A 230,686-nucleotide genomic window follows, 5' to 3' on the forward strand; every position below is an offset into this window, starting at 1 on the left:
AGAGCGAATGTGACGGTAGAAAACAGTGTCATTACCTTATGTTCAAGAATGTCCGTTGATGGCGACATTCGCAATGTGTATGTCGATGGTAACCAAGTGGTGGTGGAATACGAACATCGAGTCGGCGTTTAATGTAATCAATAATTTTAACTTTTTTTGTAGCTAAAAAAAACGAAACTAGTTAACATCGTGTGCGTTTTCATAAAATGGACAACTTGAGAAGTGCAAGATGGATTTTCAAAGCAAGCTTAAGAAAGAGTGGTTTCTAATTGGTATGGTCCTGGCGATAGCGCTAGCCATATTGACTCCTGATTGGGGTAAAAGCGGCGGAGTGCTGCACCTTGATACCATTACTGTTCTAGGCATCGCGTTAGTATTCTTTTTGCATGGCTTAGGTTTATCGCCAAAAGCCATTTCCGATGGTGTAACCAACTGGAAACTTCATATCTATGTGCAGTGCGCCACCTTTGTTGCCTATCCATTGTTATGGCTTGTGTTCGGCAAAGGAATGTTAGCCTACATGCCCGCAGCGCTCGCTTTTGGTTTCTGTTATCTGTTTGTACTCCCGAGCACAATTTCTTCTTCAGTTGCCATGACCTCAATTGGCAAAGGCAATCTCCCGGGCGCTATTTTTAACGCTTCGTTATCCAGTATCTTAGGTGTATTTATCACGCCACTGCTTATTCAAGCATTTATGGGAATGGAAGGGGCCGACCTCAACCTATTAGATTCCGTCATCTCAATTTCTAAGATGTTGCTATTGCCTATGGTGTTAGGCCAACTGCTACGCCCTTGGTTGTTACAGTGGACACAAAAACACAAAAGCGTGGTCAACAAGCTAGATAAGTACGTCATCCTTACTATTGTTTACAGCGCATTCTGTGATTCTATTGAACACGGCATATGGAGCGACTTTTCACTGCCATTGCTCATCGCTTCAATCGTGATTTGCTTCCTAATGCTGGTGGTCATGGTGCACGCCATTCAATGGGGCGCAAGAAAAGTCGGCTTTGCCCATCAAGACGAAGTGGCAGCCGTTTTTTGCGGCTCGAAAAAGACCCTAGCCGCAGGCATCCCGATGGCAAAAGTGATTTTTGCGCATAATCCAAACTTAGGCATGATTTTACTGCCGATCATGCTGTATCACCCGATTCAAATTTTCTATTGTGCGATATTGGCTAACCGTTATGCCAAGGTAGGAATGGCGCACCGGTAGGTTACATTTTGAAATATAAAAGTGGGTTTTGGGATTAAAAATCGAGTTGAAAGAAGCAAGGTGATATGGGCGCATACTCATGTAGACAGAAGATTACATTTCGTTTTGTGATCTACGATTTAATTCGATGTATTAATTTTTTAAACTTTGTAGGTTATGTTGAAAAAACTAGTGCTTTGGGAGTACACTGACCTTTATAAAGTATTACAATTTATAGCTGTGTCATCTTTATGAAACACATTTTCTATAAAATGAGGCACGTGAACTAAATATCATTTCTTGCATAATTATGCAGTGATGGTGCTAAGGCTAATAAAGCTGACTTAATGATATTTATGTCGCTTAAGTTATTGTATTAGTAGTAAATTTCAGTTTTATTATTGATTTATTTCATGGGTAAAAAGTCATTTACAAAGCATACAAAATAGTTGTTGCCTCAGATCAATACTTTAAGTTAGTTTTTGTGGCGTAATACATACACAAGATATAAATCTTATTGTATGCATTTAACTTGTATTACTAATTGGCGTGACTCAGTCACCTATCGTTCTGTAAAAATCAAGAGCCAGCAAATCAAAGATACAACAATTTAATAACACTACCGAATCGTGGAATTTCGAATAATCCTCTGGGCGGTAGCGTACCCAAACTGTCATTTTTCCTGTACTATATCGCAACCCGAAATAGACTTATTTGCCTGTAAGCCATTAATTATGAAACCAATCTTTAAAACAGTCTTGCCTTTGGCAACATTGCTAGCCATCTCAGGCTGTACTATGCCGGGCTCAACTGTCGATTTAGACAATAAGCAAGTAATTAACACTACGCCAGACGAATCAAAAATGTCTGAGCAAGAGTTGGCACAAACTCCAGTCAACGTCGTTAACGTATACCCTTTATCTCCCTCTTTTGTGAATCGTTACGCGTCGTTTGCTGCTGTGGAAGCGCACTCTCTTAGTAACCCTGTACTAGATGCAGAAGCGGCTAATTATGAGTACATTATTGGCCGTGGCGATATTCTAAATATCACAGTTTGGGATCATCCAGAACTAACCATCCCATCAGGTTCATACCGAAGCGCAGAAGAAGCAGGGCACTGGGTTCGTGCCGATGGCACCATCTTCTATCCTTATATTGGCTTTGTAGAAGTAGCAGGTAAAACCACTTCACAAGTGCGAAAAGACATTACTAAGCGTCTCGCTAAATATATCGAAAGTCCGCAAATTGAAGTCAATATCGCAGCATTTCGTTCGCAAAAAGCCTATGTAACAGGCGAAGTGGGCGCTCCAGGTTATCAGCCAATTACCAATATCCCACTGACGTTTTTAGATGCCATTAATCAAGCGGGTGGCCTAACGGGCGAAGCAGATTGGCGCAACGTGACCTTAACGCGTCAAGGTAAATCAGAAACACTGTCTTTGCATGATCTAATGCAAAACGGCGATTTAACCCAAAACCGTTTACTAAGAAAAGGCGATATTATTCATGTGCCTCGTAACGATGCGCAGAAGGTATTTGTGCTTGGCGAAGTAAAAGATCCGAAACTGCTTAAAATTGATCGTTCAGGTATGACATTAACTGAAGCTCTCAGTGAAGTCGGTGGCATTAATGAGCTAGCGGCCAATGCAACAGGCGTATTCGTAGTCCGTAGCGGCCAGCGTGATAAAGCACATGAAGCGTATCTTGCGCAAGTTCGTGATCAATCGTTAACAGATGAAGAAAAGCGCGACCTTGAAGCAAAAAATCAACAGCTTACTGAGCAAGGAAAACAACCAAGACCTGAACATATTGTCGCAAACGTATACCAACTGGATATTAGTGATGCAACAGCATTAGTTACAGGCACAGAATTTGAGCTTGAGCCCTATGATGTGGTGTATGTAACGGCAGCGCCAATCGTGCAATACAACCGTGTAGTTAGCCAAATCTTGCCTACCATTAGTGGCTTGAATGACCTAACAGAGTTAGCAGTCAGAATTCATAATTGGTAATAACGTAGCGCAACAGGATTACATTTATGTTCAACAACATATTAGTAGTGTGCATCGGCAACATTTGCCGTAGCCCGATTGGTGAAGAGATTTTAAAGCAGGCATTGCCAGCAAAAAACGTCACCTCTGCGGGGTTGGGCGCATTAGTTGATAAACCTGCTGATGAAAACTCTGTCGCAGTATCAGCACACAACGATTTAGACCTAACTAACCATGTTGCGCGCCAAATAACGACTAAAATGATTGCAGATAACGACCTTATTCTAGTAATGGAAAAAGGTCATATTGATGCGATTACTAAATTAGCCCCAGCCGCTCGCGGAAAAACCATGCTGTATGGACATTGGATTAATAAAGAAATCCCTGATCCATACAAGCAAAGCCTAGAAGCATTTGAACACGTGTATGGCTTAATTGATAAGTCAGCAAAAGAGTGGATAAAACGCCTATAAGGCACTCCACTCAAACCTAAATTTACTAATCTACTTACCTGAGCTAGAACCTATTTCTCATGACCCAAAACACTCGTGCAAATCGTTCACAACAAACTCCACAACCTGACGTAATCGATCTTGGTAAATTGCTTGGTCTGTTGCTTGATGGTAAGTGGATCATCATTGTTACTACTTTCATCTTTGCTGCATTAGGTGTGACCTATGCACTATTGGCGACGCCAATTTATAAAGCAGATGCACTAATTCAAGTAGAACAAAAAAACAGTGGTATGCCAGCACTGAGCGAAGGATTGAGTGATATGTTTGCTCAAGAGTCTAACGCTGCCACAGAAATTGAGATTATTAAATCTCGCATGGTTCTAAGCAAAACAGTGGATAAATTCAACTTAACTACTGTCGCGACGCCTGATTACTTACCAGTCATTGGCAAAGGCTTAGCCATGCGTTTGGGTAAAGAAGCGCACATAAAAGTAGAGCGATTTAACATCCCTGAATATGTAGAAACAGACGGTTATAAACTTACCCTTGATAATGTACAAACGGGTGAGTACTCATTAGTTGATGCTAACGAAAAGCTGATTCTAAAAGGGAAAGTGGGGGAGTTAGCTAAATCTTCTCAAGTCTCAGCAACAGGCGATCAAGCTGCATTCTCTATCTTTGTTTCTTACCTTTCAGGTAAACAAGGTCAGGTTTTCAACTTATCACAACGCTCTAAACTCACTGCTATCAATTGGTTAGCGTCTAATTTGTCAGTGTCTGAACGTGGTAAACAATCCGGTATTTTATCTTTTGGTTTTGAAGGACCAGACTCTCAACAAAATATTGACCTACTAAACGATGTTGCGACTAACTACTTCCTACAAAATGTAGACAGAAACGCAGCTGAAGCTGAAAATAGTCTCAAGTTCTTAAAAACTAAACTGCCAGAAATTAAACAACAATTAACCATCAATGAAGATGCGCTAAATAAATATCGTCAAGACAATGAATCTGTAGATTTAGGTTTAGAAGCGCAATCCACGTTAAAAGTGATGGTAGAACTAGAATCACAACTTAACGAACTGACATTCAAAGAAAGTGAACTAGCACAACGCTTTACCAAACAACACCCTGCCTATGTTGCAGTACTAGAAAAACGTCAAACATTACTTAAACAAAAACATCAGCTTGAAGCCAAAATTAAAAAGCTTCCAAAAACTCAACGTGAAGTACTGCGTTTAACTCGTGACGTGCAAGTAAACCAAGAAATTTACGTTCAATTGCTTAATAAATCACAAGAACTTGCCATAGTTAAAGCAAGTACTGTAGGTAACGTACGCATTCTTGATAAGGCGGCTTCAAACGGCTTAGCAGTTAAACCGAAGAAACCACTAATTGCAGTATTAGCCACTCTGCTTGGCGGTATGTTAAGCGTAGCGTTTGTATTGCTTCGCGCAGCATTCCACCGCGGCGTAGAAAGCCCAGATCAAATTGAAGAAATCGGTATGTCGGTTTATGCCACCATTCCAAAATCGGAACAGCAAGATAAAATTGATAAGTCTTATACCAAGCTTAGAAAAACAGGCAAAAAACGCAGTGCCGAACAAGCCTTATTATCACTAGTCAATCCAGCCGATCTATCAATCGAAGCCCTGCGCTCCTTGCGCACCAGTTTGCACTTTGCAATGATGGAAGCAAAAAACAACGTAATTATGATTACTGGTCCTTCACCAGGCATTGGTAAATCTTTTGTTGCCAGTAATTTCGCTGCTGTTATCGCTAGCAGTGGTCAAAAGGTACTTATTATCGATGCTGATTTACGAAAAGGCCACATCGGATATAGCGTTGCTTTAGAACATACCTACGGTCTTTCAGACTGCCTAGCGAATACGCATAAAATTGAAGATGTGATTCATCACAGTATTGCAGATAACCTTGACCTTATTACAAAAGGTAAAACACCACCAAATCCATCTGAGCTTCTAATGCACAGAAGATTTACGGAATTGGTGGAATGGGCGAGTGACAACTACGATATCGTTCTTATTGATACGCCACCGGTACTTGCTGTAACCGAAGCTGCAATTGTTGGTCGACATAGTGGTACAACATTGATGGTATCTAGGTTCGGTATTACGTCGACTAAAGAACTGGAAGTAGCTACTGACCGCCTAGAACAAGCAGGTGTTGAAACTAAAGGCGTTATTCTGAATGCTGTAGAGAAAACAGCTTCAAGTTACTACACGTATGGGTACTACAACTACGCGTACAAGAGTGACGCGTAATATTAGCCATTTAAGTCTTCGCAATAGTAACAGTGTATCCCTGTAGGTATAGGTAGTTAGGCTCGATTCTATATAAGATGTCGTCTCAGAAATGGGATGGTAATTTTCTGGGACCTTAGTGGCAACTATCTCTTAAGAAGACGAAATATAACTGAGCTGGCTAGTTGGTTATTATTCTACTGAAAACCTCAAATGTATACGACTACAGATATTTAGAGGGACCTATTGGGGCACTTTTTGCAAAACTAGCAAAACCTAGGCTTTACAGGGGATAGCCCATGAAGGGTTGTCTCAAAATGAACGAAAAGTGTCTCAGTACTACCAAAATTGACAAGTAAAAACTCACCAAAATTAAATCATTCCATTATTAACAACTACTAATGTTGGCTATTCAAAATGAATAAGAAAAAAGTATTAACTGTTTTTGGCACTCGCCCTGAAGCAATAAAGATGGCGCCTTTAGTTCACGCTCTAAATAATGATGAGCGTTTTGAAGCCAAATGTTGTGTTACTGCGCAGCACCGAGAAATGCTTGATCAGGTTTTAGAACTATTCGAAATAACACCTGATTATGACCTGAATCTGATGAAAGCAGGTCAGTCATTAAACGACGTAACCGCTCGTATCATTCAAGAGCTGAAGCCTGTTTTACAAGAGTTCAAGCCTGATGTAGTTCTCGTTCATGGTGATACGGCGACTACTTTTGCCGCAAGTCTTGCAGCTTACTATGAGCAGATAGATGTAGGCCATGTAGAAGCAGGACTCCGTACGGGTGATATTTACTCGCCTTGGCCAGAAGAAGCCAATCGACGTTTAACCGGTGTTCTCACTCGCTACCACTTTGCCCCGACCGAAACTTCGAAACAAAATTTACTTCGCGAAAACTTTGAACCTTCTTATATTCAAGTTACAGGCAATACGGTAATTGATGCACTGTTGCTGATTCAAGATAAAATTCAGAACAATTCAGATTTGAATGCCACGCTGGCCGAAGAATTTAAGTTTTTGGATCCGTCTAAAAAACTAATACTTGTTACAGGACACAGAAGGGAGAGTTTTGGTGCAGGCTTTGAACGAATCTGTGAAGCTCTGGCAAGAGTGGCTAAAGAACATGATGACGTTCAAATTCTTTATCCGATGCATCTGAATCCAAATGTTAGAGAACCTGTAAATCGTACCTTGGGTGATATTGACAATATTTTATTGATTGAGCCTCAACAGTACCTCCCATTTGTTTACCTAATGACGCGAGCGAACATCATTTTGACCGATTCAGGTGGTATACAAGAAGAAGCGCCTTCTTTGGGGAAACCTGTCCTTGTTATGAGAGAAACGACGGAAAGGCCTGAAGCAGTTGAAGCGGGCACAGTAAAATTGGTCGGAACTGATGTAAATGTTATTACGAATGAGTTAACCAAATTACTTGTTGATAGCGATGCATACGATCAAATGAGTTTTGCACACAATCCATATGGTGACGGCTTAGCTTGTAAAAGAATACTAGAAGAATTAGCAAAATAATTAGGAAAATTATGTCTTTTGAAACAATTTCAGTAATTGGGTTAGGCTATATTGGTTTGCCTACTGCAGCTATGTTTGCTTCTCGGAAAAAGAAAGTGATTGGTGTAGATGTTAACCAACATGCTGTTGATACGATAAATCGAGGTGAGATTCATATCATCGAGCCTGATTTAGATATGCTTGTAAGTGCAGCCGTACAGCAAGGGTACCTAAAAGCAACTCTAATTCCAGAATCAGCAGACGCGTTTCTTATTGCTGTGCCAACTCCTTTTAAACCCTGTAAAGAAGGGGAGGTTCCAGAGCCTGACTTAACCTATATTAAATCGGCTTCTGAAGCGATAGCGCCTGTATTGAAAAAAGGTGATCTCGTTATATTAGAGTCGACGTCACCTGTTGGTGCAACCGAGCAAATGGCAGAATGGCTTGCAGATGCGCGACAAGATTTGAGTTTTCCTCATAACGCAGGTGAGTTTGCCGATGTAAATGTTGCCCACTGCCCTGAACGCGTACTACCAGGTAAAGTCGTTACCGAGTTGGTCCAAAATGATCGAGTTATAGGCGGTATAAGTAAGCGTTGCTCCGAACGAAGTGTTGAGTTATATAAAACTTTTGTCATGGGTGAGTGTGTTGTTACCAATGCTCGAACGGCCGAGATGGCCAAGTTGACAGAAAATTCATCGCGTGATGTCCAAATTGCATTTGCTAATGAGCTGTCTATTATCTGCGATGAGTTAAATATTGATGTCTGGGAACTGATTTCGCTAGCAAATCGTCATCCACGAGTAAACATTCTCCAGCCAGGTCCCGGGGTCGGGGGACATTGCATTGCAGTTGACCCTTGGTTCATAGTTTCTAAGACTCCGGGACAAGCGAAACTAATCCATACAGCGCGCCGAGTGAATGACTTTAAGCCAGAGTGGGTTATTGAGAAAGTTAAAGTTGCCATAGCGGATTTCTTAAACGTTAATCCAACCAAAACTGCAAAAGATGTAACCATAGCTTGTTACGGTTTAGCTTTTAAACCTGATATTGATGATTTGCGTGAAAGTCCTGCATTGGATATTGCGAAAGCCATAGCTAGTGAGCATAGTGGTGAGGTGCTTGCAATAGAACCAAACATCGATGCTATCGGAATAGATAACATAGAGTTAGTATCTCTAGATGAATCTCTAACTAGGACTGACATTCATGTAATGTTGGTCGATCATAAACAATTTAAAAAAATAAAATTAAATGATGCCTTCGTAATTGATACTAAGGGCATTTGGTAGTTTAAGGACACTTCTAATGTTGAATAATAAAACAGTTTTAATCACCGGTGGTACTGGTTCGTTCGGGAAGCAATTCATTAAAACAATTCTTGAACGCTACCAAGACGTGAAAAAGATCATTATTTTTTCTCGTGATGAACTTAAGCAGTTTGAAATCAAACAGCAATATCCACACAAAAACTTTCCACAGCTTCGTTTCTTTATCGGTGATGTACGTGACCAACAACGTATGATTCAGGCATGTGAAGGTGTGGATGTGATTATCCACGCAGCAGCGATTAAGCAAGTTGATACCGCAGAATATAACCCAACAGAATGCATTCGCACTAACGTGGATGGTGCTGAGAATGTGATTCACGCAGCACTTCAATGTGGCGTAAAAGATGTTGTAGCACTGTCTACCGATAAAGCTTGTGCACCAATTAACTTATATGGTGCGACGAAACTTACTTCAGACAAACTATTTACTGCAGCAAACAACATTAAAGGTTCTAAAGACATCCGCTTTAGCGTCGTTCGCTACGGCAATGTAATGGGCTCTCGTGGTTCAGTGATCCCTTTCTTTATGAAGAAGAAAGAAGAAGGCATACTGCCAATTACCCACGAAGAGATGACGCGTTTCAACATTTCTCTTCAAGATGGTGTGAACATGGTGATGTATGCGTTAGAGAATCATCTTGGCGGAGAAATTTTCATTCCTAAAATTCCTTCATACCGTATCCTTGATATCGCAAAAGCGATTGCACCTGAATGTGAGACCAAAGTTGTGGGTATTCGCCCTGGTGAAAAACTTCATGAAGAAATGATTACCGATACTGACTCGTTAAATACGATCGATTTAGGTCGTTATTACGCAATCTTGCCTTCTGTTTCGTTCACGTACACAGAAGCTGAATACATTGACCATCACAAAGCGGAAAAAGTACCGTTTGGTTTTAAATATAACTCAGGCACTAATACTGAGTGGGAATCCATTGAAGGCTTACGTGACCTGATTAAAGAGCACGTTGATCCAACTTTCTCTGTGTGAGTGAAGCTATGATACCGTACGGAAAACAAGAAATTACGCAACAAGATATAGATGCGGTGGTGAATGTTTTACAATCTGACTTTCTGACGCAAGGTCCTCAAGTCCCGGCATTTGAGCAAGCGTTAACGTCGTTCACCGGTGCTAAACATGCAGTGGCGGTGAATAGCGCGACATCCGCACTTCATATAGCGTGTATGGCTCTGGGACTGGGCGAAGGTGATATCCTTTGGACCTCTCCTGTGACGTTTGTGGCCTCAGCAAACTGCGGGCTCTATTGCGGTGCCAAAGTCGACTTTGTGGATATTGACCCAGACACCTACAACCTTTGTCCGGTTAAGCTAGAGCAGAAGCTCATCCAAGCTAAGAAAGACGATATATTACCTAAAGTCGTGGTGCCGGTTCACTTGTGCGGTCAACCGTGTGATATGAAAGCCATTCACGCGCTGTCTCTTGAGTACGGTTTCAAAATTATTGAAGATGCCTCTCACGCCATTGGCGGTCGTTATCACGAAGCGCCTATTGGAAACAGTCAATATTCCGATATCACCGTTTTCAGTTTCCACCCAGTAAAAATCGTCACTACTGCCGAAGGCGGTGCGGCCTTAACCAATAATGATGGGCTAGCTCAAAAAATGAATCTGTTACGCAGTCACGGTGTGACGCGGGACCAGAGTTTAATGAAAGGTGAATCTCATGGCGGTTGGTATTACCAACAAGTTGAACTTGGGTATAACTACCGTATGACTGAATTACAAGCAGCGCTGGGTGTGACTCAGATGACCCGATTGGAAGAGTTCGTGAGCGCGCGCCACCGCCGGGCAAACCGTTATGACGAACTGCTTGAAGGTTTACCGATTGTGTTGCCGTATCAGTTGGAAAATACCTATTCAGGTCTGCATTTGTATGTGGTTCGTCTGAAATTGGATGAGATTGACTCAACACATAAAGAAGTATTCGATGCACTCAGAGAAAATGGCGTAGGTGTAAACCTTCATTATATTCCTGTGCACACGCAACCTTACTATCAGCAATTAGGATTCAAGCAAGGCGACTTCCCTGAGTCTGAGAGTTATTACTCAGAGGCGATTTCTCTTCCTATGTTCCATTTGATGACTGATGAGCAACAAGATACAGTGGTGTCGGTACTGACTCGTATTCTAGAAGGTGTGTGATGAATATTGCCATCATTCCTGCTCGAGGGGGCAGTAAACGTATTCCACGTAAGAACATTAAACTGTTTCATGGTAAGCCTATGATAGCTTATTCCATACAGGCCGCTTTAAATTCAGGTTGTTTTGATAAAGTCATCGTCTCAACGGACGATGCTGAAATTGCTGAAATGGCTAAGATGTGTGGAGCAGAGGTGCCTTTCGTGCGCCCGAGTGAATTTTCAGATGATTTCTCTACGACCGCAGAGGTTATGCGCCATGCGGTTGAGTGGTGTATTGAGCAAGGTTTTGCCCCAAACTATGTGTGTTGTTTGTACGCAACTGCACCATTTGCGACTGCTCGGGACCTTAGAGAAGCGGGAGAACTGTTGCGAGATTCGAAGTCAGCCTATGTATTCAGTGCGACGACCTTCGGCTTCCCTATTCAACGAGCTATCAAGTTGTCTGAATCCAACTCGGTGTCAATGTTCCAGCCACAGTACGAGCTAACGCGTTCTCAAGATTTGGAAGAGGCGTATCACGACGCTGGACAATTTTATTGGGGGACGGCAGAGGCGTTTCTGAGCCAGAAAGCGTTTTTTGCACCTCACTCGAAAGCGTATGTTCTCCCTAGGAAGCGCGTTCAAGATATTGATACTCCAGAAGACTGGGAGTTTGCGGAAGCGCTGTACTCTTTAGTCAGTAAGTCGTAAGAATGAACGTTGTTTTTCGAGTTGACGCCTCCCTTTTAATTGGCAGCGGCCACGTCATGCGCTGCTTAGTACTCGCCGATGAATTGGAACGCGCCGGACACCGTTGTGTCTTTGCTTGTACTCCCCTGGAGGGGGATATGCGAGCGTTTATTACAGACAGCGGCTTTTCGGTTGTTACGCTCGCTGCACCTAAAACGGTAATACAAGCTCAAAGTGATGCTGACTATGGGACTTGGCTTCAAAAAACGATTGAAGATGACGCAAAAAACTTTTTAGAAAAAGTTCACTCCGCAGACTTAGTGGTGACTGACCATTATGCAATAGGCAAGAAATGGCAGTCTAAGGTGGTTCAATCGATAAATTGTCGTTTGCTTGCGATAGATGATTTAGCCAGAGAGCACTGCGCAGACTTAGTTTTAGACCAGACCTTGGGTCGCTCTAGAGGCGACTACTCGAGTAGCTCTAATTCTGTGCTTGCGGGTAGCGAATACGCTTTGCTTAAGCCCGCGTTTTCGAGATTACGTGAGGAAGCACTTTCTCGAGCATTGCCCACCACGCCTATTCGTATTTTGGTTTCTATGGGAGGCGTGGATGCCCCGAATGCAACATTGGAAGTACTCAAGTCTTTATGTTCGCATGTTCAGGCTCATTTTACTGTCTTGCTTTCTCGTAGAGCTCCCCACTATAAGCAAGTTTCGAACTGGTGTAAGCAGCGCTATGATGTCACACATTTGGATTTCGTTTCAGATATGGCGACGTTGATGTTAGAGCACGATGTTGCTATAGGTGCTCCAGGTACCAGCAGTTGGGAGCGTGCATGCTTAGGCTTACCCAATATTATTGTTCCTTTGGCCGATAACCAAACACTGGTTAGCGAGCAACTGGTCAAATATGGGGCCGCTGTTAAAGTTGATTTAGAGAATATATCAACGGAGATTCAAAGTGCTTATGAAGCCGTTTGTAATGATTGGCACGAAATGAAAGGCGCTAATTTAGCGCTGTGTGATGGTTTGGGCGTAAGACGAGTGACTTTGGAGATGGAGCAGCTGTTCAGTAGTAACCGTGAACACTTGTCATTGGTGAGGGCAACTCCGAGTGATATTGAAACCGTTTATCACTGGCAGTGCCACCCGAAAACTCGAGAGTATGCCCTTAATCCACGAGTGCCGACTTGGTCAGAGCACAGCGCATGGATGGAAAAGAAGCTGAGAACTGCTTCTGATTATTTCTATATGGTCACCCATTCGACGATATCGGAAAAAGTGGGAGTGCTGCGCCTAGATAGGATAGAGCCAAATCATTATCTTGTGTCTATCTTTGTTAATCCAGAATGCTATGGTCAGGGCATTGCGACTCAAGCGCTTCAATTAATAGATGCGCTGCACCCAGAACTGACGCTCCACGCAACGGTACTTAAAGCGAACAGCGCTTCAAAACGACTGTTTGAAAATGCACGTTACCAACAAGTGGATGAAGAAAACTACATCCGAAAACCTATTTGTTGAGGTAAAAAAATGAATCCTTTTATTACTATTGATGGTCGTAAAATCGGCCCAGACTTTCCACCCTATATCATTGCAGAGCTGTCAGCCAATCATAATGGGGATATCAACCGTGCGTTTCAAATCATGGAAAAAGCTAAGAAAGCTGGAGCGGATGCCATTAAGTTGCAAACGTATACGCATGAGACCATTACGATTGATTGCGATACAGAAGATTTTCAAATCGAAGGTGGATTGTGGGACGGTCAAACACTTTATGAGCTCTACAAAGGTGCTCATATGCCGTGGGAATGGCATAAGCCACTGTTTGAAAAGGCTCAAGAGCTAGGCATTACTATTTTCAGTTCGCCATTTGATTTTACGGCAGTGGATTTACTCGAAGAACTTGATTCCCCTGCTTACAAAATAGCTTCGTTCGAGGTGATTGACTTACCTCTCATCAAGCGAGTAGCTCAAACTGGTAAGCCAATGATTATTTCTACTGGAATGGCGAATGAAGAAGAGATTGAAGAGGCAATTAAAACAGCGAGAGAAAACGGGTGTGCAGAGTTAGTCGTTCTGCATTGTGTCAGTGGGTATCCTGCACCAGCTGAGCAGTATAACTTAAAAACGGTTACAGATATCGCGACACGCTTTGATGTGCTTTCAGGGTTATCGGACCATACGATTGACAATGCCACGGCTGTGACGTCTGTCGCGCTTGGAGCGTGTTTAATTGAAAAACATGTCACTATGGACAGAAATGGTGGTGGAGCAGATGATAGTTTCTCACTGGAACCACTTGAGCTAGAAGCGTTATGTAAGGATACAAAAACCGCATGGCAAGCCCTCGGAAGAGTCAATTATGAAAGAACTGATGCTGAAAAGGGTAATGTCAAATTTCGCCGTTCGTTATATGTAGTGAAAAACGTCAGAGCAGGCGAGAAATTCACCCCTCAGAATGTGAGAAGCATTAGACCAGGTTTCGGGTTATTGCCAAAGAAAATTGAAGACGTTATAGGCAACCGAGCTAAGGTTGATATTATAAGAGGAACACCGTTGTCTACACATTTAATTGACAGTGAACAAAAAGGCTCATAGATTTTTAGAAACTTTCTTCCTTATATATAGAGCTAATAAACTGATGAGAATGAGTTTTATTTATTTACTCTTCAGGATATTGCGCTTGCTTTATTATTCAAAATTTAGGGCTATAATTTGATAAAAAAATCCGCTATTTATATATCTAGCTCAATTTTAAGTGGGATTATACCTTTTTTATTACTACCTATATTAACTCGCTATCTTTCACCAGAAGAATATGGTCAAGTTGCTATGTTTAATATATTGGTGTCTGGAATAGGTGCTATATCTGGATTGAGCGTGAGTGGAGCCGCTGGTAGACGTTTTTTTGATAGAGGTGTATCGACTGCCGAATTAGCGAGGTTCAATGGTAATTGTTTTATTATCTTATTATTAAGTACATCTGCGACATTGTTCTTTTTAACTATCACACATAATCTAATTAGTAGCTATCTGGATATACCTGCACAATGGATCTACTTTGGAGTAATTGTTTCTTTCTTTAATTTTTCTTTCAACTTCAGGTTAGTACAATGGCAGGTTAGAGGTTCAGCTAAAACATATGGTCTTCTACAAATCATTAATGTTGCAATTGTTTTTGGGTTTAGTTTGTTGTTTGTAGTTTCTTTTGAGTTAGGAGGCGATGGGCGTGTTTATGCAACAGTGATAACAAGTATGATCATTGGTTGTTTGTCTTATCTTGCTCTTAGAAACAAAAAATTACTATTATTTGAATATAATTATAACGATATTAAAAGCGCTTTGAATTTTGGATTACCACTAATTCCACATGTACTCGGAGGAATTCTACTGTTATCAGTTGATAGACTGCTAGTAAATAGGGAGTTAGGCATAGAAACAACAGGAATATATATGGTTGCTGTTAGTTTGGGTGGGGCGCTTAATATGGTTTTTAATAGTATTAACAAAGCTTATTCACCTTGGTTGTTCAGTAAACTAAACGAAAGTAATATTGAGCAGTATATTTTTATTGTAAAATGTACTTATGGATATTTTTTATTTCTAGTTATAATGTCTATACTTGCATTTTTTATCTCACCACCCATATTGATAATAATTGTTGGTGAAAGATTTCATGAAGCAGCTGATGTTTTGCCTATAATAATCTTGGGGCAAGTTTTTTTAGGAATGTACTTAACAGTAACAAACTACATTTTCTATGTGAAAAAGACTAAATATTTGTCTTATATAACTCTATCTTCTGGCTTGATTAACATAATTCTTCTACTCTTGTTTATTCCTAAGTATGGTATTCAAGGTGCTGCGTTTTCGTTTATGTTGGCAAATTTTTGGCAATTTTTGTGCACTTGGTTTTTAAGTACTAGATTATTTTCAATGCCTTGGCTATTTTGGAGACAGTGATGCATATTAATTTTAAAATTTTTCGAAAACTGAAAAAAATAATGTGGAAGTATTACTATACACGTAAGGCACTTAAATCACTTAAAGAATATGATGGTTTACCTCATGTGAACAAAAGGTCTACTTTTAACAAAAACACTCATCTAGGGTCAAATTGTCATTTTAACGGAATAGACATTTTAGGGCGTGGCAAAGTAAGAATAGGGAACAACTTTCATTCGGGTCCAGACTGTATGATGATTACTGAAAATCACAATATAAATGGTACCGCTTTACCTTATGACCATAGCTCTGTTATCAAAAATATTGATATTGGCGATAATGTGTGGGTAGGTTGTAAAGTAATAATATTAGGAGGTGTAAAAATAGGTGAAGGCGTGGTCATCCAAGCAGGCAGCGTAGTTGTTTCGGATATACCGGCTTTATCTATTGCTGGTGGCCATCCAGCTAAGGTTTTTAGCAAAAGAGACTCAGTGCACTATTATGCACTGAAAAATCAGAACAAATTTTGCTAATCAGAGCTACAAGTTAAGGCAGTGATTTCTTGGCAGGGAGTCATCATTATTTTTAGATCGAGAGTTTAAGCGGTTATTTTTAACGACACTAATTCATGGACTTTCATGACTCTAGCTTCGTAATAAATAAAATTAGAGTTCCCTGTGATTTTCTGGATTGTTCTTATATCTGTAGATATATCTAGAAAGGAATAATTGAACTATATAAGACGAGATTTTTAGTTTAATAGCTTGATAAATACGAGAGTAACATTGGAGTTGGTATGTTACAGAAAATAAAGTTCATAATGAGTTGTCTTGAAAGAGAAAGTGAAATTGAACTTTCTTATATTGATGGTATTTCTTTATCTGATTTCCCACACAAAAAAAAATTGAAAAGATTTGGTTTTATTGGAAATATATTTCAGTTTCTCTTGTTTAATCTAAAATATTTCATAGACTCAAAGAGTTTTAAATCAATAAAAAATAAGCCTGACATTATTTTTTTTTCGAGTACGCATAATCAATATAGTTCGTTGATAACAATATATAAAGAGTTATGTTCAAACCATAATTTAGCGTGTAATTATTACTCTGTTAATACGAAGGTTAAGAATGAAGTAATAAATCGGGTGAAGCTAAATAGTTATTTTGGCCCTATACTAGTTTCACTATTAAGATTCAAAAGAGTTGTTAAAAGCATAAACTCTAGTAGCGCAAGTTGGAACTTTTACTCAAACTACTGTAAAAGTTATACTTATCTTTGGATGTATAATGATCTATTTGAAAATATTGATACACGTCCGAATTTCGTCTTAATGTCTAATGATCACAATGTGGAAAATACAAGCCTACGCCTTGTTTGTGAGGTTTATGGGATAAAAACTATGTATGTACAGCATGCTTCTATATCCTCACTACTACCATCACTGAAATTCGATTATGTTTTTCTTGATGGGCAGAAAGCCCTAGATGTCTACTTAAAATGTAAAACTTTTGCTCGCAGTAAGCATAAACCGAAGCAAGCGTTTCTTACTGGGCAGCAGAAAAATATTTATCCTTTAACAAAAAAGGGAAGCTTTATTGGTATTGCTATCAACGAATTAGATGACTTGAAAAGGGTAAAAGATTGTATTTCAAATTTAAATAGTTCTAATTTCAAAGTGCTATTAAGGCCTCATCCAGAACATTATAATAAAGTCTACAGTCAACTTAAGGATCTTTCTGTGGTCTGGTCTAATCCTCAAAGTATGCCGCTTTCCGATTTTTTTTCTATGTGTAAAGCATTGATATGTTGTGAGTCAAGCATTCATATTGAAGCAGCATTAGCAGGTCTCCCTACATACTATTATGATTTTCTAATAGATAGCGTATATTATGACTATTATGGATTTATTAACTCTGGAGTTTCTGTTGAAACAACAAACATTATTGAAGAGTTCGAAAAAGATAAACTCAACGAAGAAAAGTCAAGAAATGAAGCTATTAAAAATTATAGTGCATCCTATTTGACTACATATCAGAATAAAGAAAAAATTATAGTTGCAAAATTGATAAATGACATTGTAAATTGCAAAAATGTCAGATCAAATACAGTAAGTGTCATTAATGATATAGAGGTACACTCAGATTTTGAGTGTGATTTTTGATAATTTAATCCTTTTTAAATATATTGCATTAGAATGTTAGCTTCTTTAGTTTGAAGAGTCGTGTTGAAATTAGCATGTCTAAATTCCAGTTTCATAAATAAAATATTGAGCAGTTCAATAAGGAGTCACGTTGAAAGCTGAATACAAAACAATAATGCTTTATAGTGTTTTAACTTACTTCGTTATCTATCTTTTGTTAGGTATATTCCTCGAGTTGGGTCAGTTGAAATCGATAATTACTTTGTTTTTTAGCATTTTTATCTTGTTGATTTTATATTCTACGTACATGAGACACGAACTAAATAAATCTTTATTTATTGTTTGCTTGTTTGGTTTGATCTATTTGCCAATGAATATAGTGTTTTATGAAAGGGGATTACTAGGAGCATCAATAGTAAGTTGGTTGGTCGGAACATGTTGTTGCTCTCTTTCTTATGGAATGATGAAGAATAGGTTAATACTGCTTAAATATTCCGCATACATTTTGAATATATTCACAGCCTATATTTGCTACAAATACATTGAATCAATTTCGTTATCTATAGATTTTCCACTTTATGCGGATACTATTTTTCATAAACAAAGTAGAAATGTCGTCAGTTTTTACTTGCTCATATTTATTATTCAATACTTATTTTCGGCGAAGATAAATGATATTAAACCCAACATCAGTCTGATTCTTCTTCCTTCGATTCTAAATATTCTTTTGCTGAGTAGGACCGGTATCATTCTTTCATTAATTATAATACTGCTAGTACTATTTTTCTATTACAAGAAATATTTCCTACTGACATTGATGGTAACTCTACCATTTTTACCGATGATTATAACAGGAGCTGTAGAGAACAGTAATTTCTCCAAAGGAATGGAAAGTCCAAGATCTATCTTTCTCCATGAGTATTTGGAACTTTTTGATCTGAAAACATTTTTATTGGGCTTTGACGTAGATAAAATGCCTTGGACTAAATTATATAATGGAAATACACACAACTCATATATTAACTTTAATGTTTATTATGGTGCTACAGTTATATTTTTTCTTTTGTGTACGTTTTATGTTTTGTATAAATCTTTTAAGAAAGATTTATACTTATTCGTTTTGTTCTCTATTCTAGTTATACGTTATTGTTTGGATTCAGTTGCATTCCTTGGTTATGCAACTGACTTTGTTTTTTATTTGTTTGTTTTCTACTTCTCTACATTTTTGGGAAAAGAAAATAACAACAACATTTAATAGATACCATGTATACTAGTGCTTAAATAGCAATCTAATATAATAAATTATGACAGAGATTTCACATGGAAAAGATCAAACTAATTTTCATATCAAATATAACATTAGGTTATAGTTCACCTAAATACATAAGCTTCATTAATTTGGTTAATAAAAAATTCGATAGTGTGGATATAGAAACATACGAAAGGTGGGACTACCCTAGACCTATATATGACATTCCTGGTTTTTCGTTTAAAAGGAATGTTTTATCTGGATGGTTGGAATGTATAAAACCTAAAAAAAATAGAGTTTGGTTTAGATTGCTGCGAAATATATCTCTCTTTATTTCTGAGTTTAAAATGATAATTAATATTATCTCACAGGCTAAGAATAATAGGTTGATTATTGTGACTACGTTTGAGAATCCTTTATTTGGTTTAATAAACTCTGAGAATGTACTTATCTTACAGAATTATAGTGAAATATGGACGGAGGATCATCTTAATTTTATTTCTAAATCACAAGCGATGTTATTATCTCCACTTTTAAAAAAGTACAGGAATAATGTAAACCTATGCGTCTCACCACAGTACGATAGATTACTTTTAGCTAGAGATATTTATCGGAATGCCAAGCATTACCTTGTGCTAAATTGTCCCCCTTTTGAGAGCGTGTCCTCTACAGGAAAAAATTTCGATCAAATTCGGGTCTTATACCAAGGTGTCATTGGAAAGACCAATTACCCTTACGAGTTGATGAGTTTACTGCTGCAATTAAGCGAAATATATGAAGTACATTTTGCGGGTAAAGTTCAAAATGTCTTCGAAAAAGAATTTAATCAATTGGTAAAAGATAGCTCTATAGTTGATCATGGATACCTGAATCAATTTCAACTTGCGGAGCTCCGATCCAAGTGTAATGTAGGGATCGTTTTTTGGGACGAAAGTAACTTGAATACTAAATATTGTGCGCCAAATAAATTGTTCGAATATATGTCATGTGGTTATTTTGTCATCTCTTCCAAAAATCACTCACTAAATAAATTTTATGAGAACTACAATTATGGCCTAAATATTGATGTACACTCCGAAAATTTAAATAATGCCGTAAGTGAACTTGATATTAAAGAAATGATCAGAATATCAAATAATAACATGGAGCACTGCAAGAAGTTATTAAACTTTGAATCTCAAAATGAAGAACTGATGCAAGAGCTTTCTTATTTTATAGATATTGAAAATCCTTAGATTTATACAGGTTAAGTTGTGTTGCTTATCGTTACTTAACTGAGGTTGATCTTTGTTTTTAATATAGCCGATTAGATTTGTTAAGTTTAATCCTAATATGAAGATATCATGAAAAAAATACTATTTTCTGAACATGAAACGTATTATAGATCTCTAGGGCTTAGAGATATTGATGGATTGGAATATGTTTTTGGTGGGTCTAGATTTTATAATAAAGAAATATCTTTTTTCAAAAAATTCTCCGGCTTTGTTTGTGCGTTTTATACTATGCCACACAATACCCTGTTAACTCTAAAATTCAAATCACTTAATAAAAGAACACTGCTTTGTTCTGATGGTATTTTTGAATTTTCTAACGCTTTCGAAAATCCTATGATAACTAAATACAGGCTTTCTTTATTCCATCCAATAATACAAGATTGTTTTTTGAGCGTTGGTAAAAGAGAGGCTAATTATTTTTCTCAAGATGTAGAGGTTATTCAATATATGCCAGAGCGAATGTTGTCTCAAACTGATGTTATTGATTTATCAAAAGATACTAAAGTTCTGATAACAACAGCTAATACCGCATACTTTAATGAACTGGAATTTTGTAGACTAAAGTCACTAATTTCTGAAGTAGCAGAACTACTTAGTTACAACTCGATTAAGTTTTGTTTTAGAATATTTGATGAAAAACTGCTTTCTGCATTAAACGTTGATCATCAAGTTTACAACGATATAAATAGAGGGTTCGAAGAGACTCTTGCGGACTATAACTCAGTAATAACTACTCCAAGTAGTATAGCTATTACTGCTATGTATCATCGAAGGTCTGTTGCTTTATTAGTTTATCGAGATTGGCCTATGTACTTGCAAGCAGGATGGTTGTTGCCTTCAGCAAAAGTGTTGGAATCTAGTTTGCAAGATTTCATCTCATTGGAAGAAAGTAGAATTGAAATTCAAAACAAAATTTTGAAATCTTACATTACAGAAGTTGGCATTACAGAATGTATTGATAAGGCCCTGGTTAGTAAACCAAATTATAATTGTAATAAAGTTGACGCACATATAGATATTAGCATGATGAATATGCTCGAATCTAAATTCAACTTCAATGTTGAATGGTATGTACGCAAACTTTATCTCAAATTCAAGAGTAATAAAGTATTTAAGGATATTAGAAAGTGGATAAAATGAAGAATGTTTTACACATTCAACTATTGCCATTGCTCACAGGTGTTCAACGAGTGAGTCTAAACGAAATTGTTGAAGTTTATGAAAACAATCCGGAGAAATATAATTTCTCTGTTGCATGCAATGGTAAAGGTCCGTTAACCCTTAAACTTGAGGAGTTTGGTATAGACTACTTTATAATTCCTGAGTTAAAAAGAAATGTAGAACCAGTAAGCGATTTTAGAGCTGTTTTTAAATTATATAAGATTATCAAACATAATAAGTTTGATATTGTCCATACTCACTCTTCTAAAACTGGTTTTTTAGGGCGTATTGCTGCCCGATTATCAGGTACGCCTTTGGTTATACATACGGTACATGGCTTTTCTTTTCCAATGACAACTAATCGGTTTGCAAAGTTTGTCTTCTTTGTAATGGAATGGTTTGCAAAGTTTTTTACTGATAAATTGATTGTTCTAAATGAATCTGACTATGATATCGCAGTTGGTTTGCTTGGTTATAGGAAAGATATTGTCAAAATAATCCCTAATGGTGTAAACACTGACGTGTTCTCTCCAAGGGAAACTAGTAACAAAAGATTTCATATAGTAATGGTCGGAAGACTCTGGAAACAGAAGAATCCTCTTTGCTTGGTTAAAGCTGTAAAAATTCTTCGTGATAGGAATGTTGATGTAAAATTGGATTTGATTGGTGATGGTGAACTTTCAAGTGAAATTAAAAACTTCGTTGAAAGCAATAATATGCACAATAATGTAGAAATATTAGGCTGGATTGATAGTGTAGAAAAACTCCTTCCAGCGTATGACCTTTTTGTTTTACCGTCACTTTGGGAAGGGATGCCTTTAGCAATATTAGAAGCTCAATCTTGTGGTCTACCTGCTATCGTTTCTGATATTCCTGGAAATAGTGACTTAGTCAAAGATGGCTTTAATGGCTATTTATTTGAAAAGGATAACTCTCAAGACCTTGCAGACAAAATACAAATGATTGTATCAGATAGCAACTTACGAGAAATACTTGCGAATAATGCTAGGGAATACATTTGTAATGAATACTCTAATACAAAAAGAAACAACAGTGTTCTAAATATTTATAATCAGTGTTAGCTATTGCTTTTATTTAAAAGAAGATTTTTATAATTTAGTTGTTCATTTATAAGATAATGTGATTTTCAACAGAGAGATATGACTTCTCTAATTATTGAACATGCTTTCAAATGCATTGGTTGGAACTTTATCTTTTTTATATTAGTAATGTTTAACGTTTCTCTAGAGGTATATTTATGTTTTTAATAGCGGGCCCTTGTGTAATCGAATCTGAATCTTTGGTTCTGGACACTTTTGGATATTTGCAAGATGTGACTAAAAAGTTAGGTATAGAGTATATTGCTAAGTCTTCTTTCACTAAAGCGAATCGTTCATCCGCTTCTGCTTTTACTGGTCCGGGAGTCGAAGAAGGTTTAATAATACTCCAAAAAGCTAAAGAACAGCTTGGAGTTAAGGTTATTACCGATGTACATGAAGATACTCCTTTAAATGAGGTAGCCTCGGTAGTAGATGTATTACAAACGCCAGCTTTTTTAGTTCGTCAAACAGGCTTTATTCAGCGGGTCGCTTCAATGGGTAAACCTGTTAACATTAAAAAGGGCCAGTGGATGCATCCAGCAGATATGGCGCCAGTAGTTGAAAAATGTCGAGCAGTTGGAAATGATGATATCTGGTTATGTGATCGCGGTACTAGTTTTGGATTTGGGCAACTCGTCAACTATATGCCTGGTCTAACGATTATGAAGGAAACAGGTTGTAAAGTTGTGATGGATGCTACACATAGTGTGCAAATGCCCGGTACACTAAATGGTTCAACAGGTGGGAACCGTTATCATGTCCCTGCAATAGCTCGAGCTGCAGTAGCTGTGGGAATTGATGGACTATTTATGGAAACACATCCAGATCCTGATAAAGCACTTTGCGATGGTCCAAATATGTTGCCACTTAAACATATGGAGGAATTGCTTGAGACTCTTCTGGAAATAGATGAAGTCGTTAATCGTCGAAAAATGATTGAATCAAAGTTGGTATAAACTCATGTCATTAAAGCTGACCTCTCCGATTCGACTGGTGTTGTTTGATGTAGATGGTGTTATGACTGATGGTTCCATTTATATTTCTGAACTAGGTGAGTATTTTAAGTCTTTTAATGTTCAAGACGGCATAGCTATTGAATTGTTGCGAGTTCATGGTATCAAAACGGGCGTAATATCAGGCAAGAAGAGTCTTGCGCTAACAAAGCGTTGTGAACAATTGGGGGTCGATATTATTGAAACCGGATGTAAAAATAAGCTTCCTAAATTAGGTGAAGTATGTGACTTATTTGCTATAGATGCTAAGGAAGTAGCGTTTTGTGGGGATGATGTTCTTGATATTCCAATTATGCGAAAATGTGGTTTCTCAGCATCTCCAAGTGATGCACATAAATTGGCATTAGAGTCTGCTGATTGGGTTTCATCTAAAAAGGGGGGGCACGGCTTCGTTCGTGACTTCGTAGACCAGTTGCTCACTACGCAACTACAAAGTACATTGTTGGAGATTTACAAGCCATTATTAAAAAAAATTGAGCTTGATGATGTAAAAGAGGTAGAGCAGTGATAAACAAACTAAAGGTTGTTGTACCAGCAAGATTTGGTTCATCTCGTTTACCGGGTAAGCCATTACTTACTATCTTAGGTAAGCCAATTTTTTGGCATGTTTATCAACGTGTATTAGAAGCAGGTATACCTGCTAGTGATATAGTTATCGCAACTGATGATTTAAAGATTCATCAGACAGCAATCGAATTAGATGTACCTTCTTTGATGACTAGAAAGTCTCATGATAGTGGTACAGATCGTCTCAACGAAGTGGCAGAAAAACTCAATTGGGATGACGACACATTAGTTATCAACGTACAAGGTGATGAACCTCTAATCCCTGGTGAAGTTATAAGTCAGTTGGCTCATTTTTCTTTAAATTCAGGCCAGTTTGATATTTTTACAGTAGTTACACCACTAATTGAAAAAAAAGACTTTCTCAATCCGAATGTAGTTAAGGTCGTTTTGGGAGAGATTGGACGCGCTATTTATTTTTCACGTAGTCCAATCCCTTTCAATCGAGATTCTGTTGGTTCGCTTGAAAGTTGCTATCGTCACGTAGGAATCTATGCGTATACAGTAGAAAGCTTAAGACGCTTTTGTAACTGCAGAGTGTCAGACATAGAGAAGCTTGAAAAGCTAGAGCAACTCAGAGCATTAAGCTATGGACTTACAATTGGTGCAACTGTCGTTGGTAACGCACCACCACATGGTATTGATACAAAAGAAGACTACCTAACGGTAAAGAATATAATGGAAAGCGAAGAATGACAGTATTAGAACGAGCTAAGGATGTATTGCAGATAGAAATAGCTGGATTAGAACATATGTCTAATCAACTAGATAGTTCTTTTGAGTGTGTAGTTGATGCTATTTTAAATACAGCAGGGAGAGCTATTATTTGTGGTATGGGCAAATCAGGAATTATTGGGAAAAAGATTGCTGCTTCGTTTGCTAGTACAGGAACCCCTAGCTTTTTTATGCACCCTGGAGAAGCTTTCCATGGGGATTTAGGGATGGTAAGGCCTGAAGATGTGTTCATTGCAATTTCAAATTCAGGTGAAACGGATGAAGTTCTCAAACTCCTTCCTTTTTTACGTGACAATGGAAATTGCATTGTAGGTATAACAGGACGTACTAGTTCCACTTTGGCTCAGGCTTCACATTACCATTTAAATGTCAATGTTCCTAGAGAAGCGTGTCCTCTTCAGTTAGCCCCAACGGCATCGACTACAGCAACGTTAGCTATGGGGGACGCATTGACCGTGTGTTTAATGGAAAAGCGAGAATTTCAACCTGAAAACTTTGCTCGGTTTCACCCTGGAGGCAGTCTAGGTCGCCGTTTATTAGGCAAAGTGAGTGATGAAATGATTACTGAAAATCTACCGATTGTAGGGTCGAATGCGCCATTTCATGATGTAATCAATACTATTTCGAGTGGCAAGGTTGGCCTAGCTGTTATCTTGGACTCTGAGCAACCTGCTATTATCACAGATGGTGATTTGCGAAGAACAATGGAGCTCAAAGGAAAAGATGCTTTCGATTCGAGAGCAATGGATATAGCGACAGCCAATCCTATCTCTGTTGCACCCGAAGTAAGCATTCAATCGGCGTACAAGTTAATGGATGATAAGTACGTGAATGCGTTACTTGTATTTAAAAGTGGCTCTCTAGTCGGTCTTTTGAAGAAATAATTTACTAGCAAACTATTCTCATGTAATTAGATGTCAGAGCTAAATTAGTATTGTCTAATTTTAATATGAAATAGTAAATTAGCTCTAGTTACTTTACTAAGTTCTAATGACAAAATAGTGATATTTTGTGTCGCTATTTTGTCATCATTCACTTTTATAATGAGTCAGCGCTCCGATATGGATGCAGACTTTCCCAACGCAGTATGTAGATACTCCATTTAGCACCACTACGTGTCGCTAATCTAGATAGAATAACCAATAATGCTTGCGCGCTAACTCAAGTTCTTTTTTGAAAAGCACGCAATCCAGTTACACCCAATTAAATTTTGCAATTATTAGGCTCAACGTCATGTCACTTTTTGATTCCCTCGTCGAATTATCGATGTTCTTTTTTCTGTCGCTCGCGGTGCTCTATTGCATGCGTAAGGTAGGCTACGCGATAGGATTGGTTGACAAGCCCAACGCGCGTAAACTCCATCAAGGTAGTGTGCCGTTAGTGGGCGGCATATCCATTTGTATTACGGTTATGTATTTTCTCTACGTCAATGCCGATGAGCTATTGCATCCTCAGTTATTTGCATCTTGCCTAAGCGTTTTGGTTTTGATTGGCGTGGCGGATGACCGCTTTGATATCAGCTACAAGCTTCGTATGGGTATTCAAGCGGTGCTAACGCTAGTTATGATTCACTATACGGGTTTGACGCTATCACATATTGGCAACGCGCTAGGCTTTGGAGTGTGGACCTTCCCTCCTTATGTCGATATCGTTGTGACTTTGTTCGCGGTAATTGGCGCGATTAATGCCTTTAACATGGTGGACGGCATTGATGGCTTGTTGGGCGGTTTGACGATTGTGGTGTTTGCCTCGCTCGGCATTGTCTTTTACTCGCACGACTTGTACCAATCGGCTTACTTTGCGGCTGTGTTCATTGTCATTGTTGTGCCGTTTGTATTGTTCAATTTGGGCTACTTTGGCAAGGTGCGTAAAGTGTTCATGGGTGATGCGGGCAGTATGATGATCGGCTTTACCGTGATTTGGAGTTTGATTGGTGGCACGCAAGGTATTCATGGTGATTACGTGATTAGACCGGTAACCGCGCTGTGGCTAATCGCTGTCCCGCTAATTGACATGATGGCGATCATGATCCGTCGTATCCGTAAAGGGCATTCACCGTTCCATCCAGATCGTGAACATTTTCACCACATCATGCAGCGCATCGGTTTTACGCCAAGAGAGTCTTTAGTGGTGATTTGTTTGGTTCAAGTGGTGTACTCCACCATTGGGCTTGTGGGCGAAGCGTTTGGTGTACCTGAGTACATTATGTTCTATACCATTGTAGGGTGCTTCTTGTTCCATACGTATTGGATGACGCATTCATTTCAAATGGCAAAAATTGTGAGAAAGTGGAAAAAGCTGGAAGACGAGCCAGTAAAAGACACGTTGTAACTCAGAAATAGACACACTGTTTTCAAGTAAAGGGTAAGGCTTAACCCTTGGCATGACGAGCAATTCAATGCCCTCATCAATGTGTTTGATGGGGGCATTGTGGTTTCTAAGCAAATAAAAAGTCACTGACTACAAAGGCTGAGTCAGTCACCCAAACATCCGAATGCTCGTTAAAGGGAGCATCAGGCTTGCAGCGCTTGGTTAAGGGATCATTTTGTTCATCAGCTTATCGAACGATGCGCCATCTCGCTGTGAAGCATTCGCTACATACGGCGCATACACATCAAACAACAATCTTGTATCGCTATGCCCAAGCATCTGCGAGATGTAAAGCGGGTTTTCAAGCGCGGCAATATGCAAAACCGCGGCTGTATGGCGGGTTTCATAAGCGCGACGTTTGGCAAGGCCCGCTTTGTTGAGCGTTGGATACCAAAGCTTTTTGCTGACCCAATGGGTATCCAGTGGCAATCCCTTATGAGTAAATACAAAGTCATCATCCCCACACTCATCGGAGTGAAGTCTAGTCAACGCCTCAAATAAAGTATCGCACATCTTCAAATCGCGTCTGGATTTGGGCGTTTTCACATCACACAGTTCCCCATTCACATAGTTATAGCGAACGCGAATCAAGCGATGCGCAAAGTTGATCTGCTCCCACTTAAGTGCATGCACCTCACAGCTTCTCATCCCTGTCCAAAAGCGCAACACAAAGTAATCACGCCACTTCGTATCCACCACCGTTAAGAAACGCTTCACCTGGTCCACCGTCAATGGTTTAGAGTTGGCTTTCTCCTCTTTAAGCGCTTTATAGCGGCGAAGCGGATAGCTAAACTTAAACTCATCAGAGGCTAAGCTCACCACCGGAGTAACGGGGTCAGGTCTTGAAATTTGCACGTGTAATATGTGTGGGTAATAGAGAGGTTTGGTCTTTTTTATTTAGTGTGGTTTTGTTACTAGTTTTAATTTGTCTTTGGGTTGATTTAGTGCGAGGCTGGTCGTAATTGAGTGATGTTGTGATTAATATCGTTTTGTTTTGAGTAATAATTAACTTCATGTTTTGCTGTTTCACTTGGAATGGAATCATGAGTCGACCATTGCGATTAGAGTTTTCAGGGGCGTTGTATCATATAACCTCACGAGGTAATGAACGAAAGTGTATTTATGCTAGCGACGAGGACTTTGAGTTATTTTTGGATGTTCTAGGGCAGGTTTGTGAGCATTACAACTGGGTAGTACATGCTTATTGTTTGATGAGTAACCATTATCATCTCTTGCTTGAAACGGCAGACGGTAATTTAAGTCAGGGTATGCGTCACTTAAATGGTGTATTTACTCAATCCATCAACCGCAAGCACAAACGGGTGGGACACTTGTTTCAAGGGCGCTACAAAGGGATCTTGGTCGATAAAGAAAGCTATTTACTCGAACTCTGTCGTTATATTGTTCTCAATCCTTTACGGGCAAAAATGGTTGAGAATTTAGATGAATGGCAGTGGTCTAGTTGGCATCATATGCTTGGCAATTTAGAGTCACCGGATTGGTTGGCAACGGATGCTTTGTTATGCCATTTTTCTAGAAATAGAAAGGTCGCCATAAAAGAGTATATACAGTTCGTTGCTAATGGTAGGGGCGTTAATATTTGGCGACACTTGCAACATCAAGTTTTTCTCGGCAGTGACCATTTTGTGCAAACGCACCAAGCACTGCATGACAAATTACAATGCGACCTTCAAGAAGTGCCATTAAAACAACGACGATCTAAACCAAAACCCTTGCCCACTTATGAAGCATTGGCGTCTAATCGTTCCGAAGCGATGTCTCTCGCGTATCGTTCTGGTGGTTACACGCTCAAACAAATAGCAAATTATTTTAATGTGCATTACTCAACAGTAAGTCGCATTGTACGAAATCAATGCAGAGGCAGGTCTTGATATTTGCACGCGAATTTTAGTTTAGGGTTAAACCCCGCAAATTGACGGATACTCTGTATTTGCACTTAATTCAAGATAATAGCAATGATTAAACACTGTTTATTCCCTGCCGCTGGCTACGGCACACGTTTTTTACCTGCCACAAAATCAATGCCAAAAGAAATGATGCCTATTGTTAATAAGCCGCTTGTCGAATACGGCGTTGATGAAGCCATTCAAGCAGGTATGTCTAGCATGGCGGTGGTTACTGGTCGTGGTAAAAGCTCACTTATGGATCACTTCGATAAGAACTATGAGTTAGAGCATCAAATTCAAGGGACTAACAAAGAACCCTTGCTTGATGACATCCGTTCACTGATTGATTCGGCTTCCTACACATTCATTCGTCAGCGCGAAATGAAAGGCCTAGGCCACGCGATTCTAACGGGCAAAGAACTTGTGGGTGATAACCCGTTTGCAGTTGTGCTGGCTGATGACCTGTGTATTAATGAACATGACGGCGTACTTGCACAAATGGCAGCGCTTTATCGTCAGTTCCGCTGTTCGATTGTGGCAGTAGAAGAAGTGCCGGAATCTGAAACACACAAATATGGCGTTATTGCGGGCCAACACTTAAGTGATGACTTGATTCGCATTACCGATATGGTGGAAAAACCAGAACAAGGCACTGCGCCAAGCAATCTGGCAATTATTGGTCGCTATATTTTAACGCCAGATATCTTTGATATTTTGGAGAAGACTCAGCCAGGTAAAGGCGGAGAGATTCAAATCACGGATGCTTTGCTTGAACAAGCGAAAAACGGCTGCGTAATTGCGTATAAGTTTAAAGGAAAACGTTTTGACTGCGGTAGTGTAGAAGGGTACATCGAAGCCACAAACTACTGCTACCATAACGTCTATTTAAAAGGAAACAAAGCTAAAATTGACCGTTCATCAACCACGAAAGTGTAAGGTGCGGCTTTTCTTATTGCACGAGCTTATGTTTCAACATCTTTGAGATTATCCTAAGCTTCAGACCTTTACTGCTTGTATCTCATTTTACAATAGCCAATTTTTTGCAACTGATGTCAGCGTAATTGCTGGCTCAGTACCGAACTCTCACTTGTTTACCCCACTTTTTGTCCTTTAAAATAGGATAATTTGCTTTTTGTATAAGCATAGAACAAGTGAAATCTCGATATCATTTGTCGAATGTTGTTTTTAACCTCTTTTAATTATTCAGGATAGGCTCACAGTCATGTCAGTTTTTGAGTACATCATCGAACTCTCGATGTTTTTTTTCATATCTCTTGCGGTGTTATATTGTATGCGCAAGATAGGGTATGTCATTGGTTTGGTGGATAAACCCAATGCCCGTAAACATCATCAAGGTGTAGTGCCTCTGGTTGGGGGTGTTTCGATAAGCATCACTGTGCTTTACTTCTTATTTGTTAACGCGGACGAACTGCAGCACCCAGCAATCTTTGCCACTTGTTTAACCATCTTGGTGGCGATCGGGGTGTTAGATGATCGCTTTGATATTAGTTATAAATTACGCATGGGGATTCAGGCCCTATTAACTTTGGTGATGATCCATTATACAGGTATCACATTGTCTCATATTGGTAACGCACTGGGCTTTGGTGTTTGGCAGTTCCCTCCTTATGTTGACATCATTGTTACTATGTTCGCAGTAATCGGCGCTATCAACGCCTTTAATATGGTTGATGGTATTGATGGCCTATTAGGTGGATTAACCACGGTAGTGTTTGCATCACTCGGCATTGTCTTTTATAGCCACGATCTTCCTAATGCCGCGTATTTTACAGTCGTCTTTATCGTTATCTTAATTCCGTTCATTTTGTTTAACCTAGGTTACTTCGGTAAAGTGCGTAAAGTATTTATGGGTGATGCAGGAAGCATGATGATCGGCTTCACTGTAATTTGGATTCTGATCGGCGGAACACAAGGTGAGGGTGGACACTACGTTATCAGACCCGTAACTGCACTTTGGTTAATTGCCGTTCCTTTGATTGATATGATGGCCATTATGATCCGCCGCATCCGTAAAGGACACTCACCGTTTCACCCCGACCGAGAACACTTCCACCACATTATGCAACGCATCGGTTTCACCCCACGCGAAGCGCTAGTGGTAATTTGTGTAACCCAAATCATCTACTCAACCATCGGTCTACTAGGTGAATACTTCAACGTACCAGAATACGTGATGTTCTACACGATAGTCGGGTGCTTCCTATTCCACACCTACTGGATGACTCACTCATTTCAGATGGCGAAGATAGTTAGAAAGTGGAAAAGCGGGGTCAGGTCTTGAAATTTGCAGGTTGTGATTGGTAGGTAGTGGCTTCTAGACCGCGAGCAATTCTAATACATCAAGCAACGCATTGGTTTTATGCCAAGGGAATCACTAGTAGTGATTTGTTCGGTTCAAGTCACGTACTCTGCGGTTAGTCTCCCTTGCTGAGGCGTTAAACGTCCCTGAACACAACATGTTCTACATCATTGTAGGGTGTTTCTTATTCCACACGTACTGGATGACACGCTCTTTTCAAATGGTAAAAGTGTTGCGGAAGTGGAATAAGCTTGAGTAGCTAGTGGTTGAAGAAAGAGAATAATGCGGTTGTGCATTCCTACCAGCAAAGTTTGCCTGTTGGAAAGAATATGAATCGTGTTGTGTACAAGGATTGGCTTGCTTTAAAGATGAAGTTGAATCCTTTGCGCATTAAAAGATGAAAATTGCTATTGCAGGTACAGGCTATGTAGGCCTGTCTAATGCGATGTTGCTAGCGCAGCATCATCAAGTTACCGCGGTTGATATTGTTGAAGATAAAGTCAAGCTACTGAACAACAAACAATCGCCGATAGTCGATGTTGAAATTGAAGACTTTCTGGCTAATAAGCCCCTTAACTTCACTGCTACACTCGATGCAAAACAGGCATACCAAGATGCCGACTATATAGTGATTGCAACGCCAACTGATTACGACGTAGAAACTAACTACTTTAATACATAGTCAGTAGAGGCGGTGATTAAACTAGTGATGAAGATTAATCCAAATGCGGTAATGGTGATCAAATCCACCGTTCCTGTGGGTTATACCGCTCGCATTAAGCAAGAGTTAGGCTGTGATAATCTGATCTTCTCACCAGAATTTTTAAGAGAAGGGCGTGCGCTGTACGACAACCTTCATCCTTCACGCATTATCGTGGGTGAGCGTTCTGAGCGTGCTGAAACATTTGCTAACCTACTGGTAGAAGGAGCTGTAAAAGAGAACATCGAAGTGTTGTTTACGGACTCAACCGAAGCTGAAGCAGTAAAACTGTTTTCGAATACCTACCTTGCACTGCGCGTAGCTTACTTTAACGAGCTAGATTCTTACGCCGAAGCGCTCGATCTAGACTCCCGCCAGATCATCGAAGGTGTGGGATTAGATCCTCGCATCGGCAGTCACTACAACCACCCATCGTTTGGTTATGGAGGGTATTGCCTACCTAAAGATACCAAACAGCTTCGCGCCAACTACGCAGAAGTACCGAATAATATAATAGGTGCGATTGTTGATGCCAATACCACGCGTAAAGATTTTGTAGCCGACTCAATATTGAAACGTAATCCAAAACGAGTTGGTATCTACCGCCTTATCATGAAAGCTGACTCTGACAATTTCCGTGCCTCTTCTATTCAAGGCATTATGAAGCGCCTAAAAGCCAAAGGCATTGAGGTTGTGGTATACGAGCCTGTCCTAGAAGAAAAAGAGTTCTTCCGCTCTGCTGTTATAAAAGACTTGGCTGAGTTTAAAGCCATGTCTGATGTGATTGTTTCAAATCGCATGGTCGAAGAGTTGGCAGACGTTGAAAACAAAGTGTACACACGTGATCTATTTGGTTCAGATTAAGAGAATAATATGAAATATTTAGTAACTGGCGTAGCTGGTTTTATTGGTAGTGCTGTTGTTGAGCAGCTAACTGCGAAAGGTCATACGGTTGTTGGTATAGATAATATCAATGACTACTATGATGTAAATCTCAAGCTAGCGCGCTTGGAGCGAATTAAGCACTCAAACTTTAAACTCATTGAGCTTGATATCGCAGACCGTGACGCTATTGCGCAATTGTTCGAAACTGAACAGTTTGATCAAGTAATTCACTTAGCAGCACAGGCGGGCGTTCGCTATTCAATTCAAAATCCGCATGCATACGCAGACTCAAACTTAGTTGGGCACTTGAACATCCTTGAAGGATGTCGTCATAACAAAGTAAAACACCTAGTTTATGCATCATCAAGCAGCGTGTACGGATTGAATGCGAAAACGCCGTTTTCAACATCTGACTCTGTAGATCATCCTGTATCGCTATATGCTGCAACTAAGAAATCTAACGAGTTGATGGCTCACAGTTATTCGCATCTTTATGATATCCCGACGACAGGTCTTCGCTTCTTCACCGTATATGGTTCTTGGGGCCGTCCGGATATGGCACCATTTATTTTCACTAAGAAGATCTTAGATGGCGACACCATTGATATTAATAATAATGGTGACATGTGGCGTGACTTTACTCACGTAGACGACATCGTTGAAGGTATTGTTCGTATCGCAGATATCATTCCAGAAAGAACTAATGACTGGACTGTGGAAGAAGGTTCACCTGCTACAAGCTCTGCGCCTTATTCTGTTTACAACATAGGTCATGGCTCACCAATCAAATTGATGGATTTTGTAAAAGCTATCGAGGATGAGTTAGGCATTGAAGCGAAGAAGAAATTCCGAGAAATGCAACCAGGTGATGTGTATCAAACCTACGCAGATACTCAAGACTTGTTTGAAGCAACAGGTTATACGCCTAAAGTCACGGCAAAAGAGGGTGTAGCTGAGTTTGTTTCTTGGTATCGAGAATTTTATGATAAGTGATCGTTAGCCAGACTCTTTTTAGGGTGTTAGAGTGATTGTATTGTAGTAAAGGCCGGTATGTTCTTATGAGCATTCCGGTTTTTTTCGTTAGAGGGGTTCTTGTTTCTGTCACCATCCACAATAAGTGTTTAATGGGATAGCGTAGGAGTGTTTGTCGATATTTTCTGATCGCATAATGTGTGGTGCGTTATTCGCTATGGAGCATTACGTTAGTAGGCTTATCTCTCGAATCATACGTCATCTTTATAGCTTTAATCATTAATTGCTTATCGGGGGAGGGGGGCACACTAGAGTTTGCTACATGGCAGTATCCCTCTTTATGTTGATATCGTTGTAACCATTTTCGCGGTAATCAGCGCAATCAATGCTTTTGACATGGTTGATGGTATTGATGGCCTGTTCAGTAGATCAACCACGGTAGTGTTTGCGTCACTCGGCATTGTCTTTTTTAGTCCCGATCTTCCTAATGCTGCATATTTTACTGTCATCTTTATCGTTATCTTAGTTCTGTTCATTTTGTTTAACCTAGGTTACTTCGGTAAAGTGCGTAAGGTCTTTATGGAAAATACCATCCCCAGTGATTCTACCATCATCAGGTTAATCATGTTCTCTTCAATGTATCTTGTGAGTAGCTATCTTTCGTGGTGGAAGAGAAAAGGTCGCTCAGTTCAAGGTTTACCCTTGAACACACCAATCCCTCCTCAAGTTCTTGTCGTACTAGCTGAAAGCATAAAAAAGTAAGACCTATGCCTATAGATCGGTAGGTACATTTTTTATTTTTGCTTATTGAAAATTAATGTACACTAGGTCTTTAACGATCGGATAGTGGTTATAATTTAGCTAGATTAAGTGTTTTGCAGTTACATCAATTTGAAAACTGTTTTACTTTTAAGCGGAACGTTATTATTTCACTGATGTTTATATGAGAATAATGTATGAATACTGATAAATTGGCTATCATTGGTCAGGGATATGTTGGCTTACCTTTAGCGGTAGAGTTCGGAAAGAAATATCCAACAGTTGGATTTGATATTAATCAGCAACGTGTTGATGAGTTACGTCAAGGTATTGATAGAACTCTTGAAGTCGAACAAGATGAGTTAGAAAAATCAGTGTATTTAACATACACCTCTGACTTGACTGATATTAAAGATGCCAATATTTATATTGTTACAGTTCCTACGCCTATTGATGATAACAATGCACCGGATTTAACACCACTTCGTAAAGCCTCTCAATCTCTTGCTACCATAATTTCAAAAGGTGACATTGTCATTTTTGAATCGACCGTTTACCCAGGTGCAACAGAAGAAGTATGTTTGCCGATTATCGAAAAGGAGTCAGGCCTCAAGTTTAATAAGGACTTTTTTGCGGGCTATAGCCCTGAACGCATAAATCCTGGTGATAAAGTTAATACACTAACAAAAATTTTAAAAATCACATCAGGCTCGACTCCAGAAATAGCTGCTAAGGTTGATGCACTTTATTCTTCAATCATTTCAGCTGGTACTCATAAAGCGTCATCGATTAAAGTCGCGGAAGCGGCTAAGGTAATTGAAAATACGCAACGTGATTTGAATATCGCAATCATTAATGAGTTTGCAAAAATATTTAATAAACTCGGTATTGATACTGAAGAAGTATTGAATGCTGCGGGCACTAAATGGAACTTTTTGAAATTCAAACCGGGCTTGGTGGGTGGTCATTGTATCAGTGTCGACCCTTACTATTTAACATACAAAGCACAAGAAGTGGGTTACAGACCTGAGGTAATTCTTGCTGGGCGTCGTATTAATGATGGCATGGGTGAGTATACTGCAACCCAATTTGTTAAAAAGTTAGCCAGCAAAAAAATTCACATAGATGAAGCTAAAATTCTGGTTATGGGTTTTACCTTTAAGGGTGATTGTCCTGATGTTCGTAATACTAAGATTATCGATATTGTGAATGAGTTGAAAGACTTTAACATGCAAGTGAATGTGTATGATTCATGGGCAGACAAAGATGAAGTGTTAGAAGAGTATGGCCTAGAGCTTCTTAAAGAAGTTAATGATACAGATTATGATGGTGTCATCTTAGCGGTTGACCACTCAGAAATTAAAGCACTGGGAATCGATAAGATACGAGCGCTATGTAAAAAAAACCATGTTGTTTATGATGTGAAACATATTTTAAATGTTCACGATGCGGATATAAGGTTGTAGTAATGAAGAAGTTTGCATTAATCGGAGCGTCAGGTTATATCGCTCCTCGTCACTTAAGAGCTATTAAAGATACAGGTAATGACTTAGTTGTGGCGATGGACATCAATGACTCTGTTGGTATTATGGACAGTCACTTTCCAGAAGCTGAATTCTTTACCGAGTTTGAAGATTTTTCGGCCTTTGTGGAAGACCAACATCTGAAAGGTGAGAAGCTAGATTACATTGCTATTTGTAGCCCAAATTACTTACACGCGCCACATATGAAGTATGCATTAAAGAATGGTATAAATGTTATTTGTGAAAAACCGCTAGTGTTGAGCTCTGAAGATTTAAATGTACTGAAGCAATATGAAGAGCTATATGGTGCGAAGGTGAATTCAATTCTTCAATTGCGTTTGCATCCTTCAATTATTGCACTTAAGGAAAAAGTGGCTCAAGCTCCAGCGGATAAAGTGTTCGACGTAGATTTAACTTACATGACCTCTCGAGGAAAATGGTACCTAAAATCTTGGAAGGGCTTTGACCAAAAATCTGGTGGAGTTGCAACCAACGTAGGAGTTCACTTCTATGATATGTTGCACTTTGTGTTTGGTGAATTGAAGCATAACGAAGTTCACTTTAAAGATGAGAAGACGGCAAGTGGTTATCTTGAGTACGAGCGTGCCCGTGTTCGTTGGTTCTTATCTATTGATGCAAATAATCTCCCTGAAAATGCAGTCGAAGGTGAGAAAAAAACTTATCGTAGCATCACTATTGGCGATGAAGAACTTGAGTTTTCTGGTGGCTTCACAGACTTGCACACGCAAAGCTATGAAAACGTGCTTAGAGGCACTGGTTATGGTGTTGATGAGAATCGTATCGCAATTGAGACGGTAGAGCATATTCGTCGTAGTGCAGTCGTTGAGGCGGGAAATAAAGCGCATCCACTACTGTTCAAAGTCCTGAAGTAATCTGTATGACTAGTTACTATAAGCATGAAAGCGCCATCGTTGATGATGGCGCTTTAATTGGTGCTGAGTCTCGTGTTTGGCACTTTACTCACGTCTGTAGTGGTGCTCGCATCGGTGCTGGCGTTTCTCTTGGTCAAAACGTATTTGTTGGCAATAAAGTAACTATTGGCGATAAGTGCAAGATTCAAAATAACGTCTCGGTTTACGATAATGTGCATTTAGAAGCCGAAGTGTTTTGCGGGCCTAGTATGGTGTTTACCAATGTGTACAACCCTCGCTCTGGGGTTGAACGCAAAAGTGAGTACCGTGACACGGTCGTGAAACGTGGCGCAACACTGGGAGCTAATTGCACTATTGTTTGCGGTGTCACAGTTGGAGAGTTTGCATTTGTAGGTGCCGGAGCGGTAATTAACGCCGATGTGAAACCGTACGCTTTAATGGTAGGTGTCCCAGCGAAGCAAATTGGCTGGATGAGCGAATACGGTGAACAACTTGACTTACCATTGATTGGTAATGCTTCTATCCAATGTCCAAATACTAATGAAACTTATCAATTAACCAACTCTGTTTTGAGTAAACTAGAGAAATAGAATGCAATTCATAGACTTACAGGCGCAGTATCAACACTTAAAAACGCGTATCGACAAACGCATTCACGATGTTCTAGACCATGGACAATACATCATGGGACCAGAAGTGTTTGAGCTTGAAGACAAACTCGCTGAATATGTGGGTGTAAAGCATGCCATCACCTGTGCAAACGGTACGGATGCACTAACGCTATGCATGATGGTACTGGATGTAAAAGCGGGAGATGCGGTATTTTGCCCAACGTTTACGTTTTTTGCTACGGCAGAAGCAATCGCGCTTGCGGGTGCGACTCCGGTGTTTGTTGACTCCGATAAAGATACGTTCAATATTTGTCCTAAAGATCTAGAGCAGCGTATTGAGCAAACTATTAAAGCGGGTGAGCTAAATATTAAAGCTATTATTGCTGTAGATTTGTTTGGCTTACCAGCAAATTATCCTGAGCTTGAGCGCATTGCAGAGAAATATAAGTTAAAGTTAATTGAAGATGCAGCTCAAGGGTTTGGCGGCTCAATTAATGGTCAAAGAGCAGGTAGTTTTGGTGACATTGCTACAACGAGTTTTTTTCCTGCTAAACCATTGGGTTGTTACGGTGATGGTGGTGCGGTATTTACTGATAACGATGAGTATGCCGAATTGCTTCGTTCGTACCGAGTTCATGGTAAAGGTAGTGATAAATATGACAACGTTCGTATTGGTATTAACAGTCGTTTAGATACGATTCAAGCCGCTATTTTATTGGAAAAATTAGCTGAGTTTCCACAAGAACTCGAAGTGCGCAACAAAGCAGCTCAAAAGTACAATGAGGAATTAAAAGGAGTATATAAAACGCCAACAATACCAAGAGGATACACTAGTTCTTGGGCGCAATATACGTTAGCTAGTAAAGATCGTGATATACAGATGCAAAAATACAAAGAGCAAGGTATCCCTACCATGGTCTACTATAGAACGTGTATGCATAATCAGTCGGCGTTTAAATTTTTGAACTATTCTCATGTTGACTTTCCTGTAGCGACTACTCTTTCTAAGCAAGTCTTTAGCTTGCCAATCCATGGCTATATAAATGTTTAACCGAGGTGCATTATTCCTGCTTTTAGGAACGATAGGCTCTCAAGTAATACCGATAATGCTATTACCGTTTATTAGTCGCTTATATTCAGCAGAAGAGTTTGCTACTTTATCGATCTTTATGGCCTTAAGCGGATTTTTTAGTATTATATTTACTCTAAAACTCGAATTGGGGATACCTGTTTCAAAAAACAATCGTTCTGCGAGTGAGCTTTATAGAGCGACAATACTTATTGCAATTTTGTTGTATATATTGACAACATTATTTATTTTTCTTTTTATTAATGTTGGCGGTGAAATATTTAGTCTGAAAAATCATGAATTATTATTAATTCCTACTTGTTCGTTCCTTTTAGCATTGATAAATATTAATCAGTCTTATCTGAATTATTTTACAAAATACCAAGTTATGGCATTAAACCGCTTTGTTAATAGTGTTGGCAATAATTTATTTAATCTTATATATGTAATGAATCTTACTTATGGTGCTATATTTGGGTTATTTGCATCATGCCTTTTTGTGACAAGATTTAAAGAGCTTTCAGTTAAAAAAAATAGAATATTAAAAGCTTATGTTACTTTAAAGAGAAATAGTATTTTCCCTAAAACAACGCTACCGCATGCGTTAATTAATAGCTTGAAAATAAATTCCATTCCGATAGTTTTTCCCCTGTTGTTTTCAAAAACTGAGCTGGGATACTATTTCTTTGCAAATAAAATTCTTCTTCTTCCTAGTATGTTGATCGGAGCATCAGTTGCTCAGGTTTTCTTTAGATCTATAGCAAAAAGATATAATGAACACAAGTCGATAGAAAAAAATGTATTGTTTTATATGCTTACTTTATTTCTGATTGCTGCGATACCATCTTTACTTACATTTGAGTTTTTACCAGATTTGTTTGGCTTTGTGTTTGGTGATAGTTGGATAATCTCCGGTGAATATGCGAAAATGTTTCTCCCCTATATTGTTTTACATTTCGTCGCATCTTCTAGTTCGGTTATTTTAATTGTTATTAAGAAGCAGAAACAAGCATTATATTGGGGAGTTATTGAATCAATTATGTTTGTATTTATATTTTTAGTTGGAAGCTTGGTTGGTCTTTCCGTTACGGATGTATTATTTACTGTATCGATGATATTCTCGGTATATTTCCCTGTTTATTTTATATGGATATATAAGAGTGTGAGAAATGCGTAAGTTAGTTTTGTTTACTACTAGTTATCCATTTGGGAAAGGAGAAAGTTTCCTAACACAAGAGCTTCAAATATTAAGTCAGTATTTTGATATCAATATAGTTCCCACTAAAAAAAATGGAGAGTATCGCAAAGTATCTCTTCCAGAAAATATATCTATTGATAATAGTATAGCTAATATGGAAGTCAGTTTTCTTGACAGAGTAACTTCCTTTATTAAAATCGAAACATCCAGCCAGAGTAACATTTTTAAAGGTAATTGTAGTATTCCACTAATCAAATATAAACTTGCTAGGTCAATATATGTTTATAGACTCTTACGTTGGCTAATGGAAAACGGTTCCAAAGATGTTATTTACTACTCATATTGGCATGGCCCAGCAACATATGCACTGAGTTTATATAAGAAAAAATATAATAATAACCTAATATATATATCTAAGGCACATGGTGGAGATATATATGAATATAGGCATAGATTAACTAGGTTCCCTTGGTTAGATAGTATTTCAGATAATATAAATATGCTTTATCCAATATCTAGTGAAGGTTTAGTCTATATAAAAGATAAATATAATGGGTTTAGTTCAAATAATTTGTCGACCAGCAGGCTTGGTATAAAAAAATCAAATTTTAGAATCAACTATAATAATTTGGATAGCAAAGTAGTTTTTGCTTCATGCTCTTCTATAATATCTGTAAAAAGAGTGTTTCTGATTTATCAATTTGTAAATGATTTTGCAAAACAAAATAGTAATATTGCAGTGGAGTGGTTACATATTGGTGATGGTGACCTTTATAATGAACTACAAGAACAAGTTAATAAAACAAGAACACATAACTTACAAGTAGATTTGCTTGGTTTTATTGACAACGATAGAGTAAAAGAAATATATATTGAACGAGAAGTTAACTTTTTTGTTAATTTAAGCTCGAGTGAAGGTATTCCTGTGTCTATCATGGAAGCACAGTCAGTTGGCATACCATGTATTTGTCTAAATGTTGGTGCAATTTCTGAAATTGTCAATAACAATAATGGCTTTATTTATGAAAGCTTTACTGATTTAATGAATAATAAGTTTGATTTATACTCTCAATTAACTAATGAGAATATAGAAAATTTGAAGAAGAAGAGCTTCTTGTCAAAGGAAAGTCAGAGAAATAACTATAGCCTGGATAATTATGTTAGATTCGCCGAAGATATTATCAACAAATTTTATTAAGTACATTACTTTATTATTTTTGCATCTTCTATTGTGGAGTGCAACAGTATCAACCTTATGGGGGATATATAGACTTGAGTTATATGGGATTATATATATTTCGATTTTAATTTTTAATGTATTTTTATCACAAAAAAACAAGCTCAGTCAATTATTTGGTTTAAGTTCATTTATTTATTTTTATCAAGTTCCTTTTGTTCTATTATTCCCTATTACGAAAGAAATAGAATATCGTTACGAGTTTAGTGGGTCAGATCTATTTGAGTATTTATTATTATATAACGTAGTGCTAATTTGTTTATGCTTAATTAATGTCATTATAAGTAAAATCGATTTTAAAACAATCATATATAGAATCGAAAAAGACAAGAGCTTGAACATAATAACCAATATAGCATTAGCATTTTCCGTGTTACTAATGATACATACTTTTTTAAGTATAGGTGGCCTTCATTCTTATCTTTCTTTAAATAAATTTGAGGCATCTGAAGCTCAAAGTTTAGGTTATTTTTCTTTTAAAGATTTTGCTTCGCTTTATATATTGCTAGGAGCTATTTCTTCAAAAACTAGAAAGCAACTTATCATATATTTTTCATTTTGCAGTTTATTTTTGTTCTTTGAAATGATAAGTGCGAAAAGGTTTCTGATATTAGTTTTTGTAGTTGCGATGTTTTTATTCAAATTTAGAGAAATTAAAGTTAGGCATTTTTTCTATGGACTTTGCTCTTTGTTTGTTATGTCATTTTTGAAATTCACATACTATAATATACGCTTGTTTGTAAAAGGTGACGATACTTTTCTTTCAATTTTTTGGTTTGATTGGTCGGATTTGTTTCTAGATACTGTATTTTTGGGAGAATCTAGGGCACATATGATATTAACTGCAAATTATATTACTAAGCATATTACGTTTCAGCCAGAAATGTTTTTAAACCAAATTATTGTTTCGTTTCCATTTGGTCATAGAATAGTTCCAAATTTTCAAACTGCATCTAGTTATTTAATGACGCATCTTAATGTTGATTGGGTAGGATTAGCATCTTCTCAATATATAACACCTTATCTTTCACTCGGACTATTTGGGGTTTTTATTTGCTATTCTCTCCATTCAGTTATTATCAGTTTTCTTTCATATGCTGCCTTACACCTGAAAAATTTATTCTTTGCATATTTATTAATTGCAATAAGTCCAATATTATTTTTTTATGCCCATAGAGAAGAACTTGTACTAGTAATTAAGAGTATGATCGTTCAGTCAGTAGCTATATTTATACTCTTCTGCACAGCATATATTATTATGCAAATAACAACCAATTTAATATATAAGAGGCGCGTTTGAAAACAGTAATACAATTGACTTCACTACATAGTAGATATGATACTAGGATTTTTGTTAAAATGTGTAAGTCTTTAAATGAAAAGTACTCTGTGAAACTTGTTGTAAGTGACGGGCTAGGCAGTGAGTATAAAGACGGGATACATATTGTCGATATTGGTAAAAGACCTAAAAATAGAATTGTTAGAACGTTAAGTGCATCTATAAGAATGCTTCTTCCTACTTTAAAAAATAAAGGTGATGTCTATCATGCTCATGATCCAGAGTTAATTCCTCTCTGCTTACTCTTAAGGATGATTGGGAAAAAAGTTATTTATGACTCTCATGAAGATTTACCTCGACAAATATTGAGTAAAGCTTATTTACCATCTATTGTAAGACGAATAATATCTAGAACTATTGAGGTATTCGAAAGTGTTTATTTGCGCTTTATGAGTGGCGTTATTACTGCAACGCCAATTATTAAAAATAAATTATTAAAGGTAAATAGTACTATAATAGATATTAATAATTATCCAAGATTAGAAGAGCTAGATTTTTCTTGCTCTGTAGATTTTAAAACCTCTAACTCTCTTATATATATTGGTACAATCAATGCTGTTAGGGGGGTTGATTCTATGGTTCAAGCTATGGAGCTTGTTAAAAATAAAGATGCTGTTTTGACGCTAGGTGGAGAGTTAAATGATTTAGAGTTTATCAATGAAATTTCGTCGTTTGAAGGTTGGAATCGCGTTGATGCTAAAGGATGGTTATCTCGTTCTAATGTAGTTTCTCATTTGGAAGCATCTTGTATTGGTATGGTTTTATTGAAGCCTACGCCAGCATATGTGGAGTCATTACCAGTTAAAATGTTCGAATATATGGCCGCTGGGATTCCAGTCATTTACTCTAATTTCCCCTATTGGATTGATATTTTCGAAAGGTTTGATTGTGGTGTAACTGCAGATCCCGATGATGTCAATTCTATTGCTCTTAGAATTGATGAATTACTGTCCGATAAGGAATTATGTGAGAAGTTGGGTAACAATGGCAAAAAAGCGGTGAGAGAAAAATTCAATTGGTCGACAGAAGAAGAAAAGTTATTGTCTTTTTATAAGGATATTATGGGGTAAATATGTATTCGATTGTGGTGCCATTTTTTAATAAAAGTAAGTACATTGATTCTTTATTTTCTAATTTGGAAGATATGTCAGCACATGTACTATCAATAATTATAGTGGATGATTGCTCATCATCAAAAGAATTTAGTACTCTAAAAAGTAAGGTAGATACGTCTCCTATTAAAGATAAAATAAATTTAGTTAGAAATGAAGTGAATATGGGAGTACAGAAAACAAGAGTTAAAGGTGTTGAAATTTCAGGGTCTAAGTGGTGCTTCTTACTAGATGCAGATGATATGATTCATCCATATAATATAAAATTGTTAGAAGATCACTTATCTAATGTCGATGAGAGTGTATCTATAGTTTATGGTGCAAAACAAAATGTCTCTGAAGATTACGTTTACAATCAAGAAGATTTCTCAAATAGTAATGATAAGGCTGCAACAAATATCAATCATATTATTAGTAGAGAAAGTGATTTTTTGAATTATCCAACACCCCCTATGTCTGGTTTATTCTTAAATAGTAACTTTTCAAATGTTATGATGGATAACAGTGCACAATGGGGAGAAGATATTATTTTTTATTTAGACGTGCTAACGATATCGAAGTTTATTTTTATTGATACTACTGCATCGATTTATCGTAAAGAAGTTTTAGATTCAAGAGGTTCCAATCTTGATTTTAACAAGCGTCTAACATTTATTAAGTCATTATTTCTATCTAAATATAAGAACAAGAAGTTATCACGAAAGTTTATGTCAATGATTTTTAGATGCTATTATGCTTCTAGATGTTTATTTTCCCTTGTCTTTAAAAGAGTTAAATCGCTATGTTAGTTTCTATAATTACAGCAACTTATAATTCAGCTAATTTTATTAATGAGACATATGATGCCATAAAAAATCAGTCTCACGAAAATTGGGAATGGTTGGTAACCGATGACTGCTCATCTGATAATACGAGAGAGATCTTAAAAGAAATAGCATCTTTAGATTCTCGTGTTATTTTATTTTTTAATAATGTGAATTCTGGAGCCGCTGTTACTAGGAATCGTTCACTATCTAATGTAAAAGGAGAATTTATTGCCTTTATTGACAGTGATGATTTATGGGCCAAAGATAAACTGATGAATCAATTAGAGTTCATGACTGATGGAATTAACTTTTCTTTTACGGCATATGAGTTAGTAGATATAAATGGTAATGCACTAAATAAAACGGTTGGCCTTAATTATCCAAAATGCTTTAGTTATATTGATCAATTGTATAGAAAAGGCGTGATTGGCTGTTCTACTGTAATGTTAAGAAAATCAGCATTTGATGATTTAAAGATGCCTTTAATACGCTCTAGACAGGATTATGCGTTTTGGCTAAAGTTACTAAAACATGGTGAGAAAGCATATTCTATAAATAAAGTTCTGACTCGTTATCGTATTGTGCCCAATTCAATATCCAGTAATAAATTTAAAGCCGCGATGCAGACATGGTATGTATATCGAAATATTGAAAAATTATCATTTTTTGCTTCATTGAGATGTTTTTTATCATATGCGTGGACCGGCGTTTTTAAGTAGTTAAAATTATTAGGATTCAGAATTATGTATAAACTTGATTTTATATAACTTTAATATAGTCATATGCATGATACCAAATAGCGTAATTACTTATTATTTTTGTCTAATTGAGTGTGGTGTTTTGTGCTTGGGTTAACTATTAATGTTATCGAGGTTGTATTTTTCAACTGTATTACAAGCTAAATAAATCAACAGGATATTACCTGTAAAGTGTGTTAACAATAGGTTGGATAAGTGGTTCTATCAACAAATGAAAGAAAAATATTAGTTACTGGAGCAACAGGCTTTATAGGATCTGCATTACTTACTAAACTTTCACGAGAGAATGTTGTTGTGTTTGGCAGAAGTAAACCTTATGACTGCGATAGTGATAATTTTCACAAAGGAAATATAAGCCCAGCTACAGATTTTCATTGTGCACTTAAAAATGTTTCTACAGTAATTCATTGTGCCGGTAGAGCGCATATACTTGATGAATTATCGAGTGACCCCTTAAGTGATTACAGGTCTATAAATACCTATGGTACATTAAATCTAGCTAAACAAGCCTCTAAATTTGGTGTTGAGAGATTTATTTTTATTAGCTCGTCTAGGGTTAATGGTGAGTCTACACCAAGTCATATATCATTTACGCCGGATGATGAATTTTCACCTAATGACCCTTTTAGTATAAGTAAGAAAGAAGCTGAATTAGGTTTGATGAAGATTTCGCGTGAAACAGGTATGGAGATTGTAATAATTCGCCCTCCACTTGTTTACGGTCCGGGCGTTAAAGCTAATTTTTTATCGATGTTAAAGTTGGTTAATACTGGTTTCCCACTACCTGTAGGTGCTGTAGTTAGAAATAAGAGAAGTTTGGTCTATATTGAAAATTTAGTTGATTTAATTCTTATTTGTATAAAGCATCCCAATGCTAAGAATCAAATATTTTTAGTCTCCGATGATGATGATATCTCTACTTTTACTTTGCTTAGTGACATTGCGAATACTTTAGAAGTACCGAAGCGGTTTATATATATACCAGTCCCTTGGTTAAGATTTGTATTGAAACTTATCGGAAAATCAAATATTGCTATACATCTATGTAGTTCTTTAGAATTGGATATATCTAAAACAAAATCTCTTTTAGATTGGAATCCACCTTATAGTCGTATAGAAGGTTTAAAGAAAACTGTTGATCAGTTCATTAGGAATTAAATTAGGATTTACAAAAGGTATTAATGTATGAATTCATTATTAACACGCTCATTAGATTTGTTATTGTCTTTTTTCGGGCTTTTATTTACTTTTCCAATTTTTATTATTGTACTCATCTTAGGTTATTTTGATACAGGGTCACCTATTTTTATACAGGAACGTTTGGGTAAAGATAAACGTTCTTTTGGTTTGATTAAATTTAGAACTATGACTAAAGATACTAAGTCCGTCGCTAGTCATCTTGCTAGTCCATCATCGATTACAAAATTAGGTGTATTTTTGCGAAAGTCTAAGATTGACGAATTACCGCAACTTATCAATGTGCTTAAAGGAGAAATGAGTTTAGTAGGTCCCCGTCCTTCTTTAGCCAATCAAAATGAAGTCATTTCAGAACGAGATATTAGGGGAGTTTATAGTGTTTTACCAGGTATCACTGGATTAGCTCAGATTAATAATATTGATATGTCAGAGCCTATACTATTATCAAAGACAGATAAAAAAATGATCGACGAATTTAATATAGGAAAATACTTTGGTTATATCATACAAACAGTTATAGGTAAGGGTACTGGGGACACTATTAAATAGTTCTATATAACTATTTAATTCAACCGGAATAATTTCAAGCAGCTAATATCATCTTTATTTAAATAATGTTCGGCTGCTTTCTTTGCTTTCTTTGCTTACTCATGCTTTGTGAGTAACGTATTCATCTTTTGATCATCAAATGACAATTCATATAGTAGTTGTTGACTATTGATGTGATTTAATAACTATCTTCTAGTCACAATGGTTGTAGTCGATGCAGCTTTTCTTTTTTATAGACTAGATCTGCAATGTCATCAGTTGGATTAAATTGAGTTGGGGCGGTTAATAGAATTTGTCTTATTGCACTTTGGTTAAAGTCATGACAGGCTTCATCAAGTTCATTTAATAGATTATCGAAATCTATAATATTTAACGAGTCTTCATGTGCAGTCATAATTCTATCATGTGATGTTTTTTCAACATTATCACCAATAAGTAACTCTTCGTACAGTTTTTCACCTGGACGTAGTCCAGAGTAATTAATTTCGATGTCACCCAGTTGGTTTTCTGAACTTTTAACTTCTAACCCAGATAGGTGAATTAAATTCTCAGCTAAGTCAGCGATACGTACGGGTTCACCCATATCCAAAACAAATACGTCACCACCTTTGCCCATGGATCCTGCTTGGATTACTAGTTGGGCGGCTTCAGGGATCGTCATAAAGTAGCGGATGATATCTGGGTGTGTGACCGTTACTGGGCCACCTGCTGCGATTTGTTTTTTAAATAGTGGGATTACTGAGCCGGACGAACCAAGTACGTTACCAAACCTCACCATACAGAAGCGGGTGTTATGTGAGGATTCTGCTGCTAAGGCTTGTAAAGAGAGTTCTGCCATTCGTTTACTTGCCCCCATGGTATTCGTTGGACGCACGGCTTTGTCAGTAGAGATCAACACAAACGATTCTACTTTAGCTTCAATTGCGGCTTTAGCAGTGTTGTATGTTCCAAAGACGTTGTTTCGTACACCTTCTACAGTATTGTATTCTACTAATGGTACGTGCTTGTAAGCTGCTGCGTGGTAAACCGTTTGGATATTGAAGGTTTTCATCACCATAGACAAACGATTGATACGTTGCACGGAACCTAGAAGTGGAATTATCTCGACGTTTAAATCACTTTCTTTACAGAGTAGTTGCAACTCTCTGTCTATTTGATAAAGACCAAACTCAGATAGTTCAAATAAAACAATAGATTTTGGTTTTTGCTTTAATATTTGACGGCACAGCTCTGACCCTATTGAACCGCCAGCGCCGGTAACCATAACAATTTTATCTTTAATGTTTGCTTCCATTAAAGATTGTTGAGGCGCAACGGGGTCTCGTCCAAGTAGATCTTCAATGGCGACGTCTTTTAATTCATCAATTTTGGCCTTACCAGATACAATATCGCCCATATCAGGAATAGTGAGGACTTCGGCAGGTAGGTTTACTAACTCATCAATGATTTGTTTGCGGCGAGATCGAGAAGCACTAGGTATCGCTAATAGGATTTGCTTGACGTTGTGTCGATCAATATGTTTTTCAATTTGTGCGGTTTTAAGTACTTTAAGCCCCATTAAAATAGTGTTGTCTAGGGTCTTATCTTGATCAATAAAGCCGACTACTTTATGAGTTTCAGACGTACGTAGGGCGAGTGCTAGTTGACGGCCTGCAGAGCCTGCGCCGTAAATAAGAACATTTTTACGGTTTTTATCAAATGATTGACTGACTAATACGCGAATAATTAATCGGCTACCACCACATGATAGCGCAAGAAATGCACCATAAATAACAGGGACTGAACGTGGTACATCTGAATTGAAGTAATAGGCAAGCAAACCTATAGAGAAGGTAGAGATAAGCGTTCCTAAACTAACGACATACAGAGCATGGAAGGTAAGGTACCTTAGCACAGCACGGTATAGCCCTAATTTAGTAAATGCAAAAATAGTAATGACCAACGTACCTAGCAGTACGTTGTGATTGTCATATTTGGGAAGCCACATCAAATCGCCCAAACGTGCCCAGTGAGCGGCGTAATAGGCAGTGATAATGAAAATTGAGTCAACTACGACACTAATGGTGCGTTTAGTGACTCGTGGTAAATCCCAAATAGTTTTAAGTTTGAACATTGAGGTGCATCTTATGACAATCCAATGTTTATCTTAACGTTTATCGTTGCAGTTGTCTGCAGAACAGCGGTTAATTATCAATCATTTGAATGTAACAAACCCTTATCAGACCATGATTAGATGAATATTATGTGGTGATTATATGGATTCATATTCACTTAGTGGTGTGAATTGAGGCCACTAATACCCCATCAACCGCAACAAATTCTCCGCCGTCTCAATCGCCTCCTTCCTATTGGCAATATTCAACTTCTGATACAAATTCCTAATATGCGTCTTAATCGTAGTCCCGGCCACGTCGAGTTCTTGGGCAATTTGTTCGTTGCTGAAGCCGGAATAGATTAAGTTTAGCACTTGCCATTCACGTTGGGTGAGGGGGCTGGTGCGGATAAGTTCTGGGATGTTGGGGTGGTTGACCAGTTGGTTGACGAAGTCTTCGTCGAAATGTACGGCGCGGCTGCGCTGTTTGTTACCGATCTCTTTTAGGATTTGTAGGGCGCGGTGGCGCTCTAAGTCGGCTAGGTGGCCTTTGTTGACCAGTTTTTCTAGGAGCTTATTGATAGAAGCGCCGTCTACGATAAAGTTGCCTAACATGCCGGTTTGATTGGTCATGCTGAGGGCTTGTTGTAGGTTTTCGCAGGCTTGGGCTTCGTTGTTTTGTTTGATGTTGAGTACGGCTTCCACAATTAGGTTGCGGTTGGTGTCGGTGACTAAATGATGCGCGCTGGCTTGTTGGTGCAGGCGAGCTATGGTTTGGCTTGCTTCATCTAGGCGATCGCAGGCAATTTGTGCGCGGGCAATGTTGCGCAGTTGCAATTGGTTAAAGTGGTTGGTGGCATCTTTGGGTTGCTCGGTTTGAGCTAGCCAGTTGTTGATGGCGTCGATGTCGTTGCAGGCTTGCCAATAGAGCAACTGCGAGAATGACGCATTAGCAGACCAATCTACGTGGTAATTGGATTCTGCAAGCAGTTCGTCGATGTTTTTTACAAAGCGTCCGGCTTTATCGAGCTCGCCACGACCCAGTGCGATGCGGGTTAGGATAGCGTAGTTGTGCAGGTGGCGGCTTTCTTGATTGGCCAGTACTTCGATGCCTTTATAAGCGGCTAATTCGGCTTCATCAAGGCGGTTCCAGCACCATAGGATATGGGCGCGGGTTCTAAGCAGGTGTTCATGCAGAGGCACTTGTTGGAAGTGATGCTCTTCAATCACTTTAAAGGCTTGGTCTTGAAGCTCAAATGAGGCTTGAATGTAACCTTGCGCGGTTAAAATTTCGCTTTGTTGGATCAGTGCCCATAATACGTGGTGATAGACTTGATACTGGCGTGCCAGTTTTTCAGTTTGCTGCATCATAGGTAGGGCGCGATCTAGCAGCCCTAATACATGATTGACCTCGCCAATGATGGAGGTGCCGACGATGCGGCTTCTAAAGTCGTTGTTGTCTATTTGGCTAAGGGCCAATTCTGCCAATTGCAATGCTTCTTGTGGATTGCCTTTGTTGATGGCTACTTGCGCACGTAGGGCGTTTACTTGCCCTTGATCTTTGACCGAAAGTTCGATGTTTCGTTTGGCGAGCTCGTCTTTTGCTTCTGCGAGCAAATCACCGACAATGGCAAATCTGTGTTGGCTTTGTGCAAGCCAAGCGCGAAGTAGGGGCAGTTTGGCGGTTTTGTAGAGTTGGTCGGTATCTAGCTCAGCGATGGCTTTTTCTAATGTGGTGAGCTCGCCATTGTTGAACATTCTCCAGCCGTGCTCTTGCATGATGTTAGAACACAAAGTGGAATCTTTCGCTCGCTGTGCGTGCACTAAGGCTTCGGTTGGGCGGCCCAGTTTAAGCCATGATTGCGCCGCCAGAGTTTGCAGTTCCACTTCGTGCTGCGGCATGTGCGTCAGGCGTTGATTGGTTAAAAACTCGCTAAACAAATTGTGGAAGCGATACCAGTTATTTTCGGTGGAGCAGGTGGTTAAAAATAGGCCGAATTTGTTCAGGCTATTTAGCATTGCTAGGGCATCGTCACGCTGGGTAACATCAATAATTAACTCATCGTTAAAGTGATTAAGCACCGAACACTGCATTAAAAATTCTTTGGTGGCACTATCGACAAAATCAAACACTTCTTCGGCAAGATAATCCCATAAATGGGTGTGATTAAAATCGTTGATACTGCGCAACGATTGTTGAATGGGTTTGTTTTGTTGCAGCGCTTGCACCGCAATTAACTGCATTGCTGACGGCCAACCTTCGGCGTAAGAGCGCACCTCGTTGGCGGTAGATTCGTCAATTTCTTCTTTCATTCTTAGATTAAAGAAGCGAGTGGTCTCTTCTAAATCAAAGGCTAATAAGTCATCGTTAATTTCAATCATTAAGTCACGCACCCGCAGGTTGGCAGTGCCCAGTGGCGGGTTTGAACGACTGGTGACCACTATGGTCAGATTATCCGGCATGTGCTTAATGAAAAAGCGCATCGCTTCATGGATCTCTTCATTGGTGATTAAGTGGTAGTCATCAAAGACCAAATACGATTCGTGCACATTGTTGGTTAGTTCCGCAAAAATCTCACCAAATAGAGTATGTAATGATGAATATTGGCGTTTTTCGATGAGCGCTTGTGAGTTGCTGCAGGCGTTATCGGTGGCTTTGTTTAACGCTAAAATGAAGTAGTTAATAAAGCGGTTGCTGTCGTTATCACTTTCGTCGAGGTTGTACCAACCCACATGGGTTTTATCGGACAACCATTGTGCGGCCATGGTGGTTTTACCGTATCCAGCAGGGGAGCGAAGCAAGACTAACTTATAAAAAGGGGCTTGTTGCAGTAAATCCAATACGCGTGGGCGAACAATCGCGTTATGCAGGCGACCAGGACGGGTGAGCTTCGATGGGATCCACATTATTTACTTACCTATTTATTTTATTATTGGATAGTCAACTTTATTCACAGAGCTAAATACAAATAACCGCTTTTGCTACGAGTGATGACTTTATATATACCAACAAATTAACTTTAGGCTTTTGATCCTGCTATTTATTTGTCTAACATGCCTCAATTTCTATGTTCTACGCCTTAAATTTGTGACGTAGATCTAATCTGTATCCGTTTTGAGAAAGGCAGATACTAAAACTTACGCAATTTCATGACAAAAACGCCTGCTCTTAGAAAATAAATACGATCTAAGTCTCATTTGAAATTATTTTTTCAATGCGTCAGATCTCATATTGAGAGCGGATGGATGAGCCGGTTTACATTTATAGTGTGATTAATGTCTCACTGAGTGTGCCGTTAAGCGATTATAGTGAGATCTGGCTCAACAAGTGATTTTTGTCTCCCCCCCTACGCCCCTAATACTCCTCCTTATCCTCCTTGTCATAGGAGGATGAAGCCTTGCATGCGTTGAAGGATGATGGAAACAGATGGAAATTACTAAAACGATGAGAGTTCCTTTATGAAACCAGCTCAACAAAAAAAATTCGATAAGAAGCAATTTCAAGCAAACGTTAAGAAACACCTAACTGCAACCTACGCAACCACAGAAGAAAATGCTTCTACCCGTCAATGGTATTTAGCAATGGGGCAGGCTCTAGCCGAGCTTACCACTCTTGATCTTCTGCAAACTGAAACCGATAAGAAAATCACTGATGCAAAAAGTGTTAACTACTTATCGCTAGAATTCCTTATTGGCCGTCTAACGGGCAATAACTTGATCAGCATGGGTCTATACGAGCACGTGACTGACGCTATGGGTGAGCTTGGCTTTAACCTAACTGACCTTCTTGAAGAAGAGCGCGACCCATCATTGGGCAACGGCGGTCTAGGTCGTCTAGCGGCGTGTTTCATGGATTCATGTGCAGCCCAAGAATTCCCAACTGTGGGTTACGGCCTGCACTACGAATACGGTTTATTCAAGCAATCATTTAAAGAGGGCGCTCAACAAGAAGCTCCTGACGCATGGCGTGGCATTGAAGGCTACCCGTGGGAATTGGTTCGCCCTGAGATTGCACAAGAAATCGGCTTTTACGGCAACGTAGAAGTAGTGATGGAAAACGGTGAAGAAAAACGTCGCTGGGTACCGGGCATGACAGTAAAAGCGATGCCTTGGGATCTGCCAATCGTCGGTTACGAATCAAATACGGTTTACCCACTTCGTTTGTGGGAATGTCAGGCTATCGCCCCTTTCTCTCTAGAAAGCTTTAACAACGGTGACTACTTTGAAGCTCAGCACTCGCTTATCGATGCGGGCAACATTACTAAAGTGCTTTACCCGAACGACAACCACGAGAAGGGCAAAACTCTGCGTCTAATGCAGCAGTACTTCCACTCGGCAGCGTCTATTCGCGATATTTTACGTCGTCACGAAGCGGCAGGTCACGCATTGGTTGATCTTCCTAAATACGAAACCGTACAGCTAAACGATACTCACCCAACCATCGCTATCCCAGAATTGATGCGCATTTTGGTGGATGAGAAAGGATTTGGCTGGGAAAAAGCATGGTCTATCTCAACTAAGACATTTGCTTACACCAACCATACTTTGCTTCCAGAAGCATTGGAGACTTGGTCAGAATCTCTCATTCAACGCCTGCTTCCTCGTCACATGGAAATCATTTACCGCATTAACCACGAGTTCCTAATGGAAGTTCGCGCAAAATGGCCGGGTGATGTAGAGAAACAACGCAAACTTTCTATTATCCAAGAAGGTTTCCACCGCATGGTGCGCATGGCAAACCTATGTGTTGTCGGTTCATACGCAGTCAACGGCGTAGCAGCATTGCACTCAAGCTTGGTTAAGAAAGATCTATTCCCTGAGTTTGATGAGCTCTACCCAACACGTCTGCACAACGTGACCAACGGTGTGACGCCTCGTCGCTGGTTGAAGTTCTGTAACCCAGGTCTTTCCGCTTTGATCACTGAAAAAATTGGTGACCAATGGCCAGCACATTTGGAGCAGCTATCGGATATCTCTGCATTTGCAGAAGATAAAGCGTTCCAAAAACAATACATGGCAGTGAAAAAAGAGAACAAACAGCGCCTAGCGAATTGGGTGAAAGAGAACATGGATATCGAGCTTGATACCAATGCAATCTTTGATGTGCAAATTAAACGTCTACACGAATACAAGCGTCAGCACCTAAACATGCTGCACATCTTGTCTTTGTACCATCGTTTACTGAACGAACCTGATTTTGACATGGCTCCACGTGTGGTGTTCTTTGCAGCAAAAGCGGCGCCGGGTTATCACCTAGCGAAAGAAATCATCTACGCAATCAACAAGATTGCAGAGAAGATCAACAACGACACTCGCATTGGCAACAAGCTAAAAGTGGTGTTTATGCCGGATTACCGCGTAAGCCTTGCAGAAATCATCATTCCTGCATCTGACGTGTCTGAGCAAATCTCTACCGCAGGTAAAGAAGCATCAGGTACTGGCAACATGAAGATGGCGCTGAACGGTGCTTTGACTATCGGTACTATGGATGGCGCAAACGTTGAAATCCGTGAAGAAGTGGGTGACGAAAACATCTACATCTTTGGTCTAGACGTCGACGGCGTGAATGATATTCGTGCTCGTGGCTACAACCCATTTGATTACTACAACGCCGATCATCTACTAAAAGCCTCTATGGATCTTCTATTAGGTGAAGAGTTCACCCCGGGTGAACCAGGCAAGCTTCGCGCAACATTTGATAGCTTGCTCGATGGCGGTGACCCTTACTTATGTCTTGCTGATTTCGCCTCTTATGTGAAAGCGCACGAAGATATGGGTGAGCAGTATAAAGATCAATCTGGCTGGGCTAAGAAAGCCATCTTGAACACGGCATTAGTCGGCAAGTTCAGCTCAGACCGTTCAATTCGTGATTACGTGAACAACATCTGGAAACTTGAGCCTGTTCATCGTTAATCGTGCTACGCATCCTAGTTTTGCATTGCAGGGCTAGGATGCTGCTTTGAATTGAAATAACACTGAATAACGACTCATTAGAGTCAAGCAAGGGAAATTACCGCTTATTGTTCATTTAAGTGTGTAATTTCCGATACCGAATTTACAAGTTTGAAGGCGTGTTTCGTCTTCGGAGAGAGCGATGAAAACACAATCCGCATTAAAAAAAGTCGCCGAAATGGCTCGTATTGCCGATAACTATGTCAGCGCGTGGGGAGAACCTGCACACGTTGAAGATGAGACTATTGAGCGTTTACTTGCTGCTCTTGGCTACGATACCAGTAGTGACGAAGCACTGCTTAAATCTGCAGAAAAAAAACATAAGAAAGACGTCTTGGCGCCAGTGCTGGTGGTTCGTGATGACGAATCAGTAGAAGTGGAACTAAATTTGGGTGTCAGCGCTCGCGAAAGTGAGTTTGCATGGCGTCTAGAAACCGAACAAGGTGAAGTCCTTGAAGGCTATTTGCAATCACAAATTGTCAGAGATGATCGCAAACAAGGTGGGCCGTTGGTGTTTGCTTTGCCGGCAGATATAAACTGGGGTTATCACAAACTGTTAGTGACGCGCAAACGTCGCAAAGCGCCGTATGAAATGACCTTAATCATTACCCCAAAAGCGTGTTTTAAACAGGCGGATATTGAGCAAGGCAAAAAGCTATGGGGCCCAAGTATTCAGCTTTATACCCTGCGCACGCCGCACAACTGGGGTATTGGTGACTTTGGTGATTTAAAACAGCTAGTGGGTGATATTGCCGCTCGCGGTGGTGATTTTGTCGGTTTAAACCCAATTCACTCTCTATTCCCAGCAAATCCAGAAGGTGCTAGCCCATACAGTCCGTCTTCACGCCGCTGGTTAAACATCATGTATATCGACGTAAGCTCAGTGCCTGAGTTTGCGCTAAGCGTACAAGCACAACAAAAAGTCGGCAGTGCAGAGTTTCAACAGCGTTTGCAAAAAGCACGTGAAATTCAACATGTGAATTACAGCGAAGTTTCCGCTCTTAAAATGGCGGTTCTGCCACTATTGTTTGCTGAATTTAAAGCGCGTCATTTAGATAAAAACACTGAGCGTGCGCAAGCCTTCTTGAGTTTTGTCGAAGAGGGTGGCGATAGCCTGATGCACCAAGCGGCCTTTGATGCGATGCATAAAACGCTGCACGATGCTGACGATCAAATGTGGGGTTGGCCTGCTTTTCCTGAGAAATATCGCCGCTTTAATAGCGCAGGTACGCAACGATTCATTAAAGATAATAAAGACTTAGTCGATCTTTACATGTACTTACAGTGGATCGCGGATACGCAAATCAATGAAGCACAAGCTTTAGCCCAAGAAAAAGGCATGACCTTAGGTTTGTACCGTGATTTAGCGGTTGGCGTTGCAGATTCTGGCTCTGAAACTTGGGCTGATAATGGCAATCTCATTCTTGATGCGAGCATTGGTGCTCCGCCCGATATTTTAGGGCCTTTGGGACAAAATTGGGGGCTACCTCCTCTTAACCCACAAACATTACAAACTACGGCTTACGAACCGTTTATTAAATTGCTGCGCGCTAATATGAAACATTGCGGTGCACTGCGTATTGATCATGTATTGGGTCTACTACGCCTATGGTGGATTCCTAAGGGTGAGAACGCGACCAAAGGCGCTTATGTCTACTACCCAGTAGAAGACATGCTGGCTATTTTGGCGCTGGAATCTCATCGTTACCAATGTTCTGTTATTGGTGAAGATTTAGGAACTGTGCCTGATGAAATCGTCGGTATCTTGCGTGATGCAGGTGTTCATTCTTACAAGATTTTCTTCTTTGAAGATAATGATGCTGGGCACTTTATCGAGCCAACGCAATATCCAGAGCAATCTATGGCTGCCTTGTGTACGCACGATATGCCAACCTTGCGCGGTTTCTGGCATTGTGATGATTTGAAGTTAGGTAAAGAGCTAGGTTTGTACCCAAATGAAGAGCAATTAGCGCGTTTATTTGATGAGCGTCTTGAGTGCAAGCAGGGCATTTTAAATACCATTCGTCACAATAACCCGCAGTTTTTGTCGCCAGGTATTGGTGATAATGCGGCTTGGGTTCCTATGGACAACTTCCTTGCTGAAGGCTTACAACTGCATGTGGCGGCGGGAGCCTCTTCGCTACTTAGTGTGCAGTTAGAAGATTGGCTAGAGATGGATAAGCCTGTGAACATTCCGGGCACTGTGGATGAGTATCCAAACTGGCGACGCAAGTTATCGGTTAATTTAGATGAAATGTTTGGGCGCGATGATGTAAATCATATAGCAAAACGATTGACCGAAGTTCGTCAGCAAGCTTCAGAAAAATAATGATGAGAGATTTGGGCGGCTTGGTTTGTTATCTAGCTTGTTATGTATAGCTTCATATATATAGCTTTATCTATATAGAAACACGCTGCTCAAATGTTCTTTTTCTATCTTGATACAGTTTCAATAGAACTGATATGCCCGCATCGTGCGGGCATTTTGCACTTTCTTGAACTTACCGGCTCAGTTTGATAATCGTTAGTGGTGTTGCAGTGAGTCGATGGCGATAGACACAAAATATGCAAGTCATTATGTCAAATCAAATGTTTTTAAAGTGTATGTTTTTGTTAAGAATATAGCTTAGTGGCAATAGTATCGTTAAGATGGATAAAAAATGGCTAGGATGAGAGTTGGCTGCTTTCACCAAAAAAATTATAAATAGAATTAAATATCGAAGGAGATTGGGCGTGGACAAGCCTCAAGATAAAATCAAAAGTGCTTATCAGAAATTGAGTCAGGCGGCATTAACTGACCCATTTTCAATATTGGGCCCGTTTATTCGAGAAGAAGGTCGTTACCTAACGGTTTGGATGCCGGGCGCTCATCGAGTCGAAGTGATTATTGGTGACGAACGTATTGAATTAGTTCGTGACGAAATGGATGCGTTTGTGTTGACACAAGAGCGAGATCTTACCTTTACTCACTATAAACTGGCAATTGACTGGGGCGACGCTGAGCAGATCATCGATGATCCGTACCAGTACCATGCATTGTATGAAGAGTTTGAGAATTTACATACTCCAAAAGAGATGTACAAATACATGGGTTCTCAATTCATCACTCTAGAGCGTGATGGAAAGACAATTTCTGGTACTCGTTTCTTAGTTTATGCACCTCACGCTCAAGCAGTCAGTCTTATTGGTGGTTTTAACCAATGGGATGGACGTCGTCATCCGATGCAACGTCTAGACTATGGTATTTGGGGCTTATTTGTTCCTGAATTGCCAGAAGGCTCTCAATATAAATTTGAGATAAAAGGCCCCAATGGTGAGAGTTTGCCACACAAGCAAGACCCATGGGGATTCCAGCACGAACAACATCCATCGTTTGCTTCTGTAACTTACGATCAAACTAAGTACCAATGGCAAGATGACGCATGGCAAACACGCCCTGTGACCGAAAAACGCAAACAAGCGCTTTCTTTCTACGAACTGCACGCAGGCTCTTGGAAACGCAACGCTGATGGTGAGTTTTTAAATTATCGTGAGTTGGCTGAACAGCTGATCCCATATCTGGTTGATCTGGGCTATTCACATGTTGAATTAATGCCGATTTCTGAGCATCCGTTCTACGGTTCTTGGGGTTATCAACCTATCGGTTTATTTGCGCCGACCAGTCGTTTTGGTACGCCAGATGATTTCAAATACTTTGTAGACCAGTGTCACCAAGCAGGCTTAGGCGTGGTGCTAGACTGGGTTCCTGCGCACTTCCCGTCAGATGATCATGGCTTGGCAAACTTTGATGGGACGCCTTTGTATCACGATCCTGATCCGCGTCGTGGTTGGCACCAAGATTGGAATTCGTATATTTATGATTTAGGTCGTGAGCATGTGCGCCGCTTTATGGTGTCAAACGCACTGTTTTGGTTTGAGCATTACCATATTGATGGTATCCGTGTGGATGCGGTGGCTTCAATGTTGTACTTAGATTATTCACGCAGTCACGATCAATGGTTACCTAACCAAGATGGTGGCAATGAGAACTACGATGCGATTGCGACCTTGAAGTGGATGAACGAAGAAGTGTACAAACACTTCCCGAATGCCATGACAATCGCTGAAGAATCAACGGCTTTCCCTGGTGTATCGGCACCGACCTTCTTGGGCGGTTTAGGCTTCGGCTTTAAGTGGAATATGGGCTGGATGCACGATAGCTTGTCTTATATTCAGCAAGATCCTATCCACCGTAAATACCATCACAACACGCTAACTTTCCCATTGATGTACGCACACAGTGAGAACTACGTATTATCTTTGTCGCATGATGAAGTGGTGTACGGCAAAGGCGCAATTCACGATAAAATGCCGGGTGATGAGTGGCAAAAAACCGCCAATTTACGTGCTTATATGGGCTACATGTACGCACAGCCAGGTAAAAAACTGAATTTTATGGGCGCTGAATTTGGTCAAACCGCCGAGTGGAACCATGACGATCAATTGCAGTGGTTCTTGCTCGATTATGAACGTCACCAAGGGGTACTTAACCTAACTCGTGACTTGAATAAATTGTACAAGCAAGAAACGGCTTTGCATGCGTTAGACTATGATGCAAAAGGTTTTGAGTGGCGCTTGCAAGATGAGGCGGAAGCCAGCGTATTGGCGCATGAGCGCATTGACGAAAACGGTGAACGCGTGCTGGTGGTCTCCAACTTTACACCTGTGCCGCATCATCATTTCCGCTTAGGCATTCCTAATGAGTCTGGCTATGAGTTGTTGCTAAATACGGATGATGCTAAATACAATGGCGCCAACGTAGAAGTGCCAACTCACTTGCAAACACAGGCTGTTGAAAGCCAAGGTTTGCAGCAGTCTATTGAGATGGTGCTACCGCCACTTGCGACAGTTTTCTATAAAAAAGTGCAGTCGTAACGATTGACTATCATCGTTGACTATAAGCATTGACTGATGCTGTCATATCAGCTTACGGCTGATTAAAAAATCCGCAATTTATAATCTCGGGCATTCCTAGTGGATGTTCGAGATTTTTTATGTCTTTTTTAGCGGAAAAGGCGCTGAATTTTCTACATTTTAATCATTATACAGTTGATCTTATTGTTTCTGAGAGGATATTATAAAGTGAATTTATTGTTAACAATGAGTGCGTTTTGAGTAGGGCGATATTGAACCTGTTATAACAATGTTCAGTATTGACTTGATATGCATTCAATCCTTGCTTACCGATGATGGTTTCATCAAAGACTGTTTGATTAAAGGTTGTTTGATTAAAGGTTGTTTTATAAAAAGTGCTTTTATCAAAAACAGTTTACGCAAAGATGGTTAGTTTTTAGTGTTACTTTTTCGCAACACTTAATGATGTGTTTTTTGAGAATGGAGTCTTATGATCACTTCCTTATATGCGGCTGTACTGGCCGTTTGGATCTGCTACTTGTCAGTGCAGGTTATTAAACAGCGTCGCAAGCATCAGGTTGCTCACTCTGATGGGCAAATAAAAGAACTGGCTATTGCTAGGAGCGCGCACAGCAACGCCACTGAATACATTCCTATTGGGTTACTGTTATTGATGCTTGCTGAGTTTAATGGGGCATCATTATGGCTAATTCATTTGCTGGGCGTGCTGTTTATTATCGGCCGTGTTGCGCACGGCTTGGCGGTGTTAAATGGCACAATGCAAGGTCGTAAATATGGCATGATTGCCACATTTGGCACTATTGTGGTGCTTGCGCTAATAAATGTATGGCAAGTGTTTTGCTGACGGTAACAAATGGGGCTGTCCCAGTTTCTTTAATTCCATTTCCTATGGCGGGGTAAACCGCCCACATCACTGCATTACGAGTAAACATGAGCGACAAAATATACTTTAACACTTCTCAGAAATTTAACCTGCGCCGCTCTTTGGTCAATGTGGGCACTCGTCTGCACCATCGAGTTGCGCCTAGTCATGCTCGCAAGGTCGCAAGACAACTGTTACTCACTCCTGTGCGTAGCGCGCCTAGGAACCCGCAACCAGAGGCGATGCTTCAGGGGGTGGTGACATCAGCGCATGGTGACTTAACCACTTATACCTTAGGTGAAGGTCCATTATGGGTGCTAAATCATGGCTGGTCTGGCACCGCCAATCAGTTTTTCCCATTAATGGAGTTTATTGCTAAGTCTGGTTTTACCGCTCTAGCGTACGATCAACCAGCGCACGGTAGCAGCGGCGGCGCTTATGGGCATATCCCTGCGTTTGTTGAAGGCTTAGAAGCCATTTTAGACAGTGTTGATGAGGTGGCCGGCATTATTGCGCACAGCATGGGCACGGCTTCGACGATTGAGTGTAAGCATGTCAAAGCAAACCAGTGTCCCTTGTTGCTGATTGCGCCGGTACTTGAGTATTTGGATAACCTATTTACTAGCGTGAAGCGTTCTGGTTATTCAATGAAATTGTTTGAAGAGGTGGTTGCCGAGGTGAGCGCCGAATATCACTACCCAATTGCGACTATCGACCCTTACGGCAAACTCAAATTACGACAAACACCGACCTTTATTGTGCACGATGAAGGCGACCGATTTACTCGTTTTGATGTGTCACAGCAGGTTGCTGAAGAAGCAGAAAAGGTCACTTTGTTTGCCACCACAGGTTTGGGGCATGGCCGAATTATGAAAAGTGAACCAGTGCAAGAGGCTTTTTTACAGCTATCGAATGGCTAAATAGATGATATTAAAAAAGCACCGAATGAGCTAAATGCTGATTCGGTGCTTTTTAGTTTGTATATTGCCGAGCTATAAGTCGATATAGGGCTTAACCCGGATGACCGTCTTTTCTTGGCGTCGCTAACATTTTAGCGAATTTCAATAGATACATACCAAAGCTTATCATCCATAGCACAGTCGCTACATCAAGCAGTTGCATCATGTATTGTGGGAATAGACCCACGCCAACACTTCTTACTAGCGCTGATAAAATCAAAGAGATAAAGGCAATGCGCATTTGCGGACCTTCATAAATATTACGTCCAGTATGGCCCATAGTTACACGAGTGATCATAGCTAAGATCAAACCCGCCAAAGCGCCAATGGCAAATAGGTGCAGTGAGGTGTGTGCTAACCAAGCGTTTGTGGTCAAGCCTTTTAGTAACAAGTAGGCTGGAATACAAGCGTAAGAGGCATGCAGAGACCATACTAGAGGTTCACCAAAGGTGGTCCATGGTTTCCAACGCAATACTTTAACTAATTGGAATACACCTGCCCAGATAAATAATGGCGTTTCTAATTGGCTTAGTGTTAGCGGGAAGAAGCTCAATACAAAGAGCAGAACAAGCGGCAGGTTACCGGCTAATTCAACCCATAGAATAGGGGTTGGCTTTTCAAATTTCATACGAAGTGAGGTAAAGAATGGAATAACACGTCCACCCATTACTGATAGCAATAACATAAACCACCACAACATCGCTTGCCATACTGCGCTAGAAGTAAACGGTGCTACACCTTTAATGGTTGCGTAGCTGGCAAAGTTTGCCACGATAGCCAATAGAAACAGCGGTACAAAAAATAGGTTTCTCCAACCTTTTGATTTGAATACGCGAATGGCCACTTCGTAAGCTACAGCGAGCAAGAACAAGCTCTCAATAATAGAGATCACCCACAATGGTGTTGCAGTCCAAAATAGGATGCGCGGCGCAAGCCACAACGCCACAATCAGCCCTAAACGTGAGCCTTTAGTGCCGTTCACCCCAGTCCAGTTTTGCACAGCAGTTAGCACAAATCCGGCAACAATGGCCATTGAGAATCCAAATAACATTTCGTGAGCGTGCCACCATAGAGCAGGAGCGGCTAGTGCGTCAGGTTGACCATTTTGATAGGCGTAGATCCAAACAGGGATGGCGATAAAAGCGTATAACGCGCCTAATAGAAAAAATGGCCGAAATCCCAGTCTTAGCAATGGCGTGATTGCTTCTTCTTTTGCTTTGTCGGTAATGTTTAACATGCTAAAACCTTAAAGATGTAAATTGGATGCAACTTTAAAATACAGAGGCGGATAATGCAAGTATAGTTGGGTTTTATCTGAGAGGTGTTTTATAACAAAGAGCAGTGTTTGCAGAAGACAGAAATAGTGGGATTGTTTGTTTATTCATTTAAAAACAATAGCTTATCAGTATTTAATGGATTTTTCCTATGACATGCAAAATAGGAAGAAATGTATGTTTTCATAATTTCGCCGTATTGCGTTAATTTCCCTTACGCAATCAAACTAAGGTGCAATTGGCATTTATAGGGTAGGTGATTGAGCTTTTTATTCAGCTGAGAGCGGGTCTTGGCAATGTCCTTTGGCGCGATAGACTGTTGCTGGTCTAGGTGCATATCGATATCAATACGCAGTTCTCCACCGACTTTAGTGACTGCTGCAACCGTCAAATCGACATCGTTATCTGCGGGTAAATCTGTGACACACTGGTGTACTTGCGAGCATAATTTATGGTCAGCGGTCATATTTAGTAGCTCAGATAGGGCTTGTTTGAGCATCATTGTCGGAACTTTTAAAAAGTAACCCGCCATTAACAGCATCATTGTAGGGTCGGCATATACCGCATAGGCCGCAAAAGGTGTTTTTAGCAGTAGCCACGCACTGATAAAGCCAACTAAAACCGCAATACTAATTAAAGTGTCCATTTGCCACTGCTTTACTTCGGCAGCAATAAGCCCAGAGCCAATTTTCTCATTCCTACGCGCAATAAGGGCCCAACCAAAGGCGCAACCAATCACATTGATAAGTCCAAATAGGGTTGCAACAAAGGTATTGATTTCATGACCGCCATTTAATAGTTCTTCAATAGCCGAGTAGATAGAAATACACACTAAACCCAAAATGACGGTGGCTTTAATGGCAATAACGATAGGTTCAAGAGCGGCGAGGCCATGCGGAAAACGTTTTGATGAAGGACGAGCAATTAAGGTGGCGGCAAGCAGTGACAATAAAGTTAACACTAGGCTAATCAGAGAGTAAGCACCGTCGAAGATGATAACCATTGAGCCAACCCAACTGCCAAGGGCGATACCACCAATGGCAAATCCTAGGGTTAACAAGGCTGAATAGACTAAAATACTACGCTCAGAGGACGTTTTCCTACCACTCATAACGAACCTTTTTACAAATTGATTATTTGCATTGTTCGTTAGCCTGCTGAGTTTTTCAACGCAGGAATGCCTTAGCGTCATGTTTGAAGATGATAAAAATAAAATTATCTTTTTATATCAAAAGCTTACATGAAATCCTTGCTGTCATAAAAATTGACACTCACTGCCACAGTTAGAAATCAAACAGATAGTCGCTGAGTTTATCGCACAGCCAGACCATACCCGGATGTGCTTCCATGCCTGATGCGGTAAACATGCAATACTCTTCTTGAGTAAGACCGTAAGTGTGTTTAATGACTGATAAAGTTTCGTTTCTAAGCAGGTGACGAATCAATGGCTCTGGCAATACGCCCCATGCCGCTTCGGTGCGTATGGTACTTAGGATGTAATCAAAGCTCGAAAAGCCAATGTGCTTAAGTGAAAACGGCAACAGTTCAGGGTTATCTTTCTCGTTAAGGTAGGCCAAGGTCACTTGCATCGCATTGCGCAGTTCTTCATCGGATACGCGGCGCAATTGACCTAAAGGATGATCGGCATTACACACTGACATCATGCGTATCTTGCCGATAGGGGTAAATTCTATTCTTGGATCATCGACACGCTCGTAATCGATGCCAAAAGCAAAATCGACCTGTTTAGTTTCAACTAAGTTAGACAGATCACCACTAGAGGCCAATACAATATTAAAGGTGGTAGCAGGGTATTTGTTGTTTAAACGATGTGACAGCTCTTGCCATATTTCGTCAGGTATTCCGTCATCTCTGGCAATCCAAACCTCGGCGGTAAAATCACCGCGAATATGTTGGCAGGTTTGTTTAATGCGTGAGCCTGTCACTAACATAGATTCACAATCTTTAAATACCGCTTTGCCGGCCTCGGAGAGTTGCAGATTATTGCCGCTGCGAATAAAAAGAGCGGTAGCAAGCTCTTTCTCTAAGGCTTTGATTGCCATACTGAGTTTGGTGCGGTTGCAGTTTAATTGTCTGGCGGCTTCGGAGACAGAGCCGTGTTGTGCAACCTGAACAAAGGCGTTGATATGAGAAAGATTCATTGGAACTCTTTAGCAAACATGTAAGTATCCAAACTACCTGATAGAGTGCTGAAAAATCAAGCAAGGCATGATCTAAAGCTGATATCTCTTTGTATTAAATGTAATTTGGTATCTTTTTTTATCAAGATTTGCTTTACTCAGCATAAGAAACAGTTTTAAGGATGGATAGTCACATGGTGCACAATTGGGATGATTATGCTACTGAGTGGGAAGCAAACCCAGCAACCGCTCAATTTTCAGACCTAGTATTTGCTGAACTGCAAGCGCTTCATTCGTTGAAGGGCGCTAACGTATTAGATTTTGGTTGTGGTACAGGCTTGTTGAGTCAAAAGATGGCTCCTCTCGCTCGCAGTATTGTTGCTCTTGATGCCTCAGAAGCGATGATTGAAGAGTTAGATAAAAAGACCTTGGCCAATGTAGAACCAGTGGTCGATTACTTAACTCGCGGTTTAGTGGCGCAGCATCCAGCCTTTAGAAAACAGTTTGATCTGGTTGTCGCATCATCTGTGTGTGGTTTTGTGGCCAGCTTTCAAGAAACTGCGACCATTATTCATTCGCTGTTAGATGAACAGGGCATTTTTGTGCATTGGGATTGGTTGAGTGATGATGCGGAAGGGGGGCTTACTCAAGAGTCAGCTCACAGCATGCTGCACAGTGCCGGTTTCACTGATATTGAGATTTCAATTCCATTTGAGATCACCATGGCCGATGGAACATCACAACCGGTATTAATGGGTGTCGCGTACAAATAACCAGATAATTTTAGGCTTGCTGTCTTTAAGAAATTAAAAGACAGCAAATCTTATAGCGTTTATAAAATATTCTACTTTCTTTATCTCTTTCTCTATCTTTATTTTATTTAATATACGGTGGATATCCTCATATTGGCTGTATATTAAATGCGCGAACAGAAATATACATTCCCTTTGCATTTTATTTAAATTCTTATTATGTGTAGCTTCGCTATGTGTTGTGGGCATCGTTCATATTTTGCGCGTTATTTCCTACTTTAAACAAGCCTTACCGTTTTTCTCTGCTGTGCCTTACTGGTGAAATAAAATCGATACTTTTGAAAATTTAATCAATAAACCACGCATAACTTGCATAATGTGTGATCTATGCACGTTTTTTAGTTGGTTTATTAAAAAAACGTTACTACGCTTTTACAAAAGGTAATTTGTAGTTTTGGCCATTGGTTATATACGTTGTCGTGTTCATGGACAAAAACTCAAAGGAGGTGAAACGGTATTTATCTTCTTCAGTAAATTGCTTAAAGCAAATGAGCTACTAGCGATTTGCACATAATCATAAATAAATCGATTAAGATTTTCGATATTAACAGTGTTTTTAAAACAGCTTATATACATACATTTATACACGTACTTTTATACACGTATTTTTATACACATAGGTAAACGGAAAGACATTATGAAAAAGACAGTATTAGCAAGTGTAATTGCAGGTATCGCATTTAGCGGTCAGGCTTTCGCTGTAGAATTGTATAATAATGGTGGTACTACTTTCTCCTTGGGTGGACATGTATCTGTTGGTTTAGGTAATCCAGATTCAAACGATGCTGCGTATGTTACCGATGATGACTTGGTTATTGAGTCTCTATCACCTCGTATAAACTTTAATGCAACTCAAGATCTTGGCGGTGGCTTTACGGCTGACGCAAAGGGTGAGTGGGCTTTAAACATGCTTGAAGGCGGTGGCGAATCATTTAAAACTCGTTTGGGTTACATCGGTGTCACACACGACATGTGGGGTCGTGTAGTCGGTGGTACACAATGGTCACCATACTATGACGTGGGTGGTATTGCGGATATGCCAATCGCGTTTGCCAATGACTTCTTATATGTTGACGGTGGTAATCTAGGTACTGCTCGTGCTGAAAAAATGCTCTCATACCGTAAAGGCTTAGACTTTGATTCATTTGGCTTAGACTTTGGTTTAGGTTGGCAGGGACAAAATGACATTTACGGCGATCGTGCTCAGGTAACGGTTTCGGCTAATTTCAGCAAGTTTATGGTCGGTTATGGTTTTACCACTGGCTCTAAAACAGGCCAAAATGACGATGCAATGGCAAACCTATTGTCTGCTAAATACGGTAGCTACGGCGACGGTTTGTACGTAGCGGGTGTATATGAAATGGGCAGCAAGTTCTATGGTGATTTTGATACAACCAATATCGAAGCCATCGTTGCTTATGCATTGGCAAACAGCCTTAACTTCTCTGTGAACTATGAGAGCATTGAAGATGACGACAACAATCAAACTCGATTAAGTCAGATGGCGTTGCAGGTAGAATATGACTTTACGCCAACATTTGTCGGTTATGCCGCTTATCAGGTTGATTTAGGCGATGATATCTCAAGTGATGATGATCGCTACGCACTAGGTGTTCGTTACTATCTATAATTCTTTTTCTTAGAACATCTATCTATTACATCGATGCAAAGCAGAGCTATTATTAGCTCTGCTTTTTTTGATGGCTAAGAATCTGCTGGGTAAGCGGTCAATTTTGATTGGGGGTTTTAGCTAAACTTGCTACAATCCGTGCCCTTATCTTTTTGTTCAAATTGACTCAACTTACAGAAGACCCCAATGACTACTGAAATCTACAAAGAATTTATGTTTGAAGCGGCCCACAAATTACCTCACGTACCTGATGGGCACAAATGTGGACGTTTACACGGACATTCATTTTTAGTTCGCCTTTATCTAAAAGGGGAAGTGGATCAGCACACAGGTTGGATCATTGATTTTGGGGACGTGAAACAGAGCTTTAAACCTATTTATGACCGTCTTGATCATCATTACCTAAATGACATCGAAGGGTTAGAAAACCCAACCAGTGAAGTGCTGGCAAAATGGGTATATGAGCAAACTAAACCATTATTGCCTTTATTGAGCAAAGTCGAAATCAAAGAGACTTGCACCGCTGGTTGCATTTACACGGGTGAGTAACGTGTTAAAAATCAACGAGATCTTCGAAACTATTCAAGGTGAAGGCTTCTTTACTGGCGTGCCGTCTATTTTTATTCGCTTGCAAGGTTGCCCTGTAGGCTGTGCTTGGTGTGATACCAAGCAAACCTGGGATGTACTGGAAGAGAAAAAAACCGACTTTGGAACCATTATTGCTAAATCGGGCGATGATGAGTTTTGGTGTCAGCAGTCAGAACAAGATTTAGTGGTTTATTGTTTGGCGCATTATAGTGCCAAACATGTGGTCATTACCGGTGGCGAACCGTGTCAGTATGACTTGTTGCCACTTACGACTCTGTTAGAAGAAAACGGGTTTCGTTGTCAGATTGAAACCAGTGGCACCTTTGCCATTCAAGCAACTGCAAATACTTGGGTGACGGTTTCGCCGAAAATTGGCATGAAGGGTAAATTGCCTATTCAAGCCAGTGCGATGGCCAGAGCCAATGAAGTCAAACACCCAGTGGGCACGCAATCGGATATTGACGATTTAAAAGCGTTATTGGCAAGCAGTCAGTTACAGCCTAATACTGAGATTTTGTTGCAACCAATTAGCCAAAAACCGAGAGCAACTAAACTGTGCATCGATACCTGTATTGCCAATAATTGGCGTTTATCGGTACAAACGCATAAGTATTTGAATATCGCTTAGTAAAGCTTAGAGTCGCAAATATATAAAGAAACAGGGTTCTAAGCTAAGGTTTAGAACCCTGTTTTGTTTTCAATGTATTATACCAATCGTACTAAGTAACTGATCACTTACTTAGTACGATTGGTATAAAATACAGTGTCACGCTTACCAATTTCTATATCCGCAAGTATCTATGTGAAAGCGCACACCAGAGTAGAGTCCCATTCCCATATCGTTCTTTTTACCTTCACTTTTGTAAATGCCCCATAACTTTTTATGCAGCTCTTCACGACTGATATCATTGATCGGCACCAGATCGAGAGCGCAGAAGCTTAAGTGTTTACTTTTGGTCGCTCCACCAGAGGTTTGATTATAATACTGAGTTCTATCCCCAGAAACAGGCACTAGAGGGCCCAATATAGGTTCGACATGCTGCTGAATAAATTTCACTGTGCGTACCATATTCGGTACGAGCTTGCGGTCGGGAATAGTAAAGACCGAGGTTCCGTTCATTGCCCAGTTGGTGCCCTGTAACAGAATAAGGTGCATGGGCATGGTTTTGAGTGGGACTTCGGTAATGCCCGCATCTTTAAGTTGTTGGGCGATTTCTTTCACTCTATCTTCAGCGCCATTCATTAACATCCAACCTCTAAAGGCGGCGCGAGTGGGCACTTTATAGCCTTTCACACTAATGACTAAGTCATTGTATTCTAATTCATTTTCCGATTCGTACAGCTTAAGATAATCATTGGAATAAACGCTAAAACTTAGGGTGCAAAATAACAGACAAACAAGACGAATCATGATACTTCTCCTTTGTATCTCGTGTTTGGAGTATAGACGGAAATAAGAATTTTGATCTAACTCACGAATTAAATAGCAGAATAGAAATTGGGTGCATTACAACAGGGGAATTTAAAACAGAATGCACTAGATTTATGAATGTATTTTTCAACAAGGTGCATTCAATGTCTGAGCATATTTTGTATCGCGCAGGTTATAAGTATCAATTAGCCGAAGAGTTTGTGATTAAATTAGATTTTTTCCCGCCACAATCTATAGAGATGGAATTTATTAGTTTAAGCCTAGATGGGTGGTTAACTATTCATTCAGGATACGCTTGGGATGGCCCGTCTGGACCTGTGGTGGATACCACACAAAATATGCGTGCGTCTTTAGTGCATGATGCACTGTATCAATTATTGCGCTGTGAATATTTACCGACCAGTGCCAAAGATCCTGCGGATAAAATGTTTGAGCAACTTTGCATCACGGATGGAGTGAATGAGTTCACGGCGCATATGTATTATTTAGGCTTAAAATTGGGCGGAAAACCTGCTAGCGATCCAAGAAATCAAAAACCGACATTAAAAGCGCCATGGCGTTAACAAACGCATTTTGAGTTGTGGCTCACAGGCAATTAAAATACCTGCTGTAGCCGTTGTGCTTATTGGTGCTTAAATAGAATTTACTCATTGATATTTTTCTCTAATTTGTAGGTAATATGTCGTTAACTATCACTATAGATGAGTTAATTTAAAGCCGAATATTCTAACTAAGCCCTCGTCTCATACTTTACCAATAAAAATCAATGAGTAAGCTACACCCTACAAAATCATTCATCCACCCTATGTATGATGAATTTAGGATGATTTTTGCTGTGGCATACATCTTGTAGGGTATAGTGACTGGCTGAAAACAGCTTAAGTCGTAAAAGGTGTTTTATGTTGAACCCCATTACTAGAAATAATAGCTCTGTACCGGCCACGGATGTGATTTTACACGCATTTGATTGGCCTTATAAAACAGTTGCAGCGCGCGCTGAGCACATTAGTCAGCTTGGCTACAAAACGGTGTTAGTGTCTCCACCGATGAAATCCTTGAAGCACAAATCGGGCACTGCATGGTGGCAGCGTTATCAGCCACAAGATTATCGAATCATTGATAACGAACTGGGTAATACCTTAGATTTTCGTTCGATGATGACCTGCTTAAAAGAGCATGGCATCCGCGTGTATGTGGATGTGGTGTTTAATCACATGGCCAATGAAGCTTATCTGCGCTCGGATTTACAATATCCGAGTCAGCAAGAGCTGCAAGCGTATGCCGATGATCCTGAATATTATGAATCGTTAAGATTGTTTGGCGATCTTAGCTGTCCGCTGTTTACGGAAAATGACTTTGTCGAAGCGTTTGGTATAAAAGATTGGCGAGACAAATGGCAAGTGCAAAATGGCCGCATCACCGGAGGGCCGCACGATGCAGGCTTGCCGACGCTACGCGATTGCGAACATGTGATTGAGCAGCAGCGCGCTTATTTACTGGCCATGAAAGAAATGGGTGTAAAAGGCTTTCGTATTGATGCCGCCAAACACATTTCTATTGAGCAACTGCGCAAAGTGTGGACCAAAGAAATCACCGAAGGGGTGCACATTTTTGGTGAAATCATTACCGATGGCGGTGCAACTAAACAAGAGTATGAGCTTTTTCTGAAGCCTTATTTAAATAAGACTCGTTTAGGAGCTTATGACTTTCCGCTGTTTAATACTGTGCATCAAGCGTTGCAGGGGCAAGGGCGCATGTCAGCGTTAATTGACCCGTATAACGTGGGTGAAGCGTTAAAACGTCAGCGTGCCATCACCTTTGTGATCACCCATGACATCCCGAACAACGATGTATTTCAAGGGCTGATCATGGCTGAGGAATATGAGTGGCTAGGGTATTGCTATATATTGTGCCGCGATGGCGGGGTGCCTTTGGTGTATACCGACCTTGATACCAGTGGAATAAATGATAGCAGTGGTCATCCACGCTGGATGAATGCATGGCAAGATCCCAAAATGAAAACCTTGATTGATTTTCACAATCATGTGCACAGCCTACCGATGGCAGTGCTAGAGGTCAGCGACGAGCATATTGTGTTTAGCCGCGCAGAAAATGGTTTAGTGGCAATTAATAAGTCAGATGTTGCGATTAACGTGCGGATTCGCTGGCAGAAAGCGATGTTTGATTTGGTCGAGCAACAGGCGCTTTACCCGGACGACGGCAGGCTTGAATTTACGGTGCCGGCAAAAGGCTATCGCTGTTTAGTCGGTGATGGTGTGGAATAAAAAATGCGGGTGAATAGCATCTATTCACCCGCACCCGTTCATCTGAAATTATGCACTCCACATACTTTACTTATTCTTGCGTGCCCGATTCTCATTTTGTACAGAGCGAATCATTTTACCTAACTGCTTGTCTTGCGAGCGAAGCTGCGCCAGAGAAGCACTGTTACGCGCTTGTTCTCGTTGCAACTTTAAGTAGTTGTTAAGTCGTCTTTCATCTAATTGACCCGCTTGTAGCGCTTTTTGAATGGCGCAACCCGGTTCGTTTTGATGAGAGCAGTCAGAAAAACGGCATTGCGCGGCAAGCTCTTCCACATCAGAAAAGGTTTCACTGAGCCCTTGGCTGACGTTCGCCAGTTGCAACTCACGCATCCCTGGGGTGTCTAACAACACGCCGCCACTAGGCATAGTGTGGATAGTACGCCCAGTGGTGGTATGGCGTCCCTTACTGTCGTCTTCTCTAATTGCGCCCGTTTGTTGCGCTTGCTCTTGCAGCAGTGTGTTAACCAGTGTTGATTTACCTACTCCTGATGAGCCCAGAAACGCTACGGTTTTGCCTGTTTTACACCAAGGGGTGAGGGCCTTAACGCTGTCGTAATCGAGCGCATTTACCGTTTCGATGATCAGCATAGGATCAAGCGACTGCACTTGCTGTTTTAAGCTCTGCGCATCAGGGCAAAGATCGGCTTTAGTCAATACAATTACAGCTTCAACTTGCGCTTCGTTGGTGAGAGCTAAATAACGCTCTACTCGGCTCAAGTTAAAATCATCGTTAAGTGACATGATGATAAAAACGGTGTCGATGTTTGCGGCAATTTTTTGCTCTGCTAATTTCGAGCCCGCTGCTTTACGAGAAAACAGCGAGCTTCGCTCAAGACAGCGCTGAAACTGCAACTGATGATCAAGGAGTACCCAATCACCCACTGTCATAGCGGGCAGTGAGTCGTGCATGGGCAATGAGACTTCTTCATTCTCGGTTAACAGTTGATAACCAGAGCGGTGGTGCGCGCTAACTCTGGCAACAATAGCCTGTTCATAATCATCCAGCGTCAATTGTTGCTGGAAAAAGGGTTGCCAGCCAAGATGTTGTAAATTCATTAGTGTTTCATCATTTTCATTTTTTTAACCGGCACAGATAGGTTCAAAGTACGTCCGCTATCAAAGGTTAATGTAAGAGGGATCACCATACCTTCTTTTAAAGGCTCAGTGATATCAAATAGCATAATGTGCAAGCTGTGCGGCTTTAATACCGTTTCAGTTTTGGCAGGCAATGCAATGCGTTCTAGTTGGCGCATTTTCATTACCCCATCTTGCATTGCATGGGTATGTAATTCAGTGATTTTAGCCGCAGGAGTGCTGGCAGAAACTAAGGCGCGGTCTTCACTGCTCGGGTTGTCAATTTTTAAGAAAATTGCGCTAGTGGTTGACGTTGGCGGCGTTTCTTTGACAAATGCATCCGAGACGGTAATTGCATTGTGCGCGTAAACCAATGGCGAAAGTAGTAACAAAATAAGAGTCGAAATTCGTGCGATCATGCTGGTGTCTCCGTAGTGATGTCGTTGATAGCTTTAATCAGTGGCGCAGGGGTAAGAGTGTGCGGAACCTTGAGTATTTCTGTGCCGTCAGGAGCCAGAAAGTAAAAATAAGAACTGTGGTCTACGGTGTATTCTAACGCCGAGTTTTCCAGTTCTGTTTTGATATGGATAACGCCATATTTTATGGCTAAAGCATCAAGGATGTCTGGTTCAGCTCGATAGCCTTCAAAGCTGCTATGGAAATATTGAGCGTATTGAGCCACGTCATCACCAGAGTCACGATCAGGATCTAAGGTAATTAAAATAGGGCGAATTTTGTGGCGCGTTTCTTCGGAGACTTGATTCAGTGCGGCGCTGAGCATAGCCAATGAAGTAGGGCAGACGTCAGGGCAGCGAGTAAAACCAAAATACACCACGTTAATGCGCGGATCATTGGCATTAAACAATGGCGTTTGCTGATTGTCTTTTCCAGTAACTATCGGGTTATTGGCTTGCTCGCGAATGAGCTGTTGCTGCTGTTGAGTTTGCGCATCAAGGTAGCTTTTTACGCCAAAACCGAGTGCGGCGGCGATAATTAGGGTCAGTAGCCAGTTTCTACTCATCTTTGCATCCTTACTGAGATGGGAAGTTGTTCGGTTTTGGACTGAATAGAGCCAATCCACGTCATGGCATCACTGTGACAAACCGGCAGTAATAAAGTACCCACAAAACGACCATTTCCTTGGTTGGTGAGGACAAATTTCGCCACCCCCATCGACATTTCTTTGCCTTCTAATTCAACCCATAATTGAGGTTCGTTATTGGCAGGCCAAATCACTTCAATATCAGTTGGTTGCATCGGGGAAACCACATCTTTAGCAAGGACGATGTTTACATCATCAATAGTACAAGCAGTGGTAGAAAGTGGGCAGGTTTTACTGAGTTCAATGGATGCGTTATCCGCATTCATTGATTGGATAGTGCGATAAATATCTTGAGAAAAAAAGCCTAGTCCGAGCGCACACAGCACCGCTAGGCTTTTTAAAAATGTATTCATTATTTGTCTTCGGCAAATTTCTCCAATGCCAATACTAAACCAATTGCAACCAACATCATGACAATTGCTAAGACAAGTTGTGACGAAGTCCCCGTTATCGACTCAAAACTGTGAGGCATGAGGTTTTTTTGTAACAAAGGCACTTGTTCACCTGCGGAATTGATGCGCCAGCTAAGCGTTTGTTTCCAAGGCCAAATTTTTGGTAGTGTGCCCACCATCAAGCCCACTAAGAACATTAAGGTAATGTCTCTAAAGCGTTGTAATAGCCAAGAAAGCAGATGTGAAAAGCTAAGCAGACCACACAAACAACCGCCAATAAACAGTACTAAAAAGCCGACATCTAGGCTTTTTAATGCGCCCAGAACCGGGCTATACATGCCAATTAGCAGCAAAATAAAACTGCCTGAAATGCCCGGTAAAATCATCGCACAAATAGCAATCGCGCCGGATAGCACAATGTTGATGGCGGTCGGTTCAAGGTGTAGTGGGTTTAATACTGTCATGGCATACGCTAAGCCCACCCCCAATGCAAAGCCGATCCAACGAGTCCATGCAAAAGAGTTTATCTGACGCATAATGTGCCAAACAGAGACTAAAATAAGGCCGAAGAAAAATGACCACAGCGGTACCGGATGGGTAACCAGTAGCCAAGAGATAAGTTTAGCTAGGGTTAGCAAGCTGGTGAGAATACCGGCAAATAAAGAGATCAAAAATAAGCCGTTAATATGTGCAAAAGCGCCTTTAATTCCCTTTGTGCGCAATACGCCAATCAGCGAAGGATTCACGCGTCGGATACTTTCTAGCAAGGTGTCGTAGATACCGGTAATAAAGGCAACCGTGCCACCAGAAACACCAGGCACAACATCGGCTGCACCCATAGCCAACCCTTTCAGGAAATTGGTGAAGTAATTCATAAAGTTATTTTATACAACTGAGTCTATTAATGGCTCCATTGTAAGGGAAAGCAGAAAGAGGGGGAAGAGCGGAAGTTTATAGCGCTAGGGCTATTTTACCGACTAATCATAAAACCTATAGGGGGTGATAATATTCTCTATCTACTTTTGGCATCGTTTCGACATAAAATGGGCGTAAATTTACCGCAGAATTAATATCATGGAGACCCAATGCTGTCATCTTTACCCCCTTTATTAGCACTGTCGATGGCGATTGTTTTGGAAGTGATTGCCACGTCTTTATTACCGAAAACCAATCAGTTCACCTCATTGCCCGCCACCCTAATGGTATTGGCAAGCTATGGCTGTGCTTTTTATTTGTTGTCTTTGACCGTCAAAAGCATGTCACTGGGCGTTGCGTATGCGATTTGGTGTGGCTCAGGCATGGTATTGGTGGCCTCTATCGCATGGATGTTTTACGGACAAAAATTAGATATTTATGCCGTGGTGGGTATTGGTTTTATATTAACGGGAACTGTGATCATCAATGTGTTCTCTAACTCGGTAACTCATTGATAAAACGCTTTTTTAAGTGCTAGCAATGGCGACGTTACCTTGCTAGATACATCTTCCTTATTTAGTACTATTCATCTTTCTGTCATTAAAGTGGCAAATTTATGCAACCTAATTGAAGTAATTTCTTCTTTTATTTCAATTAGGTAAAGCTATGTTACCTCCACTGCGCGCTCTGGTCGCATTTGATGCGGTTGCCCGTCTTGGCTCTATTGGCGCTGCTGCTCGTGAACTTTGCGTCACTCAAGCCGCCGTTAGTCAGCAACTTAAAAGTTTAGAAGCTTTTCTGGATACGACCTTATTTGAACGCAGTTCAAAAGGGGTGAAGCTGACCTCATCGGCGCAGCAATATCAGCCGATTGTGTCGGGGTCGCTTGCTCATCTCAAACTGCAAACTCAAATATTGTTTGGCGAAAAAGAAACGGATGTCCTGAGTTTGCGCGTCAACCATACCTTTTGTCACAGTTGGCTACTGCCTCGCTTACCTTCTTTTTATAAAAAATATCCGTTTATTCGCTTAGACATTCAGCAAGTTGATTGGCCTTCAACCACGCCTTGTCAGAGCGTTGATATTGAATTGACCAATGGCAAAGTCGAAAGCGAAGACACTCATTGCGAACGCTTGTTTCAAGAGCATTGGCAGTTGGTGTGCAGTCCTGCTTTTAAAGCGCAACATCAGCACCAGTTGAATCAGCATGATTTTTCCTCACTGGCCACCGTGCAGGTGAAGGGCTATCGAGAGAACTGGCTGCAATGGCTAAGCCACAATCAATTTGAAATGACGATGCCGAAAGTGCTGTTAGAGGTGAGCAATTCTCTGCATGCCTTAGAAGCGGTTAAGCACGGCATTGGCATGTTGTTGGTGCGCTCGTTGGTGGTGTCACAATTGCTTGATAAAGGCGAGCTAGTGCTGGCCTGCGATTCAAGCATGCCGGCTGAGTCTGCCCACTACTTAATCACCAAAAATCGCCGTAATGCCAAAGTGAATTTCTTTTGTGATTGGCTCTATCACCAAATGCAAGAGGGAGAGGCCGAGTAAAGATTTTCTTATGGATACCCATAAAAAAAATGAAAGGCGCTTCTACGAAGTTGTCATAAACAAAATGTAATTTGTACCCATACAAACAAGAACGAGGTCACCATGAGTGCTTTCTCTGAACCACTGAAAAATCGCTTAAAGGTGCTGTTATTTACCGCGCCATTGCTGGTGCCATTGTTTACTTTTTGGCTGATGCCATTTGGGTATTCAATTTACATCAGTTTCACCGATTGGGACTACATTTCGCCTGACTATTCATTCATTGGTTTAGAAAACTATGAGTACATGGTTGAGGATTTTGAATTTGTGCAAGCAGCGCTGAATACCTTTTGGTTTTCCCTTGGTGTTGTGATTCCAACCATCATTTTAGGTTTGGTTTTTGCGCTGTTATTACACAAAAATTTTCATGGTAGTCAGTTCTATCGCGCGGTGATTTTCTCACCTTGGATCACGCCAACTGTGGCGGTATCGATTGTTTGGTCATGGGTGTTTGAGACCAAATCAGGGCTGGCCAATCATCTTTTAGAGTCGATGGGTTTTAGCGCTATTCCGTGGTTGGAAAACGGCAATACAGCGTTGGTGGCGGTCATTATCGTGACTGTATGGCAGGCGATAGGTTGGACCATGCTGTTCTATATCAGCGCCCTGAATAAGATCCCACACTCTTTATATGAAGCGTCTTTGATTGATGGATGCAGTAGCTTGACCCGTTTTTTAAAAATCACGCTGCCGTTGATTTCGCCAACCACTTTCTTTTTGGTGGTGGTCAACATCATCACTGCTATGCAGGCGTTCGATCAGTTTCAAATACTGACTCAAGGCGGGCCGGGCGGTGAAACCAGAACACTACTGTATTTGTTCTATCAACAAGCGTTTGAGCGATATGAAATGGGGCCTGCTGCGGCAACATCATTAGTCATCTTCTTGATTACCGGATTACTGGCACTGGCGAATACCTATATCGGTAAACGCTGGGTGTATTACTAAGCAATTTTTGAGGACGAAATTATGAGCACGCAAGTGTTAGAGGCAAGTGAAGAGCTCCGTCACATCGCACTCATCAACAGAATAAAGTTGTTATGGATGGGCATGGCTCAAGGGTGGGCATTACAGGCACAGCGTTTTTCGTTTCTGGCGTTAGCCAAGCATCTGTTCTTGTTGGTATGCGGAAGCATTATGGTGTTCCCGTTTTTGTGGATGCTATCGGGTTCGTTAAAAACCAATGACGAGATCTTTGCCAATCCACTGGATTTAATTCCGGCGCAGTTTCGCTGGGAGACCTTTGTCGAGACCTTCCATAGTGCGCCGTTTGGTTTGTATATTTTTAACAGTTTTAGCGTGGCGCTGTTCACCACTTTATTGGTGATTGTTAACTCAGCGATGTTTGCCTATGCGCTGACACAGCTAAAGTTTCGCAGCAAAACCGTGCTCTATTTTGTGGTGATGGGCTGTTACATGTTGCCCGGCGCAGTGACTTACATTCCGTCGTACATCACCTTGGCAAAATTGGGTTTGATTGATTCGCACTTGGGCTTGATTGCCTCTAACGCCGCCTCGGTATTTGGCGTGTTTTATCTACGACAAGTGTTTATCAAAGTTCATCCGTCTTTAATCGAGGCGGCAAGAATTGATGGTGCAGGTGAGCTTAAAATTTTATGGGCAATCATCTTACCGCAATGTAAAGCGGCAGTGGCAACGCTGTTTCTGATCACTTTTATTACTAACTACAACAGTTATATGTGGCCAAGCTTGGTGATTACCTCTCAGGAATTAAACCTGATTGCCACCGGGATTCGTCACTACTTTATTGCCGAGGGTAACTATGGCTTGAACTGGTCGCAAATTATGGCCGCCAGCACCATAGCCGTATTGCCTTTGTTAATTTTATTCGTCATTTGTCAAAAGACGATTCTTTCAGGTATCGCCGATAACGGCGTAAAAGAGTAAATAGAGATGAAACTAAAAACCTTAGCACTCGTGTGCGCAAGCGCAGCAACCGTTGCAATGTTTTCTAGCAATGTTCTGGCTGCTACAGAAGTTAACTTCTGGTACTCAGGTGGTACTAAACCACAGAAGATGATGAATGAGTTAATTGCCGAGTTTAATGCCAGCCAAGATCAGTATGTGGTTAAAGGGGCGTTGCAGGGTAACTATTCAGAAACGTACCAAAAACTACAAGCAGGTTTAGCCTCTAAAACAGCGCCAGAGTTGGTACTGCTAGATTCAGGTCGCGCGGTGGCAATGCATAACCGTGGTTTGAGCCGTGATTTGACCAGCTTTATGGATGCGGAATTTAATTTTTCTGACTTCATTGGCGCATTTAAAGATCAAGTTACCGCAGAAGATGGTTCTGTGATTGGTTTGCCTGCATACGGCACTACGCAAGTGTTTTACTACAACAAGCAAGTATTGGCTGATAACGGTTTTACTGAAAAAGACCTAAGCACGTGGCAGGGCGTGGCAAAAGTGGCAGAAAAAGTTACTCAGCGCGATGCGAAAGGCGATGTGACGTTTTACGGCTGGGAGCCAATGTGGGGCGCTGACAACTTAATTGATGCTGCATTTTCAAATGGCGCGAAAATCATCAGTGACGATGGCAAAACCGTTTTGATTGATTCAGCGCAGTGGGTTGAAGTGTGGGATAGCTTCCGCAAATGGATTCATGACGATCAAATCATGCGCATTCATTACGGCGGTCAAGGCTGGGAATACTGGTACAAAACCATTGATGACGTCATGAAAGACAAAGCTCTGGGTTATACCGGTTCATCAGGCGATCAGGGTGACCTTGACTTTACTAAGCTAAGCGCAACAACTCAGCCAGGTTGGGGTTCACACCCAGCTGCGCCACAAGCAGGCGCTTTGGTGTACGTAATGCCAAAAGGCACTGACGATGAAGCTGCAAAAGGGGCGTTTGAATTTGTTGAGTTCTACACCAATGCGAAAAACACTGCGGCTTGGTCAATGTTCACCGGTTACATTCCAGTGCGTAACAGCGTTTCTGAAGTCTCAGAATACCAAGAGTTTACTCAGCAAAACCCGCAAGCTTTGATTCCTTTAAAACAGGCGAATACGGCAACTAAAGACTTCTTAGACCCAACCAACGGCCAGATCATGGACGCATTGAAGTTGGCCGCCGATCAGGTGCAAATTCAAAACGTGCCTGCGGAAAAAGCGCTGCAACAAGCGGCTAAGAGAGCGCAACGTGCACTAGATAGAGCAAACCGCTCTTAGTCACGGCTTAATAATCTATGTGCGCCTAACGTGTTAAGCACATAGATTTAGCATAAACAAGTGGTCCACTTTAGGGTGGGCCATTTTTAATTATCCCTTTTACCCAGATGAACGTGGTGAACACAATGACCTTATTTACAGGTGAAGTCGCATTTGGCAGACAGCGCATGCTTTTTGATGTGCCTGCTTACGCTGATTTGGTAAGAGTTACCGGCACAACAGTGACTAAGGGATTCTTATACGCGGCGGTTTACGATACAAAGCACGCTTTTCGTGGCAAAGTGTTGTTTGAAAAATCGCACAAATCTTTGCTTATCCAATCCCAAAACTCAGGTTTCGGCGCAATTGACGGTGAGATCAGCGCAGGCGAATGGTATTTGGAATTGTATAACTTAGAGGGCGAATTTCGCGGTGAGCGCGGCATGCAATATCAGGTGGCAGTGCAGTGTATCAGTGATGCTGATAATGCCGATACCGACTCTTATGCCAACGAAGCGCAAGACTACGCCGAGCATTTACAGCTCACTTCAGTCGTAACCTCAGCGCATGGCATTGAATTTGATTATTCAAATCTGCTTTGCACTGAGTCACGTTGGTATCGAGGTGATTTGCATGCCCATAGTCAACTTTCGGACGGGCACAATAGCTTGCAAGAGGCGAACAATATCGTCGAAGCGCAAGATCTTGATTTCTTCTTTTTTACTGAGCACAACATTTGCCAGCCGAAACTGCCTATATCAAAGCAGTGTCTCTTTTTACCTGCAATCGAAGTCACTACCGATCTAGGACATTTCAATGTGCATGGGCCGACTAGCTCATTGGATTTAAGGGCGATTGAACACAGCAGTGTTGCCACCATACAAGCGGGTTTAGATATCGCTACCCAAGGGCACAGCTCGATAAGTCTAAATCATCCCATGATGAAGCCGTGGCATTGGCAGTATCAAGATATCGCCCTAGCGCAAGTCTCTACCTTTGAAGTGTGTTGCGATCCCACTTGGTCTACCTCAGCCAAAGCGACCAACGATGCGCTATTGATACTAACGCAAATGTGGAATTGCGGTCATCGAATTACCGCAGTGGGTGGCAGTGACGGTCATTTACAGCCTCATGAGCGTAATCCAAAAGCCAGTGAGCCTTCGTTATATGGCGATCCTTCTACCTTTGTGTATAGCCACGGATTAAGTGGAGAAGGAATATTGTCAGGGCTTAGAAACGGACAGGTTTATATCGAGCGTCGTTGCGGTTTGCAGTTTGCTATTTACTCAGGCGATAGCGCGACCGAGTTACAGCCGGGACAAGATTCAAAAGGACAGGCATTAACTTATCAGTTATCGGTGACCGATAGCCATCATCCCTATTACGCAGAGTGTATTGTCGATGGTGCTGTCGTAGCGCGTATTGCGCTAAGCGAGCAGCCGCAAGCGGCAGATATTGCCACGGGATACGCTTGGTGCCGCGTCGATATTCGCCGCGGACATATGCCTGATAGCGGCAACATCGCCGCTGAACACAATGAGTTTGAAGGGTGCATTAACGCATTATTTGATGGCTCAAAACCACAATTTAACCAACCCCTAGTCGATACTTGGGGAGAACTAATGGAGCGAATAAATAGTGACGAAGTATAAAGCACTGTTATTTGACAAAGACGGTACCTTACTCGAATTTCATAACATGTGGCTCAATGTTGCACGCGCCGCCTGTGAGCAAGTTAAAGCGTATAGTGAGCAGCACAGTGCCAACTCAAATGTGACCAGTAGTGAGCTTTTATTAGCGATAGGCGTTGAAGGGGATGTGGTTGATAACTATGGATTGTTAGCTTCAAATCCTGTGGAAGATACTGCGCTAGTGTGGTTTGAACTGCTGAAACCTAAAGTGACGTTAGTAGAATTTACCCAGATCACGAAACTGGCCTTTAATGAGCAAGTGGAACAAAACCCGCAGTGGATAGAAGCTCTGCCGGGAATTGGTGACAAGCTGAGCCAGTTAAAACAACAAGGTATGTTGCTCGGCGTTGCCACGGCAGACACTAAAGACTCCACTCTTTATACCTTACAGCAATCGGGGTTAGAGGGGCTGTTTGATTATGTCGGCTATTCCGACGGTGATATTGAACCAAAACCGGCTCCAGCACTGCTTAATGCGTTTTGCGATCAGTGCGGCATCAAGCCTCACGAAGTGATTATGTTTGGCGATACGGTATCGGACATGGAATTTGGTCGTAATGCGGGCGCAAAAAACGTCGGTGTATTAACGGGTACGGCGCAGCAACATGAGCTAGAGCCGATGGCGGATATTGTGATTGCTTCGGTGGCGGATTTTAACCCGACCGAATTTAACGAATTGATGTAAGGGTAAACCATGGCTGAAGTAACACTAAAAGGGGTAGAGAAAACCTACCCAAATGGCTTTAAAGCGGTGCACGGCATCAACCTTAATATTCGTGAAGGCGAGTTTATGGTGTTTGTTGGCCCGTCTGGCTGCGCCAAATCCACCACTTTACGCATGATTGCAGGGCTGGAAGATATTTCAGGCGGTGATATTTATATTGGTGAGAAGCGCGTTAATGATCTGTCTCCGAAAGATCGTGGCATCTCTATGGTGTTCCAAAACTATGCCTTGTATCCGCACATGTCCGTTTACGACAATATGGCGTTTGGCTTAAAACAGCAAAAACTGCCTAAAGACGAGATACAAGAGCGTATCGCAGTGGCGGCTAAAACCTTAGATATTGAACATTTATTGGATAATAAACCCGGCGAAATGTCTGGCGGGCAAAGACAGCGCGTTGCATTAGGGCGTGCTATGGTGCGCAAGCCGGATGTATTTTTGTTTGATGAGCCATTATCCAATTTAGACGCTAAATTACGCGTGTCTACGCGAGTAAGCATTTCACAGCTGCACAGTGATTTAAAGCGAGAAGGGCAAAACGCCACCATGATCTATGTAACCCATGATCAGGTGGAAGCGATGACATTAGGCGATCGTATTTGCGTGTTAAATCAAGGCAAAATCATGCAAGTAGATACGCCGATGAAGCTGTATCTATACCCTGCGAATAAGTTTGTGGCAGGCTTTATTGGCTCTCCCGCCATGAACCTAATTAAAAGTAAGATCGTTGAGATTGACGGGGTGATGAGCGTCGAGTCTGAAAGTGGGGTTTGCTGGCAATTACCGCAAGATAAGCAAGCTATTGCGCGAGATAAAATTGGTCAGTGGGTGTGGTTTGGGGTACGTCCAGAGCACATTCAATTGGCGCATCAAGACGATGATTTGGCCGTAGCCGTTAACACGCAAACCCATCCAGTCGATGTGGTGGAATCTATGGGGAACGAGCTGTATTTGTACTTCACCGTCGGTGACGACAAATTGGTGGCGCGCGTGCCGTTTGATGGTCAGCATATTGCAAAAAGTGGCGATGAAGCCTTATTGCAGTTCAATACTGCTCAGTGTCATTTATTTGATTTACATACCGAGCAAAGTCTAGCTTTGAATGCAGACTAGCTTGCATGGCTCACCTAAGCTTAAATGCGGCTAGGTGAGCTGTTTTACTCTGATCTTATTTGGTTAAATACGCCATTAAGAACTGCGAAATCTTACGCATGTCATCAACAGCAATATACTCTTCCGTGGTGTGCACTTTTGCCATACCCGTAGATAGGTTAACAATGGTTAAGCCTTTCTCTGCAAAGATATTCGCATCACTACCGCCACCAGTAGAAGTTACGATAGGCTCAATGTCCAGTTGAGTGAACACTTCTTTGACCGACTGAATATGCGGGTGCGATTCAGGGATTTGGAACGGGTTGTAGGCGCGGCTAGAAACGATATCAATTTTTGCGCCATGTTTAGTTGCTGCCGCTTCAAAAGTTTCGACCATGTGCGACACTTGCAGCGCCAGTTTACCTTCATCCAAAGAGCGTGCTTCTGCTTCTAGGTATAGGCTTGGCATTACGATGTTGGTCGCCTGCCCGCCAGAGACTACGCCGATGTTAGCTGTGGTTTCTTCATCGATGCGAGAGAGGTTCATGTTGCTGATAGCATCAGAGGCAACAGTGAGCGCATTGATGCCTTGCTCTGGTGCAAGCCCTGCGTGAGCCGGTTTACCAGTAATGGTCACTTTTAAGTTTTGCTGACCCGGGGCAACGGCAATGATAGTGCCGATAGGGCCACCTGAATCTAAAACAATGCCCACTTCTGATTCAATTTTCGCGCAATCAAATTCTTGTGAGCCGCGCAGGCCGCCTTCTTCATACACAGTGAACGCAATTTCAATGGTTTTATGGGCAAGGTTATTCTCTTGCAGGGTTTTTACCGCTTCTAAAATAGCGGCAATGCCAGATTTATCGTCACCACCTAAAATGGTTTCGCCATTTGAGCGAATGATGCCATCTTCGATGATTGGCTGAATACCGTTACCTGGAGTAACTGTATCCATATGACAGCTAAGTACGATGCTGCCGTCTAGTGTGCCCGGTAATTTTGCATAAATGTTGAAGCCATTAGACAGCGTTTCAGGCACCGCAAGGCGCTCTACGCAAAATCCCAACCCTTGCAGTTGTGATTCAATATCAAGGGCAACTTCTTTTTCGTTACCTGATTCACTATCAATTTTTACTAAATGCAGAAAGTTATCTACTAAACGGTTTTGATCTACTTGTGTCATTGAATTACTTCTATATCTATTCATGAGCGCCTAGTTACCCATATTGCGTAGCGCTCATTCTTGATTTAGATCAATTTCAATTCCGATTTTAAAACAGATGCCCGTTAATCCATAAATGTGTGACGATGCTAGCAGCGTAACCTAAGGCAATTACGGGCATCCATTTTAAATGACCAAAGAAAGTATATTTGCCGTGCGCGGCGCCCATGAGGGCAACCCCTGCAGCAGAGCCGATGGAGAGCAAACTGCCTCCTACACCTGCGGTTAAGGTTACTAACAACCAGTTACCCATAGAAAGCTCTGGTTGCATGGTTAAAATGGCAAACATCACCGGAATGTTATCGACAATGGCGGATAATACGCCAACCATTACGTTCGCCCAAATAGGGTCCCACTGGGTATACATGATTTCAGATACTAGCCCTAAATAACCTAGCAAGCTTAATCCGCCGACACACATCACTACGCCGTAGAAAAAGAGTAGCGTGTCCCACTCAGCGTGCGAGACGCGTCGAAATACATCAAATGGCACTACTGAACCTAAACGTTGTAGTGCTGCTTCATCATGGCGAGCTTCTGCTAATGCTCTTTTCTTCGCCAGTGAACTTGGCAGAGTTTTGCGTAAGAAAAAGCCGAAGAATTGTAAATAGGCCAGTCCCATCATCATGCCGATAACAGGTGGGAAGTGGAATAATCCGTGAAAGGCAACTGCAGTGGCAATGGTTAAAATAAACAAGCACACGATGCGGCGCGCACCACGCTTTAGCTCCACATGTTCATGCACGGTATCTGGCTGAGTCGTCGGCACAAACAAAGACATGATGACGGCAGGGATGATGTAGTTCACCACTGAGGGCACAAATAAGGTTAAGAACTGTTCAAAATTGACGTGGCCTGCTTGCCACACCATCAGCGTTGTAATATCGCCAAAGGGACTAAACGCACCGCCGGCATTGGCGGCAATTACGATGTTAACGCAGGCAATATTGATAAATTTATAGTTAGTACCGCCCACTTTCATGACCACAGCGCACATTAATAGCGCGGTGGTGAGGTTATCGGCAATCGGCGAGATAAAAAAGGACAAGATCCCGGTCAGCCAAAATAGGGAACGTAAGTTAAAGCCTTTACTGACCATCCATGATTGCAGTGAGTCAAATAGGCGGCGCTCTTCCATTGCGCTGATGTAGGTCATGGCGACCAGTAAAAATAGCAGCAGCTCGGAATACTCTAATAAATTGTGGTCAAGTGCGCTCTTGGCGACCTCTATCTCTCCGAGCCTTAAAAAAGTGAAGCCAATTAAAATCCAAATCAGTCCCGCGGCCATTAACACAGGCTTTGATTTTCTCAGCTTTAGCACCTCTTCTCCCATCACCAAACAATAAGCAATGGCAAAAATGAACAATGCTAGATACCCTACGCCAGATTGAGTGAGATCTGGCGTACTATGGCTGGTGGCAGCGTAGGTTAACGGAGAAAAAAATAGGGATAGAAAGGCCAGAAATAATATGGACGAATAAGACTTCACTGCGACTCCTTGCAGACAATAAATCAGTTCCAATAGTGGCTTTTGTTTGACTATGCTCTATGGGTAAGTGGTAACAACAGTTAACAAAAGCAACAAGTTTCACATAGCCTAAACCTGAAACTAAAACAATAGCTTGCGGTGGATCACTTTTTACGAACTCAGATGAAATAATTTAGTTAACGCCAAGTATTTATTTGGTTAACAGTCAGGTTTGGTTTGCTGAGGTGTATTTGTGTTTTATTTCAATTGTTTGAATAGATAAAGATTAAGGGATTTTATGAATAAACAAGTCGATAGCCATAGCGCAGAAGCGTCAAAAAAACGCGTTTTATTGCTATTTGCTCATCCTTCTCAAGGGCGCTCTGAAGTGAATGCCGAATTGTTTAAGCTCGCTAACACCATTACTGGCGTGACGTGCGTTGATCTATATCGAGACTATCCCAAATACGACATCGACATTGAGCGAGAACAACAAAGGTTGTTAGAGCATGACGTGGTGATCTTTCAGTTCCCTTTATATTGGTATTCAACGCCTTCAATTCTCAAAGAGTGGCAAGATTTAGTTTTAGAATACAATTTTGCTTACGGCCCTAAAGGCACAGCGTTGCATGGTAAACATTTGTTGTGCGCTATCACCGCAGGCGGCAAGGAAGATGCCTATCAATGTGATGGTTATAACCATTACACCATTCGAGAATTGCTACATCCTATAGAGCAAACCGCTTCGTTAATTGGCATGCAATATTGGGCCCCGTTTGTGTTATTTGGCGCAAGGACCGCAGTTGAAGAAGGGCGGGTGAGTGAACATTTGCAACAGTGGCAATTGCTACTCAATGCCATTGTAGAAGATAGGGTGGATCTTAAAAAAGCGGGTCGGTTACCTCAATTAAGCGGGCACTTAGATTCAGCCTTGTTATTAGATGCAGAATTACCTGCCGCTGACGCTCAGTCACACACAAAGGGAGAGGCGTAATGACTGGATATTTCTTACAGGCATTTATCTATCTAATTGCGGCTGTCATTGCAGTGCCGATTGCAAAGCGTCTTGGTTTAGGTTCGGTGTTGGGTTACTTAATTGCAGGGGTAGTCATTGGGCCTATTACCGGTCTGGTTGGCGCAGAGACAGCGACCATTCAGCACTTTGCTGAATTTGGCGTCGTTATGATGCTGTTTTTGGTCGGGCTAGAGCTTGAACCTAAGATGCTGTGGAACATGCGCAATCGCTTAGTGGGGCTCGGCGGCATTCAGGTGGCGGGCACAGCAGGTATTGTAATGGCCATCGCGCTGATGTTAGGGGTGCAGTGGTCAATTGCGCTGGCTATCGGTCTTATTTTCTCCCTTTCTTCTACTGCTATTGTACTGCAAACCTTTAGCGAAAAGGGGTTAAGCAAAACTCAAGGCGGACAAAACGCTTTCTCGGTATTGCTGTTTCAAGATATCGCTGTGATTCCTATGTTGGCGTTTATTCCACTACTTGCTTTGCCTGAGTTGATTGCTGCCGCTCAATCGGCAGTGGTCGAAAGCGCAAACCATCACCCAGAATTGAGTTTAGTGGCTGGACTTCCGGGCTGGGCGTATGGACTGGTGATCACTGCTTCTATAGTTGCGGTTGTCGTAGGAGGGCATTTTGTCAGTCGTCCGCTGTTTCGCTTTGTGGCCTCATCTGGCTTACGAGAGATTTTTACTGCCACAGCATTGATGTTAGTGATTGGTATTGCCGCACTTATGGGCTTAGTGGGTTTGTCACCTGCACTAGGTACATTTTTAGCCGGGGTGGTATTGGCAAACAGTGAGTTTAGGCATGAATTAGAATCGAATATTGAGCCGTTTAAAGGACTATTGCTAGGGCTGTTTTTTATTACCGTCGGCGCTGGCATCAACTTTGGAATTTTGTTTGATGATTTTGCTCTTATTCTTGGGCTCACATTGGGCTTAATGCTACTTAAAGGGCTTGTTTTGTGGTGTCTCGCGGTGGTCTTTAAAATAAAAGGCGTCAATCGTTGGCTGTTTGCACTAAGCCTTGCGCAAGCAGGGGAGTTTGGTTTTGTACTGCTTAGCTTTACCGTACAAAACAATGTATTACCTAGTGATATTGCGAGCACCTTGTCCTTGGTTGTGGCGCTGTCGATGTTCTTTACGCCTGGCTTATTCATTGTTTATGAAAAAATTATTGTGCCTAGATTTGAAAAGCAAACCAATCAAGGCGAACAAGATGTGATTGATGAACAAGGCAAAGTGATTATTGCAGGGGTTGGGCGCTTCGGCCAGATAGTGAACCGACTGCTCGTAAATAATGGCGTAGAAACCGTAGTGTTGGATCATCAAGCAACGCAGGTCAATAACTTACGCAAAATAGGCATTAAAACCTTTTTTGGTGATGCCACTAAACCGGATCTGCTACACACTGCAGGCATAGAGCACGCCAGAGCGCTAGTGGTTGCCATTGATAATCAAGAGTCATCAGTGCAATTGGTGAAGTACGTTCGGCACACCTATCCGCAAGTTAAAGTCATTGCCCGAGCATTTGACCGAGGGCACTTTTATCAACTGCGACAAGCTGGCGCCCATCATATCGAAAGTGAAACCTTCCACTCTGCACTAGAGGTAGGCACCGTCGCGTTACGTTGTATGGGTTTTCATCCTTTTCAAATAGAACAACAACGTCATTCTTATATTTACGTAGAGAAACAGAGCTCAGATGAATTATATAATGCTTGGTTGGATGATTCTGAGGGTGAGCGTTACGACAATAACTTCTTAAAGCTGTTTATTGAGCTTGAAGATAAAATACGTGATGCCATGGGCTCAGATCGTCATGACGGTGATTCGCGCGCTGAAAGAGGGTGGACGCCACCACCAAAAGGCTATGCAGACCAATTTGAGGATAAGCTTGAGTGATAAAAGATAAATCGTGGCAAACACCAAAGAATTTCTTAATTCTAATTTCTATTATTGTGCCTGTGGCATTTTCAAGCTGGATGGCACTGTTAAATAACTTTGTGATTGAAAAGGCCCATTTTAACGGTGCAGATATTGGTTTGCTACAAAGTGTTCGTGAGATCCCAGGCTTTTTAGCCTTTAGTGTTGTATTTGTGCTGTTGTTTATTCGCGAGCAGAAATTCATGCTAATTGCATTGGTGATGCTTGGATTAGGCACGCTTTTGACGGGGTTTTACCCAAGTTTAACCGGGTTATTGCTGACCACATTATTAATGTCGAGCGGCTTCCATTACTTTGAAACTTTAAAACAATCATTATCATTGCAATGGTTATCAAAAGCAGAAGCGCCAGAAATGCTCGGCAAGATGATTTCCATCGGAGCGTTAGCATCCCTTATCACTTACGGCGCATTGTGGGTGATGTTACAAGTGCTCAAACTGGATTATTCCGTGGTGTACGCGATTACTGGCGGCACGACCATTGTATTAGTGGCGGTAATGGCATTTTGCTTCCCTCAATTTAAAACCGATACCGTGCAAAACAAAAAGCTAATTTTAAGAAAACGTTACTGGCTGTACTACGCTCTGACCTTTATGAGCGGCGCACGTCGCCAGATCTTTACCGTATTTGCAGGCTTTTTAATGGTAGAGAAATTTGGTTATTCGGCCGCAGATATCGCTTTGCTATTTTTGATTAATTACTCGTTTAACTTTTTGTTCGCCAAGAAAATTGGTCGTTTGATTGGCAAAATCGGCGAGCGAAAATCCATGATGTTTGAATATTTTGGTTTGATTTGCGTCTTCATTGGCTACGCAGTCGTAAAATCAGCACACTGGGCTGCTGCCTTATATGTGGTTGATCATCTCTTCTTTGCATTGGCACTAGCCATCAAAACCTATTTCCAGAAAATCGCCGACCCCGCAGATATGGCATCCACAGCAGGCGTAAGCTTTACCATTAACCACATTGCAGCGGTCGTCATTCCAGTAACCTTTGGCATCATTTGGCTAACTTCACCATCGTTGGTCTTTGTGATTGGCGCAGTAATGGCAGGGGTTTCTTTGCTATTGTCCTTGAATATTCCAGCCCATCCGACTGAGGGAAATGAAGTAAGATTTCTTCATTGGGGTAAGGCTTAATTTATAGAAGGCTATGATGTCTTGAAGTTGTAGTCGCTCCCCCTAGGCGGGGGAGTATTGAATATAGACGTATTGCTAGAAAAGATACTGTCATGTGTTTGATAGCTGCTTACTTTACCTATTGCTTGCTTCACAAGAACTTACCAGTTCAACTTTCATAGTTGTCGCTCCAAAAGAATACTAAAGTGATACTATGCTATCACTTTGAGCTTCTCAAGTTCCGTGACCACTAACGCGGCATTAAGGTGGGTAACGGTACCATGATACCTAACGATGGAATGAAAAATGCCATGCGTTGGGAGGCCATATTAAATGCTTGTAAGTGCATTTAGACGCGCACGTAAATCCACTTTACAATGCACTTTTCTTTTTCTACCCTCAAGCATATGAAGCCTAACAATATTACTGAAACCATTAACACGATCTCTTCCGATCGTCTCAATAGTTATCGTAGCTACTTTCATCTGAACTCAGATGAAGAGTGCTTAGGGCTGTATTTGTGGAATGACGCTCTTTCTGCTTCCTTTTTCAAATTAATTAGTATCTTTGAAGTAGCTCTTCGCAATACTATTCATAGGGAGCTGTCTCACCAATTCAATGCGCACCGACAGCAAGGGCATGCATTCGATAATGATTGGTATGAGTACCTGATTACCCTAGGTCAATTAAAGCCTAAGACAGTGGATATGATTCGAAAAGTCACCCATTTTCAATCACGAGGTCGCGGAAGAAGAAATCGAAATCAATTAATAGCGAAAAATCCGGCACCAACACCAGGAAAAGTAATCGCGGCACAAAGTTTTGGTTTCTGGGGGTTTTTAATTAATGATACTTCGTCGAACAACTCAATAGATTGGCAAAGCGCACTATTCAAAGGGCTTAAAGGGCACTTCGCCCTCCATTCTACTTACTGGTCTCAAAACGCACTAGAAGACTTTTTAATGCGGTTGAGTCAGGTCAATGAACTAAGAAACCGAATTGCTCACCACGAACCTATTTGGAAGTTCACTCAGATCAAACACTACAGAACCAACCAAGAAATCTATCCTGCGGCATCAACGCCAGAAGAGAGTATTCAGCGAATGAAGACTTTAAATGAGCGATTGTGCCGGATACTAGGCTGGGTATCCGAAGATAGAAAGAACGATTATTTGGACTCCCATTACAAATCATATTTTGATTGGCTTACAAGTATTGAAGCTCTAGATGTATACAAATCTCTTTCATACAGCAATATACTAACACCCGCACAAGCGAAAAGACGTTTTAATGGTATAGTAAAAAGTTCAAAGGTACATGAGATTATTGGCAAGCGAGGAATAGTTACTATACTCCCTGGAGTTGTGTAGTTGACACTACAGTAGCTTTATACCATAATTTAGTCACTAGCTCGTTAGGCTACAGTGTTGGTAATAAAATTCTCGCCAATATCTCTAACTTGAGCATTCTAGAAAGCACCCTGCGGGGTGCTTTTCGCTTTTCTAAGAGCTAAAATCTAAAGTCAGATAATGTCCGCTTAAGCGGTGAGCAACGTAATGCAATATTTCTGCGTACCACCTAACTCACAAAATTCAACGCATGGTAAAAATGCTACGCGTTGCGAATCCGTCTTGAAATGTTTGTTGAATGAACCCGCTTTGCTGCAGAAATAAGCATAAAGTGACCATACTTCTTGTAGCATCATTATGTGAATGATATCACCGTGTTTTTTGATTCGGATGGATATGATTCTCAGTTTAAAATAAACATCAAACCAAGTTACAACCTAATAACTATTCAACCATTTTTTATGAACCATTAACTGGAGCAGTTCTAAAGACAAATGACTTTAAGAAAGATTACTATGATGACATGAACTTCTCTATCACGAAAGATAGTGAAGGTTACAAAATGACCACTGTGTCCTGTGTCAACGGGGTCAGGTCTTGAATTTTGCAAAGAGAAAAATTTTTTCTGCGTATCTATCAGTACAACTGATGGGTCATCGGTGGGCTTGTGATACCAAGCTTTGGGACAAAACCATCGAAAAGCTTCGAGCTTTATTATCATAGCTCTAATCTTTATTGCCGAGTTTCAAACCCTAATGTTCAACGACGATTAGTAGCTCTACGTTAAACCAATTGTTTTAATCTCTATTCCAACAACTGCAGCCAATAGATCAGAAAACCCCGCTACAGATCCCTCTGCAGCGGGGTTTTTAATACATTGAATCAATGGGCGGTTAGTGATCCAAATACAGGTAGTTTTGCCAGCTCTTCATGCGAATCAGGATTTTACGCATGATAGAGACATGGTGAAAACTATCGGAATACACGGCAACTTCTACAGAAGCCCCTAAAGGTAATTGGTATTGAGATAAGTCATCGTGCAGTCGCAGTTTCACTAGTGCTCGGCCAGATACATTCAGTGATTGTGTGCCTAACAATCTTCCTGATGCCTGAATTTCACCTTCGGCCATAGCAGGGATGACGTTGACTACCTCGCCAGAGAAGACTCTGCCCGGTAAGCTTGGGAACATAAACTCAGCTTCAAACCCCGGCTCTAGGCGTTGTAATGAATTCTGGCGAAATGCCGCCGCATAATAAAATTCTTCAGCGTGGATAAAGACCATTGACGGTGCCAGTGGTAGAGGTACCGCCATTTGTCCCGGACGTAAGATAAGTTGCGTAACAAAGCCGTTGGTAGGGGCTCTGACTACCGTTTCATCAAGGTTAAACTCGGCTTGTCGAACTTGAGCTTGCAAGCGAGCGACCGTGGTATTTTCGCCCTCTATTTCAGATTCAAATGCCACACGAGCACTGTTTTCCATAGCGACTTTTGCTTCTAAATCAGCTTGCGCCCCTTTTAAGTTTTGACGACGAGTGTCTACTTGTTGGGCGGTAAATGCGCCTTTCTTGTAACCCGAATAATAACGATTAAACTCTTGTCGAATACGGTCACGCTCAGCGATAGAGCGGATTACATCGGCTTGAGCGGCTTTATATTCGGACTCTAACTGATAGACAGCTTGTATTGCGGCGGCCAAATCGGCCTGTTTGCTCATCAGCTCTGCTTCATAAGGTTCAGATTCAATTGTGAACAAGGGCTCACCTTTCACAATAAAAGTATCTGGTTTGACGTTGACTTCAACAACTCGACCTTTCACCGTCGGCACTATCGGTGTGGTGTTGTAAACTTGGCGACCAATTTGCGTAAATGGATGGTTGTAGTTCATCAGCAGTATTAAGGTGCCAATTAAAATAACGCCACCTAACACCGCGGTAGGAACACTCCATTTGTTCAATGGGATTTTAAATATTTTGAATACAGCGACACAAAACGCGGTATAGGTCAGTATGAGTAGTAAATCCATTACACATCTCCTTCGCTAGGTTGAGAGGGCGATTTAGCTGCAGTCTGAGGTTGCACTTGTGGCTGATTTTCTTGGAGTTGTTTTAGTTGAGCAACTTGTTGGGATAAATCATTAAGTTGTTGATTAAGCTGGGTAATGTCATGATGTAAATCAGATTGCTCTTGCTTGATTTGAGTCATTCCCCATCCACGGTCTTCACGCCATAAGGTGGCCCATATCCAGAGAAACGGCCAAATAACATGTAGGGTCAAAAGGCTGATCCAACCCGTTACGTGAATGGCGTCTTGGTGGGGATGATTTCGTTTTTTGGCAATTTCATAGGGAATATCGTGAATGACTATCACCCCATAAAAAAGGACAAGAGCAACGAAAACTAATAATCCTAAAGCTACGTAATCGAGAAGCATGTTTCATCCTTGTAATGCTTGTTCTGATATTGTTGTAATATTTTTAACTTTTATCTGAGTGAATACAACTACTTTATTGATTATATGAGCTTTTACTTGAGGTTTTGCCTGTTAAATGTAATTAACAATTGATGGGTTACAGTTAACTTCTATTACTATCACTGTGCTCTAAGCACCTAGCAGAAATGTTGAATGATAAGGTTTGCCTGTTTGGGAGAGTCAGTATTTTACAATTAAAGATTAAGGGTCTGATGTGAGTTTTGTAGGCGAAATCGCTGCGGTGAGTGCGGCTATGGTGTGGGCGATCGCAACATGGATATACGGCCAGTTTAGTCATCGCTTTAGTGCGCTGCAGCTGAATATTATTAAAGGCGTTATAGGCTCGGCAATGATGTTATTGGTGTTGCCGTTGTTACCTGTGCCAAAGATAGAGATCTCTAGCCAACATGCATTAATTTTAGGGCTTTCTGGCGTGATTGGTATTGCCATTGGTGACAGTGCCTATTTTGCGGCGTTAAAGAGAATTGGACCTAATAATACCTTACTGCTTGAGTCTCTGGCGCCACCGCTATCTGGGGTGTTTGCGTTACTCTTTTTAGGCTTAGGGCTTAGCTTGCTCAATTGGGTGGGGATTCTTGTCACTACTATCGCGGTGGTGTTTGTCGTCATACAACCTTCGTCAACAGCCAAAAGTACACACTCTAAATCAGGGATTGCGTATGGCTTACTGGCCAGTGTGTGCCAAGCCAGTGGCGTGGTTATTTCGCATTTTGCTTTGGTGGCAGGGGATATTAATCCGTTGTTAGGCGCACTTTTGCGCTTGTCTATTGGTGTGCTAGCCGTGGCGATGATCATTCCTTTTTGTCAGCCCAAGCCATTTTCGCATTTGTTGAGCTCGGCGAAAAAGATGGCCAAAACAGACCGATATTATTTGTTAGCGGCGATTACGGTCGGAACATTTCTCGCATTGTGGTTACAGCAAGTGGCGTTGAAATACGCAAATCCAGCCATCGCACAAACTCTAATTGCGACCAGTCCATTATTTATGTTGGTGATTTATAAGATAAAGGGATTAAGTCTATCTGGACGTTCAATAATAGGTACGCTGGTGGCTATTTTGGGGGTGGCAATGTTGCTGATGGGCTAAGTGCTTTAGTACCAAGTATTAAGCTTTTGCTACTGGCTTTACTACGGGCGATTACTACGGACTATTATTACGGGCTATTGCAACAATTGATCCAATGATAATGGCTTCTCAGAAATGCCTGCATTCACGGCTGGCGTTTCTCCCGGATTGTTTTGATGGCAAAGGTTGTTCCATGCTTTATAAATGTCTAATAAAGGCAACAATCCTTCAGGACGGCGCTTGCGGCGAGGTTCATTGACGCTACTTTTGAAAATGACATGGAAACGTTCCATGTAATTGCTAATAGGGGTGTGCTTGGGCAGTTGATGAACCTGTTTTTGGGTAAGATTGCTTTCGATGATTTGGCAGATAGCGCGCTGCTCAGTATTCGCTCGAATATGCTTTTGCTCAGATAGCGACCACGACACCTTGTTATGCGCAAAAATTAAAGGCTGAGGCTTACTGCCCATTCTTCCTTCTACCCATGCCGGATCATCAATTTGATAAAGCAGATCCAGTGATTGCTTTTGACGCATTCCATTAAAACTGGTGATTGCCGCTTCTGCTAGCATAGGTTCAAAAGCAAGGCTTAAGGTTAGCTTATCCATGTCCTGAAACCACTGATTTATCTGATGATAGTGGGCAGTGGCGCAGTATATTGGCGTGACCAATGATGTTTTAACTGGGTAATTAAGCTGAGTTTGATTGTGCAGAGGGTTATTGCGATGGCTTCTGGCACTATGATCGTTTAAGCGAGCCATAATAATGTCGGCCAGTTTATCGCTAGCAGGCTCTGATAGCGGCGTATTGATGCTGGCAAGGTATTCTCTGGCAATGATGCGATTACCCGATACATTGGCTTGTTCACTGATATTGACCGATTGATGCACCACATAATGAGAGTTTAAATCTAGGGTGCATATCCAAAGCACACCATTCTCGCTGTTGGGTTGCAGGTAATGATAGTCGCTACCTAATAAATACTGCTGTGATTGGTTTTGCCAATGGTGGTCAAAAACCGACGACTTATGACGACAAATTGCAGCCATGGCTTTGATATGGTCATTCAAGGTTTTGGCTTGCATCTGCAATTTTATCGAGATTTCCTTCAAGCTAAAGCCGGTTAATAACAGCGCTAAAATAGTGACATGCGTTTTTAAGTTAGGGTTAGCAACCGAAAATCGGTCAACAACGGTCTTTTGACAACTCTTACAGCGGTAACGTTGTTTATCGCCACTAAAACCAAATGAATAGTATTTTTCTGGATAAAGCTGCACGTTGTAACCCAAGTTGTCGCACGCTTTGTTGGTACATGCAGTGAGACCAGCTTGTAAATATTCACGTTGTGAACTTAGCTCGCTTTGCAGTTCATCGGGCCAAATGATCGGAGAGATGTTGTGACAACTGGCACAAGCAATTTGTGGGTTATTGCGTTCACTGAGAATCGAATAATTCGCCGCATTTAATGAGCCAAAATCTGCACATAACGGATTTTTGCAAAAATTAAGTTCGATGATTTGTTGGGTAATTTTCTCAGGCACGACTATCTGTTCATTGTGATTCGAACTTTGATTCTATCTAAAATTAACACAATAAACACTTTTTAAATAAAAAGATGACCTTTACGGCTGTTTTGCCCGTACAATAAAGAAATAGTTTAACAACAAATATTTAACTTTTTCTAAGGATTGAAATATGGTTAATACGCAGACAGAAAGTAAAGCTAATACGTCTATTCAAATTGGAATTAGCGCTTGTGTGTTAGGGGAGAAAGTTCGCTTCGACAGTGGCAGTAAAGCAAGTAAATTTGTGACTAAAGAATTAGCTCCTTTTTTTGACTTTGTGCCTGTTTGTCCAGAGGTAGGCGTCGGCATGACTGTTCCGCGTCCAACCATCCGTTTAGTTTCAGAAGAACAACGCATTGCGTTAGTTGAAACCAAAGACCCAACCAAAGACCACACCGATAAAATGATCGATTACTCCAATAATAAAGTGGATGAGTTAACTCAAACTGAGTTGTGTGGCTATATTGTGTGCGCAAAGTCTCCAACCTGCGGCATGGAACGCGTCAAAGTGTACACCAAAGCGGGGGCGAGCAATGAAGGCGTTGGGCTGTATACTGATGTTCTGATGAAGAAAATGCCATGGCTTCCGGTAGAAGAGGATGGCCGCTTAAACGATCCTGTATTAAAAGAAAATTTCATTTCTCGAATCTTCAGTTTAAAAGATTTCTACGACTGTGTAGGTGATAGCCCAACATCCGGAAAAATAGTGGCGTTTCACTCTCGGTATAAGCTGACTTTGATGGCACATGATCCTATCTCTTATAAAGCGCTTGGTCAGTTAGTGGCTAAGGTAGCGGATTATGACAATCAAGAGTTTTATGAACTCTACCGCCTGAAATTCATGCAAGCGTTGACCAACAGAGCAAGTCGAAAAAATAACTCTAATGTTCTGATGCACATTCAAGGGTACTTTAAAAAATCGCTGTCAGGGCCAGAGCGACAAGAACTGCGCGCCGTTATTGACGAGTATCGCCAAGGCTTGCTGCCTTTGTTGAGTCCACTCACGCTGATCAGACACTATTTGTCTTTGTATCCGGATGCTTACTTACAAAGTCAAAAATTTTTAGCCCCGCATCCTCAAGAACTTCGTTTGCGTTACAGCCTATAAAAGGAGAGGTTGAATGCGAGCTTTAGTCTGGTTACGTCGTGATCTTAGAACGATAGATAATACGGCGCTAATTCGCGCCATGGATAACGTTGAACAAGCCAACAGTGACGAAAAAGGCCTGATTGCGCTGTTTACGGTGACTGAGAAACAGTGGCAAGAGCACGGCGTTTCGGCAATGCAGCAACAACTGATTTTTCGTCGTTTACAGGCATTATCGATTGAATTAGCTGAATTAAAGGTTCAGTTACACATTGAAGTCGTCGATCACTACCAAGATTGTGGCTCGTTAATTTCGCAGTTGTGTGAGCGCATGTCGATAAAACATGTGTTCGCTAATGCTGACTATGAGGTGAATGAGGTACAAAGAGACCAGCAAGTTAAAAACAAGCTTGAGTCACAAAACATTCCTTTCACGCTTTGTTCAGATAAGTGTGTGTTTGCGCCGGGAAGTATTTTAAATAAACAAAGCAGTTATTTTAAAGTATTCACCCCGTTTAAAAAAAGTTGGTTACAACGCTTTAATCCAGCTCAATTAGCGGTGCGTAAACCGATTGCGCTTACCGTCAATAAATTATTTGATGGCGAGCAAGGGTTCGAACTTTGCTCAAAGATGGGAGATGCGCAACAAGCATTGTCAGCCACAACGGTGGCGTGGCACGCTGATACTCAATCCATCATTAACCAACTGCGGCTATTTTCCTTTCAAAAAGCCAATAATTATCACGACAACAGAGATGTGCCATCAGTAAACGGCACCAGTCAGCTTTCCCCTTACCTTGCACTAGGTATGTTATCGGTTCGTCAATGTATTGCTCGTTTACTTAATGGCCGCCACCCTGAACATTTAAGTGAAGGTGAGCAGACGTGGCTTAGTGAGTTGATATGGCGGGAGTTTTATCAGCATCTTATTTATTTCCAACCTAAGCTGTGCAAAGGCGCTAACTTTGTGGCGTGGTGCAATAATATTCGTTGGCAAGGCGACATTGAGCATCTTAAAAGCTGGCAACAAGGTGCCACAGGTTATCCTATTGTGGACGCGGCTATGAAGCAGTTAAACCAGACAGGTTGGATGCACAATCGACTGCGAATGATAGTGGCGAGCTTTTTAAGCAAAGATCTATTGTTAGATTGGCGCTTTGGCGAGCGTTATTTTATGAGCCAGTTAGTCGATGGTGATTTTGCCGCTAATAACGGCGGATGGCAGTGGTCAGCATCTACCGGCTGTGACGCGCAACCTTACTTTCGGATTTTTAATCCTATCTCGCAAGGCAAGAAGTTTGACCCGCAAGGCGAGTTTGTAAAACAGTGGCTACCTGAGCTGCAATCTGTACCAGATAAATACATTCATTCGCCTTGGTTATGGGAGGAATTTGCCAGTTTGGACTATCCTGATCCTATCGTTGATCATAAAAAACAACGGCAATTGGCGCTACAGATGTATAAGGAAGCTAAGAATAGTGAATGTTAGGTCTTGGATTAAGTATTTAAGCATTAGCTTGTCATTGGTGATGTCGGCCTCGTTGTTTATACCAAGCGCACTGGCCGCAACCTATCGGTTACCTGTCGATGGCAGTCATGTGGCGGGGAAATTGCAACGTCACCAAGTCAAAGCGGGCGAGACCTTCGCGCTGCTTGCTAAAGATTATGATGTTGGTCTGCTTAGCCTGATTGCGGCCAACCGTGGTGTTGACCCTTTTCTTCCTGAAGAGGGGGAGGTGCTTACCATTCCTAATCGCTTTATTCTACCCTTGGCAAAACAGCAAGGGATAGTGGTTAACCTTGCTGAGCTTCGCCTTTACTATTTTGACCCTGATGGTGAGCATGTGCATGTATTTCCGGTGGGGATTGGGCGTATTGGTCGCGAGACCCCGCAAATGGTCACCTCTATCAGTTCTATGATCGAAGCGCCGACTTGGACGCCGCCAAAGTCTATTCGTATGGCTTACGAAGAAGACGGTATTGAACTGCCTGAAGTTGTGCCTGCAGGTCCAGACAACCCATTGGGCGAATATGCCATGCGTTTGCGATATGGCGCGGGGCAGTATTTGATTCATGGCACTAACAAGGATTTTGGTATTGGCCTTAGAGTGAGTAGTGGCTGTATTCGCATGGAACCAGAGGACATAAAATGGCTATTTGAGCGGGTGGGGCGTGGCACTAGAGTGCAAATTGTTAACCAACCCATAAAAATGGCCGTTGAACCTGATAGCAGTGTTTTTATCGAATCTCATGAGCCATTAACAGCGCGAGATGGAATGAAGCAAACGTTCGATTGGCCGTTGGAGTTACAGGTCTGGTTAGATAATGATGGGTTAGAGAATTATGCTGAAACGTATTCAAAAGTGACTGGGGTGATTCAAATTCAAACGGGTATGCCGATTATGGTGCACGATGGAAGCCATCATTGATGGGTGTCATTGGTATAACCTGTCTTGAAAATCTAGCCCCACAAAAAAGCCAGCTGTAACAGCTGGCTTTGAAATTTAGTGCGTAGTGGAGACTACTTAGTATAGGATTGTGCGACGTTATCTAGGCGTTCGTTTGCACGAGCTGATTCGTCTTGTGCAGCCATAGCGGCTTCTTTAGCTTGCATCGCAGCAGCTTTGTTTTCTGCTGAGTCTTTTTCATGTTCAGCTTTTAGTGCTGCTAGATCTTGCTCTAGTTGCGATACTCTTGAATCAGTATCAGCCATTTGTGCTTTAGTCGCTTCATCTGGACCTGATGCACAGCCTGCCAACAATAATACTGAGCTAACTCCTGCTGCAAGTATAATTTTTTTATTCATACGAACTCCCTGATTTCTTTTAGTTATGCCACTTATTTCTGATGGCTTAAATAGTGTAGACGTAGAATAAAGTATGTTCGAATAATTTATAGAAATTAGGTAATTATCACGAAAACCTGCGCCAATTGCCCCTCAAATAGCGGATATTTTTGTGATCTGAGTCGTCAACTAGGGTACTATTAGCCCGATTTTTGTATAAGTTGCTTTCTCTATATCTCATTTTGGGCAGATAGAAGGCAAAATCATCCCGTTTTTTTGGAGAGTACTTTGAAGTTTAGAGAATTAGGTTTAGACAATCGTTTAATGAAGAATTTGGATCACTATTCGTTTAAGAATGCGACCGAAATTCAGCAACAGGCAATCCCTGTAGCACTTGCAGGTAAGGATTTACTTGCCTCGTCTAAAACCGGTTCTGGTAAGACTTTAGCGTTTGTTTTGCCAATGCTGCATAAAGCATTAAAAAGCAAAGCCTTCTCTGCCAAAGATCCGCGCGGTGTGATTTTAGCACCGACGCGTGAATTAGCGCGCCAAGTCTATGGCGAGCTTCGCACTATGTTAGGTGGCCTTTCTTATACGGCGACTTTGATTGTTGGTGGTGAAAACTTTAACGACCAAGTCAAAGCACTGCGCAAGTACCCACGTTTTATCGTGGCAACGCCAGGACGTTTAGCCGATCACCTTGAGCACCGCTCTCTATTTCTAGATGGTTTAGATACGTTAATCCTTGATGAAGCTGACCGTATGTTAGATCTGGGCTTTGCTCCTGAGCTGATGCGCATTCACAAACTGGCAAAACACCGTCGCCGTCAAACATTGATGTTCTCTGCAACGCTCGATCACGCCGAAGTGCATGATATGGCAATGGAGATGTTAAACGCTCCAAAACGTATTTCGATTGATAGCGGTAACGCGCACCATACGGATATCGACCAGAAATTTTATCTTTGTGATCACTTAGATCATAAAGAAGCCTTGTTGCATCGCATCATTGCTGATGCCGATTACAATCAGATTATGATTTTCACCGCCACGCGCTCGGATACCGAACGTTTAACCGTTGAATTGAACAAACTGAATTTAAAAGCGGTCGCATTAAGTGGCGGCCTGACTCAAACTCAGCGTAATACCATTATGAGCCAGTTTGAGCGTACCGTATTTAAGATTTTGGTGACCACAGATATCGCCTCGCGTGGTATTGATATTGCCAATGTATCGCACGTGATTAACTTTGATATGCCAAAACATACCGAAGAGTACGTACACCGTGTAGGCCGTACTGGTCGTGCGGGCAACAAAGGCATGGCATTGTCTTTAGTTGGACCAAAAGATTGGGATAGCTTCAAGCGCGTAGAAAGCTTCTTACAACAAGAGCTTACCTTTGATGTTCTTGAAGGGCTAAAAGGCAAGTTCAAAGGCATTAAACCTAAGAAGCCGACGTTCCGCGGTAAAACGAACAAGACCAATAATAAGCCGACAGCAACCAAAAAAGTGGCTAAGAAACCGGTTAAGCGCGATAAAACATTCCACACCAATGTGGCAGTGGGCGATGCGGTATTTATACCTAAAAAGAAAACGCCACCTAAAATTGACGACTAATTGATTCTCAATTATCCCAATTCATACTAGCGAAGACTCAGGTCTTCGCTTTTTTTTGTCTTAAATCTTATACCAATCGTACTAAATAACTGATCATTCTAGCTTGTTAAAATGCTCGATAACTGCGTTAGAATTTTTGATTGTAGAATAATTACTTATCGAAAATTTCTGCCTTCATCTCGAGCATTTTTCCTGCGCTAGCTCTGATCACTTACTTAGTGTGATTGGTATTATTTCGCGTTGCGGTTTAATTTAATCGGTTTTTTTGCGTTGAAATATTTCAATTATTTCATCGTCAATTATGACAGTTTAGTGAAAGGCTACTGCGGGGAAGTGAGTCTATTTAGCGCGAAAAATCAGTATGAGATTTGAGCAAAATCGTTAACTTTGCTTTGCGTTATGCTAAGTGAAAGTTGACGTGCTTTTATCTCATTGCTTTTTAAGTGCTTGTTTGTAAAGATAAAAATCAGCAAGAGCTCAGCTGTTATATCAAATCCACAACCCCGTATTTCATTCTGTCCTTGACGCTTGTGCTTATTTATAGGCTTTAAAAACTCAGCGTTATTTATTGTCCTATTTGATGAAAATTGTCATTTAGCTTTCAAAGTTCTGAAACATAAGTGTCACACAACACCCTTAAAGTGTCCCTCGTCAACTAAACAAACCCACAGCATAGTAAATGTTGTGAACGTTATTCCCATTAAGGACAAACAGATGAAAAAGACAGTAATCGGTGCAGTTGCACTTCTAGGCGCACTAACAATGACTCCTGCAGTTGCAAAAGAGACTATCTCAGCAGTTGGTTCAAGCAGCGTTACTCCTCTTATGGAAGTTTTCTCTGAAACTTACATGAAGTCGAACAATAACGTATTTATCGAAGTTCAAGGCCCTGGCTCTTCTGCAGGTGTTCGTGCTGCTAAATCTGGTACAGCAAACCTAGGTATGTCTTCTCGTGCTCTTAAAGCTTCTGAAGAAGAACCTTCTCTAAAGGAACTACCTATCGCTCATGATGGTATCGCAGTAGTTGTTAACCCTGACAACTCTGTAGAAGGTCTAACTTCTAAGCAAGTTCAAGCTATCTACAAAGGCGAAATCTCAAACTGGAAACAAGTTGGTGGCGCAGACAAGCCAATCGTAACCGTTACACGTGACACAGCTTCTGGTACTCGTGGCGCTTTCGAAGACATCATGGGTCTTAAAATGAAAGTAAACGACATTACTGTATCTGCTATCTCTCAGCGTGCTCAAGTAGCAAACGGTAACGGCGCACTTAAAACTCAAGTTGCTTCTAACCCATACGCTATCGGTTACATCTCTCTTGGTACGGTAGACAGCACGGTTCACGCTTTAGCAATCGACGGCGCAAAACCTTCTGTAGAAAACATTAAGAGTGGTTCTTACAATGTTTCTCGTCCTTTCCTAGTTCTTTACAAAGAAGCGAACACTTCTGCTGAAACTAAGAAATTCATCGAGTGGATGCAATCTGCAGCAGCACAAAAACTAGTAGCAAGCAAAGGCTACATCGCTGCTCACTAATAGAAAAAGAGTTATTTTGCTCAGCCTGTGAAGGCTGAGCTTTTTCCGCGCACCTTGTTTGCGTATTTGATTTTCCCATCGCAATTTATAGTGAATTTTTCAATGAAAAATGACAATGTTCAAGCTTCGGTTATCCCTAGCTCTTCATTAAGGGAAGACCGTGGCGTTGATTGGAGAGAACGAATCTTTCACGGATTGTTCTTATCCAGTGCCGTTATCGGTATTGTTTCTCTAGCCATCATCGCTTACTTCATCGTTAAAGAAAGTATCCCAGCATTCCAAGCCGCGGGTTTTAGCGGAATCGTCCTAGGACAAAACTGGTTACCACCTGCACTGTACGGTGTTGCAACTATGATTGTTGCCTCGCTGGTCTCTACACTCGGTGCGGTGCTATTTGGTGTTCCTGTTGGCGTATTAACCGCTATCTTCATTGCTGAAATTGCGCCTAAGCGCGTAGGTAACATAATCCGCCCAGCTATCGAGCTATTGGCGGGTATCCCTTCGGTAGTGTACGGCTTCTTTGGTCTGGTGATTATCGTTCCACTTATCCAGCAGATCTTCAACGTACCTGCGGGTAACACTATCTTGGCCGGTATCATCGTACTAGGCGTAATGATTCTACCGACGGTAATTACCGTTTCTGAAACTTCTATTCGCGCTGTGCCGCGAGCTTATAAAGAAGGGTCTTTAGCGTTAGGTGCTTCAAAGATTTACACCATCTTTAAGATCCTCGTTCCAGCGGCTCGCTCTGGCATTATGACGGGCGTGATTTTGGGGATTGGTCGTGCTCTTGGCGAAACAATGGCCATCATTATGGTTATGGGTAATGCTCCAGCAATGCCTGAAGGACTATTGGATGCGGCGCGTACACTGACCGCCAACATCGCAATCGAAATGTCGTACGCAAGCGGGCTTCACGCAAATGCATTGTACGCAACCGGTGTGGTTCTGTTGATCTTCATTATGATGTTAAACGGTGCTCTTTTGTATCTTAACCGTCAGAAAGCGAGATAAGAGTAATGGATACAGTAAAACTAAAACAATCTCGTCAGCGCAAAGACAATATGCTTAACGTATTTGTATGGCTTTCTGCTGGCTTAACCGTGGGCTTTTTGTTCTGGATTATCTGGTACATTTTGTCGAATGGTTTGCAATTCGTAAACTGGGACTTCGTGACAGGCGACTACAGTCGTACTGGTGATTCTCAGGGTATTTTCCCAATGATCGTGTCAACGATTTATATGGTTGTTGCTTCGATTTCTGTTGCAGCGCCTTTGGGTATCATGACAGCTATCTACCTGACTGAATATGCACAAGTGGGTAGTAAGTTCGTAAAAGTGATTCGTTTTTGTACTGAATCACTGGCGGGTATCCCGTCAATTATCTTTGGTCTATTTGGTATGACTTTCTTTGTGACCATTTTAGGATTAGGCTTCTCTATCCTATCGGGTGCACTAACGTTAAGTATTTTGATTCTGCCAGTGATTATCCGTGCAACGGAAGAAGCACTGATGGCGGTTCCACACACTTTCCGTGAAGGTTCTTATGCGTTAGGCTCGTCAAAAATCTACACCATTTGGCGCTTAATCCTACCAAGCGCAATGCCAGGTATTTTGACGTCTGTTATCTTGAGTATTGGTCGCGTAATTGGTGAATCAGCGCCGGTATTTTTGACAGCAGGTATGGTGGCACGTATCCCTGATACGCTTCTTGATTCAGGCCGTACGCTAACCGTTCACCTATATAAGTTAACAACAGAGCTATTTACTATTGATGAGTGGAACCAAGCCTACGGTACGGCAACAGTGCTGATTGTGGTGGTGCTTCTGATTAATATGTTAACCAAACTTATCGCTAGCCGTTTCAACAAAGCGACTTACTAATTGTTGTTAGATAGACACAAAGAATTTAAGAGATACTGAACATGAACAAATTTAATATCGAAAACCTAGATCTTTTCTACGGCGACAATAAAGCGCTAAAAAGCATCAACTTACCAATTCCTCTTCGCCAAGTAACGGCGCTTATCGGCCCATCGGGTTGTGGTAAATCAACGCTACTACGTTGTCTAAACCGCATGAACGATTTGATTGAAGGCGTAAAAATTACCGGCCTTGTGGAAATGGACGGTCAAGATATCTATGGCAACATCGATGTCGCTGACCTGCGCATTAAAGTGGGCATGGTATTCCAAAAGCCAAACCCATTCCCGATGAGCATCTATGAAAACGTGGCTTATGGTCTGCGTGCTCAAGGCATCAAAGACAAGAAGCACATTGATAAAGTGGTTGAAAAATCACTGCGCGGTGCAGCGTTGTGGGATGAGGTGAAAGATCGTCTTAAATCACACGCATTTGGTCTATCCGGTGGTCAGCAACAACGTTTATGTATTGCGCGTACTATCGCTATGGAACCGGATGTGATTTTGATGGATGAACCTACATCTGCGCTTGACCCAATTGCGACACACAAAATCGAAGAACTAATGGAAGATCTGAAAAAGGATTACACCATTGTTATCGTGACGCACTCAATGCAGCAAGCTCGTCGTATTTCAGACCGCACTGCTTTCTTCTTGATGGGAGAGTTGGTTGAGCACGATGAAACACAAGTAATATTTAGTAACCCACGTGATGATCGCACTCAAGGTTACGTAAACGGTGATTTTGGTTAATAGCGCCGTTTAAATTTGCAAGATTAACTATAATAATAAGCGATGGACTTTTGCCCCTCAATTATTGAGGGGCCTTTTTACTCTACATAATTGCAAATTTCCAGTTATATCAACCCGGATAAGTACTCGTAATCAAATACTTATGTGGACTGATATTACGTTGTTGTCAAAGTGGTCCCGTTTGACTTGTCAGGGACCGCCTAGAGAACGATAGCGATAAGATTGACCTTCTATTCAGGTCTAAGTACACTCAATTTAGTTTCGATATGAGGTATTAATCGTGAGTGATTTAGAAAAAGAGCTAGCATCAATGGCCGAGCAAGCCGGAGATGAGCCAGAAGAGAAATTGCCTTCAATAGAAGAGCAAAAGAAAATAGCGGCAGAATTAAAAAAACTTGAAGAAGCGGGTGAGTTAACGCCAGAAATACTAGAACAGTATTTTGGTAAGTTTTATTCAGAGTCAGAGACTCCTGTTCATTAAGTGATTAAGTGATTAAGTGATTACGTGATTAGTGAAAACCGAGCGCTTATATAGCTCGGTTTTTTTATGCCTTAGAAAAAGGTTCGTGGCTTTGCCTGTGCTCTCGGATGACTGATCTTAGTTAATGTGAATTAAAACTGATTTTTATATGCCATATTGGTCTAAGAGCAACAAAATGGAAGATCTTATAAAGTATCAATAGCTTAGTCGTGTCTCCTTTACAGTCATTCAAGAGGTGAATGACGGAACACGTTTAGATATTGAATTACTTCAATAAAGTCCTACCTTTAATAGCAATGACCGTAATTAAGTGAACATAAATCCCATCGCTGTCTTCAAGTGTGTTAACACGCTAGAGCGATCAGTTAATTACGATGATTGGTATACATTGCCTTCAAGTGGATTAGAAAGGCGATCTCCTGATTTTAAAGCGCTATGGATACAGTCGCTTTAAAATGATAAACGGATCATCTACTTGCTGGCGAGACGTTTAGGGAGGAACTATGTCTCTTATATACGCAAGTGGCTATGTGATTACACGTTCAGAAGAATTTGCCAACGCCTCAACCGCAATACTCAATCAACACTTTTCAACTCCTAGGTTTTCTGCCTTCACTAGCGTGAACGACTGCTTTTGCTCTGCCGATAGTTTTAATGAAAGAAGTATTTATCTAATTGATACCCAAACAGTAAGTAATCCCATGCGCAGTGGAATCAATCCAGTGCATGAACAAGGCGATTGGCTAGCGGTTAACATTGATGAATCGGGATTTCAGGTTGGGGATTGGATTTTAAATGGCTTTTCTGGTGTGGTAATGAAAAAGCGTTGCTTAGAGCAATTAGCACCTGCAGTGGAAGCGGTTAGCCATGGTGAATTATGGTATAGCCGACAAGACCTCAGTAAGTTGGCTAAGGCATACGTGACCAATGAGTTTGACCCTTATATTGCAGCCGATGATTTTGCTCAGGTCCATTCGTTGACACCCAAAGAGAAAAACATCTGTTTTATGATCCTAAAAGGATTGAATAACCCGCAAATAGCGGAATCCATTAACGTGAGTGTTAATACAGTCAAAACACATGCTTCGAGTGTAATGCGTAAGTTGAATGTGCATTCCAAAGCCGAACTGATTGCCCGCGCGGTACAACAAACATCAAATTCACCCAAAAATCATCCTATGAATGGCGCGTAATTCACCATTTTGGGTGACGTGAAAAATGTTAAGCCACACTAAACTTTCCTCGCAACGTGCTTAAAAGCACAACATTAGCGAGGGACTGAAAATGAAGAATGCATTATTTGCGGCTGTATTGGGGTTAGCCATGTTTGGCTTAATTATCCCAGATGCCGATGCTGGCCGAAAACATAAAACCAAAATATGTCACGGAGGCTATCCTGGCGGAGACGATGAGCCAGGCGATCCACCAGAGACTTTTTGTGAAGTCGATTTACCCCTAGAGATTTCCGGTACGGTTCCATGTGAGTGTGAACTAGAAGTGGTAGACAGTGATATTGACGTATTTGCAGACAGTAAATCAGTGTCAGGGTTAGCGATTGGTTCGATCAGTGCATACTGTAATACCACCGATGGCTTTACAGTGACAATGACTTCTGGCAATGGTGGTCTAGCACACAATAAATCACCAGCATTACTGCCTTACACGTTAGACGTTGCAGGAACAGCGCTTTCGTTTTCTCCTTCGGTAGGGGATCTAGAAGTAGAAGAAACCATTGCTGAAGCGGATGCATTGCAAGATGCTGCTGTGGAATTAACTGTTGATGCAACAGGGGCTTTAGAGGGTGAATACTCAGATACAGTGACTATTGAGGTAGCCGGTATTCTGTAATGGAGTTCACTTTAGTTAATCGCACTGCATGATTTAGCGCGATTAACACCAATCGTTACGATTGGTTAAATATAAGTCACGTAACCTTAAATGAGGCGAGTATCACTGTACTAGCCTCATTTTGATTCATTGGAGGAAACATGAAGGTTATATTGGGTGTGTGTTTGATGTTGCTTTGTTCGGTTCGCTATGCGTTTGCTTATCAAGTTACTCCTATGTATATGGAAATGGAGTATGTAGGCTCAAAGGCTCAGTCGAGTTACCAGGTAACCAATACTTCAAACAAAGAGGTTCGTGTTCAAGTCTCAGTGCAGCGCATAGAAATAGATCCAGAGACCAATGAAGAAACCACTTTAGAAGCCGATGAAGACTTTCTGATTTTACCACCCCAAGCGATTGTTGCCGCAAATAGTGTACGTCGATTTAGAGTGCGATATTTAGGCTCAGAGCAAGTGCAATCTACCCACACTTACCGAGTATTGTTTGAAGAAGTTCAAACCAATGATGGTACGGTTGATGATGCGCAAGTTAAGTTCTTATTCAACTTTTCAACGGTAGTTTTTGTGTCTCCGACTGCGGAAGAGTGCTCAAATAGTTTGAGTTATAAGGTTCAAACCGATTATTTAATTTTGATTAATCAAGGAAATTGCGTTTTAAACGTAAGCCAAGCGCAGCTGACATTTTCAAAAAACGGTCAACAAAAAACCATGAGTTGGAACGAGCTTGAGTTTGAGAACAAATCAAATTATTTACTGCCAAAGGTCATCAAGAAATACAAACTATCACAAGGTAATAAAGGCAGTGCTATTGTCGAATTTTCTTTGAATTAGCGCCATTACTCTATATGAAATCTCATATAGCCTTTTTATTATTGTGGGTTAGTTTTTCTGCTTGTTCGCAGAATTGGAATTTTCCTGTGCCTTTGTATCGTGGACAAACCTTGTTATCTGAAGTGAATATCATCACCGACGGAGAAAAGTTAATTGGGGTCAATGCGACTGAATTACACAGTCATTTGAAAAATCAAATCACATCAGAAGTGTCGCAACAATTGCTCACTTTTGGTAATAAAATTGTCACTCAAGAAGAGTTATACAATATTGGGATTGATCTCAGATTTGATTATTTAGATTTGAGCTTAAATTTGCATTTAAATAAAGACAATGCCAAACAAAATGACTTAAGTTTTGATATTCCCTATGAAACGCCTGTTTATACGGAGTCTGGTTTTTTTGCTTGGCACAATATCTTTAATCTCACCGCCAATTACGTGGACAGCACTCAAATTATAGACCCTGTAGATTGGCGTGTTGAATGGATAACCGCCACTAATTTTGGTGGATACAAGGGCTTAAATTTAGACGGGTCAATTTACGCTTCGCCGAGTAATTCAACGCAAAATAGCGAGATAGAAGTGTACCGCGGTGATTTACGAGCGTTTGTCGACCGCCCCAGTTATCCGCTCCGACTGACCGTTGGAGATATTCAGCCTTATACCACAGGGCATTTACCCTCTGTCACATTGGGCGGGGTAGCGTTAGAAAGGTTATGGAATCGATTACAGCCGAGCCGAAATATTCAAAGTGGCGGTTCGCAGGAAGTGTATTTGGTCGAGAGTGCCACTATTGCCGTTTATATAAACGATACTTTTTATGGTGATTTACGTTTAGCGCCGGGTCGATATAGCATAGATGATTTGCCGTTACGCCAAGGAAATAACGATATTCGTTTAGAGATCCGCTATCAGTCGGGGCGGCGTGAAGAAATTTCTTATAGTCAGTTTTTTAATACTCGATTATTAAAAATGGGTTTTAGTGATTATGGGATTTATACGGGGTTGTCTTCAAACGTTGATAATCGGAAATATCAATATGACCAAGAGCAATACTTAGTTCAGTCTTATTACGAGTACGGTCTTACGCAGTGGTTAACGGTTGGTATCAACGGTCTTTATCATCCTTTAGGCCAAATCGGTGGTATCAGCCTAGGGTTGGGGACAGGTGCATCAAGTATCGGGTTTCGAGGAAGCGTACTTAATTACGATGATGTGGATGTGATAGGAGGGGTAGCCTCAATTGATTACTCCAGTACATTTTTGGAAGGGGTGAGTTATGGGTCTCCCAATTTTAGAGCCAGTGTTGAGTCATTCTATGATTATCGCCCAATCCCTTGGGATATCACTCGCGACTTAGAAACCGGAACCAGCGCCATTGTTGATTATACTTATCGATTTAGCTCAAATTTAAATTTAAGCCCTTCTTTTCAAATCGATTATTTGCACTCCCCAGATAGGTACGATCTGGCGGCGCAATTAGAATTGCAATGGATCTATCAAAACTTTGATATCACTCTTGGCGCAGAGTATCTCGAAGCAGGGGGGAGCACTGAGACAAGCGATACCAATTTCTATTTTGTGGTGGAGTGGGATTGGTATTCGGATAGTGGGGATTACGAAGCACTTGCGCAGTATTTTAGCCAAGGTAATCGTGCGCGAGCCAGTTTTACTAAATACAGTTCTAACAGTGTTGGCGGTTATGGCTATCAAGTTGCTGGAGAGTATAGCGATGCTTTTGAAAACTATGAGGTGCGAGCAGATTATATAGGCAACCGTTATTCAGCTGAGGTTGATGTCGAACGTTTAGTTGATAGAAATGCTGATGTGGAAACAAATGCGGTATCTGGGCGAATTTCCAGTGGTTTTACTATGGTGGATAGCCATTTGTCTTGGAATAGAGGCTATCGTGGGCCGGCGGTTATCGTTAACGTTCATGATTCACTCGATGTACCGGTCTATATTAATGAATTTACAGATTCCTCCCCAGAAGCGATAGCCACCACTAGGTTAAGCAATGCCGTGCCTTTATATGGTGGTCATTCTGCCAGTTCGTTTGACGTTACCATACCGCAGGCGCCGATTGGTTATGATTATGGTTCTGGGTACTATCAAATTACGGCGGGCACTTATACTGGGCACTCTGTGGTTGTCGGCTCCGATAATACCAAAACCGTTATTGGTTCGTTAGTGGCGGCTAATGGTGATGCTATTGCGCTGAGAAACGGTGTGGTTGTTGGGCAAGGGTTGCGGCGCAGTATCTTTACCAATAAAGCAGGACGATTTGCAATTGAAAGGATGAGTGATGGTGAGTTTGAAGTGACCATTATCGGAGATCCTTCGTTTAAAGGCATATTATTGATCGAGAATACGCAAAGTAATCTCATTTATTTATCGCCTTTGAGTTTAGAAGAGGTGAACCCATGAAGTTTTTGATTGGTCTAATAGTGGTGATGTATTCGCAATTTACTTTTGCCGAGTGCCGAGGTAGTTGGGGGATATCGACTCAAAATGTACACAGTAACGATATAGAGAGTACCCCGAAAATTCGCGTTGAAATCGAGCTCAGTGATGCATTGCGAAAGTGTGGTTTAAAAGGGTTTTTATTAAAAACCGAAGAAAATGGGCAGATACGTTTTAAACAAAAGCAAAGCAGCATGTTAGCTAATGTTACTGATGAACAAGGCAGGGCTTATAATGCTCTGAAGAATAAGCAAATATTCATTCCTATTATAGGAAATAGTGCCAGACAATCTTTTCAACTTTGGTTTGCAGATGATGGGCATCATCGCCCCGGCATTTATTCCGCAAACCTCACATTAGCGTTATTTGATGTCAAACGTTCAGCTAAAAAACGAAAAGCATCAGTGCAAATATATCCTTATTTATCGATAAACTTGTATAGCCCTTCCATCAAGAATAACACCCTAGATTTTGGCGTTTTAACCTCGGGGAGTCGCAAACGAGTAGAGCTTGGAGTGCATTCTAATACTTCATACTCCATTGAAGTTGAGTCAAAGAATGGCGCATTAATTCACAGTCAGAACGAAGGGGAAGTGATTCGTTATTCTGTTAGTTTAGATGGCAAGCCCATTCATTTTGGTTCTGCTATTCCTTTCTCACCACCATCGGCATCAGGACATAGAAAAGAAATGGAGTTTCGTGTGGGCTCTGTGGAAGGTGCTATAGCGGGCCGTTATAAAGACACAGTAACGATTACAGCAACCGCCAGACCATAAAAAGACCCCTTTAATTCCTATCTGATGCAGAAATTAAAGGGGTCTTAGTGGGGTTCTAGTTTTCGTTGGCTTTAAGGCTTTATTACATACAGTCTGTAAACTTATGCCTCAGGAATACTCGCGCCAACTTCTTGATGTAAACGGCGGCAAGCGCGTCCATCATCGTGGAATAGGTGACAGCGTTTAGGATCAATGCCGATGGCGTAGTGATCGCCAGGCTCAACTTCTAAGGTATCAGGTTGTCTAAAGTTGATATCAGTATCTGCGCTTTCTACTGACAAGTACACTTGCGTTTCTTGCCCCAGTTTTTCAACTATGGTGACTTCACCTTCAATGGTTGCTTCTGAAGAATCAGACATTAATAAGTGCTCTGGGCGGATGCCTAATGACATACGTTCACCGACGATGACCGTGGTACCATCGACAGGAATATTAAACGCCACTTTGTTTTCTAGCTCAACTTTGACATGCGTTGAAGAAGCTTCAATAGCGTGCACACTAATGAAATTCATTTTAGGTGAGCCGATAAATCCAGCCACAAAGCGGTTTTGTGGGTAATGGTATAAATCTAGTGGTCGGCCAACTTGAGAAACATGGCCTCCGTCTAATACCACGATTTTATCGGCCATGGTCATCGCTTCAACCTGATCGTGGGTTACGTAGATCATGGTACAACCTAATTGACGTTGTAACTTAGTGATTTCACTGCGCATTTGTACACGCAATGCCGCATCAAGGTTAGATAACGGTTCATCCAGTAAGAAGACTTCAGGTTGCGATACTAAAGTACGACCAATCGCTACACGTTGGCGTTGACCGCCTGATAGCGCTTTCGGTTGTCGGTCTAAAAGATGTGTCAGTTGTAGAATATCAGCGGCGTGCTTAACGCGTTTTTCTGTTTCGGCTTTGTCTGCTTTTGCCAGCTTCATACCAAAAGACATGTTGTCGTATAAATTCAGGTGCGGGTAAAGAGCGTAAGACTGAAACACCATACCAACGCCACGTTTAGAAGGCTCAACATCATTCATTCGTTGTTCGCCGATGTACAGATCGCCTGACGTAATGTCTTCTAGGCCGGCAATACAACGTAACAGAGTTGATTTACCACAACCTGATGGACCAACGAACACGACAAATTCGCCTTCGTGAATATCTAGGTCGACGTTTTTAGAGATCTCTACGTCACCGTAGGATTTACATACATTTTTTAGCGTGACACTGGTCATTTGAGTGGATCCTCAATATTAATTTTACCCATTAGCACTCATTTATGGTTATTGATTATTCCATGAGCACTAAAATAGAAATTCAGAAGTAATTGTTCAATATATTCTTTAGAGAACAGGAAAGAAAAAAGGTGATGAACACAAAACACGAAGATTAATGACTCACCCTAAGAGTCAATAACTTCAGCCTGTTTTGGTCACATCACCTGACCATCTCCAATTCTAGCTAATATCCCCCGCATCTTAGTCTCCGTGTTCCCCGTAATGATGTTCATTGCGCACGTCAATTAAGTTACTACTAGCCAGGTTTGAAATGTAATCCCAACAAACAAGTTAGAAAAGGGTTCTTACCATCCATATCTCGGATGTTGTTAGTTTGTGCAATTTGGTGGTGTCATACATCCTCCCGAACGGCTTTTTTGTGGGGGGAGTAGCAGGGGAGGAGGGGTAAATCACCCCCTATTGAATAAACGGATCAACCTCTCTTTTATTCGGGTATTTCTGTTGATTTTAATCACATTTATAGACTTTATGTGATTCGCATCACTGTTACTAAGAGAGCTCGATCACGAAAATGCGTTCATTTATATAGGGCGTAGTAGTCAGGATGATGATGATTCATAGCGACTAGCGGATGATAGATGCTGAAATTTGGCTTTCAGGAATAACTTTGATAGCCCTACACATATAATAAAAAGGATTACACACATGAAAAAAGCTCTAAGTACAGTGGCACTTGGAACACTTGTTGCGCTTGGTTCTTTTGGTGCTCACGCAGCAATTCAAGAAGGTCAACTGACTATCTGGATCAACGGCGATAAAGGTTATAACGGACTGGCTGAAGTAGGTAAACGCTTTGAAGAAGATACAGGCATTAAAGTGACTGTAGCTCACCCTGATGGCTTAGAGTCTCGCTTCCCTCAAGTGGCTGCAACTGGTGACGGTCCAGACATTATTTTTTGGGCACACGATCGCTTCGGTGGTTACGCAGAAGCCGGTTTACTAGCTGAAATTAAACCATCTAAAGAAATCAAAGACGGCATTGTTGATTTTGCATGGGATGCAGTGAACTTCCAAGGCAAAACCATCGGCTACCCTGTAGCTATCGAAGCTCTAGCACTTATCTACAACAAAGATCTTGTACCTAACCCACCAAAAACTTGGGAAGAAGTGGCGGCTCTTGATGCTAAGCTAGCAAAAGATGGCAAAAAAGCGATCATGTGGAACCTAAAAGAACCGTACTTCACATGGCCACTAATGGCTGCTGACGGTGGTTACGCATTCAAACATACTGATGCTGGTTATGATGTTAAAAACGTAGGCATTGATAACGCTGGCGTTAAAGACGCAATGAACTTCATCAAGTCATTAGTAGATAGCAAAGTGATCTCTGCGGACATGGATTACTCTATTGCGGATTCTTCTTTTGCTAAAGGTGATGTTGCACTTACCATCAATGGTCCTTGGGCATGGGGCGGTTATGACAACAAAGTGAACTATGGCGTAACGACGCTACCGACGTTCAAAGGTCAGGCTTCTTCACCGTTTGTTGGTGTATTAACGGCTGGTATTAGCACTGCGTCACCAAACAAAGATCTTGCGGTTGAGTTCCTTGAGAACTACTTGCTGACTAACGAAGGCTTACGTGACGTAAATAACGATAAGCCACTGGGCGCGGTTGCACTAAAATCGTTCCAAAAAGAATTAGCTGCTGATCCGCGCATTGCTGCAACAATGGCAAGTGCTGAACACGGTGAAATCATGCCGAACATTCCGCAAATGAACACTTACTGGAGTTCAGCGAAAAACGCCATCATCAATGTTGTCGATGGTCGTCAATCGGTAGATGCGGCTCTAGAAGACGCTAAAAAACAAATGCTTAAGTAAACCCTTTAAGGAGGGGGTAACCCCTCCTTACTTTTCTCTATTTATTATTCGCTAGTAGGTTCTTTTTATGCAGACAGTTCAATCTTCTGGTTCTGTTGAGACTCCTTCCGTTGCCGGAAATACTAAATCAGTATTGAAATGGGCAACCCTTGGCTTAGTCGGAATTGTAAACGGTTATGCAACCGTCTTGATGTATTCTCGTGGAGAAGTAGCTTTTGCTATTCTCACACTGATTTTAACGGCGTTAGCGCTATATATCTTCGGTAGTAAGAAAACCTACGCACATCGCTATATTTATCCTGGTATTGCGGGAATGATTTTATTCATTCTTTTCCCGCTGGCTTATACCGTTAACTTGGCATTCACTAACTACAGCGCGAAGAACCAACTGACACTCGACCGTGCGCAAACGGTTCTGGTTAATCGCACTTTCCAAAGTGGTGACAGCTATCCATTTCAACTGCTCAAAACCGCTGGTGGCCATATTATTGCGCTGCAAGACGGTGAGCATACTCTAGTTACGCGAGAATTTAGCTTAACTAAAGATGTGACCAGTAAAGATCTACAACTCACCGCCATTGATGCGAACTCAGTTCAAGGTACTAAAGAGCCAATTAAAAGCATTATTAAAGCTCGCCCGATATTGAGTAACATTGATCTGATTAAGCCCAACGGTGAAGCTGTCCGTATGAGTGGATTACGTAAATTTGCTGGTGTCGAACCGCTGTTTACGTTGCAAGCCGACGGCCAAACTATGCTCAACAACGAAACCGGTGAAACCTTCATGCCCAATATGGACGTGGGTTTTTATCAACCGGTAGATGCCAATGGAGAATTTGTTGGTGATACAGTTTCGCCTGGCTTTATTGTTGGAATAGGCACTGGCAACTTCGAGCGTGTTTGGAAAGACGATGGTATCAAAGAGCCATTTATCTCGATATTCATCTGGACCGTAGTGTTCTCAGTATTAACGATTATTTTTACTCTTGTGATCGGCTTGGTATTGGCGAGCGTAGTGCAGTGGGAAGAACTGAAAGGACGTGCTATTTATCGCGTGTTGCTCATCTTACCTTATGCGGTGCCGGCGTTTATTTCCATATTGATATTTAAAGGTTTGTTTAACCAAAGTTTTGGTGAAATAAACTTGGTGCTCAGTCAGCTGTTTGGTATTTCGCCAAATTGGTTCTCTGACCCGTTCTTAGCCAAAACCATGGTGTTGATTGTGAACACTTGGCTCGGTTTCCCGTACATGATGATTTTGTGTATGGGGCTATTAAAAGCTATTCCTGATGATTTGTATGAAGCTTCTGCAATTGATGGTGCAGGTCCATTTAAGAACTTTTTCCACATCACAGTGCCTTTGATGATTAAACCAATGACGCCGCTATTGATTGCCAGCTTTGCGTTTAACTTCAATAACTTTGTCATGATTCAGCTATTGACTAACGGTGGTCCAAACATGATAGGTACCTCAGAGCCGGCCGGTTATACCGACTTGTTGGTGAGCTATACCTACCGTATCGCCTTCGAGGGCAGTGGTGGTCAAGACTTTGGTCTAGCAAGTGCTATCGCAACGCTTATCTTCCTATTGGTGGGTGGTATGGCACTACTTAACCTTCGTTTCACTAAGCTATCTCAAGATTAAGGAGCAATAACAATGGCTATGGTACAAGGCAAAAACCTTAAATACCGTGTTTGGGCAACGCATATTGCTCTGTGGATCTTCTTGTCGTTGATTATCTTCCCTTTGTTGATGGTTATCGCCATTTCATTTCGAGAAGGTAACTTTGCAACAGGTAGCTTGATTCCTGATAATCCCTCTTTAGAGCATTGGAAGTTAGCGCTTGGTTTATCTGTGACCCACGCTGATGGTAGCGTGACACCGCCACCGTTCCCTGTGTTGTTATGGTTATGGAACTCAGTGAAAGTTGCAGGCATTACTTCAATTTTGATTGTGGCGCTGTCTACCACCTCAGCATATGCGTTTGCTCGCATGCGCTTTAAAGGCAAAAACACCATCTTAAAAGCGATGATGATTTTCCAAATGTTCCCTGCGGTGTTGGCGTTGGTGGCTATCTATGCACTGTTTGATAAATTAGGTCAGTACATTCCATTCTTGGGGCTAAATACCCATGGCGGCCTTATCTTCTCGTACCTTGGTGGTATAGCGCTGCACGTTTGGACCATTAAAGGTTACTTTGAAACGATTGATAATTCGTTGGAAGAGGCGGCAGCATTGGATGGTGCAACCCCTTGGCAAGCCTTCCGTTTGGTATTGTTACCTCTGTCTGTGCCAATTTTGGCAGTGGTGTTTATCCTATCTTTCATCGGCGTTGTGGGTGAAGTGCCAGTGGCATCATTGCTACTTTCGGATGTGAACTCGTATACGCTAGCGGTAGGTATGCAACAATATCTTTACCCGCAAAACTACCTATGGGGCGATTTTGCTGCAGCCGCTGTATTGTCAGCACTGCCGATTACGATTGTGTTCTTATTGGCACAGCGTTGGTTGGTTGGCGGCTTAACTTCCGGTGGTGTGAAAGGCTAAGCGGATTTATTGCTTACTCTAAAATGAAAAAGGAAGCTGCAAAGCTTCCTTTTTTAATGGCTTAAATATTTTCAATATTGGATGGTGCATGCCCTAAGTGCCGCATCAGTACGTATACGCTTTCTTGATGCAGAGCGACTTTTCTAAATAAGTGAGAGAAGACAGGATCGCCCCCAAAGCATTCATTGATGTAGTGATCAATGCGTTCATTCGAATAGCCTTCAACGTACATGGTTCTTACCCATTGATACTCGACGGCTTTTTTATCCTTTATGACATCAATTCCTAGTTTTATCTCGTGCATGTTATCTCTTAACTTATGTCTTTTTATAGAAGCGATCCGTGAGGCATGATCTTGTAATAATGTGATTCAAGGGCTTTATGTTTGGTTGTCTAAGTTTTAGAATCCAATGCGTTAATCCCTTACTCCTATGCTGATGGCAGATTTAAACAGAGTTAAATGAAAATATGATTACAGTTAAGTTTCATTCTTATGTATTCATATGAATATTTAACTATGAATCACAATTCATTATTTTTTGACGAGAAAACACACTAAATAATAAGTCGGATTGGCAGAGGGATCGCAGGCTTGTTGAAGAAGAACATAAGCAATTTGATTGTGAATCAAAAACTTAAGCAATGTAGTTAAACACTGTATTGCTGTTTGTGGTATATGCAATCAAAGATTGACAAAACTCTGTTATAAAAATAGATATAGCTTGTTAGAATACGCGCAGCGAAAGCCTTGTTTAGATGCATATGGCTTAGAACACAGATTGGTTAAGTCACATGTTAAATATTTTGAAAGTCGCACTGATGGGCTCTGTATTGATGGCGGGAGTCGCAAACGCAGATTCATATACTAAACATGACTTAAAACATAGCTCCAAGCTGTACAAAGTAAGTGAAGTACATTTAGACAGTCGTTGTGATCATTCTCAATTTAACCTGCCTAAATCTCTGGTGGTAAAACCCGGCGCGCTCAACGATGTCACCATTCAATCTAGCGTACAGTTTCATCGAGGTATTCAAGACCCTTACCTATATGAATCTGATTATGTCTATAACCAAGTAAAAAGTAAGCTGTTACTGAATACTCATTGGTTATGTGAAATCAAACAAAATAGAACAAACCCTCAATTGTGGTTGGTTCCGTCTGTTGTTCGAACTTCAGGAAGTGGCGCATTTTATTATTTGGATGTAAATCAAAAGCATCAAGGCCACTATTCTATCGCTCAAGAGTTGTTCTTAGGTGATCGCATCGAAATTGAATCTTTAGTTTATAAACAGAATACGGTCGAGCTTAGTTTTAAACAACACAGCCTCAGCCAATCTATGGCAGAAAAACCTAACCAATTGATTACGAGAAGGTTTACGCTTTCTGACAGTCGACTTTTTGAACGCAAGAATTGAACTTTTTTGTGTAAAGTGGCTCAAACATTTACTAACAGCCAGCACTGGAAAGAGTATACGACTGCCATTAAATCTATTCATCAATATTGAGTTAAGTTAATTAACGAATGCGAGCTCATTTAAGCTCATCAATTTTTACAATGAACAGGCTAGAATTTACATAAGATTCTATGGGTTATAGCGTGTTCAATTATATTTTCAGTAGGTACTTCGGTGTTAAAGCTAAATCAACTTAATCAACAATCTCGGTCCAGAATCAAAAAGGGAGGGTTGATTTTTCTTTTAGTGTTAGTGGTAAGTCTGGTGTTGTCTCACAACACAGATGAGCGAAAATTTGTACCTCTAAATATCCAAAGCACTGCCGCGCCAGCTCCCGAAACGAAAGTTGAACATAACGCTTACGCGTCTATCCCTACTTATAGCTACACCATTAAAAATGGTGATAACCTCAGTGTGATTTTCTCCAAGCTAGGCATCTCTTATGCAAGTTTATTGAGCATAATGGAAGAAGATCTTAACCATCTAGCATTAGATACCCTAAGCCCTGGTAACCAACTGCTATTTTGGGTAAATGACAAATCCGGTGTATTGGAAAAAATGCAGCTGAAATTTAACCCCGCCGATAGAGTGCAATATTCTCGGGTTAAAAATGGTGCTTATGCTTTTAAAGATATTTCAGTTAAAGGCCAATGGGATACCACTGCATTAGTGGGTACGGTTTATGGCAGTTTTTCTAAATCAGCGCATAAACTAGGCTTGAGCATTAATGAAATTCGCACCATTACGACCTTAATGAAAGACAAACTGAATTTTGCTCGTGAACTGCGTGCGGGTGACAAATTTTCTGTGGTGCATAAAGTGCAAACAGTCGATGGAGTCGAAACTGGCAGTCGCGAAATTGAAGCCGTTAAAATATTTAATCGTGGCCGCACCATTAGTGCATTTCTTCATACTGATGGTCAGTTTTATGATGAAAATGGCGAAAGTCTGCAACGTGCTTTTATGCGCTACCCAGAAGCCAACCACCACGTGACGTCACCGTTTAATCCAAAACGACGCCACCCTGTAACGGGAAGATTATCTCCTCATAATGGTACAGACTTCCGTGCACCTGTTGGCACTCCTGTATTGGCTACGGGTGATGGTAAAGTGATCATGATTCGTAACCATCCATATGCGGGTAAGTACGTTGTGTTAGAGCACGGCTCTATCTATAAAACACGATATTTGCACCTTAGCCGTATATTGGTGAAAAAAGGGCAGCAAGTTAAACGCGGTGAGCGCATTGCATTGTCTGGCGCTACTGGACGTATTACAGGGCCACACCTTCATTATGAACTATTGATCCGTAATCGCCCTGTTGATCCGATTACCGCAAAAATCCCAATGGCAGAATCTGTGCCAAAAAATGAGATGACTAAGTTTGCTGCGCGTCGTGATAATTTGATTCAGATGATGAAAGAAGAGGAAGTATTGCTTGCGAGTCAGCATGATTCACAGAATAATAAGCCTCAAGAGTCTCTTTAATTTAGGTATAGTAAATGAACCAAAGCGAATTTACCCAACTGGTAATGCTTGCAAGTCAATGTGACGATCTTCCACAAGCTTTGCAACTACTGCAAGAGTGCGAGTATGAAGAAGTATCCGAAGTGGCTTTATCTTTAAAAGGGCAGTTTGCGGTTGCTGAAGTAGAAGGCGAACAACGTGTTTATCATGTAACGACTCAGCAAGAAGGTGATGATCTGCAAGAGTTTGTAGAACATGTCATGAATACTGATGAACATGTGATTCGTTTTGTTGCTTGGTTCTTTGATGCCTACTTTGACGTAAAGCAGAGCGATACGTACAAAATGGCCGGTAAAACTTATCAGCAGCCAAAAAGAAAATAAGCAGACGCTATATTAAATCGTCATAGTTAAAAATCCGCCTCTTGAAAGTTGAAGTGGCGGATTTTTTTGTTTTAGGAATGACAGGGGTTAATCACTGCCTGTTCGCGCTGGAATATCGACCACATTATCCGGCAGTACAGTATTACTTGCACTGGGTAGCCATTTCTCTAGGTTATCAGCGCCCCCAATATATTGCCCATCCATCCAGATTTGCGGAACAGTGACGGGTGTTTTTTGTCCAATGTGAGCTTTAACCTCTGGGATCATTCGATATAGGGCGGCGCTGTCTTTCACTACATCAAAATAGGTGTATGAGATCCCGGCTTTATCCAGTAATGCTTTCGCCTTGACGCAGTAAGGGCAGGTGGCTTTGCCAAAAACGATGTTGCCTTTTAGATCGTCTTGTTTGGTCCAGTGAGCGATGACCGATTGTACCAACACGCCTCGGTTTAATGCTTCGCCTTGGCTGATCACTTTACCTTCAACTACTAAAATGGGTGCATGCCATGCGCCCATTTTTAAAGGCTCCCACCAATGCGATAGCCAATCTTTTACTTCGAGCTCAATAGGCACGTCTTTGAGTTCATTGTCGAAGGTATCTTTGAGAATGTCTTTAGTGAGAGTACATTCGCCACAAGGGATATTGACTTTAAAAGGGCCCCAACTGCCTCCCCAACGATACAGGGTGATTTTAATGGGTTTGCTCATGCTACTGTTCCTTTTGTAGATCTATTAATAAAGTAGAACATAGTTCATCAAAAAACCTTTCATCTATTGTGTAATTTATACAAAAAATTAGCATGAACAGTTTGTCAGCCATAAACAAAAAGACCGAGCACAAGGCTCGGTCAATAGCATATTCAGTTTGTCTAATCAGAAGATTAGGCGTTAACCAATATTAGAAATCGTAACGGATACCCGCTTGGATTTGGTCGTCGTCACCTTCAACTTGCTCAAACTTGTAGCCAGCGTAAGTGCGAAGGTTGCCGTTGAACTTGTAAACCGCTTCGATTGCTGCGTTATCAACAGTTGCGTCGTCAACACTTTCAACGTCTTGGTAGTTGTATACTGCTGCGAATGTCCACTTGTCTAGTTTGTAAACTGCAGAAACTTCAAATGCGTTTACGTCTTCGTCAGCTACAGAACCTAGTGCGTAGAAACCGCCTAGAGTGAAATCTGCAATTGAGTACTCAGCTGCAAAGTTGATTTGGCTGTCGTCATCGTTGCCGTTTGCTTGAGCAACGTAACCAAGACCTAGCGCTAGACCGAAGTCAAAAGAGTACATAGCTGCTGCGCCGTAGCTGTCAGCGTCTTTTTCGTCGTTTGCTAGGTAGTTAGCTTGGATGTCAAAACCGCCGAACTCACCAGCGTATAGGAAGTTGTTAGTACGTTTGTCTTTGTTACCAGAAACGATGTCAGCTGCGTCTGCGCCAAATGTTGCCATTACATCAGTAACGTCAGTTAGCATAACTTGAGCTGTGTCTTGCTTACCGTAAGAGAACTCACCGATGTTAGTGCCGATACCTGCGAAAACGTAGCGGTTAGTGATGTCTGCATCAGTATCAAATTGAGCTTCATACTTACCAAAACCGTAAAAATCTTCGTTGATTTGAGTTTTACCAACGATGTTTAAACGAGCACGAGACTTATCTTCGAAAGTGCTGTTAGCCGTAGATTCGTTGTTGTCAGAAATGTTGAAACGAGCTTCCGCACGACCGCCAATTTTTAGCTCAGAAGCATCATCTTTGTATACAGTTGCCGCTGCTGCAGAACCTGAAGCCATTAAAGCTAGAATCGCGGTAGTTAGTGCTGCCTTTTTCATTTTGAAATTTCCTATTTTATAAAGTTTGAGTTGTTACTCAGGAGTTATTTTTTCGAGCTGATGCCCGTTTGATTTGCCGCTAATTTAGATTCGGAATATGAATGTCTAATGACTCAAATATGAATGAGCAGTGACGCTTTGATGACGAAATGATGAATTGAATAATTATTAACCATTTGATTTATAAGGAATTTTAAGGCATAAGAATTGTTTTCAAATGTGAATAGCTCTTTGTAAGTTATTGAAAAGTAGTCATTAAGTAGTATTTATTGGTAGGGGTGTTTTTCGGAAATTGAGGAGCTTTAGCGAAGCAAAATAGAAAATAGTGGGATTTCATTTGTGCCAAAATAGATTGAGAGCTAGCTCTAATTATTAATGGGAAATGTGATCTAGATCGGCTGTAGTGTGGGGGATATTTAAGCGATATATAAAAATAAAGATGTGCTTATTCAATTGTGAGCGTATAGGTGAAAGCTTATATTTGTAGTGGTTTCATCAAGTAATGAGCAACAGCGGTTGATATTGCAGATCAGAAAACCGCAATCTTGTGTATCTCTTTACGGTTAGACCCTTTAAACTTGGGCTCAGTTACCGAGTTTCACTTGCAATTAGCGTGTCTACCCTTTAGGGTCATCAACCTTGCAATACCTGCCAACCCTTAATCTACAAAAGGAATCTCCCTTGAGCGACAATAAATTTTCTAAGTTACCTTTATCTCAGCCATTGCTTGATAATTTGGCGTCGATGGAGTATTCCGAGATGACCCCAATTCAAGCACAAAGCTTACCGCTAATGCTAAACGGTAAAGATGTGATTGGTCAGGGTAAAACAGGTTCAGGTAAAACAGCTGCATTTGGTTTGAGCTTACTGACTAACCTTAACGTGAAGCGATTTCGTGTTCAGTCTTTAGTATTGTGTCCAACGCGCGAGTTGGCTGACCAAGTAGCCAAAGAGATCCGTAGATTAGCGCGCACCATCCACAATATTAAAGTATTGACTCTTTGTGGTGGCGTTCCTATGGGGCCGCAAATTGGCTCACTTGAACACGGCGCTCATATTTTGGTGGGGACACCAGGCCGTATTTTGGATCACCTAGAAAGAGGGCGCATCAACCTAGCTGAGCTGAATACCTTAGTATTAGATGAAGCGGATCGTATGTTAGACATGGGTTTCCAAGATGCGCTAGACGCTATCATCGCAGAAGCGCCAAAACAGCGTCAAACCTTGCTATTTAGCGCCACTTTCCCTGAAAAAATTCAACAAGTGGCTTCTCGCATCATGCAAGATCCGCAGCTAGTTAAAGTGGAATCAACCCATGATAAAAGCAGCATTACTCAACACTTTTATAAAGTAGAAAACAATGATCAACGCCTGAAAGCGCTGGAAACCATTCTGTTAGCGTATCAACCTGAGTCTGCAGTGGTTTTTTGTAACACTAAGCGTGAAGTTCAAGAAGTGGCAGATGAGTTGCATTACAAAGGCTTTAGCGTTATCGATTTACACGGCGACCTTGAGCAAAGAGAGCGCAACCAAACTTTGGTTCAGTTTTCCAACAAAAGCGTTTCTATCTTAGTGGCCACAGATGTTGCGGCTCGGGGATTAGACGTAGAAAACCTAGATGCAGTTGTTAACTACCAGCTATCACGCGATCCAGAAGTTCACGTACACCGCATTGGCCGTACCGGTCGTGCCGGCAGCAAGGGTGTAGCCTGCAGTCTGTTTAGTGAAAATGAATACCACCGCGTGGCGCTTATCGATGAGTACATGAACACAGAGATTTCTGCGGAACCATTACCAAAAGCGACGGCTACAGCCTCAGTGCAACCAAGCATGGTGACCATTGAAATCTCTGGCGGCAAAAAACAAAAAGTAAGAGCAGGCGACATCCTAGGCGCTCTCACCAGTGGCGACGGCATCGACGGCAAAAAGGTAGGCAAAATCAACCTATTCGACATGCGCTCATACGTAGCAGTAGATAAATCAATAGCAAAAATCGCCCACAAAAAACTAGAAAACGGCAAAATGAAAGGCCGCAAATTCCGCGCCAGAATCCTTTCCTAGCTAAAGAAAGGTGCGGGGTCAGGTCTTGAAATTTGCACCGCTGTTTGTCGGTGGTGTTTAGGTTATAGATTGAATACCTAAATAGAACGTCTGATGTTTTCATCAGGCGTTTTTTTTTGACATGGATTTGAGAAAAGCGGGGTCAGAAAAGCGGGGTCAGGTCTTGAAATTTGCATCACTGTTAGGTGATGGCAATGAATTAAATGCTATGTAGATTGGCGATTAGGTTACAGTGATCGAGGAGGAAAGATGAATGTGTAAATTAAAAAAGCCTCAACAATGGTCAACCAATTGTTGAGGCTTAATAATAATGTGTTTAACTTTTCTTATTACTTAGCGAAGTTTTGCGTTAAGAAGTCAATTCCAGTTACTTTATTTTGAGTCACTTGCTTAAATGATAGACCGGTAGTCATTACCCAATCAGCCATTTCATTTTGACAATGTCCAGCATGTCCAGCGAAGCTATTTGCACCGGCGTTGTTGAACGTAGGGCTTACAGGGCTCGCATCCTTCACTGCTGTATAACCATAAACGGCCTTAAGTGTGCCAGAGAATGGGCTTGCACCTTGCGGGGTTACAGAGAATGCATTTTGCGTTTGACCATGTTGTTCAAAGTGACCTTGCTTATTGTTGCTTTTCTGAAGGTTGGTATTATCCATTGCCAAGTTATATACCGTATCACTCCATGCTACTGGAGAAGTTGCTGGTTGCATTCCTGCAGGGAAATTAGTGCCTTCACCTTCGCAGTATCGTTTTATAGAACGTGCACAGTTGACAGCGATCATCGTCTGAACTTTTTGGCTATTTAGGTCTAAACCTTTTGGAATATTCACAATACGACACCATTTAGCACTGGCAATGCCACTACCTGGTTGACCACCAAACACTGTGCCGGCAAGTAATTTTGAGTTATCTAATGTATTGTAATCAACCATGCTTGCAGGAATGTGTTGGTACTTGATACGTCCATCGTCTAGTTTCAAAAAGTCATTTCCAGCACTTTCTGTTCCTGCTTGCCATTGTGCTAACCATGCTTTACCAAAGGCCTGCTCAACGCCACTTTCTATACTTGTTAGTAATAGTTGATTTCCAGCAAGCGTTTTTTGGCTAAGCAGATCTTCAACACTTCCTGAATCGAAGATAAAGCTAGGATTTAGATGCGCATTCTTAAAATTATAAGAGATGATCTTTGTGTTGCTAGTTTTACAGCCCGATTGATATTGGTACTCAGTCAATGTGCCGTTAATTGTCATACCTTGGCTATCAACGTCAACAGTCATAGGTGTTGAACCGTAGCAGTGCCATTCTTCTTGCTGTGTAGTTGGTGCCCCTGTTGCTGATAATGTCACGACGCGTGATGCATCAAAAGTAAGACTGGTTTGGCTACCTTTTGTGGGTAGCTTGGCAAATGCACCAGGCTTAAGGGTCATGCTAAGACCTTGAGTGATACCAGGGTTAATATTTTGTATTGTGATTTTGCTTTGTGTTGAAAGAGCGAACAGGCTATCCAATGCATTATATAAAGGGGAGTTATGACTAAACTCAAAACCATTTTGTGTATCGATATAATTATTTAATTGGCTTTTCTCATTAGCCGATAACTTAGGAACAAGTTTATCAGCGTTAATATCATTATTGCTATTACACGCACTCAGCATTAATAGACTTGATACAATAGCCGTTGTTTTGAATAGATTCATAAACACTCCATAATTTGTGAATTTAGCCTAAGTAGTACATTAATATTCCACTAGTCTGTAATCCGTTGCAGCAAAACCATCTTCGGCAAGGAATCATTTAGGCTGATAATATGCGCTGAATTATAAATGAAACCAAGAATATGGGAGCCGTTGAAGCTATGTTCTCATATTTGATGATCGTCACAATAACGTGTCGCGGGAAGTGCTAAGTGCTGTTTGACGCAATAAATGGTTGGTGCAAAATTCAAGACCTGACCCCGCTTGTTTTGATAGAATTGGACTTCAATTAACTATTTATGAGAGTTGTACTGTGTTTACGGTTATTGGATGGTTTGTTCTTTCTATTTTTTGTGGTGTGTATGCGTCTAGTAAAGGGCGTTCGGGGTTTGGATTCTTTTTGTTGGCAGTATTGCTGTCGCCGATTATAGGTTTTATCGGCGCTTTGATTGCATCTCCTGTACAAAGTAAAGTTGAAGAAAAGGCGATTGGTCGTGGTGATTTACGTAAATGTCCAATGTGCGCCGAACTTGTGAAAGCAGAAGCACTACTGTGTAAACATTGCGGTTCAAAGCTTGATTCAATGGATACAGATAGCGACTTTAGTCATCAAGAAGAACCAGGATATCAGTATCAAATCATGGTGAACGGTGAAGATATTATAGCCTTTGATGTGAGTAAAGCAGGTACGCCGGATAATATAGACAGAGCGAAAGCGAAAGGCTTTAAAGAAAGAGGCGTCGTGTTTGCAGATAATGCGATAGAAGCCATCAAAATATATTCTGAATCTTAAAATTAAAGTGTGATGCAACGGTATTAGCAGTAAGGATTAATTTTTAACTATAATATCCGTTAAATCCGACTTTTAATAATCACCAAACATCATAGAAGGGAGTTAAATCCCTTCTATCTATTAATACCAATAATTAGGCGAACGCTGCTTTACTCGCTTCAAGAGTACGCTTTAACGAATCGGTAAATCGAGTTCTTTTGGCTACGGTTAATCGGCCGGCATAATAAAGTTCAATCAATACACCGCTGTCGCAAATATCACATTGGCTTTCGCAATGCATCTGCTCTAAAAACATTTCCATTTTGTAGGGGGATAACTGAAACCTTTCTATTTCATCGCCCCTATTGCAATTATAAATAATAACTTCCATCTTCACTCCTTGAAGAATTGCAATGATTTCCTGTGATTACTATGGCTCATATTGAGAAGTTTTTTATAGATTGAAATCACATACTTACGTTTAATGAGCGTATGTTTGATCGCGATCAATGTACGAAACTAAATGCACTAATTGTTTGTGAAGAATATCAATGTTTTCGTTGTGGATTTTTGTTGATGCAGAGAGTATTTAATTAAGAAGTAGCTGCTGATTACTAGGATAGGTAGGTAGAATCCAAATGCTCGTAACAAAATAGGCCCGCCGAAGCGAGCCTATCAATTTTAATGTGCAATCCGGCTTAAGCCGTAGCAAGTTGCAAAGATTTCTCTTCAGAAATAGGGCGCGTAACCAGAGACAGCACTACACAGATTGCCATCATTACCGCAGAGATGGTGTAAGCAATAGTGTAACCTTCGCCATGCGTCATAGAGAAGCCGACCACCGCTGCGCCAATCGCACCGCCAATGCCCCATGCTGTATACAATACGCCATAGTTAGTACCGTAGTTTTTCAGACCGTAATATTCCGCTGTAATCGATGGGAATACCGCAAGCAGTGTACCGTAGCCAACTGCCGCAATTGCGGTGCCTAAAATAAGCGCTGCTTCTGATTTGAAGGTCGCAAACAAAGCCATGTTGATGCCTTGCAGTGCAAAAGCGATAAATAGAGTACGCAGACCGCCAATCTTGTCAGATAAAATGCCCGCGCCAATACGACCGCCGGAGTTAAAGATAGCCAAGATAGAGGCTAGGTAAACCGCATTAGGCAGGTTAGCTTGCACGCTAGCGATAGTGGTGATGTTACCAATGATCATAAGACCAGTTGCAGAAGCAAATGCGTACATGATCCACAGTGAGTAAAACTGCGGTGTTTTCAGCATCACTTTCCATGAAATATCACTATTTTGCTTAATCGCGATGGGCGCTTTACCCGCTTTTACTTTAGGCGCTTGTGGTACATAGTCCGCCGGAGGGTTGGTAATAGTTGCCGCGAGAGGTACCGCGATAACCAGTACTGCAATGCCTAAAATTAGAAAACTCTGGTCGATGCCGTAATTGGTGATAAGAGCCGATGTTAGAGGCGCAAGATAAACCGCCGCAAGACCAAAACCTGCCGCTATCAAGCCATTCACTAAGCCTTTTTTCGATGAGTGGAACCACTTCATTGCTGCAGGCGAAAGACACGCATAACCAAAGCCGATGCCTGCACCTGCAACCACACCAAAGGTCATGCTTAGCATCGCTGGGGTAGTAGCAAAGCTTGAACCCATCATGCCTAAACCAGTAAGCGTTGCGCCAAGCATTAGAATCGTTCGTGGGCCCATTCTATCTTGCAAAATACCTGCGACTAAAAGAGCAATGGAGAAAGTTATTGTCGCAATGGCATAAGGTTGTGATGCATCTGCTGCGTTCCAGCCGTGATCGGTAACTAGAGCTTTGTTGAAGATACTCCAAGCATAAAGGATGCCTAAACAAAGGTTGATACAGAATCCTGCTATTAGGATGCGCATCGCTTTATCGATCTTTTTCATCGTTTTTTCTCAGTGCCATTTTGGCTAGGTAAGTTAGGTTAATTATTGGAAACGTTCAAAAATACTTTAGTTTTATCAACATTTCTAAGTGCGAGTTGCGCGAATTGTACACAAGTTATTTTTGATTTAAATCTCTTTTTACCAAAAATGGAAAATAATTTTGCAGTGTATTTGTGGGTGTTTTGATTTGGAGGAAAATTGAAAGATTTGCTTACGTTTTATCGAGCAATCGTTTGCTCTGGAACTTGTGTTTCACCCCAAATGTGAGGTAGGAAACATTTATAGAAAATAGTTTTCGATAACCATTTATTAACAATTAGTGTGATTTATTTAGCATTTCAAGGCGTTTTAAATAAAAACAAGGATTTCTTGATTTACAACAATGTTACCATGTTAATAACTTGTGAAAATGACGTGGATTTCAATGATTTATATGAAACAGCGTTAAAAATTAACGATTGCAATCGTGTAGTTTTCCGTCAGAATGCAATGAAAACTTAGATTCCAAATATGAAAGGTCACTTTACTAAGCTTTAGTGAGGTTCTATATGAAAATATTTTTACTACTCTTTATTTCTGTTTCGGCGGGTGCCGCTTCTGCTGAACACTTAACATCATTTTTATATGGATTGAGCACTGCATCTCTGGCAGTGGGCGCCTGTTTTTGGTTGGCATTTCGTTCGTCTCGCTGGCCACAACTGGCGGTATTTTTGTTGTTGATGGGGATGTTATGCAAACTGACCATAACGGTGGTGTCTACCATTATGGGGGTTAAAGCAGGCCTTATTACTTCTCCGCTGATCTTCTCACTTTCATATTTGTTTTTTGCAATTGCAACAACCTACGTCTACTTCTATTTTAAGGATAAAAGTACTAATCGTAAGTTGGGCCTAGGACAACAATAACAACGTCTTAATTGCAGACGCAGTGACAATATAAGCCACAATTTTTTAAAACCGCTACAGCTTAATAAGCTATAGCGGTTTTTTGATCACTTAATTGCTGAGATTGGTATTATTAGTTATCGCCATTGTAAAACGAGGCAACTAATGAGCATCAATACTTTATATTCTGCCAAGCAAATCAAACGAAGCGAAGCCAGTGCAGCAGAGCTTGCTGGAATAACGCTGTACGAATTAATGGAACGTGCAGGGCAGGCCGCGTTTGAACGTGTGCAGGTGATGCTTCCCGATTTAGGCAAAATATTGGTGTGTTGTGGCTCTGGCAATAACGGCGGAGACGGCTTTGTTGTGGCGCGCTTAGCACTAGAGTCGGGCTATGAGGTCGATGTTTTTCAACCAACTTATTGCACTTCCCAAAATCCCGACACTCAATCTGACGCTTATAAAGCCAAACAGAAGTGGTCTTTGCGCAGCCAAAGTATTCTTAACACCATCGAAAGTAATGACAGATACGATCTTATTGTGGATGGTTTGCTCGGTACTGGTCTTGTCAATAAGGTCAGGGATAACCTTGCCTTCGATATCATCCGCATTAATGCGCTTAACGTCCCTATATTGAGTTTAGATATTCCATCAGGGCTACAGGCCAATACCGGTGAGATCTTAGGTAGTGCAATAAAAGCGACTGAAACCATTACCTTTGTCGGCAATAAACTCGGATTAGTGACTGGCAAGGCGCGCAATGTGGTCGGCAATTTATACGTAGCTGACTTAGGTATTTCGCCTCAATTTTCCCATCTGGAGTCAAGCCACACGACCATTTTTGCAAAGCCGCAAGCACAGGCACTTATTCCACAAAGGGAGGCATCTGCTCACAAAGGTAACTGCGGTCGCGCTTTGTTAGTTGGAGGCAATCAAGGAATGAGCGGCGCTATTATTATGGCCGCGCAAGCCTGCGCTCGAACTGGAGCAGGCTTAATTAATGTAATGACTCATGCCGATTCCATTATGCCTTTATTAGTGCGTCAGCCTGAGATCATGGCGATGGCCATTACAAATCAAAACCAGCGTGAAATAGATGAGTTCATTAGCCATAGCGCACTTGCGAGTAGCTGTGTGATAGCCATTGGCCCAGGATTAGGGACTGACCTTTGGTCAAAGACCTTATTTAATTGGGCGATGGCACAAAACAAACCCAAAATCATCGATGCTGATGGACTTAACTTGCTGGCCAGTAGCGCCGAACCATTTGAATTACACGATTGTGTTTTAACGCCGCACCCAGGTGAAGCCGCGCGTTTATTAGGCGTTACCGTCGCAGACATAGAAAAAGACCGATACGCAGCGGTTAATCAGTTACAGGCAAAATTTCAATGCGTGGTTCTTCTTAAAGGTGCGGGCACATTAATATGTGATGGGCAAAGCACGCAGGTGATTACAGCGGGTAACTCAGGCATGGCGAGTGGCGGCATGGGAGATGTATTAACGGGCGTTATTGCTGGGTTAGTGTGCCAAGGGCTAGAGCCGGTGCAAGCGGCGTGTTTAGGTGCATGGCTACATTCTACAGCGGCGGATAATAAGGCTAAAAAAGAGGGGAGCATAGGGATGCTTGCGTCAGATTTATTGCCTGAAATTCGTACGTTAATAAACCAAAATTAGAATTAACATCAGAAATTTAAGAAAAAGTAGCAAAATAAGCAGAAAAGTCAGCTATAAAACGTGCAATTTCAATAAGGAAAATACGGATTTTACTTCACTTTAGTGATTCAGGTCACACTATAACAGAGCGCATAATGTAACTAAAAGTATCTGGGAATAAGTTAAGGAATATAGGTTGTTGATTTAAAAGAATAAACGAATTTAGGAAGGGCGCAGATTTGCAAGTTTCAAGATAGTAGCACAAATAAAAACAAAAAATCAGTCTTGCGACAATTTAATCTGAACCTATAATGCTGAAAACCGGAGCGTCTGCCAACGCTCCGGTTTTTTTGTGTCCGAAGAATGGTCAACGCTTCTGCCAAAGCACGACCTGCATTGTAATTGGCACGTCATTTATAAGAATCAAGGAAATGCACAATGCGTATCGAACAAGAACTTAAGTTAGGCTTTAAAGATGTACTGTTTCGCCCTAAGCGCTCAACACTAAAAAGTCGTTCCCAAGTAAATTTAACCCGCGATTTTACATTCAAGCATAGTGGTCGTCAATGGTCTGGTGTACCTGTTATCGCCGCCAACATGGATTCTGTTGCAACATTCGAAATGGCCGCTGCATTAGCCGAGCACGACGTAATGACCGCCGTACACAAACACTACACAGTAGAGCAGTGGGCAGACTTCGTTAAAAACGCAGACAGCAAAACACTGAAAAATGTGTTTGTATCAACCGGCACTTCAGAAGCCGAGTTTGAGAAAACCAAACAAATCATGGCACTGTCAGAAGAACTTATTTTCATCTGTGTTGATATCGCCAACGGTTACTCAGAACACCTTGTCGAATACGTAGAAAAAGTGCGCGCCGAATTCCCAACTAAAGTCATTTCAGCAGGTAACGTAGTGACCGGCGACATGTGTGAAGAGCTAATTCTTGCCGGCGCAGACATCGTAAAAGTCGGCATCGGCCCAGGCAGCGTATGTACCACTCGCGTTAAAACAGGCGTAGGCTACCCACAACTTTCAGCCATCATCGAATGTGGCGATGCAGCACACGGCCTTGGCGGCATGATCATCGGCGATGGTGGCTGTGCCTGCGCCGGAGACGTATCAAAAGCCTTCGGCGGCGGCGCAGACTTCGTCATGCTAGGCGGCATGCTAGCCGGCCACGAAGAATCAGGCGGCGAAGCCATAGAAAAAGACGGCAAGCAATACATGAAGTTCTACGGCATGTCATCAGAATCAGCCATGGCGAAACACTCTGGAGGCGTAGCAAAATACCGCGCAGCAGAAGGCAAAACCGTGCTACTGCCATTCCGTGGCAGTGTTCACCACACTATCTCAGACATCCTAGGCGGTGTGCGCTCTACATGTACTTACGTGGGGGCGGCGAAGCTTAAAGAATTGACTAAACGTACTACGTTTATTCGCGTGCAAGAGCAAGAGAATAATGTGTTTGGGAAAGAGTGAGTCTTAGATAATTCGGGGAAATTTTGAATTGGGGAGAGTCGCGTAAGCGGCTCTTTTTTTCGAATTTGTAAAGAGTAGAGGATGAGTGAGCAGGGCAACTGCATGAATGCCTAGTTTTTCACTACCTGAGTAAAACTAGCGCTTAATATAATCTCTAGCGTGGTTGTATACATAATGCATCGTTTCTGCTTTACAACAATGTGTAACTTAATTGGCTCTTCTCGGGGCATGTTGAAACTCATATCGCGTAGGCAAGACAAATTCTCTGCACCGTGTCTTTGTATATCTGGCGTGCATCTTCATCCATTGTGACAAATGCATTGACTCTATCCTCCCAATACTCTCTAACAGCCATCACGGCTTGCTCTGCGCTTAGTGTTTTAGAACTGATGTAGTAATAATACTCTAGGTCGAGTGCTTTTTCTTGTTCAAGGCGGAGTGTTCAAGCATTAAAATGCTCTTCAAGCCTTCCCTGCAAGAATAGTTTCCTTTAAGTTTTGTACCGTCAAAAACATAGCACTGGCGAGATTCTACACATCCTTGCTCTTACTCAAGAGAGAGGTTATCTACGACATTTGCTCGCTGAGAAGAGAATGCTTTTTCTACCGTCTTTCTTAGTTTTCTTTGTTCACTCTTTACTGCAGCAAGTATTCGCGACCTTTGCACCTTAGCGTTGATCGGTAATCGTCTTTGAATATTTAGGAAAGTTTGTTCACTTTGATATAGATATAGATATTGATATTGGTATTACAAGAGCGTAATAGCTTATCGTTGAAACTGTTTTTATTACTAGAAATGAGCCTAACTAACCCCAAGCGCTTTATATACAGCATCAATAGGATCACTATAGAAGCTCACTTGGAACTTGGTAAATGTCTCTGCTGGCACGGTTGGGATGTCTGTGGCAGATGCCATCGGAATCAATATTTTTGTTGCACCCGCTTCAAGAGCGACTTGCATAGAACCAGCTAAATCTTGCACTGGGTTAAGCACACCGCCAAGTGTCATCGACCCAAGTACAACCATTGATTCTTGCATAGGCTTATTCAGCAAAGCTGAACAGCTAGCGATCAGAGAGGCAAGGCTTGAGCTGTGAGAATTACCCGACATTTGTAAGTCAACAAAGTGCAGGTGGAACTCATGGTCTGAGAACTGACTATTTGCAGCAATGCGTGACAAGTTGCCTTTAAAATACTCAAACCCGATCTTTACTTGTTCTTTTGCTTCAGTATCGGAACTAAGGCCTGAAGTCGTAAGTTTGCCATTTCCTGCTGTCTTTTGCGTTTCTACGCGGAATACGCCAAGTTTGCTATTATGGCCAGGACTAACAAAGTGAATCACCCCTGGGTTTGGAATACCTGGTGCAATTAATTGAGAACCGCCTTGTTCTGGTACGTTAACAAAAAACTCTTCAAGACTGTCATTATCGATATAAGAGAAGTTCACATCGAAGAATTCCATACCGCCGATTTTTTTCAACTGTTCTTTGACACGGCGACGAACTTCTAATGCGTATGTTAAGCAAGTGCGAACATCTTCCTTGGTATATTCACCGTGTGGAACGAGCAGTTTCAGTAACCCCGAAGTTGTGCGACGAACACCAATCACATCTCGTTGGTTGAGATTGTTGCCCAATTTAAAGAACTTATCTATAGCGTCAGAGAAGGTTTGTTTGCGCATTTCTCGCATATACTCAGCAAGATAGTCTGTAATCAATCCAAAACGGTTTGTGAAGAACTCAGGACGCATCTTAGGTATTTCCCACCCTGGTATATAGGCGTGGAAACGGTCAAAGAAAGCGGCATCGATCATCTCTTGAGGGAATGGAGCAAGTAGGTGGCTTGTTTTAACAAGAGTTTCTACGCTTTGGTCTATGTTACCGACGAAAACCATAGAGGCTTTTGCTTCAATGGAGTCACGACCTCGGCTAAAAGAACCTGAAGCCATGTAGTCCTTCATTATTTGCACGCCGTCTTTGTCTTTAAAACGAATACCAGCAACTTCATCGAACGCCACAATATCCCACATGCCTACAAGCCCTACTTGGCGTGAAGACATATTGTAGAAGAGGTTAGCAACGGTTGTTTGACCACCCGATACGAGTAAAGAGTTCGGAGAGCATTCTTTATATACGTGTGATTTACCCGTACCACGAGGGCCAAGTTCACAGACATTATAGTTATTTTCTACAAACGGGATCATGCGAGCCAATATATGCCACTTAGCCCTTTGCTCAAGGTTTGTAGGCTCCATACCGATTGAGCGTAATAGCAAATCTAGCCACTGAACCATCGAGAAGTTTCGACGAGCATTAAAGACTTCGTCCATATTCATCGATGGCATTTGGATTGCTTTAAGACCAAGTACAGAGAATGGTGACGTCTTTTGTCCCTCTTCAAAGAAATAGCTTAGCGTAACGATACACCAGATACCGCCAGTGAGTAGTTTCTCGTTCTCTTTCACCATGCTGGCAGGGATCACAGCATCTTTGATACCTAGGTTTGATAAGCTTGCTTCATAGACGTCTTTCTTTTGGTTGAGCTTAACCGATATCTTATCAATGACTTTATGTGTACCACGCTCACGTATGAGAGATTTAACCTTTTCAGCTTCATCAGGTCGAACGTAGTTATCCGTTAAGATTTTCTTAACACGTCCCATTCCTGCTTCGATAAGGTCGTCATCGGTTGCCGAGCAGTACATACCAAGTAGATATTCAAGGACATAAACAGGGACATTTGCCCCTTCTTTAAGCTGTTTCGTTAAGTCTTTGCGAACAACGCGTCCTTTGAACTCAGTGGTCATGAGATCGTCTAAGTCGACATCTCGAACATCTTTGATTTCTTGTGCGATGCTCTCTTCTTGAGAAAGGGGACTTTCATCAGGTTGCGGGGATGAGCCATTTTCTTCATTGTCAAAATGATGGTAGTGATGAACTTCCGTTGCTTTACTATCGTTGTTATCGTCAATCATGAATAGGTTCCGTTAAAAAAGATCATCAAAATCGTCTTGGATTGCTAAGTCGATTGTTACCGAATGAGTTGCGTAGCGATCACCCTGCTCACTATCCCACATAATTAGTTTATATGGGGTAGTTCTATCGAAGTTGCTGCCGTTTAGCGTCAGTATCGCATTGCGCTTGCGTTCATCAGAATTTGAGGATGAAGAGTCAAATAGTATCTGTGTTTTGTTTGAAACAACAGTGCCTTCAGGGTCTTCTATCCAAATGTTTAGATTGCGTTCTTTAAATTTATCGCCAATGGCATTGGTTTGTAAGAACTCAATTTTTTCACTAAGTGTAACAATACGAAGCCCATTACTAAGTGGCACTACCCCCACTTTTTGTTTTGCAGTCGTCTTTTGTTTGGTTGTTTTCAAGTGTTCAATACGAAGGACAGGAACACAAACCTCTTGTGGCATTATTCCACCGTGAATGAACTTAGCACCACCCACAAAGTTAAAGCGGTTTGAGCCTCGAGGAACAATAAACTCGGCTTGGTCGCCATTAGCAGATAACTTAGCTGTTACAGCCATGTTGCCTTTCCAGTAGAAGCTGTCTTTTGGAAGTTGTTGACCGATAAGGTAACGCTTTTTAGCCTCTACCGTCCCACTTGGTTTTACGGATAGCGCGGTTTTATCTGACTCAACAACATCGCTTGATTTAAATAAGAAACCGTGATCAGCCGTGACCAAAATTCTGTTACCGTTTAATTTGTTGATGATGCGCTCGACAAGTAATCTAACTTGCTCGATAGCATAGGCACAGGCATCAAAGGTCTGATTCTCTGTTGCCGCTTTATCACCAATGGCGTCTATTTGGTCATGGTAAATGTATACAACACGAGCATCAGCTACCGCCTTACGACCCTCTTCGTTTGTCCAATTAAGAACATCAGAAGCTTTTACTGCCATACCTCGATATTTTTCAAGGACAGCATGTCGGTTGTCCAAACCATGAACACTCAGACCGTCAGCTTTGTATTTAACATCTTTTCCGATGTGAGCGGTCAGTTCTTTATGAGGTAATAAAGACGCCATTCCAAGCTGAGTATAGCTAGGCACGACACCAAGCTGTGATTTGATAACAGACTTAAAGCGTTTTTCCTTATTTATTTGCTCATGTATATCATGTGCGACTTCATAACGAAGGGCATCACTTATAATTACAAATACGCGCTTTATCTGACTTGATTGGAAGATGCGTTCTACTTCATTGTTGTAGAAGTCATATTGGTTGAAGACGCCATGGATTTTCCATGTGTCTAATAAGTTTTCATCGTCGACATGTTTGCCCCACGCAATGGCTAAATCATGCAAGTACCAATTTACGTACAAGTCTTCGATGTCTTCGACCAGCTTTAGTTTCTTTAGAATGTCTGAGCCTTGGTGAGCAACATAGTTAGCGTTCTCACAGAAGTTTCGATAAGCCGTATCGAAAAGGAAAAGCTCTTGCTCGTAAGCCCTATAAAGATTTTTAGCTGAATCAAAATCAAAGCCATCAATATATTTAGATTTAAGAGAGTAAAACTGTTTCGCTGCTTTGATTGCCTTATAAACGTTCGCATACTTTGTATCCACAAATTCAGCTTTAACATGGCACCAGTGAGTCGTGAGACGGTGTGATACAAGACTGTTCAGTTCTTCTGAGCTTAATGAAGCGATATGTTTTGCAAGTAAAATTGATAACTGTTTGTCTGCAAACTCAAATGTTTCAACGAGCCTTAGCTTTTCAGGTGATTCTATTAGACGCAATTTATCTGAGATTTCATAATCACTTTCTATACGACGAGAAAGGCTACTATAGCCATCTTGACAACTACGACTTTCACGTAATTGTACGACAAAACTTACAACTTGAGCACGACGGCCTGAATTTAGACCTACGCGCTCAGCGGTATATCCTGCTTCAAGCTGCTCTTGAGTAGGCATAGGTAGTAGATGTGTAGTAAAACGCTCAACGACCTCGTCACTGTTTGAACAGCCGCTGTTGATAAGAGACTGATAGCATTCTGTAAAGAGAAGCTTTACTGCTAGTTCTTGAATCGTTGGTTTCAGGTGACTGGAGTCATCTGTTGCTTCAACAATATATCCAAGTTCTTCGTAAGCAAACTGCCAAAACGGTCCATTCAAATTGAATTTATCAAGTTCTACCAAAAGCTCTTTAGAATCAAACTCGACGGATAGTTGTACTAGAAGGGTTTGTAAAATGGTAACAAACGTTGGTGTTTCTATCTTCAATGCCGCTGCAATTAGCGCTAGCTCTAGCTCTCGCTCTGTAGCAGAAGGAGGAAGAATCTTCTTTAATCGTGTTACGCGCTGCTTGCTACCAAAGAATGTCTTATATTTAGCAATAGCAGGGCGAAATTCCATGTTCATACCGATGTCATTCAGAATCATGGAGCTGCTATCTGCATAAAACTCTTGTGCGTAAAGCCTGATATCGTACAGCCAGTCGCGGGTAGGATCATTAGGAGTCGTGTTGCTGTATAGAAGGAAAGCCGTTTCAGGTTCCATTAGCTCAATACGATACTTTACCTCCAAGTGGGACAAAGTATCAAGGTAGATAACTTGAGTGCTTTCGTAAGACGTATTAAGAGATAGTGATTCAATGAGATCGTTAAACTCATTGTCAGTATCCTGCCAAAAGACAAGTCTACTTTTTTCAAATTTGGCTATTAGCCCACTAGTGATCTGATCAATATTCATCGTTGTTTTACTTCGCCTGAGTGTGGCTGTTTAAAAGTGGTAACTAATTAATAGCTTATCACTTTTTAGAGCGAAAATCGCTGATGACACGCTGATGAAAGATTCCAGTGTCCCGATACTATGTATAAGTATTTATTGGATTCATGATTTCATCCAAACTATGAAAAACCAAGCTTTGTCATACTTTTCTAAACTTAGTGCCTCTATGATTTGGATGGTGGCTTTTTGGGCGGAATTCACTATTAGAAGATGAAGTATGCGTAGTGAAAAAGAGCAGCGGATAGGCTGCTCAAGATCATTATAAATCTTACTTTTCAATATCAACGATTTGATAGATTTTAGCTCGGCCTGGACGGATGAGTAGTTCATGACTTTGAAAGTGCGACACCAATTTAGTAACGGCGGCCTTTCCTATGATATCTACCAACACATGTAAACCTTTAAGAATATCCGCTTCCGATAGTGAGGCATGACTAGCATCATTCGTTTGCTTTGCCCTGAATAAATCAAGTAAATCAAAATAGAAAAATGCGAGTGTTTCTGAGCCACAGAATGCAGGGTGGATGTTAGCCATGCTGTTAGCATCGTCATTATGAGAGCTTTCTTGTAGACCCTCAGAAGCACTTAACGCGAGCTCCTCTTCTGATAGGCTTGTCGTGTTCGGAGTAGGCGAATCGTCATCTAATTTAATATTTATAGCAGTGTCTGTTGAATTTGATTCTGTCTCTCCAACGACACCCAAAGCAGAAGATAAAGAATCCATTGGCGTAATTGAGTTCGCTTGTGTAAGTACTTTTACTTTGGTTTTGCTGCTAGGGAAACCATTCAGTATTTCTTCGTTGCCAGCTAAGTTAGGGGAGTCATGGCGTGAGATGTATTGAGGACACCAATTAGCTATCAAATTCTCTTTTACTCCATTAAACGTCCCGCCCTCTAAACCAGAACAAACTGCGACAACGGCTTCAGATAAGAAGTAGATATATTTATTGCGTTGCATTGCATTTTGACCACGGCCAAAACTTGCTTCAGGGTCAAATGGAGAGAGTAGAAGTAATTGACCACTCTTTAAGTAGCTTCGCCATTGGCTATCACCACAAGCTTTAAACAAACTATCACCAAGAATCCCAATGGAATTACTACCGTTGCTCATCGAACGATGCATCGCAATACTGTCGACGCCCTTTGCTGCTCCCGAAACAACTTGTAAACCATGTTGATTAATATCATCAACATAGGTAATAGTGGCTGACTCGTCCGTTGCACCACAATTACGAGAGCCAACAAAGCCGACACCTTTAAAGTTCAATAAGTCGATATTCCCTGTACCAAATAAGATGGCTGGTGCCTTCTCTCTTAATCCATACTTTATCTGAACTGGGTAGGTTTTATCTGCTCGACTTATAATCCAAATACCTGCACTTTGCCATTTTTCTAGTGCTTGCGATAGGGCCATACCGCGTGATAATAATGATTGGAACCGTTCTTTTGTCATCTCCAAAACAGTCTTATCTAGACCTCTCATAGAGCCAGAAAGCGCATTTTTAGAAGCGAAATGTGTAGCTTCATCACCAAACTCGACAAAGAAAGATTCTAGTCGATCATTGTCTAGTAAATCCTGAGGCTGAAATTGGTTTGCCGCCATCCAGTGAGCTAGATAACCGAACCCATTATCGGTCAACGGCTTACATGCACTTCTATCGGAACGGTTGAAGTAATGCGTGAGCATTAGCATTGCTTTGGTATTTTCTGATAGTTCATTTTGCATAATATGATTCATTCTATTGGTTATTCTTTGTACTAGTTAGCGCGATAGGGACAACTCGTTGTACGCCAGCTCTTCTCAATAATGCCCCGATTACAGTAAAAGTCCAACCTGAATCGGCTGCATCATCTAAAAGCCAAACAGGATGGCTGTATATTTGGGTTGTATCCAAGTTAAACGCACCATCTAAATTTTTACTTTGATGATGGCTATTTTCCATACTCTTTTGTTCTGGACGCAACTCAGCGACAGAAATAACATCTCGACAAGGAATATTCATGGCGAACGCTAGCTTGTGTGCAAAATCTTTCACTAATGTTGGATGCCTAAGTGATGGAACGTAAGTTATCCATGTCGGTCGCTGTTCATAGGGCAGGCTGTTAAGCATTTTGACCATAGGTGCGATTAGATCGTCACTAAACGCGTCGTTGAACTTTCCTTGTGCAACCAAGTCTCCCCAGCCGCCATCGCGCCATGTAGAGAGGGCCCAGCCTGTTTCGCAAAGAAGAGTATTATCTTTTCTAGGTAGACGATAGACAGGAAATGCACTTTGTACCGCATCATTAGAGGCGCCAAATTGTTTTCTTGGTTCGAGCTTGATATATCGGTTGCGTAAAAAATCAGATGCTTTGTTTATCTGCTCTTGAGAAACAGCTTCGGGTAGCTTGCTGCTTGGATTGCAGTGCTCACACTTGTGACAAGGTTGAATCTGGTTATCATCTAATTCTTCTCCCAAAATTTGCATTAAACAACGGTCTAACGATCCGTCGAAATATGCTAGTAAGCGTTGCCACTCATCCTCTTTCAGGTCGTTTAATCGTTCGATCTTATCATGGGGTAGTTGGTAATCTGAGGCTGTTCTAAAGTACTTAGGACCATCTTTCATGATAGGCGAGGGAAACTCTGATGTTAGAAACTTGATGGTGTGAGTGAGCCTGCCTCTTGAGCAGTTCATGTGTTTTTCTAATTCGGCTAATTTGATACCGTCGTGCTGCTCGATTAGCTGCAAAAAAGAATCTATCTGTTCTTCTTTAGGGAAAGCATTTTGTATGAAATATTGTTGGATTCGAGCGTCATCTTCACCAACCATAAGGATTCCGAGTGCGTTATCGATACCACGACCAGCACGACCCACCTGCTGATAATACTCAACAATATTACCTGGTGCTTGGAAGTGGATAACAAACGCTAGATCGGGTTTATCAAACCCCATGCCTAATGCGGAAGTTGCAACAAGAGCTTTGATTTGATTGTTCTGTAATGTTTGTTCCAGTCGGGGCTTATTGTCCCCATCTATATCACTATGGTAAGCATGCGCATTAATATGTAGTGATTGTAAGAACTCTGCAACGATGTTGGCATCTTTCGTTGTTTTGCAATAAATGATTCCAGAGCCTTGTAGCTTAGGTAAGTTCTCTGCAAGCCATGCTAAGCGAGCTGATTTACTGCGTACATGGACGTTTTGTAAATTAAGAGAGCTTCGCATCAGTGAGCCACGAAATACCTTTAGCTTTTCTCCCAGTTGGCTTTGAATGTCCGTCACAACTCGGTTATTCGCGGTAGCAGTGGTAGCCAGTACAGGCATGTTACGGGGCATAAACTGGATGGCTCGGACAATGCGACCGTAATCGGGCCTAAAGTCGTGTCCCCAGTCAGAAATACAGTGTGCCTCATCGACTACAAATAATCCTATATTCCCTACAATTTGTGGCAGAATTTCTTGGCCAAACTTAGTATCCCCCAATTGCTCTGGTGCAATTAGAATAGCATCAACACTGTGATTTAGGATTTGACGTTCGGCAGAGGCTTTTTCATCTCGATCCATTGAAGAATTGTAAGAAACAACATTAAGTCCGAGCTTAGCAGCACTGTCTATTTGGTTTCGAATAAGGGATAGGAGAGGGGAAATAATGATACTGGGCCCGTTTCCTTGCATGCGACGCAGTTTGGTGGCGATAAAGTAAACGGCACTCTTACCCCAGCCTGTTCGTTGTACTACAAGAAGCTGACTTTGTTTTTCAACGAGTTCGCTTATCGCTTCCCATTGGTCATCATGAAACGTTGCATGCTCGCTTCCTGTCATTTGCTGTAAGAGCGATAAGCCTTGTGTTTCAAGGTTTGAACTATTATTTGAATTTCTAAACATTGTAAAAGCCATTTGACGTTGTAATGTGAATTTAAAATACTCACTGTCTATTTCGATTTATATATTTAAGACAGGCTCTGTTTGTATCAGTAAAGCAAGACACAGTGTTAAGGCTGTGCTTGCTCTAACTCAATGAATATTAACCTTCAACCTGCATATCAATAACTTGCTGGATCAGTTGAATGGCGTAGGGGATGTCTGAAAACTCACTGATTTTGATTTCAACATCACCATTACCCCATCGACCAAGATTAGTCACATCTCTACATAGATTCTTAGGATCATAAATCTCGGTGAACTTACAGTTGAGTGATAGCCTTAGGCCAGAAGCTTGAGGGACAACGTCGACAAAGTTAGTATCCAGTTTGAAAGCAACATAAAGCTTTAAAAACTCTTGCCTCACATTATCATCCAGCGACATCACTTTTTGACTAAAGGCTTGGAACAGTTCCTTTGAGGAGCCGACAGCAATGTACGGGTGATCTGTTATTGTATAAGCAGATTTTTCCGCAGGCTGAGTTTGATACTGTTTGAGTACTTTCTCGTCTAAATTCGGGTATCGCCATACTGTATGCATTTTATCTGCGAGCAGTTTAGAGCGAACTTGAATGGATTCCTTGTTCCAAGTTTCATGGTTTCTTAAGCTTTGGTTTAAGGCTAATGGACTGTTTGCGAAACCGCCTTCCATATCTCGTTTTTCGGTAAAGAATCGATCACTCAACTCAGAGTTGTAGCCTGTTAATGTGAGGTTGCCAATGGTATGAACGTACTCTTCTTGTACTGACTTCCATTCGTCACCCAATGCTTGCTGCCATTTAGCTGAGAGGTTTTTGTTTTGAGGCAATACATGTTCAATCGTATAATTTTCAACGCTGATACGTTCTTTCCTATCGTAGTTTTCTAGACGACGTAACCAATAGGCTCTGCTGCGAACGTTGTACATATCTTTATGCTGTAAACATCGATTTAATTCTAAATCTGATGGGAAACGGCGATAAGAGGTAAAGCAGATAAGCTCAGCTTTAAAGCTCTCCAGATAGCTTGATTTCCGAATCGAACGAGCGAAGCTAGCAAATGTTTTGTTTAGTGAATTAGTGGGAATGTCGCATACATAACGTCTGAAGACATAGCTTTCAATGAGACGTACACACTCAATGAACTCATCGAGGGTTAAAATTTGACTATCGTAATCATGATACAGCTCTAGTATCAATGGATAAGATACGTCCACTTTATATGCGTTTAAGTCTTGAAATGCTTCAAGTAACTTATGCTCTTTTTCTTTTTCAAGGGAAAAAGCGATATAGAACTGAGCATGCTTACGTACATCTGCCACAACGTCTTCTATGTCGAGATGCGAATTACCTACATACTTTTTGAACGCTTCATATACATCGTTGATTCTTGGTGGCTTATTAGTTTTAAGTGTTAAGTAGTCACGCATGAACTGATTAAACAACCAACTGTACTCACCGTTCCCAAAGTCGCTTTCCATCGGGAACCAGTATTTTTCATATAGAGTGTTTTGCTGTTTTGGCTCAAGCCCCATAAGTACGAAGTTACGGATAAGATCCGCTTGGCTCAAGTCTAGACCTGTTGAGTTGAGGCTTTCGAAGATAAGCTGAGGATTGTCTCTTTCACGGTCTAAAGCAATATCTACAATGAGAAGTTTTTGAAGGCCAAGGTAGATTTCGGATACTTGATCGTTGCTGAGTTTACTCAGCTTATTTTTGAAGAACTGGTAGTTTTGAATCACACGAGAAGTGGCATCATCATCGTGTTTTGCTTCACCGTCGATGATTGTTCTTAGCTCTTTATCATCCGCTTTTGTTAATAGAAGCTTGAAATAGAGATCGCCATCTTCAGCATCATTACAAAGGTAATACTTCTTGAGCTTTTTAGCATTTGTACCCTCAATGACGGGGGTATTGTCAGTATTGCGCTCGTTTAGTTCTGAAACTAATGCAGCGATTAGTAGCGTTGTGGAAGTCAGTCTTTGCTGACCATCAATGACTAATAGTTGTGGGACATCACTATGGCTGTATAAGCCGCGTTCTACGTAGACTACCGAACCGATGAAATGAGCCTCAAGATCAGTTGTTCCTGCACGAATGATATCTTTCCATAATTGCTCACATTGATCTTGAGTCCAGCTATACTGTCGCTGGTAAATCGGGATGATGAATTGAGCCGATTTCTGTAGAAATTTAAATAACTTACTTTCTGTTGCCTTCATGGTTACACCAACTGAGTTAAATTATATGTTTATGCACAACACTTTTTGTATTTTTTTCCTGACCCGCATGGGCAAGCATCATTGCGACCTACAGACTTAGTTGAACTTATTGGCGTGTGTGCTTTACCAGAGCTGTCGGAGATACGTCCTAATTGAAACTGTTTTTGTAAGATTGTTCTTGTTTCAGCCGCCCAATCGGGTTCTTGTTCTTCTAGTTGTTTTAAAACCTCGTATGATTTATTGAAATCCTGATCGAACAACAAACCTTTAAATAAATCGGTAGCGTAAAAACGTAGAGCCTGACTAGAGTTTTCATCAACAGCAGTTAAGAGGGCTTCTTTGGCTAAATTAGCATCTGGCTGTACGCCTTCGTAGTAGTGAACCAAACCACTAAAGTAGCTGTATATAGTCACCAGTTCATCTACAGACAACTGTTCTTTGTGATTTTCATAGGCATGTCGATAATAATCAGCCGTTTTTTGAACATTCTTTTTGGTGAATAATGAAACGGAGTTTAGATAATTAAGGAACTCTAAATCCCCCTCTGCGACTTTTAATTCAGCAATTGAATACAACTCTTCAAAGTGATTATCAATGAGCGCAGGCTCGCTTAAAAAGCACAAGTAAAGTCGTAGTAAAGAATCATCGCTTGTCTTGAGGTGTTGCTTCATTAAGGCGACAGCAGACTCCAAGAAAAAGGGGTTACCCATTGAGTCGATTTGTCCTGTTACGGGGTTGCGTTCACCTTTGTGTTTCTCATACCAGTAGTAGGCTACGCTAGCAATCTGAGGGCTAGTTAAATCTTCCTCTACATATATTTTTTCAATCGCTTTCTTTAAATCACAAGCGTCGAGTTTACTCCTCTCGTATTCTGTAAGGTGTCCACCAACAGAAATAAAATAAGTGCAGAGTAACTGTTCAAATTTATCAAAGGCATCATCTTTTGTTTGTGGTTCTTTTGAATTATTTTCAAAAGAGAAGTGCAGTTGCTGGTTGCACAGTATTCGGACACTATGGCACAACACAATAACACCCTCAGAGAAAGCGGCACTTGACTTCATTGCTTCAATATTGTCATGTAGGTTAGAGCAAATAGGGAGTTGGTATTCATCGAGAGCATTAAATACAAATGCTTCGAGAGCCTTTCTTATGAAATGTACCTCTGAACCTTTATATAAGCTTCGGGCTTCAAAAGCGTGTTGGTATTGCTCACCTACTGAAGTGTCAATTTGGTACGCTAGTTCGATGTCATTCATTTATGTGCCATTTAAATTGGAAGTTAGAAACCTTAAGCTTCAAGTTCTCTTGGTGCATAGGTTATGAGTGTGTTGGTATTTATTACCTAGCTCAAAATAGCTGTAGAGGAATCCACATCGAGAACGATGTGGATTAACTCATAGTGTAGTTATTTGATTACTTCTGGGTTCTTACCGTGGATCGCTTTTACATCAGCGAGTAGGTTACCGAACTTGCCGTAGTTAACCTTAACGCCGTCATCGAGGTCGAGACTGATCTTCATTTCAGCTAAGTGTTTTAGCTCTTCATCGAACGTGACCAGTTCAGCTTGCTTCTTCTCAATCGTTTTTAGCTCTTTATCGATAGCGCGTAGTTCTGCACCAGACGCTGTTGCTTTAGAGTCTTCAAGAATGTTTTTACGGCTCTCAAGCTTCCCCATTAGTGGTGTGACATACTCTGTGCGCATGCGTGACAGCGTACCTTCGTTGTAACGGTGCAGGTATACCAAACACTCGAATGCTTTTGCCTTGCCTGAGCTAAATAGCCAGTATATTGGGCGTTTCTTGTAAGTCTTCAAGTGATCTTTGTAGAACTGCATAGAGAAGTAACGACGAATAGTTTCTGTCGAGCTTTCATCTTTCTTTGCTTTGATTGCATCGAGGCATAAGCTTTCTGCTACAAAATCTAAGTTTTCTTGTAAGTAATCTTCACCCCATACCGTTTTTACAAATTCGCGGAAGCGGGCAGTGGCATCATCTTCAAATACCCAATCTTCGTCTGCCAAAGGTACGATGCCATCATCGTCAGCAGGGAAGGTTTTGAATCGATTTTGATCATTTAGTAGATTGAACATTGAATTTTTTTCTTTAGCGTACATGATCCCTGGCTTTTCAAGGGTATACCTACCCATATAACAACCAATGAAATAGCTTAAAAACTCTATGATGGTATCGCATCTGAAACGTTCCAGATTGTATTCGCCATATCTATATGACGGGTTGACCTTTAATGTAATCTGTTCGTCGGTGACATATGCTCTTACGTCATTATCAATATTAAATCGGCTAATAAGGTATTGATTGATATGTTCCTCGATTTCCTTCAGTCGATTTTTAGCGCTTGTTCCTTTTAGTAAGTAGGATTGATATGAATCTTCCAGTCTGTCGTTGGTATTGATCAATGGGGATACTGTAAACCTGTTTGATAATTCAAATGAATCCCAATCTTCTTTTACTATATCAATGGCTTCTTTTCCGTATTTAATGCATTCCATATTCAGTTCTGGTAATGGGAGGTTTCTATAATCACCAGACTGAAAGCTAAGTGTTGGGTTCTGAACTTTCGTGAGTACTTCGACAACATTTGAGTTCAACCAGCATAAAGCAGAAACCATTGATTCATATACATCAAAGTATGCAGATTGCCCTTTTACATCAGAAATTGAGCCTTTTTCATTAAATCGAAATGATTTCCAAGATGATGTTATTTCAGACCATGTTATTGATTCTTTGAAATAAAATTGTGTATTTTGTGGGCGAGAACGTAGTTTACCTTTTGAATCTTTGAAATTACGGATTTCGTGGCCATCATGCTGCCAGTTTACAACGTAGTCTCGATTGCCGTACCATTTTCTATAAGCCCCTCCTTTATTATATGGAACCCATTTGATAGATGAATCTATAGTGTCGTCTGTACTCTCAAAGTTATCCGAGAAGTTTGAGATATTAATTTCATACCAGAAGCGCATAAAGCGATCATTATCGCCTGTTTGCAAGCCAACAACTGAAGTCGATTTATTGTCTGCTTTAGGTGAGTTGACGTAAACATTTCTTAAATTGTCTGTAATCCAATAGGCAATAGGGTTGCCAGGTAGTTTTTTGAAATCATCAGGCATAGTTTCGAAAAACCAGCCACAATTCCTGTTATTTATAGCCTCTAGGGTTTTGGGTGCTTGATTTTTAACACCTTTGAACTCTGACAACCTAATATAATTACTTTTGTAATTAGTGATATACTTTTTGGAGATCGTAAAGGTACAAATCGGCACTGTTGCTCCATCGAAACCAGAGTATTCCAGCTGAACAAGTGATGAGAGGATATGGTCTTCAACTAGCTTGTTTCTAAGTTGCTCGTAACTTGAGAGAAACATCCACACAAATGGTGTCATGAAACCTAACTCACCGTGCTCTCGCGTAAGCTGTAAGTTCCGAATGATAAATGCGGAGAAAAGGTCTTTTTCGTAACCTTTGAAGTTGTCTTTTAGGTGCTTCTTAACTAATGGTGTTTGATATTTACTTCCCATATATGGCGGGTTTGCAACGACAACAGCATATTGGCGAGCCAGAATCGTTGCTTGTTCGACAATAGGAAGTAACGCGCCTGCTGCTAGTGTCGCTATCGGTTCATCACCTTGATTTTTATCTGCAAGCTTCCCCTGTAGTTCAGTTAGGGGGACTAGGTATTGATTTTCAACCTCAATCAATGAACCTAAGTTTTTGGCATCAATGAATTGCTCTTTTAGGTAGCGAAGCAAATCGAGATAAACTTTACTTTCTTTTGTTGGTTCAACCAGTTCTAGCGGCGGCTCTGCGAATAGATCGTCCATCGAACCTGTTTGCTTGTTGCCATCAAGATCCAAATCAGCCCACAACTGGTTGATGTTAAGGTTTTCAGTGGATTGAATTGAGTGGATGTTGAGTTTGATATCACGTATGAAGATACGTTTATCATCTTCACGTGCTTTCATTAACACAGCAAACGCAGCCATTTGCGCAGCACGATCATCGATATCTAGACCATAGATATTCTTGGTAAGAATCAGCTCAGGGATTTCACGAAGGCGGTAGCCACGTTCTAGATAGATTTCACGTAGCACTTCATATACTTCCACCAAGATGTGACCTGAGCCACAAGCTGGATCTAGCACTTTGATCTCTTCTGGATCAATGCTGGTTGGCGTAATCGCTTTTAGCTGTTCAATCACATCATTACTTTGCTCGGCAGGGGTGATGTAATACTCCATCTTCTCTTTTAAGTCAGAGTCAGGGTAGGTAGCAAGCCATTGACGGCCAAGCGAGTTTTGCACTAGGTATTTAACAATCCAATTAGGGGTAAATAGTTGAGTCGCAGCAGGAATATCTTCACTCTTAACGACTTTACCAATAACCGCATCTTTGTGTTCAGAGATGTAGAACTGATAAAGCCAACCGATGATCTCGATATTTGTCCATTCAACTTCATATTCTGGTAGATCATTAATTAGAGATTTGAGTATAGAATCAGTTTTAGTTAGGTTGTCTGGTAGTAATAGCTCGGTCGCATCGTCCAGCTTTTCAAACATGAATGGCATCGCTTCGCTAAGCTTGTGACACTGACCAAGAAGGAGAGTGCGATAAAGCTCTTCTTCTTTATTGCCATCAAGCACCATGTCGATGATTTGTTCTTTGTTTAAGCCTAAGTCATCGGCTACGTCAGCCGCTGAGTTTAAGATCTCAAAGCCTTCACCAAACTGAGCGCCTTCGGCTTTACTTAGTACGCGAAACCCGTGGTCTAGGTATTCGTTAACTTCCATATAGCGGATAGCAGTTAGGCGGTTAAACCATGTAAATGCCGTTTCGTTGATAAACTGATTAAAGCCATATTTATGCACGAACTTACCATCGTGCGTGCCTAACGCTTCAATACGTTTTACTAGTTGATTACGCTGCTGGCCTTGCTTACGGGTGTAAACTTCTTTCTCGATTATCGCGCTGTCACCATCAATCGTGATGTCGCTGATATGGTCTTCGAAAATACCGAGTTTTGCCGCTCTGTTTTTTACCGCTTCCATAAAATCAACACGTGCTTTTGGTGCATAGGCTTTTAGTTTATTGGTGTTCATTGAATTCTCATCTAATTCGGTTGGATTTCCACGCTCATAGAGCGTGGGTTCCTTTATTATCTTTGTGGTTTCAACTGTTGCTCTCGGTAGAGAAGAGCAGTAAAGAGCTACTTAATACGTACTTTATGGTTTGAAGCAATTAGCCCAGAAAGTTGAGTCTTTAGTGCCGCAAGGTAGTTATCTAACTCTTCTTCTGTTTCAAGATAAGTGGTATCACCTAGCTCTTGGAATACAGCCCCCGCTTTGACGGTCACAACCTTTTTAGCTTTCGGTTTTGCTACTACAGGTTCCGCAACTTTTAATGGTTCCTTTGTTGCACTCGCACCATAAGGAGTTGAACCAGTAGGTTCTAGATCTAATGCACCATTCCCTTGAACATTTGAGCCTTTTGTTGAGCCTGGCTGCGGGCTTTGAGCCTCTTTTTTACGACGCTCTTCTTCAAGGGCAGCTTGGCGCTCAGCCGCTTTAATTTGCTGGTCAATAAAGGCATTGATGATCTCTTCAGCTTGCTCTACTAAGCTTTCAGAATTTCTCAGCTCTTCATTGATTTCAGCAATGCTGGTTAGGTGTTCTAAGCGTTTGCGAGACAGCTGCAACGGGCGAAGTGCATCGTTACTGATGGTGTCTGTCGCTTTTGAGTCTGTTACGTGTTGTTGAACGTCATCAATAGCGGCTTCAAGTTTACTTGCTACTTCTTTACGGCGAGCGACCAGCATTTCGTCATTTATGCTTCTTACGGTTTCGATTAGGCCCTGCACTTGACGAATTTTTCCGTAAGGGCGCTCATCGTTATAAATCGCTTCCAGTTTTTCTAATGCGGTATTCGCAACTTCAGAGGTTTTAAGTAGATGACGGTTTTTCGCAAACTCAATACTCAGGGCATTTGCTAGGCTTTGCCATGTTGAAAATTGTTTTTCATAGAAGACTTCTAGCTCTTCATAGTCTTCTTCAAATTCTTCTAAACCAGCACCTTGGCGTAAGAACTCGTCGATGAACTTATAGCTACCTTGTTGCTCAACAAGAGAAGAAATTGAGAGAATGCCATCTTCAATTTCGTTTTTCCCAGGGAACTTGCCTGTTGTTGATTTCGCTTTGAAATCCTTAAGCTTGGCTAGCATACCCTTAAGAATCTGAAGCGCTTGCTCATGAAGATCTTTCTCATTCGCTGGCGCATTTTTATTGAATACAGACTTGTAAAGCTTGGCTGCTTTTTTCAGGTTTGCTTCTGACTGCTGCTGAATACGACGAATACGTAAATTGGCACGCTTAGCGTTCTTGTCTAAATGTTCAAAAGCACTTTTCAGTGGCACGTCTTGCTGATTTGCTTGCAGTGTGATTTTGTTTGCTACCGCTAAGCGAGCAATCATCAGGATGATTTCGTTATCGTTCCAACCAAACGGGCTGCGTGAAAATCTCTTCACCATGTCACCAGCGGTAAGAGGGCGATTATATTCATCACTGATAGAGATATATTGCTCTAGCTCGAAAAGAGCACGAGGATTTGCTTCTACGCCTGATAAGTCGATGTTTAGCTGGCTTAGGTCATCAACAATTAAGGTTTGTTGAATTTGTTGGCGAATGTCACCGTTATAAGGTTTAACAAACTTAAGCTTATTGAAGGTATCTTCAATCACCTGGCGATAAGCATTGTCGATAATCGCGGTAGCGGTTGCACCTTTAGTACTGTAATTGTGACCTAGTAGGTAGAAGTCTGATTGCTTAATGACCTCTTCTAACTCAGTGACAATAAGTTTACGTCGAGCGCTGTTTTCCGCCGCTTTGGCACGAATGAGCAGTTCCATATCGGCATCACGACCTGCATTCCGCTTGGTGTATTTAGCGGTGCGAATATAGGTACGTAACTCACCGAACAAACGCGACTTGTCTTGTAGTTTTATCAAGATTGAATCAGAAGACTCATTGCCGCAAACGGCATCGCTCATGTCATCGTAGCTGGCATCAATTGGCGAGATAACTCTTAGGTGTAGATCGTTATCAATCGAGCCTTTTTCAAAAGGTTGACCGTTACAGTAACGTGATACAGGGAAATCTTGCTTGTTCTCAGGGTAACGGTACGTTTTACTACTACGTAGAATTTCTTCAAAGAGGATCTTACTGAGTTCAGCCGTTTCATCTGATGTTTCGATGTCGGTGTTTTGAATCTCTTTTTCGATCTCTTTTTCTTCGTTAGTTAGAAACTTATATTCATCACCCTCACGAGCAATCAAGAGGTTGTTTTCTAACGCATCTAATCTATCTGTGATGTCGATACGAAGCTGGCGTTTGTCTTGGTCTACTTCAGAGATACACAGTGTAACGATGTTATCGATCGTAGATTTCATTTCTTCTACATAACGAATCATAAACAGCGTTTGAAGAACTTGAATTGCAAATTCATCAATTGATGCTTTTTGTTGAGCTTGGTTGATATCACGAACAACAGCGGTATCAAGGAACTTCTTAATAGACGGGTAGAAGCTGTATAGCGGGATCAAACGGCCAATCTCATCGGCAACAAATTGATTGGTAGCGGTTTGGAATGCTTCAATAAGTGAACGTTCACCTTTCGCTAGGTGCGTACCTGCTGCGCCTGCTTGCGAAATACCAGAAAACACTTTTTGGATTAGGTTGTACTGGTAAGGTGCAAACGGGTAGCTTGATACGAAGTTCTCTGTTCCTGAGAAGTTTGAGAACTCGGCCTTGTTGGTTTGTTCAAAGCTAAGCTGGCTGCGAATGATGTCGCCTTTTTCATTGTATAAAGTGGCTAGGGCAGTTTGCGCAGGCTCTGTTTTATCCAATAGACGTTTTTCGATAACTTCGTTTACGTTTGAGCTAGATAGCGAGATGCGATCAAAGCGTTGTTGGATACGAGAGAAGTCGTTCTTACGCGAGCCTTCTTGCATTTTACCCAGTACAGCATCGATGTCTTCTTGTGACGTCACGACTACCCATGCGCGGCCTTCACAGATTGTGCCTAGGCTTTCTGTGATGGTTTGAAGCTTGAGCATCATTTGTGTGTTTTGACCAATGTACTGACCAATTTCATCCACGAAGAAGCTAATGCGGCGTTCAGGGCTGCCGTCTAGGTATTGTTTAACCCATTTACAGAAGTTTTGAATGTCTAGGCTGAAGTTGTTTTCTAAACGCTCTATCGCTTGGCGGCCTGCTTCTTCAGATTGACCTGTTACTTTGGCGAAGGCTTCAGCAAGGTCATCACGGTAGAAGTCATAAGAATCACGCTCTTCAAGCCAAGATGAACCAGAAAGCTCTTCAAAAGCTTGGTGGAATTCTTGAAGCTTGCCACGTGCATCTAAGTCACGCTCAAGGTCTGCAATGTGGGCGTGATCGCCAGAGTAGCCCATCTTTTCGTTAAAGACTTTTAGGAATACTTTTAAGATTGCATCTTCTTTGTCGTCTGTATCTGCGCGGCTATCGATGTTGAAAAGGATAACGTTGTTTTCTTTTTGAATCGCACGACGCATATCGCCTAACAGCATTTGGTCTTCTGCTAGTTTATCTTCGAAGAAATCAATCGCTCGCTTTGTAACGCCATCATGTGTGGTTTCTACGTTTTTCAGTAGGTACGACATGATTTTGATAAAGTGAGATTTACCCGAGCCAAAGAAACCTGATACCCAAATACCAGATTTACCTGTAGCAGAGGCTCTTTTAGGGTCGTCTACTGAGGGCATGTAGTATTTGAAGAATTGCTCAATATGACCTTTAAGTTCAGCGGTGATGACATACTCGTCGAGTTCGACAAAAACAGTTTCATTACCTACCTGATCGGCTTTAACAACACCATTGATTGGGCGTGAGATATCTTTATTAAATAACTGCTGTAATTGCATTTGATTTCCTAGCTAACTTTTTGTTCCAGAGAGTACTTATTTGATAACAGAGTACTTCTTCCGATTATGTTTAGTGCGACTACGCTTTTTAAGTGGACTCAAAGAAACGTTATGCCAGTTTAAAGGCTCGGTAATAGTTGTTTGATTCGATACGGCCAAATGGTTTAAGTGCCGCGCCATCATATTCACCTGGGTAGAACATGACGGTGGGTACTTGGCCTACTTTAGCGTGTAACGCATTGAGTAGTCCGTGACCTCGGACAATAGGCCAAACACTTCCCATACCATGGAGCATGATAAAGTCACAATTCTCTATATTGGCTTCTTTCACTATGAATTCTGCAACGCGATTTTGCTCAAGTGGCCCTTTTAACGCTTTAAAGAGTGCTTCATCGCCTTTTGCAAATTGCATCTTGAATGACTTATCGAGTAATCGGCGTGATTCCAACAACTTAATTATCATCTCGAACAAATTGATGCTGGCAAAGGTATAGCCTCTGTTTGGTAGCTTCTTTTCCAATAGCTCAATATGCTCGCGAACGGCCAGCTCATGCTCTGGTTTATAGTCAAAGATATAAAAGCCGATCTCACCACCAAGTTCTTTGTTTTGAAGAAACTCATGGCTTTCTAGGCGTGATTGGATGTTGTCTAAGCGTTGTTGTAATTGGAGCATCAGTAAATCTCCATAGCTTGGATGATGTCGTCTCTATCCATATCAACCAATAGCTGGCGTACATCTGGTGTAATGTAAATGTTGGTGAGTACTTTGGTTTTTGTGCTTTCTAAGAAGCCACCGTCTGTCATGACTTTGAATGCGACTTGAGCAATTTTGTAGGTTGAAGATTCCGACATATCAGCAAAGTCAGGATAAATACGGCACTTATCTTCCCAGAAGTATTCCCAATCTTTCATATCGATATTTTCGCGATACATGCGTTTTGCATCCATCACAACAGTACGCATGAAGTCCGCAAGTAGCGGAGAGTTAATCAGTGTTGCAGCCATCATTAACTGTGCCGCTTCTTCGTGGTTAGCGTTAACCAAAGTCGATAGGAATTTATTTCCCAAGTTGGCGATGCGCTTTTTTATTGTTGCGGCATTACGTTTAGCTGAGGCTGGAGAGCGCTTTTGAAGAATGTTTTGATCAACAATGGCATCACCCCATTGTTCTTTGCTTGGATCTGAAAGCAGTAACTCTGCGATAAGTTGAGCTTCTGTGATCATTAGACTGCCACCGATCAGGTCACCAAGGTATTTTTTATGTTCTGCCATGTTTACGTCCTAATTGATGCTTTCATTTTTAGCTGTACTTGTAGATTCAGAGTAACCCGATGCTAGATGCAAGTTGTCGACACCATACAAAGTTGGTCTATTAGCAAGCCATAATTGGTACTCAGGTGTTGTTTGTGTTGCGTTCTTGGAGCAATCGACATTCCAACGTCGTAATAGGTAACCCGTTAATGCTGCGCGAACTTCAATGGAGAGGCTTCCATTCTTCATAGAGTAATCAAGTTCAATTGCTTTTGGGCAATTTACGTTATTCGGGTGAGGTACTAGTTCTAAAGGTACAAACCTCATCCATTGCTTGTCTGCGAGCATGGTTTGAGCTTCGAATGCGGCGTTACCCGATAGTTCAGCTTTGGTAATTCGAGAAATAACGAAGTCGCGGAACTCATTCGTTTGGCAATCATAAGCGCGAATGTGCCAACGCAATCCGTTATCAACAATAGAGTGGGGAACGACAGTTCGTTTTTTCTCGCCGCTAGATAGCGACACGTAACTTATCTTTACCGCTTTGTTGTTCAGAGCTGCTTGAGTAAGGACAGCTACGATGTTGGTGTTAGGCGCGTTAAGTTGGCTTGGAGCTTCAAATGGTATGCCTAAGCCGTTAATTACACTGTCTTCACCAGAAAGTTGATTGGCTAGCTTGCCAAGCGTTTCATTTGTGTTGTGATTAAATAGAGGGACAAATGCTTTTGTTTGAAAGTATCTTTTTTCAGCGTTGTCGTAGGTAAGGTTATGGGCTGCCATCTCTTTGTAGAGATTGATATCACGAGTGGCATTTGATAGTCCCATCTTAAAATGTTCTACAACTTCTGAGCGCATAAAGTGCCCAACAAACATTAGCTTAAAGTCTATGTAAGAAAGTCTTTGTTTTTGGGCGTAGTTGATATTATTCATAAAACCAATCTAACTTTTATTTAATCAAAGTCTGAACCATTTTGGGTCTGTTGTCTATCGGGAAATTGCAAAACTTATCTGGATGGAGATCATTAATGATATTTAATAATTGATTTTAAAACATTGAATGTAAGTGGCAAATTTTCCCGATCTGGTTGGCGGTAAATGATAAAACAAGTGCTTTTTTATGAGCTGTTATTGTTTAATGTGATGTCATCTGATTGCGGCTGATTTTTATTTCAAGATTATTTTTCCTGTTGCAAAAGAACAATTTGGTCAACTTAAAGTCTAGGCTCAATCATCGAGGTTAATCAGAGTTCCTTCTTTATATAGCGTGCCTGGTGAGCAATTAAAGCCCATTGATAATTTGTATCTCTCTAATGGCGAGCGTAAGTATTTTACGTGTAATTTTCACACGAAAACACTGGGCGTAGCGCCTCCGGTGATCACAGGAATTAAGCACGGCAACCCTCCGAGGGTGAGATCGTGAACGATTTTTAGCCACTCAGAACGATCGATTTGACGATCACATTTAGCTATGATCATATACTCTCTTTTTTGGGAGATAGTGATGCACGACGCCTTTACAAAGCACTTCAGCACGTTGAAAGACCCGAGGCAATCAGCAAAGGTGAGTTACCCACTTTTTGATGTCCTATTCTTAACTGTTTGCGCCGTTATCACTGGTGCAGAAGGCTGGGAAGATATAGAGGACTTTGGTCGTGCTCATCTCGGATGGTTACAAGATAAAGGGCTATTTAAAGAAGGTTTGCCAGTGCATGATACGATAGCTCGTGTGATTTCACGCCTCGATGCTAAGCAGTTTCAAGAGTGCTTCACGCGCTGGGTTCACAGTCTTTGTGAAGCGACTGAAGGTCGGTTTATAGCCATTGATGGTAAAGCTCTAAGAAGCTCATATGACCGAAGCTCAAGGCAATCAACTATACATATGGTGAGTGCGTTTTGTGCTCAGAATAAACTGGTACTCGGTCAGGTAAAAACCGACGTGAAGTCAAATTAAATCACGGCGATACCAGAGCTACTTAAGCTATTAGATATAAAGGGTTGCCTCATTTCCATAGATGCAATTGCCTGCCAGAAGAGTATCGCAGAAGCGATAGTTAAAGACGGCGGTGACTATTTGCTCGCTGTAAAAGGCAATCAAGAAAAGCTTTTTAAGGCCGTAAAGTCAGAGCTAAAGAGCGCTGATGGTGAGGTGGTTAAGTCCAAAACCGAGACGAAACATGGTCGGGTAGAGGTGCGAGAATATCGAGTTTTACCTGCGCTAAAATCCAAGCCATTTTGTGATTGGCCTAGCATCAACTGCATCGGTGAAGCTATGAGTTTTAGGTACGATAAGTCAGGCAAGAAATGTTCTTTGGAGTACAGATACTACTTCAGTTCTAGAGCATTGAGTGCGCAGGATTTTGCGATTGGTGTTAGAGAGCATTGGGGAATAGAAAATAGTCTTCACTGGGTGCTAGACACAGCATTTAGTGAGGATGCTTGTCAGATCTACCGTGACAATGCTGCCGAAGTACTTGCCGCTATTCGCCATATGGCAATTAATATGTTGCGGAATGAGACCACAAGAAAAGCGAGTATTCGAAGAAAGACTAAAATGGCTGCGATGGAAATCGAGTATCTGGAACAAATTTTAGTTGGTAATTTGAGCACCGATTAAAAGTTGAACACTCATGCTCTCACCCTGGCAACCCCCCCACGAATATATTGCCAAAACGCTGTCGGCTTTTCTCTCTGAGGTCAAAGTGCGAGGCAAGAACGTGCGCCTAGAACTGTCGAAACGATTAGGACACCATCGACCGGGCATTACCAATGCTTATTAAGGGTAAATCATACAGTAAAAGCGAGACTGACAACACTTAACAACTGTAGTGGCATAGTGAATAAGAAATTAGCCTCATAAGCTAATAAAGTTTTACCACAAGTTATTATTTTCCACAAAAATGAACATGAAGTATTTTTTGTGAATGCAAAACAAGATGCGCATTGTATTTGATTCATATAAATATCTATAAACCTTGACTAATTATAAGACAAAGGGAGTTGTAGTCTTATATTCTCTAAAGCATAGTGATACAATTTATGACTTTGAATATTTTGTATTTATTCAATTGTAAGGTGTTTGTTGCACTATTCGAGTTTCTAATCACTAAGTCTTTGATTAAACCTAAGTATAGGCAGTTAAGACTACGCCAATAAAAGTACTTATTTAGAAGTGTTAGTGTGTTGGGTGGATTTTCAGTAACACATTAATAATATAGGTAATAAGTAGTTTAATTATCAACCTATTTACGTTTAGTAATTTATAAGAGCGAATGGCTATGAAAATATGCAGTTGGTTTGTTATTACCTTAACTGTTACTATATTGTTTACAGGATGTTCAAGTGAGCAAGCAAAATTAATTCATAATCAGTCAGAAGTCTCAAAAGAACTAACAGTAGCTCCTATAGTAAAATCGAATCCTGCAACGAATTCAGAGAATTCTAAAAAGAGCTCTATTGCATCAGCTAAGAAAACACTTACCAAGCAAAGTGCTCATAAAGTCGCAAAGACGGTCCCTCACGAGCCAAATAAAAAATCGCATAAGCGTCCTAAGGCTGCTGATAAGGCGATAGCTAAAAATACTCCGGTGCAAAAACATATAGCGCCACCGTTGCCTGAGAAAATGCCGCCAATTATGGCGCCAAAAAAAATTGGTCATCCTTTAGCTAATAGTACCAAGATAATTTTTATGCTAGGGCAAGATAACAAAGGTTATTACCTATACGGTGAAGGAAAGATTACAGAGGGTACTTACGACAAGTTCTTACGTTATGTCGCTTATTACAAAGGGAAGGGTATAGCTTTAAATCGCCTGATGATACATAGCCCAGGTGGTTTAATGAATGAGGCGATTAAAATTGGCACTTATATGCAAGAGAACAAATGGGGCTCTGCTAGTGATCAATATATGAAGTGTTATTCAGCATGCGGAATTATTTATGCTTCTGGGGTGTTTAAACAAATTGAACCAGGGGCAGAAATTGGGTTTCACCGACCATATAACCCGAGCAAACCTGATACAGAAAGTTTTAAAAAGCATGTGTATAAGGTTTACAAACCTTACTGGGAATATATTGGTGGTAGCTCAAAACTATATGATGAATTTATGCACAATTATGATCGTAATCAGATGTTGATTTTGACCGAAAGTAATATTAATAAATATATGAAAGTTGAAAGAATGTAATGAAAAATATTGGTTTTGATGACATCGAATTTAAATTGGTAACACTATTCATTTTTGGCATGGGCCTCCTCATTGTTTGGTTTAATGTTATGGGTTATGAAATCCTATTTCCGAACAGGGATTACCCAATTAATCCATTTACTGTATTACTGTTTATTACCGAATCAGCTGTACTTATTTGGACTTCGTCGGTAATCAAGAATTGGTACTCAACAAGTCGAATTTTAAAGGTCGCCTTATTCGTACTTGTGCCTGCATTTTGGTTACTATGTTATACCGGAATCAATAGTTATCTTAACAGTCTGGCTACAAATGATGTCAAAATTGTTTTAACTGCTGAACATGATAATGAGACTAGACAGAATCAAATTGAAGATATATCTCGAGATATTAAAGATTTTAATACCGAGTTGATTGCCCTTCGCGCTAGAAACGTAAATATTGACCATAAAATAGAAAGTGACACAAAAGAGCTATCAGCGATCAGTATTCAAGATAGTGAAAGGCGAAAAACAGCTAGAGATTGTAGCCAAAGCCCTGATTGTGCTGCTGCAATTGCTAATTTCAAAAAACAAATAGACTCGCTAAATCGAAATATAGAAACCTCGCAAAAAGATAAAGAAGCGAATAGTGACAATATACGTAAGTTGGAATCAGATATTTTTAACTCGCGATCGACAATGAATAGCTTGCGAAGTGAGATTGCGAAAGTTAACAACACCCATTCCGGAACCAAAACAGATTATGATCAAAAGAAACAGATGTATGTATCGATCGTAAACAAAGTCAGTTCTTGGTTTGGGGTGAAATTTGACGACCCATTTGGTGCATTTATTAGTTTTATATCAGCCTTAATATACCCTGTTTATTTCATCCTAAATTTACTGAAATCACTGAGTACTCCAGAGCATAAAGAAAGAAGAAAACACAGTTTGCTACTGAAGCGAGAGCGCCGTGATATTCGAGATATTGCGTTGGCAAAATTACTCAAATATATGCGTGTTTGGGCTAGTAGGCGCACCAAAATTATTGAAGTAGATAAAATAGTAGAAGTACCTGTTGAGGTTGAAAAAGAAGTCGAACGTACAATTGAAGTGGAAAAAATTGTAGAAGTAGAGATCGAGAAAGAAGTAGAACGGATTGTTGAGGTTGAAAAGATTGTTGAAGTAGAAATTGAGAAATTTGTCGAAGTTCCAGTCAAGGTTGAAGTTCCGGTTTATGTTGACCGAATTCAGAAGGTCAGTGAGCCGATGATAGTGAAAGAACCACAGATCATCATCCATGAACGAATTGTCCCAATTCCTGAGAATATTACCAGTGATGAACTAGAGGAACTACTCAATGCGCAGTCTAGATCTGAGCAAACTACAAGAGTCGAATCGCCAGAATTGGCTTAGATTACAACGGTTAAAAGAACATCAACGAAAGCTTGATGAAGCTAGATATAGAAAAGAACTACTTCAAGAGCAGCTAGAAGCTGAAAAAATTGCGGCCGAAATTGCAGGAGAAAAAGCGGATACTCATGTTCATGAGGGGACTATATCTCCGGAGCAATTGAATACGCTAAAAGGAAAGCAAGTTCATTCTCAAATAGTAAAAGAAGAAGTGACAGCTCAACTCGCGAGAGAGCGTGCGAATGCAGAGATTTATGAGTTAAGAAAATCGCAACGAATCCAGCAAGAAAGGGATTCGAGGCGACTTAAACATCAACGTAGTAGGTGGCTGCAAAGTGCTTTGAATACAATTCTAAAGCTCATCCTTATTATTATTTTGATTTCTTTGGCTGTACTCGGTCTATATCGGATGTATCGATGGGTAACAGAAGCGCCATTGATCAAAGAGGTGGAAAAACGCGTGGAAGTGCCGGTAGAAAAACGTGTAGAGGTTCCAGTTGAAAAAGTGGTTGAGAAAAAGGTCGAAGTTATCCCCGATGAATGCACTCAAATCAGACGAAATGGAAAAATCTATATAGACTGTGATGGAGTTAAAGTCGATGGTGCAAATACGCTCGGGAATGAGAAACTAAATCGTATGCCAGAGTTGTTACAGGAATAAAAATTAGGTTATGTACGATAGTGAACAATCATTCAAAGCTATATTTATAGAATATGATGGGGATCTTGCTAAAGATTTTAAAGTAGAACATGGAATTACCATAGATCACCGTATTTGGGGATTTGGCATGCTTGTAGAAGTTAAGTCTAGAGAGTATGGAGGCTGGTACCTAAACGTAAAGTTCTCTAATCACTATAAAATGATCTTGTCTGATACTATCTCTAGTTATTTTGTTAAGAGTATGGCTATAAATCGAGAGTATCTCAGTATATACAAAAATAATGCTTTATCCGAAGTCGAGGTAGTGACTGAATCTATCGTAGCGCCTAAAAACCTTAATATGATTGAAGATGAGGCGCTAAAGCGATTTGCTCAAGCAGAGGCTTTACCAGATTCTGTGTAATTTTAGCGAGGGGCACCCATGTTTGTGCCCCAACTCACATTAATACCCGGCTAGTTACCTACAATATCTCATACTGATACTCATCCACAGACCTCCAAAATCATGCTTAAATTTTATAAATCACCCACCTAACCCTCACAAAAATAACAACTTACACAACTCTTACATTCCATTGATGAAATCAATACATGCTTTTTTGCATAGCAAATTATTATGTATTGGTAGAATCTAAAAGGACGTTGAAATGAGAATTCATCGCAAGTTATTCATTCAGTTTTTCACTCTTATATATATGTTGGCTTTTGCTGGTGGTGTGTTTGCCGCTACGGTGACGAATGTGACGGAAGGCAAGATAAATGGCAAGACTAGCATTGTAGTTAGTTTGAAGGGGGCGTTGTCGCATCCTCTTGATTTACCTGTGGTTAAAGATAAGAAGCGGGTTCATCGTGCTTGGGTTTTGTCCGAAGACCGCACTTTTCAGTCGTTGTCTATTGATGACTTTGGCGTTGGGGAGTATTCGGTGTCGTTGGCGGGATTTGACCGAGAGGATCTAAGATCGCTTGAGACGATCAATATTTATGAGGCGTCGCCTTCGGTGCGGGTGTTGGGGCAGGGGCCTTTTATTAATGCTACTGGCGATCGCGCGATTCCTATTGAAAGTGTGAATGCGACGGGTGTGCTTGCGTCTATTTATCGTGTGGATGATACGCCTAAGTTGTTTGCGGATTATTTTTACTCTCAAACGCTAAGTAATTGGTCGGCGCAGCGTCTTAGAAAGAATTTTACTCATCAAACAGATTTGAGCTTTAAGCTACCGGCTGCCAAAGAAAATGCCTCTACGGTGACTAATTTGAAGTTGCCGGATAATTTGGCGAACGGTTGGTACATTATTGCGATTAAGCCATCTAACTCTTTTGATAGTCCTGATATTTTTCATGTGTTGCTGTCAGATATTGGCGTGCAAGCGAAAGTGTTTGATAAAAAAGTGTCGTTGCAAGCGGTTGATCTTGCCACTCATAAACCGTTGCAATCGGCCAAAGTGAGCATTGTGGGGCAAGATGGTGTTCGTGATACTGCTTATTTAAAGGATGGTTTCGTACAGTTTGATTACGGCGAGCGTTCTAGTGAAGATGTGTTTGTGGTGCAAAGCGGCGCGAGTGTTGCGGTATTGCCAATGAAAGAGGTGCCGCTGGATCTTTCTGACTTTAAAGTGGATGGTCAGCAGTCTAAATCGTTGAATGGTTACATATTCTCTAACCGAGATTTGTTTAAACCGGGTGAGGAGGTGCCACTTAATATTGTATTGCGTAAAGAGTCAGGTGAAATAACGGCGCTGAATTCGTTGTTTATGGAGGTGATTGCGCCTGACGGCAAAGTGATACTGTCACGTAATATTGAGGAATCACAAAAAGGCTTCTTTAACTATCGCTTTACCATTCCTGCTTCAGCAAAACTGGGTAAATGGAGTGCGGTAGTACGCTCTACTCGTCAATCAAAAGCGGTGATCGGCAGTTTTAATTTTAACGTGCAAGAATTTGTCCCTGAGCGGATGGATTTGACGGTGTCTGTTCCTCATTTAGTTATGGCTGGTGAGCCAATAAAAGGGCAAGCCAGCGGACGTTATTTGTTTGGGCAAGTGGCGGATGGCAATCGCTTAACCATAAGTTCAACACTGCGTTCTATTGCTTCTTTCCCGGGCAAATACGCTCATTATTTGGTGGGTAAGCAAAAATACATTTCAAGCTCGAATGCGCCAGATGATATTGATTTAAAACTGGATAAACAGGGTAAGGCGCATTTTTCTCTTAGTGCGATTTCTAAAGACGCATTAGACGGTCCTGCAATGTTAACGACTAATAATCAGTTGTTTGAAACGGGCGGCGCAACCACTACGCGCGTTAATAAATTACTGGTATCAAATGGAAAATCCATTGTCGGTTTAAAACCTAACTCCGAGGATTTTGGCTATTTCACAGAGGCTAAATTCAGTCTGTTGCTGCTTGATGATAAAGGTGAGAATACTTTATCAGGTGATGTCCGTATTAAGGTTGAACGCAACCGAGGTGGCTATTACTGGGTGTTTAACCAAAGCTCTGGTTGGGATTTGCGTCGTGACGATAACTGGCGCGTGACTGAATCTAAAGTGATGCATGTTAATGCTCAACACAATGAGCTTGTGGTTCCTGTAGAGTGGGGCGATTATCGCATTACCGCTGTAGCGCCAAGTGGTCAAGAAACCGTGTATTCGTTGTATGCAGGTTGGGAAGATGGCGATACGCAAATTCCAGTTAAGCCTGATCAACTGTCAATGAAATTGGATAAAGAAAGCTACTTAGCTGGCGATTACATCAATGTGCAAGTGGCGTCGCCAAGGGCTGGGTTGGTATCGTTAGAATTGGTGGCAGATAAAACCTATTTGCACAAAACGGTGCAAGTAAAAGGTAAACAAAATATTCGCTTACGATTGCCGAGCAATATTGATCGTCACGATCTATATCTGATTGGTTCGCTAGTTAATTCTGATAAGGCGTATGTGCGTCGCTCGTTAGCGGTTGCTCCGGTAAAACTGTTCCGTGATCATCGAAAACTGGCTGTGTCTATTCAAGCTCCAGCAAGACTGGAACCTTTTACCACGCAAACAGTTAAAGTCAAAGTGGATAATGCTACCAATCTTAAAGATGCATACGTAGTGTTAACCGTTGCTGACAAAGGGATCATCAATATGTCGCACTATAAAGTGGCCGATATATTCAATTGGTTCTACGGACAAAAACGTTTAGGGGCGGATATTATTGATTTGTACTCCCGACAGTTTGAGTCTCGTCCTTCACCATTTATTCGTCACCGTTATGGTGGTGATGAAGGGATTAATTCCAGTAAACCGCTTAATAATTTGGTGGAAAGCAAAACCTTTAATCAGGTATTGCCAGCAGTGAAATTAAACCAAAGAGGTGAAGCGAATATTCAGCTGCAAATACCCGATTACAACGGCGAAGTGCAAATGGTCGCGACAGTTTTTGCTGGGGCTAAATTTGGACAAAAAGTGCAGGATGTGACGGTAAGTGCGCCAATTGTCGCCGAACTTTCAGTACCTAGATTTTTTGCCACCAACAATCAAAGCCAAGTGATGGTAGAAGCGTCAAACCAAACCAAAGAAATGCAGAAAGTGACGCTTAGCTTGCGTGCCGACGATGGTATTCGATTAGTTGGACAAAGCGCGAAAGTGCTAGAGCTTGCACCACAACAAAAAGCGCACTTTGCGGTGCAGGTAGATGTTGGTAATAAAGTGACCATGACTAACCTGACTTTATCCGTGAATAGCCGCGCTTATCAGATTGAGCGAAATTGGCGCGTTCCAGTGCGTTCGCCGTCACCGTACGTGACTAAAAAGACCACCAGAACGTTAGCGGCAGGGGATTTTGTCAATGTCACGCGTGCGCAGTGGCAAGGTGTGTTACCTAAAGATCATGGCATTAGCACAGTTTCGTTTAGCCGAGTGCCAGAGATAGAGCCAACCGCTTTTGTACAAGGTTTGTTTAACTACCCTTATGGTTGTGTAGAGCAAACCACCAGTACTGGCTACCCTTGGTTGCTTGATGATGCCTCACTAGTGCCACTGAAAAAAGAGGTGTTAGAGGAGCGAAGCGACGTTGATATGCTGCAAAAAGCGGTGTTGCGCTTGGCTGATTATCAAAATGGCAAAGGTGGGTTTGGCTTGTGGGGATCGTATTCGCAAGAAGAACCTTGGCTGACAAGTTATGTGGCAAGCTTCCTGTTTACAGTGAATGAGCGTTACCCAAATATGGTCAGTAACTCAGTGTTGGATAAAATCACTAGACGCATGCGTCAGTACATTTATGGTGATCTTAACCAAGAGGTTGGAATCAATGATCAAGCGTATGCCGCTTATGTGTTAACTCAAGCAGGGAAACTGTCATTCTCTGATGCTAAGACGTATTTAAAAGAGGTGCCTGTGTTTAATAGTCTCAGTAATGCTTATCTTGGGGCTGTGTTCTATCGCCTTGGAGATATGCACAGTAGCCGAGACTACTTTAGACAAGCCGAATACGCTATTGAGCTGCATGATGATAATTACTACGACTCGTCGTTATCGGCGCGCGCTAAAATTGTGTCGATAGTCAGTGACTTAGAAAAACAAGGGCCGATTAATCGTCAAATGTCTGAACTGCGCATTGAGTCTGCAAAAGCGATCTTTAAAGCGCTGAACAAACGCCGCTACTTTAGTACACAAGAGCGTTATGCGCTAGCCAAGGCCGGCTTTGATTTGCAAGCGCTGAACGAAAAACCAATTCAAATCTCTAAAAACGGCCAACTGGTGCCATCGTCTAAAGCTGTGTCCATGCAACTTGGAGATAGATTCCAAAATGAATCACACGATGTGGCTTATGTGACGGAATCTATCGATGGGTACGCCGATCCTAATGCGCTGCAAAGTTCGGTAGAGTTTAAGCAGGTGTCTAGAACCTACTTTGATAGCAAAGGGAAACGCTTAAACCGCGCTACGCTGCATGTTGGGGATAGAATCATTGCTAAAGTCGTGGTTAACCTGAAAGAGAATATCGATAAAGCAATGTTAGTGGATTATCTACCGGCGGGGATGGTGCTTGAAAATCCAGATTTCACCGACTCTAAAGAGCTATTGAAATCTTTGGACTTTGTGTCATCTGGCGCAGAAATGGAAGAGTTTAGAAACGACCGCTATGTGACTTCCCTTGATTTTTCGCGTGGTTATTCATACACCTTCTATTATGTAATGCGCGCTGAGACTCAAGGTATTTCAGAGGTGCCAAATCTGTTTATTGAAGATATGTATGCGCCTGAGCGCTTTGTGTATCAGCCTGGTTCTGTTTCTAGTATTCAAATCAAATGAGTACGTCTGTAAAACGTTGGGTTGCAACTGTGGCATTGGCCATAGTTGCACTCATTATTGGTTTAGCCTTGGCTTGGAAAGTGCTTAATTGGGCTTGTCCTTTGCCAAGTGCTACCCCTAAAAGTATCGCGTTTAATGTGTTATCGGCGGAAGGCGATACACTGCGCCAGTTTGCCGATGACACGGGCACTTTTCGCATTCCTGTGACGGTAAGTGAGGTGTCACCGCTGTATTTAAAATCACTACTCGCTTATGAGGACAGCCGATTTTATTCGCATATTGGGGTGGATATTCCTGCGCTTTTCCGCGCTTTATATCAGCGTATTCGCTATGGAAAAATCGTCTCTGGCGGCTCGACGCTGACCATGCAAGTAGCGCGCATTATTTACCCTATCGACCGCTCCTATGGTGGCAAGCTCATTCAAATATTGCGAGCTTTACAACTTGAAGCGCACTACAGCAAGCAACAAATCTTGAACTTGTATCTAACCCATGTACCTATGGGAGGCAATATCGAAGGCGTTGAAGCGGCCAGTCAGCGCTATTTTGGTAAGTCGTCGAAAAACTTAAACATCTCTGAAGCTGCATTGCTGACTGTTATTCCACAAAGACCAAGTGTCTATCGCCCCGATCGTCACCCCAAAAATGCTCAGCGTGCTCGCAATAAAGTACTAAGACGTTTGATCGCAAATGACATGCTTTCCGAGTCAGAATATCAACTGCTAAGTAAAGAGGTGGTGATTGCCGGGCGAGAGCCAATCAAGCGCAAAGTGCCCCTGTTGGCTCGTGAGTTAAGAAAACACCAGCTTGCTCATTTCAAGCCGACAAATGACAACTTGATTCAAGGACATACACCTAAATCAATTCAGGGACAGGCACCGAATTCGTCTTCAGCAAAGGCGTTTAAAGCGGCAGATTCACAGCAAGAGATTCAAGGACACACACCGCATTTAATTCAAGGACAGGCACTGAATTCGTCTTCAGCAGAGGCGTTTAAAGCGGCTAATTCACCGCAAGAGATTCAAGGACACACACCGCATTTAATTCAAGGACAGGCACCGAATTCGTCTTCAGCAAAGGCGTTTAAAGCGGCAGATTCACAGCAAGAGATTCAAGGACACACACCGAATCTAATTCAAGGACAGGCACTGAATTCGTCTTCAGTAGAGGCGTTTAAAGCGGCTAATTCACAGCAAGAGATTCAAGGACACACACCGAATTTAATTCAAGGACAGGCACTGAATTCTTCTTCAGCAGAGGCGTTTAAAGCGGCTAATTCACGGCAAGAGATTCAAGGACACACACCGAATTTGATTCAGGGACAGGCACCGAATCTCTCTTCAGTAAAGACGTTTATAAAGAGTGAGTTACAACAGAATGTTGATGCTATTGTTAAGCAGCGGTTTACGGCGTTGTCTAATGATTTGTCGGTGGCGGTGATGGTGGTTGAGAATAAAACTGGCGCTGTGCTTGCTTATAAAGGTTCATTGGATATGGATAACGTTCGCAGTTATGGGCATGTCGATATGACCAAAGCGATTCGCTCTCCCGGCTCTACGTTAAAGCCGTTTGTGTACGCGCAAGCGATGGAGCAAGGGGTGATTCATTCGCAAAGTTTGTTGATGGATATTCCAATGCAGTTTGGCACTTATAAACCGCAGAATTTTGATAAACATTTTCAGGGACGAGTATCAGCAACTGAAGCCTTACAACGTTCAAAAAATCTATCGGCTGTGTATCTGCTAAATGAAATCCAAGTGCCTAAATTTGTCAAACGAATGCAGATTTTGGGTTCATCTTTACGATTGCCTGATATGAATTTAACGGTGGTGTTAGGAGGAGGCGGATCAACGCTGCGTGAGTTGGTGATGTATTACACCGCTCTGAGCCGTCAAGGCGTGGCGATAAAGCCGAGACTCAGTCAGTTCGATAAAATAGAACAAGCGCAATTGCTCACTCCTGAAAGTGCTTGGATCACGCGCACTATTTTGCAAGATATACGCTCGCCAGATAGACCTCGCGCTAAATTTGGTAGAAAAATCGGTTGGAAAACGGGTACCAGTTTTGGCTTTCGTGATGCTTGGGCTATTGGCACCAGCAATGATTATACGGTCGGGGTGTGGATGGGCAGACCTGACGGTTCACCATATGTTGGGCAAACCGGCGCCACGATGGCTGCGCCAATTCTATTCGATGTGTTTGATTTATTGCCTAAAGACGTGACTGAGGTAGAAAAACCCAAAGCTGTGGAGAAAGTGTCAATTTGCTGGCCGAGTGGTCTAGCCGCTGAGATGGTTTCGAAAGCCAATTGTCAGCAAAAACGTCTGGCATGGACCATTGATGGCGTTACGCCAAGAACGCTGCGCCGAGATAAACGTTTATCTGTAGCAAATAATTGGCCGCAAGAACTGTTGTCATGGGAGAAAGTGCACTCTAAGTCAAAACGCTTTATCGATATTATTCAGCCCGAAGACGGCAGTCATATTTATCCTTATGCAGGACAAATTCTGTCATTAAAAGCTTCTAGCCCAGATGTACGCTGGTATTTAGATGGCAATGTGAGCGCAAACCAAATAGATGCACAATCGTTATCAGGCAAGCATGAAATCAAAGCCTGTAATAATAATACCTGCAGCTCGGTCAATATTACGGTTTACTAGTACTAATCGGGTTAAATAACGGGCCATTCTAGTTTGTTAAAATACTCGAGAACTGCGTTAGAATTTTTGATTATAGAATAACTACTTATCGAAAAACCCCACCTTGTTCTTGAGTATTTTTCCTGTGTTATTTCTGATCACTTACTTAGAGTGATTAGTATAGCAATTACAAATACGCTCTAGAGCGTTTTTCTATTCGATTAAACAGGCGTGACAGTGCAAAGCACAAACAGAAATACACAACGCCAACAATCAGCCAAATTTCAAAAATCATGCCTGATGAATTGGCCATCTCTGTGCCGACAAAGGTCATCTCTTGTATGGAAATTAACGAGACAATCGAAGTGTCTTTGACCAGAGAAATGGTTTGTCCCGCCAAAGGTGGTGTAATGGCGGTGAGCACCTGCGGGCCAATCACAAATCGATATTTATCAAGCCCAGAAAGACCCAACGAGTCGGCCGCTTCCCACTGTCCTTTAGGTATGCTTTCAAGGCCGCCGCGAATCACTTCCGCTATGTAGGCCGATGACAATAAGCCAATGCAGATCACGCCCGAAGCTAAGTTTTCCCACAAATTAGCTGGGCCAAATAGAAACTGCTGTACGCCATTAAGGTCGCCTTGGTGCTCACGAAGCAGGCTTTGTAAGCCAAGTAGCGGGATCAGTTGATTGGAGATAAAGAAGTAAAAAATGAACACAAACACCAAAGGTGGAATGTTGCGTACCAACTGAATAAACAGCAGTGCTGGCGTTTTGAATAGCGCCAGTTTTGAATGCCTCGCAATGCCAAGTAAGGTGCCAAAAGAGAGTGCGAGCACCATGCTCCAAAGACTTAGGCGCAGTGTTGCCACTAGGCCTTGGAAGAAGTAGGGGAGCTTGCCCTCAGAAGGAGGAACAAAAATCAAACGTATAGCGTCTTGCCATCGCCAATGGTAATTGATGCCGACAGCGGAGCGGTAATATAGCCAAGCGAGGAATACACCCATAATTGCCAGCAAGACACCGTCTAATAGATTGAGGCTCTGATACCAATAGCGCTTGCTAGTGGGGCCTGTTGCTTTAGTGGATACTGCTGCTTTAATGGGTGTGTTGCGTCTGCTCACGTTATTCCTAGTATTAATTGCTTTGTATGGCGTTGTTTTAATTCAGTATTAAGTGAACTGTGCTCACTATTAACAAGCACGGTTCACTTATTGATCAGCCTACTGGCCTTGAGCCACTTGATCTTGCCAATCTAAAGTCGAGAACCAGTATTCATAGCGCTCTTTGAGCCAACCATCTTCAGTGCGATCTTTGATCCATTGGTTAAAGAATTCTGCTTTATCGGTTTCACCTAAACGTACCGCAAAGGCTTCATTGCCTTGTGATAGTCGCTCAGTAAACGGAATAAACAATGAGTCCGAGTGCCTGATGGCTTCCTGCTCAGGTTTAGGGCTGGATGCAATCACGGCCTGTGCATTGCCATTTAGCACTTCTTGAAAGGCTTGGGCTTCATCATCAAATTGAAGAATCTTCGCTTTAGGGAAGGTTTCACGCGCCACTTGCACGGTAACGGCGCCGCGACGAGCCGCTATTTTGATGCGGCGAGAGTTAAAGTCTGACACTTTATTAAAGCCCTTCGCCAGCTCTTTACTGGCTGCTAATTGCACTCCAGAGTGCGAGTAAGGGTCGGTAAACAGAACGCTTTTTGAGCGAGCTTCGGTAATGGATAAACCGCCGATGATCACATCAAACTTTTGTGAGAGTAGTGATGGAATAATGCCGTCCCAAGCGGTTGGCACAAACTCTACTTTCCAGCCAGAATCGGCGGCCAAGCGTTTCGCAACATCAATTTCAAAACCAATTAGATCGCCTTGTTTATTGCGCATTGCCCAAGGGACAAAGGTCGACATGCCAACTCGCAAAGTGCCTCTATCGTTTATTTTGTCTAAATTTGGTGTAGCTGTGTTTTGCGTATTAGTGGCAAATGCAGGCAAGCTGACAGCGAGTGTCAGGAGTGCCGTAATGGCGGTTTTAAATAGCTTCATGCTGAGTCGTCCTTATTGGGTTCGCCAGTTAGCGCCAAGCTTATGTTCTAACCAAGCGGCAATGGCAGAGAGTGAAAGAGTTAGCGCAAGATAAATGATGGCCACCGAGAACCAAATCTCAAACGGCATCGCGGTTTCAGAAACAATGTTTCTGGCTTGAGTGGTTAGGTCAAATACAGCCATAACACTCACTATAGAAGAGTTTTTAATCAGCGAAATCACCTCATTGGTTAATGGAGGTAATGTTCTTTGAATCACTTGTGGCAGAATCACATCCCAAAAGGTAGATAGGCGGGATAAGCCGAGAGAGTGAGCCGCTTCAAACTGCCCACGAGCAATGCTGTTCAGCCCCGCTCTAAAAATCTCCGCAGTATACGCGCCTTGGAACAGTGCCAGTGCCAATACTGCGGTGCTGAATCTATCCAGCCCAATGACGGGGCCAAATACAAAATACAAAAGATAAATTTGCACAAGCAACGGGGTGTTACGAATCAGTTCCACATAGCTGGTGGCTAATGTTCTGCCCACCACAGAATTGGAGTTTCTTAGAAGCGCGGTCACTAAACCTATTCCTAGCGTGGCCACGAGAGCAATCAAAGAGATCTGTATTGTGACTAGTAATCCGTCGAGCAATTCGGCAGACCACCACTGGCCATCTTCATAGATAGCAATGTAATCCGGCACTCTATCCCATTGCCAGTGATAGCCCATAGCCTGTGCGCCCGAATTCAATATCCAAGTGACTGCCGCCGCCAGAACAATGATTTGCAGTATGGCAAACAGGGTGGGTTTAATAATACGCCCAAACATCAGTAGCTTAAGATCTGCTTGAGGAAAGCTTGCGTGCGTTTGTGTTGCGGGTTTTCAAACAATGCCTGCGGACTATTTGATTCCACTATTTGTCCCTCATCCATGAAAATAACGCGGTCGGCGACTTTTTTGGCAAAGCCCATTTCATGAGTCACGCAAACCATAGTGATTCCCTCTTTGGCAAGATCGACCATAACATCAAGCACTTCATTGATCATTTCAGGATCAAGGGCTGAAGTGGGCTCATCAAATAATAATAGCTCAGGCTTCATGCATAAAGAGCGTGCAATAGCGACGCGTTGCTGTTGTCCGCCAGAAAGTTGTACTGGATATTTGTGTGCTTGCTCTTGAATATGCACGCGCTCTAGATAGTGCATCGCCACTTCTTCTGCTTCTTGCTTACTTTTCTTTAGAGTGCGAATGGGCGCAAGAGTGAGATTTTCAAGAACCGTTAAATGCGGGAATAGGTGGAAGTGTTGGAAAACCATCCCCACCTTGCCGGGGTTTTTAAACGGGCAGGGTAAGGTATGTTCAAGCACGCTAAGCTCACCGCTATCAAAAGGCTCAAGCTGATTGATGCAACGAATAAGCGTTGATTTACCGGAGCCTGACGGGCCACAGATCACAACAATCTCGCCTTTGTGGATTGATAAATCGATGTCTTTTAGGGCGTGAAAATCGCCGTACCACTTGTTAAGCGATTGGAACTTAACCATACCTTGTTGATTATTCAAACTATTAGTCATTGGTAGTGCATGTGTCGATCACCTTATCAATTTAGCCACGGCAATGCACATAAATTTGACGACATTGGTAAGAATAAATATAGGGCTTTATGGGATGTTTACACCACTTAATGGTTAACCCTCATATTTTTAAAAGTTTATTAGGCAGACAACTGAGTTTTTGCATGATCAACCAAGTGCCTTTGATGTTGCAAAGGTGCTTGGTTTTATCCATGAGAGTAAAAATCGTCAGTCTCTCTTTTTGCTAAGCGTTGAATGTCGTTATTTCGTGCAATTTAGCAAAGTTAAATTCAGGAAATGAAGGTCTGTTAGTTTTTATTGTTATTAAACAATAGGTTAGTAATTATGATATTACAGTACTTGTACATCAATATTATTCAAATCGGAAATGTTATGTTATAACGTCCGACCTAATTATTTGAACTCTATCACATTTAATGAATATCAAAGCAACTGAAAACACCAATGACGAGCGTTATCTGCTGGCGATGTCTGCACTCAATCGAGTGTTGCTGGGCACGGTAGGGCTTTGCGTTTTATGGTTGGCAATTAAATGGGCGATCTCTCTAGCATGATTCACTTTAATGATTTAGTCATTGGCTATCAGAACAAAGCAGTGTGTCACTCCATATCCGGTCAGGTAAAGCTAGGTTCTTTATCTGCCATTGTAGGGCCGAATGGGGTAGGTAAATCAACGTTATTGAAAACACTCTGTGGGTTAATTCCTGCTATTTCAGGTAGCACAAGCCTAGAAAATATAGACAAAAAAGGCATTGCTTGGTTGCCGCAAAAATCAAACATTGATCAGGATTTTCCAATCAATGTGTTTGAAGTGGTTTCTATGGGGTGCTGGCCGAGAAAAAGCATTTTTAGACGTTTGTCGAAAAAAGACATGCAAAACGTCGATTGGGCACTAGAACAAGTCGGGATTACCGAGCTTAAAAAGACCAGCATCAATCGCTTATCCGGTGGGCAATTTCAGCGTATGTTATTTGCCCGCTTATTGGTACAAGATGCGCCAATAATGCTAATGGATGAGCCTTTTGCCGGTATTGATGAAGATACCCAAATGCTGATTTTAAATCTCATTTTAGAGCTTCACCGCAAGGGTAAAACCATTGTGGCGGTGTTGCACGATATCTCAATGGTTGAAAGCTACTTTACCGACATTATCCGGTTGAGTAATGGACAGGCGATTTTTGAACAAAATAACGTAAATCAGGTAACAGACTAACACTATGTCCATTCATATTCTCGATGCGTATTGCCAGTTTGGCTTTATGCGACGCTCACTTGTTGCCTGTGTCGTGCTGTCTTTTAGCTTACCGCCACTGGGCATATTTTTATTATTACGTCGCATGAGCTTAGTCGGTGATGCGCTGTCGCATGCGGTATTACCGGGCGTGGCCATTGGCTACCTGTTTGCGGGGATGTCACTGTTTTATATGGGTGTAGGCGGTTTTATTGCCGGACTATTTGTCGCGCTCACCTCCAGTTGGATCAGTAAGCGAGCCAAACTTAGTGAAGATTCCACCTTTGCCGGACTGTATCTAGGGTCACTTGCCTTAGGGGTGATTTTGGTATCGTACCGCAAGAACAGCATTGATCTATTACATCTACTGTTTGGCTCACTGCTGGCAGTGGATAACGGCGCATTAGTCTTTATTGGCGTGGTGGTGAGCATCACCCTTTTAACACTGGCTATTTGCTATAGAGCGATTGTTTATGAGTCCTTTAACTCAAGCTTTTTCTCTATTTATTCCAGTCGCTATTCCATCTATATCCATGCCTTATTTATGGGGCTGGTGGTATTAAATCTTATCGCAGGTTTTCAGGTGCTAGGCACGTTAATGTCGGTGGGCTTAATGATGTTGCCAGCCATTTCAGCGCGATGCTGGACTGACCGATTACCGCATATGCTGATGATTTCGATTGTGTTTGGCATGGTCAGCTCACTACTTGGTTTGAGCTGGTCTTGGTTCCAATCCATACCGGCAGGACCTGCCATTATTTTGGTCGCTATGTTTATTTTTATTCTGTCTATTTTCTGTGGAAGCAAGAAAGGAATGCTTCGACAGTAATGGATGTCATTACTTATTAGGAAACCCCCAATGAAACTATTAAAAATTGCAAGTGTCACTTTGGCTCTTGCAGCAAGCAGCACCGCTATGGCCGGAACAGTCAATGCAGTAGCGAGCTTCTCTGTACTGGGTGATATCGTGCAGCAAGTTGGCGGCGAACACGTGCAGGTAACCACTTTAATTGGCGCTGAAAGCGACCCTCATTCATTTTCTCCTGCACCACAAGACAGCGTGACTTTAAACAAAGCTGACGTTGTATTTGTTAGTGGCTTGGGCTTAGAAGGTTGGATGGATCGCTTAGTCAAAGCATCTGGCTATAAAGGCGAGGTAGTGACTGCATCTAACGGCATTCAAACTCGTAGCATGATTGATGATGGCGAAAAAATCATTGATCCTCACGCATGGAACAGCATGGCAAACGGTGTAACGTACGCCACTAACGTAATGAATGCGTTGATCAAAGCTGATCCGGAAGATGCGGGTTACTTTAAGCAACACGGCGAACAATACATCAAACAATTGTCTGATCTTAATGCTTGGGCCGAGACAACGTTGAACGCCGTTCCAAGAGAAAAACGCAAAGTGCTGACTAGCCATGATGCGTTTGGTTATTTTGGCGCGCAATACAATGTGGATTTCCTTGCACCACAAGGCTACTCAACAGAGTCTGAAGCCAGTGCTCAACATATTGCTGAACTTATCAATCAGATCAAATCTGAAGGAGTAAAAGTTTACTTTATGGAAGACCAAACCGACCCGCGCTTAGTTAAGCAAGTGGCGGCGGCAAGTGGCGCCAAAGAGGGTGGTGAGCTGTACCCAGAAGCGCTGTCTTTGACTGACGAGGCAAATACTTACGCGAAAGCCTTTAAACATAACGTAACTGTTATCGCTAATAGCATGAAGTAGGCACAATATGCATCCTATCAAACCGACATTTCGAACTGTATTAGTTACCCTGTTGCTGTGGCTATTTTGCCAGTCAGCAGTGGCTCATCCGCACTCGTGGATAGATACTAAGACGCAAATACTAGGTAATAGCCAAGCTATTGATGGTTTTAAGATGGAATGGACGTTTGATAGGATGACGACTGCGTATTTGTTCGATGGTGAAGATATGTCGCCCGAGCATCGACAACAGACGTTGAACACTATTTCAGCCTCTGTGATTGATAACATGCGACCTTCCCATGACTTCACTTATTTGGATGAAGGTAAACACTCTTTCAAATATCAAGAAGTCACCGATGCGAAGTTAAAGGAAGTCAAAGGCAAAGCGATTTTGAGCTTTACCTTGCTGTTAAAGAAACCTTATCTATTTGATGGCAAAAAGCTCGCTTTGCGCATTTTTGATCCTTCTTATTACGTGGATATGTCTTGGCGAGCCGCTAGTGACGTACAATTTGCCAGTACTCTTGCGCCTTATTGCTCTTCATCTTTGATTGAGCCGCATCCAACGGCTTCGCAAGTCAATAAAGCCATGTCGATACCCGTTGACGCCACTCCTGATACCCAATTGGGCAAAGTATTTACCCAAACACTGAGCTTTAGTTGTAAACATGGACCGTTGCCAAAATGAAAATAAATAAAATCACTCCCCTTGAGGCATCGCAGCCGATTTTTCAACAAAAGCCACTATCTGCACCACTAGCTCAAGCAAAAGTAAGCATGTCTAAATCTATGCTGGTGATTGCTGTCGTACTGGCACTTGTTGTTGTGGCGTTATGGTTTTTGTGGCCAGTCATTTTACTGAACAGCATCCATCTGCAAAAAGAGTCATTGGATTATCTGACGGAGCAGTTTTATAGCGGTGATAGCAAAGCTGATTTTATTATATTAGGCGTGTGCTTTTTATATGGAATATTGCACTCGTTAGGTCCCGGCCACGGTAAAGTGGTGGTTAGCACCTATTTGGCAACCAATGAAACGCGACTTAAAGCGGGCATCTTTATCACCATGTGTTCTGCGGTTGTGCAGGCGCTTGTTGCGGTAGGTTTGGTCAGCACGTTTGTTTTTGTGTTTCATCAAACTATGCGCAAGCTTAATACCACCGTCAGCGAATTAGCTACTTACAGCGGCGTATTGGTGGCTCTATTGGGCATTCAGCTTATCTATAGCGCGGTTAAGTATCTGTATGCGTCGAGTAAAGCCAATCAGCATCATCAACATGGTGACAACTGTGCTTGCGGGCACAAACACTCAGCGAATGCTGCTGAATTAAATACTATCTCGAAGCCGAAGGAGTACTTAATGATTATCTTGAGTATAGGGTTAAGACCGTGCTCTGGAGCTATCTTAGTGCTGTTCTTTGCAAACTTAACGCATCTGTATTGGCTTGGGGTCATTGGCGCTTTTTTAATGGCGATAGGCACTGCTATAACCACGTCCAGTATCGCTTTTTTAACGGTCACCGGACGCAAATTTATCCAGTATTACACCAAATCAACACGTTCTAGCATCAGTGTTGTATTGCCGACATTAGTGAAATGTCTGGCCGGACTATTTTTGATCGTGCTTGGGGTGCTACTGATAGTGATACCTAGCTATGGAATGTCACCGATTTTTTCATAGTGGTTCTGTAAGCCTTCTATTGGCGCTACTTTAATACTTTTTATATGCAGCCTCTTTGTGCATCTCTTTTCTAAATAGTATTGAAGTGGCGTAACGCCTTAAACCTTTCATCGATTATTGAGAACCTACTCACATAACTCTCTTGTGATTGAAATAATTGAACTTTCTCTGAAAAATAAACCATTCAAATCCCAAAATACAACTAAACTTTTCCTGTAGTACAGCTTAGCTGTGCCCCCCAAAACTTAAGGTATTTTTCATAGAAGGACTTATGAATGAAAAAGGTTGTATTAACGTCAACACTCGCGCTGATGACCTCTATGGCTTTAGCTACTGAACAAGCGCCGCTACCGCAGACAGTATTTAAAAATGTGGATATTTTTAATGGTACAGAAAACAAATTGTATGAAAACCATCATGTTTTGATTGAAGGGAATAAAATCAAAAGCATTTCTGGTGACGAAATCACTGTCCGTGACGATGCACTTATAATTGATGGTAAGGGCAAAACTCTAACCCCAGGTTTTATTGAAAACCACGCTCACTTAATGCTGATGGGCCCAAGTTTGCCGGCGATGGAGTCAGGTAAAACCTGGGAAGACTTTGCTATACACGGCTCGCGCATGGCGCAAATGTATCTTATGCAAGGCTTTACCACAGTGCGAGATGCTGGCGGTGCAAATGGTGGCCTGCGCCGCGCCATCGATGCAGGTGAGATTATTGGACCGCGCTACTATCCGTCAGGAGCATTTTTGAGTACCCGCGGAGGACACGCTGATTTTGCCAACTATTCGGCGCCGGTAGGTCAAGAGTCGAACTTTACTCGCCTGAATATGGCGCAAGAAGTGGATAGCGTAGGGGATGTTAAAAAATACGCGCGTAATAACTTTCGCATGGGCGCTACTCAGCTCAAATACATGCAATCTGGCGGCGTAGTCTCCGCGTTTGACCCATGGCAATTACTTGCAGGTTCACCAGAAGAGTTATCGGCGGCGGTCGCAGTGGCTGAAAGCTACGGCAGTTACGTAATGGCGCACTCCTACCGTAAAGAAGCCATTTTAGGCGCACTTGATGCGGGCGTCATGTCCATTGAACATGGCTTTTCGTTTGACTGTGAGATTGCCGAGGTAATGAACGACAAAGGCGCGTATATCACCACCAACTTAACCGCTTTTGATCCGGGCCTGATGGATATCCCCGCCATTAAAAACGTTCCTTCGAGTTATCGCAAAGCGAAGTCTGCTACCGAGTCTTTTAAAAACTACATTCCGAACATGAAAAAGTGTCCGGTTAAGCGCGGTTTTCAAACCGACTGCGTAGGCTCTGTCGACGCCTGTAATATCCAAATTGCCTACGAGAAAAAGCTCAATAATGACTTTTTTGGCCCGTATGAATCATTAAAAACCTTGACCTCAATCGGCGGTGAAATTGCCACGCTAACGGGTGATTTCACTAACCCTTACCCAGAGGCAAAATTAGGTGTGATTGAAGTGGGAGCGTATGCCGATGTATTGCTACTGGATGGCAACCCTCTGCAAGACTTTTCAGTGGTGGGCACGGGTGATAAATGGTTTGGTGCGGAAAAACGTGTGGACAGTCCTGAGACCATTCAGCTGATCATGAAAGATGGCGTGATTTACAAAAACACCTTATAGCTTAAATAATAGTAGTTTAAGCAAGGGTAGCTTTAAGCAAGGGTGACTTAGACAAAGGTAAATCAATCTCAGGTTTGTCGACTTGCAAGGTTATGTGTTAGCCAGTCGATAGACCTGCTGATTAGCGCAATGACGTTAACACAGTTATTTAAGGATATAAGTAGTCAACATGGATGTTAAAAAGTGTATTTGTCTTCTATTTTCGTTGTTCACTTTAAGCGTATTTGCCAATAGTGCGATTGCTAGCACTGCCATTACCGTCGATTGGGATAACTTAAGACCCGCAGCTGCGCCCAATCCGATTGTGCTTCCAGAGCTGAGTCGTGAGCATTTAAGTAAAATACAAAACGTATTTACCCTGATGCATTCCACTGAGCCCGCAGATGAAGAACAGCTAACGACGATACTAGCAGAGCTTAAGCAAGATAATATTGATGCCATTGAACTGCTAAATATGCGTGAGGCGTACATTGAAGCGCAAAAGCTCGCCTCACAGTCCCTTACCACCGAATTTGATGGTAAAAACGTGCGCATTCCCGGCTTTTTAGTGCCCATTCAATTCTCTGATGCCATGGTCGCCACTGAGTTTTTATTGGTGCCAGTGGCAGGGGCGTGCATTCATATGCCTCCTCCGCCAGCCAATCAAATTGTGCGAGTGTCATATACTAAAGGCTACGCCATGCGAACGGTGCAATATCCCGTGTGGGTGGAAGGAGTAATGCAATCCTCATTAACCACAGAGGATGTCTATATCGTAGATGGCACAAGCAATATTTCGATGGGTTACCAGTTACAGGCTTCTATGGTGATGGATTACCATTGATAGCAGGCATAAAAGATCCATGACAACAAAAAGCCAGTTCACATGTGAACTGGCTTTCTCTTTATATTCAGCCTAAGCCCCGGTTATGCCTAAACCTAATTAAGCGATCGCAAGCTGACGGTTTGGTTTTTTGATAATGATAGAGAGCACAATCGAAATCAGAATAAGCGCCAACATTACGTGGAAGGTGGCTAAGAATCCGCCAAACAGTGAGGCAATAACCGAACCTGCAAAACTGCCAATACCAAAACCTAGGTAAATTAAGCCGTAGTTTTTCGCAACATGTTCTAAGCCAAAGAAGTCGCTCACCAAAGACGGATATACGGTGATGGTTCCGCCAAAGCTAAATGCAATACAGGCCAGTGACCAATAGAAGGTATTTTGTGTTGGCGGAATGAACATTAGAACGCTCACCCCGGCAAGGCAGATAACCAATGCAATGGTAATCACATACACGCGTGTAATTTTGTCAGACAGGACTCCAAGTACGACACGTCCGCCTAAGTTGGCAACGGCGATCACAGAGACGGCAGTTGCGGCGATGTCCATGGATAGGTGTACGTAGTTTTGACCGATGTCTTTGGCAATCCCGATAGCGTACAAGCCCGACATACATACCGTGGTAAACATCAGTGCTAGCATGTAAAACTGAGGTTTCCTAAGCACTTCTTGCAGAGTTAAATGGTGATGAGATTCGGCATTCGCGGTGTTTTGCGCAGTTTGTTTTGGCGCATCTTTCACTAGCATAGCGCCAATTAACACGAGCACCATAGCGGTGACGCCCCATACTTCAAATGAGTACGACAAGCCAAAGTGTGTCAGTGAATACATATTAATGTATTTAAAGCCCAGACTACCCAAACCGTACGCGCCAATCGCGCAGGCAGATGCAATGCCTTTGTTGTTAGGGAAAAACTTAATGCAGTTGGTGAGGGCCAATAGATAGCCAGTACCGTCAGCAAAACCCACTAAGAAACCCGCACACACATAAAGCGCAGTTAAGCTAGAAGCAACAGAGGTAAGGTACAGACTCGCCCCAAGCAACAGCCCAGAAAATGCGATGACTTTTTTGATGCCAAAGCGTTCTTGCAGTTTACCCGATAGCGATGATGCGACTGCTAGTGCAAGGCTGAGCAGACCAAATGAGAACGCCACTTGCTTAACGGGTTCGTCCAACTTGTCTGCCAGATGGGCGTTAAATAAGCTCCATGTGTAAACAGAGCCTAATGCAAATTCAATTAAAACGGTGCCGAGTAACGTCGACCATTTGTCGCGAGAGCGAAGAGTAGTGCTCATGAGATGCCTCAAAAATAAATCAATTGCGTGTAAATTAAGAGATTATTTTTAAGGCTTCAATGGCAAGGGGATGATAGAAAATGAACTGTATCAATGTGAGAATGAAATGCAAAAATACGGAATGAATTACAAGCCCATACGTTCACGAAACTCTTTGATATTCGAGCGACTCACTGGAATTTGTGTTGCTACGCCTTTGCATTTCAAACGATAAGTACCGCTGTGCCAAGGGGTGATCTCTTCTATTTTTTCTAAGTTTACCCAATAAGAGCGGTGCGCTTTAAAGAATTTAGCATTATCGACTTTCTCAACAAATTCACTGAGCATCATCGGCGAGGTAAACGCGCCGTGTAGGGTTTCAATATCGGTGATTTTACCGTTGGCTGAGGCAAACAGAATATCATTGACTTCAATGACTCGAATACGGCTACCTTGATACAGATTGACGCTGCTGTCAGAGGCTGGATTCGGTGCGTCGCTACCAGCTAATTCAGTGGTGAGCTTATTCAGTGTTTTTTCGACGCGATCTTCGGTATAGGGCTTGAGCAGGTAATCAAAGGCTTCGATTTCAAAGGCCTCAGCTGCGTGCTCTTTATAGGCGGTAGTAAAAATAATCGCAGGCTGAGATTTAGAGTTATACAGGCTTTTAGCCAAAATCATGCCGTTGATTGAAGGAATATTAATGTCCAAAAACGCCACATCAACCTGTGTGGATTGCAAAAATTCCAATGCCTGTAATCCATCGCTAAATTCAGCAATGATGTTTAAGTCGCTGTATTTGCGAATTAAGTATTTAAGCTCTTCACAGGCTAAATATTCATCTTCTACTACGATGGCGGTTTTCACAGTGTTGCTCCCAATGGAATAGTGAATGAGATTTGAGTACCGGATACTGGAGACTCTGGATTTTGAAGCCCCTGATCTTGAAGCTCCTGATCCTGAAATAGAGAATTAAGGCGCTGAATATCTAAACCTTGACCATACAAGAGTTTAATGCGCTGATGCACATTATTTAAACCGATGCGTTTTGAATCTAAAGTGCCGGCTTGCACGCCATCTATTACGGTTTGTGGTATTCCTACGCCATCATCACAGACGGTGATTTTAACGCGATCATCTTGCTGTTTTACCGAAATGCTTACCGTGCCGCCGCTGCCTTTTGGCACTATGCCGTGGCCGATGGCATTTTCCACTAACGGCTGAATAATCAAAGGTGGCACAGAGACAGCCACATCATCGATATCAAATTGTACGGTTAGCTTGGTACCAAAGCGGGCTTTTTCAATCGATACATAGTCGTCGACTTGTTGCAGTTCAGCTTCAAGTGGAATCATTTCTGCCACGTTCTCAAGGTTAAAGCGCATAAATCCGGCCAGTTTACCGACCAAATCGCGAGCTCTATCTGGTTCAATACGAATAAGTGTTGAGATGGCATTTAAGGTGTTGAACAAAAAGTGCGGATTTATTTTATTTTGCAGTGCACCAAACTCAGCTTCATTGGCCATCACTTTAAGTTGTTCAACTTTAGCCACTTCCAACTGTGTGGAGATAAGTTGTGATAAACCAATCGCCATTTCATGTAGCGATAGAGTAATTTGGTGGGGCTTACTAAAGAAGATTTTCAGTGTGCCCGTGACTTGTCCATTTTCGGATAATGGGATAATCATCAACGAACGAAAGGCATGCTCACGGATGTCGTTACTTTCTATGATGGTGTTGTTTTGAATCGCTTTTAAGGTCATCAAACTGACCTGAGTGTGATGATTATAAAACTGCTCTTCACCATAACCCACATACACCTGCACATCTTTAGTATCAGTAATTGCCACCGCATCGGCATAGGTTTCGGCGCGAATAATATCGCATACTTTCTTTAGGGCATCGCCCGTATTTTGGCGAATGAAAGGTAGGGTTTGGTTCGCTACTTTTAATGCTTGCTTGGCTTGATAAGCCGCGACTTTGTCTTTTTCACTTTCGGTATCTTGTAGCCACTTAATAATCAAACTTACGCACAAAGCGCCAATGATCATAGGTAGGGCAATGGCATGCACAATCGAATATGCCAGCACTTTATCGTCATTTAGAATGAGAATTAACCCCATGGTCATTACTTCACATATTGCGGCGACCAACACGCCATATTTGGCATAGTGAGCGTAATTGGCTCGAATATGTACCCATGAGGCTAACAGCCCCGCCGTTACACTGGTGATAAGGCAAGGAATCGAAGAGGGGCCATTTAGATCAATAAGATAACGGTGCACACCAGAAATTAACCCTACAGGGATACCAACCCAAGGGCCAAACAAAATACCGCCAGAAACAATAGAGATAATACGCACGTTCACCAGCGAACCTTCGACATTAACTCCGGTATAAGTGCTGAAAATTGCAAATAGGGTAAAAAACAACGTCAGTATGGTCAGTTCCATACTACTGCGGCTTTGTTTCGTAATGATGGCCTGAAAAATTTGCGTATGAGTCAGAAAATACAGTGCCATCAACAGCAAAGAGGCTCGCTCGACGACCGCCAGTAACATCATCAGTTGTTCAATATACATTGTTCAAAGCACTTGGTTGAATATGGCTCGCGATTTTAACGTTAGGCTGTTTTTTTAAGCAAGGATGAAGCCTTGGCAATTATTGAAACTTAAAACCCGATTTTTGCGTGTGGTTTGGCCGATAAAGCAAATCGCGCCAGAATTTAGGTTATGCATTCTGAATTGTTCGAGTTACTGCGCTTTATGCAGCGGTAATTACATGATTTTATTTACATTAATTCAATGTTCCCTAATTACACCTGTATCACAGTTTCACGAGGCAATTCGGCATAGGGTACAAGCCTTGTGTGGCGGGCTGTTTAAGAAATGGAAACTAATAATACCGTCTACACATTCGTATGCGATGTGATGCAATGGAGGATGTATCAGTTAACGTCTGAATATTAAAGAAAATTTGCGATAGATATGAGTATGAAAATCAAAAGTGTGTTTGAAAAAAGTCGCCAAGAGCTCTTGGATATGGGGTTGCGTGGCAACACACTGCTTAGCTTAGGTAAGGGTGCTAAGGTTTTAGAAATTGTGGATGAAAAATCCACTCAGGTTTTTGATACTTTGGTGAATAAGAGTCGGGAAATGAAATTCATTGCCGCTCCTGATGCTTTAGAAGATGAAAATTCACCTTTGTCATTGAGTGAATTGACCGAGCATCTGCAAGGCAGTGTTGGCGATAAACGCCACGAAGATAATTCACTGCAAACTCAATTATTTCGCCGCAGTTTAGATACTCGTCTACTTAAAATTCACTCAGAAGCGCTCACTTATGTGCAAGAGCAAGGTGTGGATCTTTTGTATATTGCCACCGGCTTTTTGCAATGGTACGAAGACGACCATTCTAGTAAAGCCCGTTACGCTCCGCTGATTTTAATTCCCGTTAAACTGACCCGCGCAGAAGCCGGTGATGCATTTAAGCTTAGATACACCGAAGCGGATCTGGGTACCAACTTAACCCTTGCAGCCAAACTCAAAATGGATTTTGCCATTGAACTGCCTAAATGTGAAAGCGACGATGGCGAGTTTGATTTACAGCACTATTTTGAGCTAGTCAGCGAAGCGGTAGCAAAAGAAAAACGCTGGCAGGTGGTGAGTGACAAAATTGCCCTGAGCTTTTTCTCTTTTGGTAAGTTTCAGATGTACCAAGACCTGTCTGATGAGGCGTGGCCTGATGGACAAAAACCGTCAGAAAATGCCGTGATTCAAAAGCTATTCGGTGGCGGTTTTGAATCTGACAGCACGCGTTTAGATTCCACGCCCATGGATGTTAATAAAGCCGAAGCCATTCAATTGGTGCTTGATTCCGATTCTAGCCAAACTGAAGCGGTATTAGCGGCTAAATCTGGCGCGAACCTTGTAATTCAAGGGCCGCCGGGGACAGGTAAATCGCAAACTATCGCCAATATTATTTCGCAAGCCTTAGCAGACGATAAAAAAGTGTTATTTGTGGCTGAGAAAATGGCCGCATTAGATGTGGTAAAACGACGTTTAGATAATTGCAATATTGGTGATTCGGTACTTGAGCTTCACTCGCACAAAGCCAATAAAAAAGCGGTGTTAGGCTCTCTTGAAGAGACTTTACTGCAAAAAGCGCCAGTGACCCCTCAGCGCAGTGATGATATCCAAAAATTGGTGGCGTTGCGCGCCCAATTGGATAACTACAGCAAAGCGGTGAATACGCCGATTGCCGATACTGGCGTTAGTTATCAAGTGGCACTAGGCCATTCATTGCAAGCTGAGCAACACCTGCAAGAGTGCGACATTGATAAAACCCTATTACCTGAAATCACGCCAATTATCAGTCAGTGGTCAAAAAGCCAATACAAACAAGCGCTGGGCAATATTCAAGAGTTAGTGGATTACCTGAGCGCGCATGGCTCGCCAATGGACAATGCCTTTAACCCGACTACCTTGTGTGAAGCCTCACCGGCACTGCTTTCCAGTAGCAAAACACTGTCATCAAAGCTGGTGGAAGCAAAACGTCAGTTAATTGAACAGGTTAAAACCTTAGCAAGCAGCGCCAATCTTACCTTACCTATAGAGTCATATAGTGATGCCTTAAAAGCGCTTGCTTCATTGCAGATGATTGCCTCAAAGCCAAATTTACAAGGCTTAAATAGCGATACTTCAAAGTGGTCACAACAGGGCGAAGCGATTTTACAGTTTGCCGAGCAAGGCTTGTCGTTGCAAACGGATAGACAAACCCTAGAAAGTGAGTTTGTCGATGCGGCATTTGATTACGATTGGACAGCGCTTCGCGGCACATTTTCCACCACAGGTAAAAAGTGGTGGCGCTTCTTATCAGGCGACTTTAGAAAAATGAAGGCCAGTTATGCAGGATTAAGAAAAGACGGCTTAAAGGGTGATGTCAACGACTGGCTTAATGCGATTGATGCAATGCAAGATTTTGAATCTAAGCAGAAGAAATTTGTTGAGTCGGCGCAGGTGGCAATTGCCGTTATTGGTAGCCACTACCGAAACTCAAATACGGATTGGGGCTCACTACTTGAACCTTTGCAGTGGTTGTATCAAGCCACTACCGCGATTAATGAACAGCGCATTGACCCTAGTGTAGCAAACGTTTTTGATGCGCAGCAAAGCCCAATATCGCAAGGGCAAATGGATACTGTCAATGAGCAACTTGCCACTCATGATGCTTTGCTTGAGGAGTTGTGTATTGAACTGCAAATGGATGTCGAAGCCTTTACTGAGCAGCTAAGCCTGCGCTCTATGCAACAGCTAAAAATATTGCCAATTGAGCTAGACGCTTTGTATGAATTGGTGCGTTTTAACCGTATTAGCGCAAGATTAGATGAACAAGAGTTATCCGCTTGGAGCATACTTGCTCGTACTTGGCAGAGCGAACCGGAGTCCTTATTACTGGCGTTCCAATATCAGTTCTACTCGCAACTTGTGAATGAGGTGTATGAGCAAGAACAAGCGATCAGTGAATTTGACCGAGTAGGGCATGAGCACTGCATCGAACAGTTTAGAGTGATAGACAAACAGCTGTTTGGTTTTGCTCAAGAGAAATTAGTGGAAGACTTATACGCACGTTTGCCAAATCCAAGCGCTCGCGGTGAGGTGGAAACGCTGCGCCGAGAGTTTAATAAAAAGCGCAGACACCTGCCAATACGTCGCCTACTTAATCGTTCGGGCAGAGCCATTCAGCAAATTAAACCTGTGTTTATGATGAGCCCGATGTCAATTTCGACCTATCTTGAGCCGGGCAGTATTGAGTTTGATTTGGTGGTATTTGATGAAGCGTCACAGGTAAAAGTAGCCGATGGCTTAGGCGCAATATTGCGCGGCAAACAAGTGATTGTGGTCGGTGATACTAAGCAGATGCCACCCACTAGCTTCTTTGGTCGTCAGTTCACTTTAGATGATGAAGAAGCCGAAGAGAGCTTAACAGCGGACATTGAAAGTATTCTAGGCATGTTCTTAGCCTCTGGTGCACCGGAAAGAATGCTGCGCTGGCACTACCGTAGTCGCCACGAATCATTGATTGCCGTCTCTAACCAAGAATTTTATGACAATAAGCTGATGATCTTCCCATCATCGGGCATTAATCCGGATGCAACAGGATTGACGTTTAACTACCTGCCTGAAACCACTTATGATCGAGGTGGCGCGCGAGTCAACGTTGGTGAAGCGCAAGCGGTTGCCAAAGCGGTGATTGAGCACGCCACAACAATGCCACATCAAACATTGGGCGTGGTGGCGTTTAGTACCGCGCAACGTGACGCGATATTGCTTGAAGTCGAGCGATTGCGTAAAGAAAATCCGCAGTTGGAGCATTTCTTTGCTCACCATCCCGAAGGCGAAGATTTCTTTGTGAAAAACTTAGAAAACGTGCAGGGTGATGAAAGGGACAGTATCTATATCAGTATTGGTTATGGTAAGACAGCCGAAGGGCGTTTGCCAATGAGCTTTGGCCCAGTTAACTCAGCTGGGGGCGAGCGCCGTTTGAATGTATTGATCTCGCGCTCTCGTCTGGCAATGCAGGTATTTTGTAACTTTAAATCAGAAGAAATGCCGACCACAGCAGAATCGCCATTTGGCGTGCGCGCATTAAAGCATTTCCTACATTATGCTGATACCAAGCAACTGATTCGCGCTGAGGAAACCGGGAAAGAGCCGGATTCTCCGTTTGAAGAAGAGGTGATTTCCACCATTCGCAGCCTTGGTTTTAGCGTACAACCGCAAGTGGGTTGTGCGGGATTCTATATTGATATTGCGGTGCGCGACCCAAGTAAAGAAGGGCGCTACATGTTGGCGGTTGAATGTGATGGCGCAACCTATCACAGCTCAAAAAGCGCCAGAGATAGAGACCGTATTCGTCAAGGTGTGTTAGAAGGGCTTGGTTGGCGTTTCCATCGTATTTGGAGTACTGACTGGTTTAGAAATCGCCATAAAGAGTCGCAACGTTTGGATGATGCACTGCGCTCCGCCAAGGCATATTATGCCAATTTTGATGAGCAAGTAGTCAAGCCAAAACCTGCGCAAAAACCCGCGCCTAAAGCCAGTATTGAGCGAGTGGAAAGCCAAGTTGAAGTAGAACAATCTGGCGCAACTTATGCAGTGGCTGACGTGCAAAATCTGTATTTAAAACCGGGTAATACCATTCCTGAAATGGAGCAGTATCAACTGGCTAGTGACATAGAAACGGTATTGAAAGTAGAGTCGCCAATGCACGCTAAACATTTGGCGATACGCTTGTTGTCAGCACTCGGTACGACCCGTACTGGCGCGCGTATTATGCGCGCTATCGGGGATGCGTTACAGGAGTTGCAATACACGGGTAAACTCCATGTTGACGGTGATTATGTGATTTATCACGATAAAGAAACCAGCGTGCGTAATCGCAAAAACTTGCCGAACAATGAACGTAAGTTTGACTTTATTTGTGACGATGAAATTGCATTAGCGGCAGTCGATACTGTTAATGATACTTTCTCTATCCCACATGACGATTTGATTCGTGGTGTGACTGAAGTGCTAGGCTTTTCAAGTACCAGTCAAGCGATGCGCAGTAAAGTAGAAGCGGTGCTGGTGGAATTGGTGAATGCGAAGAAAATTAGTCTAACGGGTGATACCTACCGCATGCCACATGCGTGATTTACTGCTCTAAATCCTGGATCACTATCTAAGCCACGACTGCTTACTAGAAGGCTTGAGTTACACTGTAACTCAAGCCTTTATTTTTTATAGAGTACAGTTACCGTAAGTCAGTGATCGTTCGGCCATTGGCCAGCGTATCCCCAACTTCAGCGCCATTGATCATCTGCCCCAAAGGCGACTGTGGCGTAATCACCACCAGTTTGCCGTTATCAACTTTAAACCCACCACAAACAGGCAACAGCCAGCAAGTCATGCCATTATCGAGGGTGACAATGGCACCCAGTGATATCTCGTCAAGATCGTCGAAGTCACGCAGTACCAATGCGTTAAGGCGGCTGATCATAGCATCGCAATCGGCGACGCGTTGCGATTGTCCGTGAGCGAGGTAGGCAGCTTCAATTGCTACTGTGTCATATTGAGTCTCAGCGACGCTTTGTTCATGAGTGGCATCACCGTGCGCACTATCTGCCGCTTTTAATGCGTTGAGACGCTGAGCATGCAGCACTTGCAATAGATCTTGGCGTAGGGGTTCTTTGTCAATCAGAGGGGTGTCAGTCATAGTGCGCTAGTGTGAAGTAAAAGCGTATGGTAACGAAAAGTGAGCAAGTGTGCGATATGAATAAGCTTGAGGCGATAAAAAACAACCTGCCACTGATAAAGTGACAGGTTGCCATAGAGCATAACGACTAGAAATTATTTGTCAGCGCTGGTTGAGCCGATTTTATGGATAGCAAGGTCAGCACCAATAAATTCGTCTTCTTGGCTTAAACGTAAACCAAATAGCTTGTTGATGATGCCGTATACAATGAAACCACCAACGATTGCGACGATAACGCCGGCAACAGTACCAATGATTTGTGAGATAAGGCTAACGCCGCCTAGACCACCTAGCAGCGGTGAGCCAAAGATACCCGCAGCAATTGCGCCCCATACGCCACACAGTCCGTGTAACGGCCATACACCTAGCACGTCATCAATTTTTGTGCTGCGCTGTAATTTGGTAAATACCCAAACAAATAGTGCGCCTGCAATACCGCCGACAACAAATGCGCCAACAGGATGCATGATGTCTGAGCCTGCACATACTGCAACTAAACCGGCTAATGGACCATTGTGAATAAAGCCTGGGTCACTTCTGCCTACAACAAGCGCAACGAGCGTGCCGCCTACCATCGCCATTAAACTGTTTACCGCAACCAGTCCATTCACACCGTCTAAGGTTTGTGCTGACATGACGTTAAAGCCAAACCAGCCAACAGTCAGAACCCAAGCACCAAGCGCTAGAAACGGAATGTTAGATGGAGCAAAAGCAATGCCTGGTTTACGGCCGCGACGAGAGCCCAGTAGATAAATCGCCACTAATGCCAACCATCCGCCCATGCCATGCACCACGACAGAGCCTGCAAAATCATGGAACTGTGCACCAAATTGGTTCTCTAACCAGGCTTGGAAACCAAAGTTACCGTTCCAAATGACACCTTCGAAAAATGGATAAACAAAAGCGACGATAAGTGCCGATGAAAATAGAAACGGTTTGAACTTGCTTCGCTCTGCGATACCACCAGAAACAATGGCAGGAATCGCGGCGGCAAAGGTTAGTAAGAAAAAGAACTTAACCAGTTCATAGCCGTGGTTTTGTACTAAGGTGTCGGCACTGACAAAAAAGTTTTGTCCGTAAGCAATTTGATAGCCAATCACAAAATAAGCCACGGTTGCCAGTGCAAAGTCGGCCATGATTTTCACTAAGGCATTGACTTGGTTCTTATGACGCACTGTGCCCACTTCTAAGAAAGCAAAGCCTGCGTGCATCGCAAGAACCATGATGGCACCAAGAAGGATGAATAAAGTATCTGCGCTCTGCGCAACGGCACCAATTGCCTGACTAATGTTGTCCATAATTTGTATCCAGATGAGTGTCTAATTTCTGGATTTATTACTGCAAAAAACGTTCCAGTTTTTGGCTTAACTGAATAAACAGTACAGGTTTTTGCGAAAACCGTGCAAAACCTGTTCAATGTGCTGTTTTTGTCGGTATAACAAGATAAAAAGTAGTGGAGTAACGCTCTTATGTTGTGCAATCAAACATAGATAATGTGATGTGGTGCATTGTTTTGGTGCATAAGTGTTGTGTTAGCACTAAATTGGTGCGCTGTAATGGTGCGCGGGTAAGATGTTTTATGGTGCAGGGATATTAATACCAATCGTACTAAATAACTGATCATTCTAGCTTGTTAAAATGCTCGATAACGGCGTTAGAATTTTTGATTGTAGAATAACTACTTATCGAAAAATTCTGCCTTGTTCTCGAGCATTTTTCCTGCGCTAGCTCTGATCACTTACTTAGTGTGATTGGTATAAGCCGAACCTCAGTTCAAGTTTGCTACATAAGCAGTAAATAGAATCAAAAATAGAGGGGATAGAAGGGGATAGAAGAAGGGATAGGACAGAAACAAAAAACCCTAGTTAATAGATTAACTAGGGTTTTAGTATAGAGACTTAGTCAGTATCAGCGATTAAGCTGCTTGACGTGCGCCTTTTCTTGATGCGTTAACAAGTAGGATACCAACACACAATACGATTGAACCACAAACTAGGAACAATAGACGTCCTGTTGGTTCGTTCGGAATAAGTGCCATTGCTAGTACACCGAAACCAGCTACGCAGATTAGGTTACCAAGCATTGAACGTTGTTTAGTATCAAGGTCTTGTTGAGCTTCACCTTCTGCAACAACAGGGGTGTTCCAGTTAGTGAATAGTTGATCAACTTCTTTTTCACGTTCAGGTGTAAGACCTTTGTACGCAAGTGTTGTTAGCAAGAAGAAGCCACCCGTAAAGATTACGTGTGCTGCTAAGCTTAGACCTACTTTAAGGTCAGCCCACTCACGCGCAGTCAGTGCTTGATTCAAGCCAAAGATGTGTTCTACATCGTGCGCTGTAAGCGCGATACCGAAGATGTAAGAAACAATACCACCGACAATTAGAGTCGTCCATGCAGCCCAGTCTGGAGTCTTGCGAATCCACATACCTAGTAGGATAGGGATAAGCATTGGGAAACCAATTAATGCACCGATGTTCAATACAATGTCGAACAAGCTTAGGTGTTTCAATGAGTTGATGAATAGACCAATCGCGATGATGATCAAACCAAGAATAACAGTGGTTGCTTTACTTACTGCTACTAGCTCTTTCTGCGACGCATGTGGACGTAGAATAGGGCTGTAGAAGTTCATGATGAAGATACCAGCGTTACGGTTTAGGCCTGAGTCCATAGAAGACATTGTTGCTGCAAACATTGCAGACATCAGTAGACCAACCATACCAGCAGGCATTACGTTTTCAACGAATGCTAAGTATGCAGCATCACCAGCTTTGCTACCCATATCTGCATATTGTGCTGCAAAATCAGGTTGGAAAGCGGCCATGTACCAAGGAGGTAAGAACCAAATTAGTGGACCAATGATCATAAGGACACAAGCTAGGCCTGCCGCTTTACGTGCATTGTCACTGTCTTTAGCACAAAGGTAACGGTACGCATTGATACTGTTGTTCATTACACCGAACTGCTTAACAAAGATGAACACGATCCAAAGGATGAAGATGCTCACGTAGTTAAGGTTGTTACCCAGCATGAAGTCGCCTTGGAAGTTGCTAACGATGTTACCAATACCACCACCTGCAAAGTATGCAGCGATAGCACAAGTAATTGTTACCGCCATGATTACAAGCATTTGCATGAAATCAGAAGCAACAACCGCCCAAGAACCACCTGTTACCGCCATTAGCATTAGAACTAAACCAGTAACGATAATGGTTGCTTCCATAGGGATATGGAATACAGCAGCAACGAAGATAGCAAGACCGTTCAACCAAACACCGGCTGAAATCATGCTGTCAGGCATACCTGCCCAAGTGAAGAACTGCTCTGAAGTTTTGCCGAAACGCTGACGAATTGCTTCGATAGCTGTTACTACGCGAAGTTGACGGAACTTCGGTGCAAAATAGATGTAGTTCATGAAATAGCCAAATGCGTTAGCTAGGAAGAGAATTACTACGACGAAACCGTCGGAGAATGCACGTCCAGCAGCACCTGTGAATGTCCATGCGGAAAACTGCGTCATAAAAGCAGTTGCACCAACCATCCACCACAACATCTTACCGCCACCCCTGAAGTAGTCACTGGTGGATGTTGTAAATTTTCTGAACATCCAGCCAATGGCTAATAAGAAGAAGAAGTAGGCGATCACAACAAAAGTATCAATAGTCATTTATTTCAGCCTTAAGGTCTTAGATTAACTAGGGTCAAGCTTAGCTTTTTTCCACCGTTAATTGTACTACAATATACACTTAACGTGATCTAGGTCACATTTTTGAATTTGAATATCAAGTTGATATTTTTTACTTAAAAATCAATAGCTTATGTTTTTTAAAAATAAAAAATATCCCGTTTTTGTTTAATTATGCAACGCTTGTGCATTTGCTTTAGTATTACAAGATGTAATCTTTTCATATAAACGTAAGAATAGTTTAATGTTTAATAGCGTAGACCAGTTTTTAAGGTTTGCTTGAACTTAATTCGCAACGAGTATTTTTTATTCAATACCCGCTAGATTGTGAAATGTACCTAGGTAATTCAATCTTTCAATATTGAACAATTGGTTGCCATTTTGTGTGTGATTTAACGTGGTATTAACGGTGGGCGCTTTGGGTTTTGAACAGCAAAGATGATCATTTAATGATTGGAAGTGGTTACAGCAAGACATTTCAATCAGTCATTGCCTCTGAGAGATTGTCTCTGAGAGCGGTCTCTAAGAGCAAGCATCAAGAATGGTCTTTAAAAATAGACTCTAAGAAAAGATATCAGGGACAAGCATAAAGAGCAGGCATAAAAAAAGCGAGCTCTAGGCTCGCTTTACAGAGTCATGTTTACAACTAAATTAGCTAACGTGAGCTACAGCGTCACGAACTAGAGCGCCTAGTTCATCCCACTTGCCTTCGTCCATTAGTTTAGTTGGAACCATCCAAGTACCACCACATGCAAGAACTGCAGGGATGTTTAGGTACTCGTCAACGTTTGCAAGGCTAACACCGCCAGTAGGCATGAAGTTTACTGGGTAAACTGCAGTTAGTGCTTTAAGCATTGGTACGCCGCCTGATGGTGCAGCAGGGAAGAATTTAAGAGTACGAAGACCCATTTCCATTGCTTGCTCAACTAGGCTAGGGCTGTTTACGCCAGGTACGATTGCAACGCCTTTGTCGATACAGTATTGAACTGTACGAGGGTTGAAACCAGGGCTTACGATGAAGTCAACACCAGCGTCGATAGAAGCGTCTACTTGCTCGTTAGTAAGAACAGTACCAGAACCGATTAGCATGTCTGGGAATTCTTTACGCATAACACGGATAGCTTCGATTGCACATTCAGTACGTAGAGTCACTTCTGCACAAGGCATGCCGTTTTCAACAAGCGCACGACCTAGTGGAATTGCATCTTCAACTTTGTTGATTGCAATTACTGGGATCACTTTAAGACTTGCTAGTTTTTCGTTTAAAGTTGTCATTTTATTTCTCATCAAATAATGTGTGAGTCTGCATAAGCAGGACAATTTATAAAGACAGTTCAGGCATCGCTTCTACTGGGATAATCGCGCCAGCATATTGAATAACAGTGCCTGCTACCGCGTGGCCGCTTGCTGCTGATTCAAGAGCAGTACCGCCACATAGGCGTTTAGCTAGGAAACCTGCGCTGAAAGAATCGCCTGCCGCAGTGGTGTCAACGATGTTGTCAATTTGGTTTGCAGAAACGTAGTTAGCGTTTTCGCCTTCAACAACTAGACACTCTTTACCGCCACGTTTAATTACGAGTTCTTTTACGCCAGCACCTGTAGTACGTTCAATACATTGCTCAACGTGTTCGTCACCGTAAAGGTCTTGCTCGTCGTCAAACGTTAGAAGGGCAGTATCAGTGTAACTTAACATTTTTAAGTACCACTTTTGTGCATCTTCTTGGCTCGCCCATAGTTTAGGACGATAGTTGTTATCAAAGAAGACCTTACCTTCAAATTTATCAAGGAACTTGAATAATTCGTTACGGCCGTTTTCAGTCAAGATAGCTAGCGTGATACCGCTTAGGTAAATTGCATCATAGCCACTTAGTGTTTCGATGAGTGTTGCAGATTCAGTTTGGTCAAACATGAATTTTGCAGCTGCATCGTTACGCCAGTAGTGGAAGCTACGCTCGCCAGTATCGTCTGTTTCGATGTAGTAAAGGCCAGGTTGCTTGTCTGAAAGACGTGCGATTAGGCTTGTGTCGATGTTCTCTGCTTGCCATTTAGCGAGCATGTCTGTGCTGAATGGGTCTTGGCCCAAAGCGGTCACATAGCTAGTTTTGATGCCATGTTTGTGAGTCAGACGAGAAAGGTACAGTGCAGTGTTTAGTGTATCACCACCAAACGCTTGCTTGAGAAGGTCACCTTTCTGTTGCAGCTCAATCATGCACTCGCCAATGATCGCAATATTTAATGATTTCATATGCTTACCTAAGCTTAATTGTGCTTTATTGATTATTTAAGAAAATCTTCACGTGCTGGAGAGAACAGGTCTAAAAGCTCGCTGCCTTCTTCAAGTGCAACTGCACCGTGTACAAAGTGCTTAGGAGCGATGTAAGCATCACCCGCAACTAGGATTTTCTTTTGGCCTTCAATTTCAGCTTCAAAGCTACCAGAAATCACGTAACCGATTTGGTCATGAATTTCATGCGCGTGAGGATGGCCGATTGCGCCTTTTTCAAAACGTACACGAACGCCCATTAGCTCGTCAGTGTAACCAACGATTTGACGGCTTAGACCGTCGCCTAAGTCTTCCCAAGGTTGGTCTTTAGAAATGAAAAATGGATTCATGATATGTTCCTTTATAGGTTTGAGTTTTTACAAACTAAAAAATTAACTATTACTAAGGATATAATAATGGATTATTTTTAATTGTCATACAATAAGTTTATAGTTGTGTGACCTAGGTCAAGTGTAGGTCTTTTTGTTACGTTAAACTTTAGCTTGACTCTATGAGTATTTAATAATAGTCAGAAAATAATTCAGGAAGCAATTGTTTGTGTGACCTCATTCATTCTTTTTTGACCGTCACATAGGATTATAGTTAATATTGTATTACTTTATCGTGTTTTTAATAATTCTCGCTAGCTGAGGAATCACAGCACAATGACGACACAACCGATATTATTGACCGCAAAAGAAATTGAGCAACTTCGTAAAGAAGTAGGCCGCTCTACCTTAATGGGTAAAGCGATTGCAGAAAACGTAACCGCGCTTGAAGCTTTTATGAGTTTGCCGCTAGATGTACCAGGACATGGTGATGGCGGGAGTTACGAACATAACCGCCATAAAGACAACTACACCTATATGAACCTAGCGGGTCGTCTTTTCCTCGTGACTCAAGAGCAGCGTTACGCTGATTTTGTGATTGCTCTGCTAGAAGATTACGCAGACAAATACTTAGAGTTGGGCTTTCAGGTGCAAAAGAACACCAACCCAACTGGTCGTCTATTCCACCAGATCCTAAATGAGCATGGTTGGTTACTCTTTACCAGTATCGCATACTCTTGTGTTGCGTCAGAGATGACAGAAGCGCAACGCCAGCGCATCATTGATCGCATCTTTATTCCTATGATTGAGATGAGCACTGAAAAATACGCACACCGTTTTGATCACATTCATAACCACGGCGTGTGGGCTGTGGCTGCTGTGGGTGCCTGTGCGGTAGCAATTGGCCGACCAGAATATTTAGAAATGGCGGTGTACGGTAAAGATCGTGAACAGCAAAGTGGGTTCTTAGATCAAGTCTCAAACCTATTTGCACCATCAGGTTACTACCTAGAAGGGCCTTATTACTCACGATTCACCATTCGTCCTCTAGTATTATTGGCTGAGATTATTCATCGCCATATGCCAGAAGTGGATATTTACAATTATAAAAACGGCGTGGTGGGCAATACGGTACAAGCATTGCTAGCGACCGCATACCCGAACGGCGTTTTCCCAGCGATGAACGATGCTTCGCAAAGCATGAGCATTGCGGATGCTGGCGTTAAAGTTGCGGTGAGCATTTATGGTGCGCACTATGCATTGGATGACAATATTTTAGGTATGGCGAAGATCCAGGACAGCGTATGGATGCATCCATGCGGTCTTGAAGTCTCTCGCGCCTATGAAAAAGCCTCTGCTGAGCGTGAAATCGGTTTGCCGTATTGGCCAAGTATGGAGCTTAATGAAGGTCCCGAAGGCGAGCAAGGTGCGCAAGGTTTTGTGCGCATGCAAGACAAAAGCGGTGACGTATCACAATTGGTGATGAACTACGGCATGCACGGTATGGGCCACGGTCACTTTGATACGTTGGGGATTACCTTGTTTAACCGCGGCCATGAAGTGCTGCGCGAATACGGTTTTGCTCGTTGGGTGAACGTTGAACCTAAGTTTGGCGGCCGTTATTTACCAGAGAATCCATCCTATGCTCGTCAAACGGTTGCACACAATAGTGTAACGATTGATGAAACCTGTCAGAACTATTTTGATGTTGAACGTGCTGATTCTGTACATGGTTTGCCGCATTTCTTTGAAGTAAATGATAAAAATATCAAAGGGATGAGCGCATTTGCCAATAACCATTACGATGGTTTTGCTATGCAACGTAGCGTCTTTTTATTGAATCTAGACGAGCTTGAAGCGCCGTTATTAATAGATCTTTACCGTTTAGTCGGTGAGGGCGAACATCAATACGATTATTCTCATCAGTATGCGGGGCAAATTATCCGTACTAACTTTGAGTATGAAACATTTAAAGAATTAAATACCCTAGGTGAAGATAATGGTTATCAGCACCTATGGAAAGTAGCAGCGGGCGAAGCAAACGAAACCGCATTGGTAAGTTGGTTGCAAGATAATAGCTACCATACTTGGCTTGGCACTAGCTCAAACAGCGATGGTTCAAACAGTACGGGTGAAGTGATCTTTACCCGCTCAGGTGCTAACGATCCTAGCTTTAACTTGCGCAGTGAGCCGGCCTTTATGCTGCGCAGTCGCGGCGAGTCCACTTTGTTTGCTTCTGTGGTAGAGACACACGGTTACTTTAATGAAGAGTTTGAGCAATCGGTGAATGCCCGTGGTCAAGTGTCGAATATTAAAGTGATTGGTCACAACGAAATTGGCTCTGCCATTGAAATCACCACCAAAAATTCGGTAGTGACTGTGCTTGTGTCGAATCAATCTGATGCAGACGCTGCTACTGTTAACCAAATGACATTTAATGAACACACTTTCAACTGGACAGGATATTATTCAGTGGAAGTCAAAACACAATCTCAGGAGATTAATTAATGAGCTATCAACCATTACTGCTTAATTTTGAAGAAGCAGTTGAACTCCGTAAAGAACTTGGTAAGGATAGCCTACTAGGTCAAGCGTTGGCTCGTGATATCAAGCAAACTGATGCTTACATGGCACAAGTGGGTATTGAAGTACCAGGACACGGTGAAGGTGGTGGCTACGAGCACAACCGTCACAAGCAAAACTACATCCATATGGATCTTGCTGGTCGTTTGTTCTTGATCACTGAAGAAGAAAAGTACCGTGATTACATTGTTGAGATGCTAACGGCATACGCAAAAGTGTACCCAACACTGGAAAGCAACGTAAGTAAAGATACTAACCCTCCGGGTAAAATCTTCCACCAAACACTGAATGAAAACATGTGGATGCTGTACGCATCTTGTGCGTATTCTTGTATTTTCCACACTCTATCTGACGAGCAAAAAACGCTTATCGAAAACGACTTGTTCAAGCAAATGATTGACTTGTTCGTAGTAACTTACGGTCACGATTTCGACATCGTACACAACCACGGTTTGTGGGCGGTAGCTGCAGTGGGTATTTGTGGTTACGCAATCAACGACCAAGCGTCAGTAGATAAAGCGCTTTATGGCCTGAAAATGGATAAAGTGAGCGGCGGTTTCCTAGCGCAACTTGACCAATTGTTCTCGCCAGACGGCTACTACATGGAAGGTCCTTACTACCACCGTTTCTCATTACGTCCAATTTACTTGTTTGCGGAAGCGATTGAGCGTCGTCAGCCAGAAATCGGCATCTACGAGTTCAACGACTCTGTTATTAAGACCACTTCTTACGCGGTATTTAAAACAGCATTCCCTGACGGTTCATTGCCAGCCTGTAACGATTCATCGAAAACGATTTCGATCAACGATGAAGGCGTGGTTATGGCAACTAGCGTTTGTTTCCATCGTTATGAGCAAGCTGAAACATTACTTGCAATGGCTAACCACCAACAAAATGTTTGGGTGCACACTTCAGGTTTGACTCTGTCTAATGCAGTTGAAGCAGCGGACGAAATCAAGCCATTTAACTGGGGTAGCTTGTACATTACTGACGGCCCTAAAGGCGACAAAGGCGGCCTAGGCATTTTACGTCATCGTGATGAGCAAGATGACGATACAATGGCGCTTATTTGGTTTGGTCAGCACGGTTCTGATCACCAATATCACTCAGCGTTGGATCACGGTCACTACGATGGTCTGCACCTAAGTGTATTCAACCGCGGTCTTGAAGTGCTTCACGATTACGGTTACGGCCGTTGGGTTAACGTTGAGCCTAAGTTTGGTGGTCGTTACATCCCTGAGAACAAATCTTACTGTAAGCAAACTGTTGCGCACAACACAGTGACGGTTGATCAGAAAACACAAAACAACTTCAACACAGCGTTGGCTGAGTCTAAGTTTGGTGCAAAACACTTCTTTAACGTTGAAAACGACAAGCTACAAGGTATGTCTGGTCGTATTTCTGGTTACTATGAAGGTACGGACATGCAACGTAGCATTCTACTTGCTGATCTACCTGAATTTGAAAAACCATTGGTTATTGATGTGTACCGCATTCAATCTGAGCAAGAGCATCAATACGATCTACCTGTACACTACACAGGTCAAATCATCCGTACTGATTTTGAATACCAAACTGAATCTACACTAAAACCTGTAGGCGATTCTGATGGTTACCAACACCTTTGGAACCTAGGTTCAGGTAAAGTAGAAGGCAGTTCTCTTGTAAGCTGGCTGGTAAACAACAGCTACTACTCGCTAGTGACTAGCGCTACCGCAGACAGCGAAGTGATCTTTGCACGTCTTGGCGCGAATGATCCTGACTTCAACCTACGTAGCGAACCTGCAATGATCCACCGCCAATCTGGTAAAGATCATGTATTTGCTTCTGTTCTTGAAACTCACGGTTACTTTAACGAAGAGTTCGAGCAATCTGTTAATGCTCGCGGTCTTGTTGAATCAGTAACAGTGGCTGAAAACAATGAAGTGGGCACGGTAGTGTGCATTAAGACGACTTCAGGTAACACATACCACTTCGGTATCTCTAACCTAGAAGAAAGCGCTCAGCAAGGCGAACACACCGTAGGTGCGTTCACTTGGACAGGTTCTTTTGCTCAACTTTAAGAGCTAGCTAATCCATTTGGATTAGTAAACTAAAACGCAAAAAATAAAACGGATGTAGGCTTAGCTTACATCCGTTTTTTTATGCTTTAATTTTATTTACGATGACCAGCATAGCAAGGCTATTGGCTGTGGTATGGGTATGCAATGTTTGATCAGCAATAGGCACGATTAAAGTTAGTCGTACATCAATTTCTTCGCTTTTTCGGCATCAAACTCTCGCAAAGATTTGCGAGCTAAATGCCTAAAGGGTAGGGCTTTGACGATTTCTTCTAAAGGTTGAATAGCAAATGCCCAGAAGATAGACCCACCGAAACTCATAATGATGAGCGCACACAATGGAATTGAAATTACCCATTGGCCAGTGAAGTTAATTTTAAATACCGCAGAGGTTTTGCCAAGAGCACGCAGTACATGTCCGTGAACTGTGTTGTATCCACGCACAACAGGCAAGAAGATATACAAGGGTGCAATGGTCGCAAGAGCAACATACGTCTCAGGATCAAGGTGTGGGTAGATTTTAGCGATGACCAAGCTTAATACACCAAAGAACAGCGCACAGATAATAGAAATGACCACCGCGATATTGATGCTCGTGTCTACGTTCTTCACCAAATCGTCCATTTTGTTTGAGCCAATGGCCTGACTGATAGAAATAGCGGAAGATAACGCCCAAGCAGTAATAAACTGCGTACCAGAGCGAAGCCACGGCATAATTAGAGTGATGGCTACATAAGCGTTGATGTGCAGTTGTGAGTAGAGCAGTTGATATACGGTTGCGCCAATGGATAAAATGGTCATGTTGGCGGCAATAGGAAACACTTCAATAAAGTGATTTTTAATGCTCATTGCCAAGCCATTTAGGTACTTTTTGAACGGAAGTTCAATGTCATCGGCGTAACGAACACATAACAATAGGTACGCCATTCGCACCATGATCGCGATTAAGCTACCGGTGGCGGCGCCTTTCAATCCCATGCCTTCAAAGCCGGCAAAACCATATATAAGTAGATAAGAGATGAGTGCATTTAGCGGCATCTCAATTAAGTAGCCTTTAAAGGGGATTTTAGTTCGTCCAAGACTATTAAATAGTGAAATAATAACTTGGGTAATGGCATTAAATAAAACCAGATATTGTGAGACAGATAAATATTGATTCACTTCATGATAAAGCGATGGGTCACTAGTAAGTGCTTCTATTAATTGATGATTGAATATTTGCAGCAGCGCTAGAAATATAACAGCAACAGTAAAGTTGATGCTCATTCCCGCCCAAAATCCTTTTGCTAATGAGGATTTAACGCCTGAGCCTACCGCGCGGCTAAGCACTAATTGGGTGCCGTTGGCCAATGCCATTTGAATGCCAATAATAAAGGCAACGATGGTACCTGCAATACCCATAGCGGCAAGTGAGACTTCACCAAGGGGAGAAACCTGAAAGGTATCGATCATCAGCATGGATTGCATCAGAAGGGCATTGAGTGCCAGTGGCCAAGCGATAGAAATATTTTTTTTGATGTAGGATTGAGCGGCCACAGGATACCTTTATTGATTAAAGAGTCTTAGAGCATTGACTTATACCAATCGTACTAAATAACTGTTCATTCTAGCTTGTTAAAATACTCGATAACGGCGTTAGAATTTTTGATTGTAGAATAACTACTTATCGAAAAATTCTGCCTTGTTCTCGAGCATTTTTCCGGCGCTAGTTCTGATCACTTACTTAGTGTGATTGGTATTAAATGCGCTGGCGAAAGCGCAATAGGGTCGTTTAAGACTCAGATCATGCCACTGAATGAGCATGTAATCAATAAATGAAACGTTAGTTTATATTTTTTTAACGTAACTTTGTTTTATGAAGCTATAGCTTATGAAACTTTAGCTAATGTTTGGTTGCCATCATCCAGCAGTGTTCTTGATGCAATGCGTGCTTGTTCTGAGTTTCCAGACATGATGGAGTCATAGATCGCTTGGTGCTCAGCCATACAAAAACGTCCACCCATTGCTGAGTAATCGATAAATTGTTTAAAGATGGCCGACAATATATTGCTAAACGGTACGTAAAATTGATTCCCTGTCGCCAAGAAGATGGTTTGGTGGAACAAAAGGTCGTTAATTCCCCAGCGCTCATAGTCAAACTCGTTGGCTGCGATGGTCATGCACTGGAAGTATTTAGAAAGGTCTTTACGTTGCTCTACGGTGGCATTTTTGGCTGCTAGTGCGCAGGCTTCTGGTTCGATGGCTTTACGAAGGCCTAGAAACTGTGCCAGAAATGGTTTGATGTCTTCTAAATCTTGAATCCATTCAATAAATTGAGGGTCAAGGAAGTGCCATTCGCCACGGGGACAAATACGGGTTCCCACTTTAGGCTTAGATTCAATTAATCCTTTTGCAGAAAGAAGCTTGGTCGATTCTCTTAATGCCGTACGACTTACCCCGAATGCTTCACATAATTCAGTTTCACAAGGAATCTTTTGATTTTCTTTGAGTTCACCAGACAAAATCTTGCGAGCGATTTGTCTTGCTACTTGAACGTGAATTCTACGGTCTGAATTCTCTACCAACGCGAAAAACGACATTTTACCACCTGAGTCATATTAAAAAAGCCAGCTTTAGCTAGCTTAAAAAGTCATTATTTAATTAACGACAGCAAGATCTTTAGCAGATCTTTTTAAATTTCAGATAGGTGAATATGCCTTTTAAAGTAGCGCGGAGAAATAATCGCTTACTTTAATAAATACAAAGAAATATAACGCATTCGATGTCTTTATTTTACGTACTTTAATTTGTATCAATGCACGTTATTGGATAAAGGGAATATGTATGATGCTAGATTCGATTGAACCTTTCATATTCATAATCCTACCTGACTTTTTATGCTATTAAAATAATACAATAACATTTTACAACTTCAACTAATTATCTCTAATTTGGCAAATTGCAAGTCTAAATTAAGACATTAGTCACGAAAATAGAAATTGCCATAATATTTTAATAAGTCTAATGTTGTGCGCTTGTGAGCCTTGTGTAGCGAGAAAGTGTCATTAGTTATCGGTTTTTGTGTCGCAATAAGCTTGCAATTACTGGGGTGTATCACGTTTGTCGGGTCTGGTTGTGACGCATGTGATTCAAGGTGCTATATTCAACCTTAGATAATACATTTATAAAAGTAAGTTAAAATTATGGCTGGTTCATTTAATTCAATAGCAGGCTCTAAACGAAGCCTGCATGTACAAGTTGCTCGAGAGATTGCTCGGGGAATTCTTTCTGGAAATCTTGCTCAAGGCTCTATTTTGCCTGGTGAGATGACGCTTTGTGAGCAGTTCGGTATCAGTCGAACGGCACTGCGTGAAGCGGTAAAACTACTTACCTCTAAAGGCTTGCTTGAGTCTCGCCCTAAAGTGGGTACAAAAGTAGTCGACCGTGCTTATTGGAACTTTTTAGACCCTCAATTGATTGAGTGGATGGATGGTCTAGCGGATATCGATCAGTTTTGTTTTCAATTCTTAGGCTTACGCCGTGCAATTGAGCCAGAAGCGTGTGCATTAGCGGCTCAGTTTGCAACAGCTGAGCAACGTATCGAGCTTTCAGAAACGTTTCAAGAGATGGTAGAAGTAGCATCTGAAGATGAATTAAATATTGAGCGTTGGACTGATGTTGATATGCGTTTCCATAGTTTAATATTTAATTCAACTGGTAACGATTTCTATCTACCGTTTGGTAATATTCTTACCACTATGTTTGTCAACTTTATTGTTCACTCATCAGAAGAAGGTAATACCTGTATTAATGAGCACCGTGAAATTTACGATGCGATTATGGCGGGCAATAGCGATAAAGCGAGACAAGCTTCTGCTAATCATCTGCAAGAAGGTAAACACCGTTTACCTGCGGTTAGCTAGTCAAAACCTCATCTTTAGTCAAAAAACACGCTTCTGCGTGTTTTTTTTTAATTTTTTTTCAATTTTTTTTGAAATTTATTTTTCGGTATTACACTTCACATTAGTTACATTTTGCTTACTAAATCAATCTTTAGCTATATAATAATACTATACGGCGGATTTCCCCCTTCAGCATAGTGGATGAGACTTAATATGCCAGAATCTCTATTACCCAATATTATTCAATTTCTGAGTCAGATTGACCCTTTTGACAAGATCCCGAAAGCAGCGCTGCGTGAACTTGCCTCACAAGTACAGATTACTTATCTAAGTAAAGGTGAAAATGTCGATCTGTGTACTGAAGGGGATGAAAAATACCTTTATATAGTGCGCACCGGTTCGATGGAGCAACGCAAATCTGACGGCGTATTAAGAGCTCGATTAGGTGCGGAAGATTTATTCGGCTTTACCTTTTTAGACGGGACGATTGACAGTGATAAAGGCTATAAAGCGGTAGCGATTGAGCATACCTTGCTTTATTTGATTCCTCATTCCGCACTGCAGCAATTATTCAAAGCTTCGCCAGAGAGTGCAGAGCACTTTGCTTCTAAAGCTCAAGTTCGTCTTAAGTCGGCGTTAGATGTGGTGTGGTCTGATAAAGAGAAAGGCCTCTTTATCAAGCGCGTTAAAGAAGTGGCCAGCGGTCGCGTTGCGGTGGTACAAGCCAATCAAACCATTCAGGAAGTGGCGCATGAGATGCGCATCGTTAAGCGAACCTCTTGTGCGGTAATTTATGATAAGGACGAAATTGTTGGTCTTATTACCGACCGTGATATGACAAAACGCGTGATTGCATTAGGCGCTTCAATTGATCAGCCAATTTCTACGGTAATGACGTATTCACCTTTGACTATCAAGCCAGATGATTTGGTGTTGCACGCCGCATCGGTCATGATGCAGTTTAATATTCGCAACTTACCTATCGTAGAAAATAATAAAGTTATCGGTCTATTGACCACTTCGCACTTAGTGCAAAACCACCGCGTACAAGCCATCTTCTTGATTGAAAAAATCAAATACGCCACGAGCGTGTCAACACTGGCGAGTTTTACGCCAGAAAGACAAGCCATATTTGAAGCCTTGGTTGAAGGTAAGGTGGGCCCTGAAGTGATAGGGCAGGTAATGACCATGATCATGGATGCCTATACCCGCCGCATTATTCAAATTTCCATTGATAAATTGGGACCGCCACCTTGTGAGTTTGCTTGGATAGTGGCCGGTTCACATGCACGTAATGAAGTTCACATGCTGTCAGACCAAGATAGCGCCATTGTATTGGCCGATGATGTGACTGAAAATGACAAGATTTACTTTAAGCATTTGGCGAGCCTAGTGTGCAATGGCTTAGCGAGCTGTGATTACCCGCTTTGTTCGGGTGATTATATGGCAATGAATCCAAAATGGTGTCAGCCAGTCAGTGTTTGGAAACATTACTATAAAAAATGGGTTGCCAATCCTGAATACGAACGCCTGCTTAATATCAGTGTGTTCTTGGAAATTCGTTCTATTTACGGCAATAACCACTTTGAAAAAGTATTGCGTGATGAAATGTATGCCAATATTCGTCAAAGTCGCGAATTCTTGCTGATGCTAACCAATGATGCAACCAATACTAGCCCTCCATTAGGTATCTTTAATAGCTTGGTACTGGAAAAGTCAGGGGAAAACAAGAAAACCTTGAATGTGAAGAAATACGCAATCACCTTGATTATCGACTTGGCACGTATTTATGGTTTAGCCGTAGAAAGCGATCATTCAGCGACAGATAAGCGCTTCCAGGCCGCCTATGAGAAAGGATTTTTGTCTGAAGACTCTTACAAAAATATTTTAGGCGCGTATGAGTTTATTTTGTCGTTCAGATTTAACCATCAGTTGACTGCGCTGAAAAATGGTGAAGAGCCGAACAACAATATCGATCCAAACAGCTTCGGTAGCTTTGAACGAGGCCACTTAAAAGACGCGTTTAGGATCATTGCGGATCTGCAAGATGCAGTTAAAGTTCGTTTTGGGACACGATAAGCTATGTTTGAATATTTTCATGTATTAGAGCGTACCAAACGTGAGCGTAAAGCTTTGGTCGATAATATGGCTACGCCTTTGTTATTTAGGCGATTGCTGGAAAGCCCAAACCCTGATGTGGGCACCTTATCCAGTGAGCTTGACTATATTGTTTTGGATCTGGAAACCACTGGACTTGATAGTGTAAATGACCTGATTTTATCCATTGGCTGGGTTGTGATTTCGAAACGAAAGATCGACCTATCGGGTGCGTGTCATTTCTATATTAACCAAGAGTCACAAGTGAAACCTGAAACGGCGATCATTAATCATATTACACCTGAAATGCTCACCGAAGGGGTGTCTATCCATGATGCGATGAAGGCTTTTTATGACGCGGCGTTAGGCAAAATCATTGTTGCTCATGGCTGTATTGTGGAAGCTAATTTTATTAATCAGTATCTAAAAACCCACTATCGCATGTGGGATCTGCCGTTAATCTGGCTCGATACCTTATGTATTGAGAAGAAAATGGCAAAAGCACGTAACGATACTGAAGATGTAGATTTGACATTATCGGGCACAAGAGCGCGCTATAAGTTGCCAGAATATAACGGACATAATGCTTTGAGTGATGCTTTAGCCACTGCCGAGCTATTAATGGCGCAGATGAAGCGTTTAGAACCCGAGCATGATATTAAATTTGGCTATTTGTATAAGCTAAGCTGTTAATTTTCAGCAAGTAATCTAGTTCAGTTTGAAAGCCAGTAACCTTGTTACTGGCTTTATTATTTCTGTTTTTAGCGCATTAGACGCAAAGCATACTAAGCGATTAGAAGCTGTAAGTCACACCAACACGGGTACGAAGCTGGCGATCGCTATTTGTGCTGCTTGGGCCATTGCTGTATTGAACGTTGCCTAACTCAAAGTAAGGTCTCCAGCTCCAATCTTTTTCTTTATAACCCACTTTAATGTTGTAATCCCATTCGTTGGTTCTTTTAGCGGTATCGCCGCCAAACCATTTGTCATCATTGAACATATCTTCAGCGTAGTTGGCTTCAAAGCCAAGTTGCAGTGCGCCAATATTGTAGTCAATGTTACCTGTGATCTTACTGCGGTTAACTGAGTCTTTGTCAGTAGAATCTGCGTAGTCTCTAAATTCATGACGGTAACGAAGCTTTGTGGTGAGTCCTGAATCAAACTTATATTGTACGCGCACCTGTGGCTTATAAGTGATGCGATCATTGCCGAAAGTGATAGGCATAGAAGTGGTAATGCGCCAATGATCGTCTAACTTGAAGTTGTAACCGTATTCAAATTCATTGTCAGCAGAACCCCACTCAGAGAATGGTTTACCGGTTTGTTTAGCTTCTAAACCAAAATAGTGATTTCCGACGCTAGAGCCAATTTTGATACGGCTAGCGTATGATTCATCTTCATGCTTATATTCTTGACGGAAATCGACAGAAGCGGCGCTTACTGAAGCGGCAGCCACAGTGGTAATTAGAGCAAGAGTAACTTTGTTTAAAGCTTTCATTTGATAACCCTTAGGAGTCATTTGTTGGTGTTAATGTATGACAATTAGTTTAAGGATTCGCTGATGGATATGCATGTGAGCCAGCTCACTGAAAATATTGATTTTAGGCGTTTATATTTTTTAATGCAGTGCTTGTTGATTGCAAGTTATTGTTTTTATGGGTGTTTATTTTTAATGCATTAAGTTGCATAAAAACAACTAAACCTTCAGTTATGTGCGGGTAATCGAACTGAATTTAGGTGTTTTAATATAAAACCAGATGAGCATGACCGGCATTTGGTGATGAGCTTCACAGCTTTGTTTTTGTCGGTTAAGGCTAGGGTATTTCTGCTAGGGTAGTTTTGAACATTCACTATCACTATTATCAAGTAAGATAGTGATTGGCAGTAGGGGAAAGCCATACTTGTTACTTTATTACTAGTGCCAAGTATGGCCTTATCGTTTGGTTCGCTTTACATCTTCAAAGCTTAAAAGCTATAAGTAAGGCCTACACGGGTACGCAATTGACGATTACTGTTAGTTGCACTAGGTCCGCTGCTGTATTGAACGTTACCTAACTCTATGTAAGGTCTCCAACTCCAACTCGCTTCTTTGTAGCCAATTTTAACGTTGTAATCCCATTCATTGTGACGTTTCGCTGATTTACCGCCAAACCATTCATTGTCATGGAAGAAATCTTGCGCATAGTTAGCCTCAAAGCCCAATTGCAATGCGCCAATTTTATAATCTAGGTTACCGGTGATCTTACTACGGTCGATAGAGTCTTTATCCGACTTGTCGCCAGTATAGTCGCGGAACTCGTGACGGTAACGAAGTTTACTGGTTAAACCCGAATCAAATTTATATTGAACACGAACTTGCGGTTTGTAAGTAACGCGATCATTGCCGAATGTGATGGGCATTGAGGGAGTGATGCGCCATTTTTTATTTACTTTGAAGTTATAGCCATAGACAAATTCATTATCTGCCGCTTGCCAATCTGAAATTGGTTTACCGGTTTGTTTAGCTTCAAGGCTAAAGAAGTGATTGCCAACGCTACTGCCAACTTTGACACGACTAGCATAGGCTTTATCATTGTGTTTATATTCTTGACGGTAGTCTACTGAGGCCGCGTTTACGGATGCAGCAACCACGGTAGCTGTAATGAATAACGTAATCTGGTGCTTTTTAATCATTTTTCATAAATCTGTAATTTTGTCTTACGGTATGACAAATAAAATAAAGTCGCGATAATACGCTGATAGCAAACAGCTTGTCATTATTTTTATCCGTGTTTTTGAATATTTATTTGGTGGTGTAAATGAGGGCAGAGATGGGTAGGGTGAAAATACATCATTTTATTTAAATGAGTTTGTGTGCATGCATATTAATAAAATCAATGCTTGTGAGTGCTTCTTAGCGTGTATCTGACAGGCATAAAAAAGCGACCAGAGAGGTCGCTTTGATGTAGAAATAAGAGGTGCTTGCTTATTTATGCTCGATAGCAATTTTACTAAAGCTCACGTCAAACACTTGACCGGCATAGCTAGAACTAGGGCTGATTTGAGGGTAAATGCCCGCTTTGAAATAAAATTTATTGCTACTATTTGCCCAGTTTGGAGTCAGGGCATGACCCGTATTTTCAATGTTTACACCCCAATTAAAGCTTTTTCTAACACCTGCAGCTTCTAAAACCACACCTTGGCTATTTACGTCAATTTGGTAAGAAAAATCAGTGCCTGATTTTGCAGTACCTAAGTCAACGCTAAATGAATTACAGCTATTACACACTTGATTGTTTGGCAAGAAGCTGTCGTTCATAATGGCACGAACTGGCTTATTCGGTCCTTCCCACAATAATTTGATCAGTGCTTGTTTGATTTCATAACCATGAACTTGTCCAATAACAACCTTAGGATCTTTATTGATACCAGTAGGATATTTCTCAACATTTAGAGTGGCGTTAAGTTTATGATTAGCACTGTCACTAATAGCCCAGTTTTGATTGCTAGATGAACAGCGATTGGAACTATTAAAGTTGTAGAGTTCACGCAGTTCTGAGCGAGCATAGTTACTATTTGTTGTTGTAGTGATGCCATCATCGCCAAGATCAACAATAAAGTGAGTTCTGTTGTTTGCATCAATATGGAAGTAAGGCAATGTGGTGTCAGTTGTAAGCTCGTTTTTACCGCTACAATCTGCTGGAATCAATTCTGCAGCACTATCGCTATCTGTAAGACCGCTGCCAGTACCATAGTTGTCTTTATAGTAGGTATAACTAACTGGTAGGGTAATTTTCCACTGATTAATGTCCCAACCTGCATTTTGTTCAACTTGGCCGTTATCAGAACCGCCGTTACCATTGTCAATATCTGAACCACCATTACCATTGCCAATATCAGGAGTACTGTTATCGGAACTGCTAGAATTTGAGTCAGAACCTCCACATCCTGCTAATGCCATTGCTAAAAAAAGTGGTGCAACTGCGTAGGCCAGCTTCTTCATATTGATATACCTTAATTCTAAAAACTTATAAATATTCTAATCATATTGTCATACATATGAAAGTTGAGGTGCTCAGCTTTGTGACTCGACTCAAATTTAGGCTGTTGAAAATTTATGTCATATTGTGACTGTGATTGTAAGTTGTTGTTTTTATTGGATTGTGGTTGGTTGTTGTTAGCGGTAGGTATTTTTTAGCTCATTGATTTTAAACTCAAAGCCGTTTTTATTTGCTGCATATCTAAAGTATTTACACATATTAGTAATACAAAATGGTGAGATTATAAAAGTAGAGAATCAGAAATAGATTCACTGATCTCGATAGAGTATATAGAGGGGATAACCTTTTAAGGTTTTATATGTTACCGCAATGTCTAATTGAGCTTCCCTTGCAATGAAGTCGCAAACCATTATTTAAACCTTATAGAATTTCAATCTTAAGCAATGATGTGCATTAAATTAGGTTGATATGATGCTTTTATTATTGGCTTTTTGACCTTCCCCCCTTTTTAAGAGCAATGACATTGAACTTGAATATTCACCTATAGATAAGAAGCGTTATATTTTTGGCAGTAAACTAATGAATAGATCTACTCTGGGTTTCGTCATGCTGTTTTGTGTAAATTCATTCTCCGATGCCCATTGCTGTGATTGCCGTGTTATCAACAAGAAAGTAGAGAACTCTCCCTTCTATTTATTGCCTCAAGTTAACGGCCTGTGTTATGCATGCCTCGTCTGGTAAACGGTGAAACGCTTAAACCTTAGCCTTCATATTTCCTGTTGTCTTTTCCATCTTGAGAATGATGTGTATTTCTTCCTTGAAGAAAGTGGATCTTAGATCAAATGTCTAACCAATATAGGTAAGAAAGGAAAGGCTATCCTTGTCATTAAGTAGTATTTAACAGAGTGATTAGTCTGTTTAATGATCAATAATAGTATTATTTATGCGTGTAATTTCATAGTGTCACTGGTATTTTTGTAATGCTTTATTACAAATTAAATGCTGGTTAGATGTATTTTTTATCCAGCGAAATCAAAAAGTGTGACATGTATCGTCAATATGAAATATTTGGCATATCTTTATTATGTACTCAAATTGGTGTTTATGTGCGGGGTGATATATCGATATTTGGTGTTTTATTGGCATTTAATTCTATTATTTGTTGTTTTTCAGTAAAGTTAAAGGGTGAGTACAAATTCTCCACCAAGTTCCGTGGACTTAATTATCAAAGTAAAAAATCCTACATTCGTCACAGTTTGTAACTAAGTGTTACCGTAATCTATTTGTCATACATTAAGTTCAATACCCAAACGGATATAAAGGTAAATTCTTCATGACTAAATCTAAAATTGCTCTAGCTGTTGTAGCTACTATTTTTGCTGGCTCTGCATGTGCAGGCCAAATTGATTATCGCGCAGAATACAAACACAACTCAGATGAATACCAACATCGCATCAAACTCGGGTCTTCAGTAAAAGCTTCAGACCAAGCTAAGGTCTACTTTAGTGTTGAACAAAAATGGAATAGTAATGACAAATCAGATTTCTGGAACGAAGTAGAACGCGGCGATTCAGAGTTCGATTGGGGTGTGCAATACAAACTTAATAAAAACTGGTACGTACAACCAGGTATGCCAATTACGTTCTCAACAGAGAAAACAACGTATAAACCTCAATTCCGTGTTGGTTACAAAGCTGACTTTGGTTTGACTACTGCTATTCGTTACCGTCACGAATTCCAAACATATACAAGCGAAGCAGGCACAACAACTGACGTTGATGGTCAAAAAATCGAACGTGCAGGCAAAACAATACAACAAGGTAAAATTACTTTAACGGGTTCATACAAGTTGCCTCAAAAAAGTTTGAAAAACTTAAAATTGAGCTATGAAGCTAACTACAACCACAACTACGACAATATCCGTATTGAAAACGGTAAAAACTGGGGTTGGGATGCTGGTGTGATCATTGGCTACCAAGTTGAAAACTTCCAACCATACATCGAACTTTGGGATGTGAAGGGTAAAACAGGTACTAAAACTGATACTCGTCAGCTAAGAACTCGCCTTGGTTTGAAATACAAGTTCTAACGTAAATATGAATTATATCTACTGAAGGAGCGGGGCTCTGCTCCTTCAGCACGTAGCTAACAGAATATAAGAGAGATACTATGAAAATTTCTAAATCAGTTATCGCTGTAGCGGTATCAAGTGTATTGTTATTTGGTTGTGATTTCGATGTTGGCCCACAAAGCAGCACTCCTGCTGCAGGTAACGGTAGTACAGGAAATGCGGGTAGTGTTGTAGTTCCTGATACTGGTAGTTCAGTTTCTAATAAACTGGTTCAAATTACTGATACATCGACAACCGATACCGGTGAGCTTCGTTTGAAACTTGCTGATGGTTCAACTAAAGCTGTAATTACATCTATTGCAAAAGGTAAGTTGACTGTTGATTTAACATACATCAATGATGATCCTGCTCAGATTGATGATCAAAATGGTAATAATGCATATATCACTCTATTTGGTACTGGTACAAGTAATTCTAACTTAGTGGGTGAACTTGCCTTTAATAATAGCGGAGATGTTTTCTACCGTACTAATCAAGGTAAACCAGATCTATCATCAGCTCCTGTAGCTTCATTTACACCAGGTGAGAAAACACCAGTTGAAATGACTTGGGGTAATGGAGAATATTCATTCAAGGTTAACGGTCAATCATTTGGGCCTTACCCTTGCTCTGCAGAGACTGGTCCAGTTCAAGTTATCGCTCTTAAAATGGGTGACAACAGCCATACCACTCCTTATAAACTGTTAGTTGATAACTTCAAAGTATTTAACGTTACAGATGCAGGTGACGAAACTGTATTTACTGATGACTTTGAAGGTCGTGCAGTAGGTCAAAATCTTTCTGCTAACCCATACAATAGTAATTCAAATGAAGCTGTTGTGATTGGTGAGGGTAGTACTGATACTGGCAGTGCTAGTAACGGTAATTAAACATTGATAAACCCCCAGCTATGCTGGGGTGACTCGCATAGGTTTGACCGTGACAACGGTATATGTAACTTCTTTGCTCGACCAAAAGTAAAGAGGAAACAACCTATGCGAGACTATAAGAGTCTGTCTCATACAAGATGGGATTGTAAATACCACGTAGTATTTATTCCAAAGAAAAGACAAAAATTGATCTATGGTGCAATTAGGAAGCATCTAGGGTCCACATTTCATGAGTTGGCCAGGCGTAAAGGCATAAAAATTGAAGAAGGACATTTGATGAAGGATCATGTTCATATGTGTATCAGTGTTCCTCCAAAATATTCAGTATCTAATGTCGTGGGTTACCTCAAAGGAAAAAGTGCGATATCAATAGCTAAAAAGTTTCGAGGTAGGCAGAGAAACTTCAATGGTGAACATTTTTGGGCGAGGGGATACTTTGTTTCAACTGTAGGATTAGATGAAGAGACAGTTCTTGAATATATACGGAATCAAGAACAAGAAGATGAGCACCGAGATCAATTGAAATTAGGAATTTAGCGCCTTGAGCGCTTACTTAAGCCCTTAGAGGGCGTCACCCAATAAGCCTCCGGCTTTGCCGGAGGTCATTTAACTGTTTAGGCATCTATATTCGTTAGAACTAGATAGTTCATCATAATGTAGTCATGTAATGGGCTACGTTCAATTAACCCATTTATACTAATGTTAAAATAACTAAGCCATATTCTATGGCTAAATAGTCACGCCGCTACTTTTTGGTGATTACCCTAGTACTTACCAATCGGTAATAATTCCTCGCATATTTTAATTTCCTACGTTGCTCTTATGTCTTTATTAGGGTTTTTGATTATCATCGTCAAACGGTACATAGTGTAGTAGGGATGTATCTGCAATTTGCATTCATGCCATCAATGTGTGTCTAGTGGTCATTTTGATAGCATCTAGATGTTCTTCATCTCAACTTATCCCTCCCAGTTGCCTTTATCTAATTTCGGATTGTAGTTCAGTCCGTTTAGGCTTATATCCTTTTGTTACTGCTATTGAGTGTGTGTCCCCAAAAATTCAGATGATACGGAATGGAATCTGACTCGCTATCTTGAGGCTAAATAGAAGACGTTGAGTATGAGGAAATAGTACTACCGAGGTTCATAACTCTTATGATAGCGATCTCAGGATCGGTGTGTGTCCTTAAAAAATCTTTCAAGCAACTATCTATACATTTGCCATTCAATAAAGAAGTACTAATAGCTGTAGTACCAATCCAATATGAACGGATCTTTGTTCGTAAGAATGTAATGAGTAATTGAAAATGCTTGGTTGGAAACGAGGATAGGGGAGTGTCAATAGGTTCGTATCAGGTAGTTCACATTATAATAGGGGCTCTGTATGTGAACTTTTTTGAGGTGTGCTGCGTGGTTTGGTATCTCAGTATTCTTTTTCTTAAATCTACACCACCTTAATAACCGCATAATAATTAAACGATCCAGTGAGACCTTGTACCAGCCCCGTCTTTAATAAGACAACTATGAACGGTGAAAATCAGCACCTAAAAAAATAAAAACCGAAAATTTAAGCAAAAATTCATAAAACAAGCAAGTTGACTACCTAAATTCCATGGTAAATGTGCGATCTGACTCCCGCTTCTGGTATGCACATTGCGCCTAATTAACTTTTTGTACTCACATCACAGTTTGCCTCTGAGGCTTCCACTAAACTAATTGTCATACATTAATTCAAATGTCGATGGATAAAAAAAGGTAAATCTCATCATGAATAAAAATAAAATTGCTTTAGTTGTAGTAGCAACACTGTTCACTGGTGCGGTAAGTGCAGGATCACTGAACTACCGTGGCGAATACAAACATAAAGACGAAGATTTCGCACACCGAATCAAAATTGGTGAGTCTGTGAATGTAGCAGATAAGACGAAATTGTACTTTAGTGTTGAGCAAAAGTTCCAAAGTGAAGCAGATGAGAATGGTCATCAAGCATTTTGGAGTCACGTAGAGCGTGGCGATTCAGAATTTGATTGGGGTGTTCGCTATGCATTGACTAAACAATGGTACCTACAACCTGGTATGCCAATTACATTTGGTAACGGCAGAACAACTTATAAACCTCAGTTCCGCGTTGGTTACAAAGCTGACTTCGGCCTAACAACTGCACTTCGTTACCGTCATGAGTTCCGTGAGTACACAAACGACGGCCAAACTATTTCTCTTGCAGGCGGCGGTTCAACTGACGTTTCTGGTAAAACAACTCAGAAAAGTAAAATCACACTTACTGGCTCTTACAAGATTCCAGTAGACAGCTTGAAAAACCTACGTTTGAGCTATGAAGGTAACTACACCAAGAGCCATGACAACGAGCGTCTAGCAAACAATGAAGATTGGGAATGGGATTTCGGTCTAATCGTTGGTTACAAAGTGGGTAACTTTACTCCTTACGCAGAATTCTGGACAGTTGACTACGGTTCAACTTCTGGTGACCGTCAGGCAAGAACTCGTCTAGGCCTGAAATACGACTTCTAAAAATAAATAAAATAACATCCAAAATGGGGTGAGTGCTCATAAAAAATAGATGACGCTCACCTACATAACAAACAGTGAAATATAAAGAGAGATAATATGAAAGTTTCTAAGTCAGCGATTGCAGTAGCACTGTCTACCGGACTTTTGTTCGGTTGTGATTTCGATGTTGGTTCTGAAGAAAGCTCTTCAGGTGGCGGGACTGTAACACCACCTAGCTCAGCTTTGTCTGGAGCTTACTGGGAATTAGCAGGTACATCTTCTTCAACACAATCTGTAGACCTACCTAATATTTATGTGTTTGATGGCACTAATCAAACTTATTACGATGATGATGCAACTCCAGGTGAGTACAAAATCACAGTAACTCCGTACACTGAATCTGATGGTGATATTACATTTACTTATTACCACGACGGTACCTCAACTGAAGTTGATGGTTCTTATACTTTGACTGACGGTGCGCTAGTTGTAAGCACTGGCGCTTTTGGTGACCTATCAGGTACAAACCAAATTGATAATGCTGACATTAAAGCAGCAGTAGAAAAAGCAAATGCTGATGCTGGCTTTAACAATGTTGTTCAGATCATCGATACAATGACCGATGATACAGGTGAACTTCGCCTAAAATTGTCTGATAACTCAACTGGCGCATCAGTTGCTTCAATTGCTCAAGGTAAAATCACTATTGATTTAACTTACCAAAAGCATGAAGGCACAACTGAAGCTGAAGATGACAATGGCAATAACGCGTACATCAGCTTATACGGTAGTGGAACAAGTAACTCTAACCTATATGGTGAGTTAGTTCTGAACAGTGGTGAAGTATTCTACCGTTCAAACACTGTTGTTGATGGTAAACCTCAGCTTTCTGACGCAATTGGCACTTACACGCTAGGTGAAAAACTTGAAGTTGAACTAGAGTGGGGCGAAAACAACAAGTACTCTTTCAACATCAACGGTACTTCGTACGGTCCATTTGACTACGCGATGGAAAATGCAGCAGTACAAGTTATCGCAATTAAGATGGGCGACAACAGCAATACTACTCACTTCGAACTACTTGCTGACAACTTCAAGGTTTACAACATTGAAGATGGTGCAGAAGAGCTAGTATTTGAAGATAACTTTGATAGCTATACAGATGGTCACAACTTGTCAGCTGACCCTTATAACAGCAACTCGAATGAAGCAACAGTTCAAAACCAATCTGGCGCTGCAGATGATGGCGGTTCAGAGGACGATGGTGGTTCTGAAGATGATGGCGGTTCTGAGGACGACGGTGGTTCTGAAGATAGTTCAGTAGATTCATTTGAATCGTACACTGTTGGCACTCAAATTGATACAGCGAACAGTGCATACACTGTAAATGGTGTAGATGGTAGCACTATGCTAGCTGAAGTAAGCAATGAGGAAGCGAAAACAGGTTCAAACTCTCTATATATGGAAGATAGCAGCGACGGCGGTAAAGGTACTGTTGCCCGCGACTTCTCAGCTGGTGCAGCGAATAGTGGTTCGGTTTCAACTTCTGTTTATATCCCTACTGATGGTTATGTGAAGTCTTCGTACCTATACCTAGGTACTTCTGCAACGGGCTCTTCTAGCTCTCGATTCACTGAAGTAGTATTTGGTTCAAGCTCGGTTAAATTCAGAAATGAATCTGGCTCACAAGTTGATCTTCAAGACTACGAAAGAGACACTTGGGTTGACGTTACTATCGCTTGGAGTGGTACTGACGTAACGGTAACGGTTGATGGAACTGAGCACGCAAACTTAGTTGCGGAAAACGATACTGGTGCTCCTACAACATTCGTAATGTATAACGGTGATACTTCAAGTGTTGGTACGTATACATACTTTGATGATGTAAGCTCTGACTTGTTCTAAGCAAAACTACCTAATAATAAGGTCGACATGAATTGTCGGCCTTTTTTTTAACTGAATTTTAGCGAAAGAGATAAAATCAATTTTAGATTCGATTGGTTAGATTCGTGATTATATGAAGATAACACGTTAATTGCTGCGCGTTCGTTCCTGTGTTTAGATTCTCCCAACGCTATCTCTGAACATTTGATGATGATTGATATACTTAAAACACTGGGCGTGAATATTCCATACGATATAGGCGTACTGGCAAAAGTGGTGACTTAGTATAAGGTTGATGAGGCATTTCCAATACAGAGGTAAATACCATTATTGCAATTAAGATGTATTCTCATTAATGGCATCAATAACTGTTCTTGTCTGATGTTTGTTCTTACGATTTAACACTCGTCTTATTATATGCGTAGCTTTCTTTGCAACGATTTAAGTGAAAAAGTCGTGTAATTGTCTATTTTTTGGATCTTTATTGTGAATATAACTTGCTTTTGCTATTTGTAATACAATATAATTTATCGGACAGCAACAGGCTACATATAGCCTGTTAACTGTCTGTTTTTACAAGGTCAAGCTTCTTCAAGCTAGGACTTTAAAAACGAATACTAAATAGGGTGGGCTTAAACCTAAGCCGGCTCTTGTTAGTAAAGCTCCATAATTATTATGAATAGCCTAAACATACCCTTCTAGTGTTTAGGCTCGGTACACCACCGATTTAACCCATAGGCTTGCACTTGCCTATGGGTTTTTTTTTGACAAAACTGCACTGGTTGAGTCGCCAATGCCATCCAAGTTCTGCCTATTTATTGTATTTTTTGTGGCAGCTTAGGCCTCTTATAGGTAAATCAAATAAGAAAACAAATCTGATAATCCAATTAATTATAAGTACGTTTATTAAATTTGTTTAGTCCTACAATTGTTAATGCTTGTTACGACACTTACATTTAACTGAACTGAGCTTTCTTACAAAAAAATACATTAAGTATCAGGTGCTAAGAGGGCTGTAGTGCCTATTTACGGCCTCCATTGGTCTATTTAAAAGGTGATCAAGAGCTGTTGTTGTCTATATTAGAAGCAGGTCAATAGAGGAAGGAATATTTGTATGATTTAACCTATAAAAAGTCTTGCGTCATACGTCACATTTATGAAGTATTGTAATACAAAAGATTTAAGTTAAGGATTAAACTGTACTGGATTTGAAATAATTATTTACAGTTATAAGGTAATGCAATGGATCTCAATACTACGATTGTTGGCATTTACTTCCTATTCTTAATTGCAATAGGTTGGATGTTTAGAACATTTACAAGTACCACAAGCGATTATTTTCGTGGGGGCGGTAACATGCTTTGGTGGATGGTTGGTGCGACTGCGTTTATGACTCAGTTTTCAGCATGGACATTCACAGGCGCGGCAGGTAAAGCATATAACGATGGTTTTGCTGTTGCGGTAATCTTTTTAGCGAACGCATTCGGTTACTTCATGAACTTTGCGTATTTCGCTCCTAAATTCCGTCAGCTACGTGTTGTTACGGTAATTGAAGCAATTCGTATGCGTTTCGGTGCTACGAACGAACAAGTATTTACTTGGTCTTCAATGCCTAACAGTGTTGTATCTGCAGGTGTTTGGTTAAACGCACTAGCAATTATTGCATCAGGTATCTTTGGCTTTGATATGACAATGACAATCTGGATTACAGGTTTAGTTGTACTAGCAATGTCAGTAACTGGTGGTTCATGGGCGGTAATCGCATCTGACTTTATGCAGATGGTTATCATCATGGCGGTAACAATTACTTGTGCTGTTGTTGCGATTGTTCAAGGTGGCGGTGTTGGTGAAGTAATTAATAACTTCCCAGTAGGTGACTCTGGTTCATTTATCGCAGGTAACAACCTTAACTACCTAAGCATCTTCAGCATCTGGGCATTCTTCATCTTTGTTAAGCAGTTCTCTATTACGAACAACATGCTTAACTCATACCGTTACCTAGCGGCAAAAGACTCTAAGAATGCTAAGAAAGCAGCGCTTCTAGCGTGTGTGCTAATGCTTGGTGGTGTATTCATCTGGTTCATGCCTTCTTGGTACATTGCAGGTCAAGGTGTAGACCTAGCTGCTGCTTACCCAGATGCAGGTTCTAAAGCAGGTGACTTCGCGTACCTATACTTTGTACAAGAATACATGCCAGCAGGTATGGTAGGCCTTCTAGTTGCAGCGATGTTTGCAGCGACAATGTCTTCAATGGACTCTGGTCTAAACCGTAACTCAGGTATCTTCGTTAAGAACTTCTACGAAACAGTAGTTCGTAAAGGTCAAGCGTCTGAGAAAGAATTGGTTACAGTATCAAAAATCACTTCAACAGTGTTTGGTATTCTAATTATCCTTATCGCACAGTTCATTAACTCTCTGAAAGGGTTGAGCTTGTTCGATACAATGATGTACGTTGGTGCTCTAATCGGCTTCCCAATGACTATTCCAGCATTCCTAGGTTTCTTCATTAAGAAAACTCCAGACTGGGCTGGTTGGGGTACTCTGATTGTTGGTGGTATCGTTTCTTATGTTGTTGGTTTCGTTATCAACGCTGACATGGTATCTCACGCATTTGGTCTAGAAGAGCTAACTAAACGTGAATGGTCTGACGTGAAAGTTGCGATTGGTCTAATCGGTCACATCGTATTCACTGGTGGTTTCTTCATCCTATCAACTCTGTTCTACAAACCTCTTTCTGAAGAGCGTCAAGTAGACGTTGATAAATTCTTCGGAAACCTTGCTACACCATTGGTTGCAGAATCAGTTGCTCAACAAAAACTTGATAACAAACAGCGTCAAATGCTAGGTAAACTAATTGCAGTTGCTGGTGTGTTCATCATGTTCATGGCTGTACTAAGCAACCCAATGTGGGGACGTCTAGTCTTCATCCTATGTGGTACAATTGTTAGCGGCGTTGGTATGCTTCTTGTTAAAGCTGTTGATAGCTCTGTAGACTCTTTAGAAGAGAGTGTTGCTAAGTAATCAACCCACTTAAGCTAAATTAATTGATGAATGCGGACAGAAATGTCCGCATTTTTTTTGCCAAAATTTGGTGTCATAAAGCTATTTATTGTAGTTGCAGCGTGGCGCTTTATCTTCAGGTCTATCGGCACTCTAGTTTTTGCTTATAAAGCCAATATGTTTAAGTGGTTAAATGATACGTTTGATTTCTATGTTCCGCTAACGGTCGTAAACACCAAAGCCAAAAACTAGCCATCATCCTCTTTGATTGTTATGAAGTCAGGTGTGTTGTAGGCAGGGGGAGGGCAGCACGGCTACTAACGACAAGTCTAAGCAATGCTTTATTCGGCCGCTTTCTTGCACGGAGTTGTTTTGGCTTATTCGAGTGTATTATTAGTGCCTGTCCTTAATTTTCGGTCGATAAAATTGGTGTGTGTCCTTAAAAGCTTCCTTAGAGCAGTGTGCTACTGTTGGGAATAGAAATCACATAAGTTGCTTTCGTCTTTGGCTGTTATGAACTCGACCTGTTGTAACCTGGGTAGGGAGTACGGCGGTTACAAATATGCATAAATAATACTTTGTTCTATCGCTTTCTTACACTGGATTTGATGTGTTTATTCAAGACCATTATTAGTGCCTGTCCCTAAATCTTCGGTCGCAAATTACTAATGCAGTGGCATAATATTTAGGAAGCGGAAAAATCGGTGTGTGTCCTTAAAAGCTTCCTTGAGAGCAGTGTGCCAACTGTTGGGACTCTCTGGCTATTATGAACTCGGCCTGTTGTAACCTGGGTAGGGGAGTACGGCGGTTACAAATAAGCATAAACAATGCTTTATTCGACCGCTTTCCTGCACTGGGTTATTGGTGTTTATTCAAGACCATTATTAGTGCCTGTCCCTAAATCATCGGTCACAAATTACTAATGCAGTGGCATAGTATTACGGAATAGAATTGGTGCCTGTCCTTAAAAACAATGTGTTTACGTTATATTTAATTCATGGTTATTAGTAATACAATATATATTGATAATGGATTTTAAAATCAATTATAGCTGGCCATAGGTATGATTAATTAAAAATACATATAGCGGTAAGCGCTTGTTTTTAAATGTAACTAGATATTTCAACGCTAATTTTAAAAGGATTTGTCACGATATTGAATCTTAGATCCAGATCACTTGTATGATTTATAGATAATTGAAACACGAGGTGCTTGTCACAATTAAAGCGTATTGTAGTACAAGTTGATCTTGGTTCTCGTTAAACTTTTCTAAATTTTATTAAACAGCAATCCCAAAAGGTTTAACGATGGATCTCAATACAACTATTGTTGGCGTCTATTTCCTGTTCTTAATTGCAATAGGTTGGATGTTCAGAACATTTACAAGCACAACAAGTGATTACTTCCGAGGCGGCGGCAGCATGCTTTGGTGGATGGTAGGCGCAACAGCGTTTATGACTCAGTTTAGTGCTTGGACATTTACCGGTGCGGCTGGTAAAGCGTACGCAGATGGTTTTGCAGTAGCAGTCATCTTCCTTGCTAATGCATTTGGTTACTTAATGAACTACTTGTATTTCGCTCCGAAATTCCGTCAGCTACGTGTTGTAACGGTAATTCAAGCGATTCGCATGCGTTTTGGTAGCTTCAACGAGCAAGTATTTACTTGGTCTGGCATGCCAAACAGTGTTATTTCTGCGGGTATCTGGCTAAATGGTCTAGCAATTATTGCATCTGGTATCTTCGGTTTTGACATGACTACGACCATTATCCTAACGGGTCTTGTAGTACTAGTGATGTCTGTGACTGGCGGCTCTTGGGCGGTAATCGCATCTGACTTTATGCAGATGGTTATCATCATGGCTGTAACAGTAACTTGTGCTGTTGTTGCAATCATTCAAGGTGGTGGCGTTGGCGAAATCGTTGCGAACTTCCCAACAGATAACGGCGCATCATTCGTTTCAGGTAACAACCTAAACTACTTAAGCATCTTCGGCATTTGGGCGTTCTTCATTTTCGTTAAGCAGTTCTCTATTACGAACAACATGCTTAACTCATACCGTTACCTAGCTGCAAAAGATTCTAAGAACGCTAAAAAAGCAGCATTGCTTGCGTGTGTTCTAATGACTATGGGTCCAGCTATTTGGTTCATGCCTTCTTGGTTTATTGCCGGTCAAGGTGTTGATCTAGCGGCTATCTACCCAGAAGCAGGTTCTAAAGCGGGCGACTTCGCTTACCTATACTTCGTTGAAACCTTCATGCCAGCGGGTATGGTTGGTCTACTGATTGCTGCAATGTTTGCTGCAACTATGTCTTCAATGGATTCAGGTCTAAACCGTAACTCGGGTATTTTTGTTAAGAACTTCTACGAACCAATCTGTCGTCCAAACGCGACTGAGAAAGAGCTAGTAGTGGTTTCTAAGCTAACTTCTACCTTCTTTGGTATCGCAATCATTCTAGTTGCACTGTTCATCAACTCTCTAAAAGGGTTGAGCCTATTTGACACTATGATGTATGTAGGTGCGCTAATTGGCTTCCCGATGACTATTCCAGCATTCTGTGGTTTCTTCATTAAGAAGACTCCAGACTGGGCTGGTTGGGGAACTCTAGTAGTTGGTGCAGTTGTTTCTTACTACGTTGGTTTCGTAATCAATGCAGAAATGGTTGCAAATTGGTTCAACCTTGAGCCGCTAACAGGTCGTGAGTGGTCTGATCTTAAAGTTGCAATTGGTCTAATTGGTCACCTTGTATTTACTGCTGGCTTCTTCTGTCTAACGACGTTGTTCTACAAGCCACTATCTGCTGAGCGTCAAGCTGATGTTGATAAGTTCTTCGAAAACTTAGACACACCACTAGTTGCAGAATCTAACGAGCAGAAAGTACTGGATAACAAGCAACGTCGTATGCTTGGTACTCTTATCGCAGTAGCTGGTGTTGGTGTAATGCTAATGTTCTTGCTACCTAACCCACTATGGGGCCGCTTCATCTTCGTATTGTGTGGCGCGATTGTTCTAGGTGTTGGTTTGCTACTGGTTAAAGCTGTTGATGACACAGTTGAAGAACTGTGTGAACAAACTGCGGAATAATCAATAACGACTTTTTAATTGATGCGGGCTTGGTGCCCGCATTTTTTTGCTTTGCAATTCTTAAGTTTATAGAAGGGACTAAAATGAAAAAAACAGCAATCGCACTGGCCGCAGCACTGACATTATCGGGTTGTAGTCTATTTAATGACACCAAGACTGAATCTAACACTTTGGCGCAAGTTGATCGTTCAATGCTTTTAGATAGCCCACGTTTGAACGTGGTTGAGCGTGCATCGGTAGAAGATGCCTATAAAGGGGAAGTTGATGCACTTCGCACTAAACTTCTTAATGCTAAAGACGGCGATATCATCGAGATTGAAGCAGGTAAATATCGTAACCTGGGTCAACTAACTATCGAAGCCAACAATGTCACCATTAAAGCAAGAAAAGCAGGCACGGCTTGGGTAACGGGTCTTGTTCAGTTTGAGCTCAAGGGCAATGATATTACTTTAGACGGCTTGGTATTTACTGAAGGTGGTCCAAACGAGCGTTTTGGTGGCGTTCGCGTGATGGGCGATCGCAACGTACTGAAAAACTCGACATTTTACTACTTTAATGACGATTACACTTATGAGCCTGATGCTCGTCGCTCTGAATACCCGAAGTACCTATGGGTTTCTTTGTGGGGTAAAGATGGTCAAGTCATCAACAACCGTTTTGAAGGCAAGCAGAAACGTGGCACTTTAATCGGTGTGCAAAAAGATGACACGCCAGATAATCATATTATTAAGCACAACATCTTCCTTGACCAAAAACCAAACCAATTTAATGAGTTTGATATTAAAGAAGCGATTCGTTACAACGGCAACAGCTGGGAAGCCATTCGTATCGGTGATTCAAAATCGTCACAGTGGCCTTCAAACAGCCAGTTTGTAGATAATCTATTGATCAGTATGGACGGTGAACGTGAACTGATCTCTATTAAATCAGGTGGCAACGTTATCGGTGGCAATACCATTTTTGAAAGCAGCTCTTTGATCTCTCTTCGCCACGGTAAAGCTAACATTGTTGAAGACAACGTGATTTTAGGTAATGAAAAGCTGCTGACTGGCGGTATGCGTATTTATGATGAAGATCATGTGATTCGTAATAACTACATTGCCAATACTCGTGGACGTGATGGTTTGATTGAAGGTAATGCCGATCTGCGTGGTGGTATCGTGATTAATACGGGTATTATTGATGTTCAAAACGGCGAGAAACTTGACCAATCAGTTAAGGGCAAAGAGCTAAATAAACAGTGGACTCCAAAAAATATCACAATAGAAAACAATACCTTGGTTGATACGGAGTGGGGCATTGTGTACGGCAACCAAACGCACCGTGTAAGCCTATTTAATAACAAAGAAGTGTCTAATATCTTTGGCGGCGTAGACGTTCATTTCAAGCATAACTTGATTGATAACTCTAAAAACCCAGAGTTTGTTGCGGTTAGAGCAACTAAGGATTTCCCATTAGTAGGCGCAACTTATGCGGATGAAGTGTATGTTGGTGCAGTGACTGAAGCTGAGCTTATTTCTGACTACTCTAATAAGTTACCGAAGATAACTAATGTAAATGGTTTTGAAACGGCTGAAAATGCGGGCGCTGACGTTTCTAAGCTTAAGATCATTACAGCAGATGTTGCAGGCCCAGACTACGTAATCAAATAAAATATAACAACGTAGATGGTTAGGTAAAACAAAGGCGAGCAGTGCTCGCCTTTTTTGGTTTTTACTGTTACTACAAATACTTAAGCCATGCTTTTTTTGAGCTATGTTTATAATCTGCAAAAGCTTTTACTGGAAAGTAGAGAGCGACCGCTAAGAAAATAGTCATCAGCCAAATATAACCAACGCTTGGTAAACCGAATAAATTATCGTAATTTGCACCAAAGGTATTGAGCATCAGGCGATAGCCAAACAGTAATACGTACAGGTGTAAAATGTAGAAAAACATAGGTGCCGAACCAAAGGTTTGCAATATACGGGTTACACCATTCTCTATTGTTTCAAAGCAAGCCAAAAGAATCACACCGAGCCCTAAAGTCATCAATATATAATGCAATGACGGTGGGTATTTGCTGAAATTAAAGAAGTCCATAACTGTTAGTATGAAAGTCGATTGAGTCTGCCAGTCTAACGTTTCCCCGTAAATGTTGAATCCACGCAGTATCATCAATAAGCCTAAGCTTGAGGCGCCTAGTTTAATCAATATTGAGCGTCGAGTTTTAGCATCATACGTTTTGCCAAAAATTGGGCCTATTGCATAACCGAGTAAGATCACTCCTATCCAAGGCAATACAGGGTAAGAAAGCTTGATCTTTAGTGCACCTTCACTGGCTAAGAATCCTGCATCATGCAAGATGGTCCAGAATATGTATCCAAACTCACCTGGTGCAAAGTTAATTGGTGTAAGAAGATTGTGCCCGAATACAATGAGTAGCCCAAGACCTGCGATCATGTTTCGCGGCAACTTACATAGCAATGCGAGTGCAATCATACTAAGCCCAATCGCCCAAATTACTTGTAGGTAAAGTGTTTCATACTTACCAAACCAAGATAAATTAATGAACGTAACTTCGATAAAGATCAGAAATAGCCCACGCTTTAAAAGAAATGTGCTTGGATCTCTTTTGATACCATTGTTTGGGTTTGCGTTCAACCACGCAGACAACCCAGTAAGAAATACAAATAAAGGCGCGCACAGGTGAGCAAGCAGTCTGGTAAAAAACAACTCCGGTTCGGTTTCAGTTAAAGACATTGGGTCGGCGACGGGTCGGTGATAATAGAAACGTTCACGGACGTGATCCAACAACATAATAAGCATGACGATACCACGCATGACATCTATTGATGCAAGCCGGGTAGTTGTTTTATTTGCGACGTTAGACGCGGTTAAATTTTGAGTTATAGCAGTCACATATGCACCTAGTTCTATTTTTGGTGCATAGTATATCTATACAGTCATTCCTATCTATATTGCCGTTTTTATGTGTTATCTAAAGGTAACTTTATTGATTGCCTAGTTAGTATTACCCAACAAGTTTGATGATGCCATTCGGTGCCTGTCCTTAAATCAATCATGCGGTTTGGTATATGTCTATTGTTTCTTCAGATAGATGATTACGCTTTTAGTGATGATGAGTTTTTCGCTAAATAGCTTTTATTAAATTGATCATAAACGATCTTTTTATAAACGGCGATGAGCTCTTGAGAAATATCACTGGTATCTTGATACATCAAAGAAGTAGGCACAGAAGTTTTGCTGGCAACAGTGTTGATAGAGTGTTGTAGTTGAGCTGCTAGCTTTGCTAAATTATGTTCTGTATTTAAAGTAAGTTCTTGGCAACGCTGAACTTTTCTCAGCAGATTATTGGCTCGCCCTAATAACAATTTGGGATTTCGTAAGCCATGCTCTATCACTGAGCTAATACAGATACGGTATTGGGTAAGGGCATCGACGGTATCTAATAGACTTTGCCATTGAGAATTGTATTCCTGCAAGCTGCAATCTTCAGTATTTATACTTCGCAGTACCGCACTATCACAACAAAACATCAATAGACGGATAACTTGTCCGTGAGCAACAAGCTGTTTAGCAAAAGGCAACGGCTCACTATTTTGGATCAGTTCATCCAGTCGGCGAGATAAAATGCGCCTTTCAGTCCGGCTACCTAAATAGGAATAATCAAGAATATCATTGCTAATCTTACCCAGTCGTTCATTTACGCGACTGGCTCTTTTAGCATTAATTTTGTCACCGATGGCTTTCTTATAGATATAAGAGCGGTGCAGTCGCACGACCTCTAGTGCATCCAAAACAAAATCTATGCTTTGTTTTCCTTGCAACAAGCTGGATTTGAACGGTGAAGTGAGAGTTTGAGTTAACTTAGACTGTTTTGCTAAAAACATTCGGCTTGATATATCCATAAACAGATCCTTCCATCTAAATATCTTCAAGATTATTGAAGCAAGTTTGATGCCAATAGTTAACGTATTGTTTTTATTAGATAACTGCATTTTTATTTAGTGCCTGTCCTTAAATTATGATCTTTATTGGGGCAGAGTGCTCAGACTAAGTGCAGAAATAGCGGCGGTTTAAATCCCTGGTCTATTCGGGAAATTGTTCGGTGCCTGTCCCTAAATCGTTAATAAGTGCTTTGACGGATAAAGTGGCATTAGATCTTGAATCGACTAAGGTTTTTACAGGTGTTTTAAAAGTGAAGAGTGACTATGCACGAAGATTGGGCTGCGCTAGGCATTGCTACTGTGGGTATTGTCGGTTTAGGTTGTCAATGGTTGGCTTGGCGATTGAAGCTTCCTGCCATTTTGTTCCTGCTGTTAGCTGGGATTATTGCAGGCCCCATTACTGGTTGGTTTCAACCTCAACAAGTGATTGGTGAGCACTTTTTTGCATTGATATCACTGGCGGTCGCGGTCATTTTGTTTGAAGGTAGCTTAACTTTACGCTTTGCTGAAATAAAAGGTGTCAGTAATACAGTATGGTCAATTGTTTCCATTGGAGCATTGATCTCGTGGGCGTTAACCAGTATTGCAACTCACTATTTATTGGGGTTTGAATGGTCTTTAGCACTGTTATTTGGCAGCTTAACCGTGGTTACAGGCCCTACGGTGATTGTTCCTTTATTGCGAACCGTCCGTCCTACTTCTCGTTTATCCAATATTTTGCGCTGGGAAGGGATCTTAATTGATCCACTTGGTGCACTTTTTGTCGTCATGGTTTATGAGTTTATTATCTCTAGCAGCTCTTCACAAAGTGTTGAAGTCTTTGGCATTATTTTAGTCATTGGTTTTGGCGTCGGGATTGCAGCGGGTGCTACGATAGCAGCACTGTTGAGACGACGTTGGTTACCTGAATACTTACAACCGTTTGGTGTATTAACTGTGGTATTAGCGGTATTTGCTGTATCCAATTATCTTGAGTCTGAATCGGGACTACTCACGGTAACTGTGATGGGCATATGGCTGGCAAATGCTCGAGATGTCAATATCCAGAGTATTTTGCACTTTAAAGAGCACCTCACGGTTATGTTCATTACCGGCTTATTTATTTTGCTTGCCGCACGTATTGATCTTGAAGATTTTCATGCTTTGGGATGGAGCGCTGTCGTGTTATTTGTGGTTATTCAACTGCTCTCAAGACCGTTATCAATTTTGGTTTCGACAGCTCGCAGCAGTTTACATTTCAAAGAAAAGTTGTTTTTGGCATGGGTAGCACCTAGGGGGATTGTGGCCGCTTCCATCTCAGCATTGTTTGCTATTAAGCTTTATGCGTTTGGAATTGAAGAAGCTAAGTTATTAGTTCCTTTAGTCTTTATGGTTATTATTGGCACCGTTGTTTTACAAAGCGCAACAGCAAGGTCATTGGCAAATTTTCTAGGTGTGGCCGAACGTTCACCGAGAGGTTTTTTAATCATTGGTGCCAATGATGTTGCCCGTGCTATGGCGCTAGCACTTGCAAAATATGAT

174 protein-coding genes and 4 pseudogenes (2 of these 178 running past the window's edge) are annotated in these 230,686 nt (G+C 41.5%); 121 read left to right on the forward strand and 57 right to left on the reverse strand.

Annotation, left to right across the window (positions count from 1 at the left end):
- From QV280_RS13715 to wecA (QV280_RS13825), 23 genes are all read left to right on the forward strand, one after another.
- Nucleotides 1-132, forward strand: the final stretch of a protein-coding gene (locus tag QV280_RS13715) for a helix-turn-helix domain-containing protein (protein WP_023404441.1). Its footprint begins 219 nt before the window's first position; 132 of the gene's 351 nt are visible here — the last part of the coding sequence; its start codon lies beyond the left edge, outside the window; it ends in the stop codon at nucleotides 130-132.
- A gap of 97 nt (nucleotides 133-229) precedes the next feature.
- Nucleotides 230-1,216, forward strand: coding sequence for a bile acid:sodium symporter family protein (locus QV280_RS13720; protein ID WP_152820447.1), 987 nt, complete (start codon nucleotides 230-232; stop codon nucleotides 1,214-1,216).
- Between the two features lie 713 nt (nucleotides 1,217-1,929).
- Nucleotides 1,930-3,207, forward strand: a complete 1,278-nt coding sequence (locus QV280_RS13725; protein WP_152820449.1) for a polysaccharide export protein — start codon at nucleotides 1,930-1,932, stop codon at nucleotides 3,205-3,207.
- A 26-nt stretch (nucleotides 3,208-3,233) separates the two neighbouring features.
- Nucleotides 3,234-3,659, forward strand: a complete 426-nt coding sequence (locus tag QV280_RS13730; RefSeq protein ID WP_152820459.1) for an arsenate reductase/protein-tyrosine-phosphatase family protein — start codon at nucleotides 3,234-3,236, stop codon at nucleotides 3,657-3,659.
- Nucleotides 3,660-3,718: 59 nt separating this feature from the next.
- Nucleotides 3,719-5,926, forward strand: coding sequence for a polysaccharide biosynthesis tyrosine autokinase (locus QV280_RS13735; RefSeq protein ID WP_152820461.1), 2,208 nt, complete (start codon nucleotides 3,719-3,721; stop codon nucleotides 5,924-5,926).
- A gap of 396 nt (nucleotides 5,927-6,322) precedes the next feature.
- The gene (wecB, locus tag QV280_RS13740) at nucleotides 6,323-7,447 is read left to right on the forward strand and encodes a non-hydrolyzing UDP-N-acetylglucosamine 2-epimerase (protein ID WP_152820463.1); all 1,125 of its coding nucleotides are present in this window, start codon (nucleotides 6,323-6,325) and stop codon (nucleotides 7,445-7,447) included.
- Nucleotides 7,448-7,458: 11 nt separating this feature from the next.
- Nucleotides 7,459-8,718 (forward strand): UDP-N-acetyl-D-mannosamine dehydrogenase, encoded by a 1,260-nt coding sequence (wecC, locus tag QV280_RS13745; protein WP_152820465.1) that lies wholly within the window; start codon nucleotides 7,459-7,461, stop codon nucleotides 8,716-8,718.
- Between the two features lie 16 nt (nucleotides 8,719-8,734).
- Entirely contained in the window at nucleotides 8,735-9,748 is a 1,014-nt protein-coding gene (gene pseB / locus QV280_RS13750) for a UDP-N-acetylglucosamine 4,6-dehydratase (inverting) (RefSeq protein WP_152820467.1), read from the forward strand.
- The gene (gene pseC, locus QV280_RS13755; RefSeq protein ID WP_367869557.1) at nucleotides 9,745-10,920 is read left to right on the forward strand and encodes a UDP-4-amino-4,6-dideoxy-N-acetyl-beta-L-altrosamine transaminase; all 1,176 of its coding nucleotides are present in this window, start codon (nucleotides 9,745-9,747) and stop codon (nucleotides 10,918-10,920) included. Before pseB ends, pseC begins: the two co-directional genes overlap by 4 nt.
- Complete coding sequence (pseF, locus tag QV280_RS13760; RefSeq protein WP_152820471.1) at nucleotides 10,920-11,609, forward strand: pseudaminic acid cytidylyltransferase; 690 nt, start codon at nucleotides 10,920-10,922, stop codon at nucleotides 11,607-11,609. The genes pseC and pseF overlap by 1 nt, the downstream gene beginning before the upstream one ends.
- Nucleotides 11,610-11,611: 2 nt before the next feature.
- Nucleotides 11,612-13,114: a UDP-2,4-diacetamido-2,4,6-trideoxy-beta-L-altropyranose hydrolase gene (gene pseG / locus QV280_RS13765; protein ID WP_152820473.1), complete on the forward strand. Its 1,503-nt coding sequence runs from the start codon at nucleotides 11,612-11,614 to the stop codon at nucleotides 13,112-13,114.
- 9 nt (nucleotides 13,115-13,123) lie between these two features.
- Nucleotides 13,124-14,191, forward strand: coding sequence for a pseudaminic acid synthase (pseI, locus tag QV280_RS13770; protein ID WP_152820475.1), 1,068 nt, complete (start codon nucleotides 13,124-13,126; stop codon nucleotides 14,189-14,191).
- Between the two features lie 117 nt (nucleotides 14,192-14,308).
- Nucleotides 14,309-15,556 (forward strand): lipopolysaccharide biosynthesis protein, encoded by a 1,248-nt coding sequence (locus QV280_RS13775; protein WP_152820477.1) that lies wholly within the window; start codon nucleotides 14,309-14,311, stop codon nucleotides 15,554-15,556.
- On the forward strand, nucleotides 15,556-16,071 hold the full coding sequence (locus QV280_RS13780; RefSeq protein WP_152820479.1) for an acyltransferase: 516 nt from the start codon (nucleotides 15,556-15,558) through the stop codon (nucleotides 16,069-16,071). The genes QV280_RS13775 and QV280_RS13780 overlap by 1 nt, the downstream gene beginning before the upstream one ends.
- A 263-nt stretch (nucleotides 16,072-16,334) precedes the next feature.
- Nucleotides 16,335-17,699 carry a hypothetical protein gene (locus QV280_RS13785; protein WP_152820481.1) on the forward strand — a complete coding sequence of 455 codons (1,365 nt, stop codon included), beginning with the start codon at nucleotides 16,335-16,337 and terminating at the stop codon, nucleotides 17,697-17,699.
- A gap of 1,299 nt (nucleotides 17,700-18,998) precedes the next feature.
- Nucleotides 18,999-20,162 carry a glycosyltransferase family protein gene (locus QV280_RS13790; RefSeq protein ID WP_152820483.1) on the forward strand — a complete coding sequence of 388 codons (1,164 nt, stop codon included), beginning with the start codon at nucleotides 18,999-19,001 and terminating at the stop codon, nucleotides 20,160-20,162.
- Between the two features lie 108 nt (nucleotides 20,163-20,270).
- Entirely contained in the window at nucleotides 20,271-21,341 is a 1,071-nt protein-coding gene (locus QV280_RS13795; RefSeq protein WP_152820485.1) for a hypothetical protein, read from the forward strand.
- Nucleotides 21,338-22,444 (forward strand): glycosyltransferase family 4 protein, encoded by a 1,107-nt coding sequence (locus tag QV280_RS13800; RefSeq protein WP_253912568.1) that lies wholly within the window; start codon nucleotides 21,338-21,340, stop codon nucleotides 22,442-22,444. The genes QV280_RS13795 and QV280_RS13800 overlap by 4 nt, the downstream gene beginning before the upstream one ends.
- A gap of 176 nt (nucleotides 22,445-22,620) precedes the next feature.
- Nucleotides 22,621-23,418, forward strand: a complete 798-nt coding sequence (kdsA, locus tag QV280_RS13805; protein WP_152820490.1) for a 3-deoxy-8-phosphooctulonate synthase — start codon at nucleotides 22,621-22,623, stop codon at nucleotides 23,416-23,418.
- Between the two features lie 4 nt (nucleotides 23,419-23,422).
- Nucleotides 23,423-23,983, forward strand: a complete 561-nt coding sequence (locus QV280_RS13810) for a KdsC family phosphatase (RefSeq protein WP_152820493.1) — start codon at nucleotides 23,423-23,425, stop codon at nucleotides 23,981-23,983.
- Nucleotides 23,980-24,735, forward strand: a complete 756-nt coding sequence (gene kdsB, locus QV280_RS13815) for a 3-deoxy-manno-octulosonate cytidylyltransferase (RefSeq protein WP_367869558.1) — start codon at nucleotides 23,980-23,982, stop codon at nucleotides 24,733-24,735. The genes QV280_RS13810 and kdsB overlap by 4 nt, the downstream gene beginning before the upstream one ends.
- Nucleotides 24,732-25,658, forward strand: coding sequence for a KpsF/GutQ family sugar-phosphate isomerase (locus tag QV280_RS13820; RefSeq protein ID WP_152820496.1), 927 nt, complete (start codon nucleotides 24,732-24,734; stop codon nucleotides 25,656-25,658). Before kdsB ends, QV280_RS13820 begins: the two co-directional genes overlap by 4 nt.
- A 349-nt stretch (nucleotides 25,659-26,007) precedes the next feature.
- The gene (gene wecA / locus QV280_RS13825; RefSeq protein ID WP_152820499.1) at nucleotides 26,008-27,105 is read left to right on the forward strand and encodes a UDP-N-acetylglucosamine--undecaprenyl-phosphate N-acetylglucosaminephosphotransferase; all 1,098 of its coding nucleotides are present in this window, start codon (nucleotides 26,008-26,010) and stop codon (nucleotides 27,103-27,105) included.
- A 201-nt stretch (nucleotides 27,106-27,306) separates the two neighbouring features.
- Here the strand turns inward: wecA (QV280_RS13825) and QV280_RS13830 are convergent.
- Nucleotides 27,307-27,963, reverse strand: a pseudogene (locus QV280_RS13830) (site-specific integrase); the annotation flags it as partial.
- A gap of 224 nt (nucleotides 27,964-28,187) precedes the next feature.
- Between QV280_RS13830 and QV280_RS13835 the strand changes: the two are divergent.
- From QV280_RS13835 to QV280_RS13920, 18 genes and pseudogenes are all read left to right on the forward strand, one after another.
- The gene (locus QV280_RS13835; protein WP_152820502.1) at nucleotides 28,188-29,036 is read left to right on the forward strand and encodes an REP-associated tyrosine transposase; all 849 of its coding nucleotides are present in this window, start codon (nucleotides 28,188-28,190) and stop codon (nucleotides 29,034-29,036) included.
- Between the two features lie 84 nt (nucleotides 29,037-29,120).
- Complete coding sequence (gene galU, locus QV280_RS13840) at nucleotides 29,121-29,987, forward strand: UTP--glucose-1-phosphate uridylyltransferase GalU (protein ID WP_152820505.1); 867 nt, start codon at nucleotides 29,121-29,123, stop codon at nucleotides 29,985-29,987.
- A 286-nt stretch (nucleotides 29,988-30,273) separates the two neighbouring features.
- On the forward strand, nucleotides 30,274-31,353 hold the full coding sequence (wecA, locus tag QV280_RS13845) for a UDP-N-acetylglucosamine--undecaprenyl-phosphate N-acetylglucosaminephosphotransferase (protein ID WP_152820508.1): 1,080 nt from the start codon (nucleotides 30,274-30,276) through the stop codon (nucleotides 31,351-31,353).
- A 415-nt stretch (nucleotides 31,354-31,768) separates the two neighbouring features.
- A pseudogene (locus tag QV280_RS13850) lies at nucleotides 31,769-32,935 on the forward strand (nucleotide sugar dehydrogenase).
- A 9-nt stretch (nucleotides 32,936-32,944) separates the two neighbouring features.
- Nucleotides 32,945-33,949, forward strand: coding sequence for an NAD-dependent epimerase (locus QV280_RS13855; RefSeq protein ID WP_152820510.1), 1,005 nt, complete (start codon nucleotides 32,945-32,947; stop codon nucleotides 33,947-33,949).
- Between the two features lie 294 nt (nucleotides 33,950-34,243).
- Entirely contained in the window at nucleotides 34,244-34,690 is a 447-nt protein-coding gene (locus QV280_RS13860; protein ID WP_152820512.1) for a hypothetical protein, read from the forward strand.
- A 194-nt stretch (nucleotides 34,691-34,884) separates the two neighbouring features.
- Nucleotides 34,885-36,153 carry a nucleotide sugar dehydrogenase gene (locus QV280_RS13865; RefSeq protein WP_152820513.1) on the forward strand — a complete coding sequence of 423 codons (1,269 nt, stop codon included), beginning with the start codon at nucleotides 34,885-34,887 and terminating at the stop codon, nucleotides 36,151-36,153.
- Nucleotides 36,154-36,155: 2 nt separating this feature from the next.
- Nucleotides 36,156-37,103, forward strand: coding sequence for a Gfo/Idh/MocA family protein (locus QV280_RS13870; protein WP_152820515.1), 948 nt, complete (start codon nucleotides 36,156-36,158; stop codon nucleotides 37,101-37,103).
- Between the two features lie 5 nt (nucleotides 37,104-37,108).
- Nucleotides 37,109-37,693: an acyltransferase gene (locus QV280_RS13875; RefSeq protein WP_152820516.1), complete on the forward strand. Its 585-nt coding sequence runs from the start codon at nucleotides 37,109-37,111 to the stop codon at nucleotides 37,691-37,693.
- 1 nt (nucleotide 37,694) lies between these two features.
- Nucleotides 37,695-38,765 (forward strand): DegT/DnrJ/EryC1/StrS family aminotransferase, encoded by a 1,071-nt coding sequence (locus QV280_RS13880; RefSeq protein WP_152820518.1) that lies wholly within the window; start codon nucleotides 37,695-37,697, stop codon nucleotides 38,763-38,765.
- A complete protein-coding gene (locus QV280_RS13885) occupies nucleotides 38,758-39,960 on the forward strand; it encodes a lipopolysaccharide biosynthesis protein (RefSeq protein WP_152820520.1) in 1,203 nt (400 codons plus the stop codon). The genes QV280_RS13880 and QV280_RS13885 overlap by 8 nt, the downstream gene beginning before the upstream one ends.
- Complete coding sequence (locus QV280_RS13890; RefSeq protein WP_152820522.1) at nucleotides 39,953-41,179, forward strand: glycosyltransferase; 1,227 nt, start codon at nucleotides 39,953-39,955, stop codon at nucleotides 41,177-41,179. The genes QV280_RS13885 and QV280_RS13890 overlap by 8 nt, the downstream gene beginning before the upstream one ends.
- Nucleotides 41,139-42,518 (forward strand): hypothetical protein, encoded by a 1,380-nt coding sequence (locus QV280_RS13895; RefSeq protein ID WP_152820523.1) that lies wholly within the window; start codon nucleotides 41,139-41,141, stop codon nucleotides 42,516-42,518. Before QV280_RS13890 ends, QV280_RS13895 begins: the two co-directional genes overlap by 41 nt.
- A gap of 89 nt (nucleotides 42,519-42,607) precedes the next feature.
- Entirely contained in the window at nucleotides 42,608-43,627 is a 1,020-nt protein-coding gene (locus tag QV280_RS13900) for a glycosyltransferase family 4 protein (protein WP_172972806.1), read from the forward strand.
- Nucleotides 43,628-43,629: 2 nt separating this feature from the next.
- On the forward strand, nucleotides 43,630-44,457 hold the full coding sequence (locus QV280_RS13905) for a glycosyltransferase family 2 protein (RefSeq protein WP_152820527.1): 828 nt from the start codon (nucleotides 43,630-43,632) through the stop codon (nucleotides 44,455-44,457).
- Complete coding sequence (locus QV280_RS13910) at nucleotides 44,451-45,194, forward strand: glycosyltransferase family 2 protein (RefSeq protein WP_152820530.1); 744 nt, start codon at nucleotides 44,451-44,453, stop codon at nucleotides 45,192-45,194. The genes QV280_RS13905 and QV280_RS13910 overlap by 7 nt, the downstream gene beginning before the upstream one ends.
- 234 nt (nucleotides 45,195-45,428) lie before the next feature.
- Nucleotides 45,429-46,391 carry an NAD-dependent epimerase/dehydratase family protein gene (locus QV280_RS13915; protein WP_367869559.1) on the forward strand — a complete coding sequence of 321 codons (963 nt, stop codon included), beginning with the start codon at nucleotides 45,429-45,431 and terminating at the stop codon, nucleotides 46,389-46,391.
- A 27-nt stretch (nucleotides 46,392-46,418) separates the two neighbouring features.
- A complete protein-coding gene (locus QV280_RS13920) occupies nucleotides 46,419-46,979 on the forward strand; it encodes a sugar transferase (RefSeq protein WP_152820532.1) in 561 nt (186 codons plus the stop codon).
- Nucleotides 46,980-47,175: 196 nt separating this feature from the next.
- Here the strand turns inward: QV280_RS13920 and QV280_RS13925 are convergent, their stop codons facing one another.
- Nucleotides 47,176-49,092 carry a polysaccharide biosynthesis protein gene (locus QV280_RS13925; protein ID WP_172972807.1) on the reverse strand — a complete coding sequence of 639 codons (1,917 nt, stop codon included), beginning with the start codon at nucleotides 49,090-49,092 and terminating at the stop codon, nucleotides 47,176-47,178.
- Nucleotides 49,093-49,272: 180 nt separating this feature from the next.
- A complete protein-coding gene (malT, locus tag QV280_RS13930) occupies nucleotides 49,273-51,978 on the reverse strand; it encodes an HTH-type transcriptional regulator MalT (RefSeq protein ID WP_152820534.1) in 2,706 nt (901 codons plus the stop codon).
- A gap of 552 nt (nucleotides 51,979-52,530) precedes the next feature.
- Between malT and QV280_RS13935 the strand changes: the two genes are divergently transcribed.
- The 5 genes from QV280_RS13935 to QV280_RS13955 all read left to right on the forward strand — a co-directional run bounded on the left by QV280_RS13935 (nucleotide 52,531) and on the right by QV280_RS13955 (nucleotide 61,719).
- On the forward strand, nucleotides 52,531-54,984 hold the full coding sequence (locus QV280_RS13935) for a glycogen/starch/alpha-glucan phosphorylase (RefSeq protein WP_152820536.1): 2,454 nt from the start codon (nucleotides 52,531-52,533) through the stop codon (nucleotides 54,982-54,984).
- A gap of 181 nt (nucleotides 54,985-55,165) precedes the next feature.
- A complete protein-coding gene (gene malQ, locus QV280_RS13940) occupies nucleotides 55,166-57,352 on the forward strand; it encodes a 4-alpha-glucanotransferase (protein ID WP_152820538.1) in 2,187 nt (728 codons plus the stop codon).
- 404 nt (nucleotides 57,353-57,756) lie between these two features.
- On the forward strand, nucleotides 57,757-59,937 hold the full coding sequence (gene glgB / locus QV280_RS13945; RefSeq protein WP_367869560.1) for a 1,4-alpha-glucan branching protein GlgB: 2,181 nt from the start codon (nucleotides 57,757-57,759) through the stop codon (nucleotides 59,935-59,937).
- Between the two features lie 469 nt (nucleotides 59,938-60,406).
- Nucleotides 60,407-60,781 (forward strand): MAPEG family protein, encoded by a 375-nt coding sequence (locus QV280_RS13950; protein WP_152820542.1) that lies wholly within the window; start codon nucleotides 60,407-60,409, stop codon nucleotides 60,779-60,781.
- 86 nt (nucleotides 60,782-60,867) lie between these two features.
- Nucleotides 60,868-61,719, forward strand: a complete 852-nt coding sequence (locus QV280_RS13955; protein WP_152820544.1) for an alpha/beta hydrolase — start codon at nucleotides 60,868-60,870, stop codon at nucleotides 61,717-61,719.
- A 91-nt stretch (nucleotides 61,720-61,810) separates the two neighbouring features.
- On the opposite strand, the gene QV280_RS13960 is transcribed toward QV280_RS13955, so the two are convergent.
- From QV280_RS13960 to QV280_RS13970, 3 genes are all read right to left on the reverse strand, one after another.
- A complete protein-coding gene (locus QV280_RS13960) occupies nucleotides 61,811-62,995 on the reverse strand; it encodes an NnrS family protein (RefSeq protein ID WP_152820546.1) in 1,185 nt (394 codons plus the stop codon).
- A gap of 251 nt (nucleotides 62,996-63,246) precedes the next feature.
- Nucleotides 63,247-64,143, reverse strand: a complete 897-nt coding sequence (locus tag QV280_RS13965) for a cation diffusion facilitator family transporter (RefSeq protein ID WP_152820548.1) — start codon at nucleotides 64,141-64,143, stop codon at nucleotides 63,247-63,249.
- Nucleotides 64,144-64,315: 172 nt separating this feature from the next.
- Nucleotides 64,316-65,194, reverse strand: a complete 879-nt coding sequence (locus QV280_RS13970; RefSeq protein ID WP_152820550.1) for a LysR family transcriptional regulator — start codon at nucleotides 65,192-65,194, stop codon at nucleotides 64,316-64,318.
- Nucleotides 65,195-65,367: 173 nt separating this feature from the next.
- Between QV280_RS13970 and QV280_RS13975 the strand changes: the two genes are divergently transcribed.
- The 4 genes from QV280_RS13975 (at nucleotide 65,368) to queE (ending at nucleotide 68,831) form a co-directional block, all read left to right on the forward strand.
- Nucleotides 65,368-65,946, forward strand: a complete 579-nt coding sequence (locus QV280_RS13975; protein WP_152820552.1) for a class I SAM-dependent DNA methyltransferase — start codon at nucleotides 65,368-65,370, stop codon at nucleotides 65,944-65,946.
- Nucleotides 65,947-66,622: 676 nt separating this feature from the next.
- Nucleotides 66,623-67,615: a porin gene (locus QV280_RS13980; protein ID WP_152820554.1), complete on the forward strand. Its 993-nt coding sequence runs from the start codon at nucleotides 66,623-66,625 to the stop codon at nucleotides 67,613-67,615.
- A 186-nt stretch (nucleotides 67,616-67,801) separates the two neighbouring features.
- Nucleotides 67,802-68,164: a 6-carboxytetrahydropterin synthase QueD gene (gene queD, locus QV280_RS13985; RefSeq protein WP_152820556.1), complete on the forward strand. Its 363-nt coding sequence runs from the start codon at nucleotides 67,802-67,804 to the stop codon at nucleotides 68,162-68,164.
- A 1-nt stretch (nucleotide 68,165) separates the two neighbouring features.
- Nucleotides 68,166-68,831 carry a 7-carboxy-7-deazaguanine synthase QueE gene (queE, locus tag QV280_RS13990; protein ID WP_367869561.1) on the forward strand — a complete coding sequence of 222 codons (666 nt, stop codon included), beginning with the start codon at nucleotides 68,166-68,168 and terminating at the stop codon, nucleotides 68,829-68,831.
- 144 nt (nucleotides 68,832-68,975) lie between these two features.
- Here the strand turns inward: queE and QV280_RS13995 are convergent, their stop codons facing one another.
- Nucleotides 68,976-69,614, reverse strand: a complete 639-nt coding sequence (locus QV280_RS13995) for a D-Ala-D-Ala carboxypeptidase family metallohydrolase (RefSeq protein ID WP_152820560.1) — start codon at nucleotides 69,612-69,614, stop codon at nucleotides 68,976-68,978.
- Nucleotides 69,615-69,778: 164 nt separating this feature from the next.
- On the opposite strand from QV280_RS13995, the gene QV280_RS14000 reads away from it, so the two are divergent.
- Nucleotides 69,779-70,198 (forward strand): DUF1353 domain-containing protein, encoded by a 420-nt coding sequence (locus QV280_RS14000; protein WP_152820562.1) that lies wholly within the window; start codon nucleotides 69,779-69,781, stop codon nucleotides 70,196-70,198.
- A 336-nt stretch (nucleotides 70,199-70,534) separates the two neighbouring features.
- Nucleotides 70,535-71,920 (forward strand): alpha-amylase family protein, encoded by a 1,386-nt coding sequence (locus QV280_RS14005; RefSeq protein ID WP_152820563.1) that lies wholly within the window; start codon nucleotides 70,535-70,537, stop codon nucleotides 71,918-71,920.
- Between the two features lie 66 nt (nucleotides 71,921-71,986).
- Here the strand turns inward: QV280_RS14005 and rsgA are convergent, their stop codons facing one another.
- From rsgA to QV280_RS14030, 5 genes are read right to left on the reverse strand one after another with little or no spacing between them, the layout of a single operon-like run.
- Nucleotides 71,987-73,015, reverse strand: coding sequence for a ribosome small subunit-dependent GTPase A (rsgA, locus tag QV280_RS14010; RefSeq protein ID WP_152820565.1), 1,029 nt, complete (start codon nucleotides 73,013-73,015; stop codon nucleotides 71,987-71,989).
- Nucleotides 73,015-73,452, reverse strand: a complete 438-nt coding sequence (locus QV280_RS14015) for a copper chaperone PCu(A)C (RefSeq protein WP_023403489.1) — start codon at nucleotides 73,450-73,452, stop codon at nucleotides 73,015-73,017. Before QV280_RS14015 ends, rsgA begins: the two co-directional genes overlap by 1 nt.
- Entirely contained in the window at nucleotides 73,449-74,054 is a 606-nt protein-coding gene (locus QV280_RS14020) for an SCO family protein (protein WP_152820567.1), read from the reverse strand. Before QV280_RS14020 ends, QV280_RS14015 begins: the two co-directional genes overlap by 4 nt.
- Entirely contained in the window at nucleotides 74,051-74,488 is a 438-nt protein-coding gene (locus QV280_RS14025; RefSeq protein ID WP_152820569.1) for a hypothetical protein, read from the reverse strand. Before QV280_RS14025 ends, QV280_RS14020 begins: the two co-directional genes overlap by 4 nt.
- A complete protein-coding gene (locus QV280_RS14030) occupies nucleotides 74,488-75,402 on the reverse strand; it encodes a DUF368 domain-containing protein (protein ID WP_172972808.1) in 915 nt (304 codons plus the stop codon). The genes QV280_RS14025 and QV280_RS14030 overlap by 1 nt, the downstream gene beginning before the upstream one ends.
- Nucleotides 75,403-75,612: 210 nt before the next feature.
- Between QV280_RS14030 and QV280_RS14035 the strand changes: the two genes are divergently transcribed.
- The 8 genes from QV280_RS14035 (at nucleotide 75,613) to QV280_RS14070 (ending at nucleotide 83,734) form a co-directional block, all read left to right on the forward strand.
- Nucleotides 75,613-75,957, forward strand: coding sequence for a DMT family transporter (locus QV280_RS14035; RefSeq protein WP_152820573.1), 345 nt, complete (start codon nucleotides 75,613-75,615; stop codon nucleotides 75,955-75,957).
- Nucleotides 75,958-76,108: 151 nt separating this feature from the next.
- Nucleotides 76,109-76,993, forward strand: a complete 885-nt coding sequence (locus tag QV280_RS14040; RefSeq protein WP_152820574.1) for a LysR substrate-binding domain-containing protein — start codon at nucleotides 76,109-76,111, stop codon at nucleotides 76,991-76,993.
- A 102-nt stretch (nucleotides 76,994-77,095) separates the two neighbouring features.
- On the forward strand, nucleotides 77,096-77,980 hold the full coding sequence (locus QV280_RS14045) for a carbohydrate ABC transporter permease (RefSeq protein WP_152820576.1): 885 nt from the start codon (nucleotides 77,096-77,098) through the stop codon (nucleotides 77,978-77,980).
- Between the two features lie 96 nt (nucleotides 77,981-78,076).
- The gene (locus tag QV280_RS14050) at nucleotides 78,077-78,940 is read left to right on the forward strand and encodes a carbohydrate ABC transporter permease (RefSeq protein ID WP_447026288.1); all 864 of its coding nucleotides are present in this window, start codon (nucleotides 78,077-78,079) and stop codon (nucleotides 78,938-78,940) included.
- Between the two features lie 6 nt (nucleotides 78,941-78,946).
- Nucleotides 78,947-80,227 carry an extracellular solute-binding protein gene (locus tag QV280_RS14055; RefSeq protein WP_152820581.1) on the forward strand — a complete coding sequence of 427 codons (1,281 nt, stop codon included), beginning with the start codon at nucleotides 78,947-78,949 and terminating at the stop codon, nucleotides 80,225-80,227.
- A 125-nt stretch (nucleotides 80,228-80,352) separates the two neighbouring features.
- Nucleotides 80,353-81,858: a CehA/McbA family metallohydrolase gene (locus QV280_RS14060; protein ID WP_152820583.1), complete on the forward strand. Its 1,506-nt coding sequence runs from the start codon at nucleotides 80,353-80,355 to the stop codon at nucleotides 81,856-81,858.
- Nucleotides 81,845-82,582 carry an HAD family hydrolase gene (locus QV280_RS14065; protein ID WP_367869562.1) on the forward strand — a complete coding sequence of 246 codons (738 nt, stop codon included), beginning with the start codon at nucleotides 81,845-81,847 and terminating at the stop codon, nucleotides 82,580-82,582. Before QV280_RS14060 ends, QV280_RS14065 begins: the two co-directional genes overlap by 14 nt.
- 9 nt (nucleotides 82,583-82,591) lie before the next feature.
- Nucleotides 82,592-83,734 carry an ABC transporter ATP-binding protein gene (locus tag QV280_RS14070; protein WP_152820585.1) on the forward strand — a complete coding sequence of 381 codons (1,143 nt, stop codon included), beginning with the start codon at nucleotides 82,592-82,594 and terminating at the stop codon, nucleotides 83,732-83,734.
- Nucleotides 83,735-83,789: 55 nt separating this feature from the next.
- Here the strand turns inward: QV280_RS14070 and QV280_RS14075 are convergent, their stop codons facing one another.
- Both QV280_RS14075 and nhaD read right to left on the reverse strand, forming a co-directional pair.
- On the reverse strand, nucleotides 83,790-84,896 hold the full coding sequence (locus tag QV280_RS14075; protein ID WP_152820586.1) for a M20/M25/M40 family metallo-hydrolase: 1,107 nt from the start codon (nucleotides 84,894-84,896) through the stop codon (nucleotides 83,790-83,792).
- 88 nt (nucleotides 84,897-84,984) lie between these two features.
- A complete protein-coding gene (gene nhaD / locus QV280_RS14080; RefSeq protein WP_172972811.1) occupies nucleotides 84,985-86,397 on the reverse strand; it encodes a sodium:proton antiporter NhaD in 1,413 nt (470 codons plus the stop codon).
- 304 nt (nucleotides 86,398-86,701) lie between these two features.
- Between nhaD and QV280_RS14085 the strand changes: the two genes are divergently transcribed.
- From QV280_RS14085 to QV280_RS14100, 4 genes are all read left to right on the forward strand, one after another.
- On the forward strand, nucleotides 86,702-87,397 hold the full coding sequence (locus tag QV280_RS14085; RefSeq protein ID WP_152820588.1) for an NAD(P)H-dependent oxidoreductase: 696 nt from the start codon (nucleotides 86,702-86,704) through the stop codon (nucleotides 87,395-87,397).
- Nucleotides 87,397-89,322: a monovalent cation:proton antiporter-2 (CPA2) family protein gene (locus QV280_RS14090; RefSeq protein ID WP_152820590.1), complete on the forward strand. Its 1,926-nt coding sequence runs from the start codon at nucleotides 87,397-87,399 to the stop codon at nucleotides 89,320-89,322. The genes QV280_RS14085 and QV280_RS14090 overlap by 1 nt, the downstream gene beginning before the upstream one ends.
- Nucleotides 89,319-90,503, forward strand: a complete 1,185-nt coding sequence (locus QV280_RS14095; protein ID WP_023403504.1) for an MFS transporter — start codon at nucleotides 89,319-89,321, stop codon at nucleotides 90,501-90,503. The genes QV280_RS14090 and QV280_RS14095 overlap by 4 nt, the downstream gene beginning before the upstream one ends.
- A gap of 356 nt (nucleotides 90,504-90,859) precedes the next feature.
- Nucleotides 90,860-91,852, forward strand: a complete 993-nt coding sequence (locus QV280_RS14100) for an Abi family protein (RefSeq protein ID WP_216643773.1) — start codon at nucleotides 90,860-90,862, stop codon at nucleotides 91,850-91,852.
- 872 nt (nucleotides 91,853-92,724) lie between these two features.
- Here the strand turns inward: QV280_RS14100 and QV280_RS14105 are convergent.
- On the reverse strand, nucleotides 92,725-93,855 hold the full coding sequence (locus QV280_RS14105) for an HlyD family secretion protein (protein WP_152820592.1): 1,131 nt from the start codon (nucleotides 93,853-93,855) through the stop codon (nucleotides 92,725-92,727).
- The gene (locus QV280_RS14110; RefSeq protein ID WP_023403507.1) at nucleotides 93,855-94,262 is read right to left on the reverse strand and encodes a DUF3302 domain-containing protein; all 408 of its coding nucleotides are present in this window, start codon (nucleotides 94,260-94,262) and stop codon (nucleotides 93,855-93,857) included. Before QV280_RS14110 ends, QV280_RS14105 begins: the two co-directional genes overlap by 1 nt.
- A gap of 253 nt (nucleotides 94,263-94,515) precedes the next feature.
- On the opposite strand from QV280_RS14110, the gene QV280_RS14115 reads away from it, so the two are divergent.
- Entirely contained in the window at nucleotides 94,516-95,409 is an 894-nt protein-coding gene (locus QV280_RS14115) for an EamA family transporter (protein WP_367869563.1), read from the forward strand.
- Between the two features lie 74 nt (nucleotides 95,410-95,483).
- Here the strand turns inward: QV280_RS14115 and QV280_RS14120 are convergent, their stop codons facing one another.
- Nucleotides 95,484-96,929, reverse strand: coding sequence for a hypothetical protein (locus QV280_RS14120; RefSeq protein WP_253912547.1), 1,446 nt, complete (start codon nucleotides 96,927-96,929; stop codon nucleotides 95,484-95,486).
- 154 nt (nucleotides 96,930-97,083) lie between these two features.
- On the opposite strand from QV280_RS14120, the gene QV280_RS14125 reads away from it, so the two are divergent.
- From QV280_RS14125 to QV280_RS14135, 3 genes are read left to right on the forward strand one after another with little or no spacing between them, the layout of a single operon-like run.
- Nucleotides 97,084-98,061 carry a YbgA family protein gene (locus QV280_RS14125; protein ID WP_152820594.1) on the forward strand — a complete coding sequence of 326 codons (978 nt, stop codon included), beginning with the start codon at nucleotides 97,084-97,086 and terminating at the stop codon, nucleotides 98,059-98,061.
- Between the two features lie 13 nt (nucleotides 98,062-98,074).
- Nucleotides 98,075-99,529, forward strand: a complete 1,455-nt coding sequence (gene phrB / locus QV280_RS14130) for a deoxyribodipyrimidine photo-lyase (protein WP_152820596.1) — start codon at nucleotides 98,075-98,077, stop codon at nucleotides 99,527-99,529.
- Nucleotides 99,530-99,569: 40 nt separating this feature from the next.
- Complete coding sequence (locus QV280_RS14135) at nucleotides 99,570-100,469, forward strand: L,D-transpeptidase family protein (RefSeq protein ID WP_039970294.1); 900 nt, start codon at nucleotides 99,570-99,572, stop codon at nucleotides 100,467-100,469.
- 92 nt (nucleotides 100,470-100,561) lie between these two features.
- Here QV280_RS14135 and QV280_RS14140 read toward each other — a convergent pair whose 3' ends face one another.
- Nucleotides 100,562-100,846, reverse strand: coding sequence for an Lpp/OprI family alanine-zipper lipoprotein (locus tag QV280_RS14140; RefSeq protein ID WP_023403513.1), 285 nt, complete (start codon nucleotides 100,844-100,846; stop codon nucleotides 100,562-100,564).
- Between the two features lie 267 nt (nucleotides 100,847-101,113).
- Between QV280_RS14140 and QV280_RS14145 the strand changes: the two genes are divergently transcribed.
- The 11 genes from QV280_RS14145 to QV280_RS14195 all read left to right on the forward strand — a co-directional run bounded on the left by QV280_RS14145 (nucleotide 101,114) and on the right by QV280_RS14195 (nucleotide 113,052).
- Entirely contained in the window at nucleotides 101,114-102,442 is a 1,329-nt protein-coding gene (locus QV280_RS14145; RefSeq protein WP_152820598.1) for a DEAD/DEAH box helicase, read from the forward strand.
- Nucleotides 102,443-103,156: 714 nt separating this feature from the next.
- Nucleotides 103,157-103,978: a phosphate ABC transporter substrate-binding protein gene (locus tag QV280_RS14150; RefSeq protein ID WP_023403515.1), complete on the forward strand. Its 822-nt coding sequence runs from the start codon at nucleotides 103,157-103,159 to the stop codon at nucleotides 103,976-103,978.
- A gap of 102 nt (nucleotides 103,979-104,080) precedes the next feature.
- Entirely contained in the window at nucleotides 104,081-104,992 is a 912-nt protein-coding gene (gene pstC / locus QV280_RS14155) for a phosphate ABC transporter permease subunit PstC (protein ID WP_152820600.1), read from the forward strand.
- A gap of 5 nt (nucleotides 104,993-104,997) precedes the next feature.
- Nucleotides 104,998-105,861: a phosphate ABC transporter permease PstA gene (pstA, locus tag QV280_RS14160; RefSeq protein ID WP_152820602.1), complete on the forward strand. Its 864-nt coding sequence runs from the start codon at nucleotides 104,998-105,000 to the stop codon at nucleotides 105,859-105,861.
- Nucleotides 105,862-105,902: 41 nt separating this feature from the next.
- Nucleotides 105,903-106,652, forward strand: coding sequence for a phosphate ABC transporter ATP-binding protein PstB (pstB, locus tag QV280_RS14165; RefSeq protein ID WP_023403518.1), 750 nt, complete (start codon nucleotides 105,903-105,905; stop codon nucleotides 106,650-106,652).
- A 280-nt stretch (nucleotides 106,653-106,932) separates the two neighbouring features.
- Nucleotides 106,933-107,133, forward strand: a complete 201-nt coding sequence (locus QV280_RS14170) for a restriction endonuclease subunit S (protein ID WP_367869564.1) — start codon at nucleotides 106,933-106,935, stop codon at nucleotides 107,131-107,133.
- 503 nt (nucleotides 107,134-107,636) lie between these two features.
- On the forward strand, nucleotides 107,637-108,326 hold the full coding sequence (locus QV280_RS14175) for a helix-turn-helix transcriptional regulator (RefSeq protein WP_023403520.1): 690 nt from the start codon (nucleotides 107,637-107,639) through the stop codon (nucleotides 108,324-108,326).
- 91 nt (nucleotides 108,327-108,417) lie between these two features.
- Nucleotides 108,418-108,981, forward strand: a complete 564-nt coding sequence (locus QV280_RS14180) for a hypothetical protein (protein WP_023403521.1) — start codon at nucleotides 108,418-108,420, stop codon at nucleotides 108,979-108,981.
- 140 nt (nucleotides 108,982-109,121) lie between these two features.
- Complete coding sequence (locus tag QV280_RS14185; protein WP_152820604.1) at nucleotides 109,122-109,811, forward strand: fimbrial biogenesis chaperone; 690 nt, start codon at nucleotides 109,122-109,124, stop codon at nucleotides 109,809-109,811.
- An 86-nt stretch (nucleotides 109,812-109,897) separates the two neighbouring features.
- Nucleotides 109,898-112,240 (forward strand): hypothetical protein, encoded by a 2,343-nt coding sequence (locus QV280_RS14190; protein ID WP_367869565.1) that lies wholly within the window; start codon nucleotides 109,898-109,900, stop codon nucleotides 112,238-112,240.
- Nucleotides 112,237-113,052 (forward strand): hypothetical protein, encoded by an 816-nt coding sequence (locus QV280_RS14195; RefSeq protein ID WP_152820608.1) that lies wholly within the window; start codon nucleotides 112,237-112,239, stop codon nucleotides 113,050-113,052. Before QV280_RS14190 ends, QV280_RS14195 begins: the two co-directional genes overlap by 4 nt.
- Nucleotides 113,053-113,153: 101 nt before the next feature.
- Here the strand turns inward: QV280_RS14195 and malK are convergent, their stop codons facing one another.
- A complete protein-coding gene (malK, locus tag QV280_RS14200; protein ID WP_023403525.1) occupies nucleotides 113,154-114,278 on the reverse strand; it encodes a maltose/maltodextrin ABC transporter ATP-binding protein MalK in 1,125 nt (374 codons plus the stop codon).
- A 708-nt stretch (nucleotides 114,279-114,986) separates the two neighbouring features.
- Between malK and malE the strand changes: the two genes are divergently transcribed.
- The 3 genes from malE (at nucleotide 114,987) to malG (ending at nucleotide 118,713) form a co-directional block, all read left to right on the forward strand.
- Nucleotides 114,987-116,165 (forward strand): maltose/maltodextrin ABC transporter substrate-binding protein MalE, encoded by a 1,179-nt coding sequence (gene malE / locus QV280_RS14205; protein WP_023403526.1) that lies wholly within the window; start codon nucleotides 114,987-114,989, stop codon nucleotides 116,163-116,165.
- Between the two features lie 67 nt (nucleotides 116,166-116,232).
- Nucleotides 116,233-117,810 (forward strand): maltose ABC transporter permease MalF, encoded by a 1,578-nt coding sequence (malF, locus tag QV280_RS14210; protein WP_023403527.1) that lies wholly within the window; start codon nucleotides 116,233-116,235, stop codon nucleotides 117,808-117,810.
- A 12-nt stretch (nucleotides 117,811-117,822) separates the two neighbouring features.
- Nucleotides 117,823-118,713, forward strand: coding sequence for a maltose ABC transporter permease MalG (gene malG / locus QV280_RS14215; protein WP_021713423.1), 891 nt, complete (start codon nucleotides 117,823-117,825; stop codon nucleotides 118,711-118,713).
- Between the two features lie 61 nt (nucleotides 118,714-118,774).
- Here the strand turns inward: malG and QV280_RS14220 are convergent, their stop codons facing one another.
- Nucleotides 118,775-119,017 (reverse strand): hypothetical protein, encoded by a 243-nt coding sequence (locus QV280_RS14220; RefSeq protein WP_023403529.1) that lies wholly within the window; start codon nucleotides 119,015-119,017, stop codon nucleotides 118,775-118,777.
- A 488-nt stretch (nucleotides 119,018-119,505) separates the two neighbouring features.
- Between QV280_RS14220 and QV280_RS14225 the strand changes: the two genes are divergently transcribed.
- The 3 genes from QV280_RS14225 to QV280_RS14235 all read left to right on the forward strand — a co-directional run bounded on the left by QV280_RS14225 (nucleotide 119,506) and on the right by QV280_RS14235 (nucleotide 122,018).
- Entirely contained in the window at nucleotides 119,506-120,129 is a 624-nt protein-coding gene (locus QV280_RS14225; RefSeq protein WP_152820610.1) for a hypothetical protein, read from the forward strand.
- Nucleotides 120,130-120,342: 213 nt separating this feature from the next.
- Entirely contained in the window at nucleotides 120,343-121,656 is a 1,314-nt protein-coding gene (locus tag QV280_RS14230; RefSeq protein WP_174375516.1) for a peptidoglycan DD-metalloendopeptidase family protein, read from the forward strand.
- 14 nt (nucleotides 121,657-121,670) lie between these two features.
- Nucleotides 121,671-122,018 (forward strand): hypothetical protein, encoded by a 348-nt coding sequence (locus tag QV280_RS14235; RefSeq protein ID WP_023403532.1) that lies wholly within the window; start codon nucleotides 121,671-121,673, stop codon nucleotides 122,016-122,018.
- A gap of 87 nt (nucleotides 122,019-122,105) precedes the next feature.
- Here the strand turns inward: QV280_RS14235 and QV280_RS14240 are convergent, their stop codons facing one another.
- Both QV280_RS14240 and QV280_RS14245 read right to left on the reverse strand, forming a co-directional pair.
- A complete protein-coding gene (locus tag QV280_RS14240; protein ID WP_023403533.1) occupies nucleotides 122,106-122,726 on the reverse strand; it encodes a glutaredoxin domain-containing protein in 621 nt (206 codons plus the stop codon).
- A 190-nt stretch (nucleotides 122,727-122,916) separates the two neighbouring features.
- Nucleotides 122,917-123,840: a porin gene (locus tag QV280_RS14245; RefSeq protein WP_152820612.1), complete on the reverse strand. Its 924-nt coding sequence runs from the start codon at nucleotides 123,838-123,840 to the stop codon at nucleotides 122,917-122,919.
- A gap of 681 nt (nucleotides 123,841-124,521) precedes the next feature.
- Here QV280_RS14245 and dbpA point away from each other — a divergent pair.
- The gene (dbpA, locus tag QV280_RS14250) at nucleotides 124,522-125,901 is read left to right on the forward strand and encodes an ATP-dependent RNA helicase DbpA (RefSeq protein ID WP_023403535.1); all 1,380 of its coding nucleotides are present in this window, start codon (nucleotides 124,522-124,524) and stop codon (nucleotides 125,899-125,901) included.
- A gap of 329 nt (nucleotides 125,902-126,230) precedes the next feature.
- On the opposite strand, the gene QV280_RS14255 is transcribed toward dbpA, so the two are convergent.
- Nucleotides 126,231-127,601: a hypothetical protein gene (locus QV280_RS14255; RefSeq protein ID WP_152820614.1), complete on the reverse strand. Its 1,371-nt coding sequence runs from the start codon at nucleotides 127,599-127,601 to the stop codon at nucleotides 126,231-126,233.
- 310 nt (nucleotides 127,602-127,911) lie between these two features.
- Here QV280_RS14255 and QV280_RS14260 point away from each other — a divergent pair, with 310 nt between their 5' ends.
- Complete coding sequence (locus QV280_RS14260; RefSeq protein WP_216643774.1) at nucleotides 127,912-128,391, forward strand: zinc ribbon domain-containing protein; 480 nt, start codon at nucleotides 127,912-127,914, stop codon at nucleotides 128,389-128,391.
- A 133-nt stretch (nucleotides 128,392-128,524) separates the two neighbouring features.
- On the opposite strand, the gene QV280_RS14265 is transcribed toward QV280_RS14260, so the two are convergent.
- Nucleotides 128,525-128,761 (reverse strand): hypothetical protein, encoded by a 237-nt coding sequence (locus tag QV280_RS14265; RefSeq protein WP_023403538.1) that lies wholly within the window; start codon nucleotides 128,759-128,761, stop codon nucleotides 128,525-128,527.
- Nucleotides 128,762-129,068: 307 nt separating this feature from the next.
- Nucleotides 129,069-130,301 (reverse strand): L-lactate MFS transporter, encoded by a 1,233-nt coding sequence (locus tag QV280_RS14270; protein ID WP_023403539.1) that lies wholly within the window; start codon nucleotides 130,299-130,301, stop codon nucleotides 129,069-129,071.
- 548 nt (nucleotides 130,302-130,849) lie between these two features.
- Between QV280_RS14270 and QV280_RS14275 the strand changes: the two genes are divergently transcribed.
- The 3 genes from QV280_RS14275 to QV280_RS14285 all read left to right on the forward strand — a co-directional run bounded on the left by QV280_RS14275 (nucleotide 130,850) and on the right by QV280_RS14285 (nucleotide 134,323).
- Nucleotides 130,850-131,206: an NADH:ubiquinone oxidoreductase gene (locus QV280_RS14275; RefSeq protein ID WP_152820616.1), complete on the forward strand. Its 357-nt coding sequence runs from the start codon at nucleotides 130,850-130,852 to the stop codon at nucleotides 131,204-131,206.
- Between the two features lie 144 nt (nucleotides 131,207-131,350).
- Nucleotides 131,351-132,862, forward strand: coding sequence for an NAD(P)H-hydrate dehydratase (locus tag QV280_RS14280; protein ID WP_152820618.1), 1,512 nt, complete (start codon nucleotides 131,351-131,353; stop codon nucleotides 132,860-132,862).
- A gap of 417 nt (nucleotides 132,863-133,279) precedes the next feature.
- Entirely contained in the window at nucleotides 133,280-134,323 is a 1,044-nt protein-coding gene (locus QV280_RS14285; protein WP_152820620.1) for a GMP reductase, read from the forward strand.
- A gap of 110 nt (nucleotides 134,324-134,433) precedes the next feature.
- Here the strand turns inward: QV280_RS14285 and QV280_RS14290 are convergent.
- From QV280_RS14290 to QV280_RS14345, 12 genes and pseudogenes are all read right to left on the reverse strand, one after another.
- Nucleotides 134,434-134,971 (reverse strand): annotated as a pseudogene (locus QV280_RS14290) (ISAs1 family transposase); the annotation flags it as partial.
- A gap of 153 nt (nucleotides 134,972-135,124) precedes the next feature.
- Nucleotides 135,125-137,164: a protease Lon-related BREX system protein BrxL gene (gene brxL / locus QV280_RS14295; RefSeq protein ID WP_367869577.1), complete on the reverse strand. Its 2,040-nt coding sequence runs from the start codon at nucleotides 137,162-137,164 to the stop codon at nucleotides 135,125-135,127.
- Nucleotides 137,165-137,308: 144 nt separating this feature from the next.
- Nucleotides 137,309-140,029: a BREX-1 system phosphatase PglZ type A gene (gene pglZ / locus QV280_RS14300; protein WP_152820623.1), complete on the reverse strand. Its 2,721-nt coding sequence runs from the start codon at nucleotides 140,027-140,029 to the stop codon at nucleotides 137,309-137,311.
- A gap of 307 nt (nucleotides 140,030-140,336) precedes the next feature.
- The gene (locus tag QV280_RS14305) at nucleotides 140,337-141,794 is read right to left on the reverse strand and encodes a DNA-processing protein DprA (RefSeq protein ID WP_253912548.1); all 1,458 of its coding nucleotides are present in this window, start codon (nucleotides 141,792-141,794) and stop codon (nucleotides 140,337-140,339) included.
- A 13-nt stretch (nucleotides 141,795-141,807) separates the two neighbouring features.
- Nucleotides 141,808-143,937, reverse strand: coding sequence for a RecQ family ATP-dependent DNA helicase (locus QV280_RS14310; protein WP_152820627.1), 2,130 nt, complete (start codon nucleotides 143,935-143,937; stop codon nucleotides 141,808-141,810).
- A gap of 139 nt (nucleotides 143,938-144,076) precedes the next feature.
- On the reverse strand, nucleotides 144,077-146,173 hold the full coding sequence (locus QV280_RS14315; RefSeq protein ID WP_152820629.1) for a DUF262 and DUF1524 domain-containing protein: 2,097 nt from the start codon (nucleotides 146,171-146,173) through the stop codon (nucleotides 144,077-144,079).
- A 29-nt stretch (nucleotides 146,174-146,202) separates the two neighbouring features.
- Nucleotides 146,203-147,429, reverse strand: coding sequence for an SEC-C metal-binding domain-containing protein (locus QV280_RS14320; RefSeq protein ID WP_152820632.1), 1,227 nt, complete (start codon nucleotides 147,427-147,429; stop codon nucleotides 146,203-146,205).
- Between the two features lie 149 nt (nucleotides 147,430-147,578).
- Nucleotides 147,579-151,289: a BREX-1 system adenine-specific DNA-methyltransferase PglX gene (gene pglX / locus QV280_RS14325; protein ID WP_152820634.1), complete on the reverse strand. Its 3,711-nt coding sequence runs from the start codon at nucleotides 151,287-151,289 to the stop codon at nucleotides 147,579-147,581.
- Nucleotides 151,290-151,396: 107 nt separating this feature from the next.
- The gene (gene brxC, locus QV280_RS14330) at nucleotides 151,397-155,140 is read right to left on the reverse strand and encodes a BREX system P-loop protein BrxC (protein ID WP_152820636.1); all 3,744 of its coding nucleotides are present in this window, start codon (nucleotides 155,138-155,140) and stop codon (nucleotides 151,397-151,399) included.
- A 109-nt stretch (nucleotides 155,141-155,249) separates the two neighbouring features.
- A complete protein-coding gene (locus QV280_RS14335) occupies nucleotides 155,250-155,813 on the reverse strand; it encodes a DUF1788 domain-containing protein (RefSeq protein ID WP_152820638.1) in 564 nt (187 codons plus the stop codon).
- Nucleotides 155,813-156,412 carry a DUF1819 family protein gene (locus tag QV280_RS14340; protein WP_152820640.1) on the reverse strand — a complete coding sequence of 200 codons (600 nt, stop codon included), beginning with the start codon at nucleotides 156,410-156,412 and terminating at the stop codon, nucleotides 155,813-155,815. Before QV280_RS14340 ends, QV280_RS14335 begins: the two co-directional genes overlap by 1 nt.
- 9 nt (nucleotides 156,413-156,421) lie before the next feature.
- On the reverse strand, nucleotides 156,422-157,321 hold the full coding sequence (locus QV280_RS14345; protein ID WP_152820642.1) for a WYL domain-containing protein: 900 nt from the start codon (nucleotides 157,319-157,321) through the stop codon (nucleotides 156,422-156,424).
- A gap of 571 nt (nucleotides 157,322-157,892) precedes the next feature.
- On the opposite strand from QV280_RS14345, the pseudogene QV280_RS14350 reads away from it, so the two are divergent.
- From QV280_RS14350 to QV280_RS14380, 7 genes and pseudogenes are all read left to right on the forward strand, one after another.
- Nucleotides 157,893-159,005, forward strand: a pseudogene (locus QV280_RS14350) (ISAs1 family transposase).
- A gap of 655 nt (nucleotides 159,006-159,660) precedes the next feature.
- Complete coding sequence (locus QV280_RS14355) at nucleotides 159,661-160,575, forward strand: hypothetical protein (protein ID WP_152820644.1); 915 nt, start codon at nucleotides 159,661-159,663, stop codon at nucleotides 160,573-160,575.
- A complete protein-coding gene (locus QV280_RS14360) occupies nucleotides 160,575-161,972 on the forward strand; it encodes a hypothetical protein (RefSeq protein ID WP_021713468.1) in 1,398 nt (465 codons plus the stop codon). The genes QV280_RS14355 and QV280_RS14360 overlap by 1 nt, the downstream gene beginning before the upstream one ends.
- Nucleotides 161,917-162,630 carry a hypothetical protein gene (locus tag QV280_RS14365; RefSeq protein WP_021713469.1) on the forward strand — a complete coding sequence of 238 codons (714 nt, stop codon included), beginning with the start codon at nucleotides 161,917-161,919 and terminating at the stop codon, nucleotides 162,628-162,630. Before QV280_RS14360 ends, QV280_RS14365 begins: the two co-directional genes overlap by 56 nt.
- A 10-nt stretch (nucleotides 162,631-162,640) precedes the next feature.
- Nucleotides 162,641-163,033, forward strand: coding sequence for a hypothetical protein (locus QV280_RS14370; protein ID WP_021713470.1), 393 nt, complete (start codon nucleotides 162,641-162,643; stop codon nucleotides 163,031-163,033).
- Nucleotides 163,034-163,277: 244 nt separating this feature from the next.
- Nucleotides 163,278-167,924: an alpha-2-macroglobulin family protein gene (locus tag QV280_RS14375; RefSeq protein ID WP_152820646.1), complete on the forward strand. Its 4,647-nt coding sequence runs from the start codon at nucleotides 163,278-163,280 to the stop codon at nucleotides 167,922-167,924.
- Nucleotides 167,921-170,584: a penicillin-binding protein 1C gene (locus QV280_RS14380; protein WP_152820648.1), complete on the forward strand. Its 2,664-nt coding sequence runs from the start codon at nucleotides 167,921-167,923 to the stop codon at nucleotides 170,582-170,584. Before QV280_RS14375 ends, QV280_RS14380 begins: the two co-directional genes overlap by 4 nt.
- A 166-nt stretch (nucleotides 170,585-170,750) precedes the next feature.
- Here QV280_RS14380 and QV280_RS14385 read toward each other — a convergent pair whose 3' ends face one another.
- The 4 genes from QV280_RS14385 to QV280_RS14400 form a co-directional block, all read right to left on the reverse strand.
- Nucleotides 170,751-171,569, reverse strand: coding sequence for an amino acid ABC transporter permease (locus tag QV280_RS14385; protein WP_172972812.1), 819 nt, complete (start codon nucleotides 171,567-171,569; stop codon nucleotides 170,751-170,753).
- Between the two features lie 216 nt (nucleotides 171,570-171,785).
- Complete coding sequence (locus QV280_RS14390) at nucleotides 171,786-172,610, reverse strand: transporter substrate-binding domain-containing protein (RefSeq protein WP_152820650.1); 825 nt, start codon at nucleotides 172,608-172,610, stop codon at nucleotides 171,786-171,788.
- Nucleotides 172,611-172,622: 12 nt separating this feature from the next.
- Nucleotides 172,623-173,420: an amino acid ABC transporter permease gene (locus QV280_RS14395; RefSeq protein WP_023403568.1), complete on the reverse strand. Its 798-nt coding sequence runs from the start codon at nucleotides 173,418-173,420 to the stop codon at nucleotides 172,623-172,625.
- Complete coding sequence (locus QV280_RS14400; protein ID WP_023403569.1) at nucleotides 173,420-174,166, reverse strand: amino acid ABC transporter ATP-binding protein; 747 nt, start codon at nucleotides 174,164-174,166, stop codon at nucleotides 173,420-173,422. The genes QV280_RS14395 and QV280_RS14400 overlap by 1 nt, the downstream gene beginning before the upstream one ends.
- A 437-nt stretch (nucleotides 174,167-174,603) precedes the next feature.
- Between QV280_RS14400 and QV280_RS14405 the strand changes: the two genes are divergently transcribed.
- From QV280_RS14405 to QV280_RS14440, 8 genes are all read left to right on the forward strand, one after another.
- Nucleotides 174,604-174,741 carry a hypothetical protein gene (locus tag QV280_RS14405; protein ID WP_172972809.1) on the forward strand — a complete coding sequence of 46 codons (138 nt, stop codon included), beginning with the start codon at nucleotides 174,604-174,606 and terminating at the stop codon, nucleotides 174,739-174,741.
- Nucleotides 174,720-175,400 (forward strand): metal ABC transporter ATP-binding protein, encoded by a 681-nt coding sequence (locus tag QV280_RS14410; protein ID WP_023403570.1) that lies wholly within the window; start codon nucleotides 174,720-174,722, stop codon nucleotides 175,398-175,400. The genes QV280_RS14405 and QV280_RS14410 overlap by 22 nt, the downstream gene beginning before the upstream one ends.
- Before the next feature lie 4 nt (nucleotides 175,401-175,404).
- Complete coding sequence (locus QV280_RS14415; protein ID WP_023403571.1) at nucleotides 175,405-176,247, forward strand: metal ABC transporter permease; 843 nt, start codon at nucleotides 175,405-175,407, stop codon at nucleotides 176,245-176,247.
- 30 nt (nucleotides 176,248-176,277) lie between these two features.
- The gene (locus QV280_RS14420) at nucleotides 176,278-177,153 is read left to right on the forward strand and encodes a metal ABC transporter solute-binding protein, Zn/Mn family (RefSeq protein ID WP_023403572.1); all 876 of its coding nucleotides are present in this window, start codon (nucleotides 176,278-176,280) and stop codon (nucleotides 177,151-177,153) included.
- Nucleotides 177,154-177,160: 7 nt separating this feature from the next.
- A complete protein-coding gene (locus tag QV280_RS14425; RefSeq protein ID WP_152820652.1) occupies nucleotides 177,161-177,823 on the forward strand; it encodes a DUF1007 family protein in 663 nt (220 codons plus the stop codon).
- Nucleotides 177,820-178,815 carry a nickel/cobalt transporter gene (locus QV280_RS14430; RefSeq protein ID WP_152820654.1) on the forward strand — a complete coding sequence of 332 codons (996 nt, stop codon included), beginning with the start codon at nucleotides 177,820-177,822 and terminating at the stop codon, nucleotides 178,813-178,815. Before QV280_RS14425 ends, QV280_RS14430 begins: the two co-directional genes overlap by 4 nt.
- Nucleotides 178,816-179,090: 275 nt before the next feature.
- The gene (locus QV280_RS14435) at nucleotides 179,091-180,470 is read left to right on the forward strand and encodes a metal-dependent hydrolase family protein (protein ID WP_152820656.1); all 1,380 of its coding nucleotides are present in this window, start codon (nucleotides 179,091-179,093) and stop codon (nucleotides 180,468-180,470) included.
- Between the two features lie 169 nt (nucleotides 180,471-180,639).
- A complete protein-coding gene (locus QV280_RS14440) occupies nucleotides 180,640-181,293 on the forward strand; it encodes a DUF3299 domain-containing protein (RefSeq protein WP_152820658.1) in 654 nt (217 codons plus the stop codon).
- A gap of 99 nt (nucleotides 181,294-181,392) precedes the next feature.
- On the opposite strand, the gene QV280_RS14445 is transcribed toward QV280_RS14440, so the two are convergent.
- The 3 genes from QV280_RS14445 to QV280_RS14455 all read right to left on the reverse strand — a co-directional run bounded on the left by QV280_RS14445 (nucleotide 181,393) and on the right by QV280_RS14455 (nucleotide 185,150).
- Nucleotides 181,393-182,589, reverse strand: coding sequence for an OFA family MFS transporter (locus tag QV280_RS14445; RefSeq protein WP_152820660.1), 1,197 nt, complete (start codon nucleotides 182,587-182,589; stop codon nucleotides 181,393-181,395).
- 126 nt (nucleotides 182,590-182,715) lie between these two features.
- Complete coding sequence (locus tag QV280_RS14450) at nucleotides 182,716-183,435, reverse strand: LytR/AlgR family response regulator transcription factor (RefSeq protein ID WP_367869566.1); 720 nt, start codon at nucleotides 183,433-183,435, stop codon at nucleotides 182,716-182,718.
- Nucleotides 183,432-185,150, reverse strand: coding sequence for a LytS/YhcK type 5TM receptor domain-containing protein (locus tag QV280_RS14455; RefSeq protein ID WP_152820662.1), 1,719 nt, complete (start codon nucleotides 185,148-185,150; stop codon nucleotides 183,432-183,434). The genes QV280_RS14450 and QV280_RS14455 overlap by 4 nt, the downstream gene beginning before the upstream one ends.
- 411 nt (nucleotides 185,151-185,561) lie before the next feature.
- Here QV280_RS14455 and QV280_RS14460 point away from each other — a divergent pair, with 411 nt between their 5' ends.
- Entirely contained in the window at nucleotides 185,562-190,262 is a 4,701-nt protein-coding gene (locus tag QV280_RS14460; RefSeq protein ID WP_253912549.1) for a DUF3320 domain-containing protein, read from the forward strand.
- Between the two features lie 100 nt (nucleotides 190,263-190,362).
- Here QV280_RS14460 and QV280_RS14465 read toward each other — a convergent pair whose 3' ends face one another.
- The 6 genes from QV280_RS14465 to QV280_RS14490 form a co-directional block, all read right to left on the reverse strand.
- A complete protein-coding gene (locus tag QV280_RS14465) occupies nucleotides 190,363-190,824 on the reverse strand; it encodes a GreA/GreB family elongation factor (RefSeq protein ID WP_253912550.1) in 462 nt (153 codons plus the stop codon).
- Between the two features lie 134 nt (nucleotides 190,825-190,958).
- Nucleotides 190,959-192,161 carry an ammonium transporter gene (locus QV280_RS14470; protein WP_152820666.1) on the reverse strand — a complete coding sequence of 401 codons (1,203 nt, stop codon included), beginning with the start codon at nucleotides 192,159-192,161 and terminating at the stop codon, nucleotides 190,959-190,961.
- 617 nt (nucleotides 192,162-192,778) lie between these two features.
- The gene (locus tag QV280_RS14475; protein ID WP_152820668.1) at nucleotides 192,779-194,530 is read right to left on the reverse strand and encodes a sodium:solute symporter family transporter; all 1,752 of its coding nucleotides are present in this window, start codon (nucleotides 194,528-194,530) and stop codon (nucleotides 192,779-192,781) included.
- A gap of 669 nt (nucleotides 194,531-195,199) precedes the next feature.
- The gene (locus QV280_RS14480; RefSeq protein WP_152820670.1) at nucleotides 195,200-195,823 is read right to left on the reverse strand and encodes a bifunctional 4-hydroxy-2-oxoglutarate aldolase/2-dehydro-3-deoxy-phosphogluconate aldolase; all 624 of its coding nucleotides are present in this window, start codon (nucleotides 195,821-195,823) and stop codon (nucleotides 195,200-195,202) included.
- 46 nt (nucleotides 195,824-195,869) lie between these two features.
- Nucleotides 195,870-196,793, reverse strand: coding sequence for a 2-dehydro-3-deoxygluconokinase (locus QV280_RS14485; RefSeq protein ID WP_152820672.1), 924 nt, complete (start codon nucleotides 196,791-196,793; stop codon nucleotides 195,870-195,872).
- Nucleotides 196,794-196,825: 32 nt separating this feature from the next.
- Nucleotides 196,826-197,161 carry a cupin domain-containing protein gene (locus QV280_RS14490; protein WP_152820674.1) on the reverse strand — a complete coding sequence of 112 codons (336 nt, stop codon included), beginning with the start codon at nucleotides 197,159-197,161 and terminating at the stop codon, nucleotides 196,826-196,828.
- A gap of 315 nt (nucleotides 197,162-197,476) precedes the next feature.
- Here QV280_RS14490 and QV280_RS14495 point away from each other — a divergent pair, with 315 nt between their 5' ends.
- Nucleotides 197,477-199,648 (forward strand): heparinase II/III domain-containing protein, encoded by a 2,172-nt coding sequence (locus QV280_RS14495; RefSeq protein ID WP_152820676.1) that lies wholly within the window; start codon nucleotides 197,477-197,479, stop codon nucleotides 199,646-199,648.
- The gene (locus QV280_RS14500) at nucleotides 199,648-201,786 is read left to right on the forward strand and encodes a heparinase II/III domain-containing protein (RefSeq protein WP_021713492.1); all 2,139 of its coding nucleotides are present in this window, start codon (nucleotides 199,648-199,650) and stop codon (nucleotides 201,784-201,786) included. The genes QV280_RS14495 and QV280_RS14500 overlap by 1 nt, the downstream gene beginning before the upstream one ends.
- A gap of 174 nt (nucleotides 201,787-201,960) precedes the next feature.
- Here QV280_RS14500 and QV280_RS14505 read toward each other — a convergent pair whose 3' ends face one another.
- A complete protein-coding gene (locus tag QV280_RS14505) occupies nucleotides 201,961-203,319 on the reverse strand; it encodes an MATE family efflux transporter (protein WP_367869567.1) in 1,359 nt (452 codons plus the stop codon).
- A gap of 332 nt (nucleotides 203,320-203,651) precedes the next feature.
- Nucleotides 203,652-204,362, reverse strand: a complete 711-nt coding sequence (locus tag QV280_RS14510; RefSeq protein WP_152820677.1) for a FadR/GntR family transcriptional regulator — start codon at nucleotides 204,360-204,362, stop codon at nucleotides 203,652-203,654.
- A gap of 603 nt (nucleotides 204,363-204,965) precedes the next feature.
- Between QV280_RS14510 and QV280_RS14515 the strand changes: the two genes are divergently transcribed.
- The 3 genes from QV280_RS14515 (at nucleotide 204,966) to QV280_RS14525 (ending at nucleotide 208,454) form a co-directional block, all read left to right on the forward strand.
- On the forward strand, nucleotides 204,966-205,685 hold the full coding sequence (locus tag QV280_RS14515) for a FadR/GntR family transcriptional regulator (RefSeq protein ID WP_152820679.1): 720 nt from the start codon (nucleotides 204,966-204,968) through the stop codon (nucleotides 205,683-205,685).
- Nucleotides 205,686-205,877: 192 nt separating this feature from the next.
- Complete coding sequence (locus QV280_RS14520) at nucleotides 205,878-207,743, forward strand: DUF294 nucleotidyltransferase-like domain-containing protein (protein ID WP_152820681.1); 1,866 nt, start codon at nucleotides 205,878-205,880, stop codon at nucleotides 207,741-207,743.
- 3 nt (nucleotides 207,744-207,746) lie between these two features.
- The gene (locus QV280_RS14525; protein ID WP_152820683.1) at nucleotides 207,747-208,454 is read left to right on the forward strand and encodes a 3'-5' exonuclease; all 708 of its coding nucleotides are present in this window, start codon (nucleotides 207,747-207,749) and stop codon (nucleotides 208,452-208,454) included.
- 100 nt (nucleotides 208,455-208,554) lie between these two features.
- On the opposite strand, the gene QV280_RS14530 is transcribed toward QV280_RS14525, so the two are convergent.
- From QV280_RS14530 to QV280_RS14540, 3 genes are all read right to left on the reverse strand, one after another.
- Nucleotides 208,555-209,259, reverse strand: a complete 705-nt coding sequence (locus QV280_RS14530; RefSeq protein WP_152820685.1) for an oligogalacturonate-specific porin KdgM family protein — start codon at nucleotides 209,257-209,259, stop codon at nucleotides 208,555-208,557.
- Nucleotides 209,260-209,726: 467 nt separating this feature from the next.
- Complete coding sequence (locus QV280_RS14535; RefSeq protein WP_152820687.1) at nucleotides 209,727-210,434, reverse strand: oligogalacturonate-specific porin KdgM family protein; 708 nt, start codon at nucleotides 210,432-210,434, stop codon at nucleotides 209,727-209,729.
- A 292-nt stretch (nucleotides 210,435-210,726) separates the two neighbouring features.
- Nucleotides 210,727-211,743 (reverse strand): polysaccharide lyase family 7 protein, encoded by a 1,017-nt coding sequence (locus QV280_RS14540; protein WP_152820689.1) that lies wholly within the window; start codon nucleotides 211,741-211,743, stop codon nucleotides 210,727-210,729.
- Nucleotides 211,744-213,074: 1,331 nt separating this feature from the next.
- Here QV280_RS14540 and QV280_RS14545 point away from each other — a divergent pair.
- From QV280_RS14545 to QV280_RS14585, 9 genes are all read left to right on the forward strand, one after another.
- The gene (locus QV280_RS14545) at nucleotides 213,075-213,830 is read left to right on the forward strand and encodes an oligogalacturonate-specific porin KdgM family protein (protein WP_152820691.1); all 756 of its coding nucleotides are present in this window, start codon (nucleotides 213,075-213,077) and stop codon (nucleotides 213,828-213,830) included.
- 80 nt (nucleotides 213,831-213,910) lie between these two features.
- Nucleotides 213,911-214,741 carry a hypothetical protein gene (locus tag QV280_RS14550; RefSeq protein WP_152820693.1) on the forward strand — a complete coding sequence of 277 codons (831 nt, stop codon included), beginning with the start codon at nucleotides 213,911-213,913 and terminating at the stop codon, nucleotides 214,739-214,741.
- 105 nt (nucleotides 214,742-214,846) lie between these two features.
- Nucleotides 214,847-215,278 carry an IS200/IS605 family transposase gene (gene tnpA / locus QV280_RS14555; protein ID WP_152820695.1) on the forward strand — a complete coding sequence of 144 codons (432 nt, stop codon included), beginning with the start codon at nucleotides 214,847-214,849 and terminating at the stop codon, nucleotides 215,276-215,278.
- Nucleotides 215,279-216,507: 1,229 nt separating this feature from the next.
- Nucleotides 216,508-217,269, forward strand: coding sequence for an oligogalacturonate-specific porin KdgM family protein (locus QV280_RS14560; RefSeq protein ID WP_152820697.1), 762 nt, complete (start codon nucleotides 216,508-216,510; stop codon nucleotides 217,267-217,269).
- Nucleotides 217,270-217,365: 96 nt separating this feature from the next.
- Entirely contained in the window at nucleotides 217,366-219,153 is a 1,788-nt protein-coding gene (locus QV280_RS14565; protein ID WP_152820699.1) for a hypothetical protein, read from the forward strand.
- 1,221 nt (nucleotides 219,154-220,374) lie between these two features.
- Nucleotides 220,375-222,153, forward strand: coding sequence for a sodium:solute symporter family transporter (locus QV280_RS14570; RefSeq protein WP_152820701.1), 1,779 nt, complete (start codon nucleotides 220,375-220,377; stop codon nucleotides 222,151-222,153).
- 42 nt (nucleotides 222,154-222,195) lie between these two features.
- Entirely contained in the window at nucleotides 222,196-222,384 is a 189-nt protein-coding gene (locus tag QV280_RS14575) for a hypothetical protein (RefSeq protein WP_152820703.1), read from the forward strand.
- Between the two features lie 1,055 nt (nucleotides 222,385-223,439).
- Entirely contained in the window at nucleotides 223,440-225,215 is a 1,776-nt protein-coding gene (locus QV280_RS14580) for a sodium:solute symporter family protein (protein ID WP_152820705.1), read from the forward strand.
- 83 nt (nucleotides 225,216-225,298) lie between these two features.
- Nucleotides 225,299-226,867 carry a polysaccharide lyase 6 family protein gene (locus QV280_RS14585; protein ID WP_152820707.1) on the forward strand — a complete coding sequence of 523 codons (1,569 nt, stop codon included), beginning with the start codon at nucleotides 225,299-225,301 and terminating at the stop codon, nucleotides 226,865-226,867.
- 70 nt (nucleotides 226,868-226,937) lie between these two features.
- Here the strand turns inward: QV280_RS14585 and QV280_RS14590 are convergent, their stop codons facing one another.
- Complete coding sequence (locus QV280_RS14590) at nucleotides 226,938-228,116, reverse strand: DUF1624 domain-containing protein (RefSeq protein WP_216643775.1); 1,179 nt, start codon at nucleotides 228,114-228,116, stop codon at nucleotides 226,938-226,940.
- 203 nt (nucleotides 228,117-228,319) lie between these two features.
- Complete coding sequence (locus QV280_RS14595) at nucleotides 228,320-229,126, reverse strand: hypothetical protein (protein ID WP_152820710.1); 807 nt, start codon at nucleotides 229,124-229,126, stop codon at nucleotides 228,320-228,322.
- Between the two features lie 303 nt (nucleotides 229,127-229,429).
- Between QV280_RS14595 and QV280_RS14600 the strand changes: the two genes are divergently transcribed.
- On the forward strand, nucleotides 229,430-230,686 hold the 5' portion of the coding sequence (locus QV280_RS14600) for a cation:proton antiporter (RefSeq protein WP_152820712.1). It continues 531 nt past the right edge of the window; 1,257 of the gene's 1,788 nt are visible here — the first part of the coding sequence; the start codon lies at nucleotides 229,430-229,432; the stop codon falls past the right edge of the window.

The organism is Vibrio sp. B1Z05 (assembly GCF_052955985.1).

What these genes read in the sequence shown, in the direction of transcription:
- QV280_RS14220 (WP_023403529.1), bottom strand. Translation starts at nt 119,017, where the DNA reads ATGCACGAGATAAAACTAGGAATTGATGTCATAAAGGATAAAAAAGCC.
- QV280_RS13810 (WP_152820493.1), top strand. Translation starts at nt 23,423, where the DNA reads ATGTCATTAAAGCTGACCTCTCCGATTCGACTGGTGTTGTTTGATGTA.
- QV280_RS14400 (WP_023403569.1), bottom strand. Translation starts at nt 174,166, where the DNA reads ATGACTAATAGTTTGAATAATCAACAAGGTATGGTTAAGTTCCAATCG.
- QV280_RS14410 (WP_023403570.1), top strand. Translation starts at nt 174,720, where the DNA reads ATGGGCGATCTCTCTAGCATGATTCACTTTAATGATTTAGTCATTGGC.
- QV280_RS13955 (WP_152820544.1), top strand. Translation starts at nt 60,868, where the DNA reads ATGAGCGACAAAATATACTTTAACACTTCTCAGAAATTTAACCTGCGC.
- QV280_RS14345 (WP_152820642.1), bottom strand. Translation starts at nt 157,321, where the DNA reads ATGAATAATATCAACTACGCCCAAAAACAAAGACTTTCTTACATAGAC.
- QV280_RS14370 (WP_021713470.1), top strand. Translation starts at nt 162,641, where the DNA reads ATGTACGATAGTGAACAATCATTCAAAGCTATATTTATAGAATATGAT.
- QV280_RS13910 (WP_152820530.1), top strand. Translation starts at nt 44,451, where the DNA reads ATGTTAGTTTCTATAATTACAGCAACTTATAATTCAGCTAATTTTATT.
- pseG (WP_152820473.1), top strand. Translation starts at nt 11,612, where the DNA reads ATGAACGTTGTTTTTCGAGTTGACGCCTCCCTTTTAATTGGCAGCGGC.
- QV280_RS14340 (WP_152820640.1), bottom strand. Translation starts at nt 156,412, where the DNA reads ATGGCAGAACATAAAAAATACCTTGGTGACCTGATCGGTGGCAGTCTA.
- QV280_RS14140 (WP_023403513.1), bottom strand. Translation starts at nt 100,846, where the DNA reads ATGAATAAAAAAATTATACTTGCAGCAGGAGTTAGCTCAGTATTATTG.
- QV280_RS14015 (WP_023403489.1), bottom strand. Translation starts at nt 73,452, where the DNA reads ATGATCGCACGAATTTCGACTCTTATTTTGTTACTACTTTCGCCATTG.
- QV280_RS13785 (WP_152820481.1), top strand. Translation starts at nt 16,335, where the DNA reads ATGTTACAGAAAATAAAGTTCATAATGAGTTGTCTTGAAAGAGAAAGT.
- QV280_RS14435 (WP_152820656.1), top strand. Translation starts at nt 179,091, where the DNA reads ATGAAAAAGGTTGTATTAACGTCAACACTCGCGCTGATGACCTCTATG.
- QV280_RS14270 (WP_023403539.1), bottom strand. Translation starts at nt 130,301, where the DNA reads ATGAAAAAGATCGATAAAGCGATGCGCATCCTAATAGCAGGATTCTGT.
- QV280_RS14535 (WP_152820687.1), bottom strand. Translation starts at nt 210,434, where the DNA reads ATGATTAAAAAGCACCAGATTACGTTATTCATTACAGCTACCGTGGTT.
- QV280_RS14490 (WP_152820674.1), bottom strand. Translation starts at nt 197,161, where the DNA reads ATGAATCCATTTTTCATTTCTAAAGACCAACCTTGGGAAGACTTAGGC.
- QV280_RS14545 (WP_152820691.1), top strand. Translation starts at nt 213,075, where the DNA reads ATGACTAAATCTAAAATTGCTCTAGCTGTTGTAGCTACTATTTTTGCT.
- wecB (WP_152820463.1), top strand. Translation starts at nt 6,323, where the DNA reads ATGAATAAGAAAAAAGTATTAACTGTTTTTGGCACTCGCCCTGAAGCA.
- QV280_RS13735 (WP_152820461.1), top strand. Translation starts at nt 3,719, where the DNA reads ATGACCCAAAACACTCGTGCAAATCGTTCACAACAAACTCCACAACCT.
- QV280_RS14090 (WP_152820590.1), top strand. Translation starts at nt 87,397, where the DNA reads ATGACTGGATATTTCTTACAGGCATTTATCTATCTAATTGCGGCTGTC.
- malK (WP_023403525.1), bottom strand. Translation starts at nt 114,278, where the DNA reads ATGACCAGTGTCACGCTAAAAAATGTATGTAAATCCTACGGTGACGTA.
- QV280_RS13925 (WP_172972807.1), bottom strand. Translation starts at nt 49,092, where the DNA reads ATGTTCAAACTTAAAACTATTTGGGATTTACCACGAGTCACTAAACGC.
- QV280_RS13890 (WP_152820522.1), top strand. Translation starts at nt 39,953, where the DNA reads ATGCGTAAGTTAGTTTTGTTTACTACTAGTTATCCATTTGGGAAAGGA.
- QV280_RS14595 (WP_152820710.1), bottom strand. Translation starts at nt 229,126, where the DNA reads ATGGATATATCAAGCCGAATGTTTTTAGCAAAACAGTCTAAGTTAACT.
- QV280_RS13980 (WP_152820554.1), top strand. Translation starts at nt 66,623, where the DNA reads ATGAAAAAGACAGTATTAGCAAGTGTAATTGCAGGTATCGCATTTAGC.
- QV280_RS13960 (WP_152820546.1), bottom strand. Translation starts at nt 62,995, where the DNA reads ATGTTAAACATTACCGACAAAGCAAAAGAAGAAGCAATCACGCCATTG.
- QV280_RS14485 (WP_152820672.1), bottom strand. Translation starts at nt 196,793, where the DNA reads ATGAAATCATTAAATATTGCGATCATTGGCGAGTGCATGATTGAGCTG.
- galU (WP_152820505.1), top strand. Translation starts at nt 29,121, where the DNA reads ATGATTAAACACTGTTTATTCCCTGCCGCTGGCTACGGCACACGTTTT.
- QV280_RS14415 (WP_023403571.1), top strand. Translation starts at nt 175,405, where the DNA reads ATGTCCATTCATATTCTCGATGCGTATTGCCAGTTTGGCTTTATGCGA.
- QV280_RS14075 (WP_152820586.1), bottom strand. Translation starts at nt 84,896, where the DNA reads ATGACACAAGTAGATCAAAACCGTTTAGTAGATAACTTTCTGCATTTA.
- QV280_RS14175 (WP_023403520.1), top strand. Translation starts at nt 107,637, where the DNA reads ATGTCTCTTATATACGCAAGTGGCTATGTGATTACACGTTCAGAAGAA.
- QV280_RS13855 (WP_152820510.1), top strand. Translation starts at nt 32,945, where the DNA reads ATGAAATATTTAGTAACTGGCGTAGCTGGTTTTATTGGTAGTGCTGTT.
- QV280_RS13800 (WP_253912568.1), top strand. Translation starts at nt 21,338, where the DNA reads ATGAAGAATGTTTTACACATTCAACTATTGCCATTGCTCACAGGTGTT.
- QV280_RS13885 (WP_152820520.1), top strand. Translation starts at nt 38,758, where the DNA reads ATGTTTAACCGAGGTGCATTATTCCTGCTTTTAGGAACGATAGGCTCT.
- QV280_RS13730 (WP_152820459.1), top strand. Translation starts at nt 3,234, where the DNA reads ATGTTCAACAACATATTAGTAGTGTGCATCGGCAACATTTGCCGTAGC.
- QV280_RS14125 (WP_152820594.1), top strand. Translation starts at nt 97,084, where the DNA reads ATGGTTAATACGCAGACAGAAAGTAAAGCTAATACGTCTATTCAAATT.
- QV280_RS13790 (WP_152820483.1), top strand. Translation starts at nt 18,999, where the DNA reads ATGGAAAAGATCAAACTAATTTTCATATCAAATATAACATTAGGTTAT.
- QV280_RS14465 (WP_253912550.1), bottom strand. Translation starts at nt 190,824, where the DNA reads ATGACTGACACCCCTCTGATTGACAAAGAACCCCTACGCCAAGATCTA.
- QV280_RS14495 (WP_152820676.1), top strand. Translation starts at nt 197,477, where the DNA reads ATGACGACACAACCGATATTATTGACCGCAAAAGAAATTGAGCAACTT.
- QV280_RS14365 (WP_021713469.1), top strand. Translation starts at nt 161,917, where the DNA reads ATGCGCAGTCTAGATCTGAGCAAACTACAAGAGTCGAATCGCCAGAAT.
- wecA (WP_152820508.1), top strand. Translation starts at nt 30,274, where the DNA reads ATGTCAGTTTTTGAGTACATCATCGAACTCTCGATGTTTTTTTTCATA.
- QV280_RS14110 (WP_023403507.1), bottom strand. Translation starts at nt 94,262, where the DNA reads ATGCTTCTCGATTACGTAGCTTTAGGATTATTAGTTTTCGTTGCTCTT.
- QV280_RS14320 (WP_152820632.1), bottom strand. Translation starts at nt 147,429, where the DNA reads ATGAATGACATCGAACTAGCGTACCAAATTGACACTTCAGTAGGTGAG.
- QV280_RS14565 (WP_152820699.1), top strand. Translation starts at nt 217,366, where the DNA reads ATGAAAGTTTCTAAGTCAGCGATTGCAGTAGCACTGTCTACCGGACTT.
- QV280_RS13965 (WP_152820548.1), bottom strand. Translation starts at nt 64,143, where the DNA reads ATGAGTGGTAGGAAAACGTCCTCTGAGCGTAGTATTTTAGTCTATTCA.
- QV280_RS13780 (WP_152820479.1), top strand. Translation starts at nt 15,556, where the DNA reads ATGCATATTAATTTTAAAATTTTTCGAAAACTGAAAAAAATAATGTGG.
- pglZ (WP_152820623.1), bottom strand. Translation starts at nt 140,029, where the DNA reads ATGAATATTGATCAGATCACTAGTGGGCTAATAGCCAAATTTGAAAAA.
- QV280_RS14455 (WP_152820662.1), bottom strand. Translation starts at nt 185,150, where the DNA reads ATGTATATTGAACAACTGATGATGTTACTGGCGGTCGTCGAGCGAGCC.
- QV280_RS14005 (WP_152820563.1), top strand. Translation starts at nt 70,535, where the DNA reads ATGTTGAACCCCATTACTAGAAATAATAGCTCTGTACCGGCCACGGAT.
- QV280_RS14285 (WP_152820620.1), top strand. Translation starts at nt 133,280, where the DNA reads ATGCGTATCGAACAAGAACTTAAGTTAGGCTTTAAAGATGTACTGTTT.
- malG (WP_021713423.1), top strand. Translation starts at nt 117,823, where the DNA reads ATGGCTATGGTACAAGGCAAAAACCTTAAATACCGTGTTTGGGCAACG.
- QV280_RS14390 (WP_152820650.1), bottom strand. Translation starts at nt 172,610, where the DNA reads ATGAAGCTATTTAAAACCGCCATTACGGCACTCCTGACACTCGCTGTC.
- QV280_RS14380 (WP_152820648.1), top strand. Translation starts at nt 167,921, where the DNA reads ATGAGTACGTCTGTAAAACGTTGGGTTGCAACTGTGGCATTGGCCATA.
- pstA (WP_152820602.1), top strand. Translation starts at nt 104,998, where the DNA reads ATGGATACAGTAAAACTAAAACAATCTCGTCAGCGCAAAGACAATATG.
- QV280_RS14585 (WP_152820707.1), top strand. Translation starts at nt 225,299, where the DNA reads ATGAAAAAAACAGCAATCGCACTGGCCGCAGCACTGACATTATCGGGT.
- brxC (WP_152820636.1), bottom strand. Translation starts at nt 155,140, where the DNA reads ATGCAATTACAGCAGTTATTTAATAAAGATATCTCACGCCCAATCAAT.
- QV280_RS14195 (WP_152820608.1), top strand. Translation starts at nt 112,237, where the DNA reads ATGAAGTTTTTGATTGGTCTAATAGTGGTGATGTATTCGCAATTTACT.
- QV280_RS13995 (WP_152820560.1), bottom strand. Translation starts at nt 69,614, where the DNA reads ATGATTCGTCTTGTTTGTCTGTTATTTTGCACCCTAAGTTTTAGCGTT.
- QV280_RS14375 (WP_152820646.1), top strand. Translation starts at nt 163,278, where the DNA reads ATGAGAATTCATCGCAAGTTATTCATTCAGTTTTTCACTCTTATATAT.
- QV280_RS13835 (WP_152820502.1), top strand. Translation starts at nt 28,188, where the DNA reads ATGAGTCGACCATTGCGATTAGAGTTTTCAGGGGCGTTGTATCATATA.
- QV280_RS14425 (WP_152820652.1), top strand. Translation starts at nt 177,161, where the DNA reads ATGCATCCTATCAAACCGACATTTCGAACTGTATTAGTTACCCTGTTG.
- QV280_RS13875 (WP_152820516.1), top strand. Translation starts at nt 37,109, where the DNA reads ATGACTAGTTACTATAAGCATGAAAGCGCCATCGTTGATGATGGCGCT.
- QV280_RS14580 (WP_152820705.1), top strand. Translation starts at nt 223,440, where the DNA reads ATGGATCTCAATACAACTATTGTTGGCGTCTATTTCCTGTTCTTAATT.
- QV280_RS14135 (WP_039970294.1), top strand. Translation starts at nt 99,570, where the DNA reads ATGTCGGCCTCGTTGTTTATACCAAGCGCACTGGCCGCAACCTATCGG.
- pseI (WP_152820475.1), top strand. Translation starts at nt 13,124, where the DNA reads ATGAATCCTTTTATTACTATTGATGGTCGTAAAATCGGCCCAGACTTT.
- QV280_RS14035 (WP_152820573.1), top strand. Translation starts at nt 75,613, where the DNA reads ATGCTGTCATCTTTACCCCCTTTATTAGCACTGTCGATGGCGATTGTT.
- QV280_RS14030 (WP_172972808.1), bottom strand. Translation starts at nt 75,402, where the DNA reads ATGAATTACTTCACCAATTTCCTGAAAGGGTTGGCTATGGGTGCAGCC.
- QV280_RS14315 (WP_152820629.1), bottom strand. Translation starts at nt 146,173, where the DNA reads ATGAAGGCAACAGAAAGTAAGTTATTTAAATTTCTACAGAAATCGGCT.
- QV280_RS14185 (WP_152820604.1), top strand. Translation starts at nt 109,122, where the DNA reads ATGAAGGTTATATTGGGTGTGTGTTTGATGTTGCTTTGTTCGGTTCGC.
- QV280_RS14280 (WP_152820618.1), top strand. Translation starts at nt 131,351, where the DNA reads ATGAGCATCAATACTTTATATTCTGCCAAGCAAATCAAACGAAGCGAA.
- QV280_RS14540 (WP_152820689.1), bottom strand. Translation starts at nt 211,743, where the DNA reads ATGAAGAAGCTGGCCTACGCAGTTGCACCACTTTTTTTAGCAATGGCA.
- QV280_RS14440 (WP_152820658.1), top strand. Translation starts at nt 180,640, where the DNA reads ATGGATGTTAAAAAGTGTATTTGTCTTCTATTTTCGTTGTTCACTTTA.
- QV280_RS14405 (WP_172972809.1), top strand. Translation starts at nt 174,604, where the DNA reads ATGAATATCAAAGCAACTGAAAACACCAATGACGAGCGTTATCTGCTG.
- queD (WP_152820556.1), top strand. Translation starts at nt 67,802, where the DNA reads ATGACTACTGAAATCTACAAAGAATTTATGTTTGAAGCGGCCCACAAA.
- QV280_RS14070 (WP_152820585.1), top strand. Translation starts at nt 82,592, where the DNA reads ATGGCTGAAGTAACACTAAAAGGGGTAGAGAAAACCTACCCAAATGGC.
- pseB (WP_152820467.1), top strand. Translation starts at nt 8,735, where the DNA reads ATGTTGAATAATAAAACAGTTTTAATCACCGGTGGTACTGGTTCGTTC.
- QV280_RS14460 (WP_253912549.1), top strand. Translation starts at nt 185,562, where the DNA reads ATGAAAATCAAAAGTGTGTTTGAAAAAAGTCGCCAAGAGCTCTTGGAT.
- QV280_RS13880 (WP_152820518.1), top strand. Translation starts at nt 37,695, where the DNA reads ATGCAATTCATAGACTTACAGGCGCAGTATCAACACTTAAAAACGCGT.
- QV280_RS14000 (WP_152820562.1), top strand. Translation starts at nt 69,779, where the DNA reads ATGTCTGAGCATATTTTGTATCGCGCAGGTTATAAGTATCAATTAGCC.
- phrB (WP_152820596.1), top strand. Translation starts at nt 98,075, where the DNA reads ATGCGAGCTTTAGTCTGGTTACGTCGTGATCTTAGAACGATAGATAAT.
- QV280_RS14105 (WP_152820592.1), bottom strand. Translation starts at nt 93,855, where the DNA reads ATGGATTTACTACTCATACTGACCTATACCGCGTTTTGTGTCGCTGTA.
- QV280_RS14085 (WP_152820588.1), top strand. Translation starts at nt 86,702, where the DNA reads ATGAATAAACAAGTCGATAGCCATAGCGCAGAAGCGTCAAAAAAACGC.
- QV280_RS14265 (WP_023403538.1), bottom strand. Translation starts at nt 128,761, where the DNA reads ATGGAAGTTATTATTTATAATTGCAATAGGGGCGATGAAATAGAAAGG.
- QV280_RS14430 (WP_152820654.1), top strand. Translation starts at nt 177,820, where the DNA reads ATGAAAATAAATAAAATCACTCCCCTTGAGGCATCGCAGCCGATTTTT.
- QV280_RS14240 (WP_023403533.1), bottom strand. Translation starts at nt 122,726, where the DNA reads ATGAGCAAACCCATTAAAATCACCCTGTATCGTTGGGGAGGCAGTTGG.
- QV280_RS14525 (WP_152820683.1), top strand. Translation starts at nt 207,747, where the DNA reads ATGTTTGAATATTTTCATGTATTAGAGCGTACCAAACGTGAGCGTAAA.
- QV280_RS14020 (WP_152820567.1), bottom strand. Translation starts at nt 74,054, where the DNA reads ATGAGTAGAAACTGGCTACTGACCCTAATTATCGCCGCCGCACTCGGT.
- QV280_RS14305 (WP_253912548.1), bottom strand. Translation starts at nt 141,794, where the DNA reads ATGCAAAATGAACTATCAGAAAATACCAAAGCAATGCTAATGCTCACG.
- malQ (WP_152820538.1), top strand. Translation starts at nt 55,166, where the DNA reads ATGAAAACACAATCCGCATTAAAAAAAGTCGCCGAAATGGCTCGTATT.
- QV280_RS13725 (WP_152820449.1), top strand. Translation starts at nt 1,930, where the DNA reads ATGAAACCAATCTTTAAAACAGTCTTGCCTTTGGCAACATTGCTAGCC.
- QV280_RS14575 (WP_152820703.1), top strand. Translation starts at nt 222,196, where the DNA reads ATGTCCGCATTTTTTTTGCCAAAATTTGGTGTCATAAAGCTATTTATT.
- QV280_RS13720 (WP_152820447.1), top strand. Translation starts at nt 230, where the DNA reads ATGGATTTTCAAAGCAAGCTTAAGAAAGAGTGGTTTCTAATTGGTATG.
- QV280_RS14470 (WP_152820666.1), bottom strand. Translation starts at nt 192,161, where the DNA reads ATGGACAACATTAGTCAGGCAATTGGTGCCGTTGCGCAGAGCGCAGAT.
- QV280_RS14335 (WP_152820638.1), bottom strand. Translation starts at nt 155,813, where the DNA reads ATGCTCCAATTACAACAACGCTTAGACAACATCCAATCACGCCTAGAA.
- tnpA (WP_152820695.1), top strand. Translation starts at nt 214,847, where the DNA reads ATGCGAGACTATAAGAGTCTGTCTCATACAAGATGGGATTGTAAATAC.
- QV280_RS14310 (WP_152820627.1), bottom strand. Translation starts at nt 143,937, where the DNA reads ATGTTTAGAAATTCAAATAATAGTTCAAACCTTGAAACACAAGGCTTA.
- pstB (WP_023403518.1), top strand. Translation starts at nt 105,903, where the DNA reads ATGAACAAATTTAATATCGAAAACCTAGATCTTTTCTACGGCGACAAT.
- QV280_RS14225 (WP_152820610.1), top strand. Translation starts at nt 119,506, where the DNA reads ATGTTAAATATTTTGAAAGTCGCACTGATGGGCTCTGTATTGATGGCG.
- QV280_RS14515 (WP_152820679.1), top strand. Translation starts at nt 204,966, where the DNA reads ATGGCTGGTTCATTTAATTCAATAGCAGGCTCTAAACGAAGCCTGCAT.
- kdsA (WP_152820490.1), top strand. Translation starts at nt 22,621, where the DNA reads ATGTTTTTAATAGCGGGCCCTTGTGTAATCGAATCTGAATCTTTGGTT.
- malF (WP_023403527.1), top strand. Translation starts at nt 116,233, where the DNA reads ATGCAGACAGTTCAATCTTCTGGTTCTGTTGAGACTCCTTCCGTTGCC.
- QV280_RS14100 (WP_216643773.1), top strand. Translation starts at nt 90,860, where the DNA reads ATGCACTTTTCTTTTTCTACCCTCAAGCATATGAAGCCTAACAATATT.
- QV280_RS14355 (WP_152820644.1), top strand. Translation starts at nt 159,661, where the DNA reads ATGGCTATGAAAATATGCAGTTGGTTTGTTATTACCTTAACTGTTACT.
- pseF (WP_152820471.1), top strand. Translation starts at nt 10,920, where the DNA reads ATGAATATTGCCATCATTCCTGCTCGAGGGGGCAGTAAACGTATTCCA.
- QV280_RS14530 (WP_152820685.1), bottom strand. Translation starts at nt 209,259, where the DNA reads ATGAAAGCTTTAAACAAAGTTACTCTTGCTCTAATTACCACTGTGGCT.
- QV280_RS14560 (WP_152820697.1), top strand. Translation starts at nt 216,508, where the DNA reads ATGAATAAAAATAAAATTGCTTTAGTTGTAGTAGCAACACTGTTCACT.
- QV280_RS14385 (WP_172972812.1), bottom strand. Translation starts at nt 171,569, where the DNA reads ATGGGTGTATTCCTCGCTTGGCTATATTACCGCTCCGCTGTCGGCATC.
- QV280_RS14420 (WP_023403572.1), top strand. Translation starts at nt 176,278, where the DNA reads ATGAAACTATTAAAAATTGCAAGTGTCACTTTGGCTCTTGCAGCAAGC.
- QV280_RS13870 (WP_152820515.1), top strand. Translation starts at nt 36,156, where the DNA reads ATGAAGAAGTTTGCATTAATCGGAGCGTCAGGTTATATCGCTCCTCGT.
- QV280_RS14025 (WP_152820569.1), bottom strand. Translation starts at nt 74,488, where the DNA reads ATGAATACATTTTTAAAAAGCCTAGCGGTGCTGTGTGCGCTCGGACTA.
- QV280_RS14040 (WP_152820574.1), top strand. Translation starts at nt 76,109, where the DNA reads ATGTTACCTCCACTGCGCGCTCTGGTCGCATTTGATGCGGTTGCCCGT.
- QV280_RS14395 (WP_023403568.1), bottom strand. Translation starts at nt 173,420, where the DNA reads ATGTTTGGGCGTATTATTAAACCCACCCTGTTTGCCATACTGCAAATC.
- QV280_RS14570 (WP_152820701.1), top strand. Translation starts at nt 220,375, where the DNA reads ATGGATCTCAATACTACGATTGTTGGCATTTACTTCCTATTCTTAATT.
- QV280_RS14255 (WP_152820614.1), bottom strand. Translation starts at nt 127,601, where the DNA reads ATGAATCTATTCAAAACAACGGCTATTGTATCAAGTCTATTAATGCTG.
- QV280_RS14475 (WP_152820668.1), bottom strand. Translation starts at nt 194,530, where the DNA reads ATGACTATTGATACTTTTGTTGTGATCGCCTACTTCTTCTTCTTATTA.
- malE (WP_023403526.1), top strand. Translation starts at nt 114,987, where the DNA reads ATGAAAAAAGCTCTAAGTACAGTGGCACTTGGAACACTTGTTGCGCTT.
- QV280_RS13950 (WP_152820542.1), top strand. Translation starts at nt 60,407, where the DNA reads ATGATCACTTCCTTATATGCGGCTGTACTGGCCGTTTGGATCTGCTAC.
- QV280_RS14050 (WP_447026288.1), top strand. Translation starts at nt 78,077, where the DNA reads ATGGGCATGGCTCAAGGGTGGGCATTACAGGCACAGCGTTTTTCGTTT.
- QV280_RS14445 (WP_152820660.1), bottom strand. Translation starts at nt 182,589, where the DNA reads ATGAGCACTACTCTTCGCTCTCGCGACAAATGGTCGACGTTACTCGGC.
- QV280_RS14245 (WP_152820612.1), bottom strand. Translation starts at nt 123,840, where the DNA reads ATGAAAAAGGCAGCACTAACTACCGCGATTCTAGCTTTAATGGCTTCA.
- QV280_RS14360 (WP_021713468.1), top strand. Translation starts at nt 160,575, where the DNA reads ATGAAAAATATTGGTTTTGATGACATCGAATTTAAATTGGTAACACTA.
- QV280_RS14500 (WP_021713492.1), top strand. Translation starts at nt 199,648, where the DNA reads ATGAGCTATCAACCATTACTGCTTAATTTTGAAGAAGCAGTTGAACTC.
- QV280_RS13795 (WP_152820485.1), top strand. Translation starts at nt 20,271, where the DNA reads ATGAAAAAAATACTATTTTCTGAACATGAAACGTATTATAGATCTCTA.
- QV280_RS14550 (WP_152820693.1), top strand. Translation starts at nt 213,911, where the DNA reads ATGAAAATTTCTAAATCAGTTATCGCTGTAGCGGTATCAAGTGTATTG.
- QV280_RS13905 (WP_152820527.1), top strand. Translation starts at nt 43,630, where the DNA reads ATGTATTCGATTGTGGTGCCATTTTTTAATAAAAGTAAGTACATTGAT.
- QV280_RS14520 (WP_152820681.1), top strand. Translation starts at nt 205,878, where the DNA reads ATGCCAGAATCTCTATTACCCAATATTATTCAATTTCTGAGTCAGATT.
- QV280_RS13895 (WP_152820523.1), top strand. Translation starts at nt 41,139, where the DNA reads ATGTTAGATTCGCCGAAGATATTATCAACAAATTTTATTAAGTACATT.
- pstC (WP_152820600.1), top strand. Translation starts at nt 104,081, where the DNA reads ATGAAAAATGACAATGTTCAAGCTTCGGTTATCCCTAGCTCTTCATTA.
- QV280_RS13820 (WP_152820496.1), top strand. Translation starts at nt 24,732, where the DNA reads ATGACAGTATTAGAACGAGCTAAGGATGTATTGCAGATAGAAATAGCT.
- QV280_RS14055 (WP_152820581.1), top strand. Translation starts at nt 78,947, where the DNA reads ATGAAACTAAAAACCTTAGCACTCGTGTGCGCAAGCGCAGCAACCGTT.
- QV280_RS14045 (WP_152820576.1), top strand. Translation starts at nt 77,096, where the DNA reads ATGAGTGCTTTCTCTGAACCACTGAAAAATCGCTTAAAGGTGCTGTTA.
- pglX (WP_152820634.1), bottom strand. Translation starts at nt 151,289, where the DNA reads ATGAACACCAATAAACTAAAAGCCTATGCACCAAAAGCACGTGTTGAT.
- wecC (WP_152820465.1), top strand. Translation starts at nt 7,459, where the DNA reads ATGTCTTTTGAAACAATTTCAGTAATTGGGTTAGGCTATATTGGTTTG.
- QV280_RS14180 (WP_023403521.1), top strand. Translation starts at nt 108,418, where the DNA reads ATGAAGAATGCATTATTTGCGGCTGTATTGGGGTTAGCCATGTTTGGC.
- QV280_RS14150 (WP_023403515.1), top strand. Translation starts at nt 103,157, where the DNA reads ATGAAAAAGACAGTAATCGGTGCAGTTGCACTTCTAGGCGCACTAACA.
- QV280_RS13920 (WP_152820532.1), top strand. Translation starts at nt 46,419, where the DNA reads ATGAATTCATTATTAACACGCTCATTAGATTTGTTATTGTCTTTTTTC.
- QV280_RS13970 (WP_152820550.1), bottom strand. Translation starts at nt 65,194, where the DNA reads ATGAATCTTTCTCATATCAACGCCTTTGTTCAGGTTGCACAACACGGC.
- QV280_RS14235 (WP_023403532.1), top strand. Translation starts at nt 121,671, where the DNA reads ATGAACCAAAGCGAATTTACCCAACTGGTAATGCTTGCAAGTCAATGT.
- QV280_RS14510 (WP_152820677.1), bottom strand. Translation starts at nt 204,362, where the DNA reads ATGTCGTTTTTCGCGTTGGTAGAGAATTCAGACCGTAGAATTCACGTT.
- QV280_RS14480 (WP_152820670.1), bottom strand. Translation starts at nt 195,823, where the DNA reads ATGACAACTTTAAACGAAAAACTAGCAAGTCTTAAAGTGATCCCAGTA.
- QV280_RS14060 (WP_152820583.1), top strand. Translation starts at nt 80,353, where the DNA reads ATGACCTTATTTACAGGTGAAGTCGCATTTGGCAGACAGCGCATGCTT.
- QV280_RS13975 (WP_152820552.1), top strand. Translation starts at nt 65,368, where the DNA reads ATGGTGCACAATTGGGATGATTATGCTACTGAGTGGGAAGCAAACCCA.
- QV280_RS13935 (WP_152820536.1), top strand. Translation starts at nt 52,531, where the DNA reads ATGAAACCAGCTCAACAAAAAAAATTCGATAAGAAGCAATTTCAAGCA.
- QV280_RS13865 (WP_152820513.1), top strand. Translation starts at nt 34,885, where the DNA reads ATGAATACTGATAAATTGGCTATCATTGGTCAGGGATATGTTGGCTTA.
- wecA (WP_152820499.1), top strand. Translation starts at nt 26,008, where the DNA reads ATGTCACTTTTTGATTCCCTCGTCGAATTATCGATGTTCTTTTTTCTG.
- QV280_RS14275 (WP_152820616.1), top strand. Translation starts at nt 130,850, where the DNA reads ATGAAAATATTTTTACTACTCTTTATTTCTGTTTCGGCGGGTGCCGCT.
- malT (WP_152820534.1), bottom strand. Translation starts at nt 51,978, where the DNA reads ATGTGGATCCCATCGAAGCTCACCCGTCCTGGTCGCCTGCATAACGCG.
- rsgA (WP_152820565.1), bottom strand. Translation starts at nt 73,015, where the DNA reads ATGAATTTACAACATCTTGGCTGGCAACCCTTTTTCCAGCAACAATTG.